Raw genomic sequence first — 188,319 nt, 5'->3', positions numbered from 1 at the left:
GGCCGCCGCCACGCGCCATCCATGGCGCGGGGCGGCTAAACCGGCATCCCTGCCGGTTTACCCCCCAAATCCCTGTCGAATTCCGGCCAGCGTGTTTGACGGGGCGCCTGAGATCAAAAGCCGGATCAAGATCAAGAGCGGCTCGCTTCGCATCGTGGTTACCGGTTACGGCCTCAAGGCTTCCAGGTTTGTACATCCTTGGCGTCCACGGCCTTGGGCAACAGCCCTGCCTTGAAGAATGCATCGGCGATTTTCTGCTGCTCGCCCAACTGATCGATCGTCACCGGTTGCACCTGATAACTGCGGTGCGCATTGGCTGCTTCAACCGTGGCCACATCCAGGTTGCCCCACAGCGGGCCAAGCACGTTGGCCGCGTCTTGCGGGTGGGTTTTCACCCATTGGCCGGCCTTTTCCAGCTGTGCATACACCACGTTCAACACGTCTGGATGCGCCTTGGCGTACGGCGTGCCGGTCAGGTAGTAACGCTTGTAGCTGGCCAGCCCCGTGCCGTCCGCCAGGGTGCGTGTCGGCAGTTGACGTTGCACGCTGGTGAGGAAGGGCTCCCAGGTGACCCAGGCGTCGACCTTGTTGTTCTCGAACGCTGCGCGACCGTCGGCGGGTGACAGGTAGGCCGGCTCGATATCCGAAAAGGCCAGCCCCGCCTTGGCCAGCGCGGCGATCAGCAGGTAGTGCGTGCCGGCCGCCTTGGTCACTGCGATCTTTTTGCCCTTGAGGTCCGCCAGTTGCTGGATCGGTGAGTCCTTGCGCACCACGATGGCCTGGGCGGAAGGCGAGGGTGCTTCCTGGGCGAAGTAGGTGAGCTTGGCCTGGGCCGCCTGGGCGAAGATCGGCACGGTGTCGGCCACGTCGGCGCTGATGTCGACGTTGCCCACGTTCAACGCTTCCAGCAGCGGCAGGCCGCTGGGGAACTCGTGCCAGCTCACGTCGATGTTGTCGGCCTTGAGGGCTTTTTCCAGGGTGCCCTGGGTTTTGAGCAGGGTGATCAGGGTCGAGGATTTCTGGTAACCAATGCGGACGGTTTCCTGGGCCTGCGCACTGACTGCGACGGTAAAGGCCAGCAACCCGAGGACGGCGGCGAGGGGGCGACGTAGGGACATGATGAGCTCGATCTCTAACAAAATAGCCTTGAGCTTAAAGTTCTAAAAACCATTCGTTAAATACTCTTTGGATCTTAGCTTAGGGCGCTTTTTCCGCGTTCTGACGAATTGGGCATAACGATAGAATTATAGGGTTCTTTCATGATTTCTCGTCATTAATATAATCGAATTAACTTTACTGCCAGGCCCTGCGCGGTTTTTTGGCATATGCAGCTGTCTTCTTCTCACCCACGCCAAGGCCTTTCATGACGTTCAAGAAACTAATCGTCGCCGCCAGTTTGCTGTTCGCCGCTGCGGTGGCCCATGCCGAGCAAACCCTGGACATCAGTTACCAACGCTCGTCCACCTTGTGGATTTTGCTCAAGCAGAACGGCCAGTTGGAGCAGCGCCTCAAGCCCTTGGGATTCACCGTCAACTGGCATGAATTCAGCACCGGCCTGCTCAGCTCGTTGAACGCCGGCAGCGTCGACCTGCACGCCGATGTGGCCGACGCCTTCGCGCTGTTCACCCAGGCCGCCGATGCACCGCTGACTTATTACGCCCAGGAAAACTCATCGCCGGGCGCCCAGGCGATCATCGTTCAGGACCAGTCGCCGATCCACAGCATCGCCGACCTCAAGGGCAAGACCGTCGCGGTGTCCAAGGGCTCGGGCAGTAACTTCCTGCTGATTTCCGCCTTGAAAAAGGCCGGGCTGACCCTGGCCGATATCACCCCACGCTATCTGGAAGCACCGGACGGTGGCGCGGCCTTCGCCAATGGCAGTGTCGACGCCTGGGTGATCTGGGACCCGTTCCTCGCCTCCCAGCAACTGGATCACCACTTGCGTGTGATCGCCGACGGCAAGGACGGCCTGGCCGACTACAACCGTTTCTACCTGGCCACGACTAAGTTCGCCAAGGCCCACCCGGACGTGTTGCAGGTGACCTTCGACACCCTGCGCGAGACCGGCCAATGGGTGAAGGCCCACCCCAAGGAAGCCGCCGACATCCTCGGCCCGCTGTGGGGCAATATCGCCCCGGCCACCGTGGAGCGCGCCAATAGCCGACGCAGCTACGACATCATTCCGGTCAAGGTGGAAAACCTCGCCGAGCAGCAGCGCATCGCCGACACCTACTACACCGCCAAGCTGATTCCCAAGCCGTTGAAGGTCAGCGCCATCAGCGTGTGGACACCCAAGCCATGAGCCGCCAAATCCATTTATCCGCGTTCCTGTTGAGTGGGCCGGTGGTGCACAGCCATGCGGTGTGGCGCCACCCGGAAACCGTCGGCAATTACCTCGACCCCGAGTACTACGCACGAGTGGCCAAGGTGGTGGAGGAAGGGCTATTCGACTTCCTGTTCTTCGCCGACCGCCTCGCGGTGGGCGATCAAATGGGCGGCTCCCGCGCGTTCGCCTTGCGCTACGGCGCCCAGGACGCCACGCGCCTGGACCCGTTGCCGATCCTCTCTTACCTGGTCGGCAAAACCAGCAAGCTGGGCTTGGGCGCGACGCGGTCCACCACTTATTACGAACCGGCGCACATCGCCCGTGAATTCGCCACCCTGGACCACCTGTCCAAGGGCCGCGCGGCGTGGAATATCGTCACTTCGATGAACGACAGCGAAGGGCGCCTGTTCGGCAAGGACAAACACCTGGAGCACGACCTGCGCTACGACCGTGCCGATGAGTTTGTCGAAGTCGCGCTGAAACTGTGGAACAGCTGGGGCAAGGACGCGCTGAAGCTGGATCGCGAAAGCGGTGTGCTGGCAGACCCGGAGTTGATCCGTTCGGTGCAGCACCAGGGCGAATGGTTCAAGGTTGAAGGCCCGCTGAATATTCCGCGCACGCCCCAAGGCCGACCGGTGCTGATCCAGGCCGGTTCGTCAGGCCGTGGGCGGCGCTTCGGCGCGCGTTGGGCCGAGGCGATCTTCACCATCCATCCGCATTTGGCGGCGATGCGTGCGTTCCGTGATGACGTGCGCGCCCAAGTGGTGCAGCAAGGCCGTGACGCCGACAGCTGCAAAGTGCTGACGGCGGTGATGCCGTTCATTGGCGGCAGCGAAGCCGAGGCCCGCGCCAAGCGCGATCAGCACAACGCGTTGGCCCGGCCGGAGTTGGGGCTGGTGACACTGGCTTCGCAGCTGAATGTGGACCTGTCGCCATTCCCGCTGTCGGCGACGCTGGCCGAGATTGCCCAGTCGCCGCTGATCCCTCCGGCCGCCGCGGAAAAGCTCTTGATGCAAGGCCCGCAAACCACTCTGGAACAGCTGGGGCGCATCTTCGCCAGCAGCGTGCGCGTGCCGCAATTGGTGGGTACCGGGGCGCAGATTGCCGATCAGTTGGCCGAGCTGTTTGAGCAGGGCGGTTGCGACGGGTTTGTAATCTCTCCGGGGTACCTGCCGGGGTCGTTCACCGAGTTTGTCGAGAGCGTGATTCCGCATTTGCAGCGCAAGGGCTTGTTTCGCACCGCGTATGCAGGGTCGACGCTGCGCGAGCACCTGGGCCTGGCCGAGCTGCAGGGTTGAGCGGTTATTCATCCTGTAGTGAGCGGGCTTGCCCCGCGCTGGGCTGCGAAGCGGCCCCACTAAGATCGCCGCGTTCTTTCAGGTAACACGTGGTGTTTGGTTTTAGGGCCGCTTCGCAGCCCAGCGCGGGGCAAGCCCGCTCACCACAGCAAGCCCGCTCACTACAAAGAACGGTCTGCGGGCTTCATTACTGAGTTGATAAAAGGGATATTTCGCATGGCTGATTTCGATAATTTAACCCGTCGCCGTTTATTGGGCCTGGCCGGCATCACCCTGGCCAGCCTGTCGCTGCCACGCCTGGGGTTCGCCGCCGACGAACACGCCGGCCACAACACGTCACAAGAGCCCACCGGCACCGGTGAGTTCATCCGCCTCGACGCCCCGCGCAAGTTGAAACTGGCGGTCAACCTCAACGCCGTGTGCCTGGCCCCGGTGGTCATCGCCCATGGCCAGGGCTTCTTCACCAAGCACAACCTGGACGTGGAGTTGGTCAACTTCGGCAACTCTACCGAGGTGTTGCTCGAGGCCATCGCCACCGGCAAGGCCGATGCGGGCGTGGGCATGGCGCTGCGTTGGCTCAAGGCCCTGGAACAGGGCTTTGATGTGAAGCTCACCGCCGGCACTCACGGCGGCTGCCTGCGCTTGCTCAGTGCCGCGAAGGGCGGTGTGACCAAGCTGGAAGACCTCAAGGGCAAGGCCATCGGCGTGACCGACATGGCCAGCCCGGACCGCAATTTCTTCTCGATCCTGCTGAAAAAACACGGTGTGGACCCGGTGCGCGATGTCGAGTGGCGCCTGTATCCCGCCGACTTGCTCGGCACTGCGCTGGAGCGCGGCGAAGTGCAGGCGGTGAGCGGCAGCGACCCGTTCATGTACCGCCTGATCAAGTCCGGTGTGGCGCGTGAGTTGTCCACCAACCTGGTGGAGGAATACGCCAACCTCAGCTGCTGCGTGGTCGGTGTCACCGGCAAACTGGTGCGTGAAGAGAAGCGCGTGGTCGCGGCGCTGACCCAGGCGATTCTGGAGGCCCACGACTATTCTGTGCAGCACCCGGAGGAGGTTGCCAAGGGCTTCCAGGCCCATGCGCTGAACACGTCGGTGGAGGAAGTGCAGGCGATCCTTCACGACCATACCCACGGGCATCACGCGGTGGGCGCGGCGTTGACCCAGGAGATCCTTACCTACGTGACCGACCTGAAAACCGTCGAAGTGATCAGCAAGAGCACCGACCCGCTGGCGTTTGCCAAGGAGATCACCGCCGATGTCTTCAGCTGACGCAACCACCCTCAACCCACCGCTGACCTTGAAGGTCGCGTGGCAGGGCGCCGCCGTGGTGACGGCCTGGCTGGCCGTTGCACTGTTGATCAGCTACTGGCCCAACGCGACACGCCATTGGCCGATGACCCAAGGCCTGGCCAATCTGTGCGTGGGTGTCGCGGTGCTGTTCCTCGTGCTGAGCCTGCTGGGGCGCAGAGTCTCCAGACTGGGCCTGCGCCTGCGCAATGCCGGTCCCTGGCTGATCGCCTTGCCGCTGCTGCTGGGCCTCTGGGAATTGCTCACCGCCAAGCTGGCGCTGTTGCCGGTGCCGTTTTTCGCGCCGCCCCAGGCCTTGCTGGCGGTGTACATCGAAGATTACGCCCGGCTGGCCGACAGCCTGCTGCATTCGGCGTTGTTGCTGGGCTCGGGCGTGGCCCTCGGTGCGATCACCGGGTTTATCGCTGGCGTGGCCATCGGTTGGTCCACGCGCATCGGCTATTGGTTGCACCCGGTGCTGCGCATCCTCGGCCCGGTGCCGTCGACGGCGCTGTTGCCACTGTGTTTTTTCCTGTTTCCGAGCAGTTGGAGTGCCAGCGTGTTTCTGATCGCCCTGGCCACCTGGTTTCCGGTCACGGTGCTCACGTGGTCCGGCGTGGCGAGCGTGGACAAAGCCTATTACGACGTGGCGCGCACCCTGGGCGCCAAGCAAGGTTTCCTGATTTTCAAGGTGGCGATTCCCGCCGCGTTGCCCCACGTCTTTGTCGGCCTGTTCATGGGACTGGGCGCGTCGTTTTCGACCTTGGTGGTGGCAGAAATGATGGGGGTTAAGTCCGGCATCGGCTGGTACCTGCAATGGGCCCAAGGGTGGGCCGCCTACGCAAACATGTATGCCGCATTACTGATCATGGCACTCGCCTGTTCGGGGTTGATCACCGGGTTGTTCCTGGTGCGTGACCGGTTGCTGGCCTGGCAGAAAGGATCAATGAAATGGTAGCCCTGGCACACGCGGTATTGGCATCGGAAGGCTTGGCGCTGCGCATAGACAACCTCAGCCATGGCTTCGCCCTGGATGGCCAGCACCTGCCGGTGTTGGAGCGGGTGTCCCTGGACGTTGCGCCGGGCGAGTTCGTGGCACTGCTCGGGCCTTCGGGCTGCGGCAAGTCCACCTTGCTGCGCCTGGTGGCCGGCCTGGAACCGGCGGACTCCGGCCGGTTGCTGGGCGACGGTGAAGCCATCACCGGCCCGGACCCGAGCCGCGTGGTGGTGTTCCAGGACCCGACCCTGTACCCGTGGCGCCGCGTGTGGGACAACGTCGCCATCGGCCTGGAAGCCCAAGGCCTGCTCAAGACCCATTCGGCCAAGGTCGACGAGGCCCTGGAAAAAGTCGGCCTCAGTCAGTTCGCCCGTGCGTATCCGCGGCAGTTGTCCGGCGGCATGGCGCAACGGGTGGCGCTGGCGCGTGCGCTGGTCAACCAACCGCGCCTGCTGATCCTCGACGAGCCCCTGGGCAAGCTCGACTCCCTGACCCGCATCGCCATGCAAAAAGAACTGATCGACCTGTGGCAACGCCAGGGCTATACGGCCCTGCTGGTCACCCACGATGTGGAAGAAGCGTTGCTGCTGGCCAATCGCGTGATCGTGTTCAGCGACCGTCCGGCCAAGATCCAGGCGCAATTGACGATTGACCGGCCTTACCCACGGCACCGGGATGATCCTTATCTGGTTGACCTGCGACGGCAGATACTGGGCCTGCTGGGGCTGGGGGAGAGTTGGTGAAAGGGTATAAGCCTTGACACGCTGAAGCGAGCGCGCAACGGTCAACTCAATTTTCAGAAAAGAAAGTGCTGCAGCACCCTGGGCGCATCTTCACGCCCAAGGAGCTTACCCATGACTATGATATTTCGGAAAATACCGCCCGCAATGATCTGGAAAAAGGCGTCGCCATGAAGGTGCTGTTCAAGGTGCAAGAGGGCAAAGGTTTTCTGTACATTGCCAGGGAGGACGCCGAAGCCTACTTGAAAAAATTGGCCGGCGCTCGTTAACCGCCCGCCCTCACGCCTGCTCCTCCCCCCGCAACTGCACACTCATCTGATCACAGCTGTGCGCCCAGTCGCTGAGCCATTGCGGCATTGGCGGCGACGTCTCATCCAAACCCAGCTCGCGCACAAAATCACTCGGGGGCAGGGTGCCTTTGGCCGAACGGAACAGCCCGCGCATGACCACCACGCCGACCACGCGGCCGTTGCTGACAAAGCGGTGTTCCATCAGGCTCCACTTATGGTCCCAGCCGAGCATGCGGGTGTGCACCTCGAACACTTCGAACAGCTTCAACTCGCGGCGGAACTTGCCCCAGGTATCGCCCACGATCGGCAGCGCCTTGTTGCGCAACGCCACGCGAAACGCGCCGGTGCGCAACACGAAATCCATGCGTGCAACATCCGCCAGGGAAAAGTAGCGGCCATTGGTGACGTGCCGGTTGAGATCCAGGTCCAGCGGCCAGACGCGCATGCGCACCACCGTGGTGGCCAGGCCATGGGCCGGTTTGCGCCAGGGGCGCCGGGACAGCATGAAGAGCAAGCGAAACCAGAGATTCATAAACACGCCAGGCAGTTGATTAATGGCTGCACTGTAAGGGCGCGGAATCGGCTAAGGTAGGTGCGCAAATGACTTATTACATGCGAAAAGCGCAATCCGGGTTTCTTTTATGCACATCACCTTGCTCCTGGCTGAACGTTGTTCCGCCGCCAGTGCCACCCTGGCGGTGGAGATGCTCAGTGCCGCCAACCTGTTTGCCGACAGCCCACCTTTTGAAGTCGTGGTCGCCTCCCTGGACGGCCAGGCCGTGGAGGCTTGGGGCGGCCAGCGCTTGCAGGTGGACTGCGCGGTGACGCAGATCACGCAGACCGACCTGGTGCTGATCCCAGGTTTTCTGTTCACCTTGAAAGAAGCCCTGCCGAGCTTCCCCGCCTATGGCCCCTGGTTGCGCGAGCAGCATGCGCGCGGCGCGGTGTTGGCTTCGATGTGTACCGCGACGTTCTTACTGGCCGAAACCGGTGTGCTGCAAGGCCTGCGCGCCACCACCCACTGGGCGTTCGCCGAGCTGTTCCGGCGTCGCTACGCGGACGTGAGCCTGGATGACGCGCAGCTTCTGTGTGAAGAAAACCGCGTGATTACCTGTGGTGGCGCCAGTGCGGCGATGGACTTGATGCTGCACCTGATTCGGCGTTTCGGCTCGCCGGAGCTGGCCCACACCTGTGGCAAATACCTGTTGATCGATACTGTGCGCAGCGAACAGTCGGTGTACGCCATGTGGTCGCTGCCCAAAAGCCATGGCGACGGCGAGATCCTGCGGGTACAGCACTGGCTGGAGCAGCACTTCGCCGAGCCGCTGGTCATCGACGCGGTCGCCCAGCGCTTCGGTTTTGGCGTGCGCAACTTCAAGCGGCGCTTCAAGGAGGCCACCGGCTATACGCCGATTGCCTACCTGCAAACCCTGCGCCTGGAACGGGCCAAGCAGATGCTTGAGTCGACCCGCATGACGCTGGAAAGTATCACCTACGCGGTGGGCTACGAAGACAGCAACTCTTTCCGGCGCCTGTTCCAGCAGCGGGTGGGCCTGTTGCCGGCGGCGTATCGCAAGAAATTCCTCGCCCATCCGGTTTGATTCAACAACGCAGCTGCGCATCGCCCTCGATACACGCGACCAAAAACGCCCTCACCACAGCGTATCGAAACGCGGCAACCGATCGACAGGGCGGCGCTGTGGGGAGAAACAACAGACGAAAAAAAACCGGCTGATCAGGCCGGTTTGGGGTTCCCGCAAACAGCGCGGGATTATGCGTTGTTGCCCTGCAGGCGATCAGCACCGCCTTCAGCCAGGCCACGTTCCTGCAGGCGATCAGCACCGCCTTCAGCCAGGCCACGTTCCTGCAGACGATCAGCACCGCCTTCAGCCAGACCACGTTCCTGCAGACGATCAGCACCGCCTTCGGCCAGACCCCGTTCCTGCAGACGATCAGCACCGCCTTCAGCCAGGCCACGTTCCTGCAGACGATCAGCACCACCTTCAGCGACACGACGTTCCAGCAGGCGGTCAGAACCCCCTTCGGCTACGCGGTTGCCTTGCAGGCGGTCGGCGCCACCCTCTGCAACACGACTGTCGATCAGGCGATCCGCACCGCCTTCAGCGACAACAGGGTGAGCAAATGCGTTTGCAGCGAGTACAGAGAAAGCGAGGCTAAGCAAGATTTGGCGTTTCATGAGAGTGTGCTCCGAGTGTTTTAGTTTGGATGTTGCTGGTATGGGTTTGATGTTACGCGTTGCATTTTTTTAGAGAACTTCATTGCGCTGATGGTGACTATCGATGCCAGCGATGGCCCGGTACACGGGGCCATCGCAGCGCCAGTCATGGCATCTGCGGCAGTTCCTGCGGGCGCAGGTCGAACACCAGCACTTCGGCGTCCTCGCCGTGGCTCAGACGGATCCGCCGCTCATCCCGCACTCGGGCGCCATCGCCTTCCTGCAAGCGCTGGCCGTTGACTTCAACGCTGCCCTGGGCCACATGGATGTACACATGGCGATCCGGCGGCAGGTCGAGGGTGGCGGTTTCGTCACCGTTGAACAGCCCGGCATATACCCGTGCGTCCTGGCGCACGCTGAGGGAACCGTCGTTGCCGTCCGGCGAGATGATCAACTGCAAGCGTCCACGTTTCTGCGCCTCGCTGAAGTGCTCCTGCTGATAGCGTGGTTCGGCGCCAGCCACGGCCGGCACGATCCAGATTTGCAGGAAGTGCACGCCACGGCTCTGGCTGTGGTTGAACTCGCTGTGGGCCACGCCGCTGCCGGCGCTCATCAGTTGCACATCGCCAGGGCGGATCACCGAACCGGTGCCGAGGGTGTCCTTGTGTTCCAGCGCGCCTTCAAGCACATAGGAGAAAATTTCCATGTCGCGGTGCGGGTGCTGGCCGAAGCCTTTACCGGCGGCGACGCGGTCATCGTTGATCACCAGCAGGTCGGAAAAACCCTGTTCATTCGGGTTCCAGTAGTTGGCGAACGAGAAGGTGTGGAACGACTTCAACCAACCGTGATTGGCGGCGCCGCGTTCGGAAGCTTTGCGAAGAGTCAGCATGGTCTTGTCCTCAAGTGGGAGCGGGCTGCGAGATGCAGGGCTCCTGCGTTGAGAAGAAGGTTAATGGTTACTTTGTAATTCATTAAGAAGATGAAATTTGAATAACTGTCTCATCTGAGTTGACAGTTTCGAACGTGTCATAATGCCCGCTGCATTCTTTCTCGATGGATCTTTGTGTTTATGAAAACCGTGGCCATGGCGCTGTTTCCGGACTTCCTCCTGCTCGACATGGCCGGGCCGCTGGAAGTGTTTTCGATTGCTAACCGCTACCTGCCGGCGGCGGCGCATTACCAGATCCTCACCCTCGGCACCGAGCCTGGCCCCTTGCGTGCCTCCAATGGCGTCGTGGTGCAGGCCGACCTGTTGCTGGACCGGGCGCACGACGCCTACGACCTGTTACTCGTTCCCGGTGGCCCCGGCGCCTACAACGAATGCCACCCCGCGTTGTTGCCGTGGCTCAAAGAGGCTGCACCTCGCGCCACACGCTTTGGTTCGATCTGCACCGGTGCCTTTGTGCTCGGGCATGCCGGCCTGCTGGACAATCACCGTGTGACCACCCACTGGCACTACACCGAGCGGCTGATCAAGGCCTTCCCCAAGGCGATCGTCGAGACCGATCGCATTTACCTGCAGGACGGGCGGCTGATCACCTCGGGCGGGGTGACGGCCGGGATCGACCTGGCGTTATCGATCGTTGCCCAGGACCACGGCAAGCAAGTCGCGGTGGAAGTGGCCAAGGTGCTGCTGGTGGTGATGAAGCGCCAGGGCGGCCAGGCGCAGTTCAGCCCGATGACGGCTGCCGTAGCACCCCAGGAAACCGCGATCACCCGCGTGCAGAACCACGTGCTGGCGCACCTGGACCAGCCGTTCACCATCGAATCCATGGCTGAGCTGGCCGGCATGAGCGCTCGCCACTTTGCGCGGTTGTTTGCCAGGGAGGTGCAGATGACGCCGATGGCCTTCCTGCAAGGCGCGCGCATCGACCGTGCCCGGCAGTTGCTGGAGTCCACCGACCTGCCGCTCAAGACCGTGGCCTTCCATGCAGGCTTCGGCAGCGTGCGGCATATGCGCTTTCTGTTCAGTGAAAAACTCGGTCTCAACCCGACCCAGTACCGACAACAGTTCAGTTAACGACAGAATGTCCGTCTGGCGCACTCGATTGTCCGTATCGCTCCCCGTGCCAGCATTGTCCTGTCATTGGTAGCTGGCAAGATAGCGTCAAGCCCATGGAAAAGGATGCGCAGGCGCCCAAGGCCGGGTGTTTCAGCGCGATGACAGACATGAACAACCCTCAGGCGATTGACGTTGATGGCACGGTGCGCTTCGGCATCTATGCCTTTCACCGGCAACAGCGGTTGGTCAGCAAGATAGGCTTGCCGGTGCCTCTGGGTGGGCGTGCGCTGGATATCCTCGCGGTGCTGTTGGAAACGCCCGGGCAGTACGTCAGCAAGTCCACCTTGATCGAGCGGGTGTGGCCGGACAGCGTGGTGGAAGAAAACAACCTGCGTGTGCACATTGCGGCACTGCGCCGCGCCCTTGATGGGCAACGCTATATCCTCAACGATCCCCTGCGTGGCTATTGCTTCGCCGCCAAGGTGCAGGGGGCCATGCCCGCCATGACACCTCGACACAACCTGGCGGCACGCCTCAGTGCGGTGATCGGCTGTGAGGCGTTGTTGGGCGTGCTGGCGCGACGCCTGTCCGGGCACTGCCTGATGACCCTGACCGGGTGCGCCGGTGTCGGCAAGAGTACCCTGGCCCTGGCGTTGGCCGAACGGGTATTGCCGCGTTACCGGGACGGCGTGTGGTGGGTTGACCTGGCCACGGTGGAGGCGCCGATGACCATGCTGCGCCACCTGGCCACGGCGCTGCACCTTGAACCCAGCGCCAACGCCACACAGCTGTGCCGTCAATTAGCCTCCCGTCAGCTATTGCTGGTGCTGGATGGTGCCGACTTGCTGCTTGGCGCCTGCCGGCACCTGGTGCGCGTGCTACGTGAAACAGCCCCCCAAGTCAGCGTGCTGCTCAGCAGTCGTGAAGCCTTGCATGTCCCGGGCGAATGGGTGCAACGCGTGCCCCGGTTGGCGGTGCCTGTACCGTCGGCGCTGGGCAGTGTCGAACACGCCATGGCCTACCCGGCCGTACAACTGTTCGTGGCGCGGGCAAGCGCCGGGCAACAGGGGTTTGTGTTGCGGCTCCAGGACCTGGCGCCGCTGCGCGATATCTGCCGACGCCTCGATGGTCTCCCTCTCGCACTGGAGCTGGCTGCGGCCCAAGTGGATGCCCTGGGCGTGCGTGGCTTGCAGCAGCAATTGTGCAAGGGTTTGCAGGTGCTGACCCGAGGCCGTCGCACGGCGGTGGAGCGCCACCAATCGCTGATCGCAGCCCTGGACTGGACCTACCAGCGGCTGAGCCTGCCGGAGCGCTGGCTGTTCTTGCAATTGGGGTTGTTCAAGATGGCGGTGACCTTACCCACCCTGAGCGAGCTGGTCGCTGGCTCGGAGCTGGAACATGCCGACCTGTCCTACCTGCTGGGGCGTCTGGTGGACACCTCATTGCTGACCCTTGAACCCGGCCCGGGCCATTCGCGTTATCGCCTGCTCAACTGCGTGCGCAGCTATGCGCTGGCCCACCTGCGTGACCCGGTGCAGGTGGCACGGTTGCAGCAGGGCGATGGGCATTATTTGGGGCCGTTCTCAGGCCGGCCGTTTGTCTTGCAACTCGTCGAGCAGGCGGCGTACGCGGACTAGGTCCGGGGTGGCAAAGCCTTCGGTAAAGCGCGCATGGACCGAACCCAGCACGTCGCGTGCAGCCTGCAGGCGACCTTGGGTCTGCCACAGCTGCGCCAACGACGTCGCGCAACGTAGCTCCCAGGCCAGTGCGCCTTGCTGGTGCGCCAGCCCGAGGGCGTCGAGCAGCAGCGTTTCGCTCGCACGGGGATCCGCGATGCTTGCGGCGCGTACCCGCAGGATTTCCGCTGCGCACCAGCCCGCGCCGCCCGTGCGTGCGCGTTCAAACCCTGGGTCATCCACGGCGTGTGCACCCAGCGTGATCAGGATGTCCTCGATCAGCCCCAAGCCTTGCAGATCCTGGTGCCCCAGGATGCCGGCATAGTGCCCCGCCCAGGTCTGAAACAACTGCACCGAGTGCTTGTGCGCGTGTTCCAGCAACAACGCTTGCAGGCTCTGGGCGGCGTGCTCGTCACCGTTGTAACGGGCGATGACTACGCCTGCCAGGGCCAGGGTGTAGCAGATGGAGGTGCCGTGATTGATCTGCAGCGCTAACGCCAACGCCTGGCTGGCGGTACGCCAGGCTTGCTCGGGAAAACCCTGCAGCCACAGGATCCGCGCCAACACCGTCAGTGAGGCCACGCTCTGGTCGTATTGCACGCCAATGCCGTGGGCGAACCGATTGAGGTGGCCGCTGTGCGCCATGCGTTGGATCACTTGCTCAGCATTGTGCCGGGCGAGCGCCTGATTGCCGTTGTAGTGCTGCGCCAGTACGCGCAGGCGCTGGGCACTGACGTCCAGTTGCGGGTCGGTGCGCGGGTCGAGGCGATCGAACTGCTCGCTCTGCGCCAGTGCCTGGCGATACAGGCCTGCACACAGGTTCACCGCCATATGCCCGGAGACCGCGCGCAATTGACCCGCGACGTCCTGGCGCTCCTCAGCCAGGCGCCGGGCGCTGACAAACGCGGCGATGGTCTGCGGGGCACCGCCCATGGCGTGATAGGACAGGCTGCCCAGCGCCAATTGCAGTTGCATCGTCAAGCGCGGGCAGGGCGAGGCGGCCCGGCTCATCAGCGCCAACGCCTGGTCCACATACAAACGGTGCTCCCTGAGTAACGACAACTCTTGCCACAGTGGCATGGCGCTGACCGTCAAGCGGATTGCCAGCAAGTGTTCGCCCCCTTGCGCGAGCCCCCAGTCGAGGGCCGAGCGGATGTCTTCACGCAGCGGCGCATAGCGGTCGATCCAGGGTTGGGTGGCGATCAATTGCCAGTCCTCGCGCGCTTGCTCCATCAGCGCCAGGCAGCGCTCGGCATGGCGCCCGCGGGTGGCATCGAGCTCATCGGCGACGCTGAGTTTTTCCAGGGCGTAGGTGCGCGTGATATCCAGCAGGCGATAGACCATCTCGTCATCACCGACCTCCACATTGAGCAAGGACTTGGCGACCAACTGGGTGATTGAACCCAGCACCTCGGCGGGTGCGACCTCTTCCCCGGCGATCACCGCCGCCGCGCTGGCCAGGCTGAACCCGCCCCGGAATACCGCCAGCCGGCGCAGGCAGATCTGCTCGCAGGCCGTCAGCAGCTCAAAGCTCCAGTCCAGCGTGGCGCGCAGGGTTTGATGGCGGGGCAGCGCGTTGCGCCTGCCACGGGTGAGCAAGCGGAAATTGTCCTCCATCTGCACCAGCAGTCCGGGCAGGCCAAAGCGTTCGATCTGCGCCGCGACCAACTCGATGGCCAGGGGGATGCCGTCCAGGCGTTGGCAGATATCAATCGCCAGTGGCAGTTCGGCTTCACTTAATTCAAAGCTGTCCTGATGGGACATGGCCCGCTCGATCAACAGTTGCAGGGCCGGGTAGCCCAGCGCCTGGGCGCGGTTGCCGGTGGCCGGAGGGCAGGCCAGCGGTTCCAGGCGCTGCACGTACTCGCCCTCGGCGCGCAAGGCCTCGCGGCTGGTGGCCAGGATGTGCAAGCGGGGCGCGTGGCGCAGCAGGGTTTCGCTGATCAGGGCGATGTCGTCCAGCAGGTGCTCGCAGTTGTCGATCACCAGCAGCAACTGGCGCTCCTGCAGGCTGCGCGCAAACGTGACCAGCGGCTCTTGTTCTGCGTGGGTGAGGTCGAGCAGGGCGGCGAGATTGGGCAGGATCATCGACGCCGCGCTGAGCGGCGCCAGGTCCAGCAGGCGTATACCGTCGCGGTAATGCCCGATCAGCAATTCCGCCACGCGCAGGGCGACGGTGGTCTTGCCGATGCCGCCGGCGCCTGTCAGGGTGATAAAGCGTTGCGCGGGCAGGTTCTGCACCAGGCTGTCGATCAGGGCCTGGCGGCCGATCATGCGGGTGCGGCGCAACGGCAGGTTGTGGCACGGGCGTTGGGGGGCGCCCTCGGTGGGTAGCGTCATCGGCTCGATGCTCAGTGGCGCAACAAAACTGTAGCCACGCTGGGCCACGGTGACGATATAGCGCTGCCCGGCCTGGCCATCGCCCAAGGCCTTGCGCAAGGCTGCCATGTGCACTCGCAGGTTGCCATCTTCCACCACGCTTTTGGGCCAGACACGGGCGATCAACTCTTGCTTGCTCACCACATTGCCGGCCTGCTCCAGCAGGATCAGCAGGATATCCACCGCACGCCGTCCCAGCCGCAACGGACGACCCGCCTCCAGCACCAGGCGTTGGCGCGGGTGGATGCGGTAGGGGCCGAAATGCACGGCCTGGTCGCTGAGGTCACTCATGGGGACCCTGTTCGTGGAGGGGGAAGCGGCCAGCATATTCCAGGTACGTGCGGACCACTAGGCTGCAATCACTTGAGGCTTGTGACGCAATTGGTGATTTCGCCAGGTCATCGGGTTGACCCCTTCGCTGCGGGTGAACATATGGCAGAAATGCGCCTGGTCGCAAAACCCGCATTCCAGGCTGATTTGCGTCAGGCTCAGGCGCGAACCGGTGATCAGTTCCTTGGCCCGTTGGATGCGCTGCTCGCGAATCCACTCCTGCGGCGACAGCCCGGTGGTGCACTTGAACGCGCGGGAAAAATGGCTGCGCGACAGCGCACAGGCCTGGGCCAGGTCGGCAATGGCCAGGCTTTCGCCGAGGTTGGCGAGGATCAATTGCTTGGCGATACGCTCGCGCCGGGGGCATAGGCCGCCGGTAGCGGATAAGCGAGGAGCATGCTGCTCAAGTCGGGCCATGACGAAAATCCGCAGTCGATGGGAGCGTTCCCGGTGAATGGGTGCAGTGTAGACGCCGCTAATCTTGTTGCCGGACCGCCTGGCTGACGAGTTAATCGTTGTTAATTTCGCCAGGTACGTACGCGGAAAAGACAGCACAGACGTGCAATCGCGCTAGCGCTCCGCGTGCTTCTCTGTGCGCTTGCCAACCGTTTGGATACCACCATGAACCGCAACGACCTGCGCCGCGTCGACATGAACCTGCTGGTGATTTTCGAAGCGCTGATGTTCGAAAAGAACCTGACCCGGGTCGCCGAAAAACTCTTTATGGGCCAACCGGCGGTGAGCGCGGCGCTGGGGCGCTTGCGCGATTTGTTCGACGACCCATTGCTGCTGCGCAACGGGCGGGGCATGGAGCCCACGCCGCGTGCCGTGGCGATACTCAAGGAGTTGCAGCCGGCCATGGACATCATTTCGGGTGCTGTCAGCCGCGCCAAGGATTTCGACCCGTCTACCAGCTGCGCAGTGTTCCGCATCGGCCTGTCCGACGACGCCGAGTTCGGCCTGTTCCCGCCGTTGCTCAGCCAACTGCGCGAAGAAGCCCCAGGCATCGTCGTGGTGGTGCGCCGCGCCAATTACCTGTTGATGTCGTCGTTATTGGCCAGTGGCGAGATCACGGTGGGCGTGAGCTACACCACCGAATTGCCGGCGAATGCCAAGCGCAAGAAACTGCGGGATATCCCTTGCAAGGTACTGCGTGGGGATGACGGTGTTGAGCCGCTGACCCTGGACGACTACTGCGAGCGGCCCCATGCGATGGTGTCGTTTTCCGGGGACTTGAGCGGCAACATTGACCTGGACCTGGCGCGTATCGGCCGGGCACGGCGAGTGGTGTTGGCGGTGCCGCAGTTCAGCGGGCTGCGGGCGTTGCTCGCGGGTACGCAGATTATTGCGACGGTGCCGGATTATGCGGCCTGTGCGTTGACCGAGGGCACTGCGATACGCGCGGAGGACCCACCCTTTGCCATTGATGCCGCGGAGTTGTCGATGGTGTGGAGCGGGGTGCATGACAATGATCCGGCGGAGCGTTGGCTACGGGGGCGGATTGCGGAGCATATGTCGAGGGCGCTTTAGGTGTGGTTGGCAGGCAGCCGCAATAATTTGAATCTGATCGGCATCGACGTTAAGCAAAGTCTTGTCCCTCCGAGCGTTGTTTCCGGCAGCCTGCTTGGGTGAGGGCCTTCTAGCATGGGTTAACTTTTCCAGAGGAGGCTTGTCGCTGATATGCATATTCAAAGACCGCAATTTATCCCACAAACAGTGGCTGAGCCTTCTCCTAATGTTCCCGTGCCGCCGCCGGTGGAACAACCGAACGGCCCTGTGATCGCGTCGGATACACCCGTCACGCGCTCAAGAAGAGAGGTGGCAGCCACGCCGGGTTTATCGTCGAGGACGGTTGAGGCCTCAAGGTTAGACAGGGTCGACGATCCGAAACTTGAGATTAAGAAAGAGGCCACCTCACCCAACGGGCTGTTTGCTGTGAGTTACTCAATTCCTGTCGCCGGCTCCGGGCTGAACAATATTACGTTTCCAATGATCATTGACGAGGGGCTCCAACGAAAGACGGCCCAGGACCCTGGGATTTATTACGCGATGCTGTTCGACGTAAGCAATGAGCAAGGTAAATCTCTTGATGGCGGCTATATCGGGATTCAGCCACGGCAGGATGGCAAGGCGCTGGTGATGTTTTCCGGCTTTGGTTCGCACTTCAGTGCGCCCAAAGGCCGTGCCGAGGCGGATGGGGGGGAAGGAGGCAGCAATAGCACACTGGTCGATTTTGAGTTTGGTCATAAATATAACCTGACGGTGACCCGAGACCCTGACAACCCCCAGAGGCTGAAGGGCTATATTCAGGATGTCACGGACCCTGCTCACCCTGGGGTAAAGCAGCATGTCGAAGACCTTGATGTCGACCAGAAGTTTGTGTTGGCGGCCAGTAACACAGGGTTTGTCGAGCACTACGGTGCCGATATCAGCCGAAGCTCCCAGATCGCACCGACGCGCGGCAGTTTTTTCGCACCCTTCACGACGGAGGCTGACGGCACGGTCAAGGCGGGTGAAGTCAGGAGTGACGGGTTCTATGGTCGGTACAAAAACGCGATGATCGGTGATCAGGAAGTTACCAAAGTGGCGGGTAAAGGTCAGGAAGTCTATTTTACGTTTCAGGGCGCGGGTTACGGCGCTAAGGCCTGACACGTAACAAAAACCGGAAGGCCCCTGCAGCCTTCCGGTTTTTTTTGCCTTGTCGAATCGATTGGCCCGCGAGCCGCCACGCCAAACAGCACATACATCCAATTCCCCGCCCCCAATCCCAACCACACTCCCTCCATCGCTCAACTCTGCAGGTGGGAATACACAGCCATGGACCCAACACCCAAAACCAGCCCCGACGAAGTCGTCACCTTGGTCGTCAAGCACCTGATCAAACAAGGCCGCGAAACCGACTACGAAGCCTGGCTGCGTCGCATCGTGCGGATCGCCGGCGCGCGCCCCGGCCACCTGGGTGTCGACGTGGTGCGCGGCAAGCAGGGCAAGCTGGCGCTGTTCACCTGTGTGTTGCGTTACCGCTCCACCGATGACCTGGAAACCTGGCTTGATTCCCCCGAGCGCAAATCGCTGATCGACGAAGCCTCCCCCTTGCTGGCCGATGGCGACAAAACCGAAATCGGCGCGGTTAATGAATTCTGGTTCGCGCCGCTGGCCGACAGCGCCGCCAAACCTCCCCGCTGGAAGCAAGCAGTGGTCACCCTGTGCGTGATCCTGCCGCTGACCCTGCTGGTACCCATCGTGTGGGGCCCGGTTCTGCGCCTGCACCCGTTCCTCTCCAACTACGTGGTCGCCACCTTCCTGGTCACCGTGACGATCGTTGTATTGGTGGTCTACCTGCTGATGCCGGCGGCCACCCGACTGTTCGCTCCCTGGCTTGAAGCCTCTGTAAAGGAAACCCTATGAACGCCGATCTGATTCTGTTCAATGGCCAGTTCCACACCGTGGACCGTGAAAACCCGCGCGCAACCGCCGTCGCCATCAGCCAGGGGCGCTTTGTCGCCGTGGGCACCGACGGTGAGGCCATGGCCCTGCGCGGCAGTGGCACCCAGGTCATTGACCTCAAGGGCCGCACCGTCATTCCCGGCCTCAATGACTCGCACCTGCACCTGATCCGTGGCGGCTTGAACTACAACCTCGAACTGCGCTGGGAAGGCGTGCCGTCCCTGGCCGATGCCCTGCGCATGCTCAAGGACCAGGCCGACCGTACGCCCACCCCGCAATGGGTGCGCGTGGTGGGTGGCTGGAACGAATTCCAGTTTGCCGAAAAGCGCATGCCGACCCTGGAAGAGTTGAACCAGGCGGCGCCTGACACTCCCGTATTCGTGCTGCACCTGTACGACCGCGCTTTACTCAACCGTGCCGCCCTGCGCGTGGCCGGCTACACCAAGGACACACCGAACCCGCCGGGCGGCGAGATCGTGCGGGACAGCAACGGCAACCCCACCGGCATGCTGGTGGCACGGCCGAACGCGATGATCCTGTATTCGACCCTGGCCAAGGGCCCGAAACTGCCGCTGGAATACCAGGTCAACTCGACCCGCCAGTTCATGCGTGAACTCAATCGCCTGGGGCTCACCAGCGCCATCGATGCCGGCGGTGGTTTCCAGAACTACCCCGATGACTACGCGGTGATCGAGCAACTGGCCAAGGACGAGCAACTGACGGTACGCATCGCCTACAACCTGTTCACCCAGAAGCCCAAGGAAGAACTCAGCGACTTCAAGCACTGGACCGGCAGCGTCACCCTGCACCAGGGCGATGACTACCTGCGCCACAACGGCGCCGGCGAGATGCTGGTGTTCTCGGCGGCCGACTTCGAAGACTTCCTTGAGCCACGCCCGGACCTGCCGCTGACTATGGAACAGGAACTGGAGCCGGTGGTGCGCCATCTGGTGGAGCAGCGTTGGCCGTTCCGCTTGCACGCCACCTATGACGAGTCCATCTCGCGCATGCTCGACGTGTTCGAGAAGGTCAACCGTGACATCCCGTTCAACGGCTTGCCGTGGTTCTTCGACCACGCCGAGACCATCACCCCGAAAAACATCGAGCGTGTACGCGCCCTTGGCGGCGGTATTGCGATCCAGGACCGCATGGCGTTCCAGGGCGAATACTTCGTCGAGCGTTACGGCGCCAAGGCGGCCGAAGCCACGCCGCCGATCAAGCGCATGCTTGCCGAAGGCGTGCCGGTAGGGGCGGGCACCGACGCCACGCGGGTGTCGAGCTACAACCCCTGGACCTCGTTGTACTGGATGGTCAGCGGTCGCACCGTCGGCGGCCTGGAACTGCACGCCGAAGGCCTGCCGCGCCTCACCGCGCTGGAATTGTTCACCCATGGCAGCGCCTGGTTCTCGTCCGAGCAAGGCAAGAAGGGCCAGATCAAGGTCGGCCAGTTGGCGGACGTGGCGGCCCTGTCGGCGGACTTCTTCAGCGTCGACGAAGAAGCCATCAAGTGGATTGAGTCGGTACTCACCGTGGTCGGCGGCAAGGTGGTCTACGGCGCCGGCGACTTCGAAGACTTTGCACCGCCGCGTGTGCCGGTGCTGCCGGACTGGTCGCCGGTGGTCAAGGTGCCGGGTCATTGGCGCCCGACTTCGCCCTTGCAGGCACAGGTTCACCAGTGCAGCGGCCCGTGCGGCGTGCACGCCCACAGCCACGAAAAAGCGCGCCTTTCCAGCGTGCCGGTCAGCGACTTCCAGGGATTCTGGGGTGCGTTCGGCTGCTCGTGCTTTGCGTTCTGATTTCCCAAACCCGTTAGGAGATATTCCCATGGCTTACAAACGTTTGAACAAAGATGACGCTGTCGTACTGTTGGTCGATCACCAGACTGGCCTGATCTCCCTGGTACAGGACTTCTCCCCGAACGAGTTCAAGAACAACGTGCTGGCCCTGGCCGACGTGGCCAAGTTCTTCAACCTGCCGACCATCCTGACCACCAGTTTTGAAGGCGGTCCTAACGGCCCACTGGTTCCCGAGCTCAAGGCCCTGTTCCCGGACGCGCCGTACATCGCCCGCCCTGGCCAGATCAACGCCTGGGACAACGAAGACTTCGTCAAGGCGGTCAAGGCGACCGGCCGCAAGCAAATCATCATTGCCGGTGTGGTGACGGATGTGTGCGTTGCGTTCCCGACCCTGTGCGCCCTCGACGAAGGCTTTGAGGTATTCGTGGTCACCGACGCGTCGGGCACCTTCAATGAAACCGTGCAACAGGCTGCCTGGGCACGCATGACCGCTGCCGGTGCGCAACTGGTGAACTGGTTCGCCGTAGCCTGCGAGCTGCAAGTGGACTGGCGCAACGACATGGAAGGCCTGGCCAACCTGTTGTCGCCGCGCATTCCCAACTACCGCAACCTGATGAACAGCTACTCGGCGTTTACTGCCAAATAACCTGCTCTCAAGTCTGTCGGTAATCCCTTGTGGGAGGGGGCTTGCTCCCGATGACGGTGCTTCAGTCTAAATTTCTTTGACTGACCCACCGCTATCGGGGGCAAGCCCCCTCCCACATTTCGATTTGTGGTGCGGCGACAAACCCGTTATAAAAACCGAAAATGTCCACCGAGAAGCGACAATGAACCCCTTTGAAGACATGCGCCTGTTCTGCCAGGTCATGGAGTCCGGCAGCTTCACCGCCGCCGCCGAACAGCTGGGCCTGTCCAAGCAATTCGTCAGCCGCCGCCTGATCCAACTCGAAGACCGCCTGGGCGTACGCCTGCTCAACCGTTCCACGCGCCGTTTGGATGTCACGCCACTCGGCCAGAGTTACTACGAATCCGCCTTGCGCCTGCTCAGTGAAGTCGAGCAAGTGGAGCAGGGCATCGCCGGCCAGAACAGCGAGCCGCGTGGCACCATCCGTCTCAGCGCGCCGTTGTCGTTTGCCATGGCTCACCTGGGCTGCCTGTTGCCGCTGTTCTTGCAGCGCCATCCCCAGGTGTCGGTGGAGGTCGATTTGAGCGACCGTCCGGTGGACCTGATCGGCGAAGGCTACGACCTGGTGCTGCGCATCGGCACCCTGGAAGATTCCACCTTGATTGCCCGCCGTATCGCCAGCATCCCACGGGTGTACTGCGCGAGCCCCGACTACCTGGCCCTGCGCGGTACACCGCAAAAGCCGGATGACCTTGCCGAACACGATTGCCTGCCCTACGGCCATGGCCGCCAGGTGCAATGGCGTTTCAAGGGCAAGGTGCAGGCGTTGAATGTGAGCGGGCGCATGCGTGTAAACAACGGCGATCTGCTGCGCGACACCGCCATTGCGGGCTTGGGCGTGACCTACCTGCCGACCTTTATCGTCGGCGAAGCGGTGAAGGACGGCCGCCTGGTGACGGTCCTGGACGAGTTCGCCCCCGAGGCGCTGACCCTGTCGGCGGTGTACCCGCAACACCGGCAAAGCTCGCGGCCGGTGCAAGCGCTGGTGGAGTTCCTGCGCGAACGCCTGGCTAGCGGCTGCTGAACAGCTGGCGGATCAGGTTGGGCGTGCTGCCGGTCCAGCGCTTGAACGCGCGGCGAAAGTTGGCCGCATCGTTGAAGTTCAGGTACGCCGCCACTTCGTCATTGCTGTAGCCCTTGACCTGATACAGGTGCAACGCCACCTGCTTGCGCACACGGTCCACCTGCTGCTGAAAACCGGTGTCGTGCTTGTGCAGCTTGCGCTTGAGGGTGGCCGGGCTCATGGCGAAGGCGTGCGCGGCCTGTTCCAGGCTCGGCGATTGGCGCACCTGCTCGTGTAAATAGGCGTAGAGGCAGTCGAGAAAACTGCCGGCGAAGCCCAACTGTTCGATCTGCTCGCGGGCTTGCTGGCGCGCCACCTGGCCTGCGGTGGCCGAGGCCCCCGGCCAGGCGCGGGTGAGGTATTCGCGCGGGAGGCTCAGCATGTCCAGCGGCCGCTCGAAGCGTGTGTCTTCCCCGAGGTGTACCCAGTATTGCTCGACGTAACGCGGCTCGGCATGGCTGAAACTGCACACCCACGGCAGCCGCTCACCGCTGAGCCATTGGCTCATGGCGACCACCGACGTCATGCTGGCTTCCAGCAAAAAGCGCCAGTGCTCCCCGGCGCCGCAACTGTCCAGCCAGTACAGGTAGGCGTGGTGTTCATCCAGCTCCAGTTGCAGGGTGACCAAGGGGCTGAGCAGCACCTGTTGCTGGATCAATATGTCCAAGGCCTGGTGCAGGTTTTGCGCATGGCCGAGGGCATGGCTGGCGGCGCCGTAATAGCCCGGCAATAGCCGCTGCCCAAACAGGAAGCTGCTGTCGTCGGCGTCGAGTAACTTGCGGCTGTTACCGATCAAGGCGAGAAACTGCTGGGGGCTCAACCGCGCGTTGCCCGCCAGGATATCCTCGTGAAACAGCCCGGTACCCCGCAGCAGGCGATGACTGTCGATGTCGCGGGACAACGCCAGGTCGATCAGCGTGGCGGGTTGGTAATGCCCTGGGATGAAGCGGCTGTCGCTTTCATACCAGTTGGTTTTCACCGCCATCTCAGGCGCTTTTCGCGAGCGGTTGCTTGGCCCGCGCCAGCGCGAGGTTCAGACGCTTGAGCAAGTCCGGGGGCGATTCCTCCAGGGCCATGACCACGGCGGTGGTCGCCGCCAGTTGCAAGCGCTCACCGTGCAACCGGGTCTTGTGGGCCAGGCCGCGCACGGCTTGCTGCAACTCCAGCGCGAGCTCCTTGGCCTGGCGCTCACCGGTGTTGGGCAGCAGCACCACAAAGCGGTCGCCGGCCAGGCGGCACAGCAGGTCCTGGCGGCGCAGGTTGAGCAGCAACAAATGGCTGAGGGCCTGCAACACGGCATCGCCCTCGGCATGCCCGTAGGCCTGGTTGATGGCGGCGAAGTTGTCCAGGTCCAGCGCCAGCAGTGACAGCGGTTGCTGTTGGTCGTGGCTGTCTTGCAGGCTGTCGGCCAACTGGCGCTTGAGGTAGTCGGCACCGGCCAGGGGCGTGAGTTTGTCGAACAGCCGATGCTCACGGAACAGCCGCTCGCGCTTCTCCATCTGTGCGCTGATTGCCAGTTGTTCGCGGTGCCAGTGGTAGATGCCGATGGTCAGCAGGATCATGCCCACCGGCATCGGCCCGGACTCCAGCCAGTGGTCCCAGGTGATGCTGTCGGGCAGGCGGATAAACTCGTCGAGGCTGTCGATCCACCAGGAAAAAAAGATGCATGACAGGCCCAGCGCCAGGTAATTGGTGACGCGCCCGGCCGGGCGGCTTTTCAGCACCAGGCCCAGCCAGACCAACGCCAACAGCGCGGATCCGCCTTCGCCGAAGATGTCCAGCCACACCCATTCGCTGACGCTTTTCAACTCGCCGCAGGCCAGGTGCAGGATCAGCCCGAGGTTGGCGGCGATCAGCAACAGGGAGAGTTTCCAGCGGTGGGGCTTGAGCACGGAAAACATGGCCGCGGGTCCTCGGGAAAATGAGCGATGGGCGCCAGCACAGCAGATGGATGTGACGGTTGGATGACGGTGGGGGAGGGTCGAATCAGCTCATGCCGCTAACAATGAAAAGCAAAAAATGTGGGAGGGGGCTTGCCCCTGATAGCGGTGGGTCAGTGAAAAATCAGGGGGCTGACCCACTGCTATCGGGGGCAGGCCCCCTCCCACAGTAGATCTTCACAGGTCATTTCAGCTCATTCCAACTTAAGATCCTGCTCAAACCCTCGGTTTACGGGGCTCCGCGCCGATCGCTGTCACAGAACCGTCATCCCCCACCCCTAGCGTGCCCTCCCAGTTGCCGGGCCCGTTGCCTGGCGCCAACGGATTCTTGGGGAGGATTGCATGTACAAGCGCACCGGGCTCGTCAGCTTCACGCTTACCGCCTTGGCCCTGGCGATGGCCAGCGAGCGGCTGAATGCGGCCGACGCGGCCACCACCGAGCACGTCGAAGTGGTTGGCCAGGCGGCGGCCATGGACCAGGCACTCAAGGAGCAGCGCAAGTCCGACAGCATCAAGAGCGTGGTGCATGCCGACGGCGTGGCCCAGTTGCCGGATGAAAACGTCGCCGAAGCGGCGCAGCGCCTGCCAGGCATCAGCGTGGAGCGCGACCAGGGTGAAGGGCGCTTCGTCAGCGTGCGTGGCCTGGGCCCGGACCTCAACAGCGTGACCATCAACGGCACCCTGGTGCCCGCGCCGGAAAGCGCGCGGCGCGCCGTCGCACTGGATGTGCTGCCCTCGGAACTGGTGCAGTCGCTGTCGGTGATCAAGACCCTCACGCCGGACATGGACGCCAACTCCCTCGGCGGCACGGTCGATGTGCAAAGCCTGTCGGCCTTCGACCACAAGGGTTTGTTCTACACCGGCAGTACCGAAGCCAGCTACGACAAGAACACGCGCCAGACCAGCCCGAAATTCTCCGGTGCGGCCAGCAACCGTTTCAGCCTGGGCGACGGCATCGACAACTTCGGCGTGGCCGCCGCGCTGAGCTGGCAGAAGCGTGACTTCGGCTCGGACAACGTCGAGACCGGCGGCGCCTGGGACTTCACCGACGGCGCCAAGCTCAATGAGTTCGAACAGCGCGACTACGACATCAGCCGCGAACGCGCCGGCGGCGGCCTGAACTTCGACTACAAGCCCGACGACCTCAGCAGTTACTACCTGCGCACCCTCTACAGCCGCTACACAGACACCGAAACCCGCAACGCCGCCAGCCTCGAATTTGCCGACCCCCAGGCACCTGGTGAGTTGGGCGACGCCGAAGCCAAGCGCAAGCTGAAAAACCGCGAAGAAACCCAGGAAATCCAATCCTACGTGTTTGGCGGCGAACGCATGCTCGGCCTGTGGACCCTGAGCGGCCAGGCCGGCTACAGCCAATCCAGCGAAGACAGCCCGGCGCACATCGCCGGTGCCACCTTCGACGGCGGTGACTTTGCCAACAGCGGCTTCTATGACCAGGACAAACCACGCCCGATCATCGGCAGCGGCTTCTACGACGCGCGTAACTTCACCCTCGACAAAGTCGACTGGGAAAAACAGAACACAAAAGACACCGAGAAAAACCTGCGCCTGGACCTGGCCCGCGACTACGACCTGAGCGGCTATGCGTCCCAGGTGAAATTCGGCGGCAAAGTCAGCCGCCGCCACAAAGACAATGACCTGGACGCCTGGGTCTACAAAGACTTCGACACCCTCGGCTTCAGCGCCGACCAGCTCAACCTCAGCCAATTCCAGAAAGGCAGCGTCGACTACCGTCTCGGCAACTACGGCCCCGGCATCAGCCCCGGCGCTATCAAGCAGCTGATCGGCAGCCTCAACCCGGCGGACTTCTATGACGAGACCGAATCACGGGTCAACGACTTCACCATTCGTGAAGACATCAACGCCGGCTACCTGATGAACACCGTCGATATCGACGACTGGCGCTTCATCGCCGGCCTGCGCTACGAGGGCACCGAGTTTGAAGCCAAGGGCACCGGCGCCACCGATGGCGTGTTCACGCCGACCGAGACCAAGCGCCGTTATCACCACTGGCTACCGGGCCTGCATGCGCGCTACCAGATCGACAAGAACACCCAGGTACGCGCGGCCTGGACCAAGTCGGTGGTGCGCCCGACCTTCGGCCAATTGGCGCCGGGGTTTGTCATCGACGATGACGAAGCCACCTTTGGCAACCCGGACCTCAAGCCCCTGGAGTCGAGCAACCTGGACCTGGGCATCGAGCACTTCATGGGCCGCGCCGGCACCGTCTCGGCCTTCGTGTTCTACAAAGACATTAAAAACTTCGTCTACAACACCGACCTCGCCGGTACCGGCGCCTGGACCAACTTCGCCGAGGCCCATACTTACGCGAATGGCGACAGCGCCAAGCTCTACGGCCTGGAACTGGCCTACTCACAGAAATTCGACTGGCTGCCTGCACCGTGGAACGGCCTGCTGATCGGTGCCAACAGCACCTTCAGCCGCTCCAGTGCCGACATCGAAGGCTTCGACAGCACCAGCGGGACGAACCGCAAGCGCAACATCAGCCTGCCCAACCAGTCCGACACCGTCGGCAACCTGATGCTCGGTTGGGAAGACGACAAGCTCAGCCTGCGCGTCTCGGCCAACTACAAATCGGCGTACCTCTATGAGCTGGCCTCGATCAACGACAAGGCTCACGACCTGCACGTCGACGCTCAGACCTTTGTCGACTTCAGCGCGCGCTACTCGCTGACCAAGAACCTGCAAGTCAGCTTCGAGGCGCAGAACCTCACCGATGAGTCGTACTTCGTCTACACCGGCCACCGTAGCTACAACGGCCAGTACGAGGAGTACGGCCCCACCTACAAGCTGGGCCTGACGTTCACCCATTTCTAACCCACACCTCGATTCCAATGTGGGAGGGGGCTTGCTCCCGATGGCGATGGGTCAGGTACACATTGATTGGCTGATACACCGCTATCGGGAGCAAGCCCCCTCCCACATGGATCTCCATTGCTTTCGAAGGATTTGTTCGTTCATGAGAATCTCCAAGCTGTACCTGCTGATCGCGTTGGCCGCTTGCTCACCGGTAATGGCCGCCGACCTGGCGCTGACGCCTTGGGCACCCAGCCTGAATGCCGAAGCCATGGCCTTCCTGCCCAACGGCAGCGAACGCCTGGCTGCCGGCCCCCGCGACGGCCTGCAACTGCTCGACAGCAAGGGCGCTGAGCTGGCCCGCTTCACAGGCAATTTCAGCAGCCTCGACACCCGTGTCGTGGGTGCCCAGGTGCTGGTGGCCAGCCTCGACAACGACCGCCAACAGGCCTTGCTGATCAGCCTCGATGCGTCCACCAAGACCTTTGGCCAACCGCTGTACCTGCCCACCCGCGATTACCCGGTGAATGGCCTGTGCCTGTACCGCGACGGGGCGGCCAATCTGTTTGTGTTCCTGGTGGGCGAGGAGGGCAAGGGCGAGCAATGGCTGGTAGGCAACGGCTCGACGTTGCTCGCCGAAGCCCAGCGTGTACGCGGCTTGCCGCTGCCACCGTCGGCGCAGTTCTGCCAGGTGGATGACGCTACCCAGCAACTGGTGGTGAATGAAGAAAACGTCGGCTGGTGGGCCTACCCGGCGCACCCGGAAGCCGATGTCAAACGCGCCCCGGTCGCCCTGTTCGACAACCCCAAGCGCGAAGCCGGGGCCATGGCGCTGGTACCGGGCGGTGTGGTGGCGCTTGACCCCAAGACCGCCCAGTTGCACCTGTTCCAGCACAGCGGTGAGCGTTGGGTCGAGCAATCGAGCCTGACGTTGCCAGGTCTCAAGGAACCGGAACAACTCAGCGTTAATGGCCAGCACCTGCTGGTGCGTGATGACGACACCGGCAAGCTGTATCAGGGCACACTCAACTGGCAAGCCAAACCTGTGGCGGCCGCGCCGGTACTGCCGGAAGTCGCTGCGCTGCGCCAGACCGATCCAGTCGGCCGCCAGGGCGATGCAGCGGATGACCCGGCGATCTGGATTCACCCCACGCAGCCGGAAAAAAGCCGCGTGCTCGGTACTAACAAGAAGCAGGGCCTGCTGGCCTATGACCTCGACGGCAAGCTGTTGCAGGAACTGGCGGTCGGCCGCCTCAACAACGTCGACGTCCGCCCCCACTTCAAGCTCGGCGCGCACACCGTCGACCTCGCCGTGGCGAGTAACCGTGATCGCAACAGCCTGAGCCTGTTCAGCATCGACCGCCAGAGCGGCGAACTGCGTGAAGCCGGTGAAGTACCGACGCCGCTCAAGGACATCTACGGTATCTGCCTGTTCCAGCCCGCCGGCGGGGACCTCTACGCCATCGCCAACGGCAAGGACGGCACCTTCCTGCAATACCGCCTCAGCGCGCCGGATGGCCGTGTGCAGGGCGAGCTGGTGCGCCAGTTCAAGGTCGACAGCCAGCCCGAAGGCTGCGTGGCCGATGACCAGCGCCAGCGGCTGTTTATCGGTGAAGAAGATGTCGGCGTGTGGGCGGTGGATGCGCGTGCCGACCAACCGGCCACGCTCACCAGCGTGATCAAGGTCGGCCCGCAACTGCAGGCGGATGTCGAGGGCCTGGCGCTGTACCAGAGCGATAAGCGCGATTACCTGGTGATCTCCAGCCAAGGCAACGACAGCTATGTGGTGGTGGATGCCGAGCCGCCGTTTGCCACGCACGGTGCTTTTCGCGTGGGCCTGAACGCCGCCGCCGGCATAGACGGCGCGTCGGAAACCGATGGCCTGGAAGTCACCGCCCTCAACCTCGGCGGGCCCTGGAGCCAAGGCATGCTGGTGGTGCAGGACGGGCGCAAGCGCATGCCCGAGCAGACCCAGAACTTCAAGTTCGTGCCGTGGGCGGAGGTGACCCGCACACTGAAATTACCCTGAACGGTCATCAGCCGGTCATCACTTTTTAATCGAATAGGAGCCTAACCATGCACGCGACGATGGAACATATGACGATCTGGGGTTTGATCAGCGACGCCAGCCTGTTGGTCAAGGCGGTGATGGTCACTTTGCTGCTGGCGTCCTTGCTCAGTTGGTACCTGATCATCCAGCGCGGCAGTGTGCTGCGCCGCCTGGAGCGCCAGTTGAACGGCTTTGTGCGGCGCTTTCGTGCCGCGTCCGACCTGCAGCCGCTGTACCGCGAAACGGTGCAGGCGGGCGAGGGCGGCATTGCGCCGATTTTTATCGCAGGCGTGCAGGAATACCAGCACCTGCACAGCCATGATCCGGCCGTGTTGGAAGGTGTCGAACGTGCGTTGCAGGTAGCGATCACCGAGCAGGAAATCGAGTTGGAAAAGGGCCTGCAATTCCTTGCGACCGTGGGCTCGGTGAGTCCCTACATCGGTCTGTTCGGTACCGTGTGGGGGATCATGAATTCCTTTATCGGCTTATCCCAGGTCCAGCAGGCGACGCTGTCGACGGTGGCGCCGGGCATCGCCGAAGCGTTGATCGCCACCGCCATCGGCCTGTTTGCCGCCATCCCGGCGGTGATCGCCTACAACCGCTTTGCGGCACGCGGCCAGACCTTGCTCACCCGCTACTACGCCTTCGGCAATGAACTGCAAGTGCGTCTGCACCGCACCTTGCGCGGTACGCCGATCAACTTGGCCGTGGCCGCCTGAACAAGGAGCAAACCGATGTTGACCAGGCCGCAACGCAAGCACGGGCCCAAGGCTGAGATGAATGTGGTGCCTTACATCGACGTGATGCTGGTGCTGCTGGTGATCTTCATGGTCACCGCGCCGATGTTGACCCAGGGCGTGAAGATCGAACTGCCCAAGGTCGCCGCCGAAGCGCTGGCCACCGACACCCGCCAGCAGATCCTCACGCTGTCGGTGAAGGCCGACGGGGGTTACTACTGGAACCTCGGCGGCGAGCTCGACACCCGGCACCAGACCGACAGCGCCGTGACCCTGGATGAAATGGGCGCCAAGGTCATGCAGGTAGTGGCGGCGCGCAGCGACACCCAGGTGTACATCCGCGCCGATGACAACGCCGGATACGGCCGGGTGGTCGCGGCCATGGCGGTGTTGCAGAAAGGTGGTGTGAGCAACTTGGGGCTGGTGACCGAGGCCCCGCAATGACGGCGATGATCATGCACAGTCCGACGTTAACGATGGCGCACGGGCAACCGTCCGGGTTCTGGAGAAACAGCTTCGCGGCGAGCCTGGCAGTGGCGCTGCACGTGGGCGTGCTGGCAGCGCTGATGCTGGGTGGGTCAACAGAAAAAACGCCGGTGCAAGCACCCAGAGTGATGCATACCCAGTTGGTGATGATGCCACCTGCGCCTGTTCCTGCTCCCGCTCCCGCTCCCGCACCTGAGCCGGTGGCCCTCACACCTCCGGAGCCCGTCGCTGTTCCCGTACCGGTGAAGCCCACCGTCGATCCGCAGATCCAGGCGCAGAAACTTGAGAAGGCCGCCTTGGCGCGCAAGCGTGTCGAAGACAAGAAAATCGAGCAACAACAAGAACGCTTGGCGACTGAACAGCGCAACCGCGAGCTGGAGCAACAGCGAGTGAACCAGGAACGCCTCGCCGCTGAACGCGCCCGCCCCGCAGCACCCGCCCCCGCGCCAGCCTTCGACAGCCGTCAATACCAGCCCTTGAGCAAGGAAGCGCCGGATTACCCCGAGCGTGCCCTGGACAAGAACATCGAAGGCGATTGCTCAGTCGAATACACCGTCAACATTCAGGGCCGTGTGGAAAACCCCAGGGTGCTCGACGGCTGCCACCCGCTGTTCATGCGACCTTCATTGGCGGCGGCAAATACCTTCCGCTACCAGCCACGGATTGTTGATGGAAAACCCGTGCCCGTGCCAGCAGTGCGCAACACGTTCCACTACCGCATCAAGTAACCCACCTTTATGCGTTATGGGGATGATACTTTTTGCCTGACCACAATACCCAATGTGGGAGGGGGCTTGCTCCCTCCCACCTGTTGATTGCTGTTCGGCGTTATGAATTCGCCAGGTTCTCCAACGTCCTACCGTCGATATACCGCTCCAGGTTCGCCAAAAACGTATCGGCAATCTCGTTGCGGCTATTGGTCGAAATCGCCGATGTGTGCGGCGACAACCTCACCCTTGGATGGGTGTACAACGGATGCCCATCCGGCAACGGCTCCGGCTCGGTTACATCCAGCGATGCCAGCCCGATCTGCCCGTTATCCAGCGCTTCCAGCAGCGCCTCCTGGTCCAGCAAGCCACCCCGTGCAATATTGATCAAGTGCAGCCCTGGCTTGGCGCTGCCCAGCACATCACGGTTGATGATATGCCGTGTGGACTCGGTCAGCGGTGCCGCCACCACCAGGTGATCGGCGCGCGCGAACAGGTCGTGAATGTCCTTGGCGGCTTCAACCCCCGTGCTGAACGGCGCCGGGCTTTGACGCAGCGCCACCACCTTGATCCCCAAGGCCAGGGCTTTTTGCGCCAGGCTTTCGCCAATCGCACCAAACCCCAGGATGCCCAGCGTCGTGCCCTTGAGCGGGCGCAGCGGGGTGAATTGCCACTGGGCGTCCTTCACCCAGATCTCCGGTAGATGCTTGGACGCGGCAAAGATCGCGGCCAAGGCAAATTCGGCCAGGTTGTCGGCGGCACTGCCGCGCGAGGTGGTCACCGGCGGCCCGTTGAACAGCCACTGCGGGTAGAAGTCGATGCCCGACGAGACCAGGTGCACCCACTGCGCGCCGTACGGCCAGCCCGGTGGCGGCGTGTCCGGCGCGGTGTAGCCACGCACGTTGATCGGGCGCAGCAATAGAATGTTGGCCTGGGGCGGCAGGTCGCTGGGTACGCCCACGGGTACGCCGATCACTTGCGCGCCGGGGTGGATCGAGGCCAGGCGCTGGCGGATCACGTCGTTGTAATCTTCGTCCAGCTGGCTGGCAATAATCACCTGGCTCATGGGCGTTCCTTGTGGCGTTGGGCGAAGACGGCTTTGCCGACACCTTGCAACACGGCGTCGTTCTGCGGGGTGTGCACGCGGCTGCAGAGCACATCGCGGTAATGCCGTTGCAGTGGGCTATGGCGCGACAGGCCTGGGTTACCCGAGGCCTCGATGGCCAGCTCCACGGCGCGGATGGCGTTGTGGGTGACCAGGTACTTCAACTGCGCGGCATTGGCCAACGGGGTATGGCCTTCTGCCGCGGCGTCGAGCAGGCTGCGGTTGGCAAACAGCAGGGTGTCGATGTGGCCGACGGTTTCCTGGAAGCGCGGCAAGGTCGACAGCGCGGCGCCAAGGTTGGACGGCTGGCGCTCTTCCAGCCAGTTCACCAGCCAGTCCCGCGCGGCCTGGGCCACGGCGTCGTACACCGAGGACAACAACACCGACATCCACAGGAAACCCTCGCCGTCCAGCTCCGGCGAGGGCGCGCTCCACGGGCTGACGCTGACGGCGTGATCGAGTGGCACCCGCACGTTGTCGAGCACCACTTCGTGGCTGCAGGTGGCGCGCATGCCCAGGTGGTCCCAGGTGTCGATGATGCTCACGCCGGGGCTGTCTTTTGGCACCAGCCAGGCGCCGACCAATGGATCGGCGTCATCGCTGCGTGCCCACACGCTGAACCAGCTCAGGCCATGGCTGCCGGTGGAGTAGATCTTGCGTCCGCTGATGCGCCAGCCTTCGGCAGTGCGCACGGCGGTCGTCGCCGGCAGGCCGCCACGGGCCGGGGTGCCCAGGTCGGGCTCGACGCGCAGGGCGTTGATCAGGGCGCCGTCGCGCACAGCGTCATTCGCCACTTGCGTGCGCAAGTGCGCCGGCCACGTCTTGCTGTCTTGCAGGCGTGTGTGTTGCAGGTACTGCATCACCAGGATCAGCGCGGTGGACGGTTCGCCCTTGGCAATCGCACTGATCGCCTTGCGCGCCTGGGGCAGGCTGGCACCGCCGCCGCCCAGGGACTTGGGCACCGTGAGGGCGACCAGGCCGTGTTCGTGCAGCAACGTGAAGTTGGCATGAGGGAAGGCGCCGCTCTCGTCATAGAGGTGCGCGGTGCTGGCCAGCTCGGTGCTGAGGCGTTCGAGCAGGGCTTCGAAGTTGGCGACTTCCACGGAGCGCAGAGACGGTTGAGACGATGAAGTCATGATGATTGTACTCGGTCAAAATGTGGGAGCTCAGATAGCGATGCGTACAGGCTGCTCGCCCAACAACCGCTCCACGGCCTGCAGCACCGGCTCAGCTTCAGTGCGCACCAGCCAATCCGGGCTCACCTCCACAAACGCCACCGTGCCGTCCCCGGCAATCACCACCACCGTCGGTTGCGGCAACTCCCAGGTACCGGTGCCGGTGGTTTCGCCAAGGTGATTGCCCTTGGCCAGGGCGGCATTGCGCGATGCCTCATCGGCGCTGTAGAGAATGCCCAGGCGTCGGCCGAGGGTGTTGTCGGGGTCACTGGCCACCTGCAGTTGCAGGGTGTGCCGGGTCTTGATTTCGACCAGGCGCTCAGGCACTTGCGGGCTCACTGCTACCAGCGGCACGCCCAGTTCGCGCAGGCGGGGGTAGAGCTGGCGTTCGTAATAGGGCAGGGCGATGTTGCACGCCGGGCAGCCGGCAAAGCGGAAGAAAATCAGCACCGCCGGACCGTCCGCCAGCAGCAGGTCGCGGTTGAGTTCACCGCCTTCTACAGTGAGCAGGGTGAACGGGGCCAGCTCATCGCCGACCTGCACGTAGTCGTCGGGGCGCGCTTCATCCACCAGGCGCTGGCGCTGGTCGATATTGACCTGCAACGCTTCCGGCGCCCAGGTGGCGACACGTTCGGCGTGCAGGTCCGCCAGTTGACGGTTGAGGGATTCACTCATGCCAGCGCCTCCTGTTTTTCTTCAACCTCGGCGGCGACGCTGTAGCGGTTGGCCGGTACGTCCAGGCCCAAGTTGTCGCGCAGGGTATGGCCCGTGTATTCGCTGCGGAACAGGCCGCGTTGCTGCAACACCGGCACCACCCATTCGGTGAAATACTGCAAACCGTCCGGCAGCACCGAGTTGATGATGAAACCATCGCTGGCGCCGGTCTCGAACCAGGTCTGGATCGCATCGGCGACTTGCTCCGGGGTGCCGACAAAATCACGTTTTGGCCGCGAAAAGTGCAGGGCGACTTCACGCAGGGTCAGGCCTTCGTCCTTGGCCAGTTGTTTGATGCGGTCGGAGCCGCCTTTCTGGCTGTTGGAACCGAGGTCGCCGAGCTCCGGGAACGGCGCGTCCAAGGGATATTTGCTGAAGTCGTGATCGTTGAACGGGCGGCCGAGGGCGACGATTGCGTCTTCCACGGTGACCAGGTCGACGGCTTGCTGATAGCGGCTTTCCACTTCAGCCTCATCGCGGCCGACGATCGGACGAATACCCGGCAGGATCGACAGGCTTTGCGGGTCGCGGCCAAAGCCTTTGGCGCGACGCTTCAGGTCTTGGGAATAGGCCAGGCCCTCTTCGATGCTGTCCACGTGCACAAAGATCGCATCGGCGTTCTGCGCGGCAAAGTTGCGCCCATCCTCCGAGGTGCCGGCCTGGAAAATCACCGGTTGGCCCTGGCGCGAGCGCGCGATGTTCAGCGGGCCTTTCACCGAGAAGAAATCGCCCTTGTGGTTGAGTGCATGCAGCTTGCTCGGGGCAAAAAACTCGCCGGTCTGTTTGTTGTAGGTAAAGGCATCGTCTTCCCACGAATCCCACAAGCCCTGGACCGTGTTCACGTGTTCCTTGGCGATGCGGTAACGCACGGCATGGGGTGGATGCTCGGCCTTGCTGAAGTTGTCAGCGGTGCCGCTCAGCCACGAGGTGACCACGTTCCAACCGGCGCGGCCGCCGCTGATATGGTCCAGGGACGAGAACTGGCGCGCCACCTGGTAGGGCTCGGTGTAGCTGACGGTCACGGTGGCGACCAAGCCAATATTCGTGGTGATCGCCGCGAGTGCCGACAGGATGGTCAGCGGCTCGAAACGGTTGAGGTAGTGCGGGCTGGACTTGGCGTGGATGTGCAGGCTGTCGGCGATGAAGACGAAGTCGAACTTGGCGGCTTCGGCCAATTCAGTCTGCTGCTTGTAGAAACCGAAGCTGGTGCTGGCATTCGGTTGGGCGTTCGGGTGGCGCCATTCGCCCCAGCCGTGTCCCACGCCGTGGACCATGGCGCCCAGTTTCAAATGACGTGGTTTTGCTTGATGTGGCTTGCTCATGTTCTGCTCCTGTTAGCGCGATGCTTGGGCAAGGGGGGCACGCTTGGCGTTGAAGCTCTTATCGAAGCCCTGTGACACGTCGATGTGCTGGGTCAGCAGGCCTTCTTTTTGATAGGTATCGGCGGTCGCTTGCAGGCCGCTGATGACGGAGTCGTCGATGGCGACCGGGGTCAGGTGGGTGTCCTTGGCCACCTCGACGTGCACGGCCAACGGCAGGCCAGTGATCTTGGCTTGGGCGGCGGCGTACTCATCAGGGTGGGTGTTGGCCCAGGCGTAAGCGCGGTCGACGCGTGCGACAAAGTCATCCAGTTGCGGGCGCTTGTCGGCGATGGCTTTTTGGGTCGCCGCGAGGTACAGGTGGTTGCTCAGCAGCTTGTTACCACTGATCAACACGCGAGCCTGGCTTTGCGAAGTGACCACGGTGGTGTACGGGTCCCAGGTGGCCCAGGCATCGACAGTGCCGTTATCCAGCACCAGGCGTGATTCGCTGGGCAGCAGGAAAATGAACTGCACATCCTTGGTGGTCAGGCCGGCGGTGGCCAGGGCCTTGATCGCCAGGTAATGGCCGATGGAACCGCGCCCGGTGACGATCTTCTTGCCCTTGAGGTCGGCGACGGTCTTGATCGGCGAGTCCTTGGGCACCAGCAAGGCAGTGGTGTTGCGCCCTTCGGCGTGGATGATGCTGACCACCTTGAGCGACGCACCGGCACCCAGGGCGAACACATAAGGCGCATCGCCGAGGGCGCCGATATCCACGGCGCCGGCATTCAAGGCTTCGCCCAGGGGCGAGGCGGACGGGAATTCCGACCACTGGATCTCGTAGGGCACGTTTTTGGTTTCGCCGGAGACTTCCAGCAATGCCTTGATCGTGGATTTCTGGTTGGCCACGCGCAGGGGTTGCAGGTCGGCGGCGTGTGCGTTGCCGATCATGCCGAAGGCGAGGGCGGTACCCAGGAGCAGGCGTTTGAAAGGGGTGGTAAGGACCATGGGATGCAGGCTCCAGGCAGATCAAGAAAGGGGTTGATTACCTCCGCCTGGAGAAGGGGTCGGTGCATGGGTTAACGTTATGCCCATAAAAACGCGCTGTGAAGTTCTTTTTGGTTATAAGTTAATTATTAAAATATTTGATTATGTTTGAGTTGATTATTCGATAATTGCATTTGTTGGCGCATTGCGCGTCAAGGCGAATATTCCGTCAGGGGGAATTTTTGTGGTGAGCAGGCTTGCCCTGCGCTGGGGTGCGTAGCAGCCCTATCAATGCACCGGGTTTTTTCGGGTAGAACTTCGGTGGCTGGTTTTGGGGCTGCTTCGCAGCCCAGCGCAGGGCAAGCCTGCTCACTACAGGGGCGCCTTGCCATTGGGGTAACAGGAACAACCTGGCCTGCGCCAGACAGGAGCAAATGCACATCAGGGGAGGGCTTTTTGTGGTGAGCAGGCTTGCCCTGCGCTGGGGTGCGTAGCAGCCCTATCAATGCCACCGTGTTTTTTCGGGTAGAACGCCGGTGGCTGGTTTTGGGGGGCAGGCGTGTCAGGTGGATCAGATCACGTAGAAACCATGGGTGCCGTCGCGAGCCAATTGGTCGACCAGGCCGTACTCCCAATCCAGGTACGCTTGCATGGCTTCCTTGGGGTTGTCGGTGCCTTCGTACGGGCGGCGGTAGCGGTCGATGCGCGGTGAAGCCAGGTGGGTTTCACCTTCTTCCAGCGGCAGTTGCGCGTTGATCCAGCCGGCGGTGCCGTCTTGCAGCAGGAACACTTGCTTGCCGGTGATGGCTTCGACTTCGGCCACCGCCAGGCGCGCCAATTGGCTGCTGCCGCAGGTCAGCACGTAGCGTGGTGCGGCGGGCACCTTGGCCAGGGCCTGGGACAGTTGGGCGCGCAGCACCCACCAGGCACCAGGGATATGGCGTTTCACGTAGTTGGCGCTGGCGGTGAAATCCAGCACCACGGTGTCGCCATGCTTCAGCCACTCGGCCAGGGTGTGCGGGCTGATCAGCTCGGCCTGAGGCGGGGCCGGTACCGGCGCGACCCAGGCGCCTTTTTCGCTGAAGTGCGCCGCGTGCAGGTCATCCAGCACATGCACTTCCCAGCCCAATTGCGCGAGCCAGGATGCGGACATATTGGCCCGCACGCCGTCGTCATCCGCCAGCACCAGCCGGGCGCCACGCACGCTGGCGACGTGGTCGGTTTCCTGCACCAGTTGCCCGCCCGGCGTGGAGCGCGCGCCCGGCAGGTGACCGGCTTCGAATTCTTCCGGAGTACGTACATCGAACAGGTAGGTGGTGCGGGTTTTTTCCTGCTGCCAGGCGTGCAGGTCGGCGAGGGTGGCACGACCCACGCGGGCCTTGTCGGCCACTCGGCGTGCATCCGCAGCGGCAGCCTGGCGATGTGCTTCCGGCGTCGGTGCAAAACGTCGCGATTGACCATGGGCAAGTTTCTGCCCGGCCAATGTCCAGCCGATGGTGCCGTTACGCAGGGCCGACACCGGGTTGGCCACGCCGGCATTGATCAGCGATTGGGTGCCGATAATGCTGCGTGTACGCCCGGCGCAGTTGACGATGATACGGGTGGCCGGGTCCGGCGCCAGTTCACGGGCACGCAACACCAGTTCGGCGCCCGGCACGCTGATGCCGGTGGGAATGCTCATGGTCTGGTATTCGTCGAAACGCCGTGCATCGAGCACCACCACATCGGCCTGGCTGTCGAGCAGCGCCTGCACTTCTTCGGCGGCCAGTGACGGCGTGTGGCGCTCGCTCTCGACTAATTCGCCAAACGCCTTGCTCGGCACGTTCACGTCGATAAACAGCTCGCCACCGGCCTTGCGCCAACCGTCCAACCCACCTTCCAACACACTTACCTGGGTGTAGCCCAGCGCGACCAGGCGCTCGGCGGCGCGGGCGGCCAAGCCTTCGCCGTTGTCGTAGACGGTGACCTGGGTATCGCGCCGTGGAATGCGCGAATACACCTCCAGCTCCAGCTTGGACAGCGGGATATTGGCGGCGAACAACGGGTGGGATTCGGCAAACGGTGCTTCTTCGCGCACGTCGACCAGGGCGACTTCTTCATGGTCCAACAGGGCCTGGCGAATCCGGGCAAAGCTGCGAGTCGATACGGTGGTCATAGGGCAGGGCTCTTTTCTTTGGACAAATCCCAGATGTTCGGGAGGAAGGCGTTGGAGTAGCCGGAGATAAACAGTTTCTCGCTGCCGTCAGGTTGGTACACCGCGCGGCGCACCGCACCGATATTGGCGCCGTACACATGGATGCTGATGGACACCTGGTCGCTGTGAGCATTGCTCACCTGGTGGATGTCACCGACTTTGGGCGACACCGCTTCAACCTGCCCCGGCACCAGCTGGATCGGCTTGCCTTCGGCTACCAGGCGGCCATCGGGGGCACGTTCAAAACCTTGGGAAAACTCTGCCCCGCGCAACATGCCGATCAGCCCCCACACCCGGTGGTCATGAATCGGCGTGCTTTGCCCCGGCCCCCATACAAAGCTGACGATGCTGAAACGCTGGCGCGAATCGGCATGCAGCAAGAACTGCTGGTAGCGCTCGGGGTCGGGTTGGGCGTATTCATCGGGCAGCCAGTCATCATGGCTGACCAGTTGCGCCAATAGCTTGCCGCCACGGTGCAGCAGGTCGCCTTCGCGTGGATTGCCGTCGATCAATTCCGCCAGGGCGCCTATGAAGGCTCTGAGTCTCTCGGGGTGTCGGGCCTGGGTCATGACAATTCCATCGTGTGGTCGGTGGTGATGGGTTTATCTAAGCATAATGTTAATAGTTAATATGCTATTTTTTAATGATTAGCTTATAGCTGAAGGTAATTTATAACGGGTCTGAATAGTGTTAGACGTTATCGATCACAGGGTGGGCTATCCAGGCAGCCTTCCTGCAACTATGCTTCGCACACATCTTAATGACTGTTCTCTATGTGCGGCCCAAATGAAAATTGACGATATCGATGCCTTTGTCGAAGTGATTCGTTGCCAGTCCATCAGCCATGCCGCCGAGTCGTTGCAATTGACCCAGCCGGCCATCACCCGCCGTGTGCAGAACTTCGAGCAGGCGCTGGGCGTGGAGCTGTTCGACCGCAATACCAAACCCCTCAAGCCTACGCTGATCGGCACTCGCGTCTACGAGCAGTGCCGGCTGATCCTGCGCGAGATGGATGCCCTGCGCGAGTTGGTGGCCACCGACGCACCGCCTACCGGCGTGTTACGCCTGGGCGTGCCGCAGACCATCGGCGATGTGGTGCTGTTGGACGCGCTCAAGCACCTGCGTACCGAATACCCTGAACTGCGTGCCCAAGTCGCCACCGGCTGGGGCAGCCAACTGGTGGGCAAGATTGAGCGCGGCGAGTTGGATGCGGCGGCGGCGTTGTTCCCGGCGGGCAAGATCTTCCCGGATAACATCATCGGCGAGTCCATCGGCAAGATGGAACTGGTGGTGGTGTGCGCCAAATCCCAGCTGCCGAAAAAGCCGTGCAAGCTGGCGGACGTCTACCAGAACGGTTGGATCCTCAACCCGGACGGCTGCGGTTTCCGTGCCGGTTTACAGCGGACCTTGTCCGATCAAGGCCTGGCCTTGCGGGTCAACCTGGAAACCTTTGGCACCGAGCTGCAACTGGGTTTGGTGGCGGACGGCCTGGGCTTGGGCCTGGTGCCTCGGCCACTGCTGGAGCGCAGCGCGCATCGCGAGCATTTGGCGGTGATGCCGCTCAAGGACTTCAAGCCGGTCATGGATCTGTGGCTGATCTACCCGCACTTCCTCGGCAACCTGCAGGGCCCGGTGGATGCGTTTGGCAAGTGGGTGGCGGCCTCGTTGCACAAGATCAAGGACGCTGCCTGATATGAAAAAAAATAATAATTAGCTTAGATTAAAATGTGCTTTTTATTATTTTTTTGCATCCCCTAGGCTTGCCTGGAAGTCCTTAAGGCCATCCAGGAAGTTTTGCCATGAGCAGCGTCACCTCGATTTCCAGCGTTTCCAACAATGTTCGCCAACGCGTCACTCCGGAAGAATGGGAAGTGCGCGTCAAACTGGCCGCCGCTTATCGCCTCGCGGCCTTGTACAAGTGGACCGACCACATCTATACCCACTTCTCCGCCCGCGTGCCGGGCCCCGAGGAGCATTTCCTGATCAACGCCTTCGGCCTGTTGTTTGACGAAATCAGCGCCTCCAACCTGGTCAAGGTCGACCTCGACGGCACGATCGTCGATGACCCTACCGGCCTGGGCATCAACTACGCCGGTTATGTGATTCACAGCGCTATCCACGGCGCACGCCACGACCTGCAAGCGGTGCTGCACACCCACACCCGCGACGGTATCGCGGTGTCGGCGCAAAAAGACGGGTTGTTGCCGATCTCCCAGCATTCCATCGGTTTTTCCGGGCGGGTGGCGTACCACGGGTATGAAGGCATTGCCCTCGACCTGGACGAGCGCGAGCGGTTGGTGGCGGACCTGGGCGACAAGAGTGTGATGATCCTGCGTAACCACGGCTTGTTGACTGCCGGTGTCAGCGTAGAACACGCGTTCCAGCAACTGCAGCAGTTGGAGCGCGCGTGCACTATCCAGGTCGCGGCGCAGGCAGCGGGGAATGCGGAGTTGATCTTCCCGCCGAAGGACGTGGTGGAGAAAGTCGAGCAGCAGGCCAAGGCACATTCGACGGGTGAAGGCCCAGGGGTGGCGCGGCATTGGAATGCGTTGATTCGGCAGTTGGAGCGTAGCGATACCGACTATAAAAACTGATCTTAATGTGGGAGGGGGCAAGCCCCTTCCACCTTGGGTTTTGTGTTGTTCTCAGGCTACCTGCTTGGCCTGCTCGCGTTCTGCGATGAGTTGGCGGGTGAGGGGGATCAAGCGCTTGCCGTAATCGATTGCATCATTGAGCGGATCAAACCCACGAATCAGGAATGTGGTAATCCCCAGGTCGTAGTAATCCACCAGCGCTTCCGCGACTTGCTCGGCGGTGCCCACCAACGAGGTGGAGTTGCCCTGTGCGCCGAGCAACCCGGCAATCCCGGTCCACAGGCGCTTATCCAGCCGCGAGCCCTGCGCCGCTGCCGCGAGCAACCGACGCGAGCCTTCGTTCGGCGGTTCGCTTCGTACAAAACCATTCTTCTCGGCCAGCGCCGTGGCCTGCTGCAGGATGCTGTCGGCGCGCGCCCAGGCCAACGCTTCGGTCTCGGCGAGGATCGGTCGCAACGACAAACTGAAGCGAATCGTGCGCCCATGCTTGGCGGCTTCGGCGCGTACCTGGGTCACGATTTCACGCACTTGCTCGTAGGTTTCGCCCCACAGCGCGTAGACGTCTGCATGCTTGCCCGCCACTTCGATCGCGGCCTTGGAGGCGCCGCCGAAATACAACGGGATGTGCGGTTGCTGCGGCGATTTAACGGTGGAGTGCGCTCCTTCGACCTGGTAGTAGGTGCCGTCAAAATCAAAAGGCTGTTCGCTGGTCCATTCCTGGCGCACCACGCTGAGGTATTCGTCGGTGCGCGCGTAGCGTTCGTCCTTGCCGATATGGCTGCCGTCGGCACGCAGTTCGCGGTCGTCGCCACCGGTGATGATGTGCACGGCGGTGCGCCCGCCGTTGAACACGTCGAGTGTGGTGAACTGGCGCGCGGCCAGGGTGGGCTGGGTGAAACCGGGCCGGTGGGCGATCAGGAATTGCAGCTTCTTGGTCACGCTGGCGGCGTGGGAGGCGATCAGCGTGCTGTCCGGGCTGTTGGAATGGAAGGCCACCAGGGCACGGTCGAAACCGGCGTCTTCGTGGGCGCGGGCCACGGTCTCAACGTAGTCGGGTTGCAGGGTAGGGCCGCTGCGTGGATGGATTTCGGAAGCGTGATGGCCGCCGATGTAGCCGATGAATTCAATGCTCATGGTCTGTCCTTATCTGGGGCGTGGTCTCTTGCGGGATGGGCACCTCCACCGGGCAGGGGGTCGGATATTCATGTCCAAAGTAGGGGCAGGGACAGCGCCTGTAAAATGCCGTTTGGTTCTAACCTAATTATTAAAAAAAATAGTATTAACCTTTCGCTGTATCAGGAAAATGCATTTTAGCCTGAAGCCTCGTCGGGCTTTCAGCACCATCCTGACCGTAGATAACGTTGTAATTTCCCCGATGCTCAGGTCTGATGGGCGCCGAAAGGGGCACGTCGATGGTTGGGGAATGATGCGCGCAGAACTTGCACACTATGGCGGCATTACCGTCATGATTCCGGCCGCCATCATCATTGCGGTGTGGCTGAGGTATTCGAACCCATGGGCACTTCGCGCCTGGGGCATCACCGTCGGCGTTAGTTATTCGATTGTCGCGTTCAGTAAGTTGCTGTTCAAAGGCTGGGGTTTGTCGTTTGAGCCTTTGGACATTGCCGTATTAAGTGGGCATGCCATGAACACGACCCTGATGATCACCGTGGCAGCGAGTCTGATTGCGCGCCAGTTCAATCCGCTATTACGCTGGCCGGCGGCGGGGGTGGGGTTAATGGCCAGTGCCTGGTTCAGTGCCTATTGTGTTGCGCCTTACATCCATCCGCTGAACGAAGCATTGGCCGGTGCCACGCTGGGGGCTGTGGCGGCCATGGCGTTTCTGTGGCGAATCGAGCCCGTTGACGTCAAGGTTTCCCCGGCCTACATCGGTGCCGGCCTGGCAGCCTTGCTGGTGTGCGCCATGGCGCCCAAGTACAACGCCGAGTTGCTGCTCAACCGCGTGGCAATCACCCTCTCAGGTGCCGAACGCGCCCATCAAGAGCCTTCCTGGCGACTGGAAGCAGCGCACAGCAGGGCCGAGTAAGTCACCAGGTCCAGCGCCCGGTTGCTTTCCACCATCAGTTCCAGCAACACCGTTTGCGCGTTGAAGCGCTGCACATCCCCGCGACGCCGCGCCTCGATCATCTGCTTGAACAGCGTATGGGTGATCTGCTGCGGCGAGCTGCCCTGCAGCTGTTCCAGCCAACGGCCGATCGCCAGGGTATTGCGCCGGTACTGTGTGCCCACCGCCGGCTCGGCGAAACCTTCAAACATCCCCGTGAGCTTTCTCAGCGCGTAGCTGCGTATTACATCGTCCAATAGGCTCATGGCCGCTCCTCAGTGCCGGAGATATTCGCCAGCAATTCGGCGGTCTTGACCTGCATGAACTGGCTGTCGCCACGACTTTCCACGCACAGGCACACCGACGCCGCATCACTGACCTGCAACTTGAAACGCCAATCGGCAAACACCATCGACAGCCCAGAGCCGGACTCGTCGCTGTCCAGGGAGTTATCGGCATACAACACCTGCATGCGCTCGACGACGCGGGTCGAGTTATTCACTTCAACATGAATATTTCCCGAAGAAGGAAATAGGCCAATACGCTCTACCAATAACTTTGATGTGTTCATGGCCGTCCCTCGTTGTTGCTCTCAGGCGGCACTTTATTATGCGAAAAGGGAAAAGTAATGGAATGTTATTTTTAGTCGGTTAATACACTTTTGTTATTTTTCGTCTGTCTCGATGGGTAGTCGAAGTCGTGGGCTTGTGATCATAATCGCCTCGCTGCTTGAAGTAAGGTCATCCCTTTTACTACCGGGTTAATACAGTACGGCGCGTGGGAGGTTGCCTTGTTCAATAGGATTTTGATTGTGTGCGTCGGCAATATTTGTCGCAGCCCCACGGCAGAAAAGTTACTGCGCAATGCGCTTGCGTCCTCCGCTATAGAAGTGAGTTCGGCGGGGCTCGCCGCGTTGCGTGATAGTCCTTTGGAGCCTACGGCTTCACTGGTGCTTGCCGAGCATGGTCATGCGCCTGGCGCACACCGGGCGCGTCAACTGACGAGTGATGCGGTGAGTGACGCGGACCTTGTCCTGGTGATGGAACAGCGGCATATCGACGAGGTGCTCAGCCTCGCTCCGGAGGCTCGGGGCAAGGTGTTCCTGCTGGGTAAATGGCAATACAACCGAGAGATCATGGACCCTTATCGTCAAGGCAAGCCGGCCTTTGTTCACGCGTATGCGTTGATAGAACAAGCCACTCAGGCATGGGCACAACGCTTAGTTAGTTAAGTGTGCGTGGAGGCGGTTGGATACTCTAAGGGATCCGTTGGCGTTGAATAGTTAGGAATATTGTTGGGCAGGCTCGAGTGAGAGTTTGTGTATTGAGTGAAGCCGTTAAACGTGCATGGAGCCGGGCGTCTTGCACCCTGTGCCATTCCTTGACTATTGGTTAGAAAAAAGAACTGACTTATGCAATCAGCACCCGCAATCGCGTCGCACAACGGCGAAGAAACTGATCTCGACTTCATGCTGTTGTTGGGCACTTTACTGGACCATAAGTGGCTGATCGGTGGCATCAGTATTGCGTTTATGGCGTTGGGGGCGGCCTACGCCGTGTTGACGCCTCCTATTTACCAGGCGACTGCGCTGGTTCAGGTGGAGCCGAAGAAAAGCGACATGCTGGGTTTTTCTGACGTCGGCAGCCTGCTCGGCAAGGAGTCGCCCACGGTCACGGAAGTCGAACTGATCCGTTCGCGAATTACCATTGGCACCGCTGTCGACAACCTCAATCTCGATCTTGAAGTGAAGCCCAAGCGCTTTCCATTGATCGGCGACTTCATGGCTCGGCGCTTCAAACCCGCGCAGGCGCAGGCGGTCGCCAGCCCATGGCTCGGACTGTCCAGCTACGGCTGGGGCGGCGAAGAGCTGAGATTTTCGCAGTTGCACCTGCCTGCCGACCTGTTGGGCCAGGCACTGACCCTGACGACCGGTAGCGGCGACAGCTTTACCCTGTCAGACCAGGACGACACGGTGTTGCTGACAGGGCAGGTGGGTCGTTATTACGAAAGCGATGGCATCAAGCTCAAGGTCGAGGTACTTCAAGCCAACCCTGGCGCGCAATTCAGCGTAATCCGTTCACCGCGGCTCACCAGCATTCTGCGCTACCAGAAGTTGCTCGATGTGGCGGAGCGCGGCAAGGAATCGGGAATTATCGGCCTGGCGCTGGAAAGCACCCGGCCTGCGGCGGCCATTCAAGTGCTCAATGAGGTGGCGCGTATCTATGTGCGCCAGAATATCGACCGCACGTCCGCAGAGGCTGCCCAGAGCCTGGCCTTTCTCAAGGATCAGTTGCCGCAGGTACGCAAGGATGTCGAGCAGGCTGAGACAGCGCTGAATAAGTTTCAGATCCGCAACAAAACCATCGATATCAGCCTCGAGGCCAAGGCGATTCTCGACCAGATCGTCGCACTGGACGCGAGCATCTCGGAACTCAAGATGCAGCAGGCCGAGATCGAACGAAAATTCACCCCCCAGCACCCGGTGTATCGGGCACTGCTGACACAATTGGCAGAACTCACTGCACGTCAGAATGAGCTGGCCAAGAAGGTCGAGAGCCTGCCCACCACTCAGCAAGAGCTGCTGAGCCTGACCCGAGACCTGAAAGTCAGCACCGAGATCTACACGCAGTTACTGAACAAGTATCAGGAATTGGATGTGATGCGCGCCGGCACGGTCGGCAATGTGCGCCTGATCGACACGGCCGATGTCGACTTGAGGAACCCGATCAGGCCGCAAAAAGCCTTGATTTTCGTGATCGCCACGCTGCTCGGTGCCTTTGTCGCGATTGCACTGGTGCTGTTTCGCAAAGCGCTCAACCGCGGCGTATCCAACCCCAATGAACTGGAAAAACTCGGCTTGCCGGTCTACGCAGCGATCCCGTTCAGTGCGATCCAGAAAGACATGGACCAGAAGCTCGGTCGTACCAACAAGCCCGGTGCTACGCAGTTGCTTGCGCTCAGCAACCCAACGGACCTTGCCATTGAAGGGCTGCGCAGCCTGCGCACGAGTCTGCATTTCGCCATGTTGGAAGCCGGTAACAACCGCCTGATGATTTCCGGGCCCAGCCCGCAGGTTGGCAAGACCTTCGTCTCGTCGAACCTGGCAGCGGTGGTGGCTCATTCGGGGCAGCGAGTGCTGTTGGTGGATGTGGACATGCGCAAAGGCTACTTGCACAAGGTCTTTGGTATTCCGGCTGAGGACGGGCTGTCCGACCTCCTGGCCAAGCGCTGTGAGCTCGGTGCCGTGATCCATCCAACGGAGGTGGAGAACCTTCACGTCCTTGCGCGTGGGCGGATACCCCCGAACCCATCGGAGCTGCTGATGCATGCCAACTTCAGCGAATTCCTGGAGCACGTCAGCGCCCTGTATGACCTGGTGATCCTCGATACGCCACCGTTTCTCGCCGTCACCGATGCAACCATCGTCGGACGCCAATCCGGTACCAATTTGATCGTGGCCCGCTTCGAGCTGAACTCGGTGCGGGAGGTGGAATTGACGATGCGTCGTTATCAGCAGAATGGGATTGAGCTTAAAGGCGCGATTTTCAACGGCATTGAGAAACGCTCATCCGCCAAGTACGGGTACGGCGCCTACAGCTATTACCACTACGAGTACACCTCAGACAGCGTTTGATCTTGGATGGCAGGCAATTGCAGTCCAACGCGCAGCACGTCTACCACTGGCCGCAGGTTCAAAGAGAAACGCTATGAAAGTCACCGTTTTTGGCATTGGTTATGTAGGGCTGGTCCAGGGGGCGGTACTCGCTGAAGTCGGTCACGACGTGCTGTGTGTCGATATCGATGCGCATCGGGTTGAACGCCTCAAGCAGGGGCACATCCCGATTTATGAGCCAGGCCTGGAGACCCTTGTCAGGGAAAACCATGCGGCCGGTCGCTTGAATTTCACCACCGACGCCGTGGCTGCGGTCAAGCACGGCGAAGTGCAGTTTATCGCCGTGGGCACACCACCGGATGAAGACGGTTCGGCCGACTTGAAGTATGTGCTGACGGTGGCCGAGACCATCGGGCAGCATATGCAGGCCCCGCTGACCATCATCGACAAGTCCACGGTTCCCGTAGGTACGGCCGACAAAGTCAGTGCGCGCATTGCCGCCATGCTCGCCCTGCGTGAGCGCGCCGACTTGGCCTTTGACGTCGTGTCCAACCCGGAATTTCTCAAGGAAGGCTGCGCGGTGGCTGACTGCATCAGGCCGGACCGTATTGTCATCGGCACTGCCAGCCGGCATGCCGAAGCGGTGATGCGCGAGCTCTATGCGCCGTTCAATCGCAACCACGAAAAGATCATTGTGATGGACGTGCGCAGCGCTGAGTTGACCAAGTACGCCGCCAATTGCCTGCTCGCCACCAAGATCAGCTTCATGAACGAGATGGCCAACCTGGCCGAGAGATTGGGTGCCGACATCGAGATGGTACGTCAGGGGATCGGTTCCGATCCGCGTATCGGCTATCACTTTCTCTATGCGGGGGCGGGGTACGGCGGGTCGTGCTTCCCGAAGGATGTCCAGGCGCTGATCCAGACGGCCGAAACCATCGACTTCGATGCCACGCTGCTCAAGGCGGTGGAGCGGCGCAACGTTGAACAGAAACACAGCGTGTTCAACAAAATATCCACGCACTTCAACGGCGAGCTGGCGGGTAAGACATTCGCGCTCTGGGGGCTCAGTTTCAAGCCCAACACCGATGACATGCGCGAGGCACCAAGCCGGGTATTGATGGAAGCCCTTTGGCGTGCGGGGGCCAAGGTGCAAGCCTTTGATCCGGAAGCCATGGAGGAAACCCAGCGCATTTATGGCGACCGCGATGACTTGCGCCTGTGCGGCACCAAGGAAGCCTGCCTGAAAGGCGCCGACGCCTTGCTGATCGTCACCGAGTGGCAAGTCTTCAAGGCACCGGATTTCACCGTGATCCAGCAGCAGCTCAAGCAGCCGCTGATCTTCGACGGGCGCAACTTGTTCGACCCCGCCAGTGTGCTGAAGAAAGGTATTCACTACGTATCCATCGGGCGACCTCTCAACTCGGTATAGGTCTTCCCATGAGCGTGCTTAAAAGAATCGTCAGCGGCATTGGCGCCAATTCGTTTGGCCAGGTGGTGAACCTGCTGATCCAGTTGGTGAGTGTCCCGGTGCTGATTGCCAGTTGGGGCTTTGGCGCCTACAGCGAGTGGGTTGTGCTGTCCGCGATTCCGACCTATCTGGCGCTGTCCGACCTGGGAGTGACCACGGCGGCATCGAGCAAGGTGGTGATCTGGCATGAACGAGGGCGGTTGAAGGTCGCGCGTGCGGTCTACAGCACCAGCTTTGCGTTTTTGCTGCTGGCGGGGCTCAGCGTGTTGTTGCTGGCCGTGGGGTCGCTGGCTTTTTTTGATCTGTTCAGCCTGCTCAATCTCACGTCGATCAGGAGCGGTGAGGGGGTGCTGATCCTCTCGGCCCTGACGGGCTATTCGCTGCTTTGCCTGTTTACGAACATGATCTCGATCCGCTACCGGGCCTGTAAAGCCCTGCCATTGTCGTCATTCATCATGAACGTCATCCGCATGCTGGAGTGGTCGGCCGCCTTGTCGTGTGCCTACCTCACCCAGAGCCTGGTCGCCACCAGCCTGATGCTGCTGGGCGTCCGTTCGGTTGGCATCGTGAGCAAGAACCTGATCGCCAATCGATTGGGCGTCACCTTGGGTTTCAACCCGTCAGCGATCGGCAGGCGCGCGTTCGTGACCTTGATCAAACCGTCACTTGCGTCGCTGGCCTTTCCCATTGGCCTGGCGCTGAACGTGCAGGGGCTGATCATTCTGTTGTCGGTGCTGCTGTCTCCGGCCCACGCGGCGATATTCGGCTTGTACCGGACCATTTCGCGGGTGCTGGTGCAGTTCTCGACGGTGGTGAACCAGTCCCTCTGGCCGGAAATTTCCTATGCATTCTCCATCGGTGACAACCAGTTGGTCAGGAAAATGATCCGGTATGCCTTGAAATTCTCATTGCCCATTGCCTGTGTGATGGGTGCGTTGGTGGTGCTATTTGGCGGGACGATTTTTGATCTGTGGTCGGGCCGCAAAGACGACTACTCCTCCAGCATCATGCTGGTGCTGATTATCGGTGCGCTGACCCACGTGGCCTGGCAGGTCTATTGGGTCGCCTTGATGGCGACGGCGTCCTATTCGTCATTTGCCGTGGTGTTCATGCTGGTGTCGGTCGCCAGCAGCCTGGCGGTATTTTGCCTGGCGCCAGACTATGGGTTGCTCGGCGTCTGCTATGTGCTGGTCGCTACCGAAGGGGTGCTGTTCTGCTTCGCCAAGCGCGGTTTTCATCGTCTCGAAAGGAGGATGGCCCGTGCTGATTAATCACCTGGTCCACCATCGATTGAAAGTCAGCCTGCTGAAGCCGGCTGGGCTCAAGTACCTGGCCAAGCGCTTACTGCTGCTGGGCCGATTGCTCAAGGCTCATCACCTTCAACGTGCCTTGCACCGACAGGGCGCCACCCTGGGATCGTTGGTGATGATCAACGCGGTGGAGTTCGAAGGTGCCGTGGCGCGTTTCAGCGTCGGCACCGGCAGCTTTATTGGCAAGCGCACGTTTATCCAATTGCATGCACCCGTCCGGGTCGGGGCGCATGTGGCGATTAATGAGGGGGTGCGGATCCTGACGGGCACCCATGACCTGGACGATCCCGCGTGGCGGCTGAAGGTGGCACCCGTTGTGATCGGCGATTACGCATGGATCGCCACCGACGCGATGATCCTGCCGGGGGTGACGATTGGCGAAGGTGCCGTCGTAGGCGCGGGCAGTGTGGTCGGCCGCAATGTGGAGCCGTACACCGTCGTGGCGGGTAATCCGGCGCGGGTCATCCGCTTGCGTGCGACGCGTACGTTTACCTACAGCCCGGTCCGCTCAAGTGCTGTCGTCGAAGCCTGGATGGGCAAATAAGATGATCCTGGTCGCTCATCCCGTCGGTAATCAGAATGTCCGTGCATTGCTACGTGCCTTGAATCAACGGCAGCTGCTGCATTCCTTTCATACCTCGTTGGCCCTGCATAAGGACTCGTTGCTCTGCCGCCTACCGGTCGTGGGCAAGGAGTGTTTGCGGCGCACGTTTGATCAGGTCGACGGCGCTTTGCTGCACAGCTACCCGCGCTACGATGTGCCGCGCGTACTCTGCGACAAGCTGAAGTGGTACCGCTTCACGCAGCGCAACATCGGAATATTTTGCCCGGAAAATGTGTACAACCACATTGACCAGGCCAGCGCCAACTTCCTGCACAGGGCACCGCGCAAACCCAGTCAGGTGTACGGTTATGACGGCAAGTGCCTGGGCCTGTTCAGCGCGGCTCGGGACATTGGAGGCATCGCCCTCAATTATGAGGCCGCCTTCGGCTCTATCGCCTATGCGTGCAGGGTGCTTGACCATGAGCGCGAGGCCAACCCGGCCTGGCGGGCGAGCATTCCGAACATCAGTGACGACACGGTACGCAAACAGACCGCTGAGCTGACGTTGGCGGACCGCATCATTGTGGCGAGCACGTTTGCCAAGCGAACCTTGGGTGATTACGGCATTGCCGCCGACAAAGTTGCGATAACACCCTACGGTGCCCCGGCGCCGATGCTGCGCCATGAGGTGAATGCCCGGCCAGGCGCGCGGTTGAAAGTGATTTATGTCGGTGCGCTGACCCAGCAAAAGGGCATCTCGTATTTTTTCGACGCACTGAGCCTTGCCGCGAGCAGCGTTGCCCTGGATGTCACCGTGATCGGCGCAGACTACGCCAACGGTCGCAACCAGGCGCTCAATAGTGAACTGAAGAAGTACCAGTGGTTCAGTTCTGCGTCCCACGATGAGGTCATCCGGCACTTGCAGGAGGCGGATGTACTGGTCCTGCCGTCACTCGCCGAAGCGTTCGGCCTGGTCGTCGGTGAAGCGCTGTCCATGGGGACGGCGGTCATCGTGTCGCAGAACTGTGGCGCGGCGGACCTGGTCGTCGATGGCGTCAATGGTTATGTGGTGCCGATCCGGTCCGCCGAAGCCATCGCCCACCGTCTGGTGGAACTGGCGCAGGACAAGGAAAAACTCAACGGGTTGAAGCGCAACGCGGTGTTGTCTGCCGGTGGTACGACGTGGGAGAGCTACGCCAAGGGGGTGATGGATGCAATCCTTTGCCAGTCCTGACACGGTCAGCCTGCGTGAGCGCTACCGGGTCCGTGTGGTCAGTGCGTTCGTGCTCATCTACCTGTTCATCCTGTTCGAAGGGATCTTGCGCAAGTGGGTGATGCCGGGCCTCAGCTCGGCCATCTATTTCATCAAGGACCCGATCGTCCTTTACATCTATTGGTGCGCCTACCGGTTCGGCTTTTTCTCGAAAAACCTGGTGTCGGCTTACTTCGTCGTGCTGGTGCTGGTGTTCTTCGTGCTGGTGTCGGCGTTTTTGTTGACCCGTCCCGAAGGCTTCGTCATCTACGGGTATGGGGTGCGCAATTACCTGCTGTATTTCCCGCTGATATTTGTCGCCGGCAAGACGATCAGGCTGATGGATGTTTACCGTTTTGCCCGGATCACATTGTTCGCGGCGATCCCGATCAGCGTGCTGGTGGTGCTGCAATATTCGTCCGGGCCACAGGCTTACGTGAACAAGGGCATTGGCGATGATGACTTCATCTTCATGATTGCCGACGGCGTCGTCAGGCCTTACGGCACCTTTACCTTTACCGCCGGGCACGTGGTGTATGTGTCGGCGTGCTTTGCGTTCCTGGTGGCGGCGATTTTTGACAAGGCCTTGTTCCGTGCGGTGTTCGCGCGGCGTTATGTGCTCTTCGGCGTGTCGGCGGCTTCGGTGGCGGTGATGTGCTTCCTCACGGGGTCCAGGGCCATCTATGCGTACGCGGCAATTGTGCTGCTGGCCGCGCTGATGGTCGCCTTGATCAAGAAGTCGCAACGTAACCTGCTGTCGTTGTTTTTCCTGGCTGCTGCGTTATTCGTCAGCCTGCTGATCTTCATGTCCACCGACAGCTACCAGGTGCTGGTGGAGCGAAACCGCAGCGCCGTTGCCAGCGAAGGCTCGCCGGTCACTCGCGCGTTCTCCAGCCTGTATGCCTTCACCCGTGTGGTCGACGACGCACCCCTGTGGGGGCATGGCATTGGTTCAGGCACCAACGCGGCTTCGACAATCCTGCGCGCAGGGCGAGAGCAGGGCGCGGGGTTTCTATTGGCCGAAGATGAATGGTCACGAATCGTGCTCGAAATGGGCCTTCCCGCAGGGCTGATGTTCATCCTGTTCAGGGTATTCGTCCTGCTCTGGCTGCTGCTCAGGTCCTACAAGGCGTTGGTCAGGCAAGGCACGGGTGTCCCGTTGCTGCTGTGCGGCTTCCTGGCGCCGATTTTGTTCAACGGGGTAATGACCATGCAGGGCACGTTCCTGGCGTTTGGCGTGCTCTACGCATGCCTGATCCTCGCGGCCTGCAAGAAAACCTGAATCTACTCAACGCATCAGCGGACGACAGCACTTGAAGTTACTTAGAATCATCTCTTCGGTTAAACCGGAAAAAGGCGGGCCCATCAACGCGGCTCGGGAAATCGACACGCTGCTCACCCAGGACGGGCATCGCGTGGATGTGCTGACGCTGGACGGCGCGTTCGCTGTCGACTATCCCGGCACCGTGCATTTCATGGGGCCAAGCCGGTTTGGGTACGGGCTGAACGGCAACATTCGCCCATGGCTGGAACAGCACGCGCGTGACTATGATTTTTTCATCATCAACGGTCTGTGGCAGTACCACGGCTTTGTTGCCCGCCAGGTGCTTAACAAGCTGGGCCGACCGTACATCGTGTACACCCACGGCATGCTGGATCCCTGGTTCAAGCACGCTTACCCACTCAAGCATTTGAAGAAATGGTTGTACTGGCCGTGGGGCGAATACCGGGTGCTGCGGGATGCGCGGCGCGTGGTGTTCACCAGTGAAGAAGAGCGGATCCGTGCACGCGAGTCGTTTTGGCTCTATCGCGCCAACGAAACGATTACGGCCTACGGTACTTCCAGCCCACCGCTCGACGATGCGCGCCTTGCGCACGACTTCGTCACTGAGCATCCGCAGCTCAAGGGCAAGCGGGTGGTGTTGTTCCTGAGCCGTATTCACGAGAAAAAGGGCTGCGATCACCTGTTGCAGGCCTTTGCTCAGGTGGCCGGGCAGGACGCGCGTTTGCACTTGGTGATGGCTGGCCCTGACCAAGGGGGTTGGGTGCAGGCGCTGCAGGCGCAGGCTGTGCAATTGGGTATCGCTGATCGCGTAACGTGGCCCGGCATGCTGCAGGGCGCCGCGAAGTGGGGCGCGTTCTACGCCGCCGAGGTGTTTTGCCTGCCTTCGCACCAGGAGAATTTCGGCGTGGTCGTGGCTGAGGCGCTGGCGTGCGGCAAGCCCGTGCTGATCAGTAACAAGGTGAATATCTGGCGTGAAATCGAGAAAGACGCCGTAGGGTTTGTCAGCGACGACACGGCGGCGGGCGCCCTGCAAAACCTGCAACGCTGGTTGCAGCTGGATGCGCCCGGTTACGCGCAGATGTCCCAGCGAGCCAAGGTGTGTTTTACCGAGCGCTTCCATATCCGGCGGGGTGCACAGCGCCTGCTGGAGATAGTGCGGGAGTGTTTCCCATGATTCTCCAAGGTAATGATCCGCATCGCTCACCGTCATTCTCCCTGGGCCATCGGTTGCGCCGTCAGCTCTGGAACATGGTGTATGTGTTGCTGTTTCGCACCAGCCCACGCCCGTTTCATGCCTGGAGGGCCTTCCTGCTCAGGTTGTTCGGCGCACGGCTGGGCAAGGGGGTGCACGTGTATCCACGGGCAAAGGTCTGGGCACCCTGGAATCTGGAGCTGGGTGACCATGTCGGTATTGCCGACGGCACCACCCTGTACAACATGGCGTTGATTCGCATCGGGCGCTACAGCGTGATTTCCCAGGGGGCCCATTTATGTGGCGGCTCCCACGACTACAACAGCAAGAACTTTCAGCTGTATGCAAAACCCATCGTGCTGGGGGACCACGTGTGGGTGTGTGCCGAGGCGTTTATCACCTTGGGTGTCAGTGTGGCGGATGGCGTGGTGGTGGGGGCTCGCACTTTGGTGATCAAGAGCATCGTGCAGCCATGGACCGTGCACGCCGGGCATCCGGCCCGGCAAATCGGCGAGCGTACCCAGCACCTTCAGGCGGTGATGCCATGAACCGTGAAACCATCAGCGTCATCATCCTCACCTACAACGAGAGCCTGCACATCGCCCGGGCCATCGACTCGGTGCGCGCCTTCAGCGATGAAGTGCTGGTGGTGGATTCATTCTCCAGCGACGACACCTGCGACATCGCCCGACGCCACGGCGCGCGGGTGGTGCAGCACGCGTTCATCAACCAAGCCAAGCAGTTCCAATGGGCGCTGGACAACTTACCGATCACCGGCAACTGGACGATGCGCCTGGACGCCGACGAAATCATCGAGGCCGACCTCGCCGCCGCGATCAATTCCCGCCTGCCGACATTGGCCAGCGACATCACCGGCATCAACTTCAAGCGCAAGCATATTTTCATGGGCCGCTGGGTACGCCATGGCGGCCGCTACCCCCTGAAGATGCTGCGGCTGTGGCGCACGGGCCTGGGGCGCATGGAAGACCGTTGGATGGACGAGCACATCTCGGTGGCCGAGGGCCGCACCATCACGCTGGAAGGCGGGTTTGCCGACCATAACCTGCATGACCTGACCTTCTTCACCCACAAGCACAACCAGTACGCCACCCGTGAAGCCATTGAAGTGCTCAACGCACGGCTCGGGTTGTTCGCGATCCGCGATGAAGTGCATACGGGGCAGAGTTCGTTCCAGGCCAAGGCCAAGCGGCTGATCAAGAACCGCCTGTATAACCGCGTGCCGTTCACCCTGAGCTCGACGGCGTATTTCTTGTGGCGCTACATCATTCAACTGGGGTTTCTCGATGGCCGCAGCGGCCTGGTCTATCACCTGCTCCAGGGTTACTGGTACCGCTTTCTGGTGGGCGCGAAAGTGCTCGAGCTGGAGACCGCGATTGCGCATTTAAACGATAAGGAAGCCATTGTCCGCGAACTTTCAAAGTTGACCGGACATAACTTGAACCTGCCCACACCGAAGTAACTGACCGTTTTTAACAAACACCCAAGTTTGGGTGTCGGCCTTCGCTCGCCTATCAATCGGGAGACAGACATGAACAAAGTCGCGCTTATTACCGGGATTACCGGTCAGGATGGCTCGTACCTGGCGGAACTGCTGCTGGAAAAAGGCTATACCGTGCACGGTCTCAAGCGACGTTCATCGTCGTTCAATACCCAGCGCATCGATCACATTTACCAGGACCCCCAGGCCCTGCATAAAAACCTGATCCTGCACTACGGCGACCTGGCCGATTCGTCCAACCTGACGCGCATCATCCAGCAGATCCAGCCCGACGAAATCTACAACCTCGGCGCGCAATCCCATGTGGCTGTGAGCTTTGATTCTCCGGAATACACCGCTGATGTGGATGCCTTGGGCACCCTGCGCATCCTCGAAGCGATCCGCCTGCTGGGCCTGGAAAAGAAGACCCGGTTCTACCAGGCTTCGACCTCCGAGTTGTACGGCCTGGTACAGGAAACCCCGCAAAAGGAAACCACGCCGTTCTACCCGCGCTCGCCCTATGCGGTGGCCAAGCTGTACGCCTACTGGATCACCGTGAACTTCCGCGAGGCCTACGGCCTGTATGCCTGCAACGGCATCCTGTTCAACCACGAATCGCCGCGCCGTGGTGAAACCTTCGTGACACGCAAGATCACCCGTGCGCTGACTAACATCGCCTTGGGTCTGGAACAGTGCCTGTACATGGGCAACATGGATGCCCTGCGTGACTGGGGCCACGCCAAGGACTACGTGCGCATGCAGTGGATGATGCTGCAGCAGGACCGCCCGGAAGACTTTGTGATTGCCACCGGCGTGCAGTATTCGGTGCGCGACTTTATTCGCTGGTCGGCGGCGGAGTTGGGGCTGCAGTTACGTTTTGTCGGCGAAGGCGTGGAGGAGGTGGCGGTGGTCGAGCAGATCGACGGCGACCTGGCCCCTGGCATCCTGGTGGGGGATGTGATTGTGCGGGTGGACCCGCGTTACTTCCGCCCGGCAGAGGTGGAGACGCTGCTCGGCGACCCGTCCAAGGCCAAGCGCTCTTTAGGTTGGGTGCCTGAGATCAGTGCGCAGGAAATGTGTGCCGAAATGGTCCGCGAAGACCTCAAGGTCGCCCAGCGTCACGCCCTGTTGCGCCTGCATGGGCACGACGCACCGATTGCCGTGGAGAACTGAGCATGGCACGCGATCTTGATGCACGGATCTTTGTCGCCGGCCATCGCGGCATGGTCGGTTCGGCCATTGTTCGCAGGCTGTGGGCGCTGGGGTATACGCAGATCCTTACCGCTGGCCGCGATGAACTGGACCTGCTCGACTCGGCGGCGGTGCAGGCGTACTTCGCCGGGCACCGTGTGGACCAGGTGTACCTGGCGGCCGCCAAGGTCGGCGGGATTCACGCCAACGCCACGTACCCGGCCGATTTCATTTACCAGAACCTGATGATCCAGGCCAACGTGATAAACGCTGCCCACAGCCGCGGCGTGCAGCACCTGTTGTTCCTTGGCTCATCGTGCATCTACCCGGTGCATGCGCCGCAGCCGATGATCGAGGCGGTGTTGCTGGACGGCGCGCTGGAGCCCACCAACGAGCCCTACGCGGTGGCCAAGATTGCCGGGATCAAGCTGTGCGAGAGCTACAACCGCCAGCACGGGCGCGATTACCGCAGCGTGATGCCGACCAACCTGTATGGGCCGGGTGATAACTATCACCCGGAGAACAGCCACGTGATTGCAGCCTTGTTGCGACGTTTTCATGAGGCGACCCAGCGCGGTGATGACGAGGTGGTGATCTGGGGCAGCGGCCGCCCGCGCCGTGAGTTTTTGCATGTGGATGATATGGCGGCGGCCAGCGTGCACGTGATGGAACTCGACGCCGCGCGCTATCGCGAGCAGACCCAGCCGATGCGCTCGCACCTGAACGTCGGCACTGGTGTGGATTGCACCATCGCCGAGCTGGCAGAGGCGCTGGTGCGGGTCACCGGGTTCCGGGGGCGCTTGCGCTTCGACGCGAGCAAGCCCGACGGCGCGCCGCGCAAGTTGCTGGATGTAAGCCGTATCAACGCCCTCGGTTGGGAAGCCTACGTGCCGTTGGAAGAGGGCCTGCGCGATGCCTACAACGCTTACCTCGCCGCACTCGAACAGCCTCGGGGCCAGTGATGAAGATCCTTCTGTATGGCATCAATTACAGCCCGGAGCTGACCGGCATCGGCAAATACAGCGGGGAACAGGCGCGCTGGCTGGCGGCGCAAGGGCATGCAGTGCGCGTGGTGACCGCACCGCCGTATTACCCGCAGTGGCAGGTGGGCGAGGGCTATTCGCCGTGGCGTTTTCGCACCGAGCAGGACGCCGGCGTCACCGTGATTCGCTGCCCGCTGTACGTGCCGCGCCAGCCCACGGCGCTGACGCGCCTGCTGCACCTGGTGAGCTTTTCCGCCAGCTCGTGCCTGGCGGTCCTGGGGCAACTGCGCTGGAAGCCGGACCTGGTGATCCTGGTGGTGCCCACGCTGTTTTGTGCGCCCCAGGCGCTGCTGCTGGCCAAGCTGAGTGGCGCGCGCTCGGTGCTGCATATCCAGGATTATGAAGTGGATGCGATGTTTGGCCTGGGCATTGGCGGCGGCTCGCTGCTGCGACGCTTGGCGTTCGGCATCGAGGGCTGGCTGTTGCGGCGCTTTGATCGGGTCTCGACGATTTCCAGCGGCATGCTCGACAAGGCCCGTGGCAAAGGCGTGAACAGCAAGCGGCTGATGTTTTTTCCCAACTGGTCGGAGACTGCGCGTTTCCGCCAGGTGCCGCACAACCGCGCGTTGCTGGAACGCTTGGGTGTGCCGCCGGGCGCCAAGGTGCTGTTGTACGCCGGCAATATCGGTGAGAAGCAAGGCCTGGAGCTGATTCTGGATGCGGCGCGGGCCCACGTCGATCGTACGGAGGTGGTGTTCCTGATTGTCGGCCAGGGCACTGGCAAGGCGCGCTTGCTTGAGCGTGTACACAACGAAGGCCTGCGCAATGTGCTGTTCGCGCCCTTGCAGGCTTACGAGGATTTACCCGCGCTGCTGGCCTCGGCTGACGGGCACCTGGTGATCCAGAAACGTGGGGTGGCCGATTCCGTCTTGCCGTCCAAGCTCACCAACATTCTGGCGGTGGGCGGTCATGCAATTATCACCGCCGACCCCGGCACCACCCTCGGCCGCCTGTGCGAGGAGCACCCGGGCATTGCGGTGTTGATCGAACCGGAATCGCTCGCGGCGCTGAACGCCGGGATCGAGCAGGTTCTGGCATTGCCTGCGCGCAATAGTGTGGCGTTGAACTACGCCAAGGAGTTCCTCGACAAGGAACGCATTCTGCAACGTTTTCTGGCACAGGTCTGACGGGTATGTGGCTTGATTTACCGACCTTCCAAACGGTCGTAGCGTCGACGCCCCTGGTGGCGATTGACTTGGTGGTACGCAACCGTCGTGGCGATGTTTTGCTCGGTCTGCGTGTGAATCGACCGGCCTACGGCTTCTGGTTCGTGCCCGGTGGGCGCATCCAGAAAAACGAAAGCCTGGACGGCGCCTTCCGACGCATCACCCAGGATGAACTGGGGCGCCCCTTCGAGCGCGCGACTGCCCGGCTGCTGGGGGTGTTCGAGCATTTCTACGATGACAGTGTGTTTGCCAACGCCGGGGCTGGGCCGGACACCCACTATGTGGTGCTCAGCTACTGCCTGGAGCTGGCCGGCGACGAAACCCTGCAGCCGCCTGCGGGACAACACCAGCAATACCGTTGGTGGCCGGAGGATGAACTGCGTTTCAGCCAGCGGGTGCACGCCAACACCCGCGCCTATTTCTGATGCTCTCGCCCAAGGATGCCCTCATGTTAATACCCGTAATCATGGCTGGCGGTTCGGGGTCGCGCCTGTGGCCGCTCTCGCGGCAATTGAACCCCAAGCAGTTCCTGCGCCTGACCGATGCGCATCTGTCGATGCTGCAGCAGACCATCACACGCCTGACCGGCGCCAACGTGGGCTTGCCGCAGTTGATCTGCAACGAGCAGCACCGCTTTCTGGTGGCTGAGCAATTGCGCCAGTTGGGCCTGGAACAGGCGAGCATTCTGCTGGAACCGGTGGGGCGCAACACGGCGCCGGCCATCGCGCTGGCGGCGTGCAAGGCGGTGGCCGAGGCCCACGACCCGGTCCTGCTGGTGCTGGCGGCGGACCACCTGATCGAAGACATCCCGGCGTTCCATGCCAGCCTGGAAGTGGCGTTGCCCCTGGCCCGGGCCGGCAAGCTGGTGACCTTCGGCATCACTCCCACCTGCGCGCACACCGGCTACGGCTACCTCGAACAGGGCGCGGCGGTGGGCGAGGGCGGTTACCGGGTCAAGCGCTTTGTCGAGAAGCCGAACGCCGCCACCGCCGCGAAATACGTGGCCAGCGGTGACTACGCCTGGAACAGCGGCATGTTCATGTTCCGTGCCAGCCGTTACCTGGAAGAGTTGGAACGCTTTCAGCCGGCGATCCTCGAAGCGTGTCGCGTGGCGTTGGAAGGTGGCAGCCAGGACCTGCCGTTCACCCGCGTGCACAGCGCAACGTTTGCCGCGTGCCCGGACGTCTCCGTCGACTACGCCGTGATGGAAAAAACCAGCGAGGCGGTGATGGTGCCGTTGCAGGCCGGCTGGAGCGATATCGGCTCGTGGTCGGCGCTGTGGGAGGCCAGTGCCAAAGATGCCAACGGCAATGTGCTGCGCGGCGATGGGCTGGCGCTCGACACCCGCGACACCTACGTCCACGCCGACAGCCGATTGGTCGCCACTGTCGGGGTGCAGGACCTGATCATTGTCGAGACCAAGGACGCGGTGCTGGTGGCGCACAAGGATCAGGTGCAGCAGGTCAAGGGCATCGTCGACCAGCTTAAACAGGCGGGGCGGCATGAGCACCTCAACCACCGTGAAGTGTATCGGCCGTGGGGCATGTATGACTCGGTGGACAGCGGCCAGCGCTACCAGGTCAAGCGCATCACCGTGAAGCCGGGGGCCAAGCTGTCGGTGCAGATGCATCACCATCGCGCCGAGCACTGGATTGTGGTGAGTGGCACGGCGCGGGTCACCAATGGCGAGCAGACGTACCTGGTCTCGGAGAACCAGTCGACCTATATCCCTATCGGCCAGGTGCACGCGCTGGAAAACCCAGGCGTGATCCCGTTGGAGTTGATCGAGGTGCAGTCGGGGTCTTATTTGGGCGAGGACGACATTGTGCGCTTTGAAGACAAGTACGGTCGGGCCTGAAGTTTTCCGACAATTAATAACGTTTTAAATAACTTCACGGGCGCCAATGTATTGAAGGCCGGGCGCTTCGCCGATAAAACGTTATTTTTTAACCGCGGCGTTAATTATTCGCCGTCTGGTGCGCTGTTTAGTTGAATGGCACTATCGGACTGACCATTCACTGACGATAAGGAGTCTGAGATGAGAACACCACTGGCTATTATTGTACTCAGTATCCTGAGTACTTCTGCGTTGGCCGTTGAGTTGCCGTTGGGGCTCGATACCACGGTGGCGGGCACGGTGACGGTGGGGCAAACCCTGCTGGTCGGCAGCGCCCTCATCGCCGGTGTTGCGGCGGTTTCCAACAGCGGCGGCAGTTCCAATGGCGGCACCACCACGGGTACCACCGGCACGACCGGCACGACCGGTACCGGCAACTAAGTTGTAAACCTTCCGCTTTTCAGACCGCTTGGAATCCCCACCCAAGTGGTCTTTTTTTCTTGTCGATTATCGCGAGTGTCCTAGCACTATGATGCGTATTTTTTCTGTTGCGGCTGTGGCCGCTGCATTGTTGCAAGGCTGCATGTTTGCCCCGGGCCAATATATGGACACGGCGGCGATGACCGAGCAGGGTGGCGCTGAAAGTAGCCGCGTGGATTTAATTCCAATAACGCCCAAGTTACTCGCCATGGACGCGGCCACCCAGGTGCCGTATTCCATCCCGGCAGAACTGTTGAGTTATAAGCCTGGCCCGTATTTGATCGGCGCCAATGATGCGCTGTATATCACGGTGTGGGATCACCCCGAACTGACGGCGCCTTCCGGTCCACAACAACAGATCGATGCCAACGGTCGCCTGGTCAGCCCCGAGGGCAACCTGTTCTACCCCTACGTGGGCGAACTGACTGCCAAAGGGCGCTCCATTGAAGCGTTGCGCAGCGAGATCACCGACAAGCTACGCCAGTACATCGACAGTCCCCAGGTGGACGTCAGCGTGCTGCGGTTTGCCAGCCAGCGTGTGGTGATCACCGGCGCGGTGGCCAAGGCCGGGCCGGTGCCGATCACGACTATCCCGATGAACGTGATGGAGGCCATGGGCGCCGCAGGGATCGACCCGCTCAATGCCGACCTGTCGAACCTCACGCTCACCCGTGACGGCAAGCGCTACACCCTGGACCTCGACACGCTCAACCTTGCACAGTCGCGCGTGAACGACATCTACCTCAAGGACGGCGACCAGTTGTACCTGGCCTACAACGACCGCAAGCGCATCTATGTGATGGGGGAGGTCATGCAGCCTCGCGCCCTGAGCTTCAAGACCCGCAGCATGAACCTCTCCGACGTGCTCGGCTCGGTGGGCGGGATCAACCAGAACACCTCCAACGCGGATGCCATCTACGTGATCCGTGGCGCGCAGAACATCGCGACAGAGCCGGCCAAGGTGTACCAGCTGGAAGCCGCGTCTCCGTCGGCCATGGCACTGGCCACGCGCTTTGATGTGCAGCCCCAGGATGTGGTGTTCGTCGGCCCCGCCAATATCACCCGGTGGAACCGCTTTATCAGCCAGTTGATCCCTTCCGCCACGATCGTCGGCATTGGCGCGTCCACCCAGAACAACCTGAGCGAAGCCAGCAACCGATAGGGTGGAACCTGCGTGAACACTCTGAAAATCGCTACGTATGCGGGGTTGGCGTGGCTGTTGGCTGGTTGTAATCCGTTGATGACGGCCTCTCTCGATACCTTTAAGGCCGCCGTGGCCGGGCCTGCGCCGCTGGGGTTGACCCAAGCCCAAGTGGATGCGGTGCCGTTTCCCCAGATCAAGGTCACCACAGTGTCCAGCGAAGGCGTGATGGCGCTGATTCGCCAGCACGACGACCTGCAATTCTGGGTCGCGTCCGGCAAGCAAGTGCTGATGCTGCGCGACGGCCTGGTGGTGCGCACGGTCGGCCTCGGGGCTGACTTGGATGGCACGCGTTGGCAGGGGCAATCGCCCTTTCAGCAAGGGCTGCACCGGGTGCCGGATGGCTACCTCAGCACACGGCAGATCGACCTGGTGGGCGGCTATCGGATGGGCATTACGGTCACCAGCCGCCTGACGCGCAAGGGCATCGAAACCCTCGAGATTCTGGACAAGCCCTACGCTCTGTTACGGATTGACGAAGACGTGGAGGCGGCCGGTTTTCACGCCCGCAACCGCTACTGGGTGGACCCGGTGAACGGTTTTATCGTGCAGAGCGAGCAACACCTCACGCCCGACCTGAGCCTGACCATCACCCAACTGCAACCGACCCGCAAGGACGCCCGATGATTGTTCGACGACTCGGGGCGCTGCTGCTGTTATGTGGCTGCGCCCCGCTGTGCCTGGCCGCGACCCTGACGGTCAGCGGCCAGGTGCGTAACCCAGGCCCTGTGGTGCTGCAAGCCGACGCGCGTTTGCTGGATGTGATCACTGCTTCGCAACCGGATGCCCAAGGCTATTGGCTCGGGGCTGCCTGGTTGCATCAGCCTCTGCTTGAAGCCCAGGCACGGCTCAAGGCCGGTGTGTTGTTCGACCTGCAAACCCTGCGCCAGGCCGCGTTGGTGGCAGGGCGCGAAGATCGGGCCCGTGCAGCGGCGCAGCTTTATCAGCAAGTGCAGGCGTTGCCGGTGACCGGCCGCCAGGCGGCGGTGCTAGACCCGGTAGCGGTGGAAGTGGGGTTTGCGCCAAACCTGCCGGTCAGTAGTGGCGACCGCCTGGTGTATCCGCCAAGGCCCGACAGCGTGCGGGTACTGGGCGCGGTTGCCGGTGCGTGCACCTTGGCATTTGCGCCGTTGCAGCAGGGGAGCGCCTACCTCGACGCATGCCCGGCGTCGAAGGCGGCGGACACCGATTACCTGTGGCTGATCCAGCCCGACGGGCACGTCACGCGCCTGGGCATTGCACCCTGGAACCGCGAGGAGGGCGCGCCGCCCGCGCCCGGCAGCACGTTGCTGGTGCCGATCCGCAGCGACGACCTGGACCCGCCCACGCCTGAACTGAATCAGCAATTGGCTGAGTTTCTCGCCACCCAACCCCTGGCCGAGGTCACGCCTTGAAATTATGTATTGCGGCCGTGCTGCTGGTGCCCTGTGGCGTCGTGCATGGCGATCCCCGTTACACCCAAAGCGATTTCGGCGGCGTGGGCTTGCTGCAAACCCCCACCGCGCGCATGGCCCCCACCGGCGAACTCAGCGTCAATGCCAACCGCACCGAACCCTACAGCCGCTACAGTTTTTCGGCGCAGCCCCTGGACTGGCTGGAAGGCACCTTTCGCTACACCGCGATCACCAACCGTCCCTATGGCGCCGAGTCGTTCAGCGGCGGCCAGAGTTACAAGGACAAGGCTGTCGACGCCAAGGTGCGCCTGTATCAGGAGACCCACTGGCTGCCCCAAGTGGCGTTGGGGTTCATGGACTTGGGTGGCACCGGGCTGTTTTCCAGCGAATACCTGGTGGCCAGCAAACGCTACGGCGATCTCGATTTCAGCGCCGGTATCGCCTGGGGTTACCTGGGCAGCCGGGGTGACTTGGGTAACCCGTTGGGCGCGCTGGACGATCGTTTCGACGAGCGGCCCACCGCCGAGGGTTCCGGCAGTTTTTCCAATGGCTACTTTCGCGGCCGCCCCGCGCTGTTTGGCGGCATCGCCTACCAGACGCCCTGGGCGCCGCTGAGCCTCAAGCTCGAAGTGGAAGGCAACGACTACAAGAACGAACCGCGGGACAACCGCTTTCGCCAGGATTCGCCGGTCAACGTCGGTATGGTCTATAAGCTCGACGATTCCATCGACCTGAGTGCTGCCTGGGAGCGGGGTAATACCGCGATGTTCGGCGTCACCCTGCACACCAATTTCGTCAGCCGCAAGGCTCCGGTGAAAACCTACGACCCACCGGCACCCAAATTGCCGGCCAAGGCACCGACCACGCCGCTGGACCAGGTTGATTGGGCCGCAGTATCCCAGCGCCTGCACGACAATGCCGGCTACACCGTGCAACGCATCACGCAACGCGGGCCGGAGCTGTTGGTGTATGGCGAACAGCAGCGCTATTTCTACAGCGCCAAGGCGGTGGGGCGCGCCAGCCGGATCCTCGACAACAGCGTGAATGACCAGATCGATTGGTTCACCCTGGTCAGCGAACGCTATGCCATGGGCATCGAGGAAACCAGCGTGCCCCGCGAGACCTTTCGCGAGGTGGTCAACCACCGTGAAGATCTGCAGGCCCTGCACCGCCAGGTCGAGGTCAATCGCGCCAGCGAGCGCGCGCAAACGGTGCTCTACACCCAGCCGCCGACACCCTTCAGCTATGGCGCAGGCCTGGGCTACAAACAGAACGTCGGCGGGCCGGACGGCTTGCTCTATCAGGTTTCCGCCGACTTCGACGGCGAATACCGCTTCACTCGCACGACCTGGTGGAGCGGCATGTTGAGCGTCAACCTGCTAAACAACTACGACGGTTTTACCTACGATGCACCCACGGGTTTGCCACGGGTACGCACCGACCTGCGCAAGTACATGACCAGCGCCGACGTGACGTTGCCGACCTTCCAACTCAACCATGCGCAGCGCCTGGATCAGGACGTGTACGGCATGGTCTATGGCGGTTTGCTGGAGTCGATGTATGCCGGGGTCGGCAGTGAAGTGCTGTACCGGCCGATGGGCAAGGGATGGGCAGTGGGCGCGGACCTGAACTATGTGCGCCAACGTGGCTTCGAGCAGGATTTCAGCCTGCGCGATTACCGCACGGTCACCGGCCATATCACCGGCTATACCGACCTGCCGTTCAACCTGCAGGGTGCGTTGAGCGTCGGCCGCTACTTGGCCAGGGACTGGGGCGCAACGTTGGACCTGTCGCGGCAATTCAACAACGGTGTGCGTATCGGCGCGTGGATCACCCGTACCAACGTGTCCAAGGAAGCGTTTGGCGAAGGCAGCTTCGACAAGGGCCTCTACCTGTCCATTCCGTTCGATGAGTTGATGAGCCTGTCGACCATGCGCCGTGCCAACCTGGTGTGGGCACCGCTGACCCGCGATGGCGGGGCACGCTTGAATCGCGCGTATTCGCTGCATTCGATGACGGATGGACGCGACAGTGAACTGTTCTACCAGAACATCGACAAGATCACGGAGTAACGGGTGGGGTCGCGTTCAAGTGTGGGAGGGAGCAAACCCTAATGCCGGTCAGTTAAGGGCGAAAACTGTACCTGTGGCGAGGGAGCTTGTCGAATCGTCACACCGTCCCGTTGGGCCGCGCAGCGGCCCTAAAATAGGACTGCTGCGCAGTCCAACGGGACGATTCGACAAGCTCCAGCGCTCAGTAGATATCCTTGGATAAAAGCGTAAACGGCGTCTTCAGCAGAATCTTGATGTCCAGCCACAGCGACCAGGTATTGATGTAATGCAGGTCGATATCCACGCGCCGCTGCATCTTCTCCAGGGTCTCGGTCTCACCCCGGCAGCCACTGACCTGCGCCAGGCCGGTGATGCCGGGCTTGATGCGATGGCGCGCCATGTAGGCGTGAATCTTCCCCGAGTAGAAGTCATTGTGGGCAATCGCGTGGGGACGCGGGCCGACCAGGGCCATATTGCCCTGCAGCACGTTGAACAGCTGCGGCAATTCATCGATGGAGGTACGGCGGATAAACCGGCCGACCGGGGTGATGCGTGAGTCGTTGCGGCTGGCCTGGCGCACCTCGTGATCGTCATGCACGCGCATCGAGCGGAACTTCCACACCTTGATCACCTGGCCATTCCAGCCATGGCGGTCCTGCTTGAAAATCACCGGGCCGGGGGAGGTGAGCTTGATCAACAGCGCAAACAGCAGCAACAACGGGCTCAACACCAGGATCGCCAGCAAGGCCAGGCTCTTGTCCAGCAACGACTTGCTCAGGGCCGCAGTGGGGCGGCTGGTCAGCGGGCTTTCATTGAGGAAGATCGCCGGCAGACCATCGACTTCGGCCACGCAATGATTGAGCAGCAGCATGTTGTTGAGGTCGGGCACCCAGATCACATCCACGCTGATCTCCAGCAGGTTGAGGTAGAGCGCCTCGATGTGGGTCGCGTCCTGCAATGAGTGAGTGATGTAGAGCCGGCGAATACCGTGTTGCCGGATCAGGTGCGGCAATTGCGGCAGCTCGCCGAGTATCTGTGGGTGTGCGTCCTGGGCTGCCTCGGTGTGGCTGCCGACCAGACCCACCAACGGCGAGTGTTTCTGGCGAGACAAGGTGTTAGCAAGGTCGACCGCGAGTTTGCCGGTGCCCACGATCAATGACTTGTGCCGTTGGTAAAGTTGCCGATGGTAATACCGCGACAGGCTGTGCAAGGGGATATAGCACAGCGCCAACAGTGGGTAACTGACAGCGCCCCACAACAGCAGAATCTCCAGGGGAAACAATGAACTGGCATTGCAGGCAACACCCACCGCGAACACGATACCCACGGTAAGTAACCAACCCATGAACAGTCGCCCAAGGCCCACGCCATAGTCATCTTTCTTGCTGTAGACATCACAGAAGGTATAAGCCGGTAGCGACGCGAGTAGGGTGAAGGCCGCCAGGATCCGATAGTTATAATCAAGTTGGCCGGTCTTCAAAGACACCAACATAAACAACAGTGTTACAACTAAGCCCGATGCGAGCGTCCATTGGCCCCAGAACGTCAAACCCTTAGGGGTCAGGTGGCGATGCATTCTAGTATTATTCAGCATAGTTCTGCTCCCGGTGGTGACCACACACGTGGTGGCAGGGCTTGATCACGCGGCGCAATACCGCACTAAAACAACAGGCACGCGCAGGCGCGTACCCATGGATAGTAATGAAGGGCAGGGGGCATTGGCTGACGACTTATAACAAGGTCGGCGTAATGTGATCAGCAGGGAGTGTTATAAAAGGACGGGTATAAGCGTGTGTTAATAGGCAGGGTGAGTGATAAAGTGATCGTTATTTTTATATGGTTAACGGCGTGGCTGAGCCAGCTCGAGCGGCTTCTTGATTTTTTGCGTCAGGCAATAACCACGGTTTCTGACGGCGCGAAACAAACGCTCACCGTCGTTGGCGCGCTTGAACTTTTCCTGCAGCCGGCTCAGGCACATTTCCAACCCGCGATATAACTCGGGTTCGCGGCCTATATTACGGATCAGCTCTTCTTTGCTGACCACGCGTTCTTCATGGTGGAGCATTTTTTTAATCAGCGCGGATTCAATGGTGGTCAATGAAATACGCAGGCCGCCCTTGACCAGGGTGCGATCATGTTGGGTCAGCAGCCAGAAATCCTGTGGGTACTGCTGAGTGCGCTCAGGGTTTATTTCCGGAGGCGGAGTATGGTTATTCGGCGCGCTGTCATGATCCTTTGGCAGGGGCATTCTGGATTCTTGTCTCACAGCGTTAAAAGGGTGTGAGGGTAAGAGGCGGGTATGGGTAATGCTGTAGGTATTCAGGCGCGGGGTGGCATTGGGGCTGGCAGACCGTGGGTTGAATAACAGCTGTTCAGCGTCTGCCTGGCTTGTCGCCGCTGCGTTTACATCGTAGTGGAACAACTCGGCATTGGGGGTGAAGTCGTGCAATGCGATAGCAGGAAGTGTGGGCGTGAAGGCGTATTTCTTGAGGGAGCTCATAGTGTCCACCGAGAGTAGGAAGGTGCAGTTGTTATAGGCAGTCAGCAGGGGAGTAATAACCGCCCTGAAAGTATTCGAAAGGCAGGTGTTTAGCCAGCAGCGCACTGTCGGCAAACTCGACAGTGTCGGCAATAAAGCACACCCGCGCCGTATTGATCAGCGCCAGCATGCGGTCGTAGAGCCGATCGAACAGGTCGGAGCGTGTATTCAGGCTCAGCCGCAGGGCGGAATCCGGAAAGGGCATTTTTATGTAGTTGTAGAGTTCGAGATCGATCAGCAGGTCGGCCTGCTTTGTATCAAGTCTGTAATTGTTGTAGGCGAGGGTGATGCCGCATTGGTCTTTCAATTTATATAACTGGCGCACCATGGCCCTGCGTTCAACCGGGCTGGGCAGGGCATCCAGAGGGTTGTCGATGCAGAGGGTCAAGGGGGGGCTGTGCTTCTCCAGTGATTGGGCAGTCTGAACAATTTGTTTGTGCAGGTCTGCGTTCATTAAGGCGGCTTGGTCAATGTGCAGGAACTTATGACTGCGCGAAGGAGGGGAGACGCTGCGCCGTACATCTATACGGTGTAGCGCTTCCTTATAGGCAGTTTCAGGTAACGCGCGAGTGTGCGGCCACGCTATGCGGATTTCACTGCCCCAGAGTGCATGGCTGCGATCAACGATAGCCTGCCTGACAATGTTGAAGTCCACCGAGTGGGCAGGGGGGATTTTCTCGCTATTCACGATTCGACCGCTCCTTGGCGGATTGGAAATGGCCGGTGCATATAAGACCCCGGCTTAGTTTGTACCCATAACCGCGAATATTCTGGATGATGTTTTCACCGTAGTGCGCCTTGATTTTACTGCGCAGTCGGCTGATAGACTTTTCCATCGCTCTGGAGTCGTAGTATTTGGTATTCAAACCCATGACGGCGGCGATCTCGTTGTGACTGAGCAGTCGCCGTTGGATAAGGGCTTCCAATACACTCATTTCAACAAAGGATATTTCCAGTTTTTTGCCGTCGCCATAAATGCACATGCGGTCTTGATCGAGTACCAAGCCACACTGATTCAGTCGTGCACTCTCGCTGAGGAATGCATCAAACAGGCTCAATTTTTTCTCAGGGGGGGTGTCGACCACCTTGATGCAGTAATCCGCGCCTGCCAGGTAGTATTTTGTTTTGCTCAGGGTTGAGGCAAAGGTGACAACGACAAATATGGTGCAGCCGGGATTGTTGTTTCTGGTCTTTCTTATTATGTCCAGTGTCTGGCTACTGGCCGAGGGTGTGTCAATTTCTATGATGATTGCGCGGTAATCACCGTGACTTTCCTGGGTGTCAATGAGTTGTTCGTAGTAACGTGTATCGACTTTCAAATCATCCGTTACAGTGCGAACTATAAACTCCCGAAAGTCCTCCGATTTCGATTGAGTCCGTGCAATAGCGAGGACGTTGGAAAAATGCATCACCTACTCCCTTTTCCGGCATGCAAGGCCGTCAGTTCATTCGCTGCCAGCGTTTAGATACTAATCGAATTGATTCCGCTAAAACGTGACAAATTTTAACATTCGCCACTTTATTTGCGGGGGGGCGGAGCGAGGGGAGAGGGGGGTGTTGTGGGGAAGTTTGTACGGTATTGCACATATGCTAGTGCAGTTTTTAGTGTGCGATAAATATTTTAGGTCAATGGGTTAGCGACGGCGGACGGTTAAATATTATCAATAATGAGGGGGGCTCAATGCGCCCCTTTCAAACTCTCAGGCTGTAGCGTCTAACTCAGCAGCCACACCCGGACGCGCACCTGAGCAGCTCAAGTTCCCCACGGCTTAAAACCCAAGGCGAATCTCGGCACATAATCCACCTCCCGAACGATTGCTCAAGGTCAACGACCCGCCTATGGCGACGGTCAGTTGCTGTGCAATTGCCAGCCCCAGGCCCGTACCACCGGTGCCGCGATTGCGAGAGCTTTCCACCCGGTAAAACGGCTGCATCACCTGCACCAGTTCGTCCTCGGCAATCCCCGGCCCGCGATCCAGCACCTTGATCGACAATTCCCCGTTTGTCGTCGAGCCCACTACCAGCTCTGCACTGCCTGCGAACTTCAGGGCGTTGTCCACCAGGTTCACCAGCACCCGGCGCAGGGCGTGGGGGCGAGTGTCGAGTACCACCGCGCTTTTACCGGAGAGGCTCACCTGCTTGTGCATGTCCTGGTAGTCAAACACCAGGCTGTCGAGAAACGCATCGAGGTTGATTCGGTGGCTGGCTTCGCTGGCACCATGAACGCTGCGCGCATAGGCCACGCCTTCGCGCACCAGGTGTTCCATTTCGCCGAGGTCGCTCCAGAGTTTGTCGCGGTCGGCGGAGTCTTCCATGAATTCGGCACGCAATTTCATGCGGGTTATCGGGGTTTGCAGGTCATGGGAAATCGCCGCGAGAATCTGCATGCGTTCCTTGAGGTATTCGGCGATGCGCTGTTGCATTGCATTGAACGCGGCGGCGGCATGCGCGACTTCCGTTGGGCCGGTTTCGTCCAGCGCAGTGGGGTGGGCATTCGGGTCGAGGGTCTCTACCGCCCGCGCCAAACGGGTCAGGGGGCGTATGGCCAGGCGCACGGCGAACCACGTGCAGCCCAGCAGCAGCGCAAGCTGGAGCACCAGCACCACGGGCAGCCAGTAGGCGACGGGCATAGCCGCAGGACGCACGTCGAGGGTGATCGGGCTGCCATCGGCCAGGGTCAGGTGCGCCTGGAAATGCTTTTGCAGGCCGGGGATGTCACGGAAGGTCAGCGCGTAGTGTTCGCCCAGCGCGTCCGCGATCGAGGTGGCGGCCATGGGCATATCGTCGCTGCGCATCGGCTCGCCGGTTTCTCCGGCATTGAGCAGGTACCGGTAATTCTGCCGGTCGAGGCGCGGCAGCCAGCTGGCGCGTTCGTTGGCGGGTAGACGGTCGAGGATGGCGACTGAGGTGGAGACATCGTTTTCCAGGTTGCCCAACATGGCGGTGCGCGTGCTGATATAGCGCTCGTAGAACTGCGCACTGAACGACAACCCATGGGCGCACACCAGGCTGATCAAGAAGATCAGTGACAACTGCGACGCCAACGTGCGCGGCCAGCCCAAGCGCAGTCTCATAAACCGTGGCGTCATTGATCGGCCCCGAGGATTTCCACCGGCAAGGAGAACACATAGCGCTCACTGCGCACGGTCTTGATACAGGCCGGCTCACGGGCGTCATCCAGCAGGCGTTGGCGCAGGCGGCTCACCAGCAGGTCGATGGAACGGTCAAACAGATCGGCGTCGCGGCCTTGGGTCAGGTTGAGCAACTGGTCGCGATTGAGCACGCGCTGGGGGTGGTCGAGGAACACCCGCAGCAGGCGGTATTCGGCGCCGCTCAGGGCCACCAGGGTGCCGTCTGCGTCGAGCAGATGGCGCGCGGTGGTGTCCAGTCGCCAGCGACCAAACCGGATCAGGCGCCCGGTTTCGCTGACCAGCAGGTTCGGCGGCAACATGCGTGTGCGGCGTAACACGGCGTTGATGCGCGCCAACAGTTCACGGGCCGCGAAGGGTTTGACCAGGTAGTCGTCGGCGCCCATTTCCAGGCCGATGATGCGGTCGGTTTCATCGTTGCGCGCAGTGAGCATCAGCACCGGTGTGGCCTTGTGCTTGCCCACCCGCAGCTCGCGGCACAGCTGCAAACCGTCGTCGCCGGGCATCATGATGTCCAGCACGATGAGGTCTACCGGTGTCGTGTCGAGGAAACTGCGCATCTGGCGGCCGTCGGCGACCACGGTGGTGCGCATACCGTTTTTCTTCAGGTAGTTGCCTACCAGCTCGCGGATCTCCCGGTCGTCATCGACGATCAGGATGTGATCGACATGATCCATGCTGCCTGCCTCGTTAAATACTCAGTGGAGCGCAGTCTAGCCACTGGCGACGGCCTTGCCTTGTGCCCTTTGTATTGCAGTGTATCCGGCTATAACGGAGATACATGACGAAGCAAAATCGGGCACACGCAGGGATGCGCGAGTTGTGGCTGGTCGGTTACGGCAGGCTCAAGGGCCATGGGAAGCCCTGAGCAACAGCGCTTCGAATACCTGTTGCACCTGCGGCTCATCACTGTGGGCCACATTAAAACGCATCGAGTCGCGGTGCGCCGCGTCATAGCCGAACAGCGCACCGGGCGCCAGCACCATGCCGTGTTTCAAGGCCGCCTGGGCCAGAAGCTCGCCGTTGATTCCGGGCGGCAGGCGCGCCCAGATGAACATTCCGCCCTCATAACCCATGGGCAGTTCGCAGCCGCAACGCTTAAGCCATTGTTCGACCCGTCCACCGGCCTCCATCAAGCGCTGCACCATGCGCTTGCGGTGCTTGGCGTAGCTGCCTTCGCTGAGCATGCGGTACACGATCTGCTCGAACAGCTCGGAGGTCACGCCGCCGCTCATCAGCTTCATATTGGTCAGGTTGGCCGCCAGTTGCGGTGCGGCGACCACGAAGCTGACGCGGGCGTTGGCGCTGAGGGTCTTGGAAAAACCCGACAGGTAGGTGACCTGGTCCAGGCCGGCGAGCGCGGCCAGGCGCGGCGGTGGGGTGGGGTGCAGGTCGCCGTAGAGGTCATCCTCGACGATATGGCAAGCGTATTGCTGGGTCAGTTGCAGCAGGCGAAATGCCTGGCCGGGGCTGAAGGAATGGCCGGTGGGGTTGTGCAGTATGCCGGTGGTGAGGTACAGGCTGGGGCGGTGCTCAGCCAAAAGCTGTTCGAGGGCATTGAAGTCAAAACCATCGGGCCGGCGTTGGATCGTTACCACCTTGACCCCGTGCAGCGCCAGGTTGGCGTGGAAGTTAAAGTAGCACGGCGCATCCAGCAGCACGGTGTCGCCGGGCCGTGCCAGCAAGCGCATGAGCATGTCCAGGCCTTGCACGGTATTTGGCGTGGTGATGATCTGGTCCACCGGCACCGACAGGCCTTCACCGTGCAGCTTCTGTTGCAGCGCCTGGCGCAACGGCAGCAGCCCGGCCGGCGTGCCCAGCCCGGCGATGCGCAACGACGGCGCACGCACCACGCTGCGCATGGCTTGACGAATGGCGTCGCTGTCCAGCCACGCCTCGGGCAAGTGGCCGCCGCCGGGGCGCAGTTCGCCGTAGACCGTTGCGAGGGGGCGGCGCAATACGCTGAGCAGGTCCTGAGGCAGCAAATCAACCCAGTTTGTCGTGGCCGTATGGACGCGGTCCACGGTCACGAAATAGCCACGGCCTTGGCTGGACGTGAGCAGATTGCGCCCGCGCAGGCGGTCGAGGGCTTCGTTGAGGGTGAACTTGCTCACGCCCAGGGTCTGGGTCAGTTCGCGCACCGAGGGCAACTTGCTGCCGGCAGCCCATTCGCCGTTTTCGATGGCCCGGCTGAATGCCTCGACGATCTGTTGCACCTTGGGGGTGCCCTCGACAAAGGCAATGGCCGATACGAACATGCGACTTCCTTATCTTTACTGGTAATTTTACCGGTGAAGTTCGGGCGGATTAGGCCTCACTTTACCTGCCTTGTGCAAGGGCAAATGCCTAGACTGCAGGCTCTCTTCCCCAGGTCCCCGGCCATGACAAGTGCGTTAACCCTTTCTTCGTTTCTGTACTTCCTGCTGTTTAGCGCAACCATGACGTTCAGCCCCGGCCCCATGACCCTGATGCTGTTGAGCCTGGGCCTGCGCGACGGCCTGCGCCGTTCGATCCCGGCGCAGATCGGCGCGAGTGTGGCGTACCTGATATCGATCCTGATCTTTGCCGTGGGCTTTTCCGAGCTGGTCAAGGGCTACCCTGTCATCACGCAGGCAATCCAGGTGGTGGGCGTGGCGTATATCCTTCACCTCGCCTACAAACAGTGGACCAGCAGCGGCGTGGTGATCGACCGGATCGGTCACGTGGAAGCTGCGCGCAACCTGTTTGGCAAAGGGTTGCTGACCGGGTTTTCCAACCCCAAGACCCTCATCATGTTCAGCGCGGTATTCCCCCAGTTTGCCGGGACCGGCGAGCACCGTTCGACGCTGGATATCGCGATCCTCGGGCTGACGTTCCTGCTGCTGCAATTCGCCAGCGGCTGCCTGTATTGCTACTTCGGCCAGCGCATCAAGCATGTGCTGGAAGACCCCAAGCGGCGTGTGGTGTTGCAGCGCATCACGGCAGTGCTGCTGCTGGGCGTGGCGCTGATGCTGGCGCGGGGCTTTGCCCACTGAGGACGCCGAGCTTATCAGCGGTAGTGGCTAATTGCCGGTGCCCTGATAGACTCCTGGCATTCACTCAGGATTTCATCTCACCATGTCAGCTGCAGAAGGAACCGGACTTCCGCTCGCTTCACGGCTGTACAGATCCCGCCTGCTTGGGCTGACGCTCGGGTTGGTGTGCGTGGTGTTCGGGATGTATCCCCTGGACCCTGCCGGGTGGGTGTGGGCGTGGATGCTGATCAACGCGTTTGTCTGGCCGCACCTGGCTTTTCAACTGAGCGTGCGCACCACCAACGCACTGCGCAGCGAACGGCGCAACCTGCTGTTTGATTCCTTTTGCGGTGGGTTCTGGGTCGGTGCCATGCACTTCAACCCGTTGCCCAGTGTGACCACCTTGTCGATGATGACCATGAACAACGTGGCCATTGGCGGCCCCCGTTTCATGCTGGCCGGGTGGGTGGCGCAGGCGCTGGGTATCGGCACCTCGTGGCTGTTGTTCGCCCCGGCCTTTATCGCCGTGACCACCCAGGTTCAGCTTTACGCCTGCCTGCCAATCCTGATGGTGTATCCGCTGGCATTGGGTTGGATCTGCTACCGCCAGGCGGTGACGCTGGCGCGACACAAGCGCGAGCTATTGGCGTTGAGCCGCACCGACAGCCTGTCCGGACTGCTCAACCATGGCGCCTGGAAAGACCACCTTGAGCTTGAATTCCAGCGCTGCCGCCGGGGTTGCGCCGGCGCCGCCATTGCCTTGATCGACATTGATCACTTCAAGATCATCAACGACACCTACGGCCATGTCACCGGCGATATCGTCCTGCGCCAACTCAGTAAAGTCCTGCGCCAGAACCTGCGCGCCACCGACCTCGCCGGGCGTTACGGTGGCGACGAGTTCTGTGTGATCCTGCCGGGCATGCCTCTCAACCGCGCCACCGAAGTGATGGATGCGCTGCGCGACCGCTTCAACGCCTTGGCCTACGCCCAGGACCCGACGTTGCGCGCGAGCTTGAGCATCGGCCTGGCGCCGTATCAACCGAGCCATGCGGATTCGACACACTGGTTGAATGATGCCGACCAAGCGTTGTACGAAGCCAAGAGCAGTGGGCGAAACCGCGTGAGTTCCGTGCAGGGGAGTTGGTTGCGATCGGTCTAGTGGGGTAGGGTGTCACGGCACCCTCCAACAACAATCAAGGATCGGTTCATGCTCTTCAACTTCTCGCGTACCCTCCTGGCCGCCACCCTGGCCGTGTCCTTCGCCGTGCCGGCCTACAGTGCCGAACCCCACAAACAGATCCAGGCACATGCCGAACAGTACAAGGCCGAGGCGTTGAAGCTGTTGGAACGCCTGGTGAATATCGACTCGGGTTCGGGGTATGAGCCGGGCCTGACGCAAGTGCGCGATATCGCCGTGGACGAGCTGAAACAGCTGGGCTTTGCTATTGAACAGGTGCCGGATAAAGCGGCCAACAACAGCCACGTGGTTGCCACCCTCAAAGGCACCGGCAAGGCCAAGATCCTGCTGATGGCCCACATGGACACCGTCTTCAAGGAAGGCTCGGCGGCCGAGCGCCCGTTCCACATCAAGGACGGCCGCGCCTATGGCCCCGGCGTGATGGATGACAAGGGCGGCATCGTCGCCGGCATCTACGCGCTCAAAGTCCTCAAGGACCAGGGCTTCAAGGACTACGCGCAAATCACCTTCCTGCTCGACGCCAGCGAAGAAACCGGCTCCGATGCGGCCTCCGAGCTGATCCGCAACACCGCCAAGGCCCACGACGTCACCCTCAACCTCGAACCCGGCCGCCCCGCCGACGGCCTGGTGGTGTGGCGCAAAGGCAGCGCCACCGCCGTGGTCGAAGTCAAAGGCAAAGCCGCCCACGCCGGTGTCGCCCCGGAACTTGGCCGCAACGCGGCGATGGAGGTTGCGCACCAGATCCTGCAACTCGGCAAGCTGGGGGATGAAGAGAAGAAAACCACCATCAACTTTACTGTGCTCAAGGCCGGCGACCGCACCAACGTCATCCCCGACCAGGCCACGGCCAAGGCGGATGTACGCGCGGCGTTGCCGGAAGAATTTGATCGCATCGAGAAAGATTTAGTGCGGGTGTCGGCGAATAAGCTGATCCCGGACACTGAAGTCACCACCAGCTTGAAACGTGGCTTGCCGCCCATGCCGCAGACGGCGGAGTCGGACAAGTTGGTGGCGATTGCCCAGGGGATTTATGGGGAACTGGGCAAGAAACTGACGATTGAAGGCAGCGGCGGGGCGGCGGACGCGAGTTTGTCAGCTGGGGTAGGAACACCGACGTTGGATGGGTTCGGGATTGTCGGGGGGAATATTCATACCCCGGAGGAGTATGCCGAGGTGGAGAGTGTCGTGCCGCGGGTTTATTTGCTTAGCCGCATGATTATGGAGCTTTCGAAGCGGTGATTGGGGCGGAGGGCTCATCCGGTGGGTTTGGGTGAGCACCTCATTCAGGGGTGAGTGGGTACTTTTTGGGGTGAGCAGGTTCGTGTGGTGAACACGCTTCTGTGGTGAGCAGGCTTGCCCTGCGCTGGGTTGCGCAGCAGCCCCAAAACAGACAATGCCGCTTAACCTGAAAGTACCCACTGCCTGCACTGGGGCCGCTTCGCGGCCCAACGCGAGCAAGCTCGCTCGCCACAGTGGGGGCGGTGCTGTTCTCGAGGGCGTTGGTGTTACCAAGTTGACTGGGCTTCGAGGCTGGCTTTTTGGAGATCATCTTTCCAGACCTCGTTGGCGAGTCTATAGATGTCGGCGAAGAAACCTCGGGGGTCGGCTATTTCTGTTTCGTTCCAGGCCATGGTTATGTATTCGTCGTAATCGTTTTCAAATTCTTTCGAAAAATCAAATTCGGAATTGTCTAGTGCATCTCTGAGAGCAGAGATCAATATAAAACGATGCCTGTAGGAAAGGTACATAAGGTCTTTCAGGATGAAAGAAACTATGATTTTTTCCCTATCTTCTTGATTGTTGGGGTCGTACTTCCATAGCTCTTTTCCAATTGTTTCCTCAAGGTCGTATATCGATAATGCACCTAATATATGAGAGATATTAGGGACGTATGGAGTGTTCATAAAAGGGCATTTCAGCATCGTCTGCTCAACATCCGTATCCAACTGGATATCGCCGACAAATAAATAAACATCAGCGGCTCATCGCTGAGCACCAGCAGGCCGTGGGCAATCGAGTTTTTACCGAGTTTCAGCAGTTCATCCAGTTCGGTCTGGGAGATGTACTGAGCGCTCTGGAATATATGCACCAGGGTCAATTTGCCATTGGCCTGGCACATAGCGACGATGCTGCTTGGGTAAAGAGAGCGGTTGATCGGCGCGACCAGCGCCACTTCATCCCCGACCTTGAAGACTTGCTCGACATCCAGCGCCGAAAAGCTCCAAAAGCTCGAAGCCCAGTCATCAAAGGTATTCAGGCACTCCCGGAAATCGCGAAAGACGCTCTCGACATCGACCGTCTTCACATCCATTGGGGTCAGGGCCAGCCTGCCAATGGCCGGGGTCAAGAAACAGCTCCAACAACAAGAAAATCCATCTGCAATCCCTCGCACTGTGTAATCAGGCGAGGGACTTTGCGGACCTTTTCAGGGGAAGGGAGTAGAGCTTATCCGGCCGTTACGTGGGAAGTTTCGACAACTTTCGTCTTCTCCCGCCCCAGCACCAGGCTGCACAGCGCCGGCAAGAACAACAGCGTCAACACCGTGCCCACCAGCACTCCGCCAATCAGCACATAGGCCAGGGACGACCAGAACACCGACAACGTCAGCGGAATAAACGCCAGCGCCGCCGCCAACGCGGTCAGGATCACCGGCCGTGCGCGTCGCACCGTGGCTTCAATAATCGCCTCGCGAATCGGCATGCCGTGGTCCTGGTTCTGGCGAATCTGGTCGGTAAAGATCAGCGTGTTGCGCATCAGAATCCCGCCAATCCCGATCAAACCCAGAATCGCGTTGAAGCCGAACGGCTGGTTGAACAGCAGCAAGGTCGGCACCGCGCCAATCAAACCCAGTGGTGCAGTGGCGAAGACCATGAACATCACACCGAACGAGCGCACCTGGAACATGATCACCGTGAGGGTCAGCAGGATCATGATCGGGAACAGCGCGGCCAGGGCGACGTTGGCCTTGGCGCTTTCTTCCACTGGGCCGCCGATGTCGATCTGGTACCCGGTAGGCAGCTTGGCGATCAGCGGCTGCAGGTCTTTGTACACGGCCATTTCCACGTCGGGCGGTTGCACGCCGTCGATGATGTCGGCGCGCACTTCGACGGTGGTCGCGCGGTTGCGGCGCTTGAGGATCGGTTCCTCCATCACCGCCTGGAAATGCCCGACCTGGGCAAGCGGCACCGAGGTGCCGGCGCTGTTGGTGAGGGTCATGTTGTTGAGGTTGCCGAGGTCCTCGCGTTGGTTGCCCTGGGCGCGCGCGACCACCGACACAGTGCGGTTGCCTTCACGCACTTCGGTGATCGGGTTGCCGCTGAGCAAGGCGTTGAGCTGGGATTTCACCTCGTTGGGGGTGAAGCCCAGCAGGCGCAGACGGTCTTGATCCAGTACCAGGCGATAACCGCTGGTGCGCTCGCCCCAATCAAGGAAGGCGTCCTTGGTCAGTGTGTTGGCGGCGACGACCTTGCGCACGTCCTCGGACAGACCGCGAACGACGTCCACATTCGGGCCGGAAACACGGAACACCACCGGGAACGGCACGGGCGGGCCGAACAGCAGTTGCGTCACGCGCACCCGTGCCGAGGGAAACTCACCGGCGGCGATGCGTTCACGCATGCGTACTTTCAGCGCGTCGCGGGCATGGGAGTCCGGGGTTTGGACGATCAGTTTGGCGAACGCCGGGTCCGGCATTTCGGGGTTCAGCGACAGGAAAAAGCGCGGTGCACCGCCGCCCACATAGGTGTCGACCAGGGTCGTTTGCGGCTCTTGCAGCAGCGCCTTTTCCAGTTGCGCAGCCACCGCTTCGGTACTTTTGAAGGCGCTGCCCGGCGGCATATACACCTCAAGAATCAGCTCGGAACGGTCGGAGTTTGGGAAGAACTGCTTCTTCACCACACCCATGCCCGCCACGCACAGCACAAATGCGCCGACGACCAACCCGGTTACCAGCCAGCGCCGCTGCACGCAGGCTTGCACCAAACTGCGCAGTTTCTGGTAATAGCGCCCGGCGTAAATCGCATCATGGCCGCCGGGCACCGGCTTGATCTGTGGCAGCAGCTTCACGCCCAGGTACGGCGTGAACACCACCGCCACCAACCATGAAGCAATCAGTGCAAACCCGACGATCCAGAAGATATTGCCGGCGTATTCCCCCGCACCGGAACGCGCGAAGCCTACCGGCAGGAAGCCAATAATGGTCACTAAGGTGCCGGTCAACATTGGCGCTGCCGTGGAGCTCCAGGCAAAGGTCGCCGCGTGAATCCGGTCGAAGCCTTCCTCAAGCTTCACCACCATCATTTCGATGGCGATGATTGCGTCATCCACCAGCAGCCCCAGGGAAATGATCAGCGCGCCCAGGGTAATGCGGTCGAATTCACGCCCGGTGAGCAGCATGATCACAAACACCACCGACAAGGTCAGCGGCACCGCCGCCGCCACCACCAGCCCGACGCGAAAGCCCAGGGCCAACAGGCTGATCACCATCACCACCGCCAGGGCGACGAAGAATTTCAGCATGAACTCGTTCACCGCCAGGCTGATGTTTTTCGCCTGGTCGGAGACCTTGGCGAAATTCACGCCCAGCGGCAGGTCGGCCTGGATCTTGGCTTCCTGGGCCTTGAGGCTCTTGTCCAGGTCGAGGCCGTTCCAGTGTTTCTCCATGATCACGCCGAGCATCAACGCCGGGTCGCCCTGATGGCGGATACGGTAGCTGGGCGGGTCTTCATAGCCTCGGCTGACGCTGGCCACATCGGCGATGCGCAATAGACGGCCGTTGACTTGCAGGGGCACGTTTTCAATCAGCGCCAGGCTGTCGAACGCGCCGTCGATGCGAATGTAGGCGCGGGCGCCGGCCGTCTCGACAAACCCCGACGGCGCCACGGCGTTCTGGGCGGCGAGGGCGGCAAAGATCTGGTCCGGCTTGATACCCAGCGTTGCCAGGCGCTCATAGGAAAACTCGACAAAGATCCGCTGCGCCTGCTCACCGAGGATATTGACCTTCTTCACCCCCGGCAGGTTGAGGAAACCCTGGCGCAGGTCTTCGGCCATCTGCACCTGTTGGCGGTGGGGCAAGTGCTCGGCTTCCAAGGCGTACAACGCAAAGTACACATCGGAATACTCATCGTTGAAGAAGGGGCCGATCACGCCGCTGGGCAACCTGGCGGCTTCATCGCTGAGTTTCTTGCGGGTCTGGTAGAACAGCTCCTGGACCTCGCTGGGGCGCGTGGACTCCTTGTAGGTCATGCGCATCGACACGAAGCCCGGCTGGGCGATGGTCTCCACGCGGTCGTAGTAGTCCAGCTCCTGCAGGCGTTTTTCCAGGCGGTCGGCCACCTGCTCCTGCATTTCCTGGGCGGTCGCGCCCGGCCAGGCGGCGGTGATGGTCATCACCTTGACCGTGAATAACGGGTCTTCGGCGCGCCCCAGCTTGCCGAACGAGAAGACCCCGGCGGCGAGGATCGCAATGATCAGGAACAACGTGACCGCGCGATGCTTGACCGCCAGTTCCGAGAGGTTGATACCGCGCATGCTCAGTTTTCCTGTTTGCGGTTGAGGGCCAGCACTTGGGCGGGCAAGAGACGCACCGCGTCACCGCTGTGCAGCAGGTGCGCGCCGAGGGCAACGATGAGCTGTCCGGGCGTAACGCCGCTGTCGAGCAGGGCCTCTTCCTGGCCGAGGCTGGCGACGTTCACCGGGGCGAAGCTGACCTTGTCGTCTGCGCCGATCAGCCAGACGCCGGTGCCTTGTCCTGAGTCCTGCAGTGCGCCGATGGGCACGCGGGTTTGCGGCGCCTGGCCGTTGCCTTGCAGGCGCACGGTGATGGTGGAACCGAGGGCGAAACGGTCGACGGCGCCGTGCAATACGTAGCGGGCGCGGTAGGTGCGGGTGGTCGGGTCGGCGCTGGCGGACAGTTCGCGCAGGGTGGCGATCACCGCCTGGTCCGGGGCGCCGAAGGGGAAGGCCAAGGCTTTTTGTGCGGCCTGGTCGCGCTGGTTTTCCGGCAGGTTGACGATGGCTTCGCGGGCGCCGTCATGGGCCAGGCGCGCAACGATCTGCCCTTCGGCGACCACCTGGCCACGGTCCGCCCGCACGTCGGTGATGATGCCGTCGCCGTCGGCCTTGAGGACGGAATAGGTGCGGCGGTTTTCGATCTGGCTGGCGTCGGATTGTGCGGCGGCGAGCTCGGCTTCGGCGACGCGCAGGTTGGTCGCCGATTGGTCGAAGATCTGCCGTGACACCGCGCCGGTACTGGCCAGGCGTTGGTAACGGTTTTCGTCGTCGCGGCGCTGGCGCAGTTGCGCCTGGGCGGCGTTGACGCGGTTCTTCGCCGAGCGCAGGGCCAGTTCGAAGTCGCCGATGTCCAGCACCAGCAGGGTGTCGCCACGGGACACGTGCTGGCCGGGGTCGACTTTACGCTCGATGACCTTGCCGCTGACCCGGAACCCCAGGTCGCTTTCGGTGCGCGCCGCGACCACGCCGGTGTAGGCGCTTTGCTGGGTGCCGGCGGCTTCGACTTTGGCGGCGAGGACCGGGCGTGGCTGGGGCACTTCAGCGGCGGTATCGGCCTTGCTGTTGCAGCCATTGAGGACGATCAACAGCGCCAGGGGCGTGACAAGACGCAAGGGGAGAGGGTGCATGGCGGGCTCCGGGGTGACTAGGGGGCAAAAAATTATGGACATAATTTTTTACGCATATTATGGTCGAAATATAAATTAATCCAGCCCCCCGGATGCCCTCCATGACGAACGCCCCGGTCCCATCACGAAGCCTGTTGTTTCTACTGGTGGCCCTGACCGCGCTGGGAGAGGTTTCGACCCAATTGATCATTCCCGGCCTTGGCGCCATTGAGCAGGCGTTGGCCGCTCCCGCCGGTTCCGCGCTGATGGCGCTGTCGGCGTTTGTGGCAGCCTTTGGCCTCGGTCAATTGCTGTTCGGGCCGCTGTCGGACCGTATCGGCCGGCGCCCGGTGCTTATTGGCGGCCTTGCGCTGTATGTGCTGGCGACCTTGTCGATGCTGCTGGTCGACGACATGTATCAATTCATCGCCGCCCGCGTGCTGCAAGGCCTCGGCGCCTGCGCCGCGCTGGTACTGGCGCGCACGGTGGTGCGCGATGTGTGGAAGGCCGAAGCGGGGCCGGCCCTGGCGTTGACCATGATCGGCATGCTCTACGCCATTGTGGTGGCGCCGATGGTCGGTGGGCTGCTGATCAAATTGTTCGGCTGGCACGCGCCGATCATCCTGGCGTTGACGATTGGCAGCGTGGTGTTGCTGCTGGCCGCGCTGTTCTTTCGCGAGAGCAACCACGCCCTCGACCCCAAGGCCGGCCACTGGCGCACCCTGGGCGGGCAATACCTGGATCTGCTCAAGGGTCGCCAGTACCGTGCGTTCGCCGTGGCCCTGGCGTGCACCTATGGCGCCATGTTTGCGGTGATCGCCGGTTCATCGACGGTGTTTATCAACTTACTGGGCTTCAGCAGCCTGGAGTACGGCATCAATTTCGGCCTGATCGTGTCGATGCTGATCGTCGGCTCCACCTACACCCGACGCAACATCATGCGCCTGGGGCCGCAGCGGATCGTGGCGATGGGCGTGGCGCTGGTGGCCTTCGGCGGGGTATTGGCCGTGGTCATTTATGCCCTGTTCGGCTTGTCGGCAGTCGGCCTGGATATCCCGATTGCCCTGGCCACCCTCGGCGGCGGCCTGGTCTTGCCCGGTTCGGTCACCGGCGGCGTGATGCCCAACGCACACCGCGCCGGGTTGGCGGCGGGGCTGATGGGGTTTTCGCAGATGTTCGGCGCCACCTGCAGCGGCGTGCTGTTGAGCCACCTGCGTGACGGCAGTGCCGCGCCGATGATCATCATCCAGGCGTGCTTTGCGGTGACGGCCTTCGTGGCGTTTCACCTGCTGCGCGAGCGGCGCACGGCCCTGGTGCCCAGCGTTTGAGTTGTCACACTTTGTCCAAGTTATTTTGACCTAGATGATTACGATTCTCTTTTGAGTCCAATCCTAAGGTCCACGCCCATGCTTGCTGCTTCTCGCTTCTCACCCCTGGCCCTGCTGGTTGCCGGCAGCCTCAACGCGCATGCCGACGAGCCCTTGGCGCTCAATGACGTCGTGGTGACGGCCTCCGGCTTTGCCCAAAGTGTGGAAGACGCGCCGGCCTCCGTCACGGTGATCGATGGCGAAGCGCTGCGCCGTAAATCCTACCGTGACCTCGGCGACGCAGTGCGCGACGTGGAGGGCGTGACGGTCAATGGCGGCGCGAATGAAACCGACATCTCCATCCGTGGCATGCCGGCTGACTACACGCTGATCATGGTCGACGGCAAACGCCAGAGCGCACGGGAGTCGCGGGTCAATGGCAACAGCGGCTACGAGCAAAGCTTCGTGCCGCCGGCCGCAGCCATCGAGCGTATCGAAGTGGTGCGCGGGCCGATGTCGTCGCTGTATGGCTCGGATGCGATCGGCGGTGTGATCAACGTGATCACACGCAAAGTCTCGCCGACCTGGGGCGGTTCGGTGGGTTACGACTATTCTGCACGCCAGCACAGCGACCAGGGCAATGCGCGCCAGACCCAGTTCTACCTCAGCGGCCCACTCAAGGAAGACTTCCTCGGCCTGCAGGTGTGGGGCCGTTACCTGGACCGCCAGGCCGACGACGATATCGAGCAGACCAATGGCTTTAGTAAGGCCGACCACCGTGACCTCACCGCACGCCTGGCCTTCACGCCGACCCTCGACCACGACATCCTGCTGGAAGCGGGCGCCACGCGCCTGAAGAACGGCGACGGCATGAGCGCCAACTGGGCCACCCGCGAGCAGGAAAACAACCGCGATCACTGGTCGCTGTCCCATCAGGGCCGTTGGGGCTGGGCCACCTCGGACGTCGCGTTGTCCCAGGAAACCTCCTCCCGCGAAGGTAAGGCCACCCCGGCGCAAACCGATATCTACGGGCGCAAACCCGAGATCAAGAACACCGTGTTCGATGCCAAGCTGGTGGTGCCCACTGCGCATAACGTCAGCACATTCGGCCTGCAATGGAATGAAAGCGAGTTGACCGACTGGAACCAGGGCCTGGGCGACCGCGTCGACTATAAATTCTCGGTGGTGCAAAAAGCCCTGTTTGCCGAGAACGAATGGTCGATGACCGACAGCTTTGCCCTCACCACCGGCCTGCGGTTGGACGAGCACGAAGAGTACGGCGCCCATCTCAGCCCAAGGGTCTACGGCGTCTGGCGCGCCACCGAACAGTGGACGCTCAAAGGTGGCATCGCCCGTGGTTTCAAGGCCCCGGAATTGCGTGCGGTGGTCGAGGACTACGCTTACCTGCGCCGCAACCGCTTCGTGATGTTCGGCAACCCCGACCTCAAGCCCGAGACCAGCACCAACTATGAAGTCTCGGCGTTGTGGAGCAACCGCGACAACCTGTCGGGCGGCGTCACGCTGTTCTACAACGACTTCCAGGACAAGCTCTCCACCGTCACCACCGACCGCCGCTGGAACACCTACACCATCATGGAGCGGGTCAACGTCGACAAAGCGATCATTCAGGGCGTGGAACTGAACGGCCAATGGGACATCAGCCCCAGCGTGTTGCTCAAGGCCAATTACACCTACACCGATTCGGAGCAGAAAAGCGGCGCCAACAAAGGCGCACCCCTGGCCCTCACGCCAGAGCAAAAGGCCAATGTGCGTAGCGAATGGACGATCAACGACCGCACCCAGGCCTGGGTTTCGCTGAGTTACTACGGTGAAGAAACCGGTAATACCATTACCGACGAACCGGCGCCGGGCTACACCACCGCCGACCTCGGAGGCTCCTTCGACGTGAACGATTCGCTGACCCTCAACGCCTCCCTCAACAACCTCACCGACAAGCGCCTGGACGATGAAACCTACGGCACGGTGAACTACGGCCGCACCCTGTGGATGGGCGCCACGCTCAACTTCTAAAGCGCCGCCGGCAATCGCACCACCGCGCACAGGCCGGCCGGTGGGCGATTCTCCAACACCAGTTCGCCGCCATGGGCCTGGATGCACGAGCGTGCAATCGCCAGGCCCAGCCCCACGCCGCCGTCGCTGACGCCACGCTGCACAAAGGGTTCGAACACCTTGGTGAGCCAGTCCTCGGGCAAGCCTTGGCCGTGGTCGAGAATCTCGATGCACAGCCAGCCGTTATCCTGGCGTGCCAGGCTCAACCGGGCATCACCGGCATGGTGCAGGGCGTTGTCGATCAGGTTGGTGAGGGCGCGTTTGAGCGCCAGGGGGCGACAGGTCAGCATCAGCGGCGGTGCGCCCGTCCAGTTGAGGGGCTGTTGCAGGCGTTGGTAACGCCTGGCCAAGTCGTCCAGCAGCGCGGTGAGTGACAGCGTGGTGGTGGGTTCTTGCACCGCATCGTCACGCACGAAGTTCAAGGTTTCGCGCACCATCGCACTCAACTCGCTGAGGCTTTCGAGCATGTCATCACGGGCCTCGCCGGGTTCGAGCAATTCCACCTGCAGGCGCAGTTCGGTGAGCGGCGTGTTCAGGTCATGGCTGACCGCTGCGAGCATCCGCGTGCGGCCTTCGACATGCCGGGCGAGGTTGGCCTGCATGGTGTTGAAGGCGGCGGTAAGGTCGCGGGCTTCCTGGGGGCCTTGTTCGGGCAGCGGCGCGATCCATTCCCCACGGCTGACGCGCGCGGTGGCCTGGGCCAGGGTCCGCACCGGGCGTACCACGCGGGCGATGAAAAACATCACGATCAACAGCACCGGCAGGGTCGTCACCGGCAGGCTGTAGGCCAATACCCGGCCCCATTCGTAGGCACCGGCGGGATATTGCACGGCGTTCAAGTAGCTGCCGTTGGGCAACGGGACGCTGGTGCGCAGGCGCAAGGGGGCCCAGCCGGCGGGGCTGAACACGTGGGTGCGCGCGTCGGCGCCGCTGACTCTTTCCAACTGCATGCCGATGGCTGCGGCGGGGTCCAGCTGCAGTTGGCTGCGCAGCTCGTCGGCCAGTCGCTGTTCTTCCGGGCGCAGCTCAAAGGGCGCGACTTCCGCCGTGTGGGCAATCCAGAAGCGCGTGTCGTCGGTGCCGATGGCGGCTAACAGGTGCTCGGTCTCACTCGGCGTCAGATCGATGGCTGCGTGATGGGCGGTGCTCAAGCGTTCCAGGCTGAAACGGCGGGACAACGGGTGGATCAGGCTGCCGGTGCGCTGCAGGAACAACATCGCGATGGCGTTTGAGGCCAATAGGGCCAGCAGCAACAGCAGGCTTAGCTGACGCGCCATCGTGCGCGGCCACAGCCGACTCAGGGCGTGCATTCATTGACCTCGGCGGCCAGCAGGTAACCACCGCCCCAGATGGTGCGCAGCAGCTCCTGCGCTGCATCGCCCTGGGCGAGCTTGCGGCGCAGGCGGCTGACCTGGCGATCGATCGCGCGGTCGCTCACGTCGCTGTCGGCGGCGGCCGTGAGGTCGATCAGCCGTTCGCGGGGCAACAGGGTGTTGGGATGGGCGAGAAACACTTGCAGCAGGCGACTTTCGGCGGTGCTGAGCTGGACAGCCGGGCTGCCGTCGCGGCGCAACGTGGCGCCAGTCACGCTGAAATGCCAGCCGCCGAATCGATAAGCGCGTGCGCCACTGCGCGGTGCCGCAGGCCCGGTATTGCGGCTTTGGCGACGCAATACACTGTGGATGCGCGCCACCAGTTCGCGAGGCTCGAAGGGCTTGGTGACATAGTCGTCGGCCCCCAGGTCCAGCCCGCGCACGCGGTCGGCGGCGGTGTCGCGGGCGGTCAGCAGGATCACCGGGGTATTGCTGCGCCGATGCAACTGGTTGCACAGCTCAAAGCCATCGCCATCCGGCAACAGTACGTCGAGTACCACCACGTCGAAGGCTTGGGTCTTGAGCAATTGCCACATGCCGGCCGCATCTTCGGCGGTGCGCACATCAAAGGTGTGGCGGCGCAGGTACGTGGCCAACGGCTCGCGAATTTTGCGGTGGTCATCCACCACCAGCACGCGAGGCGCGGCAGGCGCAGGGGCAAACGGCATTGCAGCCCTCGGAGGGTTGAGCGGGAGAGGGGGATATTACTACGAGTCATTATCATTAACGCTGTTTTTGTGCTGGCGTCGCGCAATACCGTTCTATCAGTGGAACGATCAGGGTTGTTTTCATCGTCTAGCGCCGAATTGATATTGGTTTTAAGGTGTATGCACTTTGGAGGACTACCATGAAAAAACTCATCGGCATCTACACCAGCCCCCGCGCTCATTGGGTCGGCGACGGCTTCCCGGTGCGCACCCTGTTTTCCTACGACACCCTGGGCAAGCACATCAGCCCATTCCTGTTGCTGGACCACGCCGGTCCGGTCGATTTCACCCCGACCGCACAACGTCGCGGCGTCGGCCAACACCCCCATCGCGGCTTTGAAACCGTGACCATCGTCTACGACGGCGAAGTCGAGCATCGTGATTCCACTGGCGCCGGCGGCAAAATCGGTCCGGGCGACGTGCAATGGATGACCGCCGCCAAAGGCATCCTCCACGAGGAGTTCCATTCCGAAGCCTTCGCCCGCAGCGGCGGGGTGATGGAAATGGTGCAACTGTGGGTCAACCTGCCGGCCAAGGACAAAATGGCCGACGCCGGTTACCAGACCCTCGTCGATGGCGACATCCCGGTGCTGCCACTGGCCAACGATGCCGGGCAACTGCGCCTGATTGCCGGTGAATTCGCCGGCACCCAAGGCCCGGCGCGTACGTTTACGCCGATTGACGTGTGGGACCTGCGCCTCAAGGCCGGCAAGGCGGTCACCCTGGACCTGCACGCAGGGCGCAACACCGCCCTGGTGATCCTGCGCGGCACGGTGTTGGTCAATGGCGAGGAAGTCGCGCGCCAAGGGCAATTGGCGTTGTTCGAACGCGACGGCAGCCAGCTCAGCCTGGCGTCCAACGACGACGCCAAGGTGTTGTTGCTCAGCGGCGAGCCGATCGACGAGCCCATCGTCGGCCATGGGCCGTTTGTGATGAATACCGAGCAGGAGATTCATCAGGCGTTTGCTGACTTTCAGTCGGGGCGGTTTGGGCAGATGTAAGCACACCCGCTATACCCTGGAGCGGCATTTCATGCGATCTTCCCGTCATTCGCCCTGGAGTCGCCTGGATGCCCTCACTTATCGCTGATCACCCGATGCTGTGCGCCTTGGCGCTGATCTTTATCGACATCGCCGTGTGGCGCCTTATTTCCGCCAACCTTGCCAACTGGAAGCTGGCGGCGCGGTTGGTGATCTTTGCCGTGTTCAGTGCCGTGCTGTTCAACGACGGCATGAACCCCATGCAGCTCGCGCCCTATGCGGACAACACCGCCTTGCACCTGGCCGCCACCGCCTTGCAGATCGGCTGGTGGCTGTTCGCGGCGCGCACGCTGACGGTGTTGCTCGGGGCGGTGATGATGCAGCGGGTCGGGCACACCGGGCGGTTGTTGCAGGACTTGATGGGGGCGGTGATCTTCCTGATTGCGATCATTGCCGCCATGGCCTATGTGCTCGATTTGCCGGTCAAAGGCGTGCTCGCCACTTCCGGCGCGGTGGCGATCATCGTCGGCCTGGCGTTGCAAAGCACCTTGAGCGACGTGTTTTCCGGGATCGTGCTCAACACCACCAAGCCGTATCAGCTGGATGACTGGATCTCCATCGACGGCACCGAAGGCCGGGTGACGGACATCGACTGGCGCGCCACGCGCCTGCAAACCTCCCAGGGCAGCATGGCGGTGATCCCCAACTCCCTGGCGGCCAAGGCCAAGATCATCAACTTCTCGCGCCCGGCGGATATGTTCGGCCTGGCGGTCAGCCTGCAGGTCAGCCCCCATGCGCGTCCGCAAACGGTGATCGAGGCCTTGGAGCGGGCGATGCAAGGCTGCCGACCGCTGCTGGCCCAGCCGGCACCGAGCGTGGCGTTCAAGACCTCGGCAGCCGGCGGTGTCGAGTATGAAATCAGCGGGTTCGTGCCAGCCATGGCCCTCAAGCGCGAGGTGCGTAACCAGCTGTACGACCTGGCCTTCCGTCACCTCCAGGCGGCGGGCGTCGGCGTGTTGTCGGCGACCGAAAGCAGTGCGCCGCCGAGCCTGTCGGCGGCGCGCGCATTGCTTGAGCGCTCGTCGATTTTCTCCACCCTGCGCCAGGAAGAAAAAGACACCTTCAGCCAGAACATGACCCTGCACACCTACCGCAGCGGCGAAATGATCCTGCCGGCAGGGGAGGTGAGCGACCATTTGTTTATCGTCGAATCCGGCGTGGTCTCGGTGATGCTGACCAAGGCCGGGCACAAGTTCGAAGCCGGGCGCATGGGACCGGGCGAGGTGATCGGCGAGGCGGGGATCCTGTCGGACCAGGCGGCGCTGGCGGATTTCACCGCCAAGACGTCCTGCACCTTGTACCGCATCGAGAAGGAATACTTGAAACCGTGCCTGGACGCGCGCCACGACATCAGCGAAGCGATGAAGGCGCTGCTGGATTTCCGCCTGCACACCGCACAGACCTTGACCCAGGAAACGCCGGTGGTACCGGTCAAGAAAGGCTTTCTGCAATGGTTGCGCAAGCGCGGGTTGTAGCCGATTAAGGCGCCATGGCGATGCGGTAGCGCTGGTCGAAATCGTCCGCCAACTGCGCCAGCGTCACATCCCCCAAGCGCGCCAGCAACAACGACTGGGCCTGGTCGAAGGCGTCCGTCAGCGCGGCGTTAACCGCCTGTTCGACCAGGCATTCGGGGTGGTCGGTAGACAGGCCGATGGCGAATAGCGACGGCGTGCCCAGGGCGTTGTGAATATCCAGCAAGGTGATTTCACTCAAGGGTTTGCCCAGGCTCCAGCCGCCCTGGTGGCCTTTTTCCGAGCGTACATAGCCCTTTTCCTTGAGCAGCCCGAGCGTGCGCCGTACCACCACCGGGTTGGTGCCGAGCATCTGGGCAATGGTCTCCGAGGTCGCACGCTCTTCGTGGCGGCCCATATGGATCAGCACATGGAGCATGCGCGAAAGCCGGGTGTCGTTTCTCATCAATAAACCTCAGGTTGAATCCTGCCAAAGTATCGTTCGTAACCTGAAAAGTTGCGAGATGCTTGACGGCGTATTTTTACGTAACTTATGGTGTGTCGTGAAAGCGTTCGGACAACCGGATGCACCCAACACGGGGTCACCTTCATGATGTACGACGTCATTATCGTGGGCGGCAGCTATGCCGGCCTGTCAGCGGGCCTGCAGTTGGCGAGGGCGCGGCGCCAGGTGCTGGTAATTGATGCGGGGCAACGGCGCAACCGGTTTGCGGCCACTTCCTACGGCTTCCTCGGCCAGGATGGCCAGGCGCCGGAGACCATCGCCGCAGAGGGGCGCAGCCAGTTGATGGAGTATCCGACCGTCACCTGGGTACAGGGCAGCGTGATTGAGGCGACTGAGCAGGCGCCAGGTTTCGGCGTTCGCACCGAATACAACGGCACGTTTCACGGCAAACGCCTGATCCTCGCCACCGGCGTGGTGGACGAGTTACCCGCCATCGAAGGCCTCGAACAGCGTTGGGGCAAGCACGTATTCCATTGCCCTTACTGCCACGGTTATGAGCTGGACAAAGGCCGCATCGGCGTATTGGCAACCTCACCCTTGGCCATGCACCACGCGTTGATGCTGCCTGACTGGGGCACCACCACCTTGTTCTCCAATGGCGTGTTCACCCCGGATGCCGAGCAACAGGCGCAGTTGGATCGACGCGGGGTCGGCGTTGAAAACGGACCGGTACGGCGCATCGTCGGTGAGCGTGCCGACCTGGAACTGGTCGACGGCCGAGTGTTCAGCCTTGACGGTATCTTCACAATGTCGCGTACCCGCATCAGCCCTTTGGCCGGGCAACTGGGCTGTGAGTTGGCCGACGGCCCCAGCGGTCCTTACCTGCACACCAATGATCTGCGCCAGACCTCCGTTGCCGGCGTGTTTGCCTGTGGCGATGCCTCCCTTGCCGCCGGTTCCGTGGCGCTGGCCGTGGCAGAGGGGGTGCGCGCCGGGGTGGGCGCGCATTTTTCGCTGATCCAGGGGTGAGGCATACGTTGCCCAGGCACCACGGGGCCGGGGTCTATTTGCTGTCGAGGAAACCCAGCAGCGCGGCATTGAACAGCGCGGGGTCTTGCAGGAACGCAAAGTGGCTGGTGTTCGGCAGTATCAACAGCCCGGCACCGGGGATGGTCGCGGCCATGTACTCGGTGTGTTCACGCTTGATCGCTTCGTCATGGTCGCCGTCGGCAATCAGGATAGGCGTCTTGATGCTCTGCAATTGCGCGTCGGTCCAGTTCGGTTGGCTGGCCCACATATGGCTGATCTGCTCGACAAACGCGCCGTACTCTCCAGGCGTCGGTGACAGCTTGGCGTACTCCTTGCCGGCGCGTTCGATAAAGGCGGCGAAGGTCGGATTTTTCTCGACGCCGTCCTTCACTCCCGCGGTCTGGGTGTTGGCGGCGAAGGCGAAGACTTTGCCGATACGGTCTGGGTGACGCAGGGCCAGGTCAATGCCGATGATCGCGCCGTCGCTCCAGCCGACGATGTCGGCGCGCGGGATGTTCAGGCTGTCGAGCACGGCCACCACGTCATCGGCCATCAGGTCATAACCGTAGGGTCTGTCATCCCGTGAACTGCGCCCGTGGCCGCGGCTGTCGATGCTGATCACGGTGTGCTTGGCGGCCAACGCCTTGACCTGGTGACCCCAGTAATCGGCGTTGGACAAGCCGCCATGCAGCAGCACCACCGGCGAGCCATGACCCGTGCGGGTGTAGTAGACCTTGATACCGTTGACGGCGGCGTAACCGGTCTTTGCACCGACCACGGGGGCGGGCGTCGGCGGCAGGGTTTCCCAGCGTTCAGCGGCGTGGGCGGTCGAGAACGACAACAACAGGCAGGCAGCTGCCAACAGGCGACGTGACATGGCGATTCCTTTTTGCAGTGATCTATCAAAAGGGAGCAGGCTCTGAACTCTAGCATCGCGCCAGGCACGTTAAATACGCATTTTTGTCTATCAAAAACGGCGGTTTGAAAGAAACAAATGCAGTTATATCAATGCAATAAAGTCGTCTAAGCCAGGCAGGGGCATTTTCTTCAATACCACCATGGCATTGCCCTCTACCGTGGTTCCTTCGTCACTTGTTCGAATAAAAAGGAGCTGCAATGAGCTTGATCATTTCCATGGCCGCCTTCGCCCTGGCCACCTCCATCACGCCGGGTCCGGTCAATGTGGTTGCGCTGAGTTCGGGGGCGCGCTTCGGCTTTGTCGCCAGCCAGAAACACGTGTTCGGCGCTGCGGTGGGCTTCACGCTGCTGTTGGTGTTGATCGGCCTGGGCTTGCATGAAGTGCTGGTGCGCTGGCCGATATTGACCCAGTTGATCCAGTGGGGTGGGGTGGCCTTCCTGCTGTACATGGCCTGGAAGCTGGCGGTGGACGACGGCCGCCTGGACGCCGAGGGCACCGCCACGGCGCCGTCGATGCTCTATGGCGCAGTCATGCAATGGCTCAACCCGAAGGCCTGGCTGGCGTGCGTGGCGGGGATGGGTTTGTTTGTGGCGCAGGGCGATGCCGCGCAGGTCTGGCTGTTTGCGGCGATCTACCTGGTGATCTGCTACCTGTCGGTGGCGTGCTGGGCCTACGCGGGAACCTTTTTGCGCCGCTATCTCGGCGATGCTCGTGGCGTGAGGCTGTTCAACCGTTCAATGGCCGGGTTGCTGGTGGCCAGTGTGGGTTATTTATTGCTGGCTTGAGCAGCTCACGGTATTGCCCCGGCGTGGCGGCGAAATGCTGTTTGAACGTGCGCTGGAAATGCGCCTGGTCGGCGAAGCCTGCGGCCAGGGCCACGTCGGCGATCAGCTCGCCCTGGCGCAGTTGGGCGCGGGCGAACTGGATGCGCCGGTTCACCAGGAAGGCATGCGGGGTCAGCCCGTAATACTGCTTGAACGCGCGGATCAGATAAGACGGCGACAGCTCTGCCGCCAGGCAGATGTCTTCCAGTTTCAGCGCCTCGGTGCAGTGTTCGCGGATGTATTCAGCGGCGCGCTCGAGCTTATGGTTGACCTCACGCACAGGGGCCGGCGACGGGTTCAGGCGCTGCTGTACCTCACTGAAATAGCTCACCAGCGCGCTCTGTTTGTGCAGGAGTTCGGCGTGCTCATCCAACAGGATTGCGTACAGTTCGATCAAGCCGTTGTACAGCACGCTGTCGCGTGTGTGCGGCGTGGTGAACGGGCGGTAGCCCTGATCGGTGCTGAAGCCCAGCTGATGCTGTAAGTCGGTCAACCAGGGCGTGTCGAGGTAGAGCATGTGATACGACCAGGGCTGGTCGTGGATCGGGTTGCACGCGTGCACATCGCCGGGGTTCATCAACACCACGGTGCCGGCACAGATCTCGAACGTCTGCGCACCGTAGTGGTAATAGCTGCGGCCGGTGGTGATCGCACCGATGGAAAAGTGCTCGTGCGCGTGACGGGTATAGGTGACCTTGCGCCCGTCGGCGATGGTGCGGGCCTCGATAAAGGGCAGGTTGGGGTCGCGCCAGAAGCGTGGCGAATCCGCAGGGTGAGCAGTGACGTTCAGCGACATGGCAATGGTTCCATCCCGAGCAGGGGCGAGGCGTAATCATTACACAGCCATGCGTTGAATCACCATGCCGGCGAGTTATGCATGCGGTATCACCCGTTTACCGACGTGCTCGTTCCTCGGGTCGTATCGGCCGGCAGTAGGTGGCTGAAACCAGCCACCGGGACAAGAGGTTGCGGCTGGCGGTGGGGTCAGAAATCCCAGCGTGTCGCCAGTTGCAAGCTGCGCGGTTCGCCGTAGAAACCGGTGCCGAAGTTGCCAAGGCCGGTGTAATACTTTTTGTCGAACAGGTTCTTCACGTTCAGTGTGGTGCTCAGGTGCTCATTGAAGCGATAGCGAGCCATGACATCCACCAGGTAGTAGCTGTCCTGGGTAATGCGCGCGTTGTGGCCGAAATTGACCGTGTCATTCGGGTCGGGCTGGAACACATTGCCGAAGAACTCACTCTGCCAGTTCACGCCGCCGCCCACGGTGACGTTCTCCAATGCGCCGGGCAAACGGTAGGTGCTGAACAGGCGCACCACCTGCTGCGGCGTGGTGGTTTGCAACACCGAGCTGTAGACGTAGCCGTCATTGGCATCGCGGGTGTGCTGGTAGGTATAGCCGGCCGAGAGGTTCCAGCCGTCCAGCACTTCGCCCGACAGTTCCGCTTCAAAGCCCTTGGTCGTGGCCCCGGCAATCGGGCGATACACCGAGTCGGTCTCGAAGCCCGAGACATACTCGGCCACGTTGTCCTGCTCGATACGGAACGCGGCAACGCTGGCATTCAGGCGGCCGTCGTAAAACGCCGCCTTGAGCCCGGCTTCATAGGTGTTGCCCTCGATCGGGTCGAGCAGCTTGCGGTCGGCGTCCTTGCTGGATTGCGGACGGTAGATCTGGGTGTAACTGGTGTACACCGACCAGGTGTCGTTGAGGTCGTAGACGATCCCGGCGTAGGGCGTGACCACGCCGCTCTGGCGGTAGGTGGTGTGGTTGTCGGGCTTGGCCGGGTCGTAGAAGTCGGTGCTGTCGGTGCCGCTGAACGTGCTCACGCGGGTGCCGAGGATCACCGACAGGTCATCGGTGGGTTTCAGGCGCGTGGCCAGGTAGGCACCGGTCTGGCGCTGCACGATATCGTTCTGGCCGCTGCGCGGGATGTCCGGTTTGGCGTATTCGCCGTGCCAGTCGAAAATGCTGCCGCCCACCGGTGGGTAGATCGAGCCGTACACCGGCACGTCCTGTTTCGAGCGGGTGGCCATGAAGCCCATGATCAATTCGTGCTCACGGCCAAACAGGCTGAACGGGCCGCTGAGGTTGACGTCCAGGGTGTTCTGCACCTGATCGCCCTTGTACTTGCCCATGAACATGTACATGTTCTCGCCGCTGACCGGGTCCGGGTTGCCGCCGCTGGCCGAGGCGAGCAGGGTGTCGTGCTGGCTGCGCTTGCGGTCGAGGCTGACCTTGAGCGACCAATCATTCGCCAGCGTGTGCTGCACCGAGGCGAAGAGCGTCTGGTTGTTGAAGTCGCGACGGCTCCAGTCGGCGGCCGGGTTGAACGAACGCGAGAAGTGTGTGCGTGAGCCGTCGCTGAAGTACATCGGGAACCCGGTCCAGCTGGCGCCACGGGAGCGCGTGTCCTGCTGGTCGATGCCGAACGTCAGCAGGGTATCGGGCGTGAGGTCGGCCTCAAGGATGCCGTAGGCGATGTCCTTGGTGTGCTGGTAGTGGTCCAGGTACGACTGGCGGTCCTGGTACACGCCGACAAACCGCCCGCGTACATTGCCGGACTCCGTCAGCGGGCCGGAAATATCGCCTTCGGTGCGGTAATTGTCCCAGGAACCGAAGGTCTGGGTCACCGAGGCCTTGAACGTCGGCGTGGGTTTTTTGCGGATCAGGTTGACCGTGGCCGAAGGGTCGCCGGAGCCGCTCAGCAGGCCGGCCGAGCCCTTGATGATCTCCAGGTGGTCGTACACCGCCATGTCGGTGCTGGTGGTGCCGTAGTCATACACGCCGTCGTAGGTGGAGTTGACGCCGTCGTACTGGAAATTGGTGATCGGCAGGCCACGGCTGGAGAACTCCCAGCGCTCACTGTCGTAGTTCTGCACGCTCACGCCAGGGGCGCGGCGCAGGGTGTCGGCGATGCTGTTGGTGCCCTGGTCGTCCATTTGCTGGCGGGTGATCACGGTGACCGATTGCGGGGTTTCACGCATCGACAGCGGCAGGCCGGTGGCCGAGGCCATGGAGCCGGTGGTGTAGGCGTGGGTGTCTTCGGTGGTCGCGCCCAGGTCCTGGCCGGAGATCGTCGTGGCGCCCAGTTCCAGCGTGTCGCTGTCAGCCGGGATCAGCGCCAGCACGTAGCTATTGTTGCCTTGGGGCACGGCCTGCAGACCGCTGCCTTGCAACAGGCGCTGCAAGCCGGCCGCCGGGGTGTAGCTGCCATTCAAGCCAGGGCTGGTCTTGCCCGCGGCGAGGCTATTGTGGCCGGCGATGAAAATGCCCGACTGCTCGGCAAAGCGGTTCAACACACTGACCAGCGAGCCGGCGGCGATGCGATAAGAGCGCGCGGCTTCCTGGGTCGAGGGCGAGTCGGCGGCCTGCACCATCGGCGCGCCGAAGCAGAACAGCGAGGTGGCCAGCGCCAATGGGCGCAGCGCGAAGCGAGCAGGTTGCGACATGGATGTTTCCCTTTGGATCAAATCGATCGGCGAATTGAAGCGTCTGCAGGGTTAACCGAACGAGTTGTAGGAAAGGGAACTGTCGATTGAAAGTTTTTTTACTTTGGCCTGACCGTAGCCCACCATGGCATCAGCCGGTCGACCCTCACCGGCAGGGCGGCTTGCAGCAGATGCAATGCGTGGTCGCTGTCCATCAGTGGGAATGAGCCCATCACGGGCAGATGGGCCACTGCCGGGTCACAGCCCAGGTGGCCGGGGCGATAACGGTTGAGTTCGGCGATCAACTGCCCCAGCGGCAGGTTATCCGCCAACAGCACGCCACGGCTCCAGGCCTCGCGCGCCGGGGAGGCCGATGCGGTGGGCGTGAAGCCGTCGCGAGTGAATGACACTTGCTGGCCCGCTTCGAGGATGCGCACGTGCTGGTCTTGGGTGGTGACCTGCACCCGGCCTTCGAAGACGTTCAGCTGGGTGTGATCGTTGCCTTGCAGCACGCTGAAACGGGTGCCCAGCGCTTGCATGCGGCCGTGCTCGGTCTCGACCAGGAACGGCCGCGTGGCGTCCTTGGCCGTGTCGATCAACACCTCGCCAAAGCGCAGGTGCAGCAAGCGTTGTGCCACATCAAAACGCACATCCAGCGCGCTCAACGCGTTCAGCCACACATGGCTGCCGTCGGCCAGCAGCGTATCGCGGGTCTCGCCGCTCGTGGTCGCGTAGTCCGCGCTCCAGCCGCCCACCCGCCGGGGCAGGGCGGTGTTGCGCCAGGCGCCCCAGGCCAGCGTCGAACCGGCGCACAGCACCAGCAGGGTCTTGAGCGTCTGGCGCCGCGAACTGCGCAAGGCGCGGCTGGCGCCATGGGCTTGTTCCTGCAGCGGGGCAAACCGTTGGCTCACCCGCTGCACATACTGCCAGGCCTCCAGGTGTTCGGGGTTTTGCGCGACCCAGGCCTGCCAACGCAACTGCTCCAGCGCACCGCCTTGATCCTGCAGGCGCACATACCATTGCGCGGCCTGCTCCAGGCTGGCGTGGCTGAGCTTGCCCGGCGTGTTCATTGCACCAGCATCCCGTCGAGTTCGGCTTCCAGGATCGCGCAGTGCAACAGGGCCTGGGCCATGTACTTCTTGACCATGCGCTCGCCCACACCCAACTGCTCGGCGATTTGCTTGTAGGGCAGACCATGCAACTGGGCGAGCAGGAAGGCTTCGCTGACCTTCTTCGGCAGACGCGCGAGCATGGCGTCCACCTCCACCAGCGTCTCGACGATGATTGCCCGTTGCTCCGGCGACGGGTGCAGCGCTTCCGGCCGCTCGGCCAGGGTTTGCAGCCAGGCGCGTTCGAGCTGGCGACGGCGCCAGTGGTCGATGCACAACCCGCGTGCGATGGTGGCCAGGTACGAGCGTTGGCGGACGGGGTCGGTCTCGGCCGGGGGGCGGCTGAGAATCCGGATAAACGTGTCATGGGCCAGGTCGGCGGCATCCCAACGGTCGTTCAAGCGCCGGCGCAGCAGGCCGAGCAGCCAACGGTGGTGGGTGCCGTAGAGGTGGGTAAAAGAGGTCGACACACTGCCCGTCCAGCTCAAAAAAGCGCGCAAATAAGAATTGGTCGCGATTAAAGCAAAGCGTTGCGCCGTGCGCAAATGATATTGGTTTGCAATCGTCCGGGTCTGCCTGTGCGCATTCAGGCTAAAACCGCGGCGTGTCCCGTTTGAGCCTGTCGACACGACGGACCGCTGCATCCCTCGTCGACTGTCACAGCGGTTTAGACAAAAACACCCGGCTGCAGCCCGCCGGTTCGCAGGGCACTTCACCGAATTTTACCCAGCCATGTTTCTCGTAAAACCCCGGGGCCTGGAAGCTGAGGGTATAGAGCACCGCATGGCGACAGCCACGGCGGCGGGCTTCGTTTTCGAAGGCTTGCAGCAACTCGCTGCCCAAGCCCGAACCACGCAGGTGTTCGGGCAGGTGGAAGAGGTCGAGGAAGGCCATGCCCAGCGTGGTTTTACCGGTGATGCCGCCGACGATCTGTGCCGTGATGGGGTCTTTGATCAGCACCGTCAGCGGCTGGCGATCGTTGAAACCGGTGATGGCCTCGTTGAAGGCCGCGAGGCTGCTGCCGAGGAGGTGCTCGGCTTCGGTGTTGGGTTGGTCGCTGATTTCTATCCGGTGTGGCGTCATCATAGGGCTTCTCGATGGATACCTTTTGGGCAGAAGGGGGCGGATAAGTACCGCCCCCCATCGCCGGTTGCCTTAAGCGCGCTGCCATCCTCCCATATCATCGGCCCTGATCTCGAAATCTATCGCCTCGCGGTAAGGATCGCCAAGCGGCATAGGCCGGCCGTTGCCAGAGGCCTGGGTGGGTTGCCAGGTTTGCGTGTTCGGATCGAATACTTCTGCATCCTCCCCGGCCGTCTGGTCGAGAGGGTTGTGCCGTGGATGGTCGTTATCGATCCGGTCTGTGTTGAAGGCCGGGGGCATCGGAGCGTAGGGCGAGAAACCGTTGATTGAAGACATGACTGCACCTCTTTGATAGGCAATTGAAGGCCCGCCAGACGCTGGTTCGGCGGAGTGCTTCGCAGGCTACCGAGGCCTTCAGAGGCATTCAACGAGGTGTTTTGGGGTGGATGTAACGGGTTAAAACCGGCATTGAGCACATTCATAACATCAGCTGCCTTGCTGTCAGGCGAGGTTTGTGTTCGCTCGCGATGTTTCAGGTTTTGCGTCAGAAAAGGCGACGCCGATCCGTTTTTTGTTTATCGGCAGACAGCAGCCGGTTTAACCGGCTGCCCACCGTTAGATGTCTAGACACATAAATCAGGCCACAACGGGGACCGTCTAAAGCGCCATCACCATTTCATGCCACGCCATCCCGCCGTGATCGGAAGGCGAAGGTCGGGTGTATTGATAGCCCATGCGCTCGTACAGGGACACATGCTGTTCCTTGCACATCAAGTGAATCGTCTGCTTGCCCAGCGCCCGCATGCGGGCCACAAACTCAGTCATCAATACCTTGGAATACCCTTTGCCCTGATGCGCCGGATCGACCACCACCGACATGATCACCACATTCGGCGCCTCGGCCGAATGGCCCACCAACTCCTTGAACGTTTCGTCCGACATCACCACGTCATAGGCACAGCCGCAGTTGATGAAACCCACCACCTCACCGTCCGCCTCCAGGATCAAAAAACCTTGCGGGTATTGCGCAATCCGCGTGGCGATCTTTTCCAGGGTCGCGGCTTCATCGCCTTCGTAGGCAGTGATCTCGATTTCAAAGCAACGGGCGGCGTCGGCGGGGAGGGCGTTGCGGAAGCTGAGGGCGGGCATGGTATTTCCTGAGGCATTAAGCGAAGGCCACATCATAAAGAAACATCACTTGCCTGGCACTGAAACGCTATCTTCGGTGGGCGCTGTCGAATCGTCGCACCGTCCCGTTGGACTGCTCAGCAGTCCCATTTTGGGGCTGCTTCGCGGCCCAACGGGAGCAAGCTCCCTCGCCACAGGTAAAGTGTTCGCCCTTAACTGACTCGCATTAGGTCAATCCCGCTCCCACAAGGTTTCACGCCATGCCCAGCATTCGCATCATGACCCCGACCGACTACGACGCCGTTCTCCACCTCATGCAACATACCCCCGGTATCTCTCTGCGCGACGCCGACTCCCGTGACGCCACCGAGCGTTATCTTGCGCGCAACCCTGGCTTGAGTTTTGTCGCCGAAGCCGAAGGCCGGTTGATCGCTTGCGTAATGTGCGGCCACGACGGGCGTCGTGGTTACCTGCAGCATTTGCTGGTACTGCCGGACTATCGTCGCCAGGGTATTGCGCAGGCGCTAACGCAACGCTGCCTCGACGCACTGGCGTCGTTGGGCATCCACAAATGCCACCTCGACGTGTTCAAGACCAACACCCACGCCGCCCGCTATTGGCAAGGTCAGGGTTGGAGCCTGCGCACCGATATCGACCGCTATTCCTTCACCCGCCCCGGTGACGAAAACGCCTAGGGCATGCGTTAATAGCACGATGATTTCATGGAAGGAAATTGACATGCTGGAGATCAAACGGGCCACCTCGCAGGATGCCCAAATAGCGTTCGACATCCGCTTGCGGGCCATCCGCAGCCAATGCATTGGCGCCTATACGCACGAGCAAATGATGATGTGGACGCGGGGTGACGCCGAAGACGGCTACAGCACCCTGATGGATAAACTGTTTTACCTGGGCTGGGTGCAGGGACAGCCGGTAGTCACCGGAATGCTTGACCTGGACAACCACGAAGTGGGCGCACTGTTTGTATTGCCTGGGTTTACCGGCTGCGGATATGGCAAGGCGATGCTGGATCATCTTGAGAATGTTGCGCGGGAACTGGCTATTGAAGAGGTGGTGCTGGATGCGACCTTGAACGCAGCGGGTTTCTATCGGGCGTGCGGGTATGTGGGGGATGAGCAGGCGATTTATCACTCGCCATCGGGGTTGGCGTTGGCGTGTATTGCAATGACAAAACCACTGAACAGCTGATGGAACACGGCTAAAAGTGTGGGAGAAAGCGCCCACTTCGGTTTATCTCGCCGCCCGAAAAGCCGCCCGCAGCCGTGCTATCACTTGATCGACTGACGCTCCCTGAATCGGCGGCGGCATAGCGCTCTCGCCAAATTCGCGCCACACAAACAGCGTCAGCTCAGCCCCATCGGTCAGTGCTTGCTCCAGCGGTGGCGCGCCAAAACCTTGCAGCAGCCGATATCGATCATCCCGCCAGAACGCGGCTTCTACCCAGGGGTATACCGGGATGAAATGAAAGTGCAGCGGGAATCCCGGCATGTGCCCGTAACGGCTGATATACAGCCATTTCGGCGCAAGCTGCGCCTCCATCACTCGCTGGGTCTTCGCCAGCAAGCCACCCAGCTCGGCCAGTGCCGCTTCCGGCATGTCCGCCAGGGAGTGGATCGGTGCCTTGGCCCCCAGCATCAGGTAACCGGGCAATGCCGAAGCCACATGATGGTTGAGCCGCCAGTGTTCGGTTTCGTGAAGGACGTAGGCTGGGTCGATCTGCATAAGCGTATCCAGGAGAGCAGTGCAGGCAGGATACCTGTATCCCACAAAAGCGCTTGATCTGTGTCTATCGCCCGCTGCCCTAAGTGGCTAGCCTCAAGCCCCGTTAAACAACCACCGAGCCCGACATGGATCTGACTGCCGTCCCCTTTGGCACCACCGACTGGTCCACGGTCGAACCCGTGATTCACCCAGGTGTCACCGGCAACGCGCTGTGGCGCACCTGCCACTTCGGCGCTACCCGCGTGCGCATGGTCGAATACACCCCCGGCTACCTGGCGGATCATTGGTGCTGGCGAGGGCATGTGCTGTTGTGCCTGGAAGGCCAATTGCACACGGAACTGGAAGATGGCCGCCAGTTCATCCTGACGGCCGGAATGAGTTACCAGGTGGGCAATGACATGGAAGGCCATCGTTCATCGACGAGCGTTGGGGCGAAGCTGTTTATTGTCGATTGAGGTGGCGAGCAGTGTGGCGAGCAGTGCATCAGTGCATCTTGCTGTGGTCCATCCCATCCAGGCCACGCGTCGGCGCGTTCACTTCAATCGCCTGCTTCTCACCCTTGGCGTTTTGCACGGTCAGGGTCAGCGGCACCTGGTCGCCTTCCTTGATCTGGCCGGTCAGGCCCATCAGCATCACGTGGTAACCATTGGGGTCGAGGACCACCGCTTTGCCGGCAGGCAGGGCCACCGAGTCCACCGGGCCCATGTGCATCACGTCGTCCTTCATGCTCATTTCATGGATCTGCACGTCCTTGGCCACCGGCGAGGTCACGCTCAGCAGCTGGCTGTCGGTGTCGGCGGTGACGGTCATGAATGCACCGCTGGACGGTTGGCCCGGCACGCTGGCGCGCACCCACGCGTCGGTCACTTGCACCTGGGCGCTGGCGTGCGCCGCAAGGCCCAGCAGGGTCATGCCGATAAGGGTGCGTTTGAGGTGTTGAACGGCAGTCATTAGCAGACCTCCATGACGGTGAGCAGGTCTTCTGCGCACTCTTTAGCGGTAAGGGATGCCTGCAGGCCCAGGCGCAGGTTGCCACGCGTATCGAACACGAAACTGGTGGCCGTGTGGGACAGGGTGTAGGTATCGCCGGCGGGGATCTTTTCATAAAAGATCCCGAACTCCTTGGCGGCCACGGCGATTTCTTCCGGGGTGCCGTACAGCGCTTCGAAGCTGGGGTCGAAGGCCTTGACGTACCTGTCGAGGATCTCTGGCGTGTCGCGCTCCGGGTCCAGGGTGATAAACACCACCTGCATGATTTCGCCGTCGCGGCCCATCAGCTTCTTGGCCTGGGCGGCGCGCGCCAGGGTGGTCGGGCACACGGCCGGGCACTGGGTGAAACCGAAGAACACCACCGGCATCAGGCCTCGGAACGAGCTCAGGGTGACGGTTTCGCCGGCGGTGTTCTTGAGCTTGAAGGTGCGGCCCATGATCTTGTCGCTCAAGTCCTTGCCGTACTTGAAATTCAGCTTGGGGCTGTAGTCACAGCCGCCCAGCAGGCCGCCCAGGCCCAACAGGCCCATACCGGTCAGCACTTTGCGGCGGGTGAATAACGTACTCATCAACGGTGCATCCTGTGAAACGCCTGCATTGCTCTGGATCGACACATCAGGCTTTGAGGGCGCCCAGTCTACCAACCCTGGGAAGCGCACGTAATCTGCGACGTTCTGCCACAGGGGCATGCCGCGCTTCATCCTTTTGCGGCGCTGGTGGTAGAGTCGCCGCCATGAAATTGAGCCACCCCGACCGTTCGCTGATCGCCTGGGCCCTGTACTTCTGCGTGCTGATGAACCTGTTCGCCTGCGGTTTGGGGCATGGGCAGATGACGGGGCAGGCACTCAATGGCATCGGCGGGGCGTTCTGTTCGGTGGACGGCAAGCAGGCGCCACTTTCCGACAAAGGGTTGGGCAGCCCGGCTTCCAGCAACATCTCGAACTACTTTGCCTGCCCGGTGTGCAACGCCGTGACCGTTGCGCTGGTGTTCCTGATCGGCCTCGCCTGGCTGCTGGGCCTGGGGCAAACGCCGCGCCCGGCCCATGAACGGCGTAACAAGGCGCCGCCGCGATACCTCTGGCCCTCGGCCAACCCCCGCGCATCCCCCGCATTCTGACGTGTGCCTTGGGCCTCCTGAGACCAGGAGGCGTTCTATCGTCACGACTGTGAGTACATTTCATGCACCCCTTATTGCCTGCAGGCGCCTGCCGCCTGGTCAGCAAGGCGTCCCGTCGCCTGCGCGCGGAACCCGCACCGCCGGACTACCCCAGCAACTCGCGTAGCTTCGTGCACCTGGATGCACGCCTGTTGCCGTATTGGCACAGCCTGTTCGACCTCTGCCCGGCGCTGCTCAAACTCGACCCGCCCGAGGGCCTGAACCTGTTTCGCAGTTTCATGACCTGGGCGTATCGCAACCGTCCGCCGTTGGATTGGACCTATCACCTGAACGTCTGTCGCTGGCTGCTGGGCTCGCCGTACCGTGCGCAGATCGACGATGAACCGATCGAGGCATTCATGGCCGCGGCGGCTGCCGGATGGGTCAATGCCGATCAGAGCGAGGCCCATGGCGTGGTGCTGGCCTGGCAGGGCATGCGCGTGTTCGATTGGAAAGGCGCCCCGCTCAAGGGCGCCGAACATCAGGTACTGCCAGCGCCGTTATGGGATTTCGCCTGGTGCCCGTTGACAGACCGAGGCGAATTCGGTGGTTGGTTGCGCGTGCCATGAGAGGCGCTTGATCGACATCAAGGTCGCTCGGCGTGCGGGCCTGCATAGTGGGCTCCCCACGGCGGGCCCTTCTGCGAGGCCACCATGCTTTACCTGCTGTTTTTGCTGGCTCATCTGTTCGCGGCGCTGATCTTTATCGGCACGGTGTTTTTCGAAGTGCTGATCTTGGCGAGTCTGCATCGGCAATTGCCCAACCGGGTGATGCTGCTGGTCGAGCAGGGCATCGGCCAGCGTGCCCGGGTGTTGATGCCGTGGGTGTTGCTGGTGCTGTTCGGCGCCGGGATCGGCATGGTCGGGTTGCGTTATTTGCCCGTACTCGCCGCGCCTTTCGCCTCGTCCTTCGGCACCTTGCTCACCCTCAAACTGATCCTCGCCGCCAGTGTGTTGGTGCACTTTCTGTTGACGATGCTGCGCATGCGGCTCGGTCGCGTGGGGCCGCGTTATTTGCGTTTTGTGCACTTGAGCCTGTTCGCCCATATGGTCGCGATTGTGCTGTTGGCCAAAAGCATGTTTTACCTCAGCGGGTAAAGCCCTTGATGCATATCAAGGTGCGCCGTGGCGTCGCACCGGACAATGACGGACCGTCACCGGCCCCGGAGCCCGTCATGCACACCGTCATTCCTCTCGTACGTGCACGCCACGATCAAGGTGTACTGGACCTGAATGGGCAGGCCGATGTCCGCAGGTTTCACGCGGGCATCGGCTCCCTTGACGTATTGCGTGCATTGCGCAGCAGTCGCCAACGGCAACGCCCGCTGGCCTTGACCCTGCACTGGCCGGCCAGCACCCCCAGCGATGCTTACCGGCGCAGCCTGGCCCAGGAGATTCATTTGATCGGCTGCCACCTCGGCAGCCGCCAGCCGGTGGACTACCTCCAGTGGCGCGGGGCAGCGCCGATTGGCGATGTGCAAGCGCTGATGACCCCTCTGCTTGAACGCTTGCACTTCCATGAGCATGACCGCGGCGACTACGGCATCGACCTCGACCCTCGCCACACCGATTGGGCTGGCGTCGGCCTGCTGCGCGACCTTGGGTTCAACCGCATGTGCATTGGTGTGCCCGATGCGCGTGCCGAGGATGCCTATTCCCAGGCGTACTACCGCGACCCGGCGCCGATCCAATCGTTGATCGATGCGGCGCGCACCTTTGACTTTCGCTCGGTCAGTGTCGACTTGGGCTATGGGAGCGCCTGGCAGACCTTGGCCAGTTTCGAGCTGAAACTGGCCAGCCTGATCGCCCTGGAACCGGACCGCCTGCAGGTGTTCGACTACGCCCGGCCACCAAGCCGTTACCTGGCGCAATCGCCCTCGGCGCTGTGCAACGCGGCGGATAAAACCGCCATGCGCCAGCTGTGCTACGAACACCTGGACGCAGCGGGTTACCACTACATCGGCCTGGGCCAGTTTGCCCGTGGCGACGATGACCTCACCCAGGCCCAGGAGCGCGGTCGGCTGAGTCGCACCTGCGAAGGTTTTACCCTGCACGGTTACTGCGACCATATCGGGTTGGGCCTGGGCGCCATCAGCCAGATCGACACGCTGTGCGCGCAGAACGCCACGGACGAACATGTCTACGCACAGGCGCTGGACAACGGCCAACTCGCCACCTGTCAGGGCTGGCAACGCAACGCCGGCGATGCACTGCGCGACTGCGTAGTGGAACGCCTGGCCTGCGACCTGGAACTGGACATCCAGGGCATCGAGCGGCGATACGGCGTGATCTTCGCACGCTACTTCTCATCGATCTGGCCGCTGCTGGAAGAGTGGAACCGCGATGGCCTGATTGAATTGTCGGCACAGTTCCTGTGTGTCCTGCCAGCCGGGCGTACCCAGGTGGATAGATTGTGCCGGTTGTTCGAAGCGCCCTAGCAGGCCTCATCAGTGGCCCAATCCGGATCAAGGTGTGGGAGCGGTCTATGGCCGATAACGCCTTCGCACACCTGCAAACCCATGCCTCAGTGCGATGTGCCCTCGGCAAACTCGATCTTGTTGCCCACGTTGTATTTGCCCGACGGTTTGTTCATGGGCAGGCGTTTGATCTCCCTGAGTGTCTGGCTGTCGTAGACGATCAGCGCGCCGTCGGTGGCCCAGATGCTCAGCAGCACGTAACGCCCGTCGCGGGTGAACTCCACGTGCGCTGCGGTCTTGCCCGGTACCGGTCGCAGGGTGTGGGCGATTTCCAGGGTTTGCTTGTCGATCAGGTGGATCGCGTCGTTGTCCGGCCCGAAAAACACGTCGCTCCACACGTAGCGTGAGTTGATATGGCTGCGCATGAAAAAGCCCGGGCCCAGGGTGGGGATCTGCTTGATCAGTTTCCAGCTGACGGGGTCGAGCACGCTGATTTGCCCCTGGCTGATGTTCGGTGTGGCGAATACCCATTTTCCATCGCGTTGCCAATAGGTGCCCGAGCCCAGGTGCGGCATACCCGCCAGCGGAATATCGGTGACCACTGCGCCGGAGTCCAGGTCGATCACTTGGCCGCCACCGGCCTTGCGTGAAGTGGCGAGCAACTGGCGGTAATCGGGGGTGAAGGAGAAGTCGTCGAGCACATCCCGCGCCGCTATGCGCCGGGGCTCCCAGCTGGGCTGCGTCGCCGCGTAGGACAGTTCCCAGATTTCATTCACATCCTTGAGCGCCACTACAAAACTGTTGCGCGGCGGCGCGGTATACACGGCGCTGACCCGCGAGCCGGTGTCCAGCGTCTTGACCAGCGACAGGTCACGCGCATCGAGCACCACCAGGTTGCCCGGCAGGTAGTTGCCCACCAACACCCAGCGGCCATCCTTGCTCACCGCCAGGTTGCGGGTGTTGAGCCCGGCACGGGTTTCGGCGATCAGTTTGAGGTTGTGCAGGTCGTACAGGCTGATCCAGCCATCGCGGGAAGCAAAATAGACGAAGCGCCCATCCGGCGAGAACTTCGGCCCGCCGTGCACGGCAAAGTGGCTGGCGAAGCGGTCCAGCACGGTAAAGCGATCGCCGTCGAGAATATCGATGTGATGGTCGCCGGATTCCACCACCACAAACAGGTTCAGCGGGTCGGCGTGGTGTTGCGGGGTGCTGGGCAACTGGCTCAGGTCTGCCAGCAGACGATGGCTGGTGCGGATCGCCTGTTCGTTCCAGGTGGCGGGGGTGGCCGGCGGTTGCTGCAGGAAATCCGCCAGGCCATCAATCTGCGCGGCATTCAGCTGCGCCGCAAACCCGGCCATCTGGCTGGCGGGGCGGCCCTGTTCGATGACCTTGCGCACCTCGTCCGGCTTGATGCGCCCCAGGCTTTCCGGCAGCAACGCCGGGCCGGTGGCGCCGATACGGTTGAGGCCATGGCAGCCTGCGCAATACTGCTGGTAATCCTGCGCCGGCGTGCCATGGGCGGCCGAAGCCCAGAGCAGCGGCACCAGCAGCAGGCGTTTCATACCGCCACCGGTACGCGGGGCGCCGACAGGCTGGCGGGATAGTGCAGGCTGGCCCCGGCAAACAGGTTCACCACCTGGCCGATCACGGTGAGCGTCGGCACACCCGGTTCGCAGTCGGCAGCCAGGGTCGGCAGCTGGCGCAGGGTGCCTCGGGCCACACGCTGGTCGGCGCGTGCACCGTTGCTGATCAAGGCAGCCGGGGTGTCCGCCGGCAGACCGGCTGCCACCAAGTGTTCGGCGATCAGTGCCAGGTTCGACAGGCCCATGTAGAACACCAGGGTCTGGCTCGGCTCGGCCAGGCTGGCCCAGGGCAATTTCAAGGCGCCGTCGCGCTGCAAGTGCCCGGTGACGAAACGGCAGGAGTTGACCAGGTCGCGGTGGGTCAGCGGGATACCCGCGTAGGCGCTGCAGCCGGACGCGGCGGTGATCCCCGGCACCACCTGGCAGGGGATGTCCCGTGCCAGCAGGTATTCGAGTTCCTCGGCACCGCGCCCGAAGATAAAGGGGTCGCCGCCCTTGAGGCGCACCACCCGTTGGCCCTGGTTGGCCAACTCGGCCAGCAGTTCGTTGAGTTGGTCCTGGGGCAGGCTGTGGTAACCGCTGGCCTTGCCCACGTAATGGCGGGCGCAGGTCAGGGGGATCAGCGCCAGCAGTTCGGCGCTGATCAGGCGGTCGAACACCACCGCGTCGGCCTGCATCAACAGGCTCCAGGCGCGCAGGGTGAGCAGGCGTGGGTCGCCGGGGCCGGCGCCGACCAATGCGACTTCACCGGGGTGGAAGGGGCTGTGCAAACTGGCGGGTAGGGCGGTGGCTGTGTGCATGAGACGTCCTTGGTTCATCATCAGGTAGGCGCCCTCGGTTGTGTCACCGGGTGACGCAAGGGATCAGGGTGAGCGGCTGGCGGGCGATCTCGGTGTCGCTGAGGTGGCAACCGGGGTCCTGGCCCCAGAGGTCGCCGTCGGCCCAGGCGCGGGTGCGCGTGTTGCCGTTGCAGATCGCCAGCCAGCGGCATTCGGCGCAGCGCCCGCCGACGTTGCGCGGGTGCTCACGCAGGCGCAGCAGCAACGGGTCGGGCTGGTCCAGCCAGAGCTGGCGGAAGGGGGTGTTGCGCACATTGCCTACCGAGTGCTGCCACCAGTAGGTGTCCGGGTGTACCTCGCCGGTGTTGTCGATATTGGCGATGCCGCTGCCCGACGCGTTGCCGCCCCAGCCATGCAGCATCTGTTCAAGCTGCGGGTAGTGTTCGGGCAAGTGGCGGTGCACCCATTGCAGCAACAGCACCGCGTCGGCGTCGTTGTTGCCACTGACGAAATCGCTGTCGATGCCGTGTTCGATGTCGTGCCAGGCCTGCTGGAAAATCAGCGCCATGGCGTCGCGGCTCATCTGCCGGTGCGCATCCAATTGGCGGCTGCGTTTGCCGCGCCCGCTGTAGTTGAGGTGCGACAGGTAGAACTTCTGCACATCGTAGGTGCGCATCAGCGCCAGCAACTGCGGCAGTTGTGCGTGATTGTCCTGGGTCAGGGTGGTGCGCAGGCCGACGCGAATCCCAGCCTCGCGGCACAGGCGGATGGCATGCATGGAGCGCTGGAAACTGCCGTGCAGTTGACGGAACGCGTCGTGGGTGGCCTCCAGGCCATCGATGCTGATGCCGACATAGTCAAAGCGCGCATCGGCGATCTGCTGGATATTCTGCTCATCGATCAGCGTGCCATTGGTCGACAGCGCGACGAAAAAACCTTTGTCGCGGGCATAGGCACTGAGCTGGAACAGGTCGTCGCGCAACAGCGGTTCGCCCCCCGACAGGATCAGCACGCGCACCCCGGCAGCCTGCAGGTCATCAATCACCGCCCGTGCGGCGGCGGTGTCCAATTCATCGCGGAACACGCTGTCGGCGCTGGTCGCGTAGCAGTGTTTGCAGGTGAGGTTGCAGCGCCTGAGCAGGTTCCAGATCACCACGGGGGGCCGGTCGCTGCCGGGAGGCGAGGTGCGCGGTGGCGGGCACTGGCCGGCGAGGGTGCGCAGGTACTGACTGATCCGCAGCATAGGGAGGCTCCTTCTAGTGCGAGGGGGTCAGGCGCAAGCCGGTTTTTTTCAGGATGCGGCTGCTCACCAACATCTCGTCGGCGCGGCACGCGTCACCCAACAGGTAGCGCAGGTGCTCACGGTAACTGTCGATTTCCTCGCGGCTGCGCCCATGCACCATGGCGAACAGGTTGTAGGGCCAGTCGGGCCTGCGCGGGCGCCGGTAGCAATGGCTGACGAAGGGCTGTGCACCGAGTAACTCACCCAGGCGTGGCATCTGCTCGTCGGCCACGTCCCACACGGTCATGCCGTTGTGCCGATAACCCAGGCGGTAATGGTTGGGCACGGCGGCGATGCGCCGGATCGCGCCTTCGGCCTGCAGGCGCTTGAGCAGGTCCAGGGTCGATTCGACGCTGATGCCCAATTGCTCGGCGAGCCATGCCCATGGGTCTTCCACCAGCGGCAGGCCGCTTTGGGTGAGGGCGATCAGGCGCAGGGCCAGGGCGTTGTCAGACCGGGAAATACACACCGACATGGTAGGTTTGCTCCTTCGGCAGATTGAGCACCGCCAACCCCGTGAGGGCTTCGATGCGGGACAAGGTGACGGCCAATTCCGCCTCGCTGGCGCAGGCCAGTACGAACCACATGTTCCAGCGGTGGTCGCGGCGATAGTTGTGGGCCACCTGGGGCAGTGCGTTGAGTTGCGCGGCCACCGCGTAAAATCGGGGTTCGGGCACCGCCAGGGCGGCGAGGGTGAAGGCGCCGCCGAGGCGCTCGATGTCGAACATCGGGCCGAAGCGGGTCAGTACGTCGTCTTCGAGCAGGACATGCAGGCGGTCAAGCAGTTCGTCGGGACTGCTGTGCAGTTCCTCGGCCACCGGCTGCCAGGGCTGGCGCACCAGCGGCAGGCCGCGTTGCAGGCGATTGATCAAGCGCCGATCGAGATCATCCATGCGCCCATACCTGTGAGGGCGGCGGCGCAAAGCGGCCACCGCATTGTTTGTAGGCGCGGGTGCTGAACAGCAACTGGTGGGGCAGGTCGCTGAGCTGATGCTGGTGCAGCACCGCCTGGATATGCTCGGTCACGGCTTCACGCTGGCGCCCGTGCACCATGCAGAACAGGTTGTAGCGCCACTGCGGCAAGCGGCGCGGGCGTTGGTAACACAGGTTGATGCCGGCCGCGCGGCCCAGGCGTGTACCCACCTCATCCACCAGCGCGTCCGGCACATCGAGCACCAGCATGGCGTTGGCGACAAAACCCAGGGCGCGATGGTTCAGCACCAGACCGACGCGGCGGAACAGGCCTTGCTCGTGCCATTGCTGCATCTGCTGCAGCACTTGGTCGTGATGGGCACCGATCTGCTTCGCCAGGTCCTCATAGGGCCGCACGACAAGGGGCAAGCCGCGCTCCAGGCACTGGCGCAGGTCGAGCATCTGCTCGTGGCTCAGGGGCGAGATCACGGGAGTGCTCCCAGGGAAAACCCGAGGTCAATGCGGTAGGCGGTGAGCATCGGCAGGTCCAGGGGGCAGAGGCCGGTGTCCTTTTCCAGCTCCTCAAGCACCTGTTCCAGGTGCTGGCGATGCGGGCCGGTCAGCACGAACCACAGGTTGTAATGGTGTTCGCGCGCATAGTTGTGGTTGACCTCCGGGTACTGGCTGACACGGCGGGCCACCTGTTCCAGGCGCTCGATCGGCACGGCCAGGGCGGCCAGGGTGCTGGCGCCGGCGCGGGTGTGTTCGAACACAGGGCCGATGCGTGACAAGGCCCCGGCCAATTCCAGGCGTTGCAGGCAGGCCATCAACTCGGCTTCGCTGCAACCCAGCACCTGGGCCATTTCCCGGTAAGGTTCGGCGCACAGCGGCATGCCGTGCTGGTAGCGTTCGATCAACTGCTGGCTGAGCAGGTCAAGGTCCATCTCAATACCCCATTTTTTGCGCACGGCTGCTGAAGAAAATTCCGCTGGGGCTCAAGGCCGGCAAGGTCTTGAGCAGGGTCAGGCGATACGGGTCCCAGACCTGCACCTGGGCGCCATCGCGCACCGACAGCCACAGCTGCTCGCCACGCCCGGTGAACTCCATGTGCAACACGCCGGGGCCGGGGCGCAGGTCGGCGACGATCTGGTGGGTTTCACTGTCGAGCACCTGCACGCGGTCGTTGTCCGGGTAGGCGAAGTTCACCCACAGCTGGCGTCCGTCCGGCCGTGCGGTGACGAAGATCGGTTGGCCGGCCACCGCGATGGCGGCGGTCTGCTGCCAGCTGCGTGCGTCCATCACCAGCACCTGGTGGCGCCCCACGGCGGGCACGAACGCCTGGTTATCGGCCACGGCCCAGCCTTCGAGGTGAGGCATCTTGTACACCGGCAACTTTTCCTGGCCGCGACCGTAGTCGGCCAATACGCGTTTTACGCCGTGTTCGGGGTGCCACAGGTCGAGCTGGGCCATGCCGTCCTCGCCGAACAGGCCGGCCATGTAGTAGCGGCCGTCGGCGGTGATCAGGGCGTCGTAGGGTTGCTCGCCGATCCCGGTGAACCGGGTGATCTTCGGCGTGTTGCCCTGGCTGAAATCCGCACTCCAGATCTCGCCGGTGTCGAACAGGCTGAACACAAAACGTTGGCCGGGCGCATCCACCAGGCCCACCACCCGCGAGCGTTTGCCGTCGGGCAGGGCGGTGGCGGGGATGTCGGCGACCAGTGCCAGGGTCACGGCATCGAACACCTTGACCCCGCCGGGCTGGTAGTTGGAGACGGCAATCAGGCGCCCATCCTGGCTGATGGCGCCGCCAATGCTGTTGCCGCCCTGGAGGATGCGTTTTTCGATGCGTTGGCCCAGCAGGTCGACTTGGGTCAGCCCGCCGTCACGGCCAAATACATAGGCCTGGCGCTGGTCGCGGGAAAACACTACCGAGGCATGAGACAGGTCGCCCAGGCCCTCGATGCGCGCCAGGCTCTGCATGCCGGTGGTTTCAATGATTTGCACACTGGCGGTGGTGCGTTCGATCACCAGGCCCAGGTCACCGGTGCCGCGCAACGCAGGCTGGGTGCAGGCGCCGAGCAGCAGGCACAGGGCTAAACAGGTGGGGCGGATCATGGTGCGGGGATTCCTTGCAAGAGACGGTCGACCAACCAGGCGATGTCGTCGGCGCTGAGCAGCGGTGCCCAGCCGGGCATCGCACGGGCAGGGCGGCCATGGGTCACGGTGGCAATCAGGCTGTCGCGGCTGTGCCCGGCGAGCGCCTCGGGTGTCAGGGGCGGACCCAGGCCGCCGGTGAGGTACAGACCGTGGCAGGCGCCGCAGTCCTGGGTCAGCAGGTGTTCCAGGCGGGTGGCGTCAGGTATCGCCGCCGCCCGCGTGGGAATCAGCAAAAGCAGCGCCAGGGCGGTACCGATCATCGATGCGTTCATGGCGCGCTCCTCGGGGTTATTTCAAGCTCAGGACCCAGTCGGCGAGTACCTTGGCTTCGTCATCCGTGACGGGGTTGGGTGGCATCGGGATCGGCCCCCAGTTGCCCTGGGTGCCGTTCTTGATGTGGCCGGCCAGCGTTGCAGCGGCGTCTTTCACGCCGGCATTCTTGGCCGCCACGTCCTTCAAGGCCGGGCCCACCAGTTTGCTGTCGATGGAATGGCAGGCTGCGCAGGGCTTGCTCTTGAACAAGGCCGGGCCGTCTTGTGCCAGCACCGGTTGCAGGCTGAGCGCAGCGGCGGCTGCCAGCAATGCGAGGAGAATATTTTTCATTGGGTGACCTCGTGTTGATGGGGCTCAATAAATATCGTGTTGGGTGTTGAACACGTTGAACTTGCCGGTGGGGGTGATCAGGCGCTTGTCCTTGATCACCTGCTTGAGCTTCAAGGTTTTGTCGTCGATCACCACCAGCGCCGACTCTTCGGTCTGGCCGTTCCACACCGAGAACCACACCTCGTCGCCGGCCTTGTTGTATTCCGGTTGCACCACGCGCAAGGCGCCTTGCTTGATGCCGGAATACTCGGCAATCGGCAGCACGCTGTAGCCCTTGTCGAGGTGGTTGATGTCGAAGACCGCCACGGATTGGCTGAGCTTGGCATCGGGGTTGAGCGTGGTGTCCACATAGAGGTGGTGGGAGTTGGGGTGGGTCTTGATAAACAGCGAACCGCCGCCCTGGCCCTTCAGTGATGCCACCTGTTTCCAGGCGTACTGCGCGTGCTTGACCGGGTCGGTGCCGATCAGCGAAATACCGCCGTCACCCAAATGGCTGGTGGCCCACACCGGCCCGTATTGCGGATGGACGAAGTTGGCGCCACGGCCGGGGTGCGGGGTCTTGCCGACGTCCACCAGGGCGGTGAGCGTGCGCAACTTGGAGTCGATCACTGCCACCTTGTTCGAGTTGTTGGCCGCCGTGAGGAAGTAGCGGTGAGTGCTGTCCCAGCCGCCGTCATGCAGGAACGGTGCGGCGTCGATGGTGGTGATGGTGAGGTTCTTGATGTCCTGGTAATTGACCAGCATCACCTTGCCGGTTTCCTTGACGTTGACGATGAACTCCGGCCATTCGTGGGACGCAATGATCGCCGCCACCCGCGGTTCGGGGTGGTACTCCTGCTTGTCCACGGTCATGCCACGCGTGGACACGATCTGCTTGGGCTCGAGGGTCTCGCCATCCATGATAGTGAACTGCGGCGGCCAGTAAGAGCCTGCGATCGTGTACTTGTCTTCAAAGCCCTTGTACTTGGAGGTTTCCACCGAGCGCGCTTCGATACCCACCTTGATCTCGGCGACCTTGGTCGGCTCGGCGGGCCACAGGTCGATCATGTCGATCTTGGCGTCGCGGCCGATCACCAGCAGGTAGCGGCCGGAGGCGGAGATCCGCGAAATATGCACGGCGTAGCCGGTGTCGATGAGTTTGACGATCTGCTTGGTGTCGCCGTCAATCAGGGCGATCTTGCCGTCGTCGCGCAGGGTCACGGAAAACAGGTTTTCCAGGTTGAGTGTGTTCAGCTGTTTCTTTGGCCGGTCTGCGGGTTTGACCAGCACTTTCCAGGTCTTGAGCGTCTCGGCCATGCCCCATTCCGGCGGGGTGGGCGCGGTGTGCTGGATAAACGTGGCCATGCTGGTGATCTGCGCCTTGGTCAACGCATTGGAGGTGCCCCAGTTCGGCATGCCGGCGGGCGAACCGTAGGTGATCAACGCTTCCAGGTAGGCCTGGCCCCGCGCCTGGGTGATATCCGGGGTCAGCGGTTTGCCGGTGGCGCCCTTGCGCAGCACACCGTGGCAACCGGCGCAGCGCTCGAAGTAAATCTGCTTGGAGGTGTCGAAGTCGGCCTGGCTCATGTCCGGCGCGCCGACGGTGTGCACCACGGCAGGGGTGGCGGCGCCATGGGCGCTCAAGGGCAGGGCGAGGGCCAGCGCGCAACTCAGGCTGGCGAGGCTCAAGGTGAAGGTTGTTCTGTTGCGAGTCAGCATTCCATGTACTCCTCAGGCGAGACCTTTGCGGTGCCGCGCAACGTGTGCGGGCGCAGGTTCTTAGTGCCAGGCCAGACTATGGCGAGGTGTTGGAATGCTCGCTTGACGGCGATCAAGTTTGCCGGGGACAGCGCTTGCCAGGTTGTCGCAGGGGCCCTTAGCGTGGCCGTCGAACCTGCCTTGGATACCTGCCATGACTGAGCCTTTCTACCAACCCCTCGACAACGAACAGGTGCTGTTCGAACACGCGTGGCGCCACCGCATGCCGGTGCTGATCAAGGGCCCGACCGGTTGCGGCAAGACCCGCTTCGTGCAGCACATGGCGCACCGCCTGAACTTGCCGCTGTACACCGTGGCCTGCCACGACGACCTCAGCGCCGCCGACCTGGTCGGCCGCCATCTGATCGGCACCCAGGGCACCTGGTGGCAAGACGGCCCACTGACCCGCGCCGTTCGCGAGGGCGGCATCTGCTACCTGGATGAAGTGATCGAAGCGCGCCAGGACACCACCGTAGTCCTGCACCCGGTGGCCGACGACCGCCGTGAGCTGTACCTGGAACGCACCGGCGAAGTGGTCAAGGCGCCGCCGTCGTTCATGCTGGTGGTGTCGTACAACCCCGGCTACCAGAACCTGCTCAAAGGCATGAAGCCCAGCACCCGCCAGCGCTTCGTCGCGATGCGCTTCGACTACCCGGCAGCCGCCGACGAAGCGCGCATCGTGGCCCAGGAGGCCCAGGTGGACAGCGCGTTGGCGACCGAAGTGGTGCGCCTGGGCCAGGCCCTGCGGCGTCTTGATCAACACGACCTGGAGGAAGTCGCGTCCACACGCCTGCTGATCTTCACCGCCCGCCTGATCGCCGCCGGCATGCCACCGCGCGAAGCCTGCATGGCGTGCCTGGTCCAGGCCCTGAGCGACGACCCGCAGACCGTCGCGGCGCTGATGGACGTGGTCGATGTGCACTTCGCCTGAGGCCCGGCGCCTGCCGGGGGATTTGGCGATGTGGTTTTTCATCCTTGCCGAGTTGACGGTGTTTGCGATCTTGATCCTGGCGTTTGTGGTGATGCAGCGGCTGGAGCCTCAGGTGTTTGCCGTGGGGCGTTTGGCGCTGGGTACCTCCACCGGGTTGGCGATGACCTTGAGCCTGCTGACCGCCGGGTTGCTCGCAGCGCTGGGGTTGCAGCAAGTGCGCGCGGGCTGTTTGCGACGTGGGGCCGGGTTGTTTGGTTGTGCGTGGCTGGTGGCGCTGGTGTATGTGGGGATCAAGCTCACGGAATACACCCATCTGGCGGGTGTTGGGCTGGGGATGGAGCACAGCCGGTTTTTTACCTTGTACTGGATACTCACGGGGTTTCATTTCCTGCATGTGGTGTTGGGGATGGTGATCCTGGGGTGGCTGGGGGTGGGGTGTTGGCGGGGTGGGGTTTTGGTGACAGGGGTGGAGTCGGGGGTGCTGTATTGGCACATGGTCGATTTGGTGTGGGTGGTGTTGTTTCCGGTGGTTTATGTGATGGGGTGATGGCGGATGAGTGTTTCGCAGGGGTTGGTGGTGTGTTGGGCGTTGTTGGTGGCATTGAGTGTGGGGACGGTGTTGGCGGGGGCTGCGGGAGTTTGGGTGGGGGTGTTGGGGGTGGCGGTGGTTAAGGCGTGGTTGATTGTGGATGGGTTTATGGAGTTGCGGCGGGGGCCTTGGGGGTGGCGGGGGATGGTGTTGGGGTGGGCGGTTTTGTTGGTGTTGTTTGTTGCGGGGGTTGGGTACATATCCGTTGTTTAGGTCATGGCTAACCCGGCGTCCTGCCGGCTTACCCACGCTCCAAAGCCTGCGTTCGGCCAGCGTGTTTGACGGAGCGCCTCAGATCAAGATCAAAAGCAAGAGCACGGCGGCCTGGTAGCCGACCGGTTTCTAACTGTCGATCTCGGTTAAATGTGGGAGGGGGCTCCCGATAGCAGTGGGGCAGTGACAGATGCATTAGCTGACACACCGGCATCGGGGGCAAGCCCCCTCCCACAGTTTGATCTCCATACATCAGGTAGATATCAGCCTGATTTTGATCTTGATCTTAGTGCCGAGTGTTGGGGCAAGAGCCTTTGTACTCAATCTTCTTGATCGCCATCAAGCACTTTTCCCACCTCACCTTCCTATCATGACCCCCGCCAAGCCATGAGGAAGACGACCATGTCAGAGACCTTCACCAAGGGCATGGCCAGGAATATCTACTTCGGAGGAAGCGTGTTCTTCTTCCTGATTTTCCTGGCCCTGACCTACCACACCGAACAAACCTTTCCCTCCCGCAGCAACGCCGACCAACTCACCGAGTCGGTGGTGCGTGGCAAGGGTGTGTGGGAGCGCAATAACTGCGTCGGCTGCCACACCCTGTTGGGCGAGGGCGCGTACTTTGCGCCGGAGCTGGGCAATGTGTTCCAGCGCCGGGGCGGGGAAGAGGGGTTCAAACCGTTCCTGCACGCCTGGATGAAGATGCAACCCCTCGGTGTGCCAGGACGGCGGGCCATGCCGCAATTCAACCTCGATGACCAGGAAGTGAATGATCTGTCCGAGTTCCTCAAATGGAGCTCGAAGATCGACACCAATAACTGGCCACCGAACAAGGAGGGCTGAGCCATGCGCAGCGCCAATCCCTATCTGAAGTTTCAATCCCAGGCCGTGGCCAAACCCTACTTTGTGTTTGCCTTGATGCTGTTTGTCGGCCAGGTGCTGTTTGGCCTGATCATGGGCCTGCAATACGTGGTGGGTGACTTTCTGTTCCCGCTGATCCCCTTCAACGTGGCGCGGATGGTCCATACCAACCTGCTGATCGTGTGGCTGCTGTTCGGCTTCATGGGCGCCGCCTACTACCTGGTGCCCGAGGAGGCGGATCGCGAGTTGCACAGCCCGAAGCTGGCGATCCTGTTGTTCTGGGTGTTCGCCGTGGCGGGGGTGTTGACCATCCTCGGTTACCTGCTGGTGCCGTATGCGGCGCTGGCCAAGCTGACGCATAACGAACTGCTGCCGACCATGGGCCGTGAATTCCTTGAGCAACCCACCATCACCAAAATGGGCATCGTGGTGGTGTGCCTGGGCTTTCTCTACAACATCGGCATGACCCTGCTCAAGGGCCGCAAGACCACCGTGAGCATGGTGATGATGACCGGGCTGATCGGCCTGGCGGTGTTTTTCCTGTTCTCGTTCTATAACCCCGGCAACCTGGCGCGCGACAAGTTTTACTGGTGGTGGGTGGTGCACCTTTGGGTGGAAGGCGTGTGGGAATTGATCATGGGCTCGATGCTGGCGTTCGTACTCATCAAGGTCACCGGCGTCGACCGCGAAGTCGTGGAGAAGTGGCTGTACGTGATCATCGCCATGGCCTTGATCACCGGCATCATCGGTACCGGGCACCACTTCTTCTGGATTGGTGCGCCGCAGGTGTGGCTATGGGTCGGTTCGATCTTCTCCGCCTTGGAGCCCTTGCCGTTCCTGGCAATGGTGATGTTCGCCTTCACCATGGTCAAACGGCGGCGGCGCCAGCACCCCAACCGCGCGGCCACGCTGTGGGCCAAGGGCACCACGGTGACGGCGTTCTTCGGCGCCGGGGTGTGGGGCTTCCTGCACACCCTGGCACCGGTCAACTTTTACACCCACGGCACTCAGCTCACGGCGGCGCATGGTCACCTGGCGTTTTTCGGCGCCTACGCCATGATCGTGATGACCTTGATCAGCTACGCCATGCCTCGCCTGCGCGGCCTCGGTGAAGCACCGGATGCGCGCTCGCAGACCCTCGAAATCTGGGGCTTCTGGCTGATGGTGTTGTCGATGGTGATGATTACCCTGTTCCTCACCGCCGCCGGCGTGGTGCAGGTGTGGTTGCAACGCTGGCCCGTGGACGGAGCGGCGCTGCCGTTCATGGCTACGGTGGAACACCTGACCGCATTGTTCTGGGCACGGTTGGCCAGCGGTGTGGTGTTCCTGCTCGGGTTGCTCTGCTACCTGTACAGCTTCCGGCAACGGCGCAGTGTGGCCGGTGCGCCGGCGCCCATTGTGTATTGATCGTCAATCCTCAAGAGGGCGGCCCGGCTGGTACAGCGGGCCGTTTTACGTTTGGAGCAACCCCATGGCCTTTACCCTGGAACTCGAAGAGTGGGTCGGCAGCGCCTGGCACCGCTTCATCACACGGCGCGCCCGCGTGGACTTCCCCGAGGCGCAGGTGCAGTTAGCCGACCGCCAGCGCAGCCTGGCGCTGCTGTTTCGTGCCCTCGGCGGTGCCGGCGGCATCGCCCTGGAGGCGGCCGGCGAGCGCGATGTGTTGCTGCGCCGCAACCTGCTGATGCGCATCGCCGGCACCTGCAGGCACGCGCCACTGGCCTCCTGTGACGGCAGCCGCTTGCGTTTGCCGGCCAGCCTGGCGGTATTTCCCGAGGCTGCACTCAACCAGGAACTGTACCGCTGGCTGGCGCTGCTCGCCGCGCAGTCGGGCCCCATGACCCATTGGGCGCGGGATAACCAGCGCTGGACCTGGCTGCTGTTGCAACGCTACCCGGTCCTGCTGCCCAGCTACCGGCGCCTGGTGCACGCCCATATCGCACTGCGCCCCGACCCCGCCAGCCTGCGCCCCGACGAAGCGGCCCTGGAGAAAGCCTTGCGCAAGGCCCTGCGCGAACCCGGCAGCGTGCGCAACCTGCCGCGCAGCGAGCGCGCCCCGTGGCCGTTGCCGTTGTGGCTGTACCCGCCGCTGCACCTGGACGCGCCACAAAGCGCAGACCTGGACGACGAAGGCGACGACCTGTCGACAACGCCCGGCGAGCAACACGGCGCGCCTAAACGCGCGACCCGGCTGGACGACAACAGCCGTGACGGCGGCCTGCTGGTGGTGCGGCTGGAAAACCTGTTCAGTTGGACCGAACACGTCGACCTCGACCGCTGGACCGACGACAGCCAAGACCCTGACGCTGCCCGCGTCGCCGAAGACCTCGACCAACTGAGCCTGTCACGCCAGCGTGTGCGCAAGAGCGGCGGCTTGAAGCTGCACCTGGACCTGCCACCGGCCGACGTCGACGACATCCCCCTTGGCCAAGGCATCAAGTTGCCCGAATGGGACTATCGCCAACAACGCCTGCTGGACGACTTCGTCAACCTGCAGCCGATGCATCCGCGCCTCGATGCGCCGCAACCCTTGCCCGCGCGGCTGCACGCTCAGGCCCAGCGCCTGCGTCGGCAATTCCAGCACCTGCGCACCGACCGCCAGTGGCTGCGCCAGCAACCCCAGGGCAGCGAACTCGACCTGCAGGCCTGGCTGGATTTTCATGTGGAGCGCCAACACGGCGCCTGTGCCGAACGCGGCCTGTTCATGGAGCAACGCCACAGCCACCGCGACCTGGCGTGCCTGCTGCTGGCGGACCTGTCGATGTCCACCGACGCGCACTTGAACGACACGCAAAAAGTCATCGACGTGATTCGCGACAGCCTGTTGTTGTTCGGCGAAAGCCTGGCAGGCGCCGGCGATCGTTTTGCGCTGTACGGGTTTTCGTCCCTGCGTCGGCACCAGGTGCGTTTGCAGGTGCTCAAGTCGTTCGACCAGCCCTACGACGACCGCATTCGCGGTGCGATCCAGGGGCTTAAACCAGGTTACTACACACGCATGGGCGCCGCGATTCGCCAGGCCACCCGGCTGCTGGGTACCTGCAAGCAACGGCGCAAACTGCTGTTGTTACTCACCGATGGCAAGCCCAATGACTTGGACCTGTACGAGGGCCGCTATGGCGTGGAAGACACGCGCCAAGCGGTGATAGAGGCGCGGCGACAGGGCTTGATCCCGTTCTGCATCACCATCGACAAACAGGCCGGCAACTACCTGCCGTACCTGTTCGGTGCCCATGGCTTCACCCTGATCCGCCAGCCGGAGCAGTTGCCCCAGCGCTTGCCCCAGCTGTACCGGCAGCTCACTGAACGTCAGTAGATATCCCGGGGGAGCCAGAAGAACATCGCGATGCAAAACAGCGTGAGGCCCAGGCAACACCACTGGAAGCGGCTCAACCGTCGCGCCAGGGCGCGTGCCTCGGCTTCGGGCAACGGCATGGCGCAGTCGTCGCAGGTGTCGCGCTCCACAGCATTGCGATGTTGGCAATACAGGCAGGTTTTCACTCGAATTGTTCCAGGCGTTGCCGGTCGAGAATGGCGATCTGGCGCGCGTCCTGGGTGATGATGTTCTCGTCGATCAAGCGCCGGATAATCCGCGAAAACGTCTCCGGTTGGATCGACAAGTGCCCGGCGATCAGTTGCTTGGCCATCGGCAGTTCGAAGTGGGTTTCGCCTGCCGGCAAGTGCATCAACTGGGTCAGCAGGTAGCGCACCACACGGTGGGTGGCGTTTTTCAGCGACAACGTGTCGATCTCGTTGACCCGCTGGTGCAGGCGTACGCACAGCTTGCCCAGCAGGGCGAACGTCAGGCGGCTGTTGCTGTGCAGCAGGCGCATATACGTGGCGTTGGACAGGCGATACAGCTGGGTCGGGCACACCGCTTCGGCGCACGCCACATAATTGGGAGTGTCCATCAGCATCATCGCTTCGGCGAAGGTCTGGCGCTCGCCGATCACTTCAAACACCTTCTCCTGGCCGTCCGGGGTCAGGCGGTAGATCTTCACCGCACCGGCAATCACGAAATAGAACGCATCGGCGGGCTCGCCCTGGCGGAACAGCGGCTCACCCTTGTCGACGCTGAGCAACTGGCTGCTGCTCATCAGCTCACTCAATTGCGCCTCGTCCATGGGCTCGAACAGGTGGTGGCTGCGCAGAATCTGATGGTGCACGCGATGCAACACGCGGTGCACATCCTTGAGCGGTGGCAGCGCGGCGTTCATATCAGCACCAGTGACAGGCCGCTGGCCGCTGCCAGCATGGAACCCAGGATCACAAACCAGGCAAGCGGGACGCAGGCGTTTTTCATCATGGCTCCATGGCGCAGGTTAAACGGGGATGATGCCGGTGAGGGTACGCCTACGGCACGGGCCGCGACTTGATCTGCGACAAGGGCAACGCGCGCGCGTAAGCGCAAGATCAGCGCAGTGATGAATTGAGGAGCCTTGGCATGCACGTACTGGATCGGCGCAAAGCGATGTCGATAACACCGCTGTTTCGCCTGGCCTTTCGGCCGTTTTTCCTCGGCGCCTGCCTGCTGGCGGCGCTGGTGATTCCCCTCTGGCTGCTGGCCCTCAGCGGCGCCACCGGCACCTGGCAGCCCGCCGGGGGGTGGCTGGCGTGGCACCGGCATGAGTTGTTGTTCGGCTTCGGCCTGGCAATCATCGCCGGGTTCCTGCTGACGGCGGTGCAAACCTGGACCGGTCGCCCCGGCCTCAGCGGCACGCCGTTGGCCCTGTTGGCGGCCTTGTGGCTGGCCGCGCGCCTGGGCTGGCTGCTCAACGTGCCGTGGCCGCTGCTGGCGCTGCTGGAACTGAGCTTCCCGCTGGCCGTGGCCGGGGTGATGGGCTGGACACTGTGGAAGGTCCGGCAGACGCGTAACTACCCGATTGTGCTGGTGCTGGTGTTGCTGGCCGTGGCGGATGGGTTGTCGCTATACGGGCTGTGGCGCCATGACGAAGGCGGGCAGCGCCTGTCGGTGCTGACGGGGCTGTGGCTGGTGGCCGCCATGATGGGGCTGATCGGTGGCCGCGTGATTCCGTTCTTCACCCAGCGCGGCCTGGGCCGGGTTGACCCCGTCAAGCCTTGGCCTTGGCTGGACCGCTTGCTGCTCGGCGGCTCGATCCTGGTGGCGCTGCTCTACGCCAGCGGCTTGGCCCTGTTTCCAACCCCCTGGAGCGGCGCGTTGTTTGTCGCGCTGGGCCTGGGGCATCTGCTGCGCCTGGCGCGCTGGCATGACCGCGGCCTGTGGCGCGTGCCGCTGCTGTGGTCGTTGCACCTGGCGTATGCCTGGCTGGCCGTGGCGTGCCTGGGCATGGCGCTGTGGCATTTCGGCGCGCCGCTCAATCCCAGCCTGGCGGTGCATGCGCTGACCATCGGCGCCATGGCCGGGTTGATCCTGGCGATGATCGCGCGGGTCAGCCTCGGCCATACCGGCCGGCCTTTGCAGCCGCCGGGCGGGATGACCCTGGCCTTTGCGCTGCTGAACCTGGCCTGTGTGTGCCGCGTCGTGCTGGTGTTGGCCTGGCCGTTGGCGGCCTTGTGGTTGGCGGGCCTGTGCTGGACTGTCGGGCTGGGCCTGTACCTGTGGCGCTACGGGCCGATGCTATGGCAGGCGCGGGTCGACGGGCATCCCGGTTAGGAGACACACATGCTGTATGCCTGGTTGTTGATTGTGCATCTGCTGGCCGCCATCGCGTTTATCGGCACGCTGTTTTTCGACGTGGTGATCTGGCACAGCGCCCGAGAGGAACTGGCCTGGTCGGCGCAGTTCACCTCCGAGCAGGCCATCGCCCGGCGTTCGCGGCGGGTGCTGCACCTGGTGGTGATCGTGCTGTACGGCGCGGGTCTCGGCCTGGCGTGGCACTACTGGGGCATCGCCTGGAACAGCCGCTTCGGGCTGATGTTGAGCCTGAAAGTCCTGCTGGCCCTGAGCATCATCGGGCATTACCTGTTGCTCGCGTACTGGCTGTCGCACAAGTGCTTGAGCCCCCGGAGAGCGCTGTGGATCCGGCGCAGCATCCTGGGGCACATGGTGGTGATCGTGATTCTGGCGAAGTGGATGTTGCGTTGATCAACTCGCCGAGTTCGACAGACACAATACCCGTCGCCCTGCGGCGTCATGCCGCGGGCGGTTGTTGATCGCGGTCAAGGGATAACGCAGCAGTAGTTCCCACACTGTGGCGAACTTTCTGGAGGATCGCGTCATGCCCCTGTCCCTTGCGCAATTGCGCCGTAACTACACCCTCTATGGCTTGCGTGACGAGAACGCGCAGGCGGATCCGTTGGTGCTGTTCGGCCAGTGGCTGGGCCAGGCGCGCAAGACGGAAGTGCCGCCGGCCGAGGCCAATAGCATGGCCTTGGCCACGGTGGACAGCCAAGGGCATGCCCATTGCCGCATCCTGTTGCTCAAGGGGTTCAGCGCCGAGGGTTTTATCTTTTTTGGCCATTACCACAGCGCCAAGGGCCAGGAACTGGCGAGTAATCCCCATGCGGCCATGACGTTTTTCTGGCCGGGCCTGGAGCGTCAGGTGCGCATTGAGGGCCCGGTAGTGCAGGCGGGGGCGCAGCTGTCGGATGACTATTTCGACGCGCGCCCGGTCGCCAGTCAGTTGGGCGCCTGGGCTTCACCACAGAGCCAGCCCCTGGCCCATCGCAGCGAGCTGGAAAGCCGCTTGCGTGAGGTCACGCAACGCTTCGCCGGGCGCCAGCCGCCACGGCCCGACAACTGGGGCGGCTATTGCCTGCAACCCCGGCGCATCGAGTTCTGGCAGGGCCGCCCCGAACGCCTGCATGACCGTCTCGACTACCGCCTGCACGACGGCCACTGGCAGTGCACGCGCCTGGCCCCCTAACGGCATACCTCCTCCGAGGAATAGGCCCTGCGCCCATTGCGGCGCAGGCTGAGTGCAACTTTCTTCACGCCTGGAGCCTTGATCATGGCCCATCTGACCCAACGCAGTTTTGTCTCGCTGAATATCGCGGTACTGACCATCAGCGACACGCGCACCTATGACACCGACACCTCCGGGCAAACCCTGGTGGACCGCCTGCAACGTGCCGGCCACGTGTTGATCGACCGCGGCATTGTGCTGGACGACATCTACCAGATCCGCGCGCGTGTCTCGCAGTGGATCGCCGACCCTCAGGTGCAAGTGGTCCTGATGACCGGCGGCACCGGTTTTACCGCTCGGGACAACACGCCCCAGGCCGTGATGCCGTTGCTGGACAAGTCCGTGGACGGTTTCGGCGAGCTGTTCCGCCAGGTGTCCCTGGCGGAAATCGGCATGTCGACCCTGCAATCCCGTGCCCTGGCCGGCATCAGCAACGGTGTGCTGGTGTGCTGCATGCCCGGCTCTCCGGGCGCCTGTCGCACGGCCTGGGACCAGATTCTGCTTGGCCAGTTGGACAGTCGCACCGGGCCGTGCAACTTCGCGCCGCACCTTAAGCCCCAGAGCGATCAACCGCTTGGCGCGTGTGAGGCGCGGTCATGAGCGTGTGTGACAGCGGCGACCTGCTGCCGGTGGAGGAGGCCATCGCGCAATTGCTCGCCCAGGCGCCACCGCCACCGTCCACCGAAGTCATTCCCCTGGCCCAGGCCCTCGGGCGGGTGATCGCCGAGGACGTGTTCTCGCCCCTTGACCTGCCGGGTTGGGACAACAGCGCCATGGACGGCTACGCCCTGCGCGCGTTTGACGTGCCGGAGCAGGGCGGTTACCTGGAAGTGGCCGGGCGCATCGCTGCTGGGCACAGTAGCGAGGTGCCGTTGCAAGCTGGGCAAACCATGCGGATCTTCACCGGTGCGCCGCTGCCCGTCGGTGCCGACAGCGTGATCCCCCAGGAACGCTGCCGCGTGTATGGCCAGCGCATCTGGTGCCCACCACTGCGCCTGGGTGACCACGTGCGCAAGCGCGGCGAGGAGCTGCAACGCGGGCAGTGCGTGTTGGGGGCGGGCAAGCGTCTGCGCGCCCAGGAAATCGGCCTGCTGGCGGCGGCGGGCATCCCGCGGGTGAAGGTCTATCGAGCGCTGCGGGTGTGCCTGCTCAGCAGCGGCGACGAATTGCGTGAACCGGGTGAGTCACTGGCGCCTGGGCAGATCTACAACAGCAACCGTTACCTCGTCGCGGCGTTGCTGCGTGGTTGGGGCGTGGAGGTGCACGATTACGGCGTGATGGCCGACGCCCTGGCAGCCAGTCGCGATGCACTGGCGCTGGCGTCCTCCGAATGCGACTTGCTGCTGACCACCGGCGGCGTGTCGGTGGGGGAGGAGGACCACCTCAAACAGGCCATTCAGGAACTCGGCAACGTGGATTTCTGGCGCCTGGCGATCCAGCCCGGCAAACCCCTGGCGTTCGGCCAAGTGGCCGGTAAACCTTGGATCGGCCTGCCGGGCAATCCCACCGCCGCGCTGGTCACCAGCTTGGTGGTGGTGCGCCCGTTCCTGCTGCGGGCCCAGGGCGTCGAGCAGGTGTTGCCGGCACCGATCAGTGTGCCGGCCGGTTTTGAATGGCTCAAACCCAACAAGCGCCGCCAGTATTTGCGCGCACGTTTGAGCCCTGGCAGCGATGGGCAATTGCGTGCGGTCCTGCACCCCCAGCAAAGCTCGGCGATGCTCGTCGCGGCTTGTTGGGCCGATGGCCTGGTGATCGTCGAGCGCGAGCAACAGGTGCTCAAAGGCGCGGCGGTGCCGTTCCTGTCCTTTGCCGATTTCCACTGAGGAGCCACCATGCAACTGGTCTGCCCGGCAGGTAACCTGCCTGCGCTGAAAGCCGCCGTGCGCCAAGGCGCCGATGCGGTGTACGTAGGGTTTCGCGATGACACCAATGCCCGGCATTTCGCCGGGTTGAACATGGACGACAAGCAGTTTGACGCCGCCGTCGCCCATATCCGCCAGCACCAGCGCAAGCTGTACGTGGCGGTGAATACCTACCCGCAACCGAAGATCTGGCCGCGTTGGCAACGTGCGGTGGACCGCGCCGCCGACCATGGCGTCGACGCGCTGATCGCCGGTGACCCCGGCGTGCTCGGCTATGCCGCCGAGCGCCATCCACAGTTGGCTCTGCACTTGTCGGTGCAGGGCTCGGCCACCCATGCGGCGGCGTTGCAGTTCTACGCTGAACGCTACGGCATCCGCCGCGCGGTGCTGCCACGGGTGCTGTCTTTGGCCCAGGTCAAGCAGGTGGCGGCCAGCAGCAGCGTGCCCATCGAAGTGTTCGGGTTTGGCAGCCTGTGCATCATGGCCGAAGGGCGTTGCCACTTGTCGTCCTACATCACCGGCGAGTCGCCCAACCTGTGCGGCGTGTGTTCACCGGCCAAGGCGGTACGCTGGAGCGACGACGCCGACGGCCTCAGCGCACGCCTGAGCGAAGTGCTGATCGACCGCTATACCCCCAACGAGCCCGCCGGCTACCCGACCCTGTGCAAAGGCCGGTTCCTGGTGGGCGGCAAGCGCTTCCATGCGCTGGAAGAACCCACCAGCCTCGACACCCTCGACCTGCTGCCCGAACTCAGCGCCATCGGTGTGGCGGCGGTGAAGATCGAAGGCCGGCAACGCAGCCCGGCCTATGTGGAACAAGTCACCCGCGTCTGGCGCGCCGCGCTCGACGCCCACCGCAGCAGCCCCGCCAACTTTGTGGTCAAGGACCAATGGCGCCAGGTGCTGGCCGGACTCTCCGAAGGCAGCCAGACCACCCTGGGTGCTTACCATCGTGCTTGGCAGTGAGGACACACAGATGAAACTCAGCCTCGGACCGGTGCTGTTTTATTGGGATAAGGAACACCTGGGGCGCTTCTACGCGGACATGGCCAGCTTGCCCCTGGACGTGATCTACCTGGGCGAAACCGTGTGCTCCAAACGCCGCGCGTTCAACCTAGATCAATGGTTGGGTTTGGGCCGTGAATTGCAGGCCTGCAGCTCGGCGCAGATCGTGCTGTCGAGCCTGACTTTGATCGAAGCCGCCTCGGAACTGTCGAGCCTGCGCCGCCTGTGCGACAACGGCGAGTTGCTGGTCGAAGCCAACGACATGGGCGCGGTGCAGTTGCTGATCGAACGCAAATTGCCCTTCGTCGGCGGCCCGGCGCTCAACCTCTACAACGGCCATGCCTTGGTGCAATTGCTCGACGCGGGCATGCAACGCTGGGTGCCGCCGGTGGAATGTTCCCACGGCCTGATCGCCGACGTGCTGGAACAGGTGCGTGAATTGGGGCGGCCGTTGCCCGAAGTCGAGATCTTCGCCTACGGCCATCTGCCCCTGGCGTACTCAGCCCGCTGCTTCACCGCGCGTGCAGAAAACCGGCCGAAGGATGACTGCCAGTTCTGCTGCATCAACTACCCGGACGGCATGGCCTTGACCAGCCAGGAAGGGCAGGCGTTGTTCACCTTGAACGGGATTCAGACCCTGTCGGCCGATGTCACTAACTTGCTGGCCGACTACCCTGGCTTGGTGTCGTGTGGGGCTGATCTGCTGCGCCTGAGCCCTCGGGCCGAGGGCATGACCGACGTGGTGCGCGCCTTCGACCAGGTACGCCAGGGCGCCACGCCGCCACTGTTTGTGGATGGCTGCAATGGTTACTGGCATGGCCAGGCCGGCATGTTGCGGGTTGAGGAGGTGGGGTTGTGTTGAGTCGCAAGCAATGGTTGCTCAAGGGGGCTGACCGGGTGTTGCCGTTGATACGGCGTGTGCCGTTTGCAGTGCAGCGCCTGGCCTTGCAGCAGGGTCTCAACCGCTGTTTGGCCGAGCCTTTGCGTGATGGCGGTTTTGATTTGTTGCGGGGGCGGTGGATGTGTTTGCGTATTCCTGATTTGGGGTTGTGCTGGTACCTGACCTTGGGGCGGGAGGGATTGCGGATTGCCTCGCAGGCGCAGGCCCAGGTGACCATCAGTGGGAATTGGCGGGAGTTTTTGCTGCTGGCCAGCCGGCAGGAAGATCCGGATACGTTGTTCTTTCGGCGGCGGTTGGTGATCGAGGGGGATACGGAGTTGGGGTTGGGGTTGAAAAACTTGATAGACAGTCTGGATCCGGATGTGTTGCCGGTTTGGTTGTGGCAGGGGCTTGAGCGGGCGGGGCGGGGGGTGGCGGTTTGAACTGTGGGCAGATCCGTTGTTTAGGTAACGGCTGGTAGGGGTTCCGCCCTTACGGCGTGTCACTTTTGAAAGGAGCCCAAAAGTAACCAAAAGGCTCTTGCCCCAACACTCGGCACCTCGCTCACGCTCGGTGTGCCCGTAATCCGCCAGGTATTTGGGGGGCCGCCGCCACGCGCCATCCATGGCGCGGGGCGGCTAAACCGGCATCCCTGCCGGTTTACCCCCCAAATCCCTGCCGGATTCCGGCCAGCGTGTTTAACGGGGCGCCTAAGATCAAGATCAAAAGCAAGAGCACAGCGGCCTGGTAGCCGGCTTGAGTGGTGTAGAGCAAAAGCAAACGCGGCGGCCTTAAAGCCGACCGGAGTTGCGTCTGTCGATCGCGGTCCAAATGTGGGAGGGGGCTTGCCCCCGATTGCACTGTGACAGCCAAAGATGGATCAGTTGACACACCGCCATCGGGAGCAAGCCAGCTCTTACACGTATCTGCTTTTGATCCAACCACTCAGGTCGGCTATCAGGCCGCTGTGCTTTTGCTTTTGATCTTGATCTTAGGCGCCCCGTCAAACACGCTGGCCGAACGCAGGCTTGAATCCGTGGGTAACCCGGCAGGACGCCGGGTTAGCCGCCCCGCGCCATGGATGGCGCGTGGCGGCGGCCCACGGATTCAAGCCGGAGTGAGGGCATGCCGAGCCTAGGCGAGGCACCGAGTGTTGGGGCAAGAGCCTTTTGGTTACTTTTGGGCTCTTTTCAAAAGTGACCCGCTGTAAAAGCGGAACCAATATCAGCCGTTACCCAAACAACGGATATGTACCCGCCAAATGCAACACCTCCCACCTCCAGCGTCATCGCGTAGAAACCCCATGACCCACGGCGAAACTCTACATGATCGGCAGCGGGCATTAACCGGCCTGGTAGCCCATCAGTTCCTCTTCACTGAGGATTCGAATGGTGCGCCGCTGCACCTCGATCAATCCACCTTCCACCAGCCGGTGCAGAATCCTGGAAAAGGTTTCCGGCTGGATCCCCAGCTTCGACGCCACCAGTCGTTTAGGCACTTGCAGCACTACGTCGCCGCTGACGGCATCGCGCTCCTGGAACAGAAAGTTGATCACCCGGCGACTGGCGTTGGCCAGGGTCAGGGTGTCGATGTCCTTGAGGCGCTGGTGCAGGTGGATGCTCATGCTCGCCAGGATCGCCAGGCAGATTTTCGGCTGGTCTTCCAGGGCGCGGCGGTAGTGCTGGCCTTCGATACTGACCAGCACACAGTCCTTGAGCGCCGTTGCGCTGACCGGGTAGGCCTTGGCCTGGGTGAACAGCAGGGCTTCGGCGAAGGTCTGGCCGGGTTGAATGATTTCCACCAGGTGCTCCTGGCCTTCGCCGGTGACGCGATGCAGTTTGATCTGGCCGCTGACCAGCAGGAAGAAACGGTCGGCGGGGTCACCCTGGTGCATCAAGGGGGTGTGGCTGGGCACGCGTTTCAGGTTGGCCAGGGTGCAGACGTCCTGGAAGGTTTTTTCCGGGAGTTGGGTGAAGAGGTGGTGACGGCGTAGGGTCAGGACGATTTGGGGATGGGTGAGCATTGTTTGGGCCTCCGCGGGTGGTCAGGGTAGGGGGCCTGGGGTGGGTTTGGATATGCCTCTGAGGGGGTACCTCGGTGTGTATATCCGTTTCTGCGGTAACGGCGGGTATGGGGCCCGGCCAGCGTGTTTGACGGGGCGCCTCAGATCAAAAGCAAAAGCGCGGCGGCCTTGAAGCCGACCGGTGTTGCGTGTGCCGTACTCGGTTAAAAATGTGGGAGGGGGCTTGCCCCCGATAGCCGATAACGGATATGCACACCGCAGACCCAACCCCAACGCTCACCCCACCTGCCTCAAATGCTCCATCGCCCAAACCGCCGCCTCCACCCGCGACCGCAACCCCAACTTGTGCAGCAAATTCTTCACATGCACTTTCACCGTCCCCTCAGTAATCCCCAACTTATGCCCAATCACCTTATTGCTATACCCACTGGCGATCGTCTTCAACACCTGCCGCTCCCGCTCGGTCAATTCAACCGCCGCATGCGGCTGCGGTGAGCGCAATGCCTGGGCCAGTACTCGTGTCAATCCGGGGCTGATCACCAGCGCCCCATGCAGTGCATCGCGAATAAATTCCACCACCAGTTCCGGCTCCATGTCCTTGAGCAGGTACCCATTGGCGTCCAGGCGCAGTGCATCCCGAATATCGTCTTCGGCGTCGGACACGGTAAACAGCAACACCTTGCCGGCATAGTCCATGGCGCGCAGGCGGCGCAGGGTTTCCAGGCCGTTCATCTGGGGCATGTTGTTGTCCAGCAGCACCAGGTCAGGTTGCAGGCTCTGGATCTGGTCGAGGGCTTCCTGGCCGTTGCCGGCTTCACCGACCACATGCAGGTCGTCTTCCAGTTCGAGGATCTGGCGCATTCCGTGGCGCATCATCGGGTGGTCGTCGACCAACAGGATCCGGTGGCGAATGGCGGTGTTCATGAGGCGGTGCCTTGTAGGGAGTGGCCGAGGAATTCCGGCTGGAAACGCAGTTGCACACGAGTGCCCTGAGGGGTTCGTGGGCTGATGTCGAGGTCGCCGTGCAGGCTGCGGGCGCGTTCGTCCATGATGGTCAGGCCGTGGTGTTCACGTCGGTCGACCTCGCCGCTGAAGCCACGGCCATCGTCTTCGATGCTCAGGCTGACCGTCTCGCCGACCTGGCGCAGTTGCAGCCAGGCGTTTTGCGCGTGGGCGTGGCGCAGGCAGTTGGACAGCGCTTCGCGGGTGATCTGCAACACGTGGATCTGTTCGCTGGCCGACAGCTGGAAGGCCAGGGCGTCCACATGCAGGTGCACCTGGAACTCGCCACGCCGGGAGAATTCTTCGGCGGTGTCCTGCAACTCATGCACCAGCCCGGCATCGTGGATTTGCAGGCGGAAGGTGGTGAGCAGTTCGCGCAGTTGGCGGTAGGCGTTGTTCAGGCCGTCGCGCAGTTCGCCGGTGACGGTGGCCAGGGTCTCCACCGGTTCGCCACGGCGGATCAGGGTTTGCATGCGGCTCACTTGCAGCTTCATGTAGGACAGCGCCTGGGCCAGGGAGTCGTGCAGTTCGCGGGCGATGATGGTGCGCTCGTCGAGGAGCAACAGGCGGTGGTCCTGTTCGCGTTGGCGCTTGAGGGACAGTGAGGTGCCGATCAGGTTGGCCAAGGCCTGGATCAGTTGTTTTTCCCAATCCTGCGGCGCGTGGCCGTCAAGGAAGTGCGCCTTGAGTTCACCCAGTTCCGCGCCTTGGTTGCTGATGCTGAACACTTGCGGCGGCGCGGCGTGATGACGCTCGCAGGTGGCGCAGTCACCGACCGCGCAGACGTTGCGGCTGTTCTCGCCATGCAGCGCGAGCATCTGCTGGGCCGGCGCCAGGAAGTGGCCCTGCAAACACAACGACAGGCGCAGCCCCGGCAGGCGTTTCTGGAAGCGCCGGATCAGTTCATCCAGGCCCTCGGCATTCGCCAGGCGCGTGGCCAGGCTGCGGCTGCTTTGGTAGAGCAGTTCGAGGGCGGCGTTGGCTTGTTGCAGGTTGAGGGTTTTGAGCTGCACCTGGCTTTCCAGGGTGCGGTGCGAGGCTTCGATGGTTTCGGCCATGGTGTTGAAGCTCAGCGCGAGTTGGCCCAGCTCGTCCTCGGAACGGTGGTTGACCCGGATCTTGAAGTCGCCGTCGCGAAAACGCCGGGTGGCGTGCACCAACTCTTCCAGGGGGTTGACCACCCCGTATTGCAGTTCGTACAGGCCGATCAGCAGGATGATCAAGGTGCTGAACAGCGCCAGGCCCTGGATACCCTGTTGCCAGCCTTGTTTGCGTTCGCTTTGTTGCTGCAACAGGCTGACGAAGTGATTCAGTTGCTCGACAAACGCCGGGGCGCTGGCCTGGAACAAGGCCGCATCACCGCGTAGCACCGCCGGGCGCAGCTCGGTGTTCCAGCGTTGCTGGATCTGTTGGTAGCTCTGTAGCAGGGCGCTCTGGGGGCCGTCTTCCAAAACCGCCTTGAGCGACTGACTGTCGAGGCGCCGTTGCAGGCTTTGGCTGACCTCGGTGATTTCACCCGGCTGGGCACCGGCGGCGAGTTTCCAGCTGAGGTGGTAGGTCTCCATGCGTACCGAGCCTGCGGTGTTGATCGCGGCGGCGTCGCCCTGGCTGAACCAGGCGATCAGCCCGGCGCTCAGGGAGCTGGCCAGGGCCAGGATGGCGATAAGGATCACCGCCAGGCCGGCACGGGCGGGCAGGGAGCTGCGCAGCCAGTCAAGCATGACGGCGTAATCGACGAAGGCAATGCAGAGGCATGAGGGCACCTGAAACCGGAAAGGGGGCTGGACACGGCCTTCCCTGGCGCACTACCTCTAAAGAATTGCCGGCGAACCCTCCCACGGATAAAAGCCGGCACAAGAGATCAATCCTTTGATAAATAAAGCTTTTCTCTTGTTCTTGCGTCTACCTCCTTGGAGGTAGACGGGGCCAGCATAGCCCGATACCCCCCAGGCGGACGTTGATCTGGGTCAAGTTACACGGGGGTCTGGCCCCTAACCTGCGCTCATGGAATCACTTTCTGGAGCGCTTACCGTGACTCAACCCCGTATGAGACAAGGCCTGGTGCTGGGCATGAGTACCCTGGCTTTCACCGTCTGCTTTATGGTGTGGATGATGTTCGCCGTGCTCGGCGTGCCCATCAAAGAGCTGCTGCAACTCAACGAAACCCAGTTCGGCCTGCTGGCCGCCACGCCGGTATTGACCGGTTCCCTGGTGCGCCTGCCACTGGGCCTGCTCACCGACCGCTTTGGCGGGCGCATCGTGTTTTTCCTGCTGATGCTCGCCTGCGTGTTGCCGCTGTACCTGATCACCTACGCCACCGCCTATTGGCAGTTCCTGGTGCTGGGCCTGTTTGTCGGCCTGGCCGGCGGCTCGTTTTCGGTGGGCATCGCCTACGTCGCCAAATGGTTCGACAAAGATAACCAAGGCTTCGCCATGGGCGTGTTCGGCGCCGGTAACGCGGGGGCGGCCGTCACCAAGTTTCTCGCCCCGGCACTGATCGCCCTCGGCACCTGGCACCTGGTGCCCAAGGTGTTCGGCGCCATCCTGTTTATCACCGCGCTGCTGTTCTGGTTTCTCACCAGCGAAAACAAGGCGCACCGCAGCGCCGGCGGCGCCAGCCTGCGCGAGCAACTGCAGAGCCTCAAAGACCCGGCCGTGTGGCGCTACTGCCAGTACTACTCGATTGTGTTCGGTGGGTACGTGGCCCTGGCGTTATGGATGACCAAGTACTACGTGCAGGAATACGGCTTCAGCCTGCAAAGCGCCGCGCTGCTGGCCGCGTGTTTCTCGCTGCCCGGCGGCGTGCTGCGGGCGGTGGGCGGCTGGATGTCCGACCGCTGGGGTGCGCAAAGCGTGACCTGGTGGGTGTTGTGGGTGAGCTGGGTGTGCCTGTTCCTGCTCAGCTATCCGCAGACGCAACTGCAGGTGATGACCGTCAACGGTCCTCTTGATTTCCATATCGGCCTCAACCCCACGCTGTTCACCGTGCTGCTGTTTGTGATGGGCATCGCCTTCGCGTTCGGCAAGGCCTCGGTGTTCAAGTACATCGCCAATGACTACCCGCAAAACATGGGCGCGGTGTCCGGCATCGTCGGCCTGGCCGGTGGCCTGGGCGGCTTTGTGCTGCCGATCCTGTTCGGCGCGCTGGTGGACCTCACCGGCGTGCGTTCCTCCTGCTTCATGTTGATGTACGGCGTGGTCTGGGTGTCCCTGGCCTGGATGTACTTCAGTGAAATTCGCAAACAGCCGTTGCTCGGCAAGCAAGCTCTCCAAGGAGAATGATCATGTCCATTGCGCAAAAGCCCGGTTCGGGCCCGGTGATCCACGACTGGCGCCCCGAGGACCCCGCTTTCTGGGGCGCCAGCGGCAAGAAGACCGCCACCCGCAACCTGTGGATCTCGATCCCCGCGCTGTTGCTGGCCTTCGCCGTCTGGATGGTGTGGAGCACCGTGATCGTGCGCCTCAACGCCATCGGCTTCAGCTTCACCACCGACCAGCTGTTCTGGCTCGCCGCATTGCCCGGCTTGTCCGGCGCCACCTTGCGGGTGTTCTACTCGTTCATGGTGCCGATCTTCGGCGGGCGCCGCTGGACGGCCCTGAGCACCGCCTCCTTGCTGCTGCCGTCGCTGTGGATGGGTTTTGCGGTGCAGGACCCGGGCACGCCCTACAGCGTGTTTGTGTTGATTGCCTTGCTCTGCGGTTTTGGCGGCGGCAACTTCGCCTCCAGCATGTCCAACATCAGCTTTTTCTACCCCAAGGCCCAGCAGGGCACCGCCCTGGGCCTGAACGCCGGCCTGGGTAACCTGGGGGTCTCGGTGATGCAATTCTGCGTGCCACTGGTGATCACCTTTGGCGTGTTCGGCCTGGTGGGTGGGCAACCGCAAACGCTGCCGGACGGTAGCCAGCTGTGGCTGCAGAATGCCGGCTTCATCTGGGTGCCGTTCATCCTCACCGTCACCGTGGCCGCGTGGTTCGGCATGAATGACCTGTCCAGCGCCCGCGCGTCGTTCAGTGACCAGGCAGTGATCTTCAAGCGCAAGCACAACTGGCTGATGTGCTGGCTGTACCTGGCGACCTTCGGTTCATTCATCGGTTTTTCGGCGGCATTCCCGCTGCTGATCAAGACCTCGTTCCCGGACGTGGTCGCGCTGAAATTTGCCTTCCTTGGCCCGCTGGTCGGCGCGCTGGTACGTCCACTCGGCGGCTGGCTGGCGGACAAGATGGGCGGCGCGCGGGTGACCCTGTGGAACTTCGTGCTGATGATCGTAATGGTGTTCGGCGTGCTGCACTTCCTGCCGCAGAACGGGCAGGGCGGCAACTTCTACGGCTTCCTTGGGCTGTTCATGTTGCTGTTCATCACCACCGGTGTGGGCAACGGTTCCACCTTCCGCATGATCCCCGTGATCTTCCGCACCCAGCACGAGAAAGCCAGCGCCGGCAAATCCGCCGCCGAGCGTGAACAGGCGATCAAGAACGCCGGCAAGGAATCCGCTGCGGTGCTGGGCTTCAGCTCGGCCATGGGCGCGTTCGGTGCGTTCTTCATTCCCAAGTCCTTCGGCACCTCCATGGCCGCTACCGGCAGCCCGGCCATGGCGTTCTACATGTTTGTCGGTTTCTACCTGAGCTGCATCGTCGTGACCTGGTGGTGGTACGCCCGCAAGGGCTGCGCCACACCCTGCTGATCGACCTGAATTCGCCGGGGCAACGCACCCCACGGCACGCCTGATGAGGAAAGCACCATGAGTCATTTACTGGATCAACTGCGGTTCTTCAACCGCAAGCAAAACGAGTTCTCCGAAGGCCACGGCGAGACCCGCAAGGAGTCCCGCGACTGGGAAAACGTCTACCGCTCGCGCTGGCAGTACGACAAGATCGTACGCTCCACCCACGGTGTGAACTGCACCGGCTCGTGCTCGTGGAAGATCTACGTGAAGAACGGCCTGATCACCTGGGAAACCCAGCAGACCGACTACCCGCGCACCCGCAACGACCTGCCCAACCATGAACCGCGTGGCTGCCCGCGTGGTGCCAGCTACAGCTGGTACATCTACAGCGCCAACCGCCTCAAGTACCCGAAAATCCGCAAGCCGTTGCTCAAGCTGTGGCGTGAAGCGCGACTGACCCTGTCACCCGTCGAGGCGTGGGCGAGCATTGTCGAGGACAAGGTCAAGGCCGACTCGTACAAGAGCAAGCGCGGCATGGGCGGCTTCATTCGTTCCAACTGGGAGGAGGTGAATGAGATCATCGCCGCCTCCAACGTCTACACCATCAAGCAGTACGGCCCGGACCGCATCGTCGGCTTCTCGCCGATCCCGGCCATGTCCATGGTCAGCTACGCAGCGGGTTCGCGTTACCTCTCGCTGATCGGCGGCGTGTGCCTGAGCTTCTACGACTGGTACTGCGACCTGCCACCGGCCTCGCCGATGGTGTGGGGCGAGCAGACCGACGTGCCGGAATCGGCCGACTGGTACAACTCCAACTACATCATCGCCTGGGGCTCCAACGTTCCGCAGACCCGCACCCCGGACGCGCATTTCTTCACCGAGGTGCGCTACAAGGGCACCAAGACCGTGGCGATCACTCCGGACTATTCGGAAGTGGCCAAGCTCACCGACCTGTGGCTCAACCCCAAGCAGGGCACCGATGCCGCGTTGGCCCAGGCGTTCAACCATGTGATCTTCAAGGAATTTCACCTGGATAAACCGAGCGCTTATTTCACCGATTACGCCAAGCGCTTTACCGACTTGCCGGTGCTGGTGATGCTCAAGCCCATGACCGGTTTTGCACCCGGTGCAGGCTTCCAGCCGGACCGCTTCCTGCGCGCTTCGGACCTGGTCGACAACCTCGGCCAGGACAACAACCCGGAATGGAAAACCATCGCCCTCGACGAAAGCGGCGAACTGGTCTCGCCGCAGGGCGCCATTGGCTATCGCTGGGGCGAGAAGGGCAAGTGGAACATCCTCGCCAAAGAAGGCGGTGAAGGCCGCGCGATTGACCTTAAGCTCAGCCTGATCGGTGACGACGTCGCCGAAGTGGCCTTCCCGTATTTCGCCGGCGAAGCCCACGATTACTTCCAGCACGTGGCCGGCGATGCCGTGCAGTTCCGTCGTGTGCCGGTGCACAGCGTGACCTTGGCCGACGGCACGGTAGCCAAAGTCGCAACCGTGTTCGACCTGTCCGCCGCCAACCTGGCCATCGACCGTGGCCTGGGCGGCAACAACGTCGCCAAGGACTACGACGACGCCAGCGTGCCGGGCACCCCGGCGTGGCAGGAAGCGATCACCGGCGTCAGCCGCGAGAAAGCCATCCAGATCGCCCGCGAGTTCGCCGACAACGCCGACAAGACCAAGGGCCGCTCGATGATCATCGTCGGCGCGGCGATGAACCACTGGTACCACATGGACATGAACTACCGCGGGCTGATCAATATGCTCATGCTCTGCGGTTGCGTCGGCCAGACCGGCGGCGGCTGGGCCCACTACGTCGGCCAGGAAAAACTGCGCCCGCAGTGCGGCTGGCTGCCCCTGGCCTTCGGCCTGGACTGGAACCGCCCGCCGCGCCAGATGAACGGCACCAGCTTCTTCTATGGCCACAGTTCGCAATGGCGCCACGAGAAGATGAGCATGCACGACATCCTCTCGCCACTGGCCGACAAGTCGCAGTTCCCGGAGCATGCCCTGGACTACAACATCCGCGCCGAACGCGCCGGCTGGTTGCCGAGTGCACCGCAGCTCAACACCAACCCGCTGCACATCTGCCGTGACGCCGCCGCCGCCGGCATGACGCCGAAAGACTACGTGGTGAAGTCCTGGCAGGACGGCAGCCTGCGCTTTGCCTGCGAACAACCGGACAGCCCGGTGAACTTCCCGCGCAACATGTTTATCTGGCGCTCCAACCTGCTCGGTTCCTCGGGCAAGGGCCATGAGTACATGCTCAAGTACCTGTTGGGCACCAAGAACGGCGTGATGAACGAAGACATCGGCCACAGCACCGAATGCAAGCCGACCGAGGCCGAATGGGTCGAAGACGGCGCCATCGGCAAGCTGGACCTGGTGACCACCCTGGATTTCCGCATGTCCTCCACCTGTGTGTATTCCGACATCGTCTTGCCGACCGCGACCTGGTACGAAAAAGACGACATGAACACCTCGGACATGCACCCGTTCATCCACCCACTCTCGGCGGCCATCGACCCGGCGTGGGAATCGCGCTCCGACTGGGAGATCTACAAAGGCATCGCCAAGGCGTTCTCGGCCATGTCGGTCGGTCACCTGGGCGTCGAGCAAGACCTGGTCACCGTGCCGTTGATGCATGACAGCGTCGGTGAACTGGCCCAGCCCTTCGGCGGCACCGATTGGAAAAGCGCCGGTGTGGCGCCGGTACCGGGCAAGAACGCCCCGAACATGGCGGTGGTAGAACGCGACTACCCGAACATCTACAAGCAGTTCTCGTCCCTCGGCCCGATGCTGGAAAAACTCGGTAATGGCGGCAAGGGCATCAACTGGAACACCGATGAAGAAGTCGAGTTCCTCGGCGAGCTGAACCATCACGAAAGCGATGCGGGCATCAGCCACGGCCGGCCGAAAATCGACACGGCGATTGACGCCGCTGAAGTGATCCTGTCGCTGGCCCCGGAAACCAACGGCAAGGTCGCCTTGAAAGCCTGGGCCGCGCTGTCGGAATTCACTGGCATCGACCACAGCCATTTGGCGATCTCCAAGGCCCATGAAGCGATCCGCTTCCGCGATATCCAGGCGCAGCCGCGCAAGATCATCTCAAGCCCGACCTGGTCAGGCCTGGAAGACGAGCACGTGAGCTACAACGCCGGCTACACCAACGTCCATGAAAACATTCCATGGCGCACCATCACCGGTCGCCAGCAGTTCTACCAGGATCACCCGTGGATGCAGGCGTTCGGCGAGCAGTTGATGAGCTACCGGCCACCGGTCAACACCCGCACCATTGAAGGCGTGAAGGGCAAGCGCAGCAATGGCGAGACCGAGATCGTCCTGAACTGGATCACCCCGCACCAGAAATGGGGTATCCACAGCACCTACAGCGACAACCTGCTGATGCTCACCCTGAGCCGTGGCGGCCCGATTGTGTGGCTCTCCGAAATCGACGCCAAGCGCGCCGGGATCGAGGACAACGACTGGATCGAATGCTTCAACGTCAACGGCGCACTCACCGCCCGTGCGGTGGTCAGCCAGCGCGTCAAGGAAGGCATGGTGATGATGTACCACGCCCAGGAACGCATCGTGAACGTGCCCGGTTCGGAAACCACCAAGACCCGTGGCGGCCACCACAACTCGGTGACCCGCGTGGTGCTCAAGCCGACCCACATGATCGGCGGCTACGCCCAGCAGGCTTACGGTTTTAACTACTACGGCACGGTCGGTTGCAACCGCGATGAGTTTGTCGTGGTGCGCAAGATGGCCAAGGTCGACTGGCTCGATGGCACCGCTGGCGATGATCTGCCACGCCCATTGCCGACCGATATCGAGGAGAACTGAGATGAAGATTCGCTCACAGATTGGCATGGTGCTGAACCTGGACAAATGCATCGGCTGCCACACCTGCTCGATCACTTGCAAAAATGTCTGGACCAGCCGTGAAGGCATGGAGTACGCCTGGTTCAACAACGTCGAATCCAAGCCCGGTATCGGCTACCCCAAAGAATGGGAGAACCAGGACAAGTGGAAGGGCGGTTGGGTGCGCAACGCCAACGGCAGCATCAACCCACGCATCGGCGGCAAGTTCCGCGTGTTGGCGAACATCTTCGCCAACCCTGACTTGCCCAGCCTGGACGACTACTACGAGCCATTCGACTTCGACTACCAGCACCTGCACACCGCGCCGTTGGGCGAACACCAGCCGACCGCACGCCCGCGCTCGCTGGTGTCGGGCAAGCGCATGCAGAAAATCGAGTGGGGCCCCAACTGGGAGGAAATCCTCGGCACCGAGTTCGCCAAGCGCCGCAAGGACAAGAACTTCGACCAGATCCAGGCCGATATCTACGGCGAGTACGAAAACACCTTCATGATGTACCTGCCGCGCCTGTGCGAGCACTGCCTCAACCCGGCGTGCGCGGCCTCGTGCCCGAGTGGCGCGATCTACAAGCGTGAAGAAGACGGCATCGTACTGATCGACCAGGAGAAATGCCGGGGCTGGCGCATGTGCATCAGCGGCTGCCCGTATAAAAAGATTTACTTCAACTGGAAGAGCGGCAAGTCCGAGAAGTGCATCTTCTGCTACCCGCGTATCGAAGCCGGCATGCCCACCGTGTGTGCCGAAACCTGCGTTGGCCGGATTCGCTACCTCGGCGTGTTGCTGTACGACGCCGACCGTATCAGCGAAGTCGCCAGCACTGCCAACGAGCATGACCTGTACGAAAAACAGCTGGAGATTTTCCTCGACCCGAATGACCCGGCAGTGATTCGCCAGGCCCTGGCCGATGGCGTGCCGCAGTCGGTGATCGACTCCGCGCAGCGTTCGCCGGTGTACAAAATGGCCGTGGATTGGAAACTCGCCCTGCCGCTGCACCCGGAATACCGCACCTTGCCGATGGTCTGGTACGTGCCGCCGCTGTCGCCTATCCAGAACGCCGCCGCGGCCGGCACCGTGGGCATGAACGGGGTGATCCCGGATGTCGACAGCCTGCGCATCCCCCTGCGTTACCTGGCCAACATGCTCACCGCCGGTGATGAAAAACCGGTCAAGCGTGCGCTCAAACGCCTGCTGGCGATGCGTGCCTACAAACGCTCCCAGCAAGTGGACGGTGTGCAGGACCTGCAAGTGCTGGAAGACGTCGGCTTGAGCGTTGAACAGGTGGAGGAGATGTACCGCTACCTGGCGATTGCCAACTACGAAGACCGCTTCGTGGTACCGAGCGCCCACCGTGAAGACGCCATGAGCGACGCGTTCGCCGAGCGCTCCGGGTGTGGTTTCAGTTTCGGCAGCGGCTGCAGTGGCAGTTCCGATACCAACATGTTCGGCGCCAAGAAGGCCAACCGCCGCGACGTGCTGAAAACCGTACAAATCTGGGAGGACTGAGCATGCGCATTCTTAAAGTGATCTCGCTGTTGCTGGACTACCCCACCGAAACCCTGGTGAACGGCCGCGACGAGTTGGAAAAAGCGATTATCGAATCGCGGGAAATCAGCCCCAAGCAACGCGGTGCCTTGTTCGAGTTGATGGAGCTGATCTGCGGCAACGACTTGATGGACGGCCAGGAACATTACGGCGCCTTGTTTGGCCGCGGCCGTTCGCTGTCGCTGTTGTTGTTTGAACACGTGCACGGCGAGTCCCGCGACCGTGGCCAGGCGATGGTCGACATGATGGCCCAGTACGAGGAGGCCGGGTTTGCCATCGGCGTCAAGGAGCTGCCGGACTATATCCCGCTGTACCTGGAGTTTCTCTCCACCCGCGAAGACATCGAGGCCCGCGAGGGCCTGGCGGATGTGGCGCACCTGTTGGCCTTGCTCGCCGCGCGTCTGGAAGAGCGCGAGAGCGGCTACGCCAGTTGCTTCCGTGCGCTGTTGCAGATTGCCGGCGCCGAGCCGCACCAGGCCGTGGCCGAACTGCGTGCCCAGGTCGCCGCCGAACCGCGCGACGACTCCCTCGAAGCCCTGGACAAAATCTGGGAAGAGGAAGCCGTGGACTTTATGCAGGCCGAGCAGCAGGACCGTTGCAGCTCGCTGCCGAGTGCACCGGGCAAGGCCCGCGAAGAAAGCGCGGTGCCGTTGCACTGGGTGGATTTTCAGCAAGAAGGCCGGGCCGCAGCGCCCGCCGGGGAGGTGGGTAATGTCTAAGTGGAATTTGCTGGTATTCGGGGTGTATCCCTATGTGGCCCTGGCCATCTGCCTGTTGGGCAGTTGGGCGCGGTTCGACCTGTCGCAGTACACCTGGAAGGCTGGCTCCAGCCAGATGCTCAACAACCGCGGCATGCGCGTGGCGAGCAACTTCTTCCATGTCGGCGTGCTGTTCGTGCTGGCTGGGCATTTTGTCGGCCTGCTGACGCCGGCATCGATCTACCACCATGTGATCAGCACTGAGAACAAGCAGTTGCTGGCGATGGTCTCCGGCGGTTTCTTCGGCCTGCTGTGCCTGGTGGGCCTGCTGATGCTGGTCAAGCGTCGTTTGACTGACCCACGCGTGCGCGCCACCTCAAGCCCGTCGGACATCCTGATCCTGCTGGTGTTGCTCGCACAGTTGCTGCTCGGCCTGCTGACCATTGTCGCCTCCACCGGGCACATGGACGGTTCGGTGATGGTGATGCTCGCCGACTGGGCGCAGAACGTGGTGTTGTTGCGGCCGGTGGAAGCGGCAGCGTCGATTGCGCCGGTGTCGTTGATCTACAAGGCGCATGTGGCGCTGGGCTTGACCCTGTTTGTGCTGTTCCCGTTTACCCGCTTGGTGCACATGGTCAGCGCGCCGATCTGGTACCTGGGGCGTCGTTATCAAATCGTGCGGCAGAAGTAGTGAGGAGAGCGTCATGACAACAGGATGCGGATGTGGTGGCGGGAATGGCGGCAGCGGCGGTTGTGGGTCGTCGGCCAAAGAACCCGTGATGGCCGAGGTGGCGGTCCAAGCGCCTTTCGAGGAACTCAAGGCGCCCGAATTGATTGCCAGCAGTGAACAGGAATGGCCGATCATCAGCGTCAACGACGTGCCCGTCACGCCTGAGGCGATGGCCTTGGAGTTGCAATATCACCCGGCCGACAGCCGCGAAGAGGCGGTGTACCTGGCCGCCCGCGCGCTGGTGATTCGCGAGCTGTTGCAGCAGCGCATCGCCGAGCTGGGCCTGGCGGTGGAGATCGCCGCCGGCGAGAACGAAGAGGAGGCCGCCACGCGCTTGCTGCTGGAGCGCGAGGTCAAGGTGCCCGAGTGCGACGAGGCCACCTGTGTGCGCTATTTCGAGAACAACCGTGGGCGCTTTCACAGCGCGCCGTTGCTGGCGGTGCGGCACATCCTGCTGGAGTGCGCGCCGGACGATGCCGAGGCCCGGCAACTGGCCCATGTGCAAGCGGAAGTGCTGCTGCTGAGCCTGGCCCAAGCGCCGGGCAGCTTCGCCGAGTTAGCCCTCAAGTACTCGGCGTGCCCGTCCAAGGCCCAGGGCGGTTCGCTCGGCCAGGTGAGCAAGGGCCAGACCGTACCGGAGCTGGAGCGCCAGCTGTTCACCCTGGCGCCGGGCCTGGCCGGCAAACCGCTGGAAAGCCGTTATGGCTGGCACGTGATCAGCGTCGACCAGCGCATCGAAGGCCAGCCGTTGCCCTACGAAGCGGTTGCGGTGGCGATCCGTACCCAGTTGCAGCAGGGCGTGTGGCAGAAGGCACTGGTGCAGTACCTGCAAACCCTGATCGGCGCGGCGGACATTCGCGGCATCGCGCTGCAGGGTGCCGACTCGCCGTTGGTGCAGTGACATGAGCCTGGTGGATGGGGTGGGGCGTTCGATCGATTATCTGCGGTTGTCGGTGACCGACCGGTGTGATTTCCGCTGTGTGTACTGCATGGCGAAAAACATGACCTTCCTGCCGCGCCAGCAGGTGCTGACCCTGGAAGAACTGGAACGCCTGGCCAGGCTGTTTGTGGGGCAGGGCGTGCGCAAGATCCGCTTGACGGGTGGCGAGCCGCTGATTCGCCCCGGCATTGTCGGGTTATGCCGCAACATCGCGGCGCTGCCGGGGTTGCGTGAGTTGGTGATGACCAGCAATGGCTCGCAGCTCGCGCGCTTGGCGCGGCCGTTGGTGGAGGCGGGGGTCAAGCGCATGAACATCAGCCTCGACAGCCTGGACCCTGGACGCTTTCGCGCGATCACCCGCAACGGTGATCTGCGCCAGGTGTTGGACGGTATCGAGGCGGCGCGGGAGGCGGGGTTCGAGCGGGTCAAACTCAATTGCGTGGTGATGAAAGGGCGCAATTTCGATCAGGTGCCGGGGTTGGTGCGGTACGCGATCGAGCAGGGCATCGACATCAGTTTTATCGAGGAAATGCCGCTGGGGGATGTGGGGCGTTCGCGGGGGGAGACGTTCTGCTCCAGTGATGAAGTACGCGCGGTGATTGCGCGCGAGCATGTGTTGCTCGACAGCACCGAAAGCAGCGGCGGGCCGGCGCGGTATGTGCGGTTGGCGCGGCATCCGGGGACGCGGGTGGGGTTTATTTCGCCTAATTCGCATAATTTTTGTGGGAGCTGTAATCGGGTCAGGATGACGGTGGAGGGGCAGTTGCTGCTGTGTTTGGGGCAGGAGGATGCGCTGGATTTTCGCGGGTTGTTGCGTCGGTATCCGGTGGAGGATGGGCCGTTGGTTGAGGCGTTGCACCGGGCGTTGCGGGGGAAGCCGGTGGGGCATGATTTTACGGGGGCGGGGGAGGTGCAGGTGGTGCGGTTTATGAGTATGAGTGGGGGGTGATTGGGGCCCCCCAAATCCCTATTGAATTCCGGCCAGCGTGTTTGACGGGGCGTCTTAGATCAAAAGCAAAAGCGCGGCGGCCTTAGAGCCGACCGGTTTCTTACTGTCGATCTTGGTCAACGGTCGGAGGGGGCTTGCTCCCGATTGCAGTGTGTCAGTTGACGCAGCTGTGGCTGCCCCAATGCTATCGGGAGCAAGCCCCCTCCCACAGTTTGATCTCCCTACATCAGGTGGATATCAGCCCCCCAAATAACGGATATCCCCCCAATCAAAAAACCTTGACCCCGATCAAGGGCAACCCACCCCATCCTCCGTAGCATCACTGCATGTTGTGTTTAATTACCAAAAAATATCTATATGTAGTGCTTGGAGCCAAAAATGCAAACCACGCTCACCCCACTAACCAGCACCCGCCTACACAAACGCGACGGCAGCCTAGTCCCCTTCAACGCCGAAAAAATCCGCCAGGCCCTGATCGCCGCCGGCACCGCCACCGGCGAATACCAAGCCACCGAAGCCGACCTGCTACTGGGCGCCGTCCTCGCCCGTCTCAGAGGCATCGACCACCTGGACGTCGAACAAATCCAGGACAGCGTCGAACGCGTATTAATGGACGCCGGCTATTTCCTGTCGATGCGCGCCTACATCGTCTACCGCGAACAACACGGCCGCCTGCGCCGCGATCGCAAGACCCTGGTGGAAGTCGCCACCTCGATGAACGAATACCTCGACCGCGAAGACTGGCGCGTGCAGGCCAACGCCAACCAGGGCTATTCCCTCGGCGGCCTGGTGCTGAACGTGTCGGGCAAGGTCACCGCCAATTACTGGCTGGACGAGGTCTACAGCCAGCAGATCGGTCGTGCACACCGCGAGGCGGACTTGCATATCCATGACCTGGACATGCTCGCCGGCTACTGTGCCGGCTGGTCGCTGCGCTCACTGCTGCACGAAGGCCTCAACGGCGTACCGGGGCGTGTCGAGGCCGGGCCGCCCAAGCACTTGAGCAGTGCGTTGGGGCAGATGGTCAACTTCCTCGGCACCCTGCAAAACGAATGGGCCGGTGCCCAGGCGTTCAGCTCCTTCGACACTTACCTGGCGCCCTATGTGCGCAAAGACCAACTGAGCTACCCCGAAGTGCGCCAGGCGGTGCAGGAGTTCATCTACAACCTCAACGTGCCGTCGCGCTGGGGCACCCAGACGCCCTTTACCAACCTGACCTTCGACTGGGTATGCCCCGAAGACTTGCGCGAGCAGGTGCCGGTGATCGGCGGCGAAGAAATGCCGTTTGCCTATGGCGACCTGCAAGCCGAAATGGAGTTGATCAACCGCGCCTACATCGAAGTCATGCAGGCCGGGGATGCCAAGGGCCGGGTGTTCACCTTTCCGATTCCTACCTACAACATCACCCATGATTTCCCCTGGGACAGCGACAACGCCGACCGCCTGTTCGAGATGACCGCGCGCTACGGTCTGCCGTATTTCCAGAACTTCCTCAATTCCGATATGCAGCCCAACCAGGTGCGCTCCATGTGCTGCCGCCTGCAGTTGGACGTGCGCGAATTGCTCAAGCGCGGCGGTGGCCTGTTCGGCTCGGCCGAGCAAACCGGCTCCCTGGGTGTGGTGACGATCAACTGCGCGCGCCTGGGCTACCTGTTCAAGGGCGACACCTCGGGCTTGCTGCAACGCTTGGACAGCCTGATGGAAATGGCCATGGAAAGCCTGGAGGTCAAGCGCAAGGTGATCCAGCACCACATGGACGCCGGCCTCTACCCCTACACCAAGCGTTACCTGGGCACTTTGCGCAATCACTTCTCCACCATCGGCCTCAACGGCATGCACGAGATGCTGCGTAACTTCAGCGGCGACGAGCAGGGCATGCACACCGTCGAGGGCCGCGCATTCGCCCTCAAGTTGCTGGACCACGTGCGCGCCACGTTACTGCGCTTCCAGGAAGACACCGGCCACCTCTACAACCTTGAGGCGACGCCGGCCGAAGGCACCACTTACCGCTTCGCCAAGGAAGACCGCAAACGTTACCCGGACATCCTGCAGGCCGGCAGTGACGTCGCGCCGTACTACACCAACTCGTCGCAATTGCCGGTGGGGTTTACCGAAGACCCGTTCGAAGCCCTGGAGCTGCAAGACGAGCTGCAATGCAAATACACCGGCGGCACCGTGTTGCACCTGTACATGGCCGAGCAGATTTCTTCGGCCCAGGCCTGCAAGCAGTTGGTGCGCAAGGCGCTGGGGCGCTTCCGCCTGCCGTACCTGACGATTACGCCGACGTTTTCCATCTGCCCGGTGCACGGCTACCTCGCCGGCGAGCACGAGTTCTGCCCCAAGTGCGATGACGTGCTGGCACTGGCCACTCAGTCCTGAACCGATTTTCCAACCCGTAAGGAGATTCACCATGCAAGCATCCCAGCCACAACGTCAGCGCTGCGAAGTCTGGACCCGGGTGATGGGTTACCACCGGCCGGTGTCCGCGTTCAACCCCGGCAAGCAGTCCGAGCACAAGGAGCGTGTGCACTTCACTGAAACGGCCGCCGTGGCCGGGCGCCAATGAGTCGAGCACTACGGGTCGGGGGACTGGTGCCCCTGACCACCCTCGACTACCCCGGCATGCTCGCCTGTGTGCTGTTCTGCCAGGGCTGTGCCTGGCGGTGTCGTTATTGTCACAACCCGGACCTGATCCCGCCGCGCGCCAGCACGGAGGTGGATTGGCGCCGGGTGTTGCTGTTTCTGCAACGGCGCCGCGATCTGCTCGACGCGGTGGTGTTCAGCGGTGGCGAGCCGACCTTGCAGGAAGGCTTGCCGGCGGCCATGGACGAAGTGCGGGCGATGGGTTTTCGCATCGGCCTGCACAGTGCCGGGATCAAGCCGGCGGGGTTTGCCAATGCCTTGCGCCACGCCGACTGGGTCGGCTTTGACGTGAAGGCCCTGGCCGAAGACTGCCAATCGATCACCCAGGTCAAGGGCAGTGGCGTGGCCAACTGGCGCAGCCTCGACACCTTATTGGCCAGCGGCGTGGAGTACGAATGCCGCACCACGGTGCATTGGCACCTGATCGACCCACCGCGCCTGCTGTTGCTGGCCCAACGTTTGCAGGCCATGGGTGTGCAGCGTTTCGCGGTGCAGATGGTACGCACGGCCAGCATGCTCGATACGCACTTGCCCAGTGCCCCGGCACAGGTTGCGCTGCCGGAGTTATGGGGCCGATTGCGCGAGTTGTTTCCCGCGTTTGTATTGCGAGGGTGACCAGCGCCCTCCAGCGGATTTTTATAGATGCTGCCCATGGTGGGCAGGTTTTCATCAGGGAATATCAGAATGAAGCAATTAACCACGGCACAACGCATTGTCATCGGTTTCGCGATTGCGCCGTTGGCGCTGGTCGGCTTGGTGTTTTACGCCTTGCACGACCTGGCAACGCTTAAGCAGCAATCCGAGCAAATCGTGCAACAGGACTGGCCGAGAATTGCACCGATCATGGTGATCGCCACCGGCGTGCGGGATAACGGGCGCAACACCCGCGACTTGCTAATCGACCAGGACAACCAACAGGCCCAGGACGCCATCGGCACGACCCGGCAACGCATCACCCAGGCGTTCGCGACCCTTGAACCGCTGCTGGATACGGCCGAAGGCAAAGCGGCCTACGCCAACTTGAAGACCCATCGCGAAACCTATGTGGCCGCCTTTACCCAGGTGCAGGCGCTGATCAAACAGGGCGCGCGCGAGCAGGGCCTGGCCCAGCTCAAGCAACAGGTGATGCCCGCCGAACTTGAAGTGTTCAAGAGCCTGGACGCCCTGATGGCGATGCAAGGCCGTCTGTTTGCCGAGCGCGAGCAGGCGGCGCAGGCGCTGTACGACGAGGCCCGGCGCAACATGATCGGGCTGTTCCTGTTGTGCCTGGTGCTGGTGGTGGCCGCTGCGGTGATCGTCACGCGTAGCGTGATCCGCCCCTTGGGCGGTGAGCCGGACGAAGCCGCGCGCGTCTTGAGCCATATCGCCCAGGGCGACTTGACCATTGTGGTGCCGGTCGGCAACAGCGCCGAAGGCAGCGTGATGCGCAACCTGCACCTGATGCAGCAGAGCCTCAACCAGATGGTGCGGCATATCGCGGCCTCGGTGGACGGCGTGGCCAGCTCCTCCGAGGAGTTGAGCGCGGTCAGCAGCCAGACCAGCAGTAGCATGCAGTCCCAGAGCCAAGAGATCGAACAGGCGGCCACGGCGGTCAACGAAATGACCGCCGCCGTGGATGAAGTGGCGCGTAATGCCGTGAGCACCAGCGAGGCGTCACGCCTGTCGGAACAGACCGCCCAGCGCGGCCGCGCCCAGGTGCAGGAAACCGTGGCATCGATCAACACCCTGGCCACCGGCGTGGTGGAAACCTCGGAGCGCATCCAGCAACTGGCTGGCCGCGTGCAAGACATCAGCGGTGTGCTGGAAGTGATCCGCAGCATTGCCGACCAGACTAACCTGCTGGCCCTCAACGCGGCCATCGAAGCGGCCCGTGCCGGGGATGCCGGGCGTGGGTTTGCGGTGGTCGCCGATGAGGTGCGCGCGCTGGCCCATCGTACCCAAGCGTCGACCCAGGAGATCGAGCAGATGATTGGGAATATCCGTCAGGACACTGAGCATGCGGTGGCGGCGATGCACAGCAGCAGCGAGCGGGTGCAGGCGACCCTCGGCGTGGCGCAGCGGTCGGGGGAGGCGTTGGATGAGATTACGCGGTCTATTTCGCAGATCAACGAGCGCAATATGATGATTGCCAGTGCCACGGAGGAACAGGCGCTGGTGGCGCGGGAGGTAGATCGCAACCTGGTGGGGATTCGTAACCTGTCGCAGCAGGTGTTGCAGGGGGCGTTGCATACGGAGACGGCGGGGCATGATTTGGCGGGGATGGCGGGGGCGCTGCATCAGACGGTGGGGCGGTTTAAGGTGTAGCGATTTGTGTGCATATCCGTTATTTAGGTAACGGCTAACCCGGCGTCCTGCCGGGTTAGCCACGGATTCAAGCCTGCGTTCGGCAGCGTGTTTGACGGGGCGCCCCAGATAAAGATCAAAAGCAAGAGCCCGGCGGCCTGGTAGCCGGCCGGTTTCTTACTGTTGATCTCGGTTAACTGTGGGAGGGGGCTTGCTCCCGATTGCAGTGGGGCAGTTGCAGATGTATTCGCTGGCACGCCGCCATCGGGGGCAAGCCCCCTCCCACAGTTTGATTTTCATACATCAGGTGGATATCAGGCTGCTTTTGATCTGGCTTTTGATCTTAGGCACCCCGTTCCAAAGTGACCCGCCGTTAGCCAAATAACGGAGATGTACTTGACCCCTGCCCAATCACCATCCCCAAAACTGCAACCACCATCCACCCCCCACCCACCCATTCCCCATCATCACCCACCCCCAAGCCCGCCACCGAGGCATGCCATCAAGCTGCCGCCACGCCAACCACACACTCCAACCGATGCAGGCGCCTAACAGCAACGCCCGACCCGGCTGCACCCAAGCCAACCCCAACCCTTCATATCGCAACAACTTCACCGTGGTCGCTGACAACCCCAAAAACAACCCCGCACCACCCAAGGGCGTCAACGTCAATGCCAGGGGCCGAAACAGTGCGCGATCCCCCGCACAATGCGCCGCCGCCCGTAACAGCAGCCAGCACCCGCCGCCAATCACCAGTGCGCTGCCCACCAGATACACCACAATGCACCCCCCATCCAGCCAGCTGAAACTGTCATTGCGTTGCGGATAATGCGTGAGCAACCACCAAGGCGCGTTGTCTTGCAGCGCCCACAGCCAGCCGCGATCGACCAGCCACTCGGCCAGGTATTGCTTGAGGGCGATAAACCACGGGCTGACGGTCCATTGGAATGCGCCCATGGCCAAGCCGATCACCCCGAACAGCAGCAGGCGCACATCCCAGGCCGATCCCGGTTGATGGCGCGCCTGGAGGATTTCCTGGTTGCACGAGCGGGCGATCAATTGCACCGCGCCGCGTTGCCCGCTGCAGCGGCCGCAGGCGTGGCACTCGCTTGCACCTTGCAGGCGGCGGATGTCCAGCAGCGGTGCGCAGTTGGGCAGGGGCAGGCGCGGCGCGGTGTTGGCTTTCCAGCGTTGCTCATCCACCGCGAAGTGCACCGGGGCCAGGCGAGCGAGCAAGGCGAAGACGCCGCTCACCGGGCACAGGTAGCGGCACCACACACGTTTACCGCGCACGAACAGCAGGCCCACGACGACGGCGGCCACGGTCGAGCCGCCGAGGATCAGCAGCGCGGCCTGGGCATAGTCATACACGCTGATCAGTTGACCGTAGAGGGTGGTCAGGCAAAACCCCAGCGTGGGCCAGCCGCCCCAGCGCAGCCAGCGCGGGATGCCCAGGCCACGTCCGTGCCGGCTGGCCCATTCGCTCAATGCGCCTTCGGGGCACAGCACGCCGCACCACAAGCGCCCGAAAAACACCATGGACAGCAACACAAACGGCCACCAGATCCCCCAGAAGATGAACTGTGCGAGCAACGTCAGGTTGTTCACCATGCGCGCCTGGCTGTCCGGTAATGGCAGCAAGACCGGCAACACCAACAGCACGGTGTACACCAGCACCACCGCCCATTGCACGACACGGATCAATCGGGCATGGCGGCGCATGCCATCCCCCAACTGCTGCAGCCAGCTCATGCCGCGTGCCGAGACCGGCGCAAGCCGTTGCCTACCAGCAGCCAGTAGCCGAGCAGCACCAGCAGGGTGATCAGGCTGGGGGCCGCGCGGTAGCCGGCAAAATCGGCGAGCAGGGCGCCCAGGCCGTGGCTGTCACTGAGCAGGGCGCTGCTGTCCCAACGGCTGTCGCCGAAGGCCGAATACACCCATTCGGGCATGTCCATGGCGAGCAATTGCCCGCTGATGCGGTCCACGGCGGCTACCAGCAAGGCGCCGCCCAGCAGCAACAGTAGGGCTTCGCTGAGGGCGAAAAAATGCGACCAAGACATCCAGCGACGCGTGCTGCGTAACAGCACCACCGTCAGCCCTGCCAACACCAGGCCCAGCACACCGCCGAGGGCGAACAGGCCCAGCGCCTCGCTGTGCAGGCGCGCGCCGGCGCCGTACAGGAACACTACGGTTTCACTGCCTTCGCGGCTCACCGCGAGCAGCGCCAGCAGCATCACCCCCCAGCCGCCGTGGTGGGCCAGACGCTGATCGGCTTCGCTGACCAGTCGGTGTTTGAGCGTGGGCCCATGGCGATGCATCCAAAACACCATCTGCACCATCAACCCGCTGGCTACCAGCGTGAGTGTCGCTTGCAGCCATTCCCCCTCGGGGCCGGTCATGGCTTCACCGGCCCATAACATCAACCCGGCCAACCCGGCGGAGCCCAGTAACCCCAAAAGCACCCCGGCCCACAGGAAACGCGCCAGGCGTGAGTGGCCGCGCTGGCAACTGATCCAGGCTTGCAGAATCCCGATCACCAACAGCGCCTCAACGCTTTCGCGCCACACAATAAACATCGACGTGTTCATCAACGGCTCCTATTCGGCGAGGATGCTGCCTTCGGGCAACTGTGGGTTGAATTCGTCAAAGAACGGGTACACGCCCGGCTTGAGCGGGTGGATCACCACAAAGGTGGTGACGCCGGGCGACAAGACTTTCTCCACGCGCAGCGGTGTGCTTTCGAATTCGGCCGGGCCTTGGCCGAGGTTTTTCAGCACGATCTTGAAGCGCTCACCGGCCTTGACCGCCAGTTGCGGCGGGCTGAAGTGACCGTCTTGCAGGGTCAGTTCATAGCTGCGCAACGGTGCCGCCAAGGCCACGCCGCTCAGCATCAGGTAGCCCGGCAACAGGTAGCCCGGCAACAGGGCGCGGCGCATCAATAACCGCCTTTCTTGCCGATACCGGCGTAGACGAATGCGTAGTGCACTTCGCAGCGTTCGAACCAGGGCGCGACCCCGGTTTCCTTGTCGGTGTGGCGGCCCAGTGAGTGGTGGCCGGCAGGTGGTAATACGCTGAAGGTGAGGGTGTATTGGCCGGGGCCTTGCAGTTTGACGTTATCGCCGTAGTGCGGGCCGTCGTTGGCGACCATGGCGTGGAAGTCGCCCTTGATGGGGGTGTCACTGCCTTGCTTTTTCAGCGAGAACGACAGGTTCAGGTAAGGCACGAAACTGCCTTCCTGAAAACCCTGGGCGTTGTCTGCCGTGGCACGCACATCGGCTTCCAGGTGTACATCGGAATCAGCGGTGGCGCGCATCATGCCGGTGGGCTCCATCTCGATCGGTTGCAGGTACACCGCGCCGATCTCCAACCCAGGGCAGTGTTGGGGCTCGCCGATCGGGTACTCCTTGGCGAGCGCCGCAGAGGTGCTCAACAACAAGACGATGGGCAGTAAAGAGAGGGTACGCATGGAGGCTTCCTGACGAGTGAAGGGAGAGAGCCCGAGTCTAGGAAGGTCTGCTGTGAATAATAATGATTCTTGTCAAGTTCAGGCGATATTTCATGCTTGCCGACCTTGATGTCGGTCAAGGTCGCGCAGGCTACGGGAGGGTAGGGTGTGATGACCGTTCGCCGCCAGGGAAGCTGTTCATGGCCAAGCCTTTTCCGCTGCACCCCAAGCACCCGGAGCGCATCTGCTGGGGCTGCGACCGCTACTGTGCCGCGACTGACCTGGCCTGCGGCAACGGCGCCGACCGCACCATGCATCCCGCAGAAATGCTGGGGGATGATTGGTACGAACACGGCGACTGGGGACTCGCGCCTGAGCCTGATGCCGTTCAGCCATTAACCATCAAAAGCGCACAGTAACGCTGTGGCGAGGGAGCAAGCTCCCTCGCCACGGGTGGGGGGTTCTCCCTTTAGAGCATCAGCTGCCTGAACGGGGTTTTTCCTGGGGGGCTTTTTGGCGGTCGACAGGCTTAGCGGTTTTGGCCGGCTGCTTGTCGGGCGCTTTGGTTTTCTTGGCGCTGTCGGAGGGGCTGCTGGGGTAGGTCCCCGGCGGCAGGGCGGAACCGGCTGCGCTGTCACCGCTCAAGGCGTTGGCGGCAGGCTCGGGGTTATCGCCGAAGGCGGCGAGGGCAGGGCCGGTGAGCAAGGCTGACAGGCCGGCGATAAGCAAAATCCTTTGGGACGATGTGGTCTTCATGACGCAATCCCCTATCGTGATGGATCAAAAGCCTGGAAAACCTCCAGGCTCTGGTCATGCCGCGATCAAGCCGCCATTGGCTTGGTCGACTGCGACTTTTTATGCGCTGCTTTCATGGCTTCCATCTCAGCGCCCAACTCTTCAAGCAACGCCTTGCCCAGCAGTTTTTTAGCCTGCGGGAACATGTCGGTTTCCTCTTCTTCAATATGGTGCTCGAGCAGCTCCTTGACCACTTTGACGCGGCCGGAAAACTCGGTTGTCGAGGGCTCGGTCTGTTTCAGGTCCGGCAGCACCAGGGCGTCGACGGTGCGGTGCTCTTCCTTGGCCTCGTGGTACATGATGTCTTGTTCCTTGCCGCCCGCCTTCCGGAAGGCCGGGTAGAGGATTTCTTCTTCCAGCTTAGTGTGCAGGCTGATTTCCGCTTCGAGCTTGGCCAGCAGCTCAGTGCGCTTTTTAACCCCGCGCTCGGTGGACTCACTCAGTTGAGTCAACAGGGCCTTCACGCGTTCGTGGTCGGCTTTGAGCAGGTCAATGGCATTCATGGGTGACACCTCACGGGAAAACTCAGGGCGCGTCGACATGCACGCCTCGTCCAGTGGAGTAGTGCATCAGCTGTACCAACTTGAGCTTTTTGAAATCGTGTTGTAATTCAATGGGCTACCGATGATGAGCAACAGTGCCTGTCGTGCAGGTTGCATGGTGGGCCCCAAGACGCGTTGCATTCCACCACGTCGGAAAATTTTAATGAACCCTCGGCGCCGATGCTTGACCTAACGCATACGACCTAGGAGGTGAAGCATGGAAATTCAATATATCTGGATCGGCTTGGCGGTGATTCTGCTGCTGTTGGAGTTGTGGGCAATCAATGTCGTCCTGCGCAGCACCGGGGGCTGGGAGACTAAGGGGCTGTGGCTGGTGATTCTGATCTTTGTGCCGCTGCTTGGCCTGATCGCCTGGGCGATGTTCGGGCCTAAACGCGAGATGCCGGAGCAGCGTAAGAGTTAATCCATAAGTGAAAAAAAACAGGCGCCATCGAGGCTAATACCAGTCAATTAAGGGCAAACACTGTACCTGTGGCGAGGGAGCAAGCTCCCTCGCCACAGGTTATTTTTTACCTTTTCTACGTTTTAACGGACTGGCATTACGCGATCGAGGCGTCTGTTTTCGTTCAGCGGCGTTATGAACCGGCGACGGCCTTGGCAATCGCCTGGTTGAAGGCCGGCAGGTCATCCGGCGTGCGCGACGTAATCAACGTCCAACCGTTGGCCTGGCATTCCTTCACCTCGGCATCGACCCACCCGGCAGCGCCAGCGTTTTCCAGGTCAATGCGTACGCTTTTGTAGGAGGTGAGGGTTTTGCCCTTGATCACGCCGGCGTCAATCAGCGCCCACGGGCCGTGACAGATCGCCGCCACGGTTTTACCCGCTTTGACGAACTCATTGATCAGCTTCAACGCGGTCGTATCTTGACGCAGAGTGTCGGCGTTGACGGTGCCGCCGGGGATCACCAACGCATCGAAATCCGCACCCGAGAGCTCGGACAGTTTGGCGTCGGACTCTACGGTCTGGTCCTTCTCGGTGTCGCCGACGAAGGTTTGGGTGGTGCCGCCATCGCTGGAGCCGTGTGTCACCGTCGCGCCATAGCCACGCAATGCTTCCAACGGTTTGAGCAGTTCGTCGCGCTCGATGCCGGTGTTGGACGTGATGACCAGAATCTTTTTGCCGTTGAGGTGTGAACTCATGATCGAGTGTCTCCTGATGGGTGAACGAACAATGGGATATGGGAGAGTTGATTGGGCTCAGGAGGCAAAGGTTTAAATTAATTTGCGCTTATTTCTTGGACGGTTGGCGCGCGCAATTTCCTTGAACTATCCAAATTCACTGAGTTCTGCTGAACACCTGCCCGCGTTTTTTTCGTGGGCCTTCAATGACTTGGAGATAGACCATGACCACCGACAAAACCCCTGCGCCGATCAGCTCTGAAGAGGCTCAGAAAGGCACGGAAAAACCCGCCAAGGGCCAGACCCTGGAACGCCCGAACCCGAAGACCGAAACCGTCGATAAAGTCCTCACGCCCACCTCGATCAAAGACATCGAACGCCAGACGGATGCGATCAACGAACAGGCCGCCAAGGCCGAGCGCAAGCTGGGCCACTGAGCATGGCCCGTGCTATCAGCGCCTCGGAGTTGGGCATTGAACTCAAGCCTGACGATGACGCCAGCCTGTTCAAGTGGTTTGTGGCCAGTTTCCTGATGGGCAAGCGCATCCAGGCACCGATTGCGGCGCAGGCGTACAAGGTGATCGTCGAGGAGGAGGGGCGCGACACTGCGCGCAAGTTGCAGCATTGCACCTCGCGGGAATTGGTCACGATGCTGGGGCGTGCCCATTACGTGCGCTATGACGAAACCACCGCGCAGCGCCTGTTGGATCTGAGTGCCAAATTGAACGCTGAGTACGCCGGTCGGATCACGCGGATGCGCAGTGCCAGCGAAGACCGTGAAGCCTTTGAAAAACGCCTGGGCGAATTCGAAGGCGTGGGGCCTAAAACCATCGAGATTTTCATGCGCGATGCGGCCAAGGTGTTGCGCTGGTGAGTGCTCGGTCAGTCAAGGGCGAACACGCTATTGTTTTGCTCACTCAACCTCTACCCGCAGCACCTCCAACCCTAATTGCTCATACGCCTCCACACTCGGCACGTGCCACTCGGTAATCAATGTGTGAATGCGGCTGCACGGAGCCACCACAAAGGGCTCCACCGCGCCGAGTTTGTCGGCCATGGTCACCGCCACCACGTGGGAGGCGCTGTCGAGCAGGGCTTGTTTGACCGCCACTTCATCAAAATGCAGCGAGCTGATACCGACTTGCGGGTGCAGCGCGCAGACACCGGTAAACAGCAGGTCGGCCTTGATGCTCTGGATCATGCGTACGGTCTCGTGGCCGCTGGTGGACAGGGTCGCCGGGTTGAGTTGGCCACCCGTCAGTATCACCTTCACATCGGGATGGTCGGCCAAGGCGATCGCGATCATGGGCGACGGTGTGACCACGGTCAGGCGGATTGAGCGGGGCAATGACTGGGCGATCTGCAACGTGGTGGAGCCGGAATCGAACAGCACGATCTGGCCCTCTTCCACGCGTTCAGCGGCCAGGCGTGCGAGGCGGCGCTTGGCCTCGTTGGTCTCGCCGACACGGGTGAAGAAGTCTTTGCCGGTGTCCTTCGGCCGGGGCAGGGCACCGCCGTGCACACGTTGCAACAGGCCGGCGGCAGCGAGCTCGCCGAGGTCACGGCGAATGGTGTCCTGGGAAACGGCGAAGTGTTCGACCAATTCCGACGCGGTAACTTTGCCGTCGCGTTCCAGCAGCAACAGGATCTTTTGTTTGCGCAAAGAAGGCAGGTCGATGGCGTGATGAGTGTTGTGCATTGTTTTGCGTCTTTATGCGGGTTTCTGCGAGATTAGACGCGCGCCTATATAAACGCAATGGCTGGTTGCACGGCCGATGGGCGGTTACTCTCAGCATTCAGTTCAGGGAGAGGTGACCTAGATGTCGTTGATTACCACCATCGAAGACTTACGCAAGCTGGCGCAAAAACGTGTCCCACGCATGTTCTACGACTACGCCGATTCCGGCTCCTGGACTGAGAGCACCTACCGCGCCAACGAAAGCGATTTTGCTCGCATAAAATTCCGCCAGCGCGTGGCGCGCAATATCGATGAGCGCTCAATCCGCGCCACAATGATCGGCCAGGACGTGGCCATGCCGGTGGCGTTGGCACCGACCGGATTGGCCGGTATGCAGCATGCCGATGGCGAGATCCTGACTGCCCGTGCCGCCGCCGCGTTCGGCCTGCGCTACACCTTGTCGACCATGAGCATCTGCTCTTTGGAAGACATCGCCGAACAGGTTGGCCAGCCGTTCTGGTTCCAACTGTATGTGATGCGCGACCGCGCCTTTGTCGAACAATTGATAGAACGTGCCAAAGCTGCCGGTGTGGACGCATTGGTGCTGACCCTCGACCTGCAGATCCTCGGGCAACGCCACAAAGACCTGATCAACGGCCTGTCGGCGCCGCCCAAACTGACCCTGCCGAATATCCTCAACATGGCCACCAAGCCGCGTTGGGTGATGGGCATGCTCGGCACCCAGCGGCGTGGCTTTGGCAACATTGTCGGGCATGTCAAAGGTGTCGCCGACATGAGTTCGCTCTCTTCCTGGACGGCCCAGCAATTCGACCCCCGCCTGAGCTGGGACGACGTGGCGTGGATCAAGCAATGCTGGGGCGGCAAGTTGATCATCAAGGGCATCCTCGATGTGGAAGACGCGCGCCTTGCGGCGAACTCCGGCGCCGATGCACTGGTGGTGAGCAACCACGGCGGCCGTCAGCTGGATGGAGCACCGTCGAGCATCAGCCAGTTGCCGGCGATTGTGGAGGCAGTGGGTGAGCGCATTGAAGTGTGGCTCGATGGTGGCATTCGTTCCGGTCAGGATGTGCTCAAGGCGATGGCGTTGGGCGCCAAAGGCACCATGATCGGTCGAGCGCATTTGTATGGCTTGGGTGCGATGGGCGAAGCGGGTGTGACCAAGGCGCTTCAGATCATCGCCCGTGAGTTGGACGTGTCGATGGCGTTATGTGGGTATAACGATATACGCGATGTGAATCGCGAGATTTTGTTGCCGGGTACATTTCCTGAAAGCGTTTATTGAGCAAAAAAAACGTAAAAATATAAAAAGAGTTGTCCACGAAAACCGTGGGTATCTCTGTGGATAACTTTGCGAAGCCCCGGCAGGGTTGGCGATTTAAGCCGAGATCAATATTTGATCAACTTCTGATTTGGCCCAGCATGGGCTGGGTTTGCGCTTGACAGGCAAGCGCGAACCCAGTGCCGAAAAGCGTTTTTATGAGTCGCCGCTGCGACCTGTGGAGTGCGTGACCACCTGGGCCGGCATCTTCGCTTGCATCAGTTTTTCCAACGCCTGGCCATAGCTGCGACCGGCGAGGCTCATGCTGTTGTTATGGCTGGCGCCGGGCACCAGTAACAGCCGTTTGGGTTCCCGGGCGGCTTCAAATAACTGTTGGCTGAAGCGCGGCGGTACGTAGCGGTCGTCGAGGCCATGCACCACCAGCAGTGGCATATGGATGTCGGCAATCTTGTCAATGGAATCGAATTTCTGCGACAGCAGCCAGCGCACCGGTAGAGAGGTGTTCGCTACGGCGGTGGCCACATCCGCCAGCGAGGTAAAGGTGGATTCGATCACCAGCCCGCGTACGGGCAACGGCATCTGTTTACCCAGTTCTGCAGCCAGGTCGATGGCCACCGCGCCACCGAGCGAGTGCCCGTAGATCAGGCGTTTTTGCGGATCGGGTTGCAGCACCTGGAAACGCTCCCAGGCGATACGCGCGTCTTCGTACACCGTGGTTTCCGACGGCAGCTCGCCGCGGCTTTGGCCGAAACCACGATAGTCGATGGCCAGCACCGAGTAGCCCAGCGCATGCAATTGCTCGATGCGAAACAGCTGCCCTGTGAGGTTCCAGCGTACGCCGTGCAGGTAGAGAATCGCAGGTGCGTCCTTGTTGTCCGCCGGGTACCACCAGCCATGAATGTTCTGCCCCGATTTGAGACTGGCGGGCTTGAGTTCGAATTCCTGCACGGCCTTGGGCAAGCCGCTGTACCAACTGGCGGTGCCCGGTTCGATGCGAAATACCAGCTCGCGCTCCTTGTGTTGCAGCATCGCGCAACCCACCGGCAGGCCGACGATCAACAGTGCCATGCACAGCAGGGGAAACCAGCGCAGGCTCAGGCGCGACAGAAAACGTGAAGACATGAAGGTTCCTGGAAAAAGGTGAAGCAGGGGTTTTACCAGATGGTTTGCAGAGGCAGGAATTAATTCGACAGCCGTCCACCGGGATTGCTTGCAAAGTGTTACAGCATTGAACAAACGGTGCACGGGTTGTTAGGGTGGGCAGCCGAACAGGAGAGCAAGCACATGGATTTCACAGGCAAAACCGCTATCGTCACCGGCGGTGCACGCGGGCTGGGACTCAGCTATGCACGGGCACTGGCCCTGGGCGGTGCGCGCGTGGTGATCAGTGATATCGGCGCCGACACTGCCGGTGCAGGCAGCGATGCGTCGGTGGTTCTGGCAGCGGCCGAGGCCTTGCAGGCCGAAGGGCTGACGGTGATCGGCCACGGGGGTGACCTGTCCACGAACGAGGGCTGCGAGCAACTGATTGCGTATACCCTCGAGGCATTCGGCCAACTCGATATCCTGATCCACAACGCCGGCTGGGTGGGTTACCAGAACATCGCAGACCTCGACGCCGCGTTCCTTGAGCGTGCCATGGCGATCAACCTCTACGCGCCGCTGTGGCTGTGCAAGCACGCCTGGCCGCACCTGCTGCACTCATCGGCGCCGCGCATCATCCTCACCACCTCCGACCGCGCCATGTACGCGCAGTACGAGCAAACCGGCCTGGTGGCCTACAGCGCCGGCAAGATGGCGCAATTAGGGATCATGAACGCGTTGAGTCATGAAGGCTTGGATGCGGGGATCAAAGTCAATGCGATCTCGCCGGTGGCCAAGACCCGCATGTGGGGTGTGACTGACGAGCCGGATGAACTCAAGCCGGAGTGGGTGACGCCGGGCGTGCTGTTTCTCGCCTCGACGCAGTGCGAAGACACGGGTTACATCGTGCGGGCCAGCAATGGGCAATTCACGGCCACGCGGTTTACGGAAAACCCTGGTGTGGAATACCCGCGCAACCTGGCCCGCATCAAAGCGGACAGTGCTGAAGCCGTCGCCGCCGCCTGGCCGCGTATCAAACAAGCGTGAAAACGATCACTCCATTGAGTAAAGACCCCACCATGGACAACAGCCCCGTTCGCATCACCGCCGAAGAGACGCTTTCGGAAAACTGGTACCTGCTGAAAAAGTACAGCTTCGACCTGCGCCGCCGCGACGGCAGTTGGCAAGCCCAAACCCGCGAGGTGTACGACCGCGGCAACGGCGCGACCATCCTGCTGTACAACCGCGAGCACCGCACGGTGCTGCTGATTCGCCAGTTTCGCATGCCCACGTACGTCAACGATTACCACGGCTACCTGATCGAAGCGGCGGCCGGCTTGCTCGACAATGCCAGCCCCGAAGAGCGGATCCGCCTGGAAGCGGAAGAAGAAACCGGCTACCGCGTGGGGCACGTGGAGAAGATCTATGCGGCCTTCATGAGCCCGGGGTCGGTGACGGAGCGGATTCACTTTTTCATGGGTGAATATCAGCCGGGTGATCGGGTTGGGACTGGCGGTGGCTTGGAAGAGGAGGGCGAAGATATCGAAGTGCTGGAGCTGGGCTTTGAAGAGGCTTTGGCAAAGGTGCAAAACGGCGAGATTGCCGATGGCAAGACCATCATGCTGTTGCAGCATCTGGAATTGCGGATGCTTAAAGAAGGCTGGTAACCCCCGCTTATTAGTGGGCACGATCATTGTAGTGAGCAGGCTTGCCCTGCGCTGGGCTGCGAAGCAGCCCTAAAACAGACAATGCCGCTTGACCTGAAAGTACCCACTGCCTGCACTGGGGCCGCTTCGCGGCCCAACGCGAGCAAGCTCGCTCGCCACGGGAGCGGGTGTTGCTTCCTTGGGTGCCGTTTAGCGTTTTTCATTTTTCATTTGAGGGGTTCTGCTTTTTAGGGTTGATACAACATGCCTCAACCAAGTTATCCCGTCGGGCCATTCACTGAGATAATAATAGTAGCAACCGATATCGCTGAATAAGTAAGCTTCAAGCTCTTGCTCTGTCTTTCCGCTGCGCATCAGCTTATCCAGTTCTGCTTGCACTTCTAATATTGTGTCTTCAGATGATTCGGAGATGAAGAAGTCAATAACATCATCCGCTTTTTCGTGGTCATAAACCCAGTCTTGATTGAAGTAGCCAGCAAGAAACTGCTGTAGTTCGGGGTAGTCTTGGTTCATGGGTTTGGAAATCCAGTATGAATTCGGTAGCCAGTATGCATGTTAGGGGCTCTACGTATTATTAGGTAAATTTCCTTTCCTGAAACCGCTGTTGTGCTGTTCTTTTTAAAGCTCGTGCCTACGGGGTATTTAGTTTTTTGAGTGATGATTATTTGATTGTTTTTTCCTTTTAAAAAAAGGTCGATTTTAGCTTCGTTTTTGTCCAGTATGGTCGATATTTCCCGCTCTGCTGTTGCTCTATCGTGGAAAGTCGAGGCGGCTGGGATGTGTGGCTCTTGCTTCAAACGGTCCAATAATTGTTTGTCGCTTCTACCTATGTGTTTTTCCATTAAATGTCCTCCTGCTTTCTCATGTGCAACTAACCCTCCTCCTGGAACTATTACGCTATATGGTCCTTCAGGACAGTTCGTGTTCTTACAGCTTAGGCCTAGGGGATCTATCCATCCGGTTGGACTCGGCGCGTACTGATATGCGTTGATCCCACCCGCCAGCTTCACCGGATCTGGAGTCAGGTACCGACCAATATCCGGATGGTAGTAGCGATGGCGGTTGTAGTGCAGTCCGCTTTCTTGGTCAAAGTACTGGCCTTGAAAGCGCAGCGGGTTGTCGATTTTTCCTATGTCGAGCCGGGTGATTTCGCCGTACGCGCGGTAGTGCGCGGACCAGACGATTTCTCCTTCGGTATCGGTGAGTTCCTGTGGAGTGCCGAGGTGGTCAAGTTGGTAGTGGTAGACCTTGGTTTCTTTCGGGCCGAAGCCTTCCAGCAGTGCCAGTGGGCGAAAGCTGTCCGGTTCGTAGAGGTAGCTGCGGTGACAGTCCGCGTGGTGTTCGGCGATGAGTGTGTCGCCTTGCCAGAAGAACTCGGTCGTAAGGCCATCGACGGTTTTGCTGATACGCCGCCCAAACGGGTCGTAGCGGTAGCTGGCAGTTTGGCCGTCGGGTTGGGTAGTGCCGATCAGGCGGTGCTGGCAGTCGTAGCGGTATTGGGTGACGAGTTGATGGCCTTTGCCGCGGCGTTCGCGGATGAGGTTGCCGAAGGCGTCGTAGTCGTAATGGTGGTCGCCTTGGATCATCAGGCGATTGCCCGCCACGATGTCGGGGCCGGGGCGGTTTTGCATGAGCAGGTTGCCGGCCGGGTCGTGACCGAAGCGTTCTTGCTCGCCTTGGGAGTGGTCGGCGCGAGTGAGGCGGCTTAGTGGGTCGTAGTGGTAGTGGTGCTCGCCTTTGCGGGTGTCGAGCAGGCGGGTGAGGTTGCCGGATTTGTCGTAGTCGTAATGACGGCGGTACACCGGGCCTTCGGCATCGCCGATGCTTTGGTTGAACAGGCGTCCCTGGTGGTCGTGTTGGTAAGTGCTGAGCAGTTTGCCTTGGGTACGTTGTTGTTCGCGGCCAGCGTTGAATTGGTGTGAGGTCAGTACCGTGCCATTCAGTTCGACGGTGGAGAGGTGGCCACCTTTAGCGTGCTTGAACGTGAGGCGGTTGTTGTCGGGCAGGCGCAGGTTTGTTAGTTGCCCGCAAGCGTCGTAGCCGTAGCGCAGGGTGCCCCAGCCTTGGTGTTCGGCGGTGAGGCGGTTTTGTTTGTCGTATTCGTAGGCCAGGGCCCAGTGGCCGTCTTCGACGCTGAGGAGATTGCCCTGACGGTCGTAGGCATAGTCGACGACACCACCATCAGGCAGGGTTTTTCTTACGAGTCGACCGGCGTGGTCGCGCTCGTAACGAGTAACCCGCTGACTGCCGTCATCACCGTGTTCGGTCTTTTTCTGAAGGTTACCGTTGAGGTCGTAAACGTAGGCCGTGCGCTGGCCGTCAAACCCGGTTTCCTGCTGGATCAGGCCGTTGCTGTGGTACTGAAGTCGGTAGGTCTCGCCAACCTCGTTTTCGATTTCAGTCAGTAACAAGTGTACGTTGTCGTAGCGGTAGTTGACCTGGCTGCCATCGGCGTTGAGGCGGCGGCTGATCAGGTGCAGGCCGTCGGCGTATTCGTAGCGGGTGACGTTCCCCAGTTCATCGCGTTCGGAAGTGATTTTTCCGTAGGGGTTGTAGCTGTATTCCCTGAGCGCACCGCCCGGCAGCACAACGCCAATTAACCGCCCAACACTGTCCCATTGATATTGGGTCAGCGCCCCATGTTCATCCTCCCGGGCCACCTGCCGGCCAAGATCGTCATAGCGATAACGCTTGATCCCACCATTCGGCAACTGCTCTTCAAGCAACTGCCCACGTTCATTCCAAACCAACTTCTGACAGCTGTGATCCGGATACCAAACCCCAACCAGCTGCCCATATTTGTTGTAGCTGTAGTCAGTAGCGTTGCCGTCAGGATCGGTCCTGCGCGTCACATCCCCCTGATCATTCCGCTCATACTTCCAAACCGCTTCACCACGCCGTACAACCCGTACGAACCCATTGTCATGCTCGTAGGTCGTCGGCTCATCCTCTCCCGGAAACAACGCCACCAAGCGTCCGGCGTCGTCGTACTGATACGCCGTCACCGCTCCCAGCGGGTCCTGCTCAACCGTCAACCGGCCTTTTTCATCGTAAGATTTAAAGTGCTCGGCACCGTCCGGATCCACCCGCTGCACCAGCCGCGCCCGCTGGTCATGCACGTAGACTTCCTGGCTGCCATCGGCGTTAAACACCGTGACCTGCCCGTTGTCATCCCAGGCATACCGCGTGTCCATCTGCGAGAAACTGGCCCAATGCCGCACACAACGCGCCGCCTTACCAGCCCGTTCCCACTCCCAAAAGAAGCTCGCCCCACCGGCCAAACCACGCTCAAGAATGACGTGCTGTTCGTCGTACCGATAAACCTCGCGTTCACCGACAGCATTAGTCGCAGAAACCAGTCGCCCAGCACCGTCATACGCGTAGGAAACAACGTTCTGTTCCGTCACCCAGACGAAAGGCTCAAGACCCGTGGCCCGCTGGATCTGATAATCCACCGCCACGATCCGCCCCGACGCATAACGCAAAAACAACGAACGCCCGACACTGTTATCCAGCCGTTCAATCTGCCCCAGATAATTGCGGGAAATGCGCAACCGGTTGTCATACGCATCGCTGATCGCCGTCAGCGCCCCGTCGCGAAAGTGGTAGAACCGTGACGCCTGCGCCAGCACCAGTTCATCAGGCAACGACCCCAAGTAGATCGCCGCTTCGGCAAGGCTATTGGTGATTGCGGGGCGAGAAACGGAAGGCAAGGGCAGGGTGGTCGAGCGATTTTCATGATCGGTCCAAACAACCGAGTCGCCGGAAACAGCAAGCCGATGCGCCAGCGAGTGACTCCAGCCAAACCCCAACCCACAATCCACTTCCACCGCACTGGTGCGGTACAAGCGCGTCCACTCAAACGGCAACAACCCGTCCAACGCCCCATCGGTCAGCGTCAGCAGTTCCTCGCCGGTGACCATCGACACCGGGCAACCGTTAGTGGCTGTTTTGTCCGAAGACGCGGCCGCCTCTCCAGCCGGGTTCTTAGCAACAGCCGGCACGTCATCCACAGGCTCCCGCCGCACCAACACCGTCCGTTGCTTGGCCTTGTCCCGAACCACCGGCACCGGGTTGGCAACCACCTGATCCCCAGCCTTCAACGGCACAGCCGGAATCGTCTTGATCGTCGTTGCCTGGCTACTGAGCAATATCGGCTTAGCCACCTGCGTGTGATCATCCGCACGAAACTTCCCGAACTGCCCAGCCATGTGCTCCAACCATCTGCGCGCACGCTGAGACTTGATGCTGCCCAGCACCTTCGTACCGATGCGCACCGCCATCCCCATCCCGGCGGTAGCGAGACACAGCGCCACATTGATCAATACTTCGGCGCTGATTTCCCCCAGCAACTCGTTCATGTAGGGCGGCGGCAACATCCGCATCCAACTGACCATTGCCGACAGATAGATGAACAACAGCGGCTCATCGCTCAGCACCATCAAGCCCTTTGCAAGGCTTTCGGTACCGAGCTTCAACAGCTTTTCAAATTCATCCTGGGACAGGTAATGCAGCAGTTTTTCGGCATGCCCCAATGGGTCCAAAAACCACTGCAGCATCTGCTGAATGTTGTCCCAGAGTGAGTACAGCGCCTCACCAAACCCGCGTGCGTAGCCTTGATGCAGTGAGAGGTAGCGCTTGAGAACGTTGGCCTCGGAATAGCCCTTCCACAACGGTTCGAAGGTGGTGCCCCATTCACTGCGTAACCAGCCTTCCAGCGGTTCGATAACCGACTGGTAAGAGGCGTACAACGCCTTGAAATGCGCTGTGGACACGCTGGGGTAGAAACTGACCCGGTACTGCTGGTTGCGATCACATTCCGTGATTTCGAGAATGCCGCTGGGGCCGATGGTCTTATGGAGGGGGTCGCCCAGCGGGCCACCCTTGGGGTCGATGCGTTGCAGCATCACTGGCGTATTGCCAATCGGCACGAATCGAGCGCTCTGGAACATATGCACCAGGGTCAACGTGCCGTTGGCCTGGCAGGTTGCGGTGGTGGTGCTGGGAAACAGGGAGTGGTTGATCGGCGCGACCAGCGCCACGTCATGTCCAACCTTGAAGACTTGCTCGATATCCAGCGCCGAAAAGCTGAAAAAGCTCTCCGCCCAGGCGTCGTAGTGATTGAGGCAGCGCTTGAAGTCGCTGATCACGGAGTCGACGTCTCGCGTCTTTGAATCCAGGGCGGCCAGTACCAAAAAACCAATGGTTTGGCTGGTCAATTCGATCATGAGGCCGCCCCATCAACCGGGGCCCAAACCAATAACGCCATCTGCAATCCCTCGCACTGTGTAGTCAGGCGAGGGACTTTGCGGACCTTTTCAGGGGAGGGGAGTAGAGCTTATCCGGCGGTTATGTGGGACGTTTCGATAACGCTCGTCGGCTCCCAAGCGACTGGCGGCTATTGTCAGAAATTTCCCACAGGAGTACAAATGTACTCCATGACGACTCTGACCCCCCGCCGTACCGCCATCCTGACCTTTATCCGCGACCGCATCGCGCAGCAAGGCCAGCCCCCCAGCCTCGCCGAGATCGCCGAGGCGTTCGGCTTTGCCTCGCGCAGCGTGGCGCGCAAGCATGTGCTGGCGCTGACCGAAGCCGGTTTTATCGAGGTCAACCCCAACCAGGCCCGAGGCATTCGGCTGCTCAACCAACCGGCACGCCCGGAATGGCTGGATGTGCCGGTGCTCGGTCGAGTGGCCGCGGGCTTGCCCATCGGCGCCGATGCTGAAGTGCACAGCCGCCTGCAACTGGCCCCGTCTACCTTTGCGAAAACCCCGGATTACCTGCTGCGGGTACAAGGTGACTCGATGATCGAAGACGGCATTCTTGACGGCGACCTGGTGGGCGTACGCCGCAGTGCCGAGGCCTTGAATGGGCAGATTGTGGTGGCGCGCCTGGACGGCGAAGTGACCATCAAGCGTTTCGAACGCAGCGGCGACAGCGTGCGCCTGCTGCCGCGCAACCCCGCGTATCAACCCATCGTGGTCGGGCCCGATCAGGACCTGGCCATTGAAGGCGTGTTTTGCGGTTTGGTGAGGCAAGGTTGATGGGCGCCGTCGTTGCACTGGACACGCTGTTCAATGGCGGGCGCGTGTGGAAAGGCCGGCCCGCCGCGCCCCCGGCCAGTGTCTATCCCACTGGGCTGGCGGCGCTGGACGCGGTGCTGCCCTCGGGCGGATGGCCGGAAGCGGCGTTGAGTGAAATCCTCATGGCCAAGGACGGCGTGGGTGAGTTGCAGCTGGTGCTGCCGACCCTGGCGCGCTTATCAAAGGCAGGCGAGCGCATTGTGCTGGTGGCGCCGCCGTACACGCCGTACCCCCATGCCTGGCAGAACGCCGGAGTGGATTTGCGCCTGCTCTCAGTGATCCAGGCCGAGGAGCGCGATGCCTTGTGGGCCGTCGAGCAGTGCCTGCGCTCCGGCAGTTGCGGCGCGGTGTTGTGCTGGCCGCGCAAGGCCGATGACCGGGCGCTGCGGCGCCTGCAAGTTGCGGCGGAAACCGGGCAGACCCTGGCGTTTGCCTGGCGCGCCTTGAGTGAGGCGATCAATGCATCGCCCGCCGCCTTGCGCCTGGCCGTCGAGGCGAAACCCGCGCAAGTGCGGGTGCTCAAGTGCCGGGGCGGGCTGGCCCATCCGGCGCCGATTGCGCTGGCGGGGCACTGAGGTTGCCATGCGCTGGGTGTGTATTGTCTTCCCGCAATTGGCGCTGGACGGGGTGCAGCGTGTGCACCCCGAGCCGGACCAACCCCTGGCCCTGCTGGCCGGCACGCCACAGCGCCGCGTCCTGCAAACCGTCAATGACGCTGCCCGCGCCTTGGGCTTGCGTCCCGGTCAATCCCTGGCGGCGGCGCAGGCCCTGACCAAGACCTTTGCCAGCGCCGAATATGACCCCGCCGAGATCGAACGCCACCAACAATTCCTCGCCGCCTGGGCCTACCAGTTCAGCTCCCAGGTCAGCCTGTATTATCCACGGGCCTTGTTGTTCGAAATCGAGTCGAGCCTGGGTCTGTTCGGGCCGTGGCCGCAGTTCGAAGCGCGTTTGCGCAAGGAGCTGGCTGAACTGGGCTTTCGTCACCGCATTGTCGCTGCGCCCAACCCCGCCGCCGCGCGGGCGCTGGCGAATATCGAGGATGGCCTGGCGGTGCAGGATGACGGCTTGATGCAGGCCCTGGGGCCGCTGCCCATTGACCGCGCCGGCCTTGACCCGCAGGCCGCCACGGCCTTGTCGCGCATGGGGCTGCGCACCCTGGCCCAGGTGCAGGCGTTGCCCCGGCACACCTTGGCGCGCCGCTTTGATGCCAGCCTGCTCAAGCATCTGGATGCATTGAGCGGGCAGCGCCCATTGGCCTTGGCGTTTTACCAGCCGCCCGACCGGTTCGATGTGCGCATCGAGCTGAATTTCGATGTGCAATCCCACCAGGCGCTGCTGTTTCCGCTAAGACGTCTGACTGGCGATCTGTCCGCCTTCCTGTGTGGCCGTGACAGTGGCGTGCAACGCTTCGACCTGCAGCTGGAACACGCCCAGGCAACCGACACGGTGATCAAGGTCGGCCTGCTCAGCGCCGAGCGCGAACCGGCGATGCTGTTTGAATTGGCCCGTGGCCGTCTGGAGCACGTCCAAGTCACCTCGCCGGTGCGCGGTGTTCGCCTGGTGGCCCAGGACTTGCCGGTGTTCGTGCCGCAACGCCAGGACCTGTTCGACGACCGTCCGCAGCAGACGTTGCCGTGGGCGCAATTGCGCGAACGCCTGCGTGCCCGTTTGGGCGATGAGGCGGTGCAAGGCCTGCGCTTTCACGCCGACCACCGCCCCGAATGCGCCTGGCAAGCGGCGACGGATAAACACCCGTGCCCGCCCCTGAACAACGTGCACCGTCCGGGTTGGCTGCTGAGCACGCCCACACTGCTGGCCGAGCACGGTGTGCATATCCTGATGGGCCCGGAACGCATCGAGTCCGGCTGGTGGGACGGCGCCGATGTGCGCCGCGACTACTACCTGATCCAGACCCGCGCCGGCCAGCAAGGCTGGGCCTACCGCACCGTGGGGCAGAACGATGGGCTGTGGCTGCAAGGCTGGTTTGCATGAGCTACGCCGAGCTGCACTGCCTGTCCAACTTCAGCTTCCAGCGCGGCGCGTCCAGTGCGCTGGAGTTGTTCGAACGGGCCAAACGCCAAGGCTACAGTGCCCTGGCGATCACCGATGAGTGCACCCTGGCGGGCATCGTGCGTGCGTGGCAGGCGGCGAAGGCCGTGGAGCTGCCGCTGATTATCGGCAGCGAAGTGCGCATCGAGAACGGCCCGAAACTGGTGCTGCTGGTGGAAGACCTCAGCGGCTACCAGCACCTGTGTCGCTTGATCACCCTGGCCCGACGGCGCGCAGAAAAAGGCAGCTATCGCCTGTTGCTGGAGGACTTCGACACACCGCTGCCCGGCCTCTTGGCGCTGTGGGTGGCTGAAGACAGCGACACCCAGGCCTCGATCCAATGGCTGCGCCGCACCTTCGCCGAGCGGCTGTGGCTGGCGGTGCACCTGCATTGCGGCCAGGACGATGCGCACCGCCTGGAACAACGCCTGAACCTGGCCGCCAGCCTGCGCATTCCGGCCGTGGCCTGCGGCGATGTGCACATGCATGCGCGTGGCCGCCGCGCCCTGCAGGACACCATGACCGCCATCCGTCATCACGTGCCGGTGGCCGAGGCCGGCACGCGCCTGCACCCCAATGGCGAGCGGCATCTGCGCAGCCTCGACGCCCTGGCCGCGCTGTACCCGCACGCCTTGCTCGACGAAACCCAGGCCATCGCCCGCCGCTGCACGTTCGATTTGAGCCAGTTGCGTTACCACTATCCACGCGAACTGGTGCCCGAGGGCCACGACGCCGAATCCTGGCTGCGCGCGGTGACCGAAGCAGGCATCGCCCAGCGTTGGCCGCAGGGTGTCGACGCCCACACCTTGCAGCAGATCCACAAAGAGCTGGCGCTGATCAGCGAGCTGGGCTACGAAAGCTACTTCCTCACCGTGCACGACATCGTGCGCTTCGCCCGCAGCCGTTCGATCCTGTGCCAGGGCCGGGGCTCGGCGGCCAACTCGGCGGTGTGTTTTGCCCTGGGGATCACCGAGATCGACCCGAGCCTGACGAGCATGCTGTTCGAGCGCTTCCTGTCCAAGGAGCGCAATGAACCGCCGGACATCGACGTGGACTTCGAACACGAGCGCCGCGAAGAAGTGCTGCAGTACGTGTTCCAGCGTTACGGCCGCACCCGCGCGGCGCTGACGGCGGTGGTCAGCAGTTACCACGCGGCCGGCGCGGTGCGGGATGTGGCCAAGGCCCTGGGCTTGCCGCCGGACCAGATCAACGCCTTGGCCGACTGCTGCGGGCGCTGGAGTGACGACGCGCCGCCCCTGGAGCGCTTGCGCGAGGGCGGCTTCGACCCGCAAAGCCCGATCCTGCGTCGCGTGCTCACGCTCACCCAACAACTCATCGGCTTTCCCCGGCACCTGTCCCAGCACCCCGGCGGCTTTGTGATTTCCGAATACCCGCTGGACACCCTGGTACCGGTGGAAAACGCCGCCATGGCCGAGCGCACCATCATCCAGTGGGACAAGGACGACCTCGATGCCGTCGGCCTGCTCAAGGTGGATATCCTCGCCCTGGGCATGCTCAGCGCGATCCGCCGCTGTTTCGATCTGTTGCGCCGCCATCGCAACCGGGATTTTTCTTTGGCGAGCCTTCCCAAGGAAGACCCGGCCACCTACGCGATGATCAGCAAGGCCGACACCATCGGCGTGTTCCAGATCGAGTCGCGGGCGCAGATGTCGATGTTGCCCAGGCTCAGGCCGCAGACGTTCTATGACCTGGTGATCGAGGTCGCCATCGTGCGGCCGGGGCCGATCCAAGGCGGCATGGTGCACCCGTATTTGCGGCGGCGGAACAAGGAAGAGGAAACCACCTATCCGTCACCGGAGCTGGAGGTGGTGTTGGAGCGCACGCTGGGCATCCCACTGTTCCAGGAGCAGGTGATGCAGATCGCCATGGTCGCTGCCGACTACGGCCCCGGCGAGGCCGACCAACTGCGCCGCTCCATGGCGGCCTGGAAACGCCACGGTGGCCTGGAACCGCACCAGGAGCGCCTGCGCACCGGCATGCTGAAAAACGGCTACAGCGAAGAATTTGCCGCGCAGATCTTCGAGCAGATCAAGGGCTTTGGCAGCTATGGTTTCCCCGAATCCCACGCAGCCAGTTTCGCCTTGCTGACCTACGCCAGTTGCTGGCTCAAATGCCATGAGCCGGCGGCGTTTGCCTGTGCGCTGATCAACAGCTGGCCCATGGGTTTCTACAGCCCGGACCAGATCCTGCAGGATGCGCGGCGCCATCGTTTGCAGATTCGCCCGGTGGATGTGCAGGCCAGTGACTGGGATTGCAGCCTGGAGCCCATCGACGGCGCGCAGCCGGCGATTCGCATGGGCTTGCGCATGATCGCGGGGTTACGCGAAGAGGAGGGTCGGCGTATCGAAACGGCGCGCCAACGCGGGGTGTTCAGCGACATCGCCGACTTGGACGCGCGCGCCGGGCTGGATGCGCGCACCCAGGCATTGTTGGCGGATGCCGGTGCCTTGCGCGCCCTGGCCGACAACCGGCACAAGGCGCGCTGGGAGGTGGCGGGGGTGCACAAGCAACTCGGGCTGTTCGCTGGCCTGCCAAGCCCCGATGAAGCCGTGGTGGCACTGCCGGCGCCGACGGTGGGCGAGGACCTGCAGGCCGACTACGCCACTGTCGGCACGACTTTGGGCCCACACCCATTGGCGTTGTTGCGCACCGAGCTGCGCAAACGGCGCTGCCGCAGCTCGCAGGAACTGATGCTGGTCGAGCATGGGCGCAACGTCAGCATCGCCGGCTTGGTGACCGGACGGCAACGCCCCGGTACCGCCAGCGGGGTGACCTTCGTGACCCTGGAAGATGAATTCGGCAACCTCAATGTGGTGGTCTGGCGTGATCTTGCCGAGCGTCAACGCCAAGCGCTGGTGGGCTCGCGGTTGCTGAAAGTGGATGGGCGCTGGGAGGCGGTGGGCGAAGTGCGACACCTGATCGCCGGGCGCTTGACCGACCTGACGTCGCTGTTGGAAGGGATCCCTGTGCGCAGTCGCGATTTCCACTGAAGAGGCCTTGCAGCGGTTGCCACGGATAAGCTATACGCAAATGAAACGATTCATTGCGGCCAGGCTCCAACGCTTTACCAGTGGAACAGCGCTCCCCAACAACGCTAACGTCGCCAAGAGCCCAACATGCAATTTTTATCCAATACCCACGGCTGCGAAGGCTGGGGCGGTGAAATGGCCCAGCGAATCCGCGCCTTCGATTGGTCGACCACCGAGTTGGGCCCGATTGACAAGTGGCCTTGCAGCCTGAGCAGCACGGTGCAGATGCTGCTGGCCTCACCCATGCCCATGGTGATGCTCTGGGGCTCGGTGGGGTACATGATCTACAACGACAGTTACTCCGTGTTTGCCGGTGGTCGCCACCCGTATCTGCTGGGCAAACCGGTGGAACTGGGCTGGCCGGAAGTGGCCGATTTCAATCGGCATGTGCTGGACACATGCCTTGCCGGTGGCACGTTGTCGTACCGTGACTTTCCCTTGGAGTTGTCACGTAACGGCCAACCGGAAGAAGTCTGGATGGATCTTTCCTACAGTCCGGTGGCTGACGACAACCAGCAACCCGCCGGCGTGCTAGTGATCGTGACTGAGACCACCGAGCACGTGAAATCCGAGCGTGTGCGCCAGGAACTGACGCACAACCTGGAACAGCGGGTCGCCGACGAAGTGCAGGCGCGCTCTGCTGCCGAAGACCAACTGCGCCAATCGCAAAAACTCGAAGCCATCGGCGGCCTCACCGGCGGCGTGGCCCACGACTTCAATAACCTGCTGCAAGTCATCGCCGGCAACCTGCACCTGCTGTCGCGCCATGAACCGGACAACCCCCAGGTGCAGCGTCGTGTTGCGGCGGCCATTGCGGCGGTGGAGCGTGGTGCCAAGCTGTCGTCACAATTGCTCGCCTTCGCACGTCGCCAACCCTTGTCACCGGCGGTGTACAACCCGCAACGCATCTACGCGGGCCTCGGCGAACTGCTGCAACGGGCGCTGGGGGAAACCATCCATATCGACGTGCAATTGCCTCAGGATTCCTGGTGCATCAACGTTGACCGCAACCAGCTGGAAAACGCACTGCTCAACCTGGCCATCAACGCGCGGGATGCCATGAAAGGCGAGGGCGTGATTCGTATCACCGGCGAGAACATCATCCTCAATCCCGGCGATTGTGCCGGTAAAAGTATCAAGCCCGGTGAGTATGTGCGCCTGGCTGTCACTGATATCGGCGTAGGAATGCCGCCGGCTATCCTGGCGCGGGTATTCGAGCCGTTCTTCACCACCAAGCGCAATGGCCACGGTACAGGCCTGGGCCTGAGCATGGTGTTTGGCTTCGTGCGCCAAAGCGGTGGGCATGTCGAGGTGTGGAGCGAGGAGGGCAAGGGTACGGTGGTGCAAATGTATTTCCCGCGCAGCCTCGGTGACGAAGCTGAGGAAGCCCACGCCGAGCCGGTGTCGCATGCCAATGGCCACGAGACCATCTTGGTGGTTGAGGACAATGAAGACGTGCGCGCGACGGTCGTGGAGTTGCTGGAACAATCGGGTTACACCGTGCTCACGGCCGAAGACGGTGACCGTGCGATGCACATGCTGCAAGCCGGCGTGCAACCCGAGCTGATCTTCACCGACGTGGTGATGCCCGGCCGCATCAAGAGCACCGACCTGGCCGCCTGGGCTCGTGCGCAGACGCCGCCGGTCGCGGTGCTGTTCACCTCCGGCCACACCCGCGACATTCTCTCCAGCAATCACCTGCTGAGCCCCGATATTCACCTGTTGAGCAAGCCCTATAGCCCCGAAGCCCTGGCGCAACGGATACGCAGCGTGCTCAGCGTCAGACAAGGTTGTTCATGACTTCACAGCGCACTCCCCCCCCGATCACTGCCCAGCAGCACGGCTTCGTCCGCGTGCGTGGCGCCCGCGAACATAACCTGCAAAACGTCGATGTGGATATTCCCCGCGATGCCTTGGTGGTCTTCACCGGGGTGTCGGGCTCGGGCAAGTCGTCCCTGGCTTTTTCCACGGTGTACGCCGAGGCCCAGCGGCGGTATTTCGAATCGGTGGCGCCTTATGCGCGTCGGCTGATCGACCAGGTCGGGGTGCCGGATGTCGACAGCATCGAAGGCCTGCCGCCCGCCGTGGCCCTGCAACAGCAGCGCGGCACGCCGAGTGCGCGCTCGTCGGTGGGCAGCGTGACCACCTTGTCGAGCTTGATCCGCATGCTGTACTCCCGCGCCGGCAGTTACCCGCCGGGTCAAGCGATGCTGTATGCCGAGGATTTTTCGCCGAACCTGCCCCAAGGTGCGTGCCCACAATGCCATGGCCTGGGCCGTGTCTATGAAGTGACCGAGGCGCTGATGGTGCCCGATCCGTCGCTGACCATCCGCCAGCGCGCAGTGGCGTCCTGGCCGCTGGCGTGGCAAGGCCAGAACCTGCGCGACATCCTCGTGACCCTGGGCTATGACGTGGACATTCCTTGGCGCGAGCTGCCGAAAAAGCAGCGCGACTGGATCCTGTTCACTGAAGAAACTCCCACGGTCCCGGTGTACGCCGGTTTTACGCCCGAGCAAACCCGCGAGGCGTTGAAACGCAAACTCGAGCCCAGCTACCAGGGCACCTTCAGTGGGGCGCGGCGCTATATCCTGCACACCTTCACCCACACCCAAAGTGCGCTGATGAAAAAGCGCGTCTCGCAGTATATGCAAGGCAGCGCCTGCCCGCTGTGCGAGGGCAAGCGGCTGACCAAGGCGGCGCTGTCGGTGAAGTTTGCCGGGGTCGACATTGGTGAGCTGTCGCAATTGTCGCTGGCGCAATTGGCTGAATTGTTGCGGCCGGTGGCGGCGGGGCAGGACAAAATGAAACTGTCGGTGGAAAAGCGCCTGGCCGCGCAGCGTATCGCCCAGGACCTGCTCGAGCGGGTCAGCACCTTGACCGACTTGGGCTTGGGCTATTTGTCCCTGGAGCGCAGTACGCCGACCTTGTCATCCGGTGAGTTGCAGCGCTTGCGCCTGGCGACCCAATTGGGCTCGCAGTTGTTTGGTGTGATTTATGTGCTGGATGAGCCCTCGGCGGGTTTGCATCCGGCGGATGGCGAAGCGTTGTTCACGGCGCTCGAGCGGTTGAAAGCGGCGGGTAATTCGCTGTTTGTGGTGGAGCATGACCTGGAAACCATGCGCCGCGCCGACTGGCTGATCGACGTCGGCCCGGCCGCCGGTGAGCATGGCGGGCAAGTCCTGTACAGCGGTCCGCCGGCGGGGCTGGCGCAGGTGGAGGCGTCGCAGACCCGTGAGTACCTGTTCGCTGAAAAACGCGTGGCAAACCCGGTGCGTCGCGAGCCCACGGGCTGGCTGAAACTGGAAGGTGTGACGCGCAATAACCTCGACGGCTTGAACGTCGATTTCCCGCTCGGCTGCTTCACGGCAGTCACCGGGATTTCCGGGTCGGGCAAGTCCAGCCTGGTCAGCCAGGCACTGCTGGAGCTGGTGGGCAGCGGGCTGGGACGTGTGTTGGACAACGACGAGGAGCCCAGCCTGGAAGATGATGCCCCGCAAACCAGTGGTGGGCGTATCAGCGCGGGGCTGGAGCACATCCGCCGCCTGGTGCAGGTCGACCAGAAACCTATCGGCCGCACGCCGCGCTCCAACCTGGCGACCTACACCGGCTTGTTCGACAACGTGCGCAAACTGTTTGCCGCCACACCTGCCGCGAAAAAACGCCACTACGATGCCGGGCAGTTCTCCTTCAACGTTGCCAAGGGCCGTTGCCCGAACTGCGAGGGCGAGGGGTTTGTCAGTGTTGAATTGCTGTTCATGCCCAGCGTGTACGCGCCATGCCCGACTTGCCATGGCGCGCGTTACAACCCCGAGACCCTGGCGATTAAATGGCAAGGCTTGAGCATCGCCCAGGTGCTGGGGCTGACGGTGGAGCAGGCCGTGGAGGTGTTCGCCGAACAGCCCGGCGTATTGCGTTCATTGCAGGTGCTGCGCGATATCGGCTTGGGGTACCTGCGCCTGGGGCAACCGGCGACCGAACTGTCCGGCGGCGAAGCGCAGCGCATCAAACTCGCCACCGAGCTGCAACGCAATGCCCGAGGCGCCACGCTGTATGTGTTGGATGAACCCACCACCGGGCTGCACCCACGGGATGTCGACCGCTTGCTCAGCCAGTTGAATCACCTGGTGGACGCGGGGCATACGGTGGTTGTGGTGGAGCATGAAATGCGCGTGGTGGCGCAGAGTGACTGGGTGATCGATATCGGACCGGGCGCGGGGGATTTGGGCGGCAAGGTGGTTGCCAGCGGTACGCCGCAGAAGGTTGCTAAAAGCAAGACCAGCCGCACCGCACCATTCCTGGCCCGAGAGCTGATCTAGCAATCAAAACAGATCAAGTGTGGGAGGGGCGGTGCGACGATTCGACTTGCTTCTGATAGCGGTGTGTCAGTCAACTAAATAAGTGTCTGAACCATCGCCATCGGGGGCAAGTCGAATCGTCGCACCGCCCCTCCCACAGGTTGATCACTGTTGAGTCAGGTGGATTTGTGCCTTGGCCTGCTTCACCACGTTGTCCACGGTGAACCCAAACTGCTCCTGCAGCTTGGCCAACGGTGCCGATGCGCCGAAGCTGTTCATCACTACCTTGGCTCCGGTTTGACCGACGTAGCGGTCCCAGCCCAATGGGCCCGCCTGTTCCACCACCACCCGTGCTTTCACCGCTGGCGGCAGCACGCTGTCGCGGTAGGCTTGGTCCTGTTCTTCAAACAGTTCCCAGCTGGGCATCGAGACCACTTGCGCGGCAATCCCTTCGCTTTTCAGTTGTTCGTAAGCGTCCACCGCGAGGCTGACTTCACTGCCCGTCGCCAGCAGCAAGACCTCAGGATGATCGGCACCTGCGAGCACATAGGCACCCTTGGCAGCACCCGATGCGGCGGCATACTTACTACGATCCAGCGTAGGTAATGGCTGACGCGACAACACCACACAACTCGGCCGATGGGTTTGCGCCAGTGCTACTGTCCACAACGCCAGCGTTTCATTGGCATCGCCTGGGCGCAGGGTCAGCAACCCCGGCGTGGCGCGCAGTTGGGTCAGATGTTCGATAGGTTGATGCGTCGGCCCATCTTCACCCACACCGATCGAGTCGTGGGTGAAGACAAACACCACCGGCAACTCCATGATCGCCGCCAGGCGGATCGGCGGCTTCATGTAGTCGCTGAACACCAGGAAGGTCGAGGTGTACGGGCGCAGGTAGGACAACGCCATGCCATTGGCAATGGCGCCCATGGCGTGTTCACGGATGCCGAAGTGCAGGTTGCGCCCCGTGTAGTCGTCAGCGCTGAAGCGCCCGGCACCCTCGAACGTGAGGTTAGTCTTGGTCGAAGGCGACAAATCCGCCGAGCCGCCCAGCAACCACGGGATTTGCTCGGCAAACGCATTCAGCACCTTGCCGCCGGCGGCACGGCTGGCGATGCCCTTGGCGTCGGCGTCAAAGCTGGGCAGATGTTTCTGCCAGTGTTCGGGCATTTCCCCGGCCCGCATACGGCGCAATTCATCGGCCAGTTCCGGCTCGTACTGCTCAAGCTGCGCCAGGTGCTCGTTCCACTTTTCATACAGCGGCTCACTGCGGTCCAGCAGCGCATCACGCAAGTGCGTGCGGGCGTCATCGGGCACCAGGAAGCTGGAGTCCTCGGGCCAGCCATATGCGGCTTTGGTCAGGCGGATTTCATCCTCGCCCAAAGGCTCGCCATGGGCGGCGGCCGTGTTGTGTTTGTGCGGTGAGCCATAGCCGATCACGCTGTCGACCACGATCAGGGTCGGTGCGCCACGGTTGCAATGGAAGGCCTCCAAGGCATTGCCCAAGGCTTGCAAGTCGTTGGCATCGGTCACGTGCAGGGTGTGCCAGCCATACGCCTGGAAACGTTTGATCACGTCTTCGCTGAACGCAAGCTCGGTGTGGCCTTCGATGCTGATGGTATTGTTGTCATAGATCCAGCACAGCTTGTCCAACTTCAAATGCCCGGCCATCGACGCCGCTTCGCCGCTGATGCCTTCCATCATGTCGCCGTCGCCGCACAGGGTGTAGACGTTGTAGTCGAACAGGGTTTTTTCTTCACGGTTGAACCGCTTGGCCAGCCAGCGCTCGGCAATGGCCATGCCGACGCTGTTGGCACAGCCCTGGCCGAGCGGGCCGGTGGTGGTCTCCACACCGGTGGTCATGCGGTACTCGGGGTGGCCGGGGGTTTTCGAACCCGCCTGCCGAAACTGCTTGATATCGTCCAGGCTGACAGCGGCTTGGCCGGTGCGCTCGCCATCAGCATCCAACTCCACCACGCCTGCCAGGTGCAGCAACGAATACAGCAACATCGATGCATGACCGACCGACAATACAAAACGGTCGCGGCTGGGCCAGTCGGGGTGTTGGGGGTGATAGCGCAGGAAACGACTCCACAGCGTATACCCCACGGGGGCCAGGCCCATGGGCGTGCCGGGATGGCCGGAATTGGCTTTTTGTACGGCATCCATGGCCAGGGTGCGGATTGTGTTGATGCATTGGGTGTCGACGGCGGTGGCAGCTTGCTTCATGAACCGGTCTCCCTCGGGTGGCGATCTACAGTGGAGGGCACAGTGCGCCAAAGGTTTGATCCCATCGCCTGTGTTGCGACGAACGGGGATGTATTGACCTTGAACATGACAAGACCCCTCGCAATGGTCTAGCTTCTAGTGCGTAAGCCATTGATCAACTTGCGGAGGTACGCCATGCCAGTGAAACACGACCTGTATCAGGACTTGGGGTTCAGCAAGGAAGTCGTTCACGAACGCAGGGCAAATGACAAACGCCTGGACTCGCTGCTCACTCAATACGACGACGCTGACAAGGAGGTGCTGAAGGCAGAATCAGCAAGCGCCGGCGATGAAGAGGTGGAGAAGCTGAAGAAGAAACGGTTGTTGATCAAAGACGACATTGTGTCGAAGTTGGGGTAGGGGATAGCCCGCGTTCCTACAGGGGGCGCGCACATTTGTTCAGAATTGTCTGAAGGACAGGCTTCTCTTCACTGCCTATGATGCCCACCGCCCACCCGGCTCTGGGGACTGTTGCGGCGCAAGGACTGCGCTGTTGAGCCGGGTGGGCACTTCAATTCAGGCCAGCAGTGCCTGGGTGCATTCATCGATAGAGCGCTGCTGCGTTTCCTCATACAGCTTCAATTCATCAATCGTCCGGCGGCCGAGCGCCTGTTCAAACTCGGCTTGGTTCGAATTGGCCGCGTAGTGACTCTGCGCCGCATCCCCCAGGTTCGACTGAAAGATCCCCGCTGCACTCACCGGCAGAAAATCCTCGTACACCAACGGCTCCACATCAATGTGGCCCGCTGCGATCAGTGCTTCCAGGGTACGCGGTTGCTCGGCGCTGCCGCGCGCCGCCACACCTTGCTCGGTGGTGAGGTAGCGGAAGTAGGCCAGGCCCTGATCACGCATCTGGGCGTGGTTGTCCGGGAAGGCCTGGAAGTGCTGTTCCATCAATTCGACATAACGTGCGGCGTTGCCTTCATTGGGGAAAGCGCCCAGCTCGTCGCGCGCGGCGTTCAGCAGTTGGTCGTACAGCGCGCGGCCTTTGGGCGTAAGGGCCACACCGCGCTGTTCGATCTCGCCAAAGCGTGCGCTGTGGCTGCCTTGGGCGTCGGTGAAGGCGATGGGTTCGTCGAGGGCCTTGAAGCTGGTCTGGCGCAGCAGGATCGGGCAGCGGCGGCGGGGTGGGCCTTCGATCACGGCCTTGGGTGTGATGCCTTTGCCTGGCATGGCGGCCTGGACCTGGTCGATGTCCAGGGTGCGGGGGGTCAGGTGGTTGATGTGCGGGCCTTTGAACGCGACTACGTCGGCGATCAGGCGGTGCTGGTCGCTCAGTTGCTGGTACTGCGCGCCCGTGACGGTGGCGGTGTGGTGCCAGCGGAAGGTTTCCAGGGCCTGGCGGATGAATTCATCCGCGTCCACGGCATTGAGGCCGCCGTCCTTTTCTGCTTGTTCGATCAGCGCCAAGGCTCTTGGGGTAAAGATCGAGCGCTTGGCCAGGGCCGTTTCGGCGAACGCACGCAGGTCGGGTTTTTCGATCAGTTCCAGGCGCAGCAAGGACGTGAACACCCGAAACGGGCTGGTTTGCAGCGCCTGTTCGTGCACGGCGCGAAAGGCGGTGGAGTGCACCGGCACGCCGGCCGGGGTCAGGTCGTAATAGCCCACCGGCTGCATGCCCATCACTGCGAACAGGCGGCTGATGGTCGCCAGCTCGGCGGCGGTGCCCAGGCGGATCGCGCCGTGGCGTTCCCTGTCCAGGCGCTGGATTTCGCCGGTGCGTTGCAGGTGCTGCGCCAGGCCCGGTTCGGTGTCGAGCACGCGGGTATTGGTCTCGGCCACCAACTCCATCAGCGCGCCATACAGTGGAACTTCATCTCGGTACATGTCGGACATGGCCTTGGAAAAGCCCTTGCGGATCTCATCGGGGCAGACATGTGCGGTGGTGGGCATAGAAAAATTCCTGATGGCGATGACGGTGAAGGTGGCCTTTGCCTGGATTTTGTTGAGCGCAGGGCGTGCTTGCAAACGAAGATTCCTCAGGACTTCATTCTGCAAATGAATGAGATGACGTGAATATGACAAAAAACAGCCCGCGGAAAATTTCATTTCCGCGCGGTTTTCCTAACTAATTCTTCACGGAGTCCGCCCCGGCCGGCATGAAAGAATCGTCACGTTTGCAAGGATGAAAACGCCGTTATGCACACCGCACACATAAAAAAATGTTTAGGGGCCGTCGTTAATGAAAATTTCTACACTGGCGCTGTCGATCACCGCCGCCGTTCTTGCACAACACGCATTCGCTGATGATTTCGGGCTCGGTGCCCTGGGCACCGGCAATGGTCACAGCGGTTTCCTTGAAGACAGCCATGCGTCTGTCAGCTCACGGAGCATGTACTACAGCGCGGATAACCGCTCGGGGACCAACAACGACCTGCGCGAAGCGGCAACTGCGCTGCGTTTTGACTACAAATCCGGCTTTACCCAGGGCACCATTGGCCTGGGCTTCGACGTCATGGCCTTCGGCGCGCTGCGCCTGGACGGCGGCGATGGTCACACGGCGGGCGCAGGCCTGGCGGGCAACGGCAACAGCTTTTTTCCGACCAAGAACAACGGCACCGAGCCTGCAGATTCCTTCGGCCGCGCGGCGGGCAACGTGAAGTTCCGTGTTTCCCAGACCGAGTTGCACGTCGGTGGTGGCTTGGCGCCGGTCCTGCCGATCCTGGTTTCCAACGACAGCCGCGTGGCACCGCAGACCTTTGACGGTGGCATCCTTACCTCGAATGACATTCCCAATGTCACCTTCACCGGCGGTGAGTTGAACCGCGCCGAAGGCCGTGCCTCCAGTAACTCCACAGGCTTGAGCGTGGCAGGCGGTACCCGCGACAGCGACAGTTTCAAATTCGGCGGGGTGGACTACAAACCGTTTGGTTCTTCCGACAATGCCATCGCGAAAAACCTGACGTTGCAGTACTACTACGCCCAACTGCAAGACTTCTACAAACAGAACTACGTCGGCCTGGTCCACGTGCTGCCGCTGGGCAATGACCAGTCGTTCAAGACCGACCTGCGCTACTTCGACAGCACCAGCGACGGCAAGAACGGCGAGAGCGGCTACCAGTTCAACAACAACGGCGGCTTTGCCAAGCATGCCAACGAAGTCGACAACAAAACCTACAGTGCGGCCTTCACTTACCAACTGGGCGGCAGCAGCTTGATGCTCGGCCACATTGGCGTGGGTGACGACGGCGGCTTTGTGTGGGTCAACCAGGGCAGCCTGGCCGACCCGCACGCACAAGGCGCCGGCGGCAGCGACTTCTACCTGTTTACCGACGCTGTGGTGGGCCAGTTCTCCCGCGCGGGCGAGCAGGTCAACTTTGGTCAGTACTCGTATGACTTCAAGGCCTACGTGCCTGGCCTGAAGGCTTCCGTGGCGTACCTCGACGGTTCGGACATCAAGTCGAAGGTTGCCGGCGGCCCTGACCAGAAAGAAAACGAAGCCGACTTCCGTCTGGACTACGTGGTGCAAGCCGGTCCTCTGAAAGGCTTCGGTACCACCTTGCGCACCGGCACCTATCACGGCAAAAACACAGGCACCCCCGACCAGGATCAGACTCGCCTGATCTTCAACTACACCTACGCCATCTTCTAAGTCTTCATGTGCATCCGGGCGTCATTGGGTTCTACACTGCCTCTCACCTGGTAGGCGATGGAGGACCCGATGACGGCCACACCCGACAACCGAATACTTGCAACCCTCGAAGGCCAGCGCCTGGCGCAGCAGGATGCCGAGCGTTGGCGCGAGTGGGGCCCTTACTTGAGTGAACGCCAATGGGGCACGGTGCGCGAAGACTACAGCGCCGATGGCGATGCCTGGACTTACTTCCCCCACGAACACGCACGCAGCCGCGCCTACCGATGGGGCGAGGATGGCCTGGCCGGTTTCAGTGACAAGGCGCAACGTTGGTGCCTGGGCCTGGCCCTGTGGAACGAGCGCGATGCGATCATCAAGGAGCGCCTGTTCGGCCTCAATAACGCCGAGGGCAACCACGGTGAAGACGTCAAGGAACTGTACTTTTTCGTCGATGGCGTGCCGAGCCATGCCTACATGCGCATGCTCTACAAATACCCCCATGCAGCCTTTCCCTACGAGGACCTGATCAGCGAAAACGCCCGCCGTGGCTTGGAGGATGCCGAGTACGAGATCCTCGACACCGGCGTGTTCGAAGACAACCGCTACTGCGATGTCAGCGTCGAGTACGCCAAACATCAGCCCGACGACCTCTTCATGCGTATCACGCTGCACAACCGTTCCGAGCAGCCGACCCGCTTGCAGGTGATGCCGCAGTTGTGGGCGCGCAATGACTGGAGCTGGACCTTTGATGCGCCCAAGCCGCAGTTGAAGATGGACGGGGAGCAGGTGCTGGCGCGCCACCCTGAACGGCCGGATCGACATCTCAGCGCCTGGGGCCAGGAGGGGGTGGAGTGGTTGTTCTGCGAGAACGAAACCAACGTTCCCCGCCTGGATGGCCAACCGGCGACGGGACCGTTCAAGGACGGCATCAATGATTACGTGGTCGAGGGTGTTCAATCGGCGATTCGGCGTGACAGCGGCACCAAAGTCGCGGCGCGCTTTATCCTCGAATTGGCAGGCCTTGAGAGTAAAACCCTCTACCTGCGGTTTGCCCCCGTTAACGCGCCGCCGGTCAACGCCCGCAAGCTGTTCGAACAACGCCGCCAAGAGGCGGATGATTTCTACGCCGCCTTGCAACACGGCATCCACGACGACGATGCGCGCAATGTGCAGCGCCAGGCATTGGCTGGCTTGCTGTGGTCCAAGCAGCTGTACTATTTCGATGTGAACCAATGGCTCGACGGCGACCCGGCGCAACCTGCGCCGCCGCCTGAGCGCCTGCATATCCGCAATACTCATTGGCGGCACCTGTCGAACTTCGACATCCTCTCCATGCCCGACACCTGGGAATACCCGTGGTATGCCTCGTGGGACCAGGGCTTCCAGGCGGTGGCCATGGCGCTGATTGATCCGGGGTACGCCAAGCAGCAACTGTTACTGCTGGTGAAAGACCGCTTCATGCACCCCAACGGGCAATTGCCGGCCTATGAATGGCGCTTCGACGACGCTAACCCGCCGGTCCACGCCTGGGCCAGTTGGCGGGTGTACCAGCAGGACAAGGCGCTGAACGGCGTAGGCGACATGGATTTCCTTGAACGGATTTTCCACAAGCTGCTGCTGAATTTTTCCTGGTGGGTCAACCGCAAGGATGCCGAAGGGCGCAACCTGTTCCAGGGCGGTTTCCTGGGGTTGGACAATATCGCCTTGTTCGACCGCTCGGCCGGGCTGCCGCCGGGGTACCAGCTGGATCAGGCCGACGGCACGGCGTGGGTCGCGGCCTATGCGCTGGACTTGATGCGTATCGGCCTGGAGCTGGCCAAGCGCAATGGGGTGTACGTCGACATCGCCGTTAAGTTCTTTGAGCATTTCCTGTACATCGCGGGCGCCATCAACCGCGTCGACGAGAGCGCCGAAGGCCTGTGGGATGAGCAGGACCTGTTCTTCTACGATGTGCTGCACCGGCCCGACGGCCAGAACGAGCCGGTGCGTCTGCGCTCTATCGTCGGGCTGATGCCCCTGTTTGCCGTGCTGGTGCTGGAGCAGCGCGAGCATGAGGGGTTGGAAGGCTTGCGCGAACGCCTGCTCGGGTTCATGAAGCACCGGCCCGACCTGGCCAAGCTGGTCTCGCGCTGGAATGAGCCAGGGCAGGGCAACCGCCTGTTACTGGCGCTGTTACGCGGTGAGCGCACCAAGGACCTGCTGCGGCGCATGCTTGATGACAGCGAGTTTTTGTCGACGTTTGGCGTGCGCTCCTTGTCCAAGGCGTTCGCCGAGCAACCCCTGGCGCTGCAAATGAACGGCAACACCCTCAGTGCACGCTACCAACCCGGCGAATCCGACTCGCGGCTGTATGGCGGCAACTCCAACTGGCGCGGGCCGCTGTGGATGCCGGTGAACTACATGCTGATCGAGTCGTTGCGGGAATTTCACCGCTACTACGCGGATAACTTTTCGGTGGAGTACCCGACCGGCAGCGGTTATCTGTCCTCTCTGGAGGAAGTGGCCGACAGCCTCAGTCAGCGGCTGACGCGGCTGTTTCTCAGGGATGAAAACGGTTCGCGACCGTCGATGGCGGGGTATGCGCAGCTGGAGGCGGACCCGGCCAGCCGTGACCTGGTGTTGTTCCATGAATATTTTCATGGGGAAACCGGGCGCGGGTTGGGGGCGTCCCATCAGACGGGGTGGAGTGCGTTGGTGGCGTTGCTGCTGCAGCCTGGGGTTGAGTAATACGCCGGACAGAGCGCTGAACTACAGGCGACGTAGAAAGGATCTGACGATATGCCGGGTGGCGTCGGTGGTGTCCAGTTCATCCATGGCGCCATAGGCATGCCACTGGCAGTCGACGATTTCGTTGCGAGGCCGCGCGTCTTCGATGTTCACCACCGAGGCCTCGAACACATGGTGCAGGGTGTCGCGGGCCTTGAGTTCCTGCAAGTACAGCAAGCCGTCCACGTTCAATCCGGTTTCTTCTTCCAGCTCGCGCTCGGCAGCGCCGACCGGGCGCTCGTTGCGTTCAACCTTGCCGCCCGGCAACGCCCATTTCGATCTGGCCTTGCGCACGAAGAGGATATGCCCCTCGTGTTCGCAAATGACCGTGGCCCTGATTTTCATCGTCTGTGCCCCCGCAGTGAGATGAGTGTCATAAAAGTGTAATGCAATTGTCATGCTAAGTGGTTATGGCGCTGACGTGTGGGGATGTGGATACTGCCCGATTGACGAAAACGCACGAGGGAAACCGATGAACACCGTATGCTGGGGCATGATCGGCTGTGGCAGTGTCACTGAATTGAAGAGTGGACCCGCCTTCTACAAAGCGCCAGGTTCGGCGCTGGTGGCCGTCATGGGGCGCCGCGAGGAAGCCGTGCGCGATTATGCGGCGCGCCATGGCATTGCCCGCTTCTATACCGACGCCCAGGCCCTGATCGACGATCCCGAGGTGGACGCGGTGTACATCGCCACGCCACCCGACAGCCACCTTGAATACAGCCTGATGGTGGCCGCAGCGGGCAAGCATTGCTGTGTCGAAAAACCGATGGCATTGAATGCCGAGCAAAGCGCATTGATGCAGCGCACCTTCGAGCGTGCCGGCCTGCACCTGTTTGTTTCGTACTACCGCCGTTCGCTGCCGCGTTTCCAACAAGTGCGCCAGTGGCTGCAAGAGGGGCGCATCGGCCAACTGCGCCACCTGACTTGGACCCTGTGCAAGCCACCGGGCGCCGATGACGCCGACGCCGCCAATTGGCGCACCGACCCGCTGATTGCCGGCGGCGGTTACTTTGCCGACCTGGCCAGCCATGGGTTTGACCTGTTCCAGTACCTGGCCGGGGATATTGTCGAGGTCTCGGGCTTCACCGCGCGACAGGCCGGGCAGTATGCCGCCGAGGATGCCGTGACGGCCTGTTGGACATTCGCGTCCGGCGCGCTGGGCATGGGCTGCTGGAACTTTGTCGCCGACCGTCGTGAAGACCGGGTCGAGCTGATTGGCAGCAAGGGGCGCATTACCTTTGCAGTATTCGAGGACCAGCCGCTGCGCCTGGAAGGCGAGGTCGACGAGGTGCTGGACGTGCCTTGCCACGCGCATATCCAGTGGCACCATGTGTTGGCCATGAACGCCCATATCCGCGGGGAAGCCGAACACCCTTCACAGGCGATCGAGGCGTTGAAGACCGATCGGATCCTCGACAAGGTGCTACAACGTAACCCCCATCATCCTGGGTAGTTGCAATAGGGTAGTGATTCATTTTTCTTAAGGAACACGGGGATGAAATACTGGATGGTGTTGTGGCTGGCCATTGCCACAAGTGCAATGGCGGCGCCACGGGAGCAGCGGCCGGCGGGGGATTTTGATTTCTATGTGCTGTCGCTGTCATGGTCGCCGACGTTCTGCCTGACGCACCCGGACAACGAGCAGTGTTCGGGCAAAGGCTACGGCTTCGTGTTGCACGGACTGTGGCCGCAATACGCTCGGGGCGGGTGGCCAGCGTCGTGCGAGCCTCAATCGCAACTCTCGGCCGAAGACATGGCCAAGGGCGCGCTGATGTTTCCCACGCGCTCACTGCTCAAGCATGAATGGGCCAAGCACGGGACCTGCAGCGGCCTGGAGGCCTCGCGCTACCTGGAGGCCACTGATGCGGCGTTGGGCGCCGTGCAGATCCCACCGCAACTGCAGCCGTTCAATGTGCCCAATTATTTGCAAGCCCGGGACATCGAACAGCTGTTCCGCGAGAGCAACCCCGCCATGGGCGACCACAGTGTGGCGGTGATCTGCAAAGGCAAGGTGTTGTCTGAAGTACGGATATGCCTGAGCAAGGAATTGCGCTTTGCCGGTTGCCCCAGGAGCGTGAAGACCCAGTGCCGGGACGGTGACATCCGGATCCCGGTTCAGCGTTGAGCCGGCGCCTGGAGCGCGTGCAACGCAATGGTCGCGGCCGCGTTCGCACTGAAGGCCCCGGCGCGATCCGCCAGGTAGCGCGCGGGCGGTTGGCCCATTGCCTTGCGGAACATGGTGATAAAGCCGCTGGCGTTCTCATAACCCAGGTCCAGGGCGACCCGCTG

General features: G+C 62.1%; 176 protein-coding genes and 1 pseudogene (1 of these 177 only partly in view). 103 read left to right on the top strand and 74 right to left on the bottom strand.

The window, feature by feature from the left end; translation table 11 throughout:
* Positions 1 to 173: 173 nt before the first annotated feature.
* Positions 174 to 1,118: an aliphatic sulfonate ABC transporter substrate-binding protein gene (locus QCBJ_RS11100; protein WP_043205515.1), complete on the bottom strand. Its 945-nt coding sequence runs from the start codon at positions 1,116 to 1,118 to the stop codon at positions 174 to 176.
* Positions 1,119 to 1,363: 245 nt separating this feature from the next.
* Here QCBJ_RS11100 and QCBJ_RS11095 point away from each other — a divergent pair, with 245 nt between their 5' ends.
* From QCBJ_RS11095 to QCBJ_RS11070, 6 genes are all read left to right on the top strand, one after another.
* On the top strand, positions 1,364 to 2,302 hold the full coding sequence (locus tag QCBJ_RS11095) for an aliphatic sulfonate ABC transporter substrate-binding protein (protein WP_102060829.1): 939 nt from the start codon (positions 1,364 to 1,366) through the stop codon (positions 2,300 to 2,302).
* Positions 2,299 to 3,624, top strand: coding sequence for an LLM class flavin-dependent oxidoreductase (locus tag QCBJ_RS11090; RefSeq protein WP_012724861.1), 1,326 nt, complete (start codon positions 2,299 to 2,301; stop codon positions 3,622 to 3,624). Before QCBJ_RS11095 ends, QCBJ_RS11090 begins: the two co-directional genes overlap by 4 nt.
* 216 nt (positions 3,625 to 3,840) lie before the next feature.
* Positions 3,841 to 4,899 (top strand): ABC transporter substrate-binding protein, encoded by a 1,059-nt coding sequence (locus tag QCBJ_RS11085; RefSeq protein ID WP_102060828.1) that lies wholly within the window; start codon positions 3,841 to 3,843, stop codon positions 4,897 to 4,899.
* The gene (locus QCBJ_RS11080) at positions 4,886 to 5,875 is read left to right on the top strand and encodes an ABC transporter permease (RefSeq protein WP_043205514.1); all 990 of its coding nucleotides are present in this window, start codon (positions 4,886 to 4,888) and stop codon (positions 5,873 to 5,875) included. Before QCBJ_RS11085 ends, QCBJ_RS11080 begins: the two co-directional genes overlap by 14 nt.
* The gene (locus QCBJ_RS11075) at positions 5,869 to 6,657 is read left to right on the top strand and encodes an ABC transporter ATP-binding protein (protein WP_102060827.1); all 789 of its coding nucleotides are present in this window, start codon (positions 5,869 to 5,871) and stop codon (positions 6,655 to 6,657) included. Before QCBJ_RS11080 ends, QCBJ_RS11075 begins: the two co-directional genes overlap by 7 nt.
* 65 nt (positions 6,658 to 6,722) lie before the next feature.
* A complete protein-coding gene (locus tag QCBJ_RS11070) occupies positions 6,723 to 6,923 on the top strand; it encodes a DeoR family transcriptional regulator (protein WP_102060826.1) in 201 nt (66 codons plus the stop codon).
* Between the two features lie 10 nt (positions 6,924 to 6,933).
* Here the strand turns inward: QCBJ_RS11070 and QCBJ_RS11065 are convergent, their stop codons facing one another.
* A complete protein-coding gene (locus QCBJ_RS11065; protein WP_012724856.1) occupies positions 6,934 to 7,476 on the bottom strand; it encodes an acyl-CoA thioesterase in 543 nt (180 codons plus the stop codon).
* Between the two features lie 109 nt (positions 7,477 to 7,585).
* Between QCBJ_RS11065 and QCBJ_RS11060 the strand changes: the two genes are divergently transcribed.
* Positions 7,586 to 8,545 carry a GlxA family transcriptional regulator gene (locus QCBJ_RS11060; RefSeq protein ID WP_102060825.1) on the top strand — a complete coding sequence of 320 codons (960 nt, stop codon included), beginning with the start codon at positions 7,586 to 7,588 and terminating at the stop codon, positions 8,543 to 8,545.
* A 170-nt stretch (positions 8,546 to 8,715) separates the two neighbouring features.
* On the opposite strand, the gene QCBJ_RS11055 is transcribed toward QCBJ_RS11060, so the two are convergent.
* A complete protein-coding gene (locus QCBJ_RS11055; RefSeq protein WP_102060824.1) occupies positions 8,716 to 9,141 on the bottom strand; it encodes a hypothetical protein in 426 nt (141 codons plus the stop codon).
* Between the two features lie 145 nt (positions 9,142 to 9,286).
* Complete coding sequence (locus QCBJ_RS11050; RefSeq protein WP_012724854.1) at positions 9,287 to 10,009, bottom strand: pirin family protein; 723 nt, start codon at positions 10,007 to 10,009, stop codon at positions 9,287 to 9,289.
* A 180-nt stretch (positions 10,010 to 10,189) separates the two neighbouring features.
* Between QCBJ_RS11050 and QCBJ_RS11045 the strand changes: the two genes are divergently transcribed.
* Positions 10,190 to 11,140 (top strand): GlxA family transcriptional regulator, encoded by a 951-nt coding sequence (locus tag QCBJ_RS11045; RefSeq protein ID WP_102060823.1) that lies wholly within the window; start codon positions 10,190 to 10,192, stop codon positions 11,138 to 11,140.
* A gap of 95 nt (positions 11,141 to 11,235) precedes the next feature.
* Positions 11,236 to 12,759, top strand: a complete 1,524-nt coding sequence (locus tag QCBJ_RS11040; RefSeq protein WP_102060822.1) for a winged helix-turn-helix domain-containing protein — start codon at positions 11,236 to 11,238, stop codon at positions 12,757 to 12,759.
* Here QCBJ_RS11040 and QCBJ_RS11035 read toward each other — a convergent pair.
* Positions 12,706 to 15,468, bottom strand: a complete 2,763-nt coding sequence (locus tag QCBJ_RS11035; protein ID WP_102060821.1) for a winged helix-turn-helix domain-containing protein — start codon at positions 15,466 to 15,468, stop codon at positions 12,706 to 12,708. The genes QCBJ_RS11040 and QCBJ_RS11035 overlap by 54 nt on opposite strands.
* A 57-nt stretch (positions 15,469 to 15,525) precedes the next feature.
* Positions 15,526 to 15,924 (bottom strand): helix-turn-helix domain-containing protein, encoded by a 399-nt coding sequence (locus QCBJ_RS11030; protein WP_043205510.1) that lies wholly within the window; start codon positions 15,922 to 15,924, stop codon positions 15,526 to 15,528.
* 204 nt (positions 15,925 to 16,128) lie between these two features.
* Here QCBJ_RS11030 and QCBJ_RS11025 point away from each other — a divergent pair, with 204 nt between their 5' ends.
* The 6 genes from QCBJ_RS11025 to QCBJ_RS11000 all read left to right on the top strand — a co-directional run bounded on the left by QCBJ_RS11025 (position 16,129) and on the right by QCBJ_RS11000 (position 22,459).
* Positions 16,129 to 17,037: a LysR family transcriptional regulator gene (locus tag QCBJ_RS11025; protein WP_046036775.1), complete on the top strand. Its 909-nt coding sequence runs from the start codon at positions 16,129 to 16,131 to the stop codon at positions 17,035 to 17,037.
* A gap of 150 nt (positions 17,038 to 17,187) precedes the next feature.
* Positions 17,188 to 18,156 carry a hypothetical protein gene (locus QCBJ_RS30365; RefSeq protein ID WP_256581482.1) on the top strand — a complete coding sequence of 323 codons (969 nt, stop codon included), beginning with the start codon at positions 17,188 to 17,190 and terminating at the stop codon, positions 18,154 to 18,156.
* 168 nt (positions 18,157 to 18,324) lie between these two features.
* Positions 18,325 to 18,915 (top strand): antibiotic biosynthesis monooxygenase, encoded by a 591-nt coding sequence (locus QCBJ_RS11015; RefSeq protein ID WP_102060820.1) that lies wholly within the window; start codon positions 18,325 to 18,327, stop codon positions 18,913 to 18,915.
* Positions 18,912 to 20,750, top strand: a complete 1,839-nt coding sequence (locus tag QCBJ_RS11010) for an amidohydrolase (RefSeq protein ID WP_046036777.1) — start codon at positions 18,912 to 18,914, stop codon at positions 20,748 to 20,750. The genes QCBJ_RS11015 and QCBJ_RS11010 overlap by 4 nt, the downstream gene beginning before the upstream one ends.
* A gap of 28 nt (positions 20,751 to 20,778) precedes the next feature.
* The gene (gene ycaC / locus QCBJ_RS11005; RefSeq protein ID WP_012724846.1) at positions 20,779 to 21,396 is read left to right on the top strand and encodes an isochorismate family cysteine hydrolase YcaC; all 618 of its coding nucleotides are present in this window, start codon (positions 20,779 to 20,781) and stop codon (positions 21,394 to 21,396) included.
* A gap of 181 nt (positions 21,397 to 21,577) precedes the next feature.
* The gene (locus QCBJ_RS11000) at positions 21,578 to 22,459 is read left to right on the top strand and encodes a LysR family transcriptional regulator (RefSeq protein WP_012724845.1); all 882 of its coding nucleotides are present in this window, start codon (positions 21,578 to 21,580) and stop codon (positions 22,457 to 22,459) included.
* Here the strand turns inward: QCBJ_RS11000 and QCBJ_RS10995 are convergent.
* A complete protein-coding gene (locus tag QCBJ_RS10995) occupies positions 22,446 to 23,483 on the bottom strand; it encodes an AraC family transcriptional regulator (protein ID WP_102060819.1) in 1,038 nt (345 codons plus the stop codon). The genes QCBJ_RS11000 and QCBJ_RS10995 overlap by 14 nt on opposite strands.
* Position 23,484: 1 nt before the next feature.
* The gene (locus QCBJ_RS10990) at positions 23,485 to 24,399 is read right to left on the bottom strand and encodes a GGDEF domain-containing protein (RefSeq protein ID WP_012724843.1); all 915 of its coding nucleotides are present in this window, start codon (positions 24,397 to 24,399) and stop codon (positions 23,485 to 23,487) included.
* 381 nt (positions 24,400 to 24,780) lie between these two features.
* Between QCBJ_RS10990 and QCBJ_RS10985 the strand changes: the two genes are divergently transcribed.
* From QCBJ_RS10985 to QCBJ_RS10965, 5 genes are all read left to right on the top strand, one after another.
* A complete protein-coding gene (locus QCBJ_RS10985; RefSeq protein WP_102060818.1) occupies positions 24,781 to 27,294 on the top strand; it encodes a TonB-dependent receptor in 2,514 nt (837 codons plus the stop codon).
* A 142-nt stretch (positions 27,295 to 27,436) separates the two neighbouring features.
* On the top strand, positions 27,437 to 29,302 hold the full coding sequence (locus QCBJ_RS10980; protein ID WP_102060817.1) for a phytase: 1,866 nt from the start codon (positions 27,437 to 27,439) through the stop codon (positions 29,300 to 29,302).
* Positions 29,303 to 29,349: 47 nt separating this feature from the next.
* Positions 29,350 to 30,042, top strand: coding sequence for a protein TolQ (tolQ, locus tag QCBJ_RS10975; protein WP_012724840.1), 693 nt, complete (start codon positions 29,350 to 29,352; stop codon positions 30,040 to 30,042).
* Positions 30,043 to 30,057: 15 nt separating this feature from the next.
* Positions 30,058 to 30,504 (top strand): protein TolR, encoded by a 447-nt coding sequence (tolR, locus tag QCBJ_RS10970; protein ID WP_012724839.1) that lies wholly within the window; start codon positions 30,058 to 30,060, stop codon positions 30,502 to 30,504.
* Positions 30,501 to 31,274, top strand: a complete 774-nt coding sequence (locus QCBJ_RS10965) for an energy transducer TonB (RefSeq protein ID WP_102060816.1) — start codon at positions 30,501 to 30,503, stop codon at positions 31,272 to 31,274. The genes tolR and QCBJ_RS10965 overlap by 4 nt, the downstream gene beginning before the upstream one ends.
* Before the next feature lie 100 nt (positions 31,275 to 31,374).
* On the opposite strand, the gene QCBJ_RS10960 is transcribed toward QCBJ_RS10965, so the two are convergent.
* From QCBJ_RS10960 to QCBJ_RS10930, 7 genes are all read right to left on the bottom strand, one after another.
* Positions 31,375 to 32,319 carry a D-isomer specific 2-hydroxyacid dehydrogenase family protein gene (locus tag QCBJ_RS10960; protein ID WP_102060815.1) on the bottom strand — a complete coding sequence of 315 codons (945 nt, stop codon included), beginning with the start codon at positions 32,317 to 32,319 and terminating at the stop codon, positions 31,375 to 31,377.
* Complete coding sequence (locus QCBJ_RS10955) at positions 32,316 to 33,494, bottom strand: acyl-CoA dehydrogenase family protein (RefSeq protein ID WP_102060814.1); 1,179 nt, start codon at positions 33,492 to 33,494, stop codon at positions 32,316 to 32,318. The genes QCBJ_RS10960 and QCBJ_RS10955 overlap by 4 nt, the downstream gene beginning before the upstream one ends.
* Positions 33,495 to 33,524: 30 nt before the next feature.
* Positions 33,525 to 34,208 carry a peroxiredoxin-like family protein gene (locus QCBJ_RS10950; protein WP_012724835.1) on the bottom strand — a complete coding sequence of 228 codons (684 nt, stop codon included), beginning with the start codon at positions 34,206 to 34,208 and terminating at the stop codon, positions 33,525 to 33,527.
* Positions 34,205 to 35,569 carry an LLM class flavin-dependent oxidoreductase gene (locus QCBJ_RS10945; protein WP_102060813.1) on the bottom strand — a complete coding sequence of 455 codons (1,365 nt, stop codon included), beginning with the start codon at positions 35,567 to 35,569 and terminating at the stop codon, positions 34,205 to 34,207. Before QCBJ_RS10945 ends, QCBJ_RS10950 begins: the two co-directional genes overlap by 4 nt.
* 12 nt (positions 35,570 to 35,581) lie before the next feature.
* A complete protein-coding gene (locus QCBJ_RS10940) occupies positions 35,582 to 36,556 on the bottom strand; it encodes an ABC transporter substrate-binding protein (RefSeq protein ID WP_102060812.1) in 975 nt (324 codons plus the stop codon).
* 550 nt (positions 36,557 to 37,106) lie between these two features.
* Positions 37,107 to 38,690: a rhodanese-related sulfurtransferase gene (locus tag QCBJ_RS10935; protein WP_102060811.1), complete on the bottom strand. Its 1,584-nt coding sequence runs from the start codon at positions 38,688 to 38,690 to the stop codon at positions 37,107 to 37,109.
* Entirely contained in the window at positions 38,687 to 39,298 is a 612-nt protein-coding gene (locus QCBJ_RS10930; RefSeq protein ID WP_012724831.1) for a cysteine dioxygenase, read from the bottom strand. Before QCBJ_RS10930 ends, QCBJ_RS10935 begins: the two co-directional genes overlap by 4 nt.
* A gap of 217 nt (positions 39,299 to 39,515) precedes the next feature.
* On the opposite strand from QCBJ_RS10930, the gene QCBJ_RS10925 reads away from it, so the two are divergent.
* Both QCBJ_RS10925 and QCBJ_RS10920 read left to right on the top strand, forming a co-directional pair.
* On the top strand, positions 39,516 to 40,421 hold the full coding sequence (locus tag QCBJ_RS10925) for a LysR family transcriptional regulator (protein ID WP_102060810.1): 906 nt from the start codon (positions 39,516 to 39,518) through the stop codon (positions 40,419 to 40,421).
* Positions 40,422 to 40,528: 107 nt separating this feature from the next.
* The gene (locus QCBJ_RS10920) at positions 40,529 to 41,323 is read left to right on the top strand and encodes a class II aldolase/adducin family protein (RefSeq protein ID WP_064054438.1); all 795 of its coding nucleotides are present in this window, start codon (positions 40,529 to 40,531) and stop codon (positions 41,321 to 41,323) included.
* 51 nt (positions 41,324 to 41,374) lie between these two features.
* On the opposite strand, the gene QCBJ_RS10915 is transcribed toward QCBJ_RS10920, so the two are convergent.
* Positions 41,375 to 42,457, bottom strand: a complete 1,083-nt coding sequence (locus tag QCBJ_RS10915) for an LLM class flavin-dependent oxidoreductase (RefSeq protein WP_102060809.1) — start codon at positions 42,455 to 42,457, stop codon at positions 41,375 to 41,377.
* Between the two features lie 292 nt (positions 42,458 to 42,749).
* Between QCBJ_RS10915 and QCBJ_RS10910 the strand changes: the two genes are divergently transcribed.
* The gene (locus QCBJ_RS10910) at positions 42,750 to 43,370 is read left to right on the top strand and encodes a hypothetical protein (RefSeq protein WP_371916665.1); all 621 of its coding nucleotides are present in this window, start codon (positions 42,750 to 42,752) and stop codon (positions 43,368 to 43,370) included.
* On the opposite strand, the gene QCBJ_RS10905 is transcribed toward QCBJ_RS10910, so the two are convergent.
* Positions 43,322 to 43,654: a hypothetical protein gene (locus tag QCBJ_RS10905; protein ID WP_012724826.1), complete on the bottom strand. Its 333-nt coding sequence runs from the start codon at positions 43,652 to 43,654 to the stop codon at positions 43,322 to 43,324. The two genes, QCBJ_RS10910 and QCBJ_RS10905, sit on opposite strands and share 49 nt — an antisense overlap.
* Entirely contained in the window at positions 43,651 to 43,959 is a 309-nt protein-coding gene (locus QCBJ_RS10900) for a phosphomannomutase (RefSeq protein ID WP_224265927.1), read from the bottom strand. The genes QCBJ_RS10905 and QCBJ_RS10900 overlap by 4 nt, the downstream gene beginning before the upstream one ends.
* A gap of 219 nt (positions 43,960 to 44,178) precedes the next feature.
* On the opposite strand from QCBJ_RS10900, the gene QCBJ_RS10895 reads away from it, so the two are divergent.
* The 20 genes from QCBJ_RS10895 (at position 44,179) to QCBJ_RS10800 (ending at position 65,937) form a co-directional block, all read left to right on the top strand.
* Positions 44,179 to 44,619, top strand: coding sequence for a low molecular weight protein-tyrosine-phosphatase (locus QCBJ_RS10895; protein ID WP_102060807.1), 441 nt, complete (start codon positions 44,179 to 44,181; stop codon positions 44,617 to 44,619).
* 180 nt (positions 44,620 to 44,799) lie between these two features.
* Entirely contained in the window at positions 44,800 to 47,022 is a 2,223-nt protein-coding gene (locus QCBJ_RS10890) for a polysaccharide biosynthesis tyrosine autokinase (protein WP_102060806.1), read from the top strand.
* A gap of 73 nt (positions 47,023 to 47,095) precedes the next feature.
* A complete protein-coding gene (locus tag QCBJ_RS10885) occupies positions 47,096 to 48,433 on the top strand; it encodes a UDP-glucose/GDP-mannose dehydrogenase family protein (protein ID WP_046034669.1) in 1,338 nt (445 codons plus the stop codon).
* 8 nt (positions 48,434 to 48,441) lie between these two features.
* Positions 48,442 to 49,743 (top strand): lipopolysaccharide biosynthesis protein, encoded by a 1,302-nt coding sequence (locus QCBJ_RS10880; RefSeq protein ID WP_093541640.1) that lies wholly within the window; start codon positions 48,442 to 48,444, stop codon positions 49,741 to 49,743.
* Positions 49,733 to 50,326: a DapH/DapD/GlmU-related protein gene (locus QCBJ_RS30555; protein WP_277419553.1), complete on the top strand. Its 594-nt coding sequence runs from the start codon at positions 49,733 to 49,735 to the stop codon at positions 50,324 to 50,326. The genes QCBJ_RS10880 and QCBJ_RS30555 overlap by 11 nt, the downstream gene beginning before the upstream one ends.
* 1 nt (position 50,327) lies before the next feature.
* Complete coding sequence (locus tag QCBJ_RS10870) at positions 50,328 to 51,560, top strand: glycosyltransferase family 4 protein (RefSeq protein WP_102060805.1); 1,233 nt, start codon at positions 50,328 to 50,330, stop codon at positions 51,558 to 51,560.
* Positions 51,538 to 52,860 carry an O-antigen ligase gene (locus tag QCBJ_RS10865; protein ID WP_102060804.1) on the top strand — a complete coding sequence of 441 codons (1,323 nt, stop codon included), beginning with the start codon at positions 51,538 to 51,540 and terminating at the stop codon, positions 52,858 to 52,860. Before QCBJ_RS10870 ends, QCBJ_RS10865 begins: the two co-directional genes overlap by 23 nt.
* 31 nt (positions 52,861 to 52,891) lie before the next feature.
* Complete coding sequence (locus QCBJ_RS10860) at positions 52,892 to 54,037, top strand: glycosyltransferase (RefSeq protein WP_012724818.1); 1,146 nt, start codon at positions 52,892 to 52,894, stop codon at positions 54,035 to 54,037.
* A complete protein-coding gene (locus QCBJ_RS10855; protein WP_043205501.1) occupies positions 54,034 to 54,603 on the top strand; it encodes an acetyltransferase in 570 nt (189 codons plus the stop codon). Before QCBJ_RS10860 ends, QCBJ_RS10855 begins: the two co-directional genes overlap by 4 nt.
* Positions 54,600 to 55,535 carry a glycosyltransferase family 2 protein gene (locus QCBJ_RS10850; RefSeq protein WP_046034674.1) on the top strand — a complete coding sequence of 312 codons (936 nt, stop codon included), beginning with the start codon at positions 54,600 to 54,602 and terminating at the stop codon, positions 55,533 to 55,535. Before QCBJ_RS10855 ends, QCBJ_RS10850 begins: the two co-directional genes overlap by 4 nt.
* Before the next feature lie 69 nt (positions 55,536 to 55,604).
* Positions 55,605 to 56,726, top strand: a complete 1,122-nt coding sequence (gmd, locus tag QCBJ_RS10845) for a GDP-mannose 4,6-dehydratase (protein WP_012724815.1) — start codon at positions 55,605 to 55,607, stop codon at positions 56,724 to 56,726.
* A gap of 2 nt (positions 56,727 to 56,728) precedes the next feature.
* A complete protein-coding gene (locus tag QCBJ_RS10840) occupies positions 56,729 to 57,706 on the top strand; it encodes a GDP-L-fucose synthase (protein WP_102060803.1) in 978 nt (325 codons plus the stop codon).
* Positions 57,706 to 58,914 (top strand): glycosyltransferase WbuB, encoded by a 1,209-nt coding sequence (locus QCBJ_RS10835; protein WP_102060802.1) that lies wholly within the window; start codon positions 57,706 to 57,708, stop codon positions 58,912 to 58,914. The genes QCBJ_RS10840 and QCBJ_RS10835 overlap by 1 nt, the downstream gene beginning before the upstream one ends.
* Before the next feature lie 5 nt (positions 58,915 to 58,919).
* A complete protein-coding gene (locus tag QCBJ_RS10830) occupies positions 58,920 to 59,378 on the top strand; it encodes a GDP-mannose mannosyl hydrolase (RefSeq protein WP_046034676.1) in 459 nt (152 codons plus the stop codon).
* 23 nt (positions 59,379 to 59,401) lie between these two features.
* On the top strand, positions 59,402 to 60,811 hold the full coding sequence (locus QCBJ_RS10825) for a mannose-1-phosphate guanylyltransferase/mannose-6-phosphate isomerase (protein WP_102060801.1): 1,410 nt from the start codon (positions 59,402 to 59,404) through the stop codon (positions 60,809 to 60,811).
* Between the two features lie 180 nt (positions 60,812 to 60,991).
* Entirely contained in the window at positions 60,992 to 61,231 is a 240-nt protein-coding gene (locus tag QCBJ_RS10820; protein WP_046034678.1) for a hypothetical protein, read from the top strand.
* 88 nt (positions 61,232 to 61,319) lie between these two features.
* Positions 61,320 to 62,432, top strand: coding sequence for a polysaccharide biosynthesis/export family protein (locus QCBJ_RS10815; RefSeq protein ID WP_102060800.1), 1,113 nt, complete (start codon positions 61,320 to 61,322; stop codon positions 62,430 to 62,432).
* Between the two features lie 12 nt (positions 62,433 to 62,444).
* Complete coding sequence (locus QCBJ_RS10810) at positions 62,445 to 63,098, top strand: YjbF family lipoprotein (protein ID WP_371916664.1); 654 nt, start codon at positions 62,445 to 62,447, stop codon at positions 63,096 to 63,098.
* Positions 63,095 to 63,865, top strand: coding sequence for a capsule biosynthesis GfcC family protein (locus QCBJ_RS10805; protein ID WP_102060799.1), 771 nt, complete (start codon positions 63,095 to 63,097; stop codon positions 63,863 to 63,865). The genes QCBJ_RS10810 and QCBJ_RS10805 overlap by 4 nt, the downstream gene beginning before the upstream one ends.
* Entirely contained in the window at positions 63,862 to 65,937 is a 2,076-nt protein-coding gene (locus QCBJ_RS10800) for a YjbH domain-containing protein (protein ID WP_102060798.1), read from the top strand. The genes QCBJ_RS10805 and QCBJ_RS10800 overlap by 4 nt, the downstream gene beginning before the upstream one ends.
* Positions 65,938 to 66,118: 181 nt before the next feature.
* Here the strand turns inward: QCBJ_RS10800 and QCBJ_RS10795 are convergent, their stop codons facing one another.
* The 7 genes from QCBJ_RS10795 to QCBJ_RS10765 form a co-directional block, all read right to left on the bottom strand.
* On the bottom strand, positions 66,119 to 67,510 hold the full coding sequence (locus QCBJ_RS10795; protein WP_102060797.1) for an undecaprenyl-phosphate glucose phosphotransferase: 1,392 nt from the start codon (positions 67,508 to 67,510) through the stop codon (positions 66,119 to 66,121).
* 246 nt (positions 67,511 to 67,756) lie between these two features.
* On the bottom strand, positions 67,757 to 68,416 hold the full coding sequence (locus QCBJ_RS10790; protein WP_102060796.1) for a helix-turn-helix domain-containing protein: 660 nt from the start codon (positions 68,414 to 68,416) through the stop codon (positions 67,757 to 67,759).
* A 31-nt stretch (positions 68,417 to 68,447) separates the two neighbouring features.
* Complete coding sequence (locus tag QCBJ_RS10785) at positions 68,448 to 69,143, bottom strand: hypothetical protein (RefSeq protein WP_046034683.1); 696 nt, start codon at positions 69,141 to 69,143, stop codon at positions 68,448 to 68,450.
* Positions 69,136 to 69,864 (bottom strand): winged helix-turn-helix domain-containing protein, encoded by a 729-nt coding sequence (locus tag QCBJ_RS10780; protein WP_102060795.1) that lies wholly within the window; start codon positions 69,862 to 69,864, stop codon positions 69,136 to 69,138. Before QCBJ_RS10780 ends, QCBJ_RS10785 begins: the two co-directional genes overlap by 8 nt.
* A 360-nt stretch (positions 69,865 to 70,224) precedes the next feature.
* Positions 70,225 to 71,529 carry an ATP-binding protein gene (locus tag QCBJ_RS10775; RefSeq protein ID WP_102060794.1) on the bottom strand — a complete coding sequence of 435 codons (1,305 nt, stop codon included), beginning with the start codon at positions 71,527 to 71,529 and terminating at the stop codon, positions 70,225 to 70,227.
* Positions 71,530 to 71,540: 11 nt separating this feature from the next.
* Complete coding sequence (locus QCBJ_RS10770; RefSeq protein ID WP_102060793.1) at positions 71,541 to 72,281, bottom strand: response regulator; 741 nt, start codon at positions 72,279 to 72,281, stop codon at positions 71,541 to 71,543.
* Between the two features lie 168 nt (positions 72,282 to 72,449).
* Positions 72,450 to 73,862, bottom strand: a complete 1,413-nt coding sequence (locus QCBJ_RS10765) for a PLP-dependent aminotransferase family protein (protein WP_012724799.1) — start codon at positions 73,860 to 73,862, stop codon at positions 72,450 to 72,452.
* 123 nt (positions 73,863 to 73,985) lie between these two features.
* On the opposite strand from QCBJ_RS10765, the gene QCBJ_RS10760 reads away from it, so the two are divergent.
* From QCBJ_RS10760 to QCBJ_RS10750, 3 genes are all read left to right on the top strand, one after another.
* Entirely contained in the window at positions 73,986 to 74,618 is a 633-nt protein-coding gene (locus QCBJ_RS10760) for a LysE family translocator (RefSeq protein WP_102060792.1), read from the top strand.
* 82 nt (positions 74,619 to 74,700) lie between these two features.
* Positions 74,701 to 75,759, top strand: a complete 1,059-nt coding sequence (locus QCBJ_RS10755; protein ID WP_046034688.1) for a diguanylate cyclase — start codon at positions 74,701 to 74,703, stop codon at positions 75,757 to 75,759.
* Between the two features lie 48 nt (positions 75,760 to 75,807).
* Positions 75,808 to 77,037 (top strand): M20/M25/M40 family metallo-hydrolase, encoded by a 1,230-nt coding sequence (locus QCBJ_RS10750; RefSeq protein WP_043205493.1) that lies wholly within the window; start codon positions 75,808 to 75,810, stop codon positions 77,035 to 77,037.
* Positions 77,038 to 77,303: 266 nt separating this feature from the next.
* Here the strand turns inward: QCBJ_RS10750 and QCBJ_RS10745 are convergent, their stop codons facing one another.
* The 4 genes and pseudogenes from QCBJ_RS10745 to QCBJ_RS10730 form a co-directional block, all read right to left on the bottom strand.
* Positions 77,304 to 77,720 carry a hypothetical protein gene (locus QCBJ_RS10745; RefSeq protein WP_102060791.1) on the bottom strand — a complete coding sequence of 139 codons (417 nt, stop codon included), beginning with the start codon at positions 77,718 to 77,720 and terminating at the stop codon, positions 77,304 to 77,306.
* A gap of 8 nt (positions 77,721 to 77,728) precedes the next feature.
* Positions 77,729 to 78,145: pseudogene (locus QCBJ_RS10740) on the bottom strand (hypothetical protein); the annotation flags it as partial.
* 98 nt (positions 78,146 to 78,243) lie between these two features.
* A complete protein-coding gene (locus tag QCBJ_RS10735) occupies positions 78,244 to 81,327 on the bottom strand; it encodes an efflux RND transporter permease subunit (protein ID WP_046034691.1) in 3,084 nt (1,027 codons plus the stop codon).
* A 2-nt stretch (positions 81,328 to 81,329) separates the two neighbouring features.
* Positions 81,330 to 82,436 (bottom strand): efflux RND transporter periplasmic adaptor subunit, encoded by a 1,107-nt coding sequence (locus QCBJ_RS10730; protein WP_012724793.1) that lies wholly within the window; start codon positions 82,434 to 82,436, stop codon positions 81,330 to 81,332.
* Positions 82,437 to 82,537: 101 nt separating this feature from the next.
* Here QCBJ_RS10730 and QCBJ_RS10725 point away from each other — a divergent pair, with 101 nt between their 5' ends.
* Positions 82,538 to 83,743: a multidrug effflux MFS transporter gene (locus QCBJ_RS10725; protein ID WP_046034694.1), complete on the top strand. Its 1,206-nt coding sequence runs from the start codon at positions 82,538 to 82,540 to the stop codon at positions 83,741 to 83,743.
* Between the two features lie 78 nt (positions 83,744 to 83,821).
* Complete coding sequence (locus tag QCBJ_RS10720; RefSeq protein WP_102060790.1) at positions 83,822 to 85,753, top strand: TonB-dependent receptor domain-containing protein; 1,932 nt, start codon at positions 83,822 to 83,824, stop codon at positions 85,751 to 85,753.
* On the opposite strand, the gene QCBJ_RS10715 is transcribed toward QCBJ_RS10720, so the two are convergent.
* Positions 85,750 to 87,069 carry a HAMP domain-containing sensor histidine kinase gene (locus tag QCBJ_RS10715; RefSeq protein ID WP_102060789.1) on the bottom strand — a complete coding sequence of 440 codons (1,320 nt, stop codon included), beginning with the start codon at positions 87,067 to 87,069 and terminating at the stop codon, positions 85,750 to 85,752. The genes QCBJ_RS10720 and QCBJ_RS10715 overlap by 4 nt on opposite strands.
* Positions 87,070 to 87,089: 20 nt before the next feature.
* Entirely contained in the window at positions 87,090 to 87,833 is a 744-nt protein-coding gene (locus QCBJ_RS10710) for a response regulator transcription factor (RefSeq protein WP_046034696.1), read from the bottom strand.
* A 179-nt stretch (positions 87,834 to 88,012) separates the two neighbouring features.
* On the opposite strand from QCBJ_RS10710, the gene QCBJ_RS10705 reads away from it, so the two are divergent.
* Together QCBJ_RS10705 and QCBJ_RS10700 are read left to right on the top strand one after the other, a co-directional pair.
* Positions 88,013 to 88,873: a pirin family protein gene (locus tag QCBJ_RS10705; RefSeq protein ID WP_012724788.1), complete on the top strand. Its 861-nt coding sequence runs from the start codon at positions 88,013 to 88,015 to the stop codon at positions 88,871 to 88,873.
* A 68-nt stretch (positions 88,874 to 88,941) separates the two neighbouring features.
* Complete coding sequence (locus QCBJ_RS10700; protein WP_102060788.1) at positions 88,942 to 90,387, top strand: mechanosensitive ion channel domain-containing protein; 1,446 nt, start codon at positions 88,942 to 88,944, stop codon at positions 90,385 to 90,387.
* 4 nt (positions 90,388 to 90,391) lie between these two features.
* On the opposite strand, the gene QCBJ_RS10695 is transcribed toward QCBJ_RS10700, so the two are convergent.
* A complete protein-coding gene (locus QCBJ_RS10695) occupies positions 90,392 to 90,829 on the bottom strand; it encodes an Rrf2 family transcriptional regulator (protein ID WP_046034699.1) in 438 nt (145 codons plus the stop codon).
* Between the two features lie 144 nt (positions 90,830 to 90,973).
* Here QCBJ_RS10695 and QCBJ_RS10690 point away from each other — a divergent pair, with 144 nt between their 5' ends.
* Positions 90,974 to 91,858: an NAD(P)/FAD-dependent oxidoreductase gene (locus tag QCBJ_RS10690; protein ID WP_102060787.1), complete on the top strand. Its 885-nt coding sequence runs from the start codon at positions 90,974 to 90,976 to the stop codon at positions 91,856 to 91,858.
* A gap of 34 nt (positions 91,859 to 91,892) precedes the next feature.
* Here QCBJ_RS10690 and QCBJ_RS10685 read toward each other — a convergent pair whose 3' ends face one another.
* Positions 91,893 to 92,735, bottom strand: a complete 843-nt coding sequence (locus tag QCBJ_RS10685) for an alpha/beta fold hydrolase (protein ID WP_102060786.1) — start codon at positions 92,733 to 92,735, stop codon at positions 91,893 to 91,895.
* A 239-nt stretch (positions 92,736 to 92,974) separates the two neighbouring features.
* On the opposite strand from QCBJ_RS10685, the gene QCBJ_RS10680 reads away from it, so the two are divergent.
* Positions 92,975 to 93,562 carry a LysE family translocator gene (locus QCBJ_RS10680; RefSeq protein WP_012724783.1) on the top strand — a complete coding sequence of 196 codons (588 nt, stop codon included), beginning with the start codon at positions 92,975 to 92,977 and terminating at the stop codon, positions 93,560 to 93,562.
* Here the strand turns inward: QCBJ_RS10680 and QCBJ_RS10675 are convergent.
* The 7 genes from QCBJ_RS10675 to QCBJ_RS10645 all read right to left on the bottom strand — a co-directional run bounded on the left by QCBJ_RS10675 (position 93,504) and on the right by QCBJ_RS10645 (position 100,368).
* Positions 93,504 to 94,397, bottom strand: a complete 894-nt coding sequence (locus QCBJ_RS10675) for an AraC family transcriptional regulator (protein WP_102060785.1) — start codon at positions 94,395 to 94,397, stop codon at positions 93,504 to 93,506. The genes QCBJ_RS10680 and QCBJ_RS10675 overlap by 59 nt on opposite strands.
* A 188-nt stretch (positions 94,398 to 94,585) precedes the next feature.
* Entirely contained in the window at positions 94,586 to 97,048 is a 2,463-nt protein-coding gene (locus QCBJ_RS10670) for a TonB-dependent receptor (protein ID WP_102060784.1), read from the bottom strand.
* 98 nt (positions 97,049 to 97,146) lie between these two features.
* Positions 97,147 to 98,097, bottom strand: a complete 951-nt coding sequence (locus tag QCBJ_RS10665) for a FecR domain-containing protein (protein WP_102060783.1) — start codon at positions 98,095 to 98,097, stop codon at positions 97,147 to 97,149.
* Positions 98,094 to 98,606 carry a sigma-70 family RNA polymerase sigma factor gene (locus QCBJ_RS10660; protein ID WP_043205488.1) on the bottom strand — a complete coding sequence of 171 codons (513 nt, stop codon included), beginning with the start codon at positions 98,604 to 98,606 and terminating at the stop codon, positions 98,094 to 98,096. The genes QCBJ_RS10665 and QCBJ_RS10660 overlap by 4 nt, the downstream gene beginning before the upstream one ends.
* Before the next feature lie 187 nt (positions 98,607 to 98,793).
* Positions 98,794 to 99,219 carry a GNAT family N-acetyltransferase gene (locus tag QCBJ_RS10655; RefSeq protein ID WP_102060832.1) on the bottom strand — a complete coding sequence of 142 codons (426 nt, stop codon included), beginning with the start codon at positions 99,217 to 99,219 and terminating at the stop codon, positions 98,794 to 98,796.
* 72 nt (positions 99,220 to 99,291) lie between these two features.
* Positions 99,292 to 99,555, bottom strand: coding sequence for a hypothetical protein (locus QCBJ_RS10650; protein ID WP_043205487.1), 264 nt, complete (start codon positions 99,553 to 99,555; stop codon positions 99,292 to 99,294).
* A 321-nt stretch (positions 99,556 to 99,876) separates the two neighbouring features.
* Positions 99,877 to 100,368: a GNAT family N-acetyltransferase gene (locus tag QCBJ_RS10645; protein WP_102060782.1), complete on the bottom strand. Its 492-nt coding sequence runs from the start codon at positions 100,366 to 100,368 to the stop codon at positions 99,877 to 99,879.
* Positions 100,369 to 100,607: 239 nt separating this feature from the next.
* Between QCBJ_RS10645 and QCBJ_RS10640 the strand changes: the two genes are divergently transcribed.
* Both QCBJ_RS10640 and QCBJ_RS10635 read left to right on the top strand, forming a co-directional pair.
* Positions 100,608 to 101,042 carry a GNAT family N-acetyltransferase gene (locus QCBJ_RS10640; RefSeq protein WP_102060781.1) on the top strand — a complete coding sequence of 145 codons (435 nt, stop codon included), beginning with the start codon at positions 100,608 to 100,610 and terminating at the stop codon, positions 101,040 to 101,042.
* Positions 101,043 to 101,085: 43 nt separating this feature from the next.
* Entirely contained in the window at positions 101,086 to 101,556 is a 471-nt protein-coding gene (locus QCBJ_RS10635) for a GNAT family N-acetyltransferase (protein WP_102060780.1), read from the top strand.
* Between the two features lie 42 nt (positions 101,557 to 101,598).
* Here QCBJ_RS10635 and QCBJ_RS10630 read toward each other — a convergent pair whose 3' ends face one another.
* Positions 101,599 to 102,090: an HIT family protein gene (locus QCBJ_RS10630; RefSeq protein ID WP_102060779.1), complete on the bottom strand. Its 492-nt coding sequence runs from the start codon at positions 102,088 to 102,090 to the stop codon at positions 101,599 to 101,601.
* A gap of 125 nt (positions 102,091 to 102,215) precedes the next feature.
* Here QCBJ_RS10630 and QCBJ_RS10625 point away from each other — a divergent pair, with 125 nt between their 5' ends.
* Entirely contained in the window at positions 102,216 to 102,545 is a 330-nt protein-coding gene (locus QCBJ_RS10625; protein WP_102060778.1) for a DHCW motif cupin fold protein, read from the top strand.
* 28 nt (positions 102,546 to 102,573) lie between these two features.
* On the opposite strand, the gene QCBJ_RS10620 is transcribed toward QCBJ_RS10625, so the two are convergent.
* Complete coding sequence (locus QCBJ_RS10620; RefSeq protein ID WP_102060777.1) at positions 102,574 to 103,041, bottom strand: copper chaperone PCu(A)C; 468 nt, start codon at positions 103,039 to 103,041, stop codon at positions 102,574 to 102,576.
* Complete coding sequence (locus QCBJ_RS10615) at positions 103,041 to 103,649, bottom strand: SCO family protein (protein ID WP_012724771.1); 609 nt, start codon at positions 103,647 to 103,649, stop codon at positions 103,041 to 103,043. The genes QCBJ_RS10620 and QCBJ_RS10615 overlap by 1 nt, the downstream gene beginning before the upstream one ends.
* A gap of 164 nt (positions 103,650 to 103,813) precedes the next feature.
* Here QCBJ_RS10615 and QCBJ_RS10610 point away from each other — a divergent pair, with 164 nt between their 5' ends.
* From QCBJ_RS10610 to QCBJ_RS10595, 4 genes are all read left to right on the top strand, one after another.
* Entirely contained in the window at positions 103,814 to 104,197 is a 384-nt protein-coding gene (locus tag QCBJ_RS10610) for a DUF2946 domain-containing protein (RefSeq protein WP_012724770.1), read from the top strand.
* A 62-nt stretch (positions 104,198 to 104,259) separates the two neighbouring features.
* Positions 104,260 to 104,805 carry a putative natural product biosynthesis protein gene (locus QCBJ_RS10605; protein ID WP_102060776.1) on the top strand — a complete coding sequence of 182 codons (546 nt, stop codon included), beginning with the start codon at positions 104,260 to 104,262 and terminating at the stop codon, positions 104,803 to 104,805.
* A gap of 84 nt (positions 104,806 to 104,889) precedes the next feature.
* Positions 104,890 to 105,333, top strand: coding sequence for a hypothetical protein (locus QCBJ_RS10600; protein WP_102060775.1), 444 nt, complete (start codon positions 104,890 to 104,892; stop codon positions 105,331 to 105,333).
* A gap of 77 nt (positions 105,334 to 105,410) precedes the next feature.
* A complete protein-coding gene (locus QCBJ_RS10595) occupies positions 105,411 to 106,673 on the top strand; it encodes a coproporphyrinogen III oxidase (RefSeq protein ID WP_102060774.1) in 1,263 nt (420 codons plus the stop codon).
* An 86-nt stretch (positions 106,674 to 106,759) separates the two neighbouring features.
* Here QCBJ_RS10595 and QCBJ_RS10590 read toward each other — a convergent pair whose 3' ends face one another.
* The 11 genes from QCBJ_RS10590 to nirS are packed head-to-tail and all read right to left on the bottom strand — an operon-like array spanning position 106,760 to position 115,534.
* Positions 106,760 to 108,214 carry a nitrite reductase gene (locus QCBJ_RS10590; protein WP_102060773.1) on the bottom strand — a complete coding sequence of 485 codons (1,455 nt, stop codon included), beginning with the start codon at positions 108,212 to 108,214 and terminating at the stop codon, positions 106,760 to 106,762.
* Positions 108,211 to 109,035 carry a uroporphyrinogen-III C-methyltransferase gene (cobA, locus tag QCBJ_RS10585; protein ID WP_102060772.1) on the bottom strand — a complete coding sequence of 275 codons (825 nt, stop codon included), beginning with the start codon at positions 109,033 to 109,035 and terminating at the stop codon, positions 108,211 to 108,213. Before cobA ends, QCBJ_RS10590 begins: the two co-directional genes overlap by 4 nt.
* Positions 109,036 to 109,078: 43 nt before the next feature.
* Positions 109,079 to 110,257, bottom strand: a complete 1,179-nt coding sequence (nirJ, locus tag QCBJ_RS10580) for a heme d1 biosynthesis radical SAM protein NirJ (protein ID WP_102060771.1) — start codon at positions 110,255 to 110,257, stop codon at positions 109,079 to 109,081.
* Positions 110,258 to 110,270: 13 nt separating this feature from the next.
* Complete coding sequence (locus QCBJ_RS10575) at positions 110,271 to 110,771, bottom strand: Lrp/AsnC family transcriptional regulator (RefSeq protein WP_102060770.1); 501 nt, start codon at positions 110,769 to 110,771, stop codon at positions 110,271 to 110,273.
* Positions 110,746 to 111,189: an Lrp/AsnC family transcriptional regulator gene (locus tag QCBJ_RS10570; RefSeq protein WP_102060769.1), complete on the bottom strand. Its 444-nt coding sequence runs from the start codon at positions 111,187 to 111,189 to the stop codon at positions 110,746 to 110,748. The genes QCBJ_RS10575 and QCBJ_RS10570 overlap by 26 nt, the downstream gene beginning before the upstream one ends.
* The gene (locus QCBJ_RS10565) at positions 111,182 to 111,697 is read right to left on the bottom strand and encodes an Lrp/AsnC family transcriptional regulator (protein ID WP_102060768.1); all 516 of its coding nucleotides are present in this window, start codon (positions 111,695 to 111,697) and stop codon (positions 111,182 to 111,184) included. The genes QCBJ_RS10570 and QCBJ_RS10565 overlap by 8 nt, the downstream gene beginning before the upstream one ends.
* Positions 111,694 to 112,152, bottom strand: a complete 459-nt coding sequence (locus QCBJ_RS10560) for an Lrp/AsnC family transcriptional regulator (protein WP_102060767.1) — start codon at positions 112,150 to 112,152, stop codon at positions 111,694 to 111,696. Before QCBJ_RS10560 ends, QCBJ_RS10565 begins: the two co-directional genes overlap by 4 nt.
* Before the next feature lies 1 nt (position 112,153).
* Entirely contained in the window at positions 112,154 to 113,323 is a 1,170-nt protein-coding gene (locus QCBJ_RS10555; protein ID WP_102060766.1) for a cytochrome D1 domain-containing protein, read from the bottom strand.
* Positions 113,320 to 113,637, bottom strand: coding sequence for a cytochrome c (locus QCBJ_RS10550; protein ID WP_177410657.1), 318 nt, complete (start codon positions 113,635 to 113,637; stop codon positions 113,320 to 113,322). Before QCBJ_RS10550 ends, QCBJ_RS10555 begins: the two co-directional genes overlap by 4 nt.
* 16 nt (positions 113,638 to 113,653) lie before the next feature.
* On the bottom strand, positions 113,654 to 113,968 hold the full coding sequence (locus QCBJ_RS10545) for a c-type cytochrome (protein WP_102060765.1): 315 nt from the start codon (positions 113,966 to 113,968) through the stop codon (positions 113,654 to 113,656).
* Positions 113,969 to 113,992: 24 nt separating this feature from the next.
* Positions 113,993 to 115,534, bottom strand: coding sequence for a nitrite reductase (gene nirS, locus QCBJ_RS10540; RefSeq protein ID WP_224795890.1), 1,542 nt, complete (start codon positions 115,532 to 115,534; stop codon positions 113,993 to 113,995).
* A 325-nt stretch (positions 115,535 to 115,859) separates the two neighbouring features.
* Here nirS and QCBJ_RS10535 point away from each other — a divergent pair, with 325 nt between their 5' ends.
* The 6 genes from QCBJ_RS10535 to QCBJ_RS10510 all read left to right on the top strand — a co-directional run bounded on the left by QCBJ_RS10535 (position 115,860) and on the right by QCBJ_RS10510 (position 121,612).
* Complete coding sequence (locus QCBJ_RS10535; RefSeq protein ID WP_102060763.1) at positions 115,860 to 116,636, top strand: CbbQ/NirQ/NorQ/GpvN family protein; 777 nt, start codon at positions 115,860 to 115,862, stop codon at positions 116,634 to 116,636.
* A complete protein-coding gene (locus QCBJ_RS10530; RefSeq protein WP_102060762.1) occupies positions 116,620 to 117,183 on the top strand; it encodes a cytochrome c oxidase subunit 3 in 564 nt (187 codons plus the stop codon). The genes QCBJ_RS10535 and QCBJ_RS10530 overlap by 17 nt, the downstream gene beginning before the upstream one ends.
* Before the next feature lie 6 nt (positions 117,184 to 117,189).
* A complete protein-coding gene (locus QCBJ_RS10525) occupies positions 117,190 to 117,438 on the top strand; it encodes a cytochrome C oxidase subunit IV family protein (protein ID WP_102060761.1) in 249 nt (82 codons plus the stop codon).
* A gap of 402 nt (positions 117,439 to 117,840) precedes the next feature.
* Positions 117,841 to 118,281 carry a cytochrome c gene (locus tag QCBJ_RS10520; protein ID WP_064052256.1) on the top strand — a complete coding sequence of 147 codons (441 nt, stop codon included), beginning with the start codon at positions 117,841 to 117,843 and terminating at the stop codon, positions 118,279 to 118,281.
* A gap of 3 nt (positions 118,282 to 118,284) precedes the next feature.
* Positions 118,285 to 119,706 (top strand): cbb3-type cytochrome c oxidase subunit I, encoded by a 1,422-nt coding sequence (locus QCBJ_RS10515; RefSeq protein WP_102060760.1) that lies wholly within the window; start codon positions 118,285 to 118,287, stop codon positions 119,704 to 119,706.
* 64 nt (positions 119,707 to 119,770) lie between these two features.
* On the top strand, positions 119,771 to 121,612 hold the full coding sequence (locus tag QCBJ_RS10510; protein WP_102060759.1) for a nitric oxide reductase activation protein NorD: 1,842 nt from the start codon (positions 119,771 to 119,773) through the stop codon (positions 121,610 to 121,612).
* Here the strand turns inward: QCBJ_RS10510 and QCBJ_RS10505 are convergent.
* Both QCBJ_RS10505 and QCBJ_RS10500 read right to left on the bottom strand, forming a co-directional pair.
* A complete protein-coding gene (locus QCBJ_RS10505) occupies positions 121,606 to 121,797 on the bottom strand; it encodes a protein DnrP (protein ID WP_102060758.1) in 192 nt (63 codons plus the stop codon). The two genes, QCBJ_RS10510 and QCBJ_RS10505, sit on opposite strands and share 7 nt — an antisense overlap.
* A complete protein-coding gene (locus QCBJ_RS10500; protein ID WP_064052253.1) occupies positions 121,794 to 122,513 on the bottom strand; it encodes a Crp/Fnr family transcriptional regulator in 720 nt (239 codons plus the stop codon). Before QCBJ_RS10500 ends, QCBJ_RS10505 begins: the two co-directional genes overlap by 4 nt.
* Positions 122,514 to 122,740: 227 nt before the next feature.
* Between QCBJ_RS10500 and QCBJ_RS10495 the strand changes: the two genes are divergently transcribed.
* The 8 genes from QCBJ_RS10495 (at position 122,741) to QCBJ_RS10460 (ending at position 129,373) form a co-directional block, all read left to right on the top strand.
* Positions 122,741 to 123,931 carry an NnrS family protein gene (locus QCBJ_RS10495; protein ID WP_102060757.1) on the top strand — a complete coding sequence of 397 codons (1,191 nt, stop codon included), beginning with the start codon at positions 122,741 to 122,743 and terminating at the stop codon, positions 123,929 to 123,931.
* 9 nt (positions 123,932 to 123,940) lie between these two features.
* Positions 123,941 to 124,363 carry a hypothetical protein gene (locus QCBJ_RS10490; RefSeq protein ID WP_064052251.1) on the top strand — a complete coding sequence of 141 codons (423 nt, stop codon included), beginning with the start codon at positions 123,941 to 123,943 and terminating at the stop codon, positions 124,361 to 124,363.
* A gap of 133 nt (positions 124,364 to 124,496) precedes the next feature.
* On the top strand, positions 124,497 to 125,144 hold the full coding sequence (pdxH, locus tag QCBJ_RS10485) for a pyridoxamine 5'-phosphate oxidase (RefSeq protein ID WP_102060756.1): 648 nt from the start codon (positions 124,497 to 124,499) through the stop codon (positions 125,142 to 125,144).
* Between the two features lie 84 nt (positions 125,145 to 125,228).
* A complete protein-coding gene (gene moaB / locus QCBJ_RS10480) occupies positions 125,229 to 125,783 on the top strand; it encodes a molybdenum cofactor biosynthesis protein B (protein ID WP_102060755.1) in 555 nt (184 codons plus the stop codon).
* Positions 125,780 to 127,006 carry a gephyrin-like molybdotransferase Glp gene (gene glp / locus QCBJ_RS10475; RefSeq protein WP_102060754.1) on the top strand — a complete coding sequence of 409 codons (1,227 nt, stop codon included), beginning with the start codon at positions 125,780 to 125,782 and terminating at the stop codon, positions 127,004 to 127,006. The genes moaB and glp overlap by 4 nt, the downstream gene beginning before the upstream one ends.
* A gap of 9 nt (positions 127,007 to 127,015) precedes the next feature.
* Positions 127,016 to 128,011, top strand: coding sequence for a peptidase U32 family protein (locus QCBJ_RS10470; RefSeq protein WP_102060753.1), 996 nt, complete (start codon positions 127,016 to 127,018; stop codon positions 128,009 to 128,011).
* 10 nt (positions 128,012 to 128,021) lie between these two features.
* On the top strand, positions 128,022 to 128,912 hold the full coding sequence (locus QCBJ_RS10465) for a U32 family peptidase (protein WP_102060752.1): 891 nt from the start codon (positions 128,022 to 128,024) through the stop codon (positions 128,910 to 128,912).
* On the top strand, positions 128,906 to 129,373 hold the full coding sequence (locus QCBJ_RS10460; RefSeq protein WP_102060751.1) for an SCP2 domain-containing protein: 468 nt from the start codon (positions 128,906 to 128,908) through the stop codon (positions 129,371 to 129,373). Before QCBJ_RS10465 ends, QCBJ_RS10460 begins: the two co-directional genes overlap by 7 nt.
* 899 nt (positions 129,374 to 130,272) lie before the next feature.
* On the opposite strand, the gene QCBJ_RS10455 is transcribed toward QCBJ_RS10460, so the two are convergent.
* The 3 genes from QCBJ_RS10455 to QCBJ_RS10445 form a co-directional block, all read right to left on the bottom strand.
* Positions 130,273 to 130,953 carry a Crp/Fnr family transcriptional regulator gene (locus QCBJ_RS10455; RefSeq protein ID WP_102060750.1) on the bottom strand — a complete coding sequence of 227 codons (681 nt, stop codon included), beginning with the start codon at positions 130,951 to 130,953 and terminating at the stop codon, positions 130,273 to 130,275.
* A gap of 276 nt (positions 130,954 to 131,229) precedes the next feature.
* On the bottom strand, positions 131,230 to 131,877 hold the full coding sequence (narL, locus tag QCBJ_RS10450; protein ID WP_102060749.1) for a two-component system response regulator NarL: 648 nt from the start codon (positions 131,875 to 131,877) through the stop codon (positions 131,230 to 131,232).
* Positions 131,874 to 133,676: a HAMP domain-containing protein gene (locus QCBJ_RS10445; protein ID WP_064054573.1), complete on the bottom strand. Its 1,803-nt coding sequence runs from the start codon at positions 133,674 to 133,676 to the stop codon at positions 131,874 to 131,876. Before QCBJ_RS10445 ends, narL begins: the two co-directional genes overlap by 4 nt.
* A gap of 310 nt (positions 133,677 to 133,986) precedes the next feature.
* Here QCBJ_RS10445 and QCBJ_RS10440 point away from each other — a divergent pair, with 310 nt between their 5' ends.
* From QCBJ_RS10440 to QCBJ_RS10385, 12 genes are all read left to right on the top strand, one after another.
* On the top strand, positions 133,987 to 135,237 hold the full coding sequence (locus tag QCBJ_RS10440) for a nitrate/nitrite transporter (RefSeq protein WP_064054572.1): 1,251 nt from the start codon (positions 133,987 to 133,989) through the stop codon (positions 135,235 to 135,237).
* Positions 135,238 to 135,239: 2 nt separating this feature from the next.
* Positions 135,240 to 136,637 carry a NarK family nitrate/nitrite MFS transporter gene (locus QCBJ_RS10435; RefSeq protein ID WP_064054571.1) on the top strand — a complete coding sequence of 466 codons (1,398 nt, stop codon included), beginning with the start codon at positions 135,240 to 135,242 and terminating at the stop codon, positions 136,635 to 136,637.
* Between the two features lie 57 nt (positions 136,638 to 136,694).
* Entirely contained in the window at positions 136,695 to 140,468 is a 3,774-nt protein-coding gene (locus QCBJ_RS10430) for a nitrate reductase subunit alpha (protein ID WP_064054570.1), read from the top strand.
* Position 140,469: 1 nt separating this feature from the next.
* Complete coding sequence (gene narH, locus QCBJ_RS10425) at positions 140,470 to 142,008, top strand: nitrate reductase subunit beta (RefSeq protein ID WP_102060748.1); 1,539 nt, start codon at positions 140,470 to 140,472, stop codon at positions 142,006 to 142,008.
* A 2-nt stretch (positions 142,009 to 142,010) separates the two neighbouring features.
* Positions 142,011 to 142,766: a nitrate reductase molybdenum cofactor assembly chaperone gene (narJ, locus tag QCBJ_RS10420; RefSeq protein WP_064054568.1), complete on the top strand. Its 756-nt coding sequence runs from the start codon at positions 142,011 to 142,013 to the stop codon at positions 142,764 to 142,766.
* Positions 142,759 to 143,436, top strand: a complete 678-nt coding sequence (gene narI / locus QCBJ_RS10415; RefSeq protein WP_102060747.1) for a respiratory nitrate reductase subunit gamma — start codon at positions 142,759 to 142,761, stop codon at positions 143,434 to 143,436. Before narJ ends, narI begins: the two co-directional genes overlap by 8 nt.
* A gap of 13 nt (positions 143,437 to 143,449) precedes the next feature.
* Positions 143,450 to 144,376 (top strand): peptidylprolyl isomerase, encoded by a 927-nt coding sequence (locus QCBJ_RS10410; RefSeq protein WP_102060746.1) that lies wholly within the window; start codon positions 143,450 to 143,452, stop codon positions 144,374 to 144,376.
* 1 nt (position 144,377) lies between these two features.
* The gene (gene moaA / locus QCBJ_RS10405; RefSeq protein WP_102060745.1) at positions 144,378 to 145,364 is read left to right on the top strand and encodes a GTP 3',8-cyclase MoaA; all 987 of its coding nucleotides are present in this window, start codon (positions 144,378 to 144,380) and stop codon (positions 145,362 to 145,364) included.
* A 378-nt stretch (positions 145,365 to 145,742) separates the two neighbouring features.
* Positions 145,743 to 147,743, top strand: a complete 2,001-nt coding sequence (locus QCBJ_RS10400) for a ribonucleoside triphosphate reductase (protein WP_102060744.1) — start codon at positions 145,743 to 145,745, stop codon at positions 147,741 to 147,743.
* A 31-nt stretch (positions 147,744 to 147,774) separates the two neighbouring features.
* Complete coding sequence (gene nrdD / locus QCBJ_RS10395; RefSeq protein WP_049712898.1) at positions 147,775 to 147,930, top strand: anaerobic ribonucleoside-triphosphate reductase; 156 nt, start codon at positions 147,775 to 147,777, stop codon at positions 147,928 to 147,930.
* Positions 147,927 to 148,622, top strand: coding sequence for an anaerobic ribonucleoside-triphosphate reductase activating protein (locus QCBJ_RS10390; RefSeq protein WP_102060743.1), 696 nt, complete (start codon positions 147,927 to 147,929; stop codon positions 148,620 to 148,622). The genes nrdD and QCBJ_RS10390 overlap by 4 nt, the downstream gene beginning before the upstream one ends.
* 69 nt (positions 148,623 to 148,691) lie before the next feature.
* Positions 148,692 to 150,311, top strand: a complete 1,620-nt coding sequence (locus QCBJ_RS10385; RefSeq protein ID WP_064054562.1) for a methyl-accepting chemotaxis protein — start codon at positions 148,692 to 148,694, stop codon at positions 150,309 to 150,311.
* 390 nt (positions 150,312 to 150,701) lie between these two features.
* Here QCBJ_RS10385 and QCBJ_RS10380 read toward each other — a convergent pair whose 3' ends face one another.
* Genes QCBJ_RS10380 through QCBJ_RS10365 form a run of 4 tightly spaced genes read right to left on the bottom strand, consistent with a single transcriptional unit; the run spans position 150,702 to position 153,756 of the window.
* Positions 150,702 to 152,042, bottom strand: coding sequence for a 4Fe-4S binding protein (locus QCBJ_RS10380; protein ID WP_102060742.1), 1,341 nt, complete (start codon positions 152,040 to 152,042; stop codon positions 150,702 to 150,704).
* Entirely contained in the window at positions 152,039 to 152,878 is an 840-nt protein-coding gene (locus tag QCBJ_RS10375) for an FTR1 family protein (protein ID WP_102060741.1), read from the bottom strand. Before QCBJ_RS10375 ends, QCBJ_RS10380 begins: the two co-directional genes overlap by 4 nt.
* A gap of 9 nt (positions 152,879 to 152,887) precedes the next feature.
* Positions 152,888 to 153,181: a cupredoxin domain-containing protein gene (locus QCBJ_RS10370; protein ID WP_371916666.1), complete on the bottom strand. Its 294-nt coding sequence runs from the start codon at positions 153,179 to 153,181 to the stop codon at positions 152,888 to 152,890.
* 44 nt (positions 153,182 to 153,225) lie between these two features.
* Positions 153,226 to 153,756, bottom strand: a complete 531-nt coding sequence (locus tag QCBJ_RS10365) for an iron transporter (protein WP_064054558.1) — start codon at positions 153,754 to 153,756, stop codon at positions 153,226 to 153,228.
* Positions 153,757 to 153,935: 179 nt separating this feature from the next.
* Here QCBJ_RS10365 and QCBJ_RS10360 point away from each other — a divergent pair, with 179 nt between their 5' ends.
* Positions 153,936 to 154,154: a DUF3079 domain-containing protein gene (locus tag QCBJ_RS10360; RefSeq protein WP_102060739.1), complete on the top strand. Its 219-nt coding sequence runs from the start codon at positions 153,936 to 153,938 to the stop codon at positions 154,152 to 154,154.
* A gap of 58 nt (positions 154,155 to 154,212) precedes the next feature.
* On the opposite strand, the gene QCBJ_RS10355 is transcribed toward QCBJ_RS10360, so the two are convergent.
* Both QCBJ_RS10355 and QCBJ_RS10350 read right to left on the bottom strand, forming a co-directional pair.
* A complete protein-coding gene (locus QCBJ_RS10355) occupies positions 154,213 to 154,491 on the bottom strand; it encodes a hypothetical protein (RefSeq protein WP_102060738.1) in 279 nt (92 codons plus the stop codon).
* A gap of 65 nt (positions 154,492 to 154,556) precedes the next feature.
* Complete coding sequence (locus QCBJ_RS10350) at positions 154,557 to 155,033, bottom strand: hemerythrin domain-containing protein (RefSeq protein ID WP_012724765.1); 477 nt, start codon at positions 155,031 to 155,033, stop codon at positions 154,557 to 154,559.
* A gap of 256 nt (positions 155,034 to 155,289) precedes the next feature.
* Here QCBJ_RS10350 and QCBJ_RS10345 point away from each other — a divergent pair, with 256 nt between their 5' ends.
* Complete coding sequence (locus QCBJ_RS10345; RefSeq protein WP_012724764.1) at positions 155,290 to 155,496, top strand: PLDc N-terminal domain-containing protein; 207 nt, start codon at positions 155,290 to 155,292, stop codon at positions 155,494 to 155,496.
* A 172-nt stretch (positions 155,497 to 155,668) separates the two neighbouring features.
* On the opposite strand, the gene QCBJ_RS10340 is transcribed toward QCBJ_RS10345, so the two are convergent.
* Positions 155,669 to 156,232, bottom strand: a complete 564-nt coding sequence (locus QCBJ_RS10340; protein WP_012724763.1) for a type 1 glutamine amidotransferase domain-containing protein — start codon at positions 156,230 to 156,232, stop codon at positions 155,669 to 155,671.
* Positions 156,233 to 156,435: 203 nt separating this feature from the next.
* On the opposite strand from QCBJ_RS10340, the gene QCBJ_RS10335 reads away from it, so the two are divergent.
* Together QCBJ_RS10335 and QCBJ_RS10330 are read left to right on the top strand one after the other, a co-directional pair.
* Positions 156,436 to 156,648: a hypothetical protein gene (locus QCBJ_RS10335; RefSeq protein WP_012724762.1), complete on the top strand. Its 213-nt coding sequence runs from the start codon at positions 156,436 to 156,438 to the stop codon at positions 156,646 to 156,648.
* A 2-nt stretch (positions 156,649 to 156,650) separates the two neighbouring features.
* Positions 156,651 to 157,085 carry a hypothetical protein gene (locus QCBJ_RS10330; protein WP_012724761.1) on the top strand — a complete coding sequence of 145 codons (435 nt, stop codon included), beginning with the start codon at positions 156,651 to 156,653 and terminating at the stop codon, positions 157,083 to 157,085.
* A 39-nt stretch (positions 157,086 to 157,124) separates the two neighbouring features.
* On the opposite strand, the gene QCBJ_RS10325 is transcribed toward QCBJ_RS10330, so the two are convergent.
* Complete coding sequence (locus QCBJ_RS10325) at positions 157,125 to 157,910, bottom strand: DeoR/GlpR family DNA-binding transcription regulator (protein WP_102060737.1); 786 nt, start codon at positions 157,908 to 157,910, stop codon at positions 157,125 to 157,127.
* A gap of 121 nt (positions 157,911 to 158,031) precedes the next feature.
* On the opposite strand from QCBJ_RS10325, the gene QCBJ_RS10320 reads away from it, so the two are divergent.
* A complete protein-coding gene (locus QCBJ_RS10320; RefSeq protein WP_012724759.1) occupies positions 158,032 to 159,192 on the top strand; it encodes an alpha-hydroxy acid oxidase in 1,161 nt (386 codons plus the stop codon).
* A gap of 192 nt (positions 159,193 to 159,384) precedes the next feature.
* On the opposite strand, the gene QCBJ_RS10315 is transcribed toward QCBJ_RS10320, so the two are convergent.
* Positions 159,385 to 160,311 carry an alpha/beta hydrolase gene (locus QCBJ_RS10315; RefSeq protein ID WP_012724758.1) on the bottom strand — a complete coding sequence of 309 codons (927 nt, stop codon included), beginning with the start codon at positions 160,309 to 160,311 and terminating at the stop codon, positions 159,385 to 159,387.
* 162 nt (positions 160,312 to 160,473) lie between these two features.
* On the opposite strand from QCBJ_RS10315, the gene QCBJ_RS10310 reads away from it, so the two are divergent.
* Together QCBJ_RS10310 and QCBJ_RS10305 are read left to right on the top strand one after the other, a co-directional pair.
* A complete protein-coding gene (locus QCBJ_RS10310; RefSeq protein WP_012724757.1) occupies positions 160,474 to 161,319 on the top strand; it encodes an SDR family NAD(P)-dependent oxidoreductase in 846 nt (281 codons plus the stop codon).
* A gap of 32 nt (positions 161,320 to 161,351) precedes the next feature.
* Positions 161,352 to 161,939 (top strand): NUDIX domain-containing protein, encoded by a 588-nt coding sequence (locus QCBJ_RS10305; RefSeq protein ID WP_102060736.1) that lies wholly within the window; start codon positions 161,352 to 161,354, stop codon positions 161,937 to 161,939.
* Positions 161,940 to 162,128: 189 nt separating this feature from the next.
* Here the strand turns inward: QCBJ_RS10305 and QCBJ_RS10300 are convergent, their stop codons facing one another.
* Both QCBJ_RS10300 and QCBJ_RS10295 read right to left on the bottom strand, forming a co-directional pair.
* Positions 162,129 to 162,452 (bottom strand): contact-dependent growth inhibition system immunity protein, encoded by a 324-nt coding sequence (locus QCBJ_RS10300; RefSeq protein WP_102060735.1) that lies wholly within the window; start codon positions 162,450 to 162,452, stop codon positions 162,129 to 162,131.
* Positions 162,449 to 167,167, bottom strand: coding sequence for an RNase A-like domain-containing protein (locus QCBJ_RS10295; protein WP_102060734.1), 4,719 nt, complete (start codon positions 167,165 to 167,167; stop codon positions 162,449 to 162,451). Before QCBJ_RS10295 ends, QCBJ_RS10300 begins: the two co-directional genes overlap by 4 nt.
* A 201-nt stretch (positions 167,168 to 167,368) precedes the next feature.
* Between QCBJ_RS10295 and lexA the strand changes: the two genes are divergently transcribed.
* The 6 genes from lexA (at position 167,369) to uvrA (ending at position 177,443) form a co-directional block, all read left to right on the top strand.
* Entirely contained in the window at positions 167,369 to 167,986 is a 618-nt protein-coding gene (gene lexA / locus QCBJ_RS10290; RefSeq protein ID WP_102060733.1) for a transcriptional repressor LexA, read from the top strand.
* Entirely contained in the window at positions 167,986 to 168,600 is a 615-nt protein-coding gene (gene imuA, locus QCBJ_RS10285) for a translesion DNA synthesis-associated protein ImuA (RefSeq protein ID WP_012724752.1), read from the top strand. The genes lexA and imuA overlap by 1 nt, the downstream gene beginning before the upstream one ends.
* A 7-nt stretch (positions 168,601 to 168,607) precedes the next feature.
* Positions 168,608 to 170,020 (top strand): DNA polymerase Y family protein, encoded by a 1,413-nt coding sequence (locus tag QCBJ_RS10280; protein ID WP_102060732.1) that lies wholly within the window; start codon positions 168,608 to 168,610, stop codon positions 170,018 to 170,020.
* Positions 170,017 to 173,088 carry an error-prone DNA polymerase gene (locus tag QCBJ_RS10275; RefSeq protein WP_102060731.1) on the top strand — a complete coding sequence of 1,024 codons (3,072 nt, stop codon included), beginning with the start codon at positions 170,017 to 170,019 and terminating at the stop codon, positions 173,086 to 173,088. The genes QCBJ_RS10280 and QCBJ_RS10275 overlap by 4 nt, the downstream gene beginning before the upstream one ends.
* 126 nt (positions 173,089 to 173,214) lie before the next feature.
* Positions 173,215 to 174,927: an ATP-binding protein gene (locus QCBJ_RS10270; RefSeq protein WP_046034722.1), complete on the top strand. Its 1,713-nt coding sequence runs from the start codon at positions 173,215 to 173,217 to the stop codon at positions 174,925 to 174,927.
* On the top strand, positions 174,924 to 177,443 hold the full coding sequence (gene uvrA / locus QCBJ_RS10265) for an excinuclease ABC subunit UvrA (protein WP_102060730.1): 2,520 nt from the start codon (positions 174,924 to 174,926) through the stop codon (positions 177,441 to 177,443). The genes QCBJ_RS10270 and uvrA overlap by 4 nt, the downstream gene beginning before the upstream one ends.
* 144 nt (positions 177,444 to 177,587) lie before the next feature.
* Here uvrA and tkt read toward each other — a convergent pair whose 3' ends face one another.
* Entirely contained in the window at positions 177,588 to 179,651 is a 2,064-nt protein-coding gene (gene tkt, locus QCBJ_RS10260) for a transketolase (RefSeq protein ID WP_102060729.1), read from the bottom strand.
* 174 nt (positions 179,652 to 179,825) lie between these two features.
* Between tkt and QCBJ_RS10255 the strand changes: the two genes are divergently transcribed.
* Positions 179,826 to 180,050, top strand: coding sequence for a DUF465 domain-containing protein (locus QCBJ_RS10255; protein WP_102060728.1), 225 nt, complete (start codon positions 179,826 to 179,828; stop codon positions 180,048 to 180,050).
* Between the two features lie 156 nt (positions 180,051 to 180,206).
* Here QCBJ_RS10255 and QCBJ_RS10250 read toward each other — a convergent pair whose 3' ends face one another.
* Positions 180,207 to 181,583: a VOC family protein gene (locus QCBJ_RS10250; RefSeq protein WP_102060830.1), complete on the bottom strand. Its 1,377-nt coding sequence runs from the start codon at positions 181,581 to 181,583 to the stop codon at positions 180,207 to 180,209.
* Between the two features lie 289 nt (positions 181,584 to 181,872).
* Here QCBJ_RS10250 and QCBJ_RS10245 point away from each other — a divergent pair, with 289 nt between their 5' ends.
* Together QCBJ_RS10245 and QCBJ_RS10240 are read left to right on the top strand one after the other, a co-directional pair.
* Positions 181,873 to 183,282, top strand: coding sequence for an OprD family outer membrane porin (locus QCBJ_RS10245; RefSeq protein ID WP_012724744.1), 1,410 nt, complete (start codon positions 181,873 to 181,875; stop codon positions 183,280 to 183,282).
* 69 nt (positions 183,283 to 183,351) lie between these two features.
* On the top strand, positions 183,352 to 185,991 hold the full coding sequence (locus QCBJ_RS10240; RefSeq protein ID WP_102060727.1) for a glucosidase: 2,640 nt from the start codon (positions 183,352 to 183,354) through the stop codon (positions 185,989 to 185,991).
* A gap of 21 nt (positions 185,992 to 186,012) precedes the next feature.
* Here QCBJ_RS10240 and QCBJ_RS10235 read toward each other — a convergent pair whose 3' ends face one another.
* On the bottom strand, positions 186,013 to 186,375 hold the full coding sequence (locus QCBJ_RS10235) for an NUDIX hydrolase (RefSeq protein ID WP_064054544.1): 363 nt from the start codon (positions 186,373 to 186,375) through the stop codon (positions 186,013 to 186,015).
* A gap of 127 nt (positions 186,376 to 186,502) precedes the next feature.
* Here QCBJ_RS10235 and QCBJ_RS10230 point away from each other — a divergent pair, with 127 nt between their 5' ends.
* Together QCBJ_RS10230 and QCBJ_RS10225 are read left to right on the top strand one after the other, a co-directional pair.
* Positions 186,503 to 187,483: a Gfo/Idh/MocA family protein gene (locus QCBJ_RS10230; protein ID WP_102060726.1), complete on the top strand. Its 981-nt coding sequence runs from the start codon at positions 186,503 to 186,505 to the stop codon at positions 187,481 to 187,483.
* 42 nt (positions 187,484 to 187,525) lie between these two features.
* Entirely contained in the window at positions 187,526 to 188,155 is a 630-nt protein-coding gene (locus tag QCBJ_RS10225; protein WP_012724740.1) for a ribonuclease T2, read from the top strand.
* Here QCBJ_RS10225 and QCBJ_RS10220 read toward each other — a convergent pair.
* Positions 188,146 to 188,319, bottom strand: partial view of a helix-turn-helix domain-containing protein gene (locus QCBJ_RS10220; protein ID WP_102060725.1) — the end only. It continues 693 nt past the right edge of the window; the window shows 174 of its 867 coding nt (coding positions 694–867); the start codon falls outside the window, past its right edge — the gene reads right to left on this strand; the stop codon is at positions 188,146 to 188,148. The two genes, QCBJ_RS10225 and QCBJ_RS10220, sit on opposite strands and share 10 nt — an antisense overlap.

The sequence above is a fragment of the Pseudomonas sp. QC2 genome, assembly GCF_002859085.1.
GTDB classification, from domain to species: Bacteria; Pseudomonadota; Gammaproteobacteria; order Pseudomonadales; family Pseudomonadaceae; genus Aquipseudomonas; species Aquipseudomonas petroselini.
The sequence above is the reverse complement of the archived record's forward strand: the minus strand, read 5'-3'. Positions and strand labels throughout refer to the sequence as shown.

Excerpts from the sequence above, each read along its gene's own strand:
- QCBJ_RS10330 (WP_012724761.1), top strand. The coding sequence starts at position 156,651 with ATGGCCCGTGCTATCAGCGCCTCGGAGTTGGGCATTGAACTCAAGCCT.
- QCBJ_RS10910 (WP_371916665.1), top strand. The coding sequence starts at position 42,750 with ATGCGCGCAGAACTTGCACACTATGGCGGCATTACCGTCATGATTCCG.
- tolR (WP_012724839.1), top strand. The coding sequence starts at position 30,058 with ATGTTGACCAGGCCGCAACGCAAGCACGGGCCCAAGGCTGAGATGAAT.
- QCBJ_RS10340 (WP_012724763.1), bottom strand. The coding sequence starts at position 156,232 with ATGAGTTCACACCTCAACGGCAAAAAGATTCTGGTCATCACGTCCAAC.
- QCBJ_RS10595 (WP_102060774.1), top strand. The coding sequence starts at position 105,411 with ATGCACACCGTCATTCCTCTCGTACGTGCACGCCACGATCAAGGTGTA.
- QCBJ_RS10275 (WP_102060731.1), top strand. The coding sequence starts at position 170,017 with ATGAGCTACGCCGAGCTGCACTGCCTGTCCAACTTCAGCTTCCAGCGC.
- QCBJ_RS11025 (WP_046036775.1), top strand. The coding sequence starts at position 16,129 with ATGAACCGCAACGACCTGCGCCGCGTCGACATGAACCTGCTGGTGATT.
- QCBJ_RS10775 (WP_102060794.1), bottom strand. The coding sequence starts at position 71,529 with ATGAGACTGCGCTTGGGCTGGCCGCGCACGTTGGCGTCGCAGTTGTCA.
- lexA (WP_102060733.1), top strand. The coding sequence starts at position 167,369 with ATGTACTCCATGACGACTCTGACCCCCCGCCGTACCGCCATCCTGACC.
- QCBJ_RS10690 (WP_102060787.1), top strand. The coding sequence starts at position 90,974 with ATGATGTACGACGTCATTATCGTGGGCGGCAGCTATGCCGGCCTGTCA.
- QCBJ_RS10530 (WP_102060762.1), top strand. The coding sequence starts at position 116,620 with ATGTGCACTTCGCCTGAGGCCCGGCGCCTGCCGGGGGATTTGGCGATG.
- nrdD (WP_049712898.1), top strand. The coding sequence starts at position 147,775 with ATGCAAGCATCCCAGCCACAACGTCAGCGCTGCGAAGTCTGGACCCGG.
- moaA (WP_102060745.1), top strand. The coding sequence starts at position 144,378 with ATGAGCCTGGTGGATGGGGTGGGGCGTTCGATCGATTATCTGCGGTTG.
- gmd (WP_012724815.1), top strand. The coding sequence starts at position 55,605 with ATGAACAAAGTCGCGCTTATTACCGGGATTACCGGTCAGGATGGCTCG.
- QCBJ_RS10745 (WP_102060791.1), bottom strand. The coding sequence starts at position 77,720 with ATGCTGAAATGCCCTTTTATGAACACTCCATACGTCCCTAATATCTCT.
- QCBJ_RS10305 (WP_102060736.1), top strand. The coding sequence starts at position 161,352 with ATGGACAACAGCCCCGTTCGCATCACCGCCGAAGAGACGCTTTCGGAA.
- QCBJ_RS10935 (WP_102060811.1), bottom strand. The coding sequence starts at position 38,690 with ATGACCACCGTATCGACTCGCAGCTTTGCCCGGATTCGCCAGGCCCTG.
- QCBJ_RS10335 (WP_012724762.1), top strand. The coding sequence starts at position 156,436 with ATGACCACCGACAAAACCCCTGCGCCGATCAGCTCTGAAGAGGCTCAG.
- QCBJ_RS11055 (WP_102060824.1), bottom strand. The coding sequence starts at position 9,141 with ATGAAACGCCAAATCTTGCTTAGCCTCGCTTTCTCTGTACTCGCTGCA.
- cobA (WP_102060772.1), bottom strand. The coding sequence starts at position 109,035 with ATGCACACAGCCACCGCCCTACCCGCCAGTTTGCACAGCCCCTTCCAC.
- QCBJ_RS10300 (WP_102060735.1), bottom strand. The coding sequence starts at position 162,452 with ATGAACCAAGACTACCCCGAACTACAGCAGTTTCTTGCTGGCTACTTC.
- QCBJ_RS11065 (WP_012724856.1), bottom strand. The coding sequence starts at position 7,476 with ATGAATCTCTGGTTTCGCTTGCTCTTCATGCTGTCCCGGCGCCCCTGG.
- QCBJ_RS10235 (WP_064054544.1), bottom strand. The coding sequence starts at position 186,375 with ATGAAAATCAGGGCCACGGTCATTTGCGAACACGAGGGGCATATCCTC.
- imuA (WP_012724752.1), top strand. The coding sequence starts at position 167,986 with ATGGGCGCCGTCGTTGCACTGGACACGCTGTTCAATGGCGGGCGCGTG.
- QCBJ_RS10310 (WP_012724757.1), top strand. The coding sequence starts at position 160,474 with ATGGATTTCACAGGCAAAACCGCTATCGTCACCGGCGGTGCACGCGGG.
- QCBJ_RS11030 (WP_043205510.1), bottom strand. The coding sequence starts at position 15,924 with ATGGCCCGACTTGAGCAGCATGCTCCTCGCTTATCCGCTACCGGCGGC.
- QCBJ_RS10560 (WP_102060767.1), bottom strand. The coding sequence starts at position 112,152 with ATGGACCTTGACCTGCTCAGCCAGCAGTTGATCGAACGCTACCAGCAC.
- QCBJ_RS10710 (WP_046034696.1), bottom strand. The coding sequence starts at position 87,833 with ATGCCGTTTGCCCCTGCGCCTGCCGCGCCTCGCGTGCTGGTGGTGGAT.
- QCBJ_RS10825 (WP_102060801.1), top strand. The coding sequence starts at position 59,402 with ATGTTAATACCCGTAATCATGGCTGGCGGTTCGGGGTCGCGCCTGTGG.
- nirS (WP_224795890.1), bottom strand. The coding sequence starts at position 115,534 with ATGAGCCAGGCCGACTTCGACACCTCCAAGCAGATTTACTTCGAGCGC.
- QCBJ_RS10535 (WP_102060763.1), top strand. The coding sequence starts at position 115,860 with ATGACTGAGCCTTTCTACCAACCCCTCGACAACGAACAGGTGCTGTTC.
- QCBJ_RS10820 (WP_046034678.1), top strand. The coding sequence starts at position 60,992 with ATGAGAACACCACTGGCTATTATTGTACTCAGTATCCTGAGTACTTCT.
- QCBJ_RS10760 (WP_102060792.1), top strand. The coding sequence starts at position 73,986 with ATGACAAGTGCGTTAACCCTTTCTTCGTTTCTGTACTTCCTGCTGTTT.
- QCBJ_RS10320 (WP_012724759.1), top strand. The coding sequence starts at position 158,032 with ATGTCGTTGATTACCACCATCGAAGACTTACGCAAGCTGGCGCAAAAA.
- QCBJ_RS11040 (WP_102060822.1), top strand. The coding sequence starts at position 11,236 with ATGGAAAAGGATGCGCAGGCGCCCAAGGCCGGGTGTTTCAGCGCGATG.
- QCBJ_RS10870 (WP_102060805.1), top strand. The coding sequence starts at position 50,328 with ATGATCCTGGTCGCTCATCCCGTCGGTAATCAGAATGTCCGTGCATTG.
- QCBJ_RS10675 (WP_102060785.1), bottom strand. The coding sequence starts at position 94,397 with ATGTCGCTGAACGTCACTGCTCACCCTGCGGATTCGCCACGCTTCTGG.
- QCBJ_RS10945 (WP_102060813.1), bottom strand. The coding sequence starts at position 35,569 with ATGAGCAAGCCACATCAAGCAAAACCACGTCATTTGAAACTGGGCGCC.
- QCBJ_RS10685 (WP_102060786.1), bottom strand. The coding sequence starts at position 92,735 with ATGTCACGTCGCCTGTTGGCAGCTGCCTGCCTGTTGTTGTCGTTCTCG.
- QCBJ_RS10720 (WP_102060790.1), top strand. The coding sequence starts at position 83,822 with ATGCTTGCTGCTTCTCGCTTCTCACCCCTGGCCCTGCTGGTTGCCGGC.
- QCBJ_RS10815 (WP_102060800.1), top strand. The coding sequence starts at position 61,320 with ATGATGCGTATTTTTTCTGTTGCGGCTGTGGCCGCTGCATTGTTGCAA.
- QCBJ_RS10855 (WP_043205501.1), top strand. The coding sequence starts at position 54,034 with ATGATTCTCCAAGGTAATGATCCGCATCGCTCACCGTCATTCTCCCTG.
- QCBJ_RS10370 (WP_371916666.1), bottom strand. The coding sequence starts at position 153,181 with ATGCTGAGCGGCGTGGCCTTGGCGGCACCGTTGCGCAGCTATGAACTG.
- QCBJ_RS10850 (WP_046034674.1), top strand. The coding sequence starts at position 54,600 with ATGAACCGTGAAACCATCAGCGTCATCATCCTCACCTACAACGAGAGC.
- QCBJ_RS10735 (WP_046034691.1), bottom strand. The coding sequence starts at position 81,327 with ATGCGCGGTATCAACCTCTCGGAACTGGCGGTCAAGCATCGCGCGGTC.
- QCBJ_RS11050 (WP_012724854.1), bottom strand. The coding sequence starts at position 10,009 with ATGCTGACTCTTCGCAAAGCTTCCGAACGCGGCGCCGCCAATCACGGT.
- QCBJ_RS10625 (WP_102060778.1), top strand. The coding sequence starts at position 102,216 with ATGGATCTGACTGCCGTCCCCTTTGGCACCACCGACTGGTCCACGGTC.
- QCBJ_RS10770 (WP_102060793.1), bottom strand. The coding sequence starts at position 72,281 with ATGGATCATGTCGATCACATCCTGATCGTCGATGACGACCGGGAGATC.
- QCBJ_RS11015 (WP_102060820.1), top strand. The coding sequence starts at position 18,325 with ATGGACCCAACACCCAAAACCAGCCCCGACGAAGTCGTCACCTTGGTC.
- QCBJ_RS10525 (WP_102060761.1), top strand. The coding sequence starts at position 117,190 with ATGAGTGTTTCGCAGGGGTTGGTGGTGTGTTGGGCGTTGTTGGTGGCA.
- nirJ (WP_102060771.1), bottom strand. The coding sequence starts at position 110,257 with ATGCTGCGGATCAGTCAGTACCTGCGCACCCTCGCCGGCCAGTGCCCG.
- QCBJ_RS10230 (WP_102060726.1), top strand. The coding sequence starts at position 186,503 with ATGAACACCGTATGCTGGGGCATGATCGGCTGTGGCAGTGTCACTGAA.
- QCBJ_RS10240 (WP_102060727.1), top strand. The coding sequence starts at position 183,352 with ATGACGGCCACACCCGACAACCGAATACTTGCAACCCTCGAAGGCCAG.
- QCBJ_RS10695 (WP_046034699.1), bottom strand. The coding sequence starts at position 90,829 with ATGAGAAACGACACCCGGCTTTCGCGCATGCTCCATGTGCTGATCCAT.
- QCBJ_RS10620 (WP_102060777.1), bottom strand. The coding sequence starts at position 103,041 with ATGACTGCCGTTCAACACCTCAAACGCACCCTTATCGGCATGACCCTG.
- QCBJ_RS10445 (WP_064054573.1), bottom strand. The coding sequence starts at position 133,676 with ATGCTTGACTGGCTGCGCAGCTCCCTGCCCGCCCGTGCCGGCCTGGCG.
- QCBJ_RS10925 (WP_102060810.1), top strand. The coding sequence starts at position 39,516 with ATGAAAATTGACGATATCGATGCCTTTGTCGAAGTGATTCGTTGCCAG.
- QCBJ_RS11000 (WP_012724845.1), top strand. The coding sequence starts at position 21,578 with ATGAACCCCTTTGAAGACATGCGCCTGTTCTGCCAGGTCATGGAGTCC.
- glp (WP_102060754.1), top strand. The coding sequence starts at position 125,780 with ATGAGCGTGTGTGACAGCGGCGACCTGCTGCCGGTGGAGGAGGCCATC.
- QCBJ_RS10610 (WP_012724770.1), top strand. The coding sequence starts at position 103,814 with ATGAAATTGAGCCACCCCGACCGTTCGCTGATCGCCTGGGCCCTGTAC.
- QCBJ_RS10950 (WP_012724835.1), bottom strand. The coding sequence starts at position 34,208 with ATGAGTGAATCCCTCAACCGTCAACTGGCGGACCTGCACGCCGAACGT.
- QCBJ_RS10605 (WP_102060776.1), top strand. The coding sequence starts at position 104,260 with ATGCACCCCTTATTGCCTGCAGGCGCCTGCCGCCTGGTCAGCAAGGCG.
- QCBJ_RS10350 (WP_012724765.1), bottom strand. The coding sequence starts at position 155,033 with ATGAATGCCATTGACCTGCTCAAAGCCGACCACGAACGCGTGAAGGCC.
- QCBJ_RS10495 (WP_102060757.1), top strand. The coding sequence starts at position 122,741 with ATGCACGTACTGGATCGGCGCAAAGCGATGTCGATAACACCGCTGTTT.
- QCBJ_RS10835 (WP_102060802.1), top strand. The coding sequence starts at position 57,706 with ATGAAGATCCTTCTGTATGGCATCAATTACAGCCCGGAGCTGACCGGC.
- QCBJ_RS10880 (WP_093541640.1), top strand. The coding sequence starts at position 48,442 with ATGAGCGTGCTTAAAAGAATCGTCAGCGGCATTGGCGCCAATTCGTTT.
- QCBJ_RS11095 (WP_102060829.1), top strand. The coding sequence starts at position 1,364 with ATGACGTTCAAGAAACTAATCGTCGCCGCCAGTTTGCTGTTCGCCGCT.
- QCBJ_RS10435 (WP_064054571.1), top strand. The coding sequence starts at position 135,240 with ATGTCCATTGCGCAAAAGCCCGGTTCGGGCCCGGTGATCCACGACTGG.
- QCBJ_RS10995 (WP_102060819.1), bottom strand. The coding sequence starts at position 23,483 with ATGGCGGTGAAAACCAACTGGTATGAAAGCGACAGCCGCTTCATCCCA.
- QCBJ_RS10255 (WP_102060728.1), top strand. The coding sequence starts at position 179,826 with ATGCCAGTGAAACACGACCTGTATCAGGACTTGGGGTTCAGCAAGGAA.
- QCBJ_RS11045 (WP_102060823.1), top strand. The coding sequence starts at position 10,190 with ATGAAAACCGTGGCCATGGCGCTGTTTCCGGACTTCCTCCTGCTCGAC.
- QCBJ_RS11060 (WP_102060825.1), top strand. The coding sequence starts at position 7,586 with ATGCACATCACCTTGCTCCTGGCTGAACGTTGTTCCGCCGCCAGTGCC.
- QCBJ_RS10655 (WP_102060832.1), bottom strand. The coding sequence starts at position 99,219 with ATGACGCCACACCGGATAGAAATCAGCGACCAACCCAACACCGAAGCC.
- QCBJ_RS10680 (WP_012724783.1), top strand. The coding sequence starts at position 92,975 with ATGAGCTTGATCATTTCCATGGCCGCCTTCGCCCTGGCCACCTCCATC.
- QCBJ_RS10705 (WP_012724788.1), top strand. The coding sequence starts at position 88,013 with ATGAAAAAACTCATCGGCATCTACACCAGCCCCCGCGCTCATTGGGTC.
- QCBJ_RS10780 (WP_102060795.1), bottom strand. The coding sequence starts at position 69,864 with ATGCATTTTTCCAACGTCCTCGCTATTGCACGGACTCAATCGAAATCG.
- QCBJ_RS10570 (WP_102060769.1), bottom strand. The coding sequence starts at position 111,189 with ATGGATGATCTCGATCGGCGCTTGATCAATCGCCTGCAACGCGGCCTG.
- QCBJ_RS10905 (WP_012724826.1), bottom strand. The coding sequence starts at position 43,654 with ATGAGCCTATTGGACGATGTAATACGCAGCTACGCGCTGAGAAAGCTC.
- QCBJ_RS10885 (WP_046034669.1), top strand. The coding sequence starts at position 47,096 with ATGAAAGTCACCGTTTTTGGCATTGGTTATGTAGGGCTGGTCCAGGGG.
- QCBJ_RS10315 (WP_012724758.1), bottom strand. The coding sequence starts at position 160,311 with ATGTCTTCACGTTTTCTGTCGCGCCTGAGCCTGCGCTGGTTTCCCCTG.
- QCBJ_RS10490 (WP_064052251.1), top strand. The coding sequence starts at position 123,941 with ATGCTGTATGCCTGGTTGTTGATTGTGCATCTGCTGGCCGCCATCGCG.
- QCBJ_RS10390 (WP_102060743.1), top strand. The coding sequence starts at position 147,927 with ATGAGTCGAGCACTACGGGTCGGGGGACTGGTGCCCCTGACCACCCTC.
- QCBJ_RS10500 (WP_064052253.1), bottom strand. The coding sequence starts at position 122,513 with ATGAACGCCGCGCTGCCACCGCTCAAGGATGTGCACCGCGTGTTGCAT.
- QCBJ_RS10550 (WP_177410657.1), bottom strand. The coding sequence starts at position 113,637 with ATGAACGCATCGATGATCGGTACCGCCCTGGCGCTGCTTTTGCTGATT.
- QCBJ_RS10790 (WP_102060796.1), bottom strand. The coding sequence starts at position 68,416 with ATGAGCTCCCTCAAGAAATACGCCTTCACGCCCACACTTCCTGCTATC.
- QCBJ_RS10990 (WP_012724843.1), bottom strand. The coding sequence starts at position 24,399 with ATGTTTTCCGTGCTCAAGCCCCACCGCTGGAAACTCTCCCTGTTGCTG.
- QCBJ_RS10640 (WP_102060781.1), top strand. The coding sequence starts at position 100,608 with ATGCCCAGCATTCGCATCATGACCCCGACCGACTACGACGCCGTTCTC.
- ycaC (WP_012724846.1), top strand. The coding sequence starts at position 20,779 with ATGGCTTACAAACGTTTGAACAAAGATGACGCTGTCGTACTGTTGGTC.
- QCBJ_RS10700 (WP_102060788.1), top strand. The coding sequence starts at position 88,942 with ATGCCCTCACTTATCGCTGATCACCCGATGCTGTGCGCCTTGGCGCTG.
- QCBJ_RS10865 (WP_102060804.1), top strand. The coding sequence starts at position 51,538 with ATGCAATCCTTTGCCAGTCCTGACACGGTCAGCCTGCGTGAGCGCTAC.
- QCBJ_RS10520 (WP_064052256.1), top strand. The coding sequence starts at position 117,841 with ATGTCAGAGACCTTCACCAAGGGCATGGCCAGGAATATCTACTTCGGA.
- QCBJ_RS10510 (WP_102060759.1), top strand. The coding sequence starts at position 119,771 with ATGGCCTTTACCCTGGAACTCGAAGAGTGGGTCGGCAGCGCCTGGCAC.
- QCBJ_RS10955 (WP_102060814.1), bottom strand. The coding sequence starts at position 33,494 with ATGACTTCATCGTCTCAACCGTCTCTGCGCTCCGTGGAAGTCGCCAAC.
- QCBJ_RS10345 (WP_012724764.1), top strand. The coding sequence starts at position 155,290 with ATGGAAATTCAATATATCTGGATCGGCTTGGCGGTGATTCTGCTGCTG.
- QCBJ_RS11100 (WP_043205515.1), bottom strand. The coding sequence starts at position 1,118 with ATGTCCCTACGTCGCCCCCTCGCCGCCGTCCTCGGGTTGCTGGCCTTT.
- QCBJ_RS10465 (WP_102060752.1), top strand. The coding sequence starts at position 128,022 with ATGAAACTCAGCCTCGGACCGGTGCTGTTTTATTGGGATAAGGAACAC.
- QCBJ_RS10430 (WP_064054570.1), top strand. The coding sequence starts at position 136,695 with ATGAGTCATTTACTGGATCAACTGCGGTTCTTCAACCGCAAGCAAAAC.
- QCBJ_RS10715 (WP_102060789.1), bottom strand. The coding sequence starts at position 87,069 with ATGGCGCGTCAGCTAAGCCTGCTGTTGCTGCTGGCCCTATTGGCCTCA.
- QCBJ_RS10360 (WP_102060739.1), top strand. The coding sequence starts at position 153,936 with ATGGCCAAGCCTTTTCCGCTGCACCCCAAGCACCCGGAGCGCATCTGC.
- narL (WP_102060749.1), bottom strand. The coding sequence starts at position 131,877 with ATGAACACCGCCATTCGCCACCGGATCCTGTTGGTCGACGACCACCCG.
- QCBJ_RS10730 (WP_012724793.1), bottom strand. The coding sequence starts at position 82,436 with ATGCACCCTCTCCCCTTGCGTCTTGTCACGCCCCTGGCGCTGTTGATC.
- QCBJ_RS10840 (WP_102060803.1), top strand. The coding sequence starts at position 56,729 with ATGGCACGCGATCTTGATGCACGGATCTTTGTCGCCGGCCATCGCGGC.
- QCBJ_RS10665 (WP_102060783.1), bottom strand. The coding sequence starts at position 98,097 with ATGAACACGCCGGGCAAGCTCAGCCACGCCAGCCTGGAGCAGGCCGCG.
- QCBJ_RS10575 (WP_102060770.1), bottom strand. The coding sequence starts at position 110,771 with ATGTCGGTGTGTATTTCCCGGTCTGACAACGCCCTGGCCCTGCGCCTG.
- QCBJ_RS10920 (WP_064054438.1), top strand. The coding sequence starts at position 40,529 with ATGAGCAGCGTCACCTCGATTTCCAGCGTTTCCAACAATGTTCGCCAA.
- QCBJ_RS10270 (WP_046034722.1), top strand. The coding sequence starts at position 173,215 with ATGCAATTTTTATCCAATACCCACGGCTGCGAAGGCTGGGGCGGTGAA.
- narI (WP_102060747.1), top strand. The coding sequence starts at position 142,759 with ATGTCTAAGTGGAATTTGCTGGTATTCGGGGTGTATCCCTATGTGGCC.
- tkt (WP_102060729.1), bottom strand. The coding sequence starts at position 179,651 with ATGAAGCAAGCTGCCACCGCCGTCGACACCCAATGCATCAACACAATC.
- QCBJ_RS10295 (WP_102060734.1), bottom strand. The coding sequence starts at position 167,167 with ATGATCGAATTGACCAGCCAAACCATTGGTTTTTTGGTACTGGCCGCC.
- QCBJ_RS10555 (WP_102060766.1), bottom strand. The coding sequence starts at position 113,323 with ATGATCCGCCCCACCTGTTTAGCCCTGTGCCTGCTGCTCGGCGCCTGC.
- QCBJ_RS10280 (WP_102060732.1), top strand. The coding sequence starts at position 168,608 with ATGCGCTGGGTGTGTATTGTCTTCCCGCAATTGGCGCTGGACGGGGTG.
- QCBJ_RS10375 (WP_102060741.1), bottom strand. The coding sequence starts at position 152,878 with ATGAACACGTCGATGTTTATTGTGTGGCGCGAAAGCGTTGAGGCGCTG.
- QCBJ_RS10250 (WP_102060830.1), bottom strand. The coding sequence starts at position 181,583 with ATGCCCACCACCGCACATGTCTGCCCCGATGAGATCCGCAAGGGCTTT.
- QCBJ_RS10915 (WP_102060809.1), bottom strand. The coding sequence starts at position 42,457 with ATGAGCATTGAATTCATCGGCTACATCGGCGGCCATCACGCTTCCGAA.
- QCBJ_RS10965 (WP_102060816.1), top strand. The coding sequence starts at position 30,501 with ATGACGGCGATGATCATGCACAGTCCGACGTTAACGATGGCGCACGGG.
- QCBJ_RS10600 (WP_102060775.1), top strand. The coding sequence starts at position 104,890 with ATGCTTTACCTGCTGTTTTTGCTGGCTCATCTGTTCGCGGCGCTGATC.
- QCBJ_RS10900 (WP_224265927.1), bottom strand. The coding sequence starts at position 43,959 with ATGAACACATCAAAGTTATTGGTAGAGCGTATTGGCCTATTTCCTTCT.
- narJ (WP_064054568.1), top strand. The coding sequence starts at position 142,011 with ATGCGCATTCTTAAAGTGATCTCGCTGTTGCTGGACTACCCCACCGAA.
- QCBJ_RS10635 (WP_102060780.1), top strand. The coding sequence starts at position 101,086 with ATGCTGGAGATCAAACGGGCCACCTCGCAGGATGCCCAAATAGCGTTC.
- QCBJ_RS10765 (WP_012724799.1), bottom strand. The coding sequence starts at position 73,862 with ATGTTCGTATCGGCCATTGCCTTTGTCGAGGGCACCCCCAAGGTGCAA.
- QCBJ_RS10725 (WP_046034694.1), top strand. The coding sequence starts at position 82,538 with ATGACGAACGCCCCGGTCCCATCACGAAGCCTGTTGTTTCTACTGGTG.
- QCBJ_RS10630 (WP_102060779.1), bottom strand. The coding sequence starts at position 102,090 with ATGCAGATCGACCCAGCCTACGTCCTTCACGAAACCGAACACTGGCGG.
- QCBJ_RS11035 (WP_102060821.1), bottom strand. The coding sequence starts at position 15,468 with ATGAGTGACCTCAGCGACCAGGCCGTGCATTTCGGCCCCTACCGCATC.
- QCBJ_RS11010 (WP_046036777.1), top strand. The coding sequence starts at position 18,912 with ATGAACGCCGATCTGATTCTGTTCAATGGCCAGTTCCACACCGTGGAC.
- QCBJ_RS10830 (WP_046034676.1), top strand. The coding sequence starts at position 58,920 with ATGTGGCTTGATTTACCGACCTTCCAAACGGTCGTAGCGTCGACGCCC.
- QCBJ_RS10515 (WP_102060760.1), top strand. The coding sequence starts at position 118,285 with ATGCGCAGCGCCAATCCCTATCTGAAGTTTCAATCCCAGGCCGTGGCC.
- QCBJ_RS10985 (WP_102060818.1), top strand. The coding sequence starts at position 24,781 with ATGTACAAGCGCACCGGGCTCGTCAGCTTCACGCTTACCGCCTTGGCC.
- uvrA (WP_102060730.1), top strand. The coding sequence starts at position 174,924 with ATGACTTCACAGCGCACTCCCCCCCCGATCACTGCCCAGCAGCACGGC.
- QCBJ_RS10400 (WP_102060744.1), top strand. The coding sequence starts at position 145,743 with ATGCAAACCACGCTCACCCCACTAACCAGCACCCGCCTACACAAACGC.
- QCBJ_RS10325 (WP_102060737.1), bottom strand. The coding sequence starts at position 157,910 with ATGCACAACACTCATCACGCCATCGACCTGCCTTCTTTGCGCAAACAA.
- QCBJ_RS11080 (WP_043205514.1), top strand. The coding sequence starts at position 4,886 with ATGTCTTCAGCTGACGCAACCACCCTCAACCCACCGCTGACCTTGAAG.
- QCBJ_RS10385 (WP_064054562.1), top strand. The coding sequence starts at position 148,692 with ATGAAGCAATTAACCACGGCACAACGCATTGTCATCGGTTTCGCGATT.
- QCBJ_RS10365 (WP_064054558.1), bottom strand. The coding sequence starts at position 153,756 with ATGCGTACCCTCTCTTTACTGCCCATCGTCTTGTTGTTGAGCACCTCT.
- QCBJ_RS10590 (WP_102060773.1), bottom strand. The coding sequence starts at position 108,214 with ATGAAACGCCTGCTGCTGGTGCCGCTGCTCTGGGCTTCGGCCGCCCAT.
- QCBJ_RS10890 (WP_102060806.1), top strand. The coding sequence starts at position 44,800 with ATGCAATCAGCACCCGCAATCGCGTCGCACAACGGCGAAGAAACTGAT.
- QCBJ_RS10670 (WP_102060784.1), bottom strand. The coding sequence starts at position 97,048 with ATGTCGCAACCTGCTCGCTTCGCGCTGCGCCCATTGGCGCTGGCCACC.
- QCBJ_RS10455 (WP_102060750.1), bottom strand. The coding sequence starts at position 130,953 with ATGCTCACCCATCCCCAAATCGTCCTGACCCTACGCCGTCACCACCTC.
- QCBJ_RS10225 (WP_012724740.1), top strand. The coding sequence starts at position 187,526 with ATGAAATACTGGATGGTGTTGTGGCTGGCCATTGCCACAAGTGCAATG.
- QCBJ_RS11085 (WP_102060828.1), top strand. The coding sequence starts at position 3,841 with ATGGCTGATTTCGATAATTTAACCCGTCGCCGTTTATTGGGCCTGGCC.
- QCBJ_RS11075 (WP_102060827.1), top strand. The coding sequence starts at position 5,869 with ATGGTAGCCCTGGCACACGCGGTATTGGCATCGGAAGGCTTGGCGCTG.
- tolQ (WP_012724840.1), top strand. The coding sequence starts at position 29,350 with ATGCACGCGACGATGGAACATATGACGATCTGGGGTTTGATCAGCGAC.
- QCBJ_RS10470 (WP_102060753.1), top strand. The coding sequence starts at position 127,016 with ATGCAACTGGTCTGCCCGGCAGGTAACCTGCCTGCGCTGAAAGCCGCC.
- pdxH (WP_102060756.1), top strand. The coding sequence starts at position 124,497 with ATGCCCCTGTCCCTTGCGCAATTGCGCCGTAACTACACCCTCTATGGC.
- QCBJ_RS10940 (WP_102060812.1), bottom strand. The coding sequence starts at position 36,556 with ATGGTCCTTACCACCCCTTTCAAACGCCTGCTCCTGGGTACCGCCCTC.
- QCBJ_RS10805 (WP_102060799.1), top strand. The coding sequence starts at position 63,095 with ATGATTGTTCGACGACTCGGGGCGCTGCTGCTGTTATGTGGCTGCGCC.
- QCBJ_RS10980 (WP_102060817.1), top strand. The coding sequence starts at position 27,437 with ATGAGAATCTCCAAGCTGTACCTGCTGATCGCGTTGGCCGCTTGCTCA.
- narH (WP_102060748.1), top strand. The coding sequence starts at position 140,470 with ATGAAGATTCGCTCACAGATTGGCATGGTGCTGAACCTGGACAAATGC.
- QCBJ_RS10795 (WP_102060797.1), bottom strand. The coding sequence starts at position 67,510 with ATGCTGAATAATACTAGAATGCATCGCCACCTGACCCCTAAGGGTTTG.
- QCBJ_RS11090 (WP_012724861.1), top strand. The coding sequence starts at position 2,299 with ATGAGCCGCCAAATCCATTTATCCGCGTTCCTGTTGAGTGGGCCGGTG.
- moaB (WP_102060755.1), top strand. The coding sequence starts at position 125,229 with ATGGCCCATCTGACCCAACGCAGTTTTGTCTCGCTGAATATCGCGGTA.
- QCBJ_RS10960 (WP_102060815.1), bottom strand. The coding sequence starts at position 32,319 with ATGAGCCAGGTGATTATTGCCAGCCAGCTGGACGAAGATTACAACGAC.
- QCBJ_RS10245 (WP_012724744.1), top strand. The coding sequence starts at position 181,873 with ATGAAAATTTCTACACTGGCGCTGTCGATCACCGCCGCCGTTCTTGCA.
- QCBJ_RS10650 (WP_043205487.1), bottom strand. The coding sequence starts at position 99,555 with ATGTCTTCAATCAACGGTTTCTCGCCCTACGCTCCGATGCCCCCGGCC.
- QCBJ_RS30365 (WP_256581482.1), top strand. The coding sequence starts at position 17,188 with ATGCATATTCAAAGACCGCAATTTATCCCACAAACAGTGGCTGAGCCT.
- QCBJ_RS10410 (WP_102060746.1), top strand. The coding sequence starts at position 143,450 with ATGACAACAGGATGCGGATGTGGTGGCGGGAATGGCGGCAGCGGCGGT.
- QCBJ_RS10615 (WP_012724771.1), bottom strand. The coding sequence starts at position 103,649 with ATGAGTACGTTATTCACCCGCCGCAAAGTGCTGACCGGTATGGGCCTG.
- QCBJ_RS10645 (WP_102060782.1), bottom strand. The coding sequence starts at position 100,368 with ATGCCCGCCCTCAGCTTCCGCAACGCCCTCCCCGCCGACGCCGCCCGT.
- QCBJ_RS10755 (WP_046034688.1), top strand. The coding sequence starts at position 74,701 with ATGTCAGCTGCAGAAGGAACCGGACTTCCGCTCGCTTCACGGCTGTAC.
- QCBJ_RS10930 (WP_012724831.1), bottom strand. The coding sequence starts at position 39,298 with ATGACCCAGGCCCGACACCCCGAGAGACTCAGAGCCTTCATAGGCGCC.
- QCBJ_RS10750 (WP_043205493.1), top strand. The coding sequence starts at position 75,808 with ATGCTCTTCAACTTCTCGCGTACCCTCCTGGCCGCCACCCTGGCCGTG.
- QCBJ_RS10545 (WP_102060765.1), bottom strand. The coding sequence starts at position 113,968 with ATGAAAAATATTCTCCTCGCATTGCTGGCAGCCGCCGCTGCGCTCAGC.
- QCBJ_RS10355 (WP_102060738.1), bottom strand. The coding sequence starts at position 154,491 with ATGAAGACCACATCGTCCCAAAGGATTTTGCTTATCGCCGGCCTGTCA.
- QCBJ_RS10380 (WP_102060742.1), bottom strand. The coding sequence starts at position 152,042 with ATGAGCTGGCTGCAGCAGTTGGGGGATGGCATGCGCCGCCATGCCCGA.